Source organism: Ruegeria sp. Alg231-54 (assembly GCF_900143525.1).
Classification (GTDB): domain Bacteria; phylum Pseudomonadota; class Alphaproteobacteria; order Rhodobacterales; family Rhodobacteraceae; genus Ruegeria.
In genome coordinates, this window is sequence record NZ_FREZ01000004.1 from 114,305 (window position 1) to 290,461 (window position 176,157).

Consider the following 176,157-nt stretch of genomic DNA (forward strand, 5'->3'; position numbering starts at 1 on the left):
TTGGTCGGGATGTGGCGTGAACCGCATATTAGAGCCGAATATAGGAGTATCTTATGCCCAGTCCCCTTTGGTTTGATCCAAGCCTGTGTCTGATCGGCGGCAATTGGGTGCCGCCAGCCTCAGAACAAACATTGCCTTTGATCAATCCTTCTGACGGTTCAGATATCTGCCAGATCGCAAGGGGTGGCGCGCATGATGTTGATGCTGCGGTCAAGGCGGCTCAGGCTGCGATTGACGGGGGTTGGGGACGAAAGACTGCGCTGGAGCGGGGCCGTATCCTCACGCGTATTGGGAGGATGGTTTTGGAGCGTGTCGAAGATCTGGCCGCGCTGGAGGCCATGGATGTCGGCAAGCCCCTGACGCAGGCACGGGCAGATGCGGTTGCGTTGGCACGGTATTGTGAATTCTATGGTGGGGCCGCAGACAAGGTCATGGGCGAGACCATCCCGTATCTGGATGGTTACACCGTCTATACTTTGCGGGAACCGCACGGCGTGACGGGGCATATCGTGCCGTGGAACTATCCGATGCAGATCATCGGACGGTCGGTTGGGGCTGCGCTGGCGATGGGCAATGCCTGCGTTCTGAAACCTGCGGAAGAAGCTTGCCTGACCGCGCTGGCCTTTGCGCATCTGGCGCAAGAGGCCGGTTTACCAGCCGGTGCCCTGAACGTCGTACCCGGGTTGGGGGCCGAGGCGGGGGCGGCTTTGTCGGGCCATACGGGCGTGCACCATGTCTCGTTCACTGGGTCAGTCGCTACTGGGGCGCTGGTGCAGCAGGCAGCGGGGCAAAATGTGGTGCCCGTGACGCTGGAGCTTGGGGGGAAGTCACCTCAACTGGTGTTTGACGACGCCGATCTGGATGCCGCTCTGCCATTTCTGGTCAATGCGGGGGTTCAGAATGCGGGGCAAACCTGCTCTGCCTCGTCACGCATTTTGGTGCAGCGCGGGGTTTATGATCAGGTCAAGCAACGCATGGCAGAGGCTTATGCAGACTTGACCGTGGGCCCCGCGCAGGATGATCTACGAGTTGGTCCCTTGATATCGGCCCGTCAAAAGGACATCGTTTCGGGCTTTCTGGCCAGGGGCGCAGATCTGATCGTCGCAGGGCAAGGTCGGATCGTAGACGGTGCACCGTCCGAGGGGGCCTACGTTGTGCCGACCCTTTTTGCGGACGTTCCGCCGGATCATTGTCTGGCCAAGGATGAGATATTCGGTCCCGTGCAGGTGCTGATCCCATTCAATTCAGAAGAAGACGCGGTGAAGATCGCCAACGGCACCGATTACGGGCTGGTCGCAAGCATCTGGACCCGCGACGGCGCGCGGCAAATGCGGCTGGCAAAGCAACTGCGCTCGGGCCAGGTGTTCATCAACAACTACGGCGCAGGTGGTGGCGTAGAGCTGCCCTTTGGGGGTGTCGGAAAATCTGGACACGGCCGCGAGAAAGGGTTCGAGGCCTTATATGGCTTTTCACAGTTGAAAACGATCGCGGCTTACCATGGTTAGAGCCTAAACAATCACCTCGATCGCCTCTTGCGCGCCTACGCCGAACACTCGTTTGTAGCGTTCGATCTGATCCTTCGGTCCCATCGCCTTTTCCGGGTTGTCCGACAGTTTCACGGTCGGCTGGCCATTGGCGGACACAGCCTTGCAGACCAGCGAGAACGGCGCCAACGCGTCGTTTGGCACGAGGCCGCGGAAGTCGTTGGTCAGCAATGTGCCCCAACCAAACGAGATTTTGGTCCTGTCGGAAAACTGAGTGTGCAGTTCCCGAATTTTGTCGACATCCAGACCATCCGAGAAAATCACACGCTTTTCCAGGGGGTCTTCCCCACGGGATTGCCACCACTTGATCGCGGTTTCTGCGCCTGTTGCGGGATCACCGCTGTCGATGCGAATGCCGGTCCATCCGGCCAGCCAATCGGGTGCGCGATCCAAAAAGCCTTGCGTGCCATAGGTGTCCGGCAGAATGATGCGCAGATTGCCGTCATGCTCGTCGTGCCAGTCGCTCAGCACGTCATAAGGCGCTTGCGCCAGTTCGGCATCGTCTTTGGCAAGGGCGCTGTAGACCATCGGCAGTTCGTGCGCGTTGGTGCCGATGGCCTCAACTTCGCGCCGCATGGCGATTAGGCAGTTCGACGTACCGGTAAAGGACGATCCCAGACCCTCGATCATGGCCTGCACGCACCAGTCTTGCCAAAGAAAGCTGTGTCGACGCCGGGTTCCAAAATCCGCGATCCCAAGCCCGTCAATATCCCGCAGTTGTTCGATCTTCTTCCAAACGCGGGTCATGGCCTGGGCATATAGCACCTGCAGCTCAAACCGCCGCATGTTGTTCAGCACCGCGCGCGAGCGCAGCTCCATCAGAACCGCAAGCGCCGGGATTTCCCACAGCATAACCTCGTGCCACTTACCTTCAAATGTCAGCTCGTACTGATCGCCCTTCCGTTCCAGGTGATAGGGCGGCAGGCGCATGTTTTCGAACCATTCCATAAAATCCGAACGGAACATCTGGCGCTTGCCATAGAACGTATTGCCCCGCAGCCACGTGCTTTCGCCCCGGCTCAGGCCAAGCGATCGAATATGATCCAATTGCTCGCGCAGCTCGCCCTCATCGATAAGTTTGGCCAATGGAATGTGATTCGACCGGTTGATCAGGGAAAAAGCCACATCCGTTTGGGGCTTATTTCGAAACACTGACTGGCACATCAGCAGTTTGTAGAAATCCGTGTCGATCAAAGACCGTACAATCGGGTCAATCTTCCATTTATGATTGTACACGCGTGTCGCAATATCGACCATGGGGAACTCCTGCGATTTCCGTTGTTAGATCAATCGGTGCGTGGAATGGCAAGAGTCGCTAGAATGATGACAATGACAAGGTCAGGTCACATTGCGAGCATATTGTGTGATCTTTTCACAGTTTAGTGAAAAGAGAGGGATGGTTGAACGAGGTTAATTTGGTGAATGGTTCTCGAGTACGATTTTGACATCGTTGTTAATGAGGAATTGGAAGATAACGCCGGTTCAGAGCGATTGGACAATTCCGTCGCGCGTGCCCGATTCCGTCACGTGAAAACGGCTGACGCGCTTCGGGCGACGTCACCGAAGATTCGACAAATTTTCCAGGAAGCCGGCTTTGATCTGGATTCAACCGACAGCAAGTTGTCGCAAGGGTACTATTCGTCACGGGACGTAGACCAACGCAAACGCATTCTGCACGCGCTTTTTGCCAATATTCGCGAAATGGGAATTGAGGGCGAATACTGCGGTGAATTCGATTTCCATCGCTTTTTGGACAACGTCAAAACGGCCAAACCACGCAACGACCAACGCCCAAAAGTCGAGAATTGGACGCCAAATCCACGCTACAAATCACCCGCAACGCCTGAGCGCCGAACATTGCCGGGACGAATTGGCGTCGCATTGGGACTAGCGGTGATCTTGTTTGCAGTGCTTAGGTATCTTGCCGAAAAAGGCGCTACACCTTAGATCAGCGCAACACCGGCGTCACGCATCGCAGCCTTGGCGGCAGCCAGTGACCCATCCATGTCTATCGCGCGACACGCGTCCAAGCGCACGGTGACATCAAAACCCAACCGGGCGGCGTCAACGGCCGAAAAATGAACACAGAAATCTGTGGCAAGCCCAACCATGGTCAGTTTGGTGATCCCGCGTGATTTCAAGTATCCTTCTAAACCGGTCGGCGTCTTTTGGTCGTTCTCAAAAAATGCGGAATAACTGTCGATACCGCGTCGAAAGCCCTTGCGAATGACAAGATCGGCATGGGTCTTCAGGTCCGGGTGGAATTCCGCACCTTCGGTGCCCTGCACACAGTGATCCGGCCACAAGATCTGCGGCCCATAATGCATTTCGGTCATGTCCAAGGGGGCTTTACCGTCGTGCTCGCTGGCAAAGGACGAATGTCCCGCCGGATGCCAATCCTGCGTCAGGATCACGGCGTCGAACTCTGCCATCATTGTGTTGATGGGGTCCACGATCTCGTGACCTCCGGGCACCGCCAGCGCACCACCGGGGCAGAAATCGTTCTGAACGTCGATTACAATTAGGGCATGGGCCATCGGGAATCTCCTCGCATTGTCCTATCGGTAGGGGGCAGGGCGGGGGGCGTCAATCCGGTCTCTTGCGACTCTTGTCCAGCAGGTTTAGACCGCGCGCATGTATACGATCGCTGCTCTCTATCACTTCACTCGTTTTTCGGATCATGCAGCCCTGCGCGACCCGCTGCTGGACCTATGCCGCGCGCAGTCAGTCAAGGGCACCTTGTTGCTGGCCGCCGAGGGGATCAACGGAACCATCGCCGGCCCGCGTAGTGGGATCGATGCGGTGTTGGCCCACATCAAGGCTCTGCCCGGTTGTGCGGATCTTGAGTGGAAAGAGGCCACATCCGATCACCCGCCCTTTGGCAAAATGAAGGTGCGTCTGAAAAAAGAGATCGTGACCATGGGCCAGCCGGACGTCGATCCGCGTGCCCGTGTCGGCAATTATGTCGAGCCCGCGGACTGGAACGATCTGATCCGGTCTGACGATGTGGTCGTGATCGACACACGCAATGACTACGAGGTGGCGATTGGTACGTTTGAGGGCGCAGTAGACCCTGAAACAGCCAGTTTCCGTGATTTTCCGGCCTGGTGGGAAGAAAACAAAGACCGCTTTCACAACAAGCGGGTCGCCATGTTCTGCACCGGCGGTATCCGTTGCGAGAAATCCACCAACTACTTGTTGGGGCAGGGGGTCGAGGATGTGTATCATCTGAAAGGCGGCATCCTGCGGTATCTCGAAGAGATGCCCGCTGAGGACAGCAGCTGGCAGGGTGAGTGCTTTGTCTTCGACAATCGCGTCTCGGTTGGGCATGGGCTGGTCGAAGGGCCGCACAACCTGTGCCACGGCTGCCGCCGCCCGATTCTGCCAGAGGATATGAAGCGCGCGGAATACGAGCACGGCGTGTCCTGCCATCGGTGCATCAACGAGACATCAGACGCGGACAAAATGCGGTTCCGCGAACGCCAGAAACAGATCCTGCTGTCACGTCAGCGCGGGCAGGAACACCTAGGCATTGAATGATGGGTGAATGATTAAGGTTGCGGGTACAGGCCGGAACCCTGATGATCGCGGAAAAACCTAGGCCATCGGAGGTTTTATGCACCGCGAACCTACAACCCTGGAAGAGTGGAAATCGACGCTTATCGCAGCGGTCGGACTGGTTATTGCCAGTTTTTTTGCGTGGTATGGTCTGTCGCGCCTGAGTGAGGCGGCCGCAGGGGAAACCATTGGTACTATTGTGTCGGTCTGCCTGGTGTTTTGGGTCGCATCGCAATCCTGGTACTACATGACACAGGTGAAACTGCCGCATCGACGCTTGTTTCTGATGGGTGTGTCCTTCATTCAGGTCGTTCCGTTCTTGTTCGCGGCGGCGTATGGCGCTTTCGGCTACGCCGACAATTGCGTGGTCGGTGCAGATGCCCCAGCCGATTTCCTGTATTTTTCATACGTCACCTTCACCACTGTGGGATATGGCGACATGATCCCAACAGGTTTATGTCGCGGGCTGGCCGTCGCTGAGGCTGTTACCGGCTACATCCTCTTGGGTATGTTTGTTGCTGCTACGGTTGCGCTCTATACCCGCCACCATAAACAATAGACGGCCATTATTTGTTCTGATCAATCCAGCGGGACATCATCTGTTTGTCGCGGAAACACTCGGATGGGATAGGCCTGCGCTTGCTACGGGAAATGCGTTCGGCAAAGGCAACCTGCTTGCCGGATGGATAGTCCGCAAAGGGCGATGGATCGGCTGGCTTGTGCGCCGAAATCCAGGCAGACATCGACTTGCGATCCCGTTGTGCCTCGACTGGGATTTCCAAGGCCGACTGCTGGGCAATTGCACGAGCGTATCGCATTTGCCGGTCTGTGACGGGCAACAGGTGATAGTCGTTTGATGGGCCATCCATGGCCGGGTTGCGGGCGTGGTAAGACATCGGATTGTTCCTCTGACTATGTAGAACATAAATGGAACATTAAGCTTTTTATTCAAGAGGGAGCCGATTCACATCAGCGGGAGTCCGCCGTGAATTGCTTTTATTGACTGGTCAATCAATAAAATATAAACGCGAAAGAAAGGACTTCTGAGAAGGAAATCGGCATGAAGTTTCAGCCCAAAGCGAGCCATTTCATCAACGGCGTATATGTCGAAGATACCAACGGCGCCCCTATCGACGTGATCTACCCGGCCACCGGTGAAATCATCGCCCGGCTGCACTCTGCCACGCCGGATATTGTAGATCAGGCTCTAACACGTGCCAAAAACGCTCAGGCAGAGTGGGCGGCAATGTCCGGGACCGAGCGTGGGCGCATCCTGAGACGGGCATCTGACATCATGCGTGATCGCAATCGCGCGCTTTCGATCCTCGAAACCCACGACACCGGTAAACCCTTGCAGGAAACCCTGGTGGCCGACGCCACATCGGGTGCGGATGCGCTGGAGTACTTTGGGGGGCTGGCTGCGTCATTGACGGGTGAGCATATCCCGCTGGGCGGCGGAGACTTTGTCTACACTATCCGCGAGGCGCTGGGCGTTTGCGTCGGTATCGGCGCATGGAACTACCCGACCCAGATCGCATGCTGGAAAGGCGCCCCTGCACTGGCCTGCGGCAACACGATGGTCTTCAAACCGTCCGAGACCACGCCCCTGTCGGCGTTGCAGGTGGCCGAGATCCTGATCGAAGCGGGCGCGCCAAAGGGCGTCTATAACGTGATCCAGGGCTACGGCGATGTTGGCGCATCGCTTGTGACCGATCCGCGCGTGGCCAAGGTTTCGCTGACCGGATCCGTTCCGACCGGCCGCAAGGTCTATGCCGCAGCTGCCGACGGCATGAAACACGTGACGATGGAATTGGGCGGCAAGTCCCCGATGATCGTGTTCGACGACGCCGATATCGAAAACGCTGTTTCGGGTGCGATCCTGGGCAACTTCTATTCCTCGGGTCAGGTCTGTTCGAACGGCACCCGTGTCTTTGTGCAGAAAGGCGTCAAAGAGGCATTCCTCAAGCGCCTCTCTGAACGTCTGGCCACTGCGAAAATCGGTGATCCGCTGGATGAGGACGTCAACTTTGGCCCGATGGTCAGCGAAAACCAACTGAACATCGCGCTGAGCTATGTCGAAAAGGGCAAGGCCGAAGGTGCGCGCCTGGTATTCGGCGGTGAGCGGATGGACGGTGACGGCTTCTACATGCAGCCCACAGTGTTTGCGGATGTGACGGACGATATGGCCATCGCGCGCGAGGAAATCTTCGGCCCGGTGATGTCCGTGCTGGATTTTGATACCGAAGAAGAGGTGTTGGCCCGCGCCAACGACACCGAGTTTGGTCTGGCCGCCGGTGTCTTCACCAACAACCTGACGCGCGCGCACCGCATCGTGGCCGGGTTCGAGGCGGGCACCTGCTATATCAACACCTATAATCTGGCTCCGGTCGAGGCCCCGTTTGGTGGGTCCAAAATGTCGGGCGTTGGGCGCGAAAACTCGAAACTGGCGATCAACCACTTCAGCGAGATGAAGACGGTCTACGTTTCGATGAACGACGTCGAAGCGCCTTACTAATCAAAACCGGCCATTCAAGCTCTGTTCCCGACATTTCGCGTCGGGAACAGAGCATAAGCCGCATACGACATGTGGCTGACTTCTGCTTAAGGGTGTCGTTTTCGGCACTGTCGGCGGGAGATCAAGTTCATGAAAACGCATGCGCAGGCCGTAGTCATCGGTGGAGGATTGGCAGGCTGTTCGATCCTGTACCATTTGGCCAAACTCGGTTGGCGGGACGTTGTCCTGCTTGAGCGGGACGAACTGACCAGCGGATCAACCTGGCACGCGGCGGCCAATATCCACGGACTGCATGACAACAACAATATCACTCGCATCCAGCATTACACAATGAACCTGTATAAAGAGCTGGAGCAGGAAACCGGCCAGAGCTGCGGAGTGTTCCAGCCCGGTTCCCTTTATCTGGCCCAGACTGAAAACCGCGAACACCAGTTGCGTCTGCAAGAAGCAAAAGCGCGGTTCTATGGCCTGAATTTCTACGAAGTCAGCCGCGAACAGGCGATGGAGCTTCACCCGCTGGCGCGGTTCGACGATATCCGCTGCATTATGTTTGAACCCGAAGGCGGCAACGTGGATCCCTCAGGCGTGCCGCACGCATATGCCGCAGGCGCACGCGCCATGGGTGCAACGATTGAGCGGTTTTGCCCCGTGTTAGGCACTGATCTACAGCCAGATGGATCGTGGATCGTGCGCACGGAAAAGGGGGATATCCATACGCAATGGGTTGTGAATGCCGCAGGCCTTTGGGGCCGCGAAGTAGCGGCATTGGCGGGTTTGAACCTGCCGCTGCAACCGACCGAACACCAATATTTCGTAACCGATTCCATTGATGAGGTTGCCAACCTGGGTCGCCGTCTGCCTTCGATCGCCGATCGAGACGGGGAGTACTACTTCCGACAGGAAGGCAACGGGCTGCTGATCGGGGCCTATGAGAAGGACATGAAGTTCTGGGCCGAAGACGGCACGCCGCTGGATTTTGCTCATGACCTGTTCCCCGATGATCTGGACCGGATCATGGAAAACGTGATCCGCGCCACCGAACGTGTGCCCGCAGCGGCGACGGCCGGTGTGAAACGGGTGATTAATGGGCCGATGATCTGGTCCCCGGACAGTTCCGCCCTATGGGGTCCGGTGCCGGAACTGCAGAACTATTTCCTCTGTGGGGGCCTGATCCCCGGCTTCTCGCAATCGGGCGGGCTGGGGTTGCTGGCGGCGCAGTGGATTATCGAGGGTGAGCCGCAATACGACATGTTCGCCTGGGATCTCGCCCGGTTTGGCGACTGGGCGGACAAGAAGTTCACCAAGGCGCGGGTTGCGGACCAGTATACCCACCGGTTCGCCATCCATTTCCCGAACGAGGAACGCAGCGCAGGCCGTCCGGCCCGCGTGCGCCCGGCCTATGAAATGCAAAAGGACATAGGCTGCGTCTTTGGTCTGAACTGCGGCTGGGAGCATCCGCTGTGGTTTGCCGATCAGCCCGGCACCACCGAGACAAACGGGTTCACGCGCCAGAACTGGTGGGAACCGGTTGGGCAAGAGGTCAAGATGCTGCGCGAAAACGTTGGCGTGATCGACATCTCGAACTTTGCCAACTACGTCATTAAGGGCCCGGGTGCCAATGAGTGGCTGGACAAGCTGGTTGCCAACCGGGTGCCGACCGTGGTCGGGCGGTCCTGCCTGACGCCGCTGATCTCGGTGCGCGGGGGTGTGGCCGGCGACTTTACCATCACCAAGGTGGCCGAGGACGAATACATGATGATCGGCTCGGGTATGGCCGAGCGCTATCATCAGCGGTTCTTCAAATTGATCGACCTGCCCGAAGGCACCACGTTCGAGGTGGCGACGGACCGGATTGCGGGCTTCAACGTCGCAGGGCCCAAATCGCGTGACCTGCTGCAGCGGCTGACCAATGCGGATTTGACGAACGAGGCGTTCCGCTTCATGCGTTCGGCCACGATCGAGGTTGCGGGCGTGATCTGCCTTGCGATCCGTGTCAGCTTTACCGGTGATTTGGGGTGGGAGTTGCACTGCGCAGAAGAGGACCAGATCAGGCTCTACTCAGCACTGCTTGAGGCTGCGAAGGAGTGCGACGGTGGTCCAGTGGGCGGCCGCGCGTTGGGATCACTGCGGATCGAGAAGGGTTATGGCTCCTGGGGCCGCGAGTATTCTCAGGAATACTGGCCGCAGGAGGTCGGGCTGGCAGGTCTGATCAAGCTGGACAAGGACTTCCTGCACAAAGACGCCTATGTCCAGATCAAGGACAACGCCGCGCGCGAGGTTCTGTCGATTTTTGAGGTCGAGGCGGCGGATGCCGACGCGTCCGGTGGCGAACCTATCTTTACACCAGATGGCGCACCGGTCGGACGTGTGACGTCAGGGGCCTATGGCTATTCGGTCGGCAAATCCCTGGCCATCGGCTATGCGAATCCGGCGGTCGTACAGCCGGGGGAAATGGTGGAAATCTTCATCCTCGGCAAACCGCATAAAGCCAGAGTTTTGACCGAACCGCCCTTTGATCCATCGGGTCTCCGGCTGCGCGATGTCCAACCCAAGGTGATGGAGGCAGCCAAATGACCGGCACGCTTGATCGGGTCACGGATTTTGCCCTGAACCTTTCAGCGCAGGAAATGCCTGACAGCGCGAAAGAGGCCGCCGCCCTGATGATGCTGGACACAATGGGCATCCTGATCGCCTCCGGCCCGATGGAGGCCGGCGTGATCGCGCGCGATACTGCCGCGCTACTCTACGCAAGCACTGATGCGGCATTCAGCGTTCCGATGATGTTTGATGGCCGCCCCGTCAGCATGGCGGGCGCTGCCTACGCGGCGGCCACGCAAACCGACAATTTGGACGGGCATGACGGCTACAACCCGACTAAGGGGCATATCGGTGTCGTTGTACTGCCCGCGTTGATTTCACTTGGTGCGCATTGCCCTGATTTGTCCGGCCCCGAAGCGCTGGCTGCCGCCATCACGGGGTATGAAATCGCGGGACGTGCGGGGCTGTCGCTGCACGCATCGGTCAGCGATTACCACACGTCCGGCGCGTGGAACGCACTGGGTGTGGTGGCCATGGCCGCGCGCATGCGCAGGCATACGCCCGACCAGTTTCGACAAGCATTGGGAATCGCGGAATACCACGGACCTCGAAGTCAGATGATGCGCGAGATTGCAAATCCGACGATGCTGCATGACGGATCGGGTTGGGGCGCGATGGTTGGCATATCATCTGCGATTCTGGCCGAACGTGGTTTCACGGGCGCCCCGGCCATCACAATCGAAGATGCTGATGTTGCGTCGTTTTGGGATGATTTGGGTCAGTTCTGGCAGGTCGAACACCAATACGTAAAACCTTATCCCATATGTCGCTGGGCTCATGCGGCAATTGATGGCGTTCGGGCTGTGATGATGGAGAATGACCTAGCCCACGACCAGATTCGATCCATCCATATCAACAGTTTTCAAGAAGCGGCCTGCCTGTATGGCGGGATGCCTAATACCACGTCTCAGGCCCAGTATTCTCTGCCTTTTGCTGTGGCGGTTCAGGCGATCCATGGTCGGATCGGAGTCGAACATATCTCGGGTGCGGGTCTGTCTGATCCGGCAGTGGCAGAGTTGGTGTCGCGTATTCACGTTCTGGAAGATGCGCGCCACAGTGCACGCTTCCCGCAGGGGCGGTGGGCCGATGTCACCTTGAAATCGACCGATGGGCGTGTGTTCGAATCCGGCGACACTCACGCGCGCGGCGGGCCGGAGGCCCCGCTCAGCAGGGGAGATGTGATCGCCAAGTACACCGAGTTTGCCGCGCCGGTCGCCGGTTTAGACTGCGCGGACGCGATCCGCGCGGCCATATTGGGTTGGGTCGAGCCTACATCCAGATTGTCGGACCTGATGCCGTTGGTCTTTGATCCGTAAAAGCGGCCGGTGCGGACTGCAGGCCGACGCTCAGCGGGCATCTAATGAAAGACCAACCGTGAATGCAGGTGACGCTGACGTGATCCGCTATTGGTCCACCTTCGCAAGCAACTCCAGAATGTGCTGGTGTGTTTTTGCGCTGTCATCCAACAAGCCTTTCGCGTCAGCTAAGGGTTTGTCCTGCATCCGTGTTGGCGGCACGGAAAGGAGCCGCGTTGTTTGCTGAACTGCGAGGAACTTTGTGTCGCGTTCGGGCTCGACCGTTTCCGGATGATCGGCCAACCAAAAGAACCGATCGACTTTTTCATCCTCACCCACAGCACGCAAAAGCTGACCAGCTGCCACGTAATCATCCGACATCTGCAATGCTTGCCCTCGCAAAAGCTGGGCCGCGTCTGATGGATCGTCGACCAACTCCAACAATGCTTGATGTGGTCGGCGTTGCAGTAAGGCAGCGCGCGCGCGTAACCGTGCCCTTTCTGCGCGCCGGGCTTTGTCCTGTGGCCGACTGGCCAGTTCCAGCGCCGCGTCCGCAAAACCAAGGGTGACCAAACGCTCGGCCATCGCCACGCTTGTGTCTGTGACTAGCGCCAGTTTCTGCTCGAGTGTCATGGTCACAACCCGTCTTAGAAATGTCGCGTCGTCGGCGCGTTCGGTCAGGATCTGGGCGACGCGGTTCAACGTTTCGGCGGCATTGGCCTGTTTATCTTGGGTGCTCAGCAGATTCATCGCCTTGTCGAGCTCATGGCTTAAGCTTAACGCAACGATCTGTGTTTGCAGCATGCGCGGCCCGATTCCAGACCGGCGAAACTCCATGACGTAAGAGGCGGCAAGATCAAGCTCTTGCGGAGATACTGCCCCACGTTCCGACCATCGCTTGTCGACCAGTCGCGCAAGCGCAAGCGGTGCCTCCAACTCTGAACCCGACGCGGCAATGAGTTCGTTCAACAATGCTTCTGACTTCGGGCCGTCGCCTTCGGCAGCCGCGACTTTAGCCTTGGCTTGGGACGTATCGGCGCTGTCCTCGGTCGCAACGCGGTCGACCGCGCGCAACACGCGCCTTGCTGGTTCAAGTTTCCCGGCATCTGTCAAAATTTCCGCCAATGTCGGCCCAACGTGACGGCGCAGATGGTCGGGCAAACGCGCAAATGACTGTTCGATCGATTGCAACCGGGCCTCTTCCTGCAGCTCTCCTTCGATCAAAAGAGCCCAAAGCGCGGCGTCGCTTTCACACCGCTGAAGACTGGTAAATGGGTTCGGATGGGACGGCTGTGCGCCATCAAGATACCGAGCTATGGCGGCAACCCGATCTGTGTCCGGCGCATGCTGCCCAAGCAATTCAAGCGTCCGAATAGCCTCTGCGCCGAACCCGGAATAGGCGTATAGCTGCGCCAGCTTCAGCGCCTTTTCTTCATCAAGATGATCGAATTCTTTGAACAAGGCGGCTCGCAACGAAGCCACCTGTTCTGGAAAGGGAGTTGCCCCAGACCAACGGTCAAACCCAAGCTCAGCGCCTGAGATGCAGGGTGGGCGTTGTTCAAGCTGCGGCAGGGATGGCCCTAAAAGTTCATTCAAGCCGTCCAGAACAGATGTCACATGAATATTGGCATTAAGGTCTGAGGGGCTAAAGGGATCGTTCTTGGGGGCCGACAGCCTTGGTCCTACCGGAGCAAGCTCAAATCAACGACTTCCCGGTCAGAGCCGCGCAGCAGCAGGGCAGAGAGCTGTTCTTCAAAGCGCTGTGCGTTCAGGTTTAGCAGTGGCAATTCGAGACTCTGCAAATTTTGCGCAACCAACGGGTCTTTCTCTTTGGACGCTTTGGGCAAAACAGGCGACGGTATATCAGCGCTGATTGCGGGCAGCGCCGAGCCTGGTGCAATATCCACCACGATCATCGTGCCCTTGAACAGAAAGGCATTGGCAACACAGTCGCAGCCAAATTGCATATCCAGTGCGGCACCCTGCTCTGACTGAGAGATTGCGGCCAAGCGGTTTTGCGTCAGACGCCGGAACACGGCAGCTGTGTCGAAGTTCACCTTTTCCAGTTCGACTTTCAAACGCGCGCCATTTTTCTTGTGTGTCAGTACCCATTTAGTGCCCGCCGGAACCTGGACGACCAGCCGCGTATACCCGTCATGTTCGCCCGAACGCACCTGAACATCCTGTGCCTGAGCCTGCACTGCCGTGGCGGTTAGCGCCAAAGCAAGGAAAACTGTCCGGATCATGCCGCTGCCTGGTTGAGTTCCTTCAGAGCATCTTCCAGCTCCGAAAATGCTGGGCGGTTATGCGTCGGCGTGTTCTGGCGGCCAACTTCAATGCACATGGCTGCATTGTGGTTGTGCAGATTGGCGACCAGAACCTCTTTGATCAACTGGAAAAATGGTTGTCCTCTTCGACTACCGCTTTCAGTTTGCCAGCGAACGGGACAACCAGGCCATAGGCGAGAAACACGCCTAGGAACGTCCCGACCAAAGCGCCGCCGATCAGTTTGCCCAGTACTTCGGGCGGCTGGTCGATGGACCCCATCGTTTTGATTACGCCCAAAACGGCGGCCACGATACCAAGTGCGGGCAAACCATCGGCGACGGTTTGCAGCGCGTGGCTGGAATGCATGGCGTGGTGGAAATTGGTCTCCATCCGTTTTTCCAGCACTTCTTCAACTTGATGTGGATCGTCGTAATTCATCGACGCGGATCGCATCGTGTCGCAGATCAGATCGACAGCTTCCTTGTCCTTCTGAATCTTCGGATAGGCTGAGAATAGGGTCGAGTTCTCGGGGTTTTCGATATGCTGTTCCACCTCGACCGGGTTGGCCTTGGCAATGCGGATCAGAGAAAACAAAAGGCACAGCAGATCGCGGTAATCTTCGGGCTTCCATTTGGGGCCCTTGAAAACTTTACCCATGTCCTTGATCGTATGTTTGACAGCGCTCAAGTCGTTGCTGATCATGAATGCGCCAACGGCGGCGCCGCCGATCATCATCATCCGAACGGGAGAGATTTCAAAATGATCGTCATCTTGCCACCGGCGGCAAGATATCCGCCAAACACCATGGCGAAAGTGACGACGATTCCGATGATTCCGATCATGGGCGGTTTCCTGCAATGTCAGATGCGGGGGTAAAAAACATGTGCGCTACTCCTGTGGAGTCGCAGCATTGCGACCGGCCATGATCACGCTGATCGTATAGGCGGCTTCGGGGCTGAGACCGGCCAGAACACCTGCGGCGGAATCAGGCGGCATCCGCGACAGAAAGCCAGCCGCAAAGCCGGGATCCATGGTTTCGAACAGGGCGGCTGCGTCCTTGGGCTTCATGCTCTGATACACATCCGTCAGGCGCGTCAGATCGGTCTCGGCGGCTTTTTCGGCGAAGGCCAGTGTCTGTCGCAGCGACTCTTCTGCCTCCTGCAAGGCAACCAAGCGCGTTTCAATCGCCTGATCCGCGATATCCAGCGCCTTTTCTTTGTCTTGCAACGCGGCCTCTCGTTTCTTGAGCGCGTCTTCGCGGCGTAGTAATTCAGTCAACAATTCTTGCGCACCGTGCTGTTCGGCTTGGCTGTTCCTCGCCTGCGATGGGGCGAGGTCGGATCCTTTAGCCAGCGCGGGGCCGGCCTCGAATCCTATTCTGATCGCGGCGGAACCGATCATAAGCATCGCGATCACCGCAAGCACGCCGCCCTTGGGACGATTTTCTGCCCGCTTCCGCCTCATGTCATGGCCTCGCTGCGGCTGTGACGCAGGAACATCAAACCGCCTGGACGTTTGACCTGAGTCTCGGCTGGCGCGTCTTGTTCAATGACGGGCACTGAGGTGGCTTGGGACTGTTCTTCGGAAACAACCGGCTTAGGCTCTGGTGTAGGGAACTCGGTCGCCTCTTCATCGTCCGGCACTACGTCATGCATCGAGGCCATCATCAGCTCAAGCCGCTGCGCCACTGTTTCGGCGCGTTCGGTCAATTCCTTAAGAACGACGCCAGACTGATCCGAGGCGTCGCGCGCTGAATCCAGTGACCGTTTCAACTCTTCCGCTTGGGATGACAGCACGCTCACGGCACCTCCGACGCCTTTTTCAAGGTCGGTAAAGCGTTTCAACCGCCTGGACAGGACGAAACAATAAAGACCCGCACCCAAGGCACCTGCCACCAGCAAGATATCTGCAATCAGCTCCAACTTCGCCTCCTAGTTCAGTACGAATTCCATGACGAGAACATCGCGCACAAGGCCTTCACCGACGACGATTTCGATACGCCGCAACAAGTGTCCTCGGATGCGCATGAGCGCGAGCGAATCCTCAAGATCAGATACCTCGATCGCGCGCAGATATCCGTTCAGCACGTCCATAATTCGCGGTTTCATCTTTTCCACATCCGCCATGTAGGGCGCGTTCACCTCGAGCTGAGCATGAAACTTCAGATGTCGCGAATCGCTGGTGTTTACCGAAACGACGACTGGGGCAAGGTCAACGAATCCAACCTTTGGCAGAGCCTTGGCAGGCTAGCTTTTCTCTGTTTCTTCGGCGATTTGTACGACGGGTTTTCCGCCTATCGGCAACAGGCCGGTGGTGGTTAGGAAATACCCGCCCGCAGCACCGGCTATCGCCAGAATCGCGCCTATTATCATTCTCTTTTTCCCAGATTTTTCCGGGATTTCTGCCTGTTCTGCAGTCGCGTCGGTCATGACGTCCTCATTCCTACAATCTGCAATCGTCATAACCCGACAGGGACTAGCCGATTGTTAAGGGCAATCGTCCAAAAAGGGATGCGCCGCACAAAATGTCGGCGAGTCGGAGGTGATCGTGCAGCAGATCGGAACTGTCTGGGCAAGTTTGGACAGGCGTAAACAAATCATTGTCGCGGGTGCAGTCGTGCTGGTGTTTCTGGGAATCCTTGCGATGTCGCGTCTGGTGACAACGCCGTCGATGACCCTGCTTTACGCCGGATTAGAAAGCGGCGTTGCAGGGGATATCGTCCGTTCCTTGGATCAGCGCGGTGTGCAGTATGAGATTCGCGGCGGCTCCATCTATGTGCCGGGATCACAGCGGGATGAGCTGCGTTTGACGCTGGCCAGCGAAGGTCTGCCGGCAACCGGAAACCGGGGCTACGAGTTGCTGGATTCGCTCAGCGGGTTTGGCACAACGTCGCAGATGTTCGACGCCGCCTATTGGCGCGCTAAAGAAGGAGAGTTGGCCAGAACCATTGTCGGCAGCCCCCATATCAGCCAGGCGCGTGTGCATATTGCCAATGGATCAGCCAATCCGTTCCAACGCAGTGTTGCACCGACTGCATCGGTCTATTTGGTCGCGTCAGGAACGGACATCACGTCGGATCAGGCAAAGGCGATCCGGTTCCTGGTGTCGTCCGCAGTCAGCGGACTGGCGCCCGAGAACGTCACCGTCATCGATTCGAATGGCGCAGTGATCGGGGCACAGGACAACCGGGTGTCCGCAGATACCGCTGACGATAAATCGCGCCAGCTGCGCGAACGGGTTCTGCGTCTGGTAGAAGCCCGGGTCGGAGCTGGAAATGCTGTCGTCGAGGTGAGTGTCGATACAGTTACCAAGACAGAATCAATCCGCGAACGGCGTTTCGATCCCAATGGCCGTGTGGCCATCAGCACCGATGTCGAAGAGCGTTCGGACAGTGCCCGCAACCAATCCGGGGATGTGACGGTTGCGTCAAACCTGCCCGATGGCGATGGCGCGGGCGGGGACGAATCCAATTCGAACGCAACCCAAACCCGAGAGCGGGTCAATTACGAGGTTTCCGAAACCGAGCTTGAGGTTCACAACGGTCCCGGCGCGATCAAGCGACTGAAGGTGGCTGTTCTGGTAAACGGGACGCGATCCGTGGACGCAAGCGGCAGTGAAACATTCGCGCCGATGCCGCAGACCGAGATGGATGCACTGCAAGAGCTTGTGGCCTCGGCAGTGGGCTACGATGCCGAACGAGGCGACGTTATTACGCTGAAATCGCTGGATCTGCCGGCGGTCGAGCCGCAGGGCAGTCTGGCAACCGCCTCGCTGTGGCAGAAGGTGCATTTCGACGCGATGTCGTTGATTCAGATGGCCGTATTGGCGGTGGTTTCTCTGGTGCTTGGAATGTTCGTTATCCGCCCCATACTGACCCAGCCGGCGTCCGCTCCGGCGCTGTTACCTGCGGGTGCTGCACTAGAGCCCGCCTCTTACTTGACCGGCGAAATTGCGACGGAAGAGGGCGGGCAATTCACCACCTTGCCGGGGCAGGCGCCCACAGGGAACGTTCCGGCGCTTGCTATCGATGCCGGGGCGGACCCGGTGGATCGGCTCAGGGCGATGATCGGCGACAAGCAGGAAGAAACGGTCGAAATTCTGCGCAGCTGGCTGGAAGAAGGTGAGGAGCGTGTGTGATGTCGATTGCCCATCTTCTTGAGGATTTCACCTTGCAGGTCGGTGGCGGACAGCTGCACGTTCTGGATGAGGACGCGTTAGAGGAACAAAGGCTGGCCTCGTTCGAGCAAGGCTATAGCGCAGGCTGGGAAGACGCGGTCCAGGCGCAAGAGCAGAGCCGGGGGCAGGTTTCGGTTGAATTGGCCAAATCGCTCGAAGATATGTCTTTTACCTATCATGAGGCGATTAACCGGATGGCCCTGTCGCTGGAACCAATGTTTCAGAGCCTGACACAGCTGGTTTTGCCTGAAATACTGGACCGAGGGTTTGCCGTTCGGCTTATCGAACAACTCACCGATATGGCGCGCGGGCAGATCGGACAGCCAATGCAAATCTTCGTGCCTTCAGGTCGTGTGAACGAGGTGGAGGACCTGATCCCCGCCGAGTTGTCATCGGCTGTGCAGGTGATCGAAGACTCGACGCTTGAGGTAGGGCAGGCGCGGCTCAAGGTCGGGGTTTCCCAGCGCGAGGTGGATTGCAGCGGCTTGCTTGCTGCGGTCGATCAAGCCTTTCAGGCGTATGTTTTTCAGGCAAAAGAGGCAGTGACCAATGAGTGATCCGCAAACCCCGAAATCCGAGAAGCCCAACCCGTTCGAGGCCGTTCCGATTGAAGTCACCATATCGGTTGGCCGGGCGCGCCCTTTGATCCGTGATCTGCTGAACATGGGGGAAAACGCCGTGCTGATGCTGGACAAACGCATCGAGGATCCGGTTGACCTGTAAGTCGGCGACCAGCTTGTCGCACGCGGTCTGCTAGAGGAGATGGAGGGCGAGCAGGCCGGTCAGCTGGCTGTGCGTCTGACCGAAATCGCGGACCTGCAAAACGGGATCGGCTGATGCGCCGATTTCTTATTCTGGCGGTCGCGTTTGCGGTGCTGACCCCGTCTCTGGCCACGGCGCAGGAGTTGTCTGTTTCGCTGGGCGAGGGCGGTTCGATATCTGCGCGAACGATTCAGTTGATCCTGTTGATCACCGTGCTCAGCCTGGCTCCGGGGTTGGCGATCATGATCACCTGTTTTCCGTTTCTGATCACCGTTTTGGCGATCCTGCGCCAGGGTATCGGGTTGCAGCAATCTCCTCCCAATATGCTGATTGTCAGCCTGGCGTTGTTTCTGACTTATTTCATCATGGAGCCGGTCTTTTCCGAAGCCTGGACAACAGGAATTCGGCCGTTGGTCGATGAAACGATGGAGGTCGAGCCTGCATTGGAGCGTGCATTACAGCCGTTTCGCGGTTTCATGGCTGCGCGATTGGACCCCGATACGTTTCACGCCATGGCCGCCCTGCGCCCCGGTGGTGATGCCACAACGCTGTCGCCCGAAGCGCCGCTGTCCATCCTGATGCCATCCTTCATGCTGTCCGAAATTGCGCGCGCTTTTCAGATCGGGTTTCTGGTCTTTCTGCCATTTCTGATCATCGACCTTGTGGTTGCGGCGGTTCTGATGTCGATGGGGATGATGATGGTGCCGCCAGCCACAGTGTCCTTGCCGTTTAAACTGGCGTTTTTTGTCATCGCCGACGGGTGGTCCCTGATCGCCAGCGCGCTTGTGCGCAGCTATACCACCTAGTTTTTACTGCCGGGCGATTTGCAGGCAGGCACGCAGGCCGCAGTCGCCGGCCTCAAAACGCATTTCTCCACCATGCTGTTCGGCCACGGTGGCGGCGATTGTCAGGCCCAAACCATAGCCGTCAGAAGATCCGGTGTTGGACCCACGACGAAACGGAGCCATCAGGTTTTCGATGTCTGTCACGGACAGGTCGGTGCCCTTATCTTCGACCGTGATCGTCGCGGTGGTCGCATCGGTCGCCAACTGCACTTCGGCGTGTCGACCATATTTCAACGCGTTGTCGATCAAATTGGTCAGCGCACGCCTAAGCGATATGGGTCGCGCCATGACCAGAACGCGGCGTGTTTCGGTCAGCTGCCCGTGTCCGCGCCGGGACATGAAAACCGATGTAACCCCATCGACCGCGACGGGGTCGGTCTTTTTCAGCGTCACGGGCAGGTCCATATCCTGATAATCGGCGACCAGAGCCTCCACCAAAGAGGTCAGAGAAATCTGGCGCGGTTCCTCAACATCAAGTTCGGATCGCGTATAGGTCAGGACACTTTCGATCATGCCCGTCATCTGATCCACATCCGCCTCGAGCTTTTCGCGTAGTTCATCGTCGGGGATCAGAGCGGCACGCAGGCGCACGCGGGTCGCAGGGGTGCCCAGATCGTGGCTGACACCGGACAAGACCGTCGCCCGCTTTTCAAGCTGCGCGCGCTCGGCCTCAAGATGGGCGTTCACCGCCGAGACGATATCGCGCAGTTCATCCGGGCCATCCGCCTCATAGCTTTCCGGCCCACCAAGGCGCTGCCGTTCGCGCAACGCGCGGGCAAACCGTGTGAAGGTATCCGAGACATTACTGACTGCGGATAAGATGACCGCCATTGCGACGATCCCCATAAGAATTGCGGGCAGTCGTAAATCCATTGGAGCCGCCTGACAGCCCCATATCTGGGTCCCGTCGACCTGATGCCAGGCCTCGCGTCCAAACTTCGCAATCAGGATTGGTTCGCTGCAATATGTCGCCAGCAACCGGGTCAGGTTTCCCATCTTTTCAGGCCCGGTCTGATCACTGCCTGACACAATGTCCGAAACCGGATAAACCAACCGGTCGGACAGGATCGCCACGCTTAATTCACGCCCGCTGAGCGGCGAGGAACTGTCGGTCAGGATCGAAAGGTTGGTGACGAAACGGCGGTTTGAAAACCCGGGCAACCGCTGAAATTCACCATTTTCGGCAAGGGCCGTATCCTGGGGCGGCAAGGGCGTTATCGACAACCCCTCGGAGGGGGCCATGCCTGTTCGCAACTCTTCGTAGACGGTGAACCCTGCTACAAAAGATTGAAGCAGGTAGTCGTTCCAGGCGCGCGCCGAAGCGAACCATAACCCTGCAGACAGCAAACCGGCGGCAAAGGCTGAAAGGGTCCAAAGCCACCCCAGATTGCGCAGGCGCAGTGTCATTCTTCGACCGAAATGTCGGCGGCAAAGATATACCCGACCCCGCGTTCCGTGCGCAGCATTTGCGGATCTTTCGGGTTGGTCTCGATCTTGGACCGCAGGCGTCCGACCAGCATGTCGATGGCGCGGCCCTGCGCTTCGGACTTGTCACTGTCCCCTGTTACATCCAGTGCCGTGACGATTTCATCGCGCGTCAGCGGAATATGTGGATTGGCCAGCAAGACCTTGAGCAGGGCGGTTTCCCGCTGTGACAACGCGACCAAATAGCCTTCTGGCGAATGTAAATCATCACGCTTTCCGTCAAAGACCCAGCCGTCAAAACGGAACGTGCGGGTTCTGCGGCGATACGCCAGCGAAGACGACCGCCGAGCGCGCTGCATCACTGCCCTGACACGGGCCAGCATCAATTGAGGGTTGAAGGGTTTGGCAATGTAATCGTCTGCCCCAACTTCGTACCCTGCCATGCGCTGATGGTCGGCGGACAGGGCAGAGACCAGAATGATCGGGACGTCCTGTTCGCGCCGCAACCGGGCGCAGATATCAATCCCGTTCTCGTCCCCCAGCATGACGTCCAACAAAATCAGATCGATCCGGCCATTGGATAGGTGCGCCCGGATTTCCCGCTCGGAACTGGCGGGTAGGGCGATGAAGCTATTTTGTTGCAATAGCTGCGTCATCATCGACCGCATCTCAGGGTCGTCATCCACCACCAGAAGCCGCGGAATGCTCACTCTGTCTTTCCTCCCGATCTTTTCCCTCTGTCGTCGTCCATTGTAACGAATGGAAACAGATTCAATGCCAACGTAACACGCTGTAACAGAAGTGGTGAAAATTTGGGCCGTTTCTGTGCTTTAGCGTGAATTCTGCTTTGTCAGACGGCGATCTGACCACAGTAATAGCGCCATCGCTGCTTTGGCAGTCACTGAGTTCTCAGGGAGGAGACAAAAAATGAAGCGTTTTGCATTTGCCACCGTTTCGACTTTGGCCGTTGTGGCCGGATCGTCCGTTGTGGCCGAGCCGCAGGCGGAAGTACTGCACTGGTGGACCTCGGGTGGCGAGGCCAAGTCGGTTGCCGTTCTGCAGGAAGAATTCGCCTCGAACGGCGGTACCTGGACCGACATGCCCGTCGCGGGTGGCGGTGGTGATGCGGCAATGACCGCGCTGCGTGCCCGGGTTCTTTCCGGTAATGCGCCGACCGCCGTTCAGCTGAAAGGCCCTGCCATTCAGGAATGGTACGAAGAAGGCGTTCTGGCCGACATTTCGAACGTTGCCGAGGCCGAAGGCTGGGCGGATGTCCTGCCTGCGTCGATCGCGGGCCATATGATGTGCGAAGGCACGTGGTGCGCTGCACCCGTGAACGTGCACCGCATCGACTGGATCTGGGCGAATGCTGATGTTCTGGCGGCAAACGACGTCGAAATGCCCACCACATGGGATGAGTTCAACGCAGCAGCCGAAAAACTGCAGGCCGCCGGTGTGATCCCGCTGGCCCACGGCGGCCAGGCCTGGCAGGACGCGACCGTGTTTGAGGCGGTTGTCATGGGTATTGGTGGGCCAGAATTCTACCAGAAAGCCCTGGTCGATCTCGACCCCGAAGCGTTGACGTCGGACACAATGGTACAAGTCTTTGACCAGATGCGTACCATGCGTGGATATGTTGACGAGAACTTCTCGGGTCGCGACTGGAACCTGGCCACCGCCATGGTGATGAATGGCGAGGCCGCATTCCAGATCATGGGTGACTGGGCCAAAGGTGAATTCCTGGCCGCTGGCAAGAAGCCCGGCGAAGATTTCCTGTGCGCCTCGACCCCCGGTGACGGATATCTGTACAACGTCGACAGCTTTGCCATGTTCGAAGTCGAAGGTGACGACAACCGCGCCGGCCAGGAACTGCTGGCCAAACTGATCGTCGCACCGAACTTCCAGGAAGTGTTCAACCTGAACAAGGGTTCGATCCCTGCACGGACTGACGTAGCGCTGGATGCCTTTGATATCTGTGCGAAAATCTCGGCAGAAGACATGGGTACGACCTCGGCAGGTGGTTCGCTGCTGCCGTCTTACGCCCATGGCATGGCGCTGCGTGGGTCGCAGTCTGGTGCGATCACGGATGTTGTGACCGCACATTTCAACTCGGATATGTCCTCGGCTGACGCGGTTCAGCAATTGGCGGACGCAGTGGCCAACAGCTACTGATCCAAAACGCTCTGCCCCCTATACTGAGGGGCAGAGCACTTTTCCCCGGAGGAAAAAATGTCCGAATGGCTGGAAAACCACCTGCCCAAGGTGGTGCTGGCACCGTCGTTCATCGCCGTATTGATTTTTGTCTACGGATTTATCGGATGGACCGCATGGGTGTCGCTGACCCGATCAAAACTACTGCCGAAATACGAGATCCATGGCTTCATTCAGTATGAACGCCTGTTCGATTCCCCCCGCTGGGATACGGCAATCAACAACCTGTATATCTTTGGCGCGCTGTTCATCGTGATCGCGATGGTGCTGGGCCTGTTGCTGGCCATCCTGTTGGATCAGAAGATCCGCGTCGAAGGGGTCATTCGCACCGTCTATCTGTACCCGATGGCACTGTCGATGATCGTGACCGGCACCGCGTGGAAGTGGATCCTGAACCCAGGGTTAGGCATTGAATCCATGGTGCAGGGCTGGGGCTTTCCGAATTTCGAATTCGATTGGCTTGTGAACCCCGATTACGCCATCTACACGATTGTGATTGCCGCGATCTGGCAGAGCTCGGGCTTTGTGATGGCGCTGTTTCTAGCCGGGCTTCGTTCGGTGGATGGAGAGATCATCAAGGCCGCGCAGGTCGATGGTATCCCCACATGGCGCATCTATACGGCGATCATCATACCGTCGATGGCGCCGATCTTCCTGTCGGCCTTCATCGTGCTGGCCCACCTTGCGATCAAAAGCTTTGACCTTGTCATCGCGCTGACAGGTGGTGGTCCGGGATACGCGACTGATCTGCCAGCCACATACATGTATGCCATGGCGTTTTCGCGCGGCGATATTGGTCAGGCGGCCTCGTCTGCAATGATCATGATGCTGGTCGTCTTTGCCATCGTGGTTCCATATCTTTATTCAGAGCTGAGGGCGAAAAATGACTGATCTGTCGATGCCCCAAACCCAAACCCGCTCGCAGAGCGCCACCGGCAAGATTGCCCTTCGTTGGCTGCTTTATGTCTTGCTGGGCCTGTTCGCGCTGTATTACCTGATGCCGCTGTTCGTGATGTTAACCACATCGTTGAAAAGCCTTGAGGAAATCCGCACCGGGTCTCTGATCTCACTGCCGCGCGAAGTCAGCTTCGACGCCTGGAAAACCGCATGGTCCGGGGCTTGTACCGGTATCCAGTGTGAAGGTCTGCGGCCTTACTTCTGGAACTCGGTTCTGATTGCGGTGCCTGCAGTGTTTTTGTCGACCTTGATAGGTGCGCTGAACGGCTATGTTGTGGCCCAGTGGCGGTTCAAAGGCGCGAATATCATCTTCTCGCTGATGCTGTTTGGCTGCTTTATTCCGTTTCAGGTCGTGCTGCTTCCGATGGCGCGTCTGTTGGGCATGATGGGGATTGCCGGAACCATTCCGGGCCTGATCTTTGTCCACGTGATCTACGGGCTGGGCTTCACCACGCTGTTCTTCCGCAACTACTACGTCACCATTCCGTCCGAGCTGACCAAAGCCGCCCGGGTCGATGGGGCAGGCTTTCTGCGGATTTTCTGGTCCATCTTCCTGCCGTTGTCGCTGCCCATCATTGTGGTGACCGTGATCTGGCAGTTCACGCAGATCTGGAATGACTTCCTGTTCGGCGTGTCGTTCAGCCAGGCGGGCACACAGCCCGTGACTGTGGCGCTCAACAACATCGTAAACTCCACCACCGGCGTCAAAGAGTACAACGTCGACATGGCCGCCGCGATCATCGCGGGGCTGCCGACGCTGCTCGTCTATGTCGTTGCCGGTAAGTATTTCATCCGCGGCCTGACCGCTGGCTCTGTGAAGGGATAACCCATGGCTCCCATCCTTGATATCAACAAACTCTACAAGAATTACGGCGCAACCGAAATTCTGAAGGACATCAACATCTCGATCGAACCGGGCGATTTCCTGGTGCTGGTCGGCCCCTCGGGCTGCGGTAAATCCACCCTGCTGAACTGTATTGCGGGGTTAGAGGAAATCACCGACGGGACACTGGCGATTGGTGGGAAAGACATGACCCATGTCAGTCCCAAGGACCGCGACATCGCGATGGTGTTCCAATCCTACGCTTTGTATCCGACGATGAGCGTGGCCAAGAACATCACCTTCGGCATGAAGGTGCGCGGGGTCGATCAGGCAACGCAGGAGGCCAAGCTGAACGATGTGGCCTCGCTTTTGCAAATCGAGCCACTGCTGAACCGTCGTCCCAGCCAGCTATCCGGTGGTCAGCGTCAGCGTGTGGCGATGGGCCGGGCGCTGGTGCGCGATCCCAAGCTGTTCCTGTTTGATGAACCGCTGTCGAACCTCGATGCCAAGCTTCGGGTCGAGATGCGGACCGAGATCAAGAAGTTGCACCAGACTTTGGATGCTTCCATCGTCTACGTGACCCACGATCAGATTGAGGCGATGACGCTGGCCACCAAGATCGTGGTCTTGAAGGGCGGTATCGTGCAGCAGATCGGCAGCCCAGCCGAGATTTATAACAACCCGGCCAATCTGTTTGTCGCCGATTTCATGGGCTCTCCGGCAATGAATCTGATCCCTGCGCAGGTCACCAAAAGCGGTTCGGGTGCACAAATCGTCATCTCGCGCGATGCCGGCGAAACTCTGGTTCTGAACGATGCGCGTGATCTGTCACTGCCCGAGGATGTGATCCTGGGCTTGCGCCCAGAGGATATCGCCGAGGCCGGGTTCCGTGCGGGCGATGGCGTGCAGGAAGCGGCGTGCATGGTCGATATGGTCGAACCTGCAGGGGCCGACACCTATGTCGTCTCAGAACTGGGCGGCAAGCAAGTGACCGCAAGGTTACATGCCGAAACCAGCGCGCAGGCGGGCAAGATGCTGAACTTGGCCTTCGATATGAGCAAAGTATCGTACTTCGCCAAGGAAACCGGCGAGCGCTTGAATTAAAAGAAAAAAACGCCGCGCGAACTCAATCGCGCGGCGTTTTTTTGCGTTTGAACCGGGTCAGCTGACCTTGTTCTAGCTCAAGTCCTTGATCAGACGGTTCAGGTCCCCACCGCGGGCGTCCAGCATCGCGCCGACCTCGGTCCGTTCGGTCAGCAGCATATTCACCCCTTCGATGAACATGTTGAAGAACTTGTCGCGGCCTGATTTGTCCGACACCAGGAATGTCACCTCGAACGGGGACGAACCCTGCAGCTTGACCGAAGTGCGTACCTCGTAACCGGCCTTGATTTTCCGGGCCTTCCGGACGGTGACTTGCCCACCAATGAATTCGCGGAAACGTCGGCCATACTTGTTCGAGATATAGCCCTGAAACGCTCTGGTGAACTGCTTCAACTGCGACGGGCTGGCCGAACGGGCATCTGCCCCCAGGACATAACGCGCCATGATCGGCACATCGGCATATTGCACAAAGACCTTTTCGAAATCGCGGATCATCGCCTTTTCGGATTTGCCCGAGGCGATAATGCGGTTGATGTCATCCACGACACTGACGACAAGAGCCTTGGCGCTGGCTTCAGTCTGGGCGAAGGCGGAAAATGGCAGGGCGGTCAGTGTCAGGCTGGAAAGGCCTGTGGCGACAAAACCGCGCCGGTTCATATGGTTACTCGGCATAGGGGTCCTCATAGGGGTCCTCGTATGGGTCTAGGTAGGGATCTCTGACAGGGTCGGTCCCGTTGTCTGCGTAAGGGTCGTCGTAAAGACCCAGATAGGTTTCTTCGTCGTCTCTCGCCAGTTCAAATCGGCGATTTTGTAGGTAAATGGTCCGCGCCTGCGCATAACTGTCGGCGCTTTCATACAGGATCGAGTCGACCGTGTCCGAAAAACGCCCCCGATCGCCCATCCGGCGCACGATCTCGGCATAGACACCGATATTGTCGACCGGACGGACCGGAGAGAAGTTGATCGGGTTCGAGAACAGGTTGACGATAACGCCAATCGAGTCCCGCTGCGTTGACGGGCCATAGAGCGGCAGCTCGACATAAGCGCCCTCGCCGAAACCCCAGACGTGCAGCGTTTCACCGAAATCGGTATCCACAGGCGGAAGGTTCAGCTCGTCGGCGGGGGCTGACAACCCCAGGCCACCAACGGTCGTGTTGATCACAAACTGCAGCAATGCGTTGCCCGACTGCTTGAGGTTGCCTTGCAGCAGGTAATCCACGGCTTGGCCCGGCATCGTCAGGTTTTCGGCAAAATGATTGAAACTGGTCACCATCGGGTCGGGCACGATCTTTACGTACCCTTTCGAGGCTGGACGAAACAGAAACCGGTCGACGCCAAGGTTGAACTTGTGGATACCCCGGTTGTTGCTTTCGTACGGATCAAATGCTTCACCCTGCTGAACACCCTCCGGAGGGCGTGTGGTGCAGGCGCTGAGAACTGCCAATACGGACACAACGATCAGGGGTTTTAGGTTGATTCTGCTCAACACGATCTTTGCCACTCCAAAACGTTCGGACAGTCCGCGCCCAAACACTTAATCAATACTCTCTTTGGCCGTTGTGCCCGGCCTACCCAAAGTCACATAGGCGTTTCGCTACCAATATGAAACAGATAGCGTTTAACCTGCCGAATAGGTCAACGTAAAGTGACACAGGTTCAACAGTTCAGAATAAGAAAAGTTACGCCCACAACCGGTGCAGGTCACATCGCCGTTTTCGCACTTTTCGATCCTTGCCTTCCCGGTTAGCTTCGCCCCGACTCAAATTTGGGAGGAGACCTCATGAGCATCGCGGCGAAACTGGAAAGCCTGGGTGTCAACCTACCGGACGCGCCTGCGCCGGCAGCCAACTACGTGCCCTTCGTGCGCGTGGGCAATATCGTCTATGTCTCGGGGCAGATCTCGAAGGCGGATGATCTGATCACTGGCAAGCTGGGCGACAACATGGAAGTCGAAGCAGGCGCTGCTGCGGCCAAGGTATGTGCGATCAACCTTCTGGCGCAGGTCAAAGCGGCCTGCGGTGGCGATATCGAAAAGTTGGTGCGCGTCATCAAGCTGACCGGGTTTGTGAACTCGACGGCAGATTTTACCGCGCAGCCGCAAGTCATCAACGGTGCGTCAGACTTTCTGGTCGAAGCGCTGGGTGATGCAGGTCGCCATTCGCGTTCAGCCGTCAGTGCGGCGGCACTGCCCTTAGGCGTCGCGGTTGAGATCGAAGGTATCTTCGAAGTTCAATGACGCCCGCGCTGCCTGACGTATTCCTTCAAGTCCCGCTGGCGCATCGTGCGCTACACGACAAAGAGGACAACCGCCCGGAAAACAGCCGGGCGGCCATTCGCGCCGCTGTGGACGCCGGTTATGGGATCGAGATTGATCTGCAACGGACCTCGGACGACCGGGCCATGGTGTTTCATGACTATGACATGACCCGCCTGACCGGACAGCCCGGCCCGATCCAGCTGATCACGTCGGCTCAGGCATCAGGCACCATTCTGTTACACGCAGATGATGGCATCCCGACGTTGGATGAGGTGCTGCAGATCGTGGCGGGCAAGGTCCCGCTGCTGATCGAATTCAAGGATCAGGACGGCGCGATGGGCACATCCGTGGGCCCGCTGGAACAAGACGCCGTGCGTTCATTGTCAGGATACGATGGGCCGGTGGCGTTGATGTCGTTCAACCCAAACTCGGTCGCTGAACTGGCGCGGCTGGCACCGCATCTGCCGCGTGGCATCGTGACGGGATCGTACCAGCCCAAGGTCGAGCTTTTACCTCAGAGTGTTTGTGACCACCTGCGCGACATTCCAGATTTCGACCGTGTCGGGGCCAGTTTCATCAGCCATGAGGTCGAAGACCTTGACCGCCCCCGCGTGGCCGAACTGAAGGCACGCGGTGTACCGATCCTGTGCTGGACTGTGCGGTCGCCTGAACAAGAGGCAGAGGCCCGCGAAGTTGCGGACAATGTGACGTTCGAAGGGTATCTGGCTGCACAACCGGGTTGAACCAGCCCTGCAACGTCACAGATAAAGATCAGAGGCGGAGGGCAAATGGATCAGGCACAGATCGAGGTTCGGGTGCTGGGCTCGCTGTCGCAGATATCTGCGGCGGAATGGGACAGCTGCGCCTGCCCCGAGGTTGCCGATGGCGGCCGTCCGCTTGATCCGTTTACCACCCACCGGTTTCTGCTGGCACTTGAGCACAGCGGCTCGGTTGGGCGCGGAACTGGCTGGCAGCCGCAATACCTGACGGCCTATCTGGACGGGATGCTGATCGCGGCGGCGCCGATGTATGCCAAATCCCACAGTCAGGGCGAATACATCTTCGACCACAACTGGGCGCATGCCTATGAAGGTGCCGGGGGTCGTTATTATCCCAAGCTACAGATCGCCGTACCGTTCACTCCCGCAACAGGCCGCCGTTTTCTGGTTCGCCCCGGCTATGACTCGGTTGGCATGTCTGCGCTGGTTCAGGGGGCGGTGCAATTGGCTGCGGACAATCAGGTGTCTTCGGTCCACGCGACTTTCTGCACCGAAGACGAGGCGCTGGCGGGCGAACAGATGGGCCTTATGCTGCGCCAGTCACAGCAATTTCACTGGCTGAATGACGAATACCAGGATTTCGACGGATTTCTTGCGGCGTTATCATCGCGCAAGCGCAAGAATATTCGCAAAGAACGTGCGCAAGCCGTCGATTTTGGCGGCGAAATCCGCACGCTGACAGGCGATGACCTGCGCCCCGAACACTGGGATGCCTTCTGGCAGTTCTATCAGGACACCGGGTCCCGTAAATGGGGCGTTCCCTATCTGACCCGCCAATTCTTTGATATTGCTCATGAAATCATGGCGAATGACATGGCTTTGGTGCTGGCTGAACGGGACGGATACCCCATCGCCGGGGCTTTAAATTTCATCGGCCGCGAAACGCTTTTTGGACGGTATTGGGGTTGCACTGAACATTACGCCTGCCTGCATTTCGAACTGTGCTATTATAGGGCGATCGACTTTGCCATTGCGGAAGGTCTGGCGCGGGTCGAAGCAGGCGCGCAGGGTGAACATAAGTTGGCGCGCGGTTACTTGCCCACGCGCACGCACAGCTTGCATTGGGTCAACGACCCGGGCTTTGCCGATGCGATCAAGAAATATCTGGACGCCGAGGCCCACGCAGTGGGAGAAGAGATCGAGATTTTGACGGATTATGGTCCGTTCAGAAAATCGAATCCGGAGGAACAGCAATGACGGAACTATTGTCGACCGAAACTCGCGGCCCTCTTCTTGATCCGCTGTTCGACAACGGCTGGACCATGGTCACGGACCGGGACGCAATCACCAAGACCTTCATATTCGAAGATTTTGTTCATGCTTTTGGCTGGATGACCCAGGTGGCGATCTTTGCCGAGAAATGGAATCACCATCCCGAATGGTCAAACGTGTACCGCACGGTCGAGGTCGTCCTGTCCACCCATGATGTGGGCGGTTTGTCAGCGCTGGATGCCAAGTTGGCGCGTAAAATGGACAGCCTCGTTTAACGGTCTCCTCTGGATCCCATGCCGCCGGCCAGAGAAGCTATTTCACCCAGACGACGGAAATCGGCGGGTGTGACCGTGCCGTTGCTGACGTCGATGCCTCGTGGAATACCGGTTGTCCGATTCCCAACCGAACGAACGCTGCGCGCGGCCGGGTTGATGTCCAAACAACGCGTATCATAGCACGTCAGGCCTGAAGTACTGATTTGGATCTGGGGCTGTCCGTTCGGTCCGGTCACCACGGGGGCCTGCGGCGCATCACAGGCGGCAAGAAACCCCAGAATGCTGAGGGCTATCCACTTTTTCATACCACACTCCTATCGTTCAGCCCGGTCGTGCGATCAATCCAACTGGCCGTTTCCGTCCTGATCGGCGGCCAGGAAATCATCGCCCATCTGCTGGTCATACTCTGATCGTGAAATAAAGCTGTCGTTGTTGCGGTCAACGTTTTGAAACCGCTTTATGTCCAGAAACGGCTTGGCTTCTTCCAGACCCAGCGTTCCGTTCTTGTCTTCGTCCATGGCCTGAAAAGCATAATCCGAAAAGGCGTTAAACTCGTCCTTGGACAGGAAGCCATCGTTGTTGGAATCAATGGCGTTCAGCTCCTTTTCGTGCAGTTCAGCCACTGTTTCCGCCAAGGTTGCACTGGCCACCAGAATGATCGTTGTCGTTAGAATAGCTGTTTTCATCATCATTCTCTCCTCAGCACGCGTAACGCTGGCCCGAGACACCGCCCGCGACGGCCCCTGCCGCAGTCAAGATGTCCTTGCCGGAGCCACCACCGAATTGATTGCCAATCGCCCCGCCGATCAGTGCGCCGCCTAGTGCGCCGCCGAGGCAGGCGATCTCATGCTGTCGTGCTTGCTGCTGTTGAGGTGTCGGGGCCGGGCCACACGCTGCCAGCGCGCCTGCAGCACCCAGAATGACTGTGATGACTTTGAGCTTCATCAAAAAACTCCCTGAATGAATGGGGCAAGTATCGACCCATCAGGAAGTTGCATCAAGTGAAATAGGGTTAACGTGGCCCCGGTTGTACCGGGGCCCGAGCGACCTAGATGGCCTCAAGCAGACCTTCGCCCGCGGAAATCTCGCAGGCACCGGGGTTTTCCTCGAGGTTCAGCGCAACGACTTTGCCATCTTCGACCAACATCGCATAGCGCTTTGAGCGCGCTAGCAGGCCGACGGGCGGGGCGTCGAAATCCATGCCAATGGCCTTGGTGAATTCGGATGCGGCGTCGGCCAGCATGGTCAGGCCTGCGCCTGTCGCGCCAGTGGCTTCGCCCCATGCGCTCATTACAAAGGGGTCGTTGACCGAGACGCAGATGATCTCGTCCACGCCCTTGGCGTCGAACTGTTCCTTGGTTCGCATAAAGCTGGGCACGTGTGCCGAATGGCAGGTTGGTGTGAATGCGCCGGGCACTGCAAAGATCACAACCTTGCGGCCTTTGGTCTTGTCTGAAATCCGAACCTCTTCGGGCCCTTCTGCCCCCATTTGAGTCAACGTTGCGTCGGGAAGCGTATCACCGGTTGAAATCATCTTGTTCCTCCTGTCGATTGGATTTGCAGAGTCGGCCTCAGCCGCAATATAGGTGAGCCAGAGAATGAAACCACGGGAATATGACAGGGCAGGACGAACATGAGCCATATTGTTGTGATCGGAGCCGGGCAGGCGGGATCATCTCTTGTTGCAAGGCTGCGCAAGGACGGGTTTGAAGGCGATATCACGCTGATCGGTGCCGAGCAGCATCTGCCCTATCAGCGCCCGCCACTGTCCAAGGCTTATCTGCTGGGTGAGATGGAGCTTGAACGCCTGTTCCTACGCCCCGAAAGCTTCTACGCCGAAAGCAACATCACCCTGCATCTGCGCCAGCGCGTGACCGCGATCGATCCCAAGGCCAAGACTGTGACCGCGGGTGACGAGGTGATTTCATATGACGAACTGGCCCTGACCACTGGTTCCGACCCGCGTTACTTGCCTGCTGCCATTGGCGGTGAACTGGAAGGAGTCCATGTCGTGCGCGACCTGACCCATATCGACGAGATGGAGCCCCGCGTGAAAGAGGGCGCCCGCGCCCTGATCGTTGGTGGTGGCTATATCGGGCTTGAAGCGGCCGCCGTCTGTGCCAAGCGCGGGGTCAAGGTTACTCTGGTCGAGATGGCGGAACGGATTTTGCAACGCGTCGCGGCACCGGAAACCAGCGATTACTTCCGTGCTCTGCATACCGAATACGGTGCCGACATCCGTGAAGGCGTCGGGCTGGATCGTCTGGTCGGCGAAGACGGCAAGGTCACCGGAGCCATTCTGACTGATGGCACCAGGCTTGAGGTTGATTTCGTCGTGGTTGGCGTGGGCATCGCACCCTCGATCCAATTGGCCGAGATGGCCGGGTTGGAATTGGACAACGGCATCAAAACGGATGCCCATGGCCGCACCTCTGATCCGGCTATCTGGGCGGCGGGCGATTGCGCGTCGTTCCCACATGATGGTGGCCGTATCCGGCTGGAAAGTGTACCGAATGCCATCGATCAGGCCGAGATCGTTGCTCAGAACATGCTGGGTGCCGCCAAAGACTATGTGGCGACACCGTGGTTCTGGTCGGACCAGTATGACGTCAAACTACAGATCGCAGGTCTGAACACCGGCTATGACCGCGTGGTGACCCGTAAGGGTGACGGGCAGACGGTGTCCTTCTGGTACTACAAAGGCGATCAGCTGATTGCGGTAGATGCCATGAACGACCCGCGCGCTTACATGGTCGGCAAACGCCTGATAGACGCGGGCAAAACGGCCGACCCGGCCGTCGTGGCCGACCCAGACGCGGACCTGAAACCGCTGCTCAAAGCGTGAGGATCATCGCCGGAGATTTCCGGGGCCGCGCCTTGGCCTCGGTCGGCAAAGGCGATGCCGGGGCGCATCTGCGTCCCACCACTGACCGCGTGCGTGAAAGCCTATTCAATGTGCTGAGCCATCAGATCGACTTTGATGGGCTGCGTGTTCTGGACCTTTTTGCCGGCACCGGAGCACTGGGGCTTGAGGCGCTGTCGCGCGGCGCGGCGCATGTGACTTTCGTTGATGACGGGCGTGTGGCGCAGGGACTGATCCGTAAGAACATTGATCTGACCCAAAGCAAGGATCGTACCGATCTGATCCGTCGCGACGCGACGCGATTGGGCGACAATTCGGGCACACCTTGTGATCTGATTTTTCTCGACCCGCCTTACGGCAAAAGCCTGGGGCAAAAGGCGCTTGCTACGGTCACTCAAGGGGGGTGGTTCGCAAAAGATGCCTTGATCGTCTGGGAAGAAAACGCCCCCATGGAAGCGCCCGAAGGATTTGACCTGCACAATGCGCGTAAATATGGCGACACGCATATTTCGCTGATGTGGCGGACAGAGGTCTGACATGCACGACCTGGTCATTTTCGATTGCGATGGTGTTCTGGTCGATAGTGAGGTTCTGTCCAATCAGGTTTTGATCGACAGCTTTGCGAGACATGGGCTGAACCTGTCTTTGGCGGAGTGCATGGCGCTTTTCGTTGGCGGTACGATGACCGGTGTCCGCGACAAGGCCCGGGCGTTGGGCGCGGATCTACCTGAAGACTGGATCGAACAGATCTATTCGAAAACCTACGAAGTTCTGCGCACTGGCACGCCCCTGATCGCGGGTATCCCCGAGCTATTGGAGCAGCTGGATTCATTGGGTATTCCGTACTGCGTTGCCTCGAATGGCCGCCCGGAAAAGATGCAGATCACCCTAGGCCAGAACGGATTATGGGACAGGTTCCGGGATGTGATGTTTTCGGCGCATGTTCTGGGGGTGGGTAAACCCGATCCTGCTTTGTTCATTGCAGCAGCGCAGCATTTCGGTGCCAATTCCCCAGTCGTCATCGAAGACAGCGAAAGCGGAGTGACCGCTGCCAAGCACGCCGATATGCGGTGCCTTGGGTATGCGGCCCATGACGACGGTGCGCGGCTGGCTGCGTTGGGTGCCGAAGTCTTTGACGACATGGCGCAAGTGCCAAAGCTTTTGGGCCTATAGCCCAATTATGCTAGGATTGACGGATGGACCGCACCGCCACCTCTCTATTCTGGACCCACTCACAGGCCGCGGAAACCCACACCGGACCCGCGCCCAAGCCTTTACGCGCGCCTGTGTTCATCCACGACGCGATTACGCCGTGGGGCAGGGAAACATTGCTGCTGAAACTGCTGCGCGAACAGGCGTCAGATCAGGACGAATAGGTCGGGTGGAATTTATCGCCCGGTGACAGGGTAAAGATATCGACCCCATCAGCCGTCACACCCACCGAGTGTTCGAACTGCGCTGACAATGACTTGTCGCGGGTCACAGCGGTCCAGTCATCGGCCAGTGTTTTCGTCTCAGGACGGCCAAGGTTCACCATCGGTTCGATGGTGAAGAACATGCCCTCTTCCAGAACTGCGCCAGTGCCTGGACGGCCATAGTGCAGCACGTTTGGCGGCGCGTGGAAGACCCGGCCCAGACCGTGGCCACAGAAATCACGGACAACGCTCATCCGGTGCGCCTCGACATACGCCTGAATGGCGTGGCCGATATCACCGAAGGTGTTGCCCGGCTTGACCGCCTCGATGCCTTTGAACAGGGCATCATGTGTCACTTGGACCAGACGCTCAGCCTTGCGGGGCAGTTTGCCCGCAACATACATGCGCGAAGTATCGCCGAACCAGCCGTCTACGATGACCGTAACGTCGATGTTCAGAATGTCGCCATCCTTCAGCTTCTTGTCGCCGGGAATGCCGTGGCAGACCACGTGATTCACGCTGATACAGCTGGCATGCTGATAGCCCTTGTAGCCAATTGTTGCCGATGTCGCGCCTGCATCCTCGACCATCTGCGTGATCATGCCGTCAATTGCGCCAGTGGTCTGGCCCGGAAAGACATGTTCTGCAATATCGTCGAGTATCCGCGCAGCCAAAGCCCCTGCCGCATGCATGCCGGCAAAGTCACTCTGTTCGTAAATGCGGATGCCGTCCTTGGTCAGGCGGCCACGATGTTCTTTCATCGACGCTAAGCTCCAAATGTTGCGCGCAGCCTGCCTTTTACGCTGCTTGTGCAGAAAGTTCCAGAGGGTGTGCGTTTGCGGGAGTTAGATGGCGCGGAACGCCCCCGGATCAAGGCTGCAAAGTTTGTCAAATTCGCTCAAAATCATAATTTCAGATAGAATGTTGTTTTTTCCCAGTGAGATCGCTTTGGAGGATCCAAATGTCCAGCAATTCTGCCAATTTTATCGGTGAAATTCCACACCATTACGATCAGGGTCTGGGACCAAACATTTTCGTAGACTATGCCGACAGGTTAACCGGGCTGTGTGACGGCCTTGAAACGGGTCGCGTTCTGGAGCTTGCCGCAGGAACAGGAATTGTCAGCCGTAAGCTGCGCGACGCGTTAAACCCGTCTGTTTCGCTGACGGTTACGGACCTTAATCCGCCCATGTTGGAGATTGCAAAAGCCAAGTTCTCCGGCAGTGAGAATGTCGAGTTTGTCCAAGCGAATGCAATGGAACTGCCATTCGAAGACAGCAGTTTTGACCTGATCGTTTGCCAGTTTGGCGTGATGTTCTTTCCGGACAAAACTATGTCATATCGTGAAGCCGCCCGTGTTCTGAAGCCGGGTGGCCGGTACGTGTTCAACGTCTGGAGCGATATGTCCGAAAACCCGTTTTCCGAGACAGCTCACAAAGCGGCGATGACGTTCTTTCCCGAAAACCCACCGGGATTCTACAAGGTCCCGTTCCACTATGGCGACCCCGACGTCGTACACGCGGACCTTGCGGCCGCAGGTTGGGGGACCGTTACGCACGAAACCATCAGGTTGAACAAACCAATCGCCGACCTTGAGAAATTTGCGACAGCCCTGGTGTATGGAAATCCGTTGATTGACGAAATCAGAGCGCGCGGAGGTGTCGATCCGGATGCGGTTGTGGCCGAAATGCTGTCGGCGCTGCGTTCCAGATTTGAGGCCAGGGATATGGTGATGCCCCTTTCGGCAACCCAGTTCGAATGCCGAAACAAGGGGTGAATCGGACCTGACGGGGGCAAGTGATATTACCCGGGCAGGTTAAAGTCCCCGAACCGTGTGGTATCCACCCAAACACCGTCGGGCGAAATTTGCGTACCATACACCAATCGCTCTACACCCTTCGCCTGTGCCGTCTCAAATGCCGCCGCATAGGCCGCGTCTATATCCGCCGCCAAACCAAACCGATCGCAATCCGTGCGCTGCACCAGATACAACATGATCGCGCGATGTCCTTGGGTCACCATGGCCGTCAGCTCTCCTAGATGTTTGGTACCGCGTGCAGTGACGCTGTCGGGGAATTCTGCCAGACATGGTTCACGGGACAGGGTCACGCTTTTGACCTCGACATAGGCGTCGGGCAGGCCCCGTTGTGTAAGCAGGAAGTCTATGCGGCTGTTCTGGCCGTACTTCACCTCGGGCTTTACGGTTTCATAAGCCGCCAGTTCGGGGATTTCGCCGGTCTCAAGGGACGCGCGCAGGGCTTTGTTGGGCACCGAGGTGTCAACACCGGTAAAATGCCCATTCTCATGGTCGACCAGACGCCAGCCGTATTTTAGCTTCTTCTTCGGGTCGTCGTTGGGTTCCAGCCAGATCTTCTCGCCGGGTTCCGCCAGGCCCATCATTGACCCCGGATTGGCGCAATGGGCTCTTACTTCACACCCGTCCTCCAACTGGCAATCGGCCAGAAAACGTTTGTAGCGGCGGATCAGACGGGCGGGGATCAATGGGGTGGCAAACTTCATGCCACCCGGCTTAACGCGCGCCCGTCCGTATGGGAAGTGTCAGACGAGGCCCGCCATTACGCCACCATCCACATCCCAGACTGCCCCGGTGACCCAACCCGCATCATCGGACAGAAGATAGGTGATCGTATGCGCCACATCCTCGGGCCGACCGACGCGGCCGATCGGGTGGAAAGCGTCGAAAGCACCAGTCAAGGTCGCCTCTATCTGATCTGGTGCGATGAAGGCACCATAGATGGGGGTCACCACCACCGCTGGAGAAACGGCGTTCACCCGGATGTTGTGTTCCGCCAGCTCCATTGCCAGATGCTGCGTCAGGGAATGAAGTCCGGCCTTGGCCATCGAATAGGCCGAGGAGGGGGTGGCGCGAACTGCCTGTTTTGCCCACATAGAGCCTATGTTAACGATATTTCCGCCTCCGTTGGCTTTCATATTTTCGGCCACGGCTTGGGTGACGAAAAAAGTTGCGCGGTTCAGGTCCAGATAGCTGTCATAGTCTTCGGCAGTGTGTTCCATGAACGGTTTTGGCGCGAATGTACCGGCTGCATTTACCAATCCCTGAATGTGGCGCGTGTCCGATTTTATCTGTTTGATCAACCCTTCGACGTCTGCCATGTCACGCAGGTTCGCGCGGTATATGTCCGCAGCGCCGCCAAGTTCCGCTTTCGCTGCGTCCAGCTTTCCAGCGGATGACCCGACAAGGGTCACGTGCCCGCCACTTGCTATGATTTGGCGCGCTGTGGCCAGACCCATTCCGCTGGATCCACCTATGATAAGTGTTGTTGTCTGTGTCACGATCAGATTCCCTATCTACTGATAGGTAGATATATTGAGTTTGAAATTTGAAATACAACTCCCTATCTATGGGTAGGTAAATTTTAAATTGATGTGCAGATGCCCAAAACGGAAAAACCCCTGTCAGAAACCGCCAGCCGTATTTTGGATGTGGCCGAACGTATGGCGCGACAAGGCGGATATTATGCTTTCAGTTTTCGCGACATAGCAGCAGAAATCGGCATCAAATCAGCCAGCATTCACTACCATTTTCCCACCAAGGAAGCTTTGGGTGAGGCGCTGGTTACCCGGTACACTGATCGGTTCCTGGGGGCGTTGGGGCGGTTGGACGAAGCCACGCCTTTGGAATCTCTTGAACAATATGTGGCGGCATATCGACAAGCATTGATTGAACAGGACCTGATGTGCCTGTGCGGTATGTTCGGTGCTGAAATCGCAAGGTTGCCGGACCCGGTTGCCAGAAGAACGCGTGAGTTTTTCGAACGCAATCTAGTATGGCTGGAAACTGTCTTCAGGGCCGCCGGTGCCACAAACCCCGAAGCGCGCGCCGGTGAAACGATCGCCCGTTTAGAAGGAGCGATGATCCTAGCGCGGTCGATGAACGATATGGACCTGTTCCAAAGCGTCACTGCCGATTTGCCTGCCCAAGCGTTGCGAGAATGACAAACGGGCCTTGCGAGGTTCAGCAGGAACGATATCTTGCGGCCTGTGCCATATAAGGAAAGGACAGGTCATGCCGAACCCAACCGCAGCAATGCTTGTGATCGGGGATGAAATCCTGTCGGGGCGCACCCGGGATGCAAACATGCATTACCTTGCGCAGGAACTGACCAAACAGGGCATCGATCTTAAAGAGGTTCGTATGGTCAGCGATGACGCCACTGCCATCGAACAGGCCGTGCGCGCCCTGTCGGACTGCTTTGATCATGTGTTCACCAGCGGCGGAATAGGCCCGACCCATGACGATATCACGGCCGACTGCATTGCCCGCGCCTTTGGTGCATCGATTGATGTGCGCGCCGACGCCCGAGCGCTGTTGGAGCAGCACTACGAGAACTCCGGGTTGGAACTGAACGCCGCGCGCCTGCGGATGGCACGTATTCCGGAAGGCGCGACATTAATCGACAATCCGGTCTCAACCGCGCCGGGATTCACCCTTGGCAACGTGCACGTCATGGCGGGAATCCCCACAATTTTTCAGGCTATGGTCGCCAGTGTTTTGCCTAAGCTGACCGGCGGCGATCCCCTGTTGTCGCAAACGCTGCGGGTCAACCGGGGTGAAGGTGATATCGCCTCGACCCTGTCGGCTTTGGCTGAGGATTATCCTGATCTCGCCATCGGCAGCTATCCGTTTCAGGTAAATGGTGTATTCGGCTCTAACGTAGTGGTTCGTGGCACGAACGGGTCACAGGTCGATGCGGCCACGACCCGGTTGGCGAAAGAGCTGGAGCTTTGAGCCCGAACTGGGCCGACGTTGTCGACGGTACATGGCCGGCGGCTCGGTTCGAGATTATTGGCCCTTTTCGCCTGCGACAGGGGTTGGGTGGTGGTTCGCGCGTTTCCGCGGCCAGCGCTCTGGCACCAGCGACCGATGAAGATATTAGAGCCGCTGAAGGGGCGATGCGCGCGATGGGCCAGCGGCCCATATTCTGCCTGCGTCCGGGCGACGAACGGCTGGATCAACAGCTTGCGGATAGGGGCTATGACATTCTTGATCCTGTCAACATCTACCAATGCCCGGTCGACCACCTGACCGGTACGCCCATCCCTCGGGTCACCGCCTTTACCATCTGGAGTCCACTGGCGATCATGAACGAGGTCTGGGCACAGGGCGGTATCGGGCCAGAACGGCTGGCCATCATGGACCGAGCCGATGGGCTGAAAACGGGGATATTCCTGCGTCATTCCGATCACCCGGCGGGGACCGGATTTGTCGCCATTCACGACGATGTCGCCATGGTTCATGCGCTGGAAATCCTGCCGGCCCACCGGCGTCAGGGCCTGGGTCAGTGGGCTATGCGCGCGGCTGCAATCTGGGCGCAAAAGAACGGCGCAAAAACGCTAAGTGTGATCTGCACCAAGGCCAATGACGGGGCAAATGGTCTCTACCATGCGCTCGGGATGGAGATAACCGGAGAATACCATTACCGTCAGCTTGTCCAAGGAGAGTGACCACCGTGACCGACCAAACCCTGCCCACCGCGCTGGACCTGCCGATGGTGGACCCGCTGCCGCCTGAGACGCAGAAGTACTTTGATATCTGTGTCGAAAAACTGGGCTTTGTGCCCAATGTTCTGAAGGCTTATGCGTTCGACATCGACAAGCTGAACGCGTTTACGGCGAATTATAACGACCTGATGTTGGGTGACAGCGGGTTGTCAAAACTGGAACGCGAAATGATTGCGGTGGTCGTGTCCGCGATCAACAAGTGCTTTTACTGTCTGGTGGCCCATGGTGCAGCTGTTCGGCAATTGTCGGGCAATCCCCAATTGGGCGAGATGCTGGTTATGAACTACCGCGTGGCCCCTCTGGACGACCGTCAACGCGCCATGTTGGATTTTGCAGCCAAGATGACGACCGCCAGTACCGAGATCGAAGAACCTGATCGCCAACATCTGCGCGATGTTGGGTTCAGCGACCGGGACATTTGGGACGTTGCCAATGTGACCGGCTTTTTCAACATGTCGAACCGGGTGGCCAGCGCAACAGCGATGGCCCCGAACGACGAATACCATACGCAGGCCCGATGATACGAACCGCAGCCCTTTTTCTGATGATGGCCAGTCAGGGTCTTGCACAGAACCTGACGGTGCCCTCTGGCGCGCGGCTGGTCAGCGACCGGACCAGCGAATTGGACAGCTATGAGCTTCCAATCGGCCCTTTCGTTGACGGTGCAGTGCCCGCAAGAGAGGTTGAAGGAAAGGTCGAACGGTTTACCTGGCGGCTGCAATCGGGCTCTAGCACCACGCTGCAATTGCTGGCCCCGTTGCGGGATCAGATCGCCGCGCAGGGGTACGAGATATTGCTTGAGTGTCAGGCCAAAACGTGTGGCGGGTTCGATTTTCGTTTTGGCACCGAAGTCGTGCCAACACCCGACATGTATGTGGCCATTCAGGACTATCGCTTTTTGTCCGCCATTCGTGGGGGTAATGTGGTCAGCCTGTTGGTCAGCCGCAATCCGCCTGACGGGTATGTGCAGATGATCCGCGTCACACCGGTGGGCGCAGAGGCTCCGCCGCCGCTTGTGATCGACGAGCCGGTCACGTCGCCCAGCGACCTGTTGGCCGAATTGGAGCAAAACGGCCACGCAATATTGGAAGATCTTCATTTCCGCACCGGAGAGATGACGTTGGGCGAGGGGCCCTTTGCGTCGCTGAAATTGGTTGCGGAGTTCTTGAACAAAAACCCAAACATCCGGCTGGCACTTGTGGGTCACACCGATGACACGGGCGCGCTGGATGCCAATATCTCGGTCAGTACCGGCCGTGCGCAGGCCGTGCGTGCCCGGTTGATCGAGGTGCATGGGATCGCGGCAGACCGGGTCGAAGCGCGCGGGATCGGCTATCTGGCCCCGCTCACCTCGAATGCCACACCGGAAGGCCGCGACCTGAATCGCCGGGTCGAGGCGGTCTTGCTGGTCAACTGACGCCTAAATGCAGCGCTCACTTTGAACTGAATGAGATTACACAAGCCTCCCATAATGGAACAAACGAACGCCTTTTAGATTTTGGATTCTCAGAGGAAGTAGTGGTGTGCCGCCTACACCTGCACCAGCCTATTCTCGAGCTTGATCTGATAATAGCCCGCGCCAAGTTGACTGAGGTCACTCAGCTTGAATTGAAGAGCTGTTTTTGTGCCTTGTTGTTTAGCGGCGATGAATAAACCGATCGAGATCTAGTTTACCCTGAACAAGTGCATCTCTGCAAAGTTAACTTCATTTTGATGTTCTAGGTCCTCACAAGGCAGCGCTTTTTCTAGCAGCTTAGAATAGTGTTCAATTGGGTGCCAAGAAACATTAGCGAGTGTGAGGTTTGCGACGACCCGAATGTATCCGCGAAAACAGGCCATTTGCCTTAATCCACTCAGAATATTCACGATAGTCTGCATCCGCCATAAGGTGTTTTTCTTCAGTTTTGGCCCGGGCGTAGTAAACTGCGTTCACTCCAAGTAGCAAAATACAGCTTTGAATAGCCGCCGCCGTTCCGAGGTTTGAAAGGAATGGTACAGACATCAGCCACCACATTGCGTTTTTTGACAGGTACGCCGGGTGCTTGGCATAGCGAAACGGCCCGGTCGTAATTAACCCGCGATGTGTCAGATTCGAGAATCTAATTCCGAATGCAACCGTGGCCCAAGCATAAATCACAGCAAGTACTACGATCGCCGACCCCCATAGTGTCAAAAGCAGTTGCATCCCTTCAAACCAATATGTCCAATCTTGAGTGCCGGATTTGTAATCAAGAGGGCCACCTGAAGTCATGAGAATGAATGGCGGGTAACAGATCAACGCTGCAACCCAAGAAGAAAGGTAAGGGTTTGCTGTTCTGATGTGTGAGTCCAGCGCTTTAAAAGTGCAAAGATATCCAATCGTCCCGATGCAGACGTCCACGAAAAACGTAAATTGAATTAAGAAAAAAACGGTCGGCAGCGGTTTAGAAAAAAAATTACTCAGATCAGCGTTGATCATGGAATGAATGTTCGTCGGCAGGATCGAGATCATAAATGCTAAGAAAAAACCTTTGACGAGCCATGCGCGACAATGATCTTTGACCTTTTGTCGATCGACAGTCGAGTAGTTTAACGTGACCAGCTTTCCAAAGTGCCAAAGCTCGTCGCGAGGATCCACCATGTGGCGAGTGGTAAATGCAATGTAAATTGGCGACAGGATCCAGAGCAATGGAAAAACAACAAGAGACAATGCCCGGGTCAACTCATATTTCGATGCTTCATAGGTTGGGATGAGTTGATAAGCTAGGGCGATCACGAGAAAGGTAGCACCTAGACCTATAGTTTTTGTAACTGTAATCTCCATGACTTCAGACTGGTGTCTTGCCAGCCCATAGTCCAAGCCTGTGGAAGCGCGCAAGTGTGCTTTGTCGAGCAAAATAGTCGATGCAATCATCGTTGCCGCAGGCAAACCCAACAACATCATAATGGATTGCAGCAAAGATACTTCGAAATACGCTGCTCCCATAGTGGCGCAGAACAAGGAAACGACACCGATCAATCCAGTGACTTCGCTTACGGCGGATTTCGGAAGTTGCCTTGAACTGACAAAAGTCGCCGAGTGCGGTGCGCCTACGGATTTTTTCTCGCTGGCATTGGTCTCAATCGCCGTGCTCATTCCCTCACCCTTTTTCATCTCATTGCATGGTATTAAGGAAACCGGCACATGGATTCTGGCCCCCAAAATTTCAGCAGCTTCTCAGAGTATCCTTGCGATGTAATCGCCTTAATGTCGCACTGCTCCTGAGTTCACCAATCCATCGGGCCTTTTTCGTGAAAGGCATCGACGAGAAAATCTATGAATGCCCGCACCTTGGGCTGTGTAAAGCGTCCGGGCGGGTAAACGGCGTAGACGCCTTGAACCTCGTCCGGCAGCGATGGCATCGCATCCACTACAGCACCGGATTTCAGCGCTTCTGCGTACAGATAGCTGGGCAGGTATGCGATCCCCAGACCCGAAATGGCGGCGTTCAACAGGGATTGCCCGTCATTTACGCTCAGCCACCCTGCGGTGCGAACCTGTCTTTTTTCACCCGAAGGCGCGGTCAGCTTCCATACATTGCCAGAGGACTGGCTGGAGTAATGCAGTAGCTTGTGTTCATTCAGTTCGTCAATTTTCTGCGGCCGGCCGAATTTCTCGACATAGCTGGGTGCTGCGACCATCCGCTTGACGGTTTCAGTCAGTTTGCGTGCACGCAGGGTGCTGTCTTCCAGCTCACCGATCCGGACGGCTACATCGAACCCTTCAGAAATCAGCTCGACGTAGCGGTTGTTCAGCACCATGTTCACAGTGATATCAGGATAGGCCGCCAGAAAATCCGACAGAACCGGAGACAGGTGATTGACGCCGAAATCTGTTGCAACGCTGATCCGAAGCAGACCCGAGGGGGCGGATTGCATCGAAGTCACAAGCGCATCAGCTTCGCCCGCGTCATTCAGAACACGCCGTGCGCGGTCATAATATGCCAGGCCAATTTCGGTCGGCGACACGCGCCGGGTCGTGCGGTTCAGCAGCCGTGCGCCCAGACGGGCCTCGAGGCTCGAAACATGCTTTGATACGGCCGATTTGGAGATGCCCATTTTCTTGGCCGCATCGGTGAAGCCACCTTGGTCCACCACATTGGCAAAGGCTTCCATTTCGGTCAGTCGGTCCATTCTCATTCCCCAGGTCTTAGTCCTTTTTTCCAACCTGACGTCCAATCTAGGCGGAAACAGGGCGGACATGGGATAATATCAGGGTTTCAATTCGGATCGTTTGCATATGGGAAACGCGGAAACGATGGTTTCCTAGATGGCCACAAAGCCTGAAAGCCAAGGGTTTTGGGTGATTTCGGCCAGATATGCTAGGGTGACAATGGCAAATTTGTGACCACGGAGGAGATCATGAAAGCCATTTATACCATCGCAGCCATATGTCTGTCCGCGACCCTTGTATGGGCTGGTGGCGAGACGCCGTCGAACCCGGATGCACGGGTCTATTTTGTAAACCTGTCGGATGGCGACACGGTTTCATCGCCGGTGACCGTGGTCTTTGGGTTAAGCGGGATGGGCGTGGCCCCCGCCGGAACCGAGGTGGAAAACACCGGGCACCACCATTTGCTGATCGACCGCCCGCCATTGGGTGAGGGCGAGGACGGTGTGGACGAGCTGGCCTATGGTCTGCCTGCGGACGACAACCATCTGCATTTCGGCGGGGGACAGACCGAGGTGACAACGGAATTGGCCCCTGGTGCACACACGCTGCAACTGGTGCTGGGCGATGCCGGGCATGTGCCACACTCCCCTCCTATTGTGTCCCGGGTGATCACGATAACGGTCGAGTAGCCGACGTGCCTTCGCGGCGCAGGCAACTATGCCACGTCGGGCAATAGGAAAATACGGCGCGCCAGCGCCGAATTCAGCCGTTCTTGTGGATACCATTGGCTGAGGGCTGTCTTGGCCATCAAATCGGGGTTTTCCGCAATGAATGCCTCGAAAGCGCTGGATTGTGAACTGGCAAGACGCTCTGCGATCAGGCTCATGAATGCGTAAGTGATCGTCAGGTTGAACTTATCCTGGGCGCCGGCTTTGGCCGCAAGTGTTCGGATCCCTTTGGCGTAGATCGCTGCAGCATCGATGAAATCGTACTTTCGCAGCAGGTCATATGCGACCTGTACATGTTCGGCATGTCCGAACGTTGTGTTGTCGATGGCGTGTGCCTCAAACGCGCTGGTGATGTCGATGCTCATTCTCCGTCCTCCTTGAAACGGTGGCTGTCCTCGGCTGTCCAGTCGAGGTCATAGACACTTTTGAGCTGTTTGATCTTCTCCAGCGTTTCCTCGGAAAACGCTGGCTTGTTCTCAAAGCTATGCAGAGCAATCCCCTCGATCAGATCGCCAAGGGTCATGTCCAGCGACTCTGCCAGCCCCTTGAGGACTTTCAGCAGGCGTTTTTCGATACGAATTCCCGTTTGGGTGCGTTCAATTTTTGCGCTCATTTAGTACATATGTATAAATATACCAACAGAGTCAAGCGGCACAAAAAAAGCCGCCTCCTTCGAAGCGGCTTTCGTCAGAGCAATTGTTACAATGGCGTCAGAACGTAGCCGCTAGCCGCGTCCCCTGATTGATCGCCCGTTTGGCGTCCAACTCTGCCGCCACATCCGCACCGCCGATCACGTGCGGAGTGATACCCTGTTCGATCAACGCATCCGCCAGGCTGCGCTCGGATACCTGACCGGAACACAGAACGATGGTGTCCGCCGCAATCACGGTCGGGTCGGCACGTTCCTCACCAAAGCTGACATGCAGGCCGTCTTCGTCGATGTGCTCGTAATTCACGCCGCCCACAAAATTGACGTCCTTCATCTTTAGCGTAGCGCGGTGAATCCAGCCGGTTGTTTTACCCAGACCTTTCCCATGCGCCTGTTTCTTGCGCTGTAACAGAGTGACCTCACGCGCAGGTGCCGCAGGTTGCGGACCCTCAGGTGCCAGGCCCGAGCGGTGTTCGGCCGGGTCTGTGACGCCCCATTCCTTCATCCATGCGGGCAAGTCGGTGGTAACGCTGTGGCCGTCTTCCAACAGGAACTCGGACACATCAAACCCGATGCCGCCGGCACCGATCACGGCGACTGACTTACCGACATCCGCCTTTTCGCGCAGTACGTCGATATAATTGATGACGTTGTCCCGATCCTGGCCCGGGATTTTCGGATCGCGCGGAATGACACCAGTAGCGATAACCACTTCGTCAAAGTCGGTCAGGTCGTCAGCGCTGACTTCGCGGTTCAGCTCTACCTTCACACCCAGATCGGTCATCATGGTGCGGTACCAATCGACTAGTCCCCAGAACTCTTCTTTGCCCGGAACCTGCTTGGCCATGTTCAATTGGCCGCCAACCTCCGAGGCGCGATCGAACAGGGTTACGTCGTGTCCGCGCTGCGTTGCAGTCATCGCGGTGGATAATCCCGCGGGGCCGGCGCCGACAATGGCAATCGTCTTTGGCGCTTCAGCTGTGGTGATTTCCAATTCGGTCTCATGGCAGGCGCGTGGGTTCACAAGGCACGAGGTCAACTTGCCGCTAAAGGTGTGGTCCAGACACGCCTGGTTGCAGGCGATGCACGGCGCAATCTGTGCCGCGTTACCTGCAATTGCCTTGTTGACGAAATCTGCATCGGCGAGCATCGGACGGGCCAGAGACACCATGTCGGCGCAACCCGTCGACAGGACCTCTTCGGCTACCTCTGGCGTGTTGATCCGGTTCGAGGTGATGACGGGGATAGAAACCTTACCCATCAGCTTTTTCGTTACCCAGGCGAAGGCCGCGCGCGGAACGCTGGTGGCGATGGTCGGAATGCGTGCTTCGTGCCAGCCGATGCCGGTGTTGATGATCGTGGCACCGGCCTCTTCGATACGCTGGGCCAGTTCAACGACCTCTTCATGGGTCGAGCCATTGGGGATCAGGTCGATCATCGACAGGCGATAGATGATGATAAAATCAGTGCCTACGGCTTCACGCGTGCGGCGAACGACTTCGATCGGCAGGCGCATACGGTTCTCATAGGACCCGCCCCAATGGTCGGTACGCTTGTTGGTGTGTTTCACAATGAACTGGTTGAGGAAATATCCCTCGGACCCCATGATCTCGACCCCGTCATAACCCGCTTTCCGGGCCAGAACGGCAGCGTTCACGATGTCGCTGATCTGTTTCTCGATACCTTCCTCGTCCAGCTCATTCGGCGGGAAGGGCGAGATCGGGGATTTCACCGGGCTGGGGGCCACACATTTCGGACCATAGGCATAGCGACCCGCATGCAGGATCTGCATGGCGATCTTGCCGCCCGCCTCATGAACGCGCTGGGTCACGATGGAGTGGTTCGCGACCTCTTTGTCATTTGTCATCATCGACGCGCCGGGCAGCACCGATCCTTCAAGGTTCGGGCCAATCCCGCCTGTCACCATCAATGCGACACCGCCATGGGCGCGATCGGCATAGAACTCGGCCACACGGTTCCAGTCGCCGGTTTCCTCAAGCCCTGTGTGCATCGACCCCATCAGGACGCGGTTCTTCAATGTGGTAAAGCCCAGATCCAGCGGGGCCAGCATATTTGGGTACGCAGTCATGGCGAACTCTCCCTCCTGATTTTTGCGGATAGATTGACCTTCACGTCGATGTTGTCACGCGAAACCTAACGTCACACCCTTTGCCTTCACCCCGCTGCTTGCTACAGAACCTTCAAAGCATGTTTACGAGGCTGCACATGACCCCCGAAGAGATCGCCAAACTGCCCTATCGCCCTTGCGTGGGGCTTATGCTGATGAATGCCGAGGGCAGGATTTTCGTCGGTCAGCGCAATGATCGCCACAAGGAGGCATGGCAAATGCCTCAGGGCGGCGTGGACAAGGGCGAAAATCCACGGGATGCAGCCCTGCGTGAGCTGTGGGAAGAAACCGGCGTGACCTCGGACTTGGTCGAGATCGTGGCTGAGACGGACGGCTGGCTGCCTTATGATCTGCCACACGACATCGTGCCGAAAATCTGGAAAGGCCGATATCGCGGGCAAGAGCAGAAATGGTACCTGCTGCGATTTACCGGCCAGGACGACCAGATCGACATCCAGACCAAGCACCCGGAATTCAGCCTATGGAAATGGCAGGACCCCAGTAACCTGATCGAAGAAATTGTGCCGTTCAAACGTGAGGTTTATCAGCAGGTGGTTGCCGCCTTTGCGGACCACCTGTCATAAAACAACATGCGCATTGAAGACATCTGGCCCAAGTACCGCGCGCATGGGCTAGGGCGCGGTGCAAACCAAAATGCAGCTCCCGCAACCTCTCCATTGAAATAATCCGGGGGATGGCAGCTGGTTCAATCACCATACCGCACGTTGGCGTGAGGGGGCGTGGCCGCATCTGATCGACCTGTCTAGCTTGACGGGTATGAAGGACACGGCCCCAACTCTCTCTTCTGTAAAACCCGCCGGACGCAAGTTTACCGGCACCGACCGACGCGCTCCGTTGCGCGGCGGTCTGCAAGGGTGCGGGGAATATGGCGCAGGGCAGACGGCAGGCCGGTTCTACCCCATCGCCTGCGTCGCGCTTGAGGTCACGCAACGCTGTAATCTGGATTGCACACTGTGTTACCTCTCGGACCGGGCCGAGATGACCTATGACCCACCGCTGTCGGTTCTGTTTGCGCGTCTCGCCACAATTCACAGCCATTATGGCCCCGGTGTCTCGGTCCAACTGACCGGGGGTGATCCGACCCTGCGCAAGGTGGAAGACCTAGAGGCACTGTGCCGCGAAATTCGCCGCCTGGGCATGCGGGCGTGCCTGATGACCAACGGCATTCGCGCCAGCCGGGCGTTTCTGACGCGGCTTGCGGCGGCGGGGTTGGATGACGTGGCCTTTCACGTCGACATGACGCAGGAGCGCAAGGGGTTCAACAGCGAGACTGAGTTAAATGTGGTGCGCCTCGCCTATATCCGCCACACGCGCGGACTGGGCCTGCGGGTGTTGTTCAACACGACGGTTTTCGGCGGCAATATTGTTGAACTCTCTGCGCTGGCGCGGTTCATGCGAGACCGCCCTGAGGTCGCCTTTGTGTCATTCCAGATGCAAGCCGATACCGGGCGCGGGGTGTTGCGCGAACGTCCCGACGCTATCACGCAGGACAGTGTCATGCGCGCGGTCGAGACCGGATATGAAACGCCCCTGCATTTCGACACGGCTGCAGTTGGGCATTCGAAATGCAATCGCTATGCAAGTGTTGTGACTGCCGGCGGGCGTGCGGTTTCGGTTTTGTCCGCCAAACGCCTGACTCAGAAAGTGATAGCCGCGCTAAGCCGGGCCGAACAAACAACCGACGGCCATATCGACACCGGTGACAGCGTCCGGCGTATGGCACGGCGCAACCCGCTATTGGCGTTGCGGGCGGGCTTGCATCTGCTGAGATGCGTGCTGCGATTGGGCCGAGGATTATTGCGGGGACCTGTCCGCCGGCAATCGGTGTTCATTCATAACTTCATGGCTGCGGACGCGTTGGAGGATGATCGCTGTGCCTCTTGCGTCTTTATGGTCGCAACCGCGAATGGGCCGCTGTCCATGTGCGTTCACAACGCGCAGCGTGACATGCATCTGGCCGCACCGGATCGGGTCGACGGGCCATCTGGCCCAAGCTGGTGGAACGCCGCCGTCCCCCACCTGTCCGCTGGACCCGATCTGCCGGACTTGAGCGATCCGGGTCTGGCCCCGCTCAAGCGGCTCAAAGGGCAGATGCGGGCCATGCGCCGGAACCTAAAGGACGTATCATGAGAAAACTTCTGATCCTGCTGCTGCTTCCGGTTTTGACCGCATGCGCTAGCGTAGAGCGTCTGGCCTTGCCCGCTCCCGAGGCATTGCCGGGGCAGACCCTGACCAGATTTGCGTCCCCACCGGGCGAAAAGGTCGATCACCGCGATTGGACAGCTTTCCTGCACCGTTATGTCGTGACCGACGGGCAGGGCGTGAACCGGGTAACTTACAGGCAGGTGACACAGGCAGACCGGGCGCGTCTGGACGAATATTTGGTCGAGCTTCAATCCGTCGACCCTGCGAGGCTGACACGTGACCAGCAACTGGCCTATTGGATCAATCTGTACAATGCACTGACGGTGGATGTGGTCCTTGCAAACTATCCCGTCGCGTCGATCCGCGACATCAAGGATGGGCCTTTATCGATTGGGCCGTGGAATCAACCTCTGGCGCGGGTGGCCGGGCAGGAGTTGACCCTCAATGACATTGAACACCGCATTATCCGGCCCACATTCGGCGAACCGCGCATCCACTATGCGCTGAACTGCGCAGCTGTGGGCTGTCCCAACCTGATGGATCGCGCCTGGCAGGCCGAGACATTAGAGCGCGATTTCGCCGCTGCCGAGCACACCTATATCAACGACCCGCGTGGCGTGCAGTTCGACCAACGCGGCGGATTGATCCTGTCAAAGATCTTTATCTGGTTCCGCGAGGATTTCGGACCGAATGAAAAATCCGTGCTGGCCTATATCGCGACAGCAGCAGAACCCGAGCTGCGCGCCCGTCTTCAGCAGACGCCGCGTGTCAAAGCGTATCAGTATGACTGGGCTTTGAACGACGCGGCGGCAGGATCTTAATCAGCGGATTACAGCAGCCCTTCGGCGCGCAGCAGTTCCTGCATGTTCGCCTCGGGGCGCGGGCCGATGTGGCTGATGACCTCGCGGGCGCAGATATTGCCGATCTTGGCGCAGGTTTCGTGATCGCGGCCTGTGGCCATGCCAAACAGGAAGCCGGCGGCAAACTGATCGCCCGCACCGGTTGCGTCCACGGGCACGACTTTCTCGACCGGAACGTCGACGCGTTGCCCGTCGCTTAGGACAGTCACGCCGTCGCCGGAGCGGGTGCATACAACAAGCGGGCAGATCGCGGCGGTTTTGGCCAGCGCCTCTTCCAGATCGTCGGTTTCGAACAGGGATTTGATCTCGGCCTCGTTGCCGATGACGAAATCAAGTTCGTTTTCGATCAGCAGCAGGAAATCGACACGGTGGCGTTCCACACAGAAGGGGTCGGAAATGGCGATTCCCGCCTTGCCGCCACCTTTGTGGCACGCGCGCGCGGCCTCTAGAAACGCGGCCTTTCCCTTTTCCTTGTCGAACAGATACCCCTCAAGGAACATGATCTGGCTGTTGCCTGCGACGTCATCCGAAACGTCCAGCGACGACAGTTCCGAGGAAATCCCCAGATAGGTATTCATCGACCTCTCCCCATCGGGCGAGACAAAGATCATCGAGCGCGAGGTCGGCAGTTCGCCACCCGGCACCGGCGGATTCACGAAGTCGACGCCATCTTCATTCATTGCGTCCGCGTAGAACCGGCCCAGAGCGTCATCATGAACGCGCCCGATGAATGCCGAATCTAACCCCAGCGCACCTGCGCCAGCGATGGTGTTGGCAACCGAACCACCCGGCGTCTGAACCCGGCCTTCCATTGAGGCATAAAGCACTTCGCCACGCTCCTGCTCGATCAGCTGCATGATGCCTTTTTCGATGCCCATCAGCTCCAGGAAACTGTCGTCGGCTTGGGAGATCACGTCCACAACGGCGTTTCCGATACCGGTCAGTTGGTAGGTTTTCATAGGTTCTTGTCCTCAAATTCGCAGAGATCGCGGATGATGCAGGTACCGCACATGGGTTTGCGCGTCTTGCAATGATAGCGGCCATGCAGGATCAGCCAGTGATGCGCATGCAGCTGAAAGTCGGTCGGGATATTGTCTTCGATGGCGCGTTCGACGGCGTCCACATTCTTACCGGGGCAAATGCCGGTGCGATTGCCAACACGGAAGATATGCGTGTCCACGGCCTGCGCCGGATACCGCCACCACATGTTCAACACCACATTGGCCGTCTTGCGACCCACACCCGGCAGCGATTGCAGGGCTGCGCGGGAATTGGGTACCTCGCCGCCATAGTCGTCGACCAGAATACGGCTGAGTTTAATGACGTTCTTCGCCTTTTGCCGGAACAGACCAATGGTCTTGATGTGTTCGATCAGACCTTCTTCGCCCAGATCCAGCATCTTTTGCGGCGTGTCAGCGATCTTGAACAAGGCGCGTGTCGCCTTGTTCACACCGACATCGGTTGCCTGCGCAGACAGCGCCACGGCGACGACCAGAGTATAGACGTTGACATGCTCAAGCTCGCCCTTGGGTTCGGGGTCGGCTTCCTGAAAGCGCGTAAAGATCTCGCGGATCCGGTGATATCCGAGTTGTTTTGCCATCCGCGTCTTAATGCCGTTCGGGGCGCGTCGATACAAGTCCAAAGCCAATGCGCAAGTTCCGGGTCGCGAGGGCGTAACCTGCGCGCTATGGTTTGGTCAAGAATATGAGGTAATAGCCATGAACGTCCAGACACCGGAAAGCGGATACCACTACAACGTCATGCGCCGCGCGATCGACCTGATTGATCGAGGCGGAGAAGGCCTGAGCCTGGAAGAGCTAGCACGCCAGATGGATATGAGCCCGGCGCATTTCCAGCGCCTGTTCTCGCGTTGGACCGGGGTGTCGCCGAAACGCTACCAGCAATATCTGACCTTGGGCCACGCCAAGGCATTGTTGCGGGAACGGTTCACCACGTTGGAAACCGCACACAACGTCGGCCTGTCCGGCAGTGGCCGTCTGCACGATCTGTTCCTGAAATGGGAATCCATGAGCCCCGGCGAATACGCGCGCAGGGGCGTCGGGCTGACCATCTATTGGGGCTGGTTCGAATGCCCCTTTGGCCCGGCACTGGTGATGGGAACCGACAAGGGCATTTGCGGCATGGCTTTTGGTGCTGAAACCGGCGAAGAGAACGCGATGGAGGATATGATTTCGCGCTGGCCCAAGGCAGATTTCATCGAAGATCCGATGCGCCTGCGCCCTTGGGTTCGAAGCGCCTTTGGCGCGGCAAGCGACCGGCTGGAACCTACGCCGCTGTACCTCATTGGCTCGCCCCTGCAAATCAAGGTTTGGGAGGCGCTGATGCACATTCCGTCGGGTCAGGTCACCACTTATTCCGAGATCGCACAGCGTGTGGGATTGCCACAAGCCGTGCGCGCGGTGGGAACCGCGGTCGGTCGCAACCCGGTCAGCTGGCTGATCCCATGCCACCGGGCGCTGCGCAAATCCGGCGGGCTGGGTGGCTATCACTGGGGCCTGCCGGTCAAGCGCGCGATGCTGGCATTCGAGGCCGCTCAGGCCGACGCATAGTCACGTCAAAAACAGACTTTTCGCTGCTGCATCCTGTGATAGTGAGAACCTATGAAGCAGGAAAGCGGGCAGATTACACAGACATTCGCGGCGTGGGCCATTCCGGTTTCGGTGGCTGTTTTGCTGCTGAAGCTTCTGGCCTGGTGGGTGACTGGTTCGGTCGCCTTGTTATCGGATGCCCTGGAATCGGTGGTGAATGTGGCGGCCGCCCTGCTTGCATTTTTCGCGGTGCGGATATCTGGCATGCCGCCAGACAAGAAACACCCGTTCGGGCATAAAAAGGCCGAGTATCTGTCCGCAGTGGCCGAGGGAACACTGATTGTTCTGGCCGCGCTACTGATCATTCGTGAAGCCGTCTCTGCCTTGGCTGATCCGCATCTGGCCGGAGAACCGTTCCTGGGTATTGCCATAAATGTGGGCGCGACGTGCTTGAATGGTATCTGGGCGTTTCTGCTGTTGCGGGTTGGGCGACGAGAATCCTCACCGGCGTTGGAGGCGAGCGGAAAGCACATTTTGACCGACATTATGACCTCGGTCGGTGTTGTTGTCGGGTTGCTGATTGCGATGGCGACAGGTTGGTTGATCCTTGATCCCATTATCGCGATTCTGGTGGCCGTCAATATTCTGTGGGAAGGGTGGAAGGTTATCCGCGGCTCGGTCGACGGGTTGATGGATGCTTCGCTGATCGATGGGGAATTGACTTCTGTGCGCGAAACAATCGAAGCCAATTTGGGCCCGGCGCTTGAGTATCATGATCTGCGCGGTCGCAGGTCAGCCAACATGATTTTCGTTGAGTTTCACCTTGTCGTTGACGGTGCCATGTCGGTCGCGGCCGCGCATGACATCTGCGACGATATCGAGGCGGCCCTGAACAGAAAGTTTCCGGGGTCAGTCTTTGTCATCCATCTGGAACCGGACAGCGAGTTGAAAAGTACCAGAGCCTGATTGACAGACACATCCGCCAGTGCGAAATGTCGCCCTCAGGTTCGGGTCCCCTGCCGTTCGCAGCCATTTGGCATTGGTGAAACCCGGTTGATGAACATCTGTTGCCCTTTCCTGGCGCGCGGATGGCAATGCGAACCCCGTCCAGACTTGGCGCCCGTTTAAGGAAACGAGGCAAGAAATGACACGTTCAAACAGTATTGCTCCACTTGAGGAGCTAAAAGCGCAGGCAAAACGACTGCGCGACAGGCTGCGCGTTGCGGGGGTCACGCTCTCGCATAGTGAATCGCTGGAATTGTTGGCGCATCAACATGGGGTGCGCGATTGGAATACGTTGCACGCAATGGCCGGAAATCGCATGCATTTGCGTGTTGGTGACCGGGTTGAAGGGTTCTATCTGGGGCAGCCGTTCAGGGCGGAAATCCGTGGTATGACCCTGTTGGGTGACGGGTCGCATCGGCGCGTTACCTTACACTTTGACGCCCCCGTGGATGTCGTTCAGTTCGAAAGTTTCTCGGCCTATCGTCAGCGCGTAACCGGTGAGATTGGCTGGGATGGCCGATCCACACGGCATACATCGGACGGCCAACCGCAACTGATCGTGCGACCCACGTAAAGAAAAGGGCGCGGCGGGTAACCACCGCCGCGCCCTTTTGTTAAGTTCTGGTCTGGCGTCACTCTGCCGCCCAGCCACCGACGGCTTTGACCTCAAGGAAATCCTCCAACCCCCACAAGCCGCCTTCGCGCCCGTTTCCGGACTGTTTCATGCCGCCAAACGGTGATCCTGCACTGCGCGACTGGCCATTCATTTCGACCATGCCGGACCGCAGTACCCGCGCCATTCGGTTGGCGCGCGCGCCGTCTTGTGTCTGAACGTAATTGGTCAGGCCGTATGGCGTGTCGTTGGCAATCTCGACCGCCTCTTCTTCGGTGTCGAAGGGGATCATGGTCAGGACCGGGCCAAAGATCTCTTCGCGCGCGATGTTCATCTGGTTATTGGCGTCAGCAAAGACGGTCGGACGTACATAATAACCCTTGTTCAGCCCCTCGGGCCGACCGGTGCCGCCTGTCACCAATCGGGCGCCTTCATCGATGCCCTTCTGGATCAGGTCCTGGATTTTGTTCCACTGCACCTCGTTCACGACGGGGCCGATATGGCGGCCTTCTTCCTGCGCGCTGCCCACCGAAACAATGCTGGCCACTTCAGCCGCCGTTTCCACAGCCTGATCGTAGATCGGGCGCTGCACCAGCATGCGGCTGGGCGCATTACAGCTTTGGCCGGTGTTGTTCATCATGTGCAGAACGCCGCGTTTGACGGCCTTTTCGTCGGCATCTGCAAAGACCACGTTTGCGCCCTTGCCGCCCAGCTCCAGATGTACCTTCTTCAAAGTATCTGCGGCACTTTTTGAGATCGCTGTGCCAGCGCGGGTCGAGCCGGTAAAGCTGACCATATCCACATCAGGATGCGCCGAAAGTTGGGAACCAACGCCCACGCCATCCCCGTTCACCAGATTGAACACACCGGCGGGGAAGCCGGCCTCATCCATCATCTCGGCAAAGATAATTGCGTTCAGCGGACTTTGTTCGGATGGTTTCAGAACCATGGTGCAGCCTGCAATCGCCGCCGCGCCGACCTTGAGCGTGACCTGGTTCATCGGCCAGTTCCAAGGTGTAATCAGGGCGGCGACACCGACGGCCTCATAGATGATCCTGTCATTGGGCGCGTGATCGCCCAGCGGGCGGTCGAATTGGAACGCTTTGGCTGCCTGCACAAAGTTCGCCAGGTGATACATGCCCGCACCGGATTGCTGGGTGCGCGCCATGTCGATTGGCGCGCCCATCTCAAGTGACATCGCCTGTGCCAAATCCTCAGACCGGGCTTGGTAAATCCCGATCAGTTTCTCGACCAGCGCGATGCGATCCTCGACCGGTGTGGCCATCCAGCCGGGCAGGGCGGCCTTTGCGGCAGCAACTGCGGCGTCGGTATCAGCTTGCGCGCCCAGTGAGATCACTGCGCAGGGTTCCTCGGTCGAGGGGTTGATCACCTCGAAATCATTCGCTGCAGATGGGGCGACCCATGTTCCGTCAATGTAGAAATTGCGTTTCTCGATCATCACGTATCCTCCTGATCCCGTGGCCCGGATGGCGGGAATTTGGGCCACTCTGGCACCGGCGTATCTGTGTGGCAAGGCGCAATTTGATCAAATTAATTTCCTCAAAAATGAATACCCTTTCAAGCAGCGAATGGTTTAACAATGGCGCAGAGTTATTAGGTTTCCAGCAACCGACTCGGTTTGTTTCACATAAAAGGAGATGCCCCATGGGTTTGCGCATCAATGACACCGTTCCGAATTTCACTGCAGAGACGGATCAGGGCACTGTTCAGTTCCATGACTGGATCGGTGACAGCTGGGCGATCCTGTTTTCACACCCCAAGGATTTCACGCCGGTCTGCACCACTGAGTTTTCGGCCGTTGCACAGCTGAACGACGAATGGGCAGCCCGCAATACCAAGGTGATGGGCGTTTCAGTCGATGGTGTCGAGGACCACAAAAAGTGGAAGAAGGACATCGAGGCGTATGGCAACGCCAACCCCGGTTTTCCGATCATTGCCGATGACGGCCTGGCCGTGTCCAAGGCATTCGACATGCTGCCCGCCGAGGCGTACCTGCCCGATGGCCGCACCCCTGCCGACAGTGCAACCGTGCGTTCGGTGTTCATCATCGGCCCGGACAAACAGTTGAAACTGTCGATGACCTACCCGATGACCGTGGGCCGAAACTTTGCCGAAATCCTGCGCGCGCTGGACGGTCTGCAGATGAGCGCCAAGGGCGTGGCCACCCCCGCGAACTGGGTGCCGGGCGAAGACGTGATCATCCCGCCTGCGGTTTCGAATGACGAGGCAAAAGAAAAATTCGGTGAGTTCGAAACCATCTTTCCGTATCTGCGTAAAACCAAAGCGCCCAGCTAAAGTAGCTCGGGCAGGGCGCTAAGCTCTGCCCGTTTCCAATCCGCCTTCAAGGGTGACTAAGCTGCGGATCGTTGAGGGTGCTGATACAGTTTCCGACGGTAGGCAGCACGCTTGAATTCACGCGTCAGCTTGTCGGCCAGCGGCGGGCTTGCCTGTATGGTCGAACCGCCGATTTCTTGTGCGACTTCCTGATTGCGGCTTCCTTGCAAGGAAAGGATTGGCTGCCCAGTCACCCAGTGCATTTGCAGGAACGTGTCGACCGGTCGGTCAATCTGGTCGGTTACGGCAAGCAACCGCTCAGCCGCACGCCGCCCGACCACCTGGCAGACGCATTGCAGGCCAATGACTTTTGGCAGGATCAGACGCAATCCGTTTTGCTCTACAAGCGTTCTTGCCGCATCCTCGCGTTGTTTCACGGGAATTCGGATATAGTGATCCGGGGTCGCAAGCGGATCCAGCATCTCTAACGCACTGGCCATGCGGCAAGGGTCTATGCGCAGATCATCCTCGGCAATGATAGCGCGGTCGATCTTTTCATCAACGAGCTTGCGCCAGATTCGTCGATGGCTCGCGAAAACTCCGATCTCCGCAGGGCGCAGCAAAAAAGGGTATCTGGGGCGATACAAATCGCCCGGAAACAATTGTACATCCGTGATTTGAGCAGGGTCCTTCCCATCGACGGCCTCGAACAGTTCCGCATCGGGCAGACTGGCACACAGCCGTTCGGCATTGGGTCGCCGCGCTGTGCTTGCCGTCATATGGATGACAAAAGTCCTCATGCCACAGTGCATAGAACACGATAACGAAAGGGGGAAGAGAAACCCGAAAGAAACACTTCCCCGTGATCCATCAGAAACCGTAACGCAGGCCGACATTGACGCTGAAGACGTCGATATCATCCTCGACCGTACCCGTGGACGCACCGTTTGGTGCCAAACGTGCCGAGGATACGTCGAATGCGCGGGCATATCGGGTGTCCAGGGTCAGGGAGGTATTTGGGCCGATCTCATAGGCTACACCGGCAATAATTTGCGCAGCAAAGGTGGCGTCGGTGTCGTTCAGTTCGACGCCCGGTCCGTAGACAAAGTCCAGATCAGAGTAGGTGGCACCCAGACCCAGACCAACATAGGGCGTGAAGGCCCCTGCCTGTTTGAAGTCGACCAGCACATTGGCGAACAGCGATGTCTGCGACACGTCACCCGAAATGTTGCCTTCCGCGCCGGGACCATTGCCCGAGAAATTGACGCCGTCTACGTCGTTCTCACGATAGGACAGTTCCAGCTCGATCCGGGTGCCAAACTGATCGTTCGACCATTGCGGGATCTCTTTGCCGACCGCGATGCCCAGCCCATAGCCGCTATCGAAATCGGTATCCACCGACTGCGATGATCCATTGATCGTGCCGCTAAAGTCGCTGTCCTGTAGTTGGCTGTACCCAGCAAAGCCCTGAAGATAGAGACCCTCGGACAAGCTCTGGGCGGCCAGTGCGGACGCGCTGATCGTCAAAGCTGTCGAGGCGAGAAGAAGACGCGTAACCATGGCCATGTCCTTTGTTCCACAATTGGTATGGCGCACATGTGGGCAGTAGAAGCAGGAATGAAAGGCGCCAGCCCTTCACTTCAATTCACAGGATATTGGGCGTGTGTGAGTGAATAAGATCAGTACCGAGCTAACATTTTGATTCACGGTCTATGTGGTCGAATTCGATCTTTCAGAACTGTTTGTCAGCAAAGGTTCGGAAAGCAGCTCATCGATGAAGTAGCTCAGCAATTGCACGCGTCCCGTAACTCCTGCCTTGCGATACACCGCGGCGCATTGCGCTTTGACCGTGCCTTCTTTGGTTTGCCGCAATGTCGCGATGTCCGCAATTGACAGACCCTTGATAGACAACAGGGCAACGTCGCGCTCAGCATCACTCAGGTTCCACTCAGTGAATTGAGAGGCAATGAGTTGAGCAAACGCGCCCTGCGCGACACTCAGTTGTCGTTGCATGTCGCGCACACGCCTGTTTTGGGACCGGATCAGTGCAATCGTCGCGGCAAGACCGCCGATCAATGCCAGGGCCAGAACCAGTTCGAAACTATGCAGGTGGCGAAAGCCCGCGCCTTCCCCACCGGTCCAGTCCAACATCGCGTCCGTCACGAAAAAGGCGGCGCAGACAGCCTGCACCACCAGAAGGAGCCAAAGCAATGACGTTTGTGAAAGCTTCATGAGGCTCCTGAGAGTTCGTCGGGTCAGTCATCGTCCTCTTCGAGTTCGATGGCAGTTACCACGCCGTCGGTCTCGGACAGGACAAGTTCAGTTTCTACACCATCCTTGATGAGTTCAACCTCGATCTCGCCATCTTCGAATTCGATCTCTTCGATTTCGTATCCCTGCGCCTCCAGGGCCGTGCGGATATCGGACTCGGTGGTGCCCAGTTTGTCGCCCAGCCCGACATTGGCCAGTGCAAGAACCGGCGCTGTTGCAATCAATCCGGTCAGTGTCAGCAGTTTCAAGGTTTCCATTTTGCATCTCCTTTTTGCGTTGTGGCGATGTTGTGAAACTGGGAACAGGGCGCGTGCGCTGCGATTGGCTTTTGGTTGAAACGCAAGGAATTGGACCAAAGTTTATCCCGGTAAAATGCGGTTTCAGGCCGCCTGGTTCTGCATTTGCCCGAATTGTGTTAGGTTTAGACCGGGGGAGTTCTACAGGCATATAACCAAGACGTCGGGCGTTCAGACTGTGTAAAACAGGAGAAGACGATGGCATTCACAGATTGGTACGTTGAAGGCGATGCATTCGGGAACTGCAATTGCGGCTATGCCTGCCCTTGCCAATTCGAAGAATTACCAACCCACGGAAATTGCCGCGGCTTTGAGGTGCTTGAGGTTTCCAAAGGACATTTTGGCGACACCGACCTTGCGGGCACAAAAGCTGCGCTGATCTATGCCTGGCCTGGCCCGATCTTTGAGGGCGGCGGCCAGATGCAGGTGATCATCGACCCAAGCGCCTCGGACGCGCAACGGGCCGCATTGGAAAAGGTCTTTCACGGGGAAGAGACCGAGGAAATGGCAACCCACTGGCATGTCTTCCGCACGATGTGCGACACCGTTCACGAGACCCTGTATGTGCCGATTGATTTTGAGATGGACATGGATGGGCGCACCGCCAAAGTCTCAATCGGTGAGGTGCTGAGCTCAACCGGCCGTCCCATCGAGGCCCCACATGGTGGTGGCCCGCATCGTGTACGGATCGACATTCCCGGTGGTATAGAATTCACCCTGGCCGAGATTGGCAGTGCATCGACCAAGGCAGATGCGGCGATCAAACTGGATTTGAACGACAGTTATGGGCAGTGGCATGTGATGAAACACGGGCCGTCTGGCGTGGCGCACTGACGTTCTGGGTATTTGACTTGTCAGCAAGGATCAGGCTGCAGCGGCTTCACCAGTCAGATGTTCGCTTTGGCCAGCTTCGTTCTTTTCCAAGCTTGGCTTAATCGGCCGCACGCGATCATAGATGATGTGGAACAGGTAGGTGTAAACCGTATAAGTCAGTGTCAGACCGACATTGAGCGCAAGCGCTGATCCCAGAGAATGCCCACCAACCATCATCAAAAGTGGGCAGGTGATCATGACTGCCGTAACCTCATGCAATGTGGCATGAAGAACACGCACCGATTGGGGGCGTTTGCAGGCCAACCGAGCCGTTTTGCCCCGCTCAATCAGATCGAAAATAGTATTGAAGATCGGGCACCAGATCATGATCACAATCGATAGCATGGCGATCATAGCGAACCCGTGCACCATCGATGCGCCGGTCAAATAAGCGTATACGGGTGAGACAAAAGCGATCCCGATCATCTCGAAGCTGCCGGTCTGGATGACGCGTTCCTTGAAGGTCCTCAGGGTCATGTCACGCCTTTCAAAACACAGGATCACCGTTCAGCCGAGCGGATTGCCCGGTCGCTGAAATACGGGTGGTCTTAAGGGATGGATTGCTTCCCTAGCGTAACCTTTCATGAAGAAATACATCTGACTGTGAACTCGCACACATTCAGATATTTATGGCAATAATTGACCGATCCGTCCTTGGCTGGGCGGTCATAGCTCGAAACGAAAAAAGGCCCCGGCGTTTCCACCGGGGCCTTGATCAATTGAAAGAAGAACAGATTACTCTGCGCTTTCCTCTTTCTTTTCTTTCTTCTCGGGAACGATCTCTTCGCCGGTTTCCTGATCGACCACTTTCATCGACAGGCGGACCTTGCCGCGGTCGTCAAAGCCCAGCAGCTTGACCTTTACTTCCTGACCTTCCTTCAGAACATCCGACGGATGGTTCAGGCGGCGGTTTTCGATCTGGGACACGTGGACCAGACCGTCGCGCTTGCCAAAGAAGTTCACGAAGGCACCGAAGTCGACGATCTTAACGACTTTACCGGTGTAAACTTGGCCTTCTTCCGGCTCAGCGACGATCGAGTGGATCATCTCATACGCCTTCTTGATCGATTCACCATCGGGCGATGCGATCTTGATCACACCATCGTCGTTGATGTCGACCTTGGCGCCGGACACTTCGACGATTTCGCGGATGACCTTACCGCCCGAGCCGATCACTTCACGGATCTTGTCGGTTGGAATGTTCATGGTCTCGATGCGCGGGGCGTGGACCGAGAAATCGTTGGTCTCGGACAGGGCTTTGCCCATCTCACCCAGGATGTGCATCCGGCCGTCCTTGGCTTGTGCCAGGGCTTTCTCCATGATCTCGGGCGTGATGCCTGCGACCTTGATGTCCATCTGCAGCGAGGTAATGCCGTTTTCGGTGCCCGCAACTTTGAAGTCCATGTCGCCCAGGTGGTCTTCGTCACCCAGAATATCCGACAGGATGGCGTATTCGCCGTCATCTTCCAGGATCAGGCCCATGGCCACACCGGCAACCGGTGCTTTCAGCGGAACGCCCGCATCCATCATCGACAGCGAGCCGCCGCAGACCGACGCCATCGAGGACGAGCCGTTGGATTCCGTGATCTCGGACACGATGCGGATCGTGTAGGGAAAGTCAGTCGCCGCGGGCAGAACCGCCTGCAGGGCGCGCCATGCCAGCTTGCCGTGGCCGATCTCACGACGGCCCGGACCACCAACGCGGCCAACTTCACCAACCGAATACGGAGGGAAGTTGTAGTGCAGCAGGAAGTTCGATTTGAAGTTGCCGTGCAGCGCGTCGATGAACTGCTCATCGTCGCCAGTGCCCAGCGTGGTCACGGCCAGAGCCTGCGTTTCACCACGGGTGAACAGCGCGGAGCCGTGCGTCCGAGGCAGCATCGAGGTTTCTGCAACGATCGAACGGATATCAGTGGTCGAACGACCGTCGATCCGCTTGCCGCCTTTGACGACGTCGCCGCGCAGAATGCCAGCTTCCAGCTTCTTCATTGCGGAACCGAGGTTGCCGTCTTCCAGCTGCTCTTCGGTCAGCGCTGCTTTGATTGCTTCACGCGCAGCGGCAACAGCGGCGGTGCGCTCTTGCTTGTCGGTGATCGCGAAAGCGGCGCGCATTTGCTCTTCACCGGCAGCTTTGACTGCGGCTGACAGCTCCGAGAAGTCGGGTGCCTGGAAGTCGAACGGCTCTTTCGCGGCGTCTTCGGCCAGTGCGATGATCAGGTCGATGACCGGCTGAATCTGCTCATGTGCGAATTTGACCGCACCCAGCATTTCGGCCTCGGACAGCTCGTACGCCTCCGATTCAACCATCATCACGGCGTCTTTGGTACCGGCAACAACCAGATCCAGACGCTGTTCAGGGTTCAGGCGCAGGTCCTGCATGTCGTCAACGGTCGGGTTCAGAACGTATTCACCGTCCTCAAAACCAACGCGGGCACCGGCGATCGGACCCATGAACGGCGCGCCGGAAATAGTCAACGCAGCCGAGGCAGCGATCATCGCAACCATGTCGGGGTCGTTGACCAGATCGTGGGACAGCACGGTGCACATCACCAGAACTTCGTTTTTGAAGCCGTCAACGAACAGCGGGCGGATCGGACGGTCGATCAGACGCGCGGTCAGCGTCTCTTTTTCGGTCGGGCGCGCCTCGCGCTTGAAGAAGCCACCCGGAACCTTACCGGCGGCATAGTATTTTTCCTGATAGTGGACGGTCAGAGGGAAAAAGTCCTGACCCGGTTTTTGCTGCCGTGCAAAGGTCACGTTCGCCATGACGCTGGTTTCGCCCAGTGTCGCGATCACGCTGCCGTCGGCCTGACGGGCAACCTTGCCGGTTTCCAGTGTGAGCGTCTCTTCGCCCCACTGCATAGATTTTTTCGTTACATCAAACATATGCGTATCCTAGATGGGAGCACTCCCGCCCCTGCGGGTCTCCCGTTTGCATGGCGGCCCCATTGCCGCCGATCCCATTTTAGCTTTCGTCTGAGTGCCGGGATCAGGGCACAACGTCTCAGATACCGCGCGCATACATGAGATTGGGGCGGATTGAAAGAGGTCTCGCTTAAAGCAGGGTTCCCGCCGGAATTCAGAAAGAACACTCGCGCGACTTTCGCAACGCCCGCAAATCCGTTGCTGTTTCCAGATCCGGGGACGGGGCAGCCACGGCTACTGTGTCATCCCCTTCGAATTTCAAAAACGCCAGAGCACACACCGACCAGAGCCACGAATTCAGCCATAGCAAAGCCCCACCTGCGGCGGCTCCCCTAAGAATGACCTCAAGATCGAAATTTGGCAAACTCTGTGCCGTCAGGATTGAGATTACCGACATAAGGATCGGAAGCAGGGCGTAAAAAGCTGTGTAGAAGCCAAAATAGAGCTGCAGGAAGATCGAAACGAAGAAGACGCAGAACAGCGGTATGAAACTTTGCCCCAGCCCATTGAAGAAGGCGTGGCTCGGCGCGCGGTGCCCGGCGGATTGTGCGGCGCTGGCTATCGGTACGGCCATGATCGCGTAGAACGCAGCCCATACAAAGCACATCACGATCAGACTGCTGCCCACGGCAAGCAGGCCAAAAGCGCCCAGAGTTGGCTTGGGAACGTTTTGGAAAGCGGCCCAAGATACCGGTTCCCCGATCTGCCACAGGGCATATGCAATGCCCGATACAGCCACAATCAGTTTCAGAACCCATAGTACAGCAGCAAAGAACAACCCGTACATTACCGAATACAGGGCCATGGCCCTGTAATCCGTGTGTCGCCTATCCCCTTTCAGCGCAAGCGCTGTGCGTATTCCGAACAGGGTGAAAAAAGCGGTTGTGACCGGTCCGCTAATGTAATTGGCCATCCCGAGGGTGAAAATACCCAGAACCGTCCAAACAACAACTGAGGCGAGGCTAATCACAAGAACGGGGACGATCATGTGCAGCATCACGCGCATCGACAGTAGAAGAGAGTTGAAGATAAGCGTCATAGGGCAGGGCCTGTTAATATAGCGAAAGTATCAAAGCGCGAAAACTACCTGAAGGCGATTAGTTTGCAAGGGGTGAGTGCAACGCAATTGCATTCACTAACAGGAATGCGTTTGGTTAAATTATGTCGTCAGTGTAAGCTGTTATCACGAAGCCCGCGGTCGAATTGACGGAGAAACGCCAAGGGACAAAATCTCGTTTCCGTCCGCTGGTCGAATACCTTGGCGTTTGCACTTAGCGAACAGAAGGGCAGACGAATGGCACAAACCAAGAAAATGCTGGATCCGGACCCCCGGATTTACGACTTCGAGACCGAATACGAGGTTGGGCAAGACAACGTCCGGCCGTTCGGTTTGGACATCCACAACCCGGTCTTTTTGATCTCGAGCATCCTGATCTTTGCGTTCGTTCTGATCGCGTTGGCCAATCAAGAGGGTACCGCGGCACTGTTTGGCTGGCTACGACCATGGCTCACCAGCACGTTTGACTGGTTCCTGGTCCTGTCGGTCGACGCAATCACATTGTTCTGTCTTGTTCTGATCGTGTTGCCGGTTGGCAAGGTGCGGATCGGTGGCAAGGACGCAAAGCCCGACTATTCCTATGCCGGATGGATAGCGATGATGTTCGCGGCCGGTATCGGTATCGGGCTGTTGTTCTTTGGAGTGATGGAGCCCGTCTATTACAATTTTGCCGAAGACGGCAACGCGGTGCCACTGGGCATCGACATCGCCGTTCCAGGCAATGAATATGCTGGAGTCGTCGGTACAATCCATCATTGGGGGCTGGAAGGCTGGGCGGTCTACGCCGCTGTTGGTCTGAGTCTGGCCATCTTTGCCTATAACCTCGATCTTCCCCTGACCTTGCGATCGGCTTTCTATCCGATCCTGGGTGAACGTGTCTGGGGTTGGTGGGGCCATATCATCGACACTCTGGCGGTGTTTGCGACGCTATTTGGCCTGACCACCTCGCTGGGTCTTGGCGCGCAGCAGGTTGCGGCAGGATTGAATGAGGTGTTCGGCATCGAACCCAGCCCAACCGTCACAGTTCTGCTGATCATCGGTATCACGTTGATTGCGTTGGGTTCAGTCCTGATGGGAATGGATGCTGGCGTCAAACGGTTGAGCGAAATCAACATGATCATGGCCGTGGGCCTGTTTATCTTCGTGATTGTTGTTACTGGCGTCGGCACGGCCATCGCACGGTATTTCAACGTGATGGTGGATTATGTGTACCACCTGCCGGCGCTGTCGAACCCGTTTGGGCGTGAAGACACCAGTTACTTCCACGGCTGGACCACCTTCTACTGGGCCTGGTGGATCGCATGGTCGCCCTTTGTAGGCATGTTCATCGCCCGAATCTCAAAAGGTCGCACAGTGCGCGAGTTCATCCTTTGCGCCCTGCTGGCACCGACGGCTGTTTGTGCCTTGTGGATGTCGACCTTTGGCGGTGCCGCCATCGACATGTTGAACGCAGGTGGAGCAGAAGGTGTACGTGCCACAGTGATCGACAGCTACGCCCCTGAAGGTGCGCTGTTCGGATTCCTCAAGGAGCTGCCGCTTTACAGTATTGTTGCGCCAATCGCCCTGGTCCTGATCGTGGTTTTCTTTGTCACCTCGTCGGATTCCGGCTCGCTGGTTATCGACACGATTACTGCGGGTGGAAAGATGGACGCACCGGTGGTTCAGCGGGTGTTCTGGTGCACTTTGGAAGGTCTGGTCGCCATTGCGCTGTTGCTTGGCGGGGGCCTCTCTGCACTACAAGGTGCTGCGGTTTCGACAGGTATCCCGTTCACGTTGGTGGTTCTGATCATGTGCTACTGCTTGTGGCTGGCGCTGAAATCAGAAAAAGCCAAGATGTAGGGCCTTGATCTGAAACATTCTGGACGCCCGCCTTTTGGCGGGCGTTTTTCGTCCCCGGACAACTATAAACGTCCGGATCATTCGAAGCCAAATAGCATGGGCCGATGGCCCCGCTACTTATGCTTTGGCGACACTCACTGCAGTTTCGAGCGCTTGATCAAGACTGTTCGCCACCTGATCCACGTCGTCTAACGACAAACACAGCGGTGGCACCATCCGCAGGCATTGTTGAAACGGACCGGACTTTGACAGGATAATTCCTTGTGCGCGGCAGGCTTCGAAAACCTCTGTGGTCATGTCCTTGTCCGGCGTTTTGCTATCCCGGTCTTTCACGAATTCCAGCGCAAGCATAAGGCCCTTCCCGCGAACATCGCCGATGACCTGATACTTGTCTTTCAAGCCATGCAGCCTTTCCAGCAAGGCGGCCCCCACAACACGGGCGTTTTCCTGCAACCCTTCGTCCCGCATGACCGCAAGAACCGCACGGGCTGCCGCAGCCGAGGTCGGGTTGGCACCATAGGTGTGGAACATAAACCTCTCTGCCATGGGTTCGGCGATATGTTTCTTGGCCACAACCGCCCCGATCGGGAAGCCATTTCCAAGACCTTTTGCCATGACGACGATGTCGGGCACGACGCCGTCCGCTTCGAACCCCCAGAAGTTTTCGCCAGTGCGGCCAAAGCCCGACTGCACCTCGTCCGCGATATAGAGACCTCCTGCCGCGCGCACGCGCTCGGCTGCACCGGACATATAGCCGGGGGGCATTTCAATGATGCCGCCATAGCCCTGCACGCTTTCGACAAAGATGCCCGCCACATTGCCGGATGTGGCTGTGGCGATGGTGCGATCGATCTCATCCAGATAGGGCTGCGTGCCCGGCCCAAAGATGCCGCGGAATTGATTGGGTTCCGGCACGAAGGCCACGTTGCCGGGCATGCCCGGGTGGCGCCAGCCCGAGATACCGGTGATCGACTGCGCTGCAGCCGTTGGCCCGTGATAAGCGGTGCGCAAGGCAAGCAAATCCAGATTGCCGGTATAAGTGCGCGCCATGGTCATCGCCAGATCAACCGCCTCGGACCCTGAGTTGGTCAAATGTACCACCCAGTCATGTCCTTTGGGCATCGTCGCGGCCAATTCTTCGGCCAAATGCGCAGGTGTCGGGTGATAGAACATTGTCGTGCAATGGGTCAGCTCTTGCGCTTGCGCGGTCGCCGCTGCCACCACGCGCGGATGCGAATGTCCGACCGAGATACAGACATTCATGCCCAACAGATCAGTGTATTTCCGCCCCTCCGTATCCCAAAGGTATTGGCCCTGACCTTTCTTGAAAACGATCGGTTCGCGAAAAGGCGTGAACCGCGTCAGCGAGGCGGCATAATACTGGTCCCGTCGCGCGGCTGTGTTCGAGAAGTCCCAGTCGGTGTGAAGGGGGTGGTCGGTCATTTGGAACCTCCGGTTTTCAGGCGTGAGTTTTCGGGGTCAAAGGGGGCCTCAGGCAGGATCGTTGCCGCACGATGCTGGCCCAGTATTGAGATGGTCAGCCCGTCTCGCGCAGTCGGGTCGCGCAGATAGGCCAAAGCCAGAACCTTACCGGTCCGGTGGCCATAAGCACCCGAGGTGGCGATGCCGACCGGCAGACCGTCTTTCCAGACCGTGTGCGCGTAGAACGGATCTATCTCACCGGCGTCGACCTCAAGCAGCACCATTTCCCATGCGTTGTCCCTTGCTAGTTCGTCGCGTAGGTCCTTGCGGACAAACGGGGTCAGACCTGCCTCAAATGGGCTGCGTTCGGTCGTCAGATCACTGCCCCAACCGCGATAGCCTTTTTCAAGGCGCATGGAGTTTGCAGCATAGGCCCCGTAGAATCCCAGACCATGAGGTTTGGCGATCTCTTCAAGCGTCATGAAAAGTTGCACGGCATGTTCTTTGGCTACATGCAATTCCCAGCCATATTCGCCCAGATAAGACACCCGCAGGGCACGCAGAGGAAACCCGGCAATATGGATCTCTTGCGCGGTGAGCCAGGGCATATGGTTCAACTCGGGCAACACATCGGCGGAGTTGGGCCCCATGACGCCGATAACTGCCAGATCCTCAGAGACTTTTCGAACGGTGACGTCAAAGCCTTTGGCAACCTGTGTCAGAAGATCATGGTCGATCTGCTCGGCCGCGGCGGCGCTGGTCAGATAAGCATGATCTTCAGTCAGGCGGGCGACGGTGAATTCTGACAGAACACCACCTGCCGGGGTCAGCGCATGGGTCAGGCCGATGCGGCCCGGCGGGATCGCGCGGTTCGCGCCCAATGCTTGTAGGAAGGCCGCGACATCGGGGCCGGTGACGTCGAATTTCGAAAACACCGACAAGTCGGCCATGGCGACGCGATTGTGCGCGGCCTCGACCTCTCGCGCCACGGGTTCGAACCAATTGGCGCGGCGGAAGGTTTCATCGGCGATTGCTCCGGGCGTGTTTGAGAACCAATTTGGACGCTCCCACCCATAAGCCGCGCCCATCACCGCGCCACGTTCGACCATCTGGTCATGCAGTGGAGACAGGCGCAATCCGCGCCCTGCGGGCCGTTCTTCGTAAGGATAGTGCACGCCAAATTGCAGGCCGAAACACTCGACGGCCTTAGCCACGCGGTAATCGCGATCTGCCCAGGACCCAAAGCGGCGCGAGTCCACCGCCAGCGCATCCATCGGCGGCGCGCCGTGGGTCATCCAATGGGCCAGGAACCAACCTGCGCCACCACCTTCCATCACCCCCATAGACGAGCCGGTCAAAATCCAGGCGTTTTCCAGCCCGTGTGCAGGTCCGATCAATGGATTTGCATCCGGGGTGAAGGTAATCGGCCCGTTGATCACCGATTTTACACCACCGGTTTCCAGCGCCGGTATTCGTTCCATTGCGGCCATGATGATGTGTTCCACACTGTCCAGATCCGGCGGCATCAGGTCCGCGCCAAACTCGGGTGGCACACCATCAACGGACCAGACCTTGGCGTCCTTTTCATAAGGCCCCAGGATCAGCCCATCGCGTTCCTGCCGCACATACCAGCTTTCTTCAGGGTCGCGAATGATCGGCAGTTCGGGCAGACCCTCTTTGATCCGGGACGATACGGCCGCCACCGTGTCCGTCACCAGGTATTGGTGCAGCACCGGAACAGACGGGATATTGAGTCCCATCATATGCCCGATTTCCCAGCCCCAGGTGCCTGCGGCGTTGACCACGTGGGTGGTTTCTACGATCTCTTTCGCAGTCTCGATCCGCCAATGATCCTGCTGACGCTCAATCGCGGTGACTGCGCAATTGCGTATGATCCGAGCCCCGCCACGCCGGGCAACCTCAGCCATTGCGTGGGTCGCCAGCGTAGGGTCTACATGGCCGTCATCAGGTTCATAAATCCCGCCGATCAGTCCATCCAGTTTGGCCAGAGGGAAGAGCTCGGCGATCCGATCGGGCGTCAGGACCTCCAGCGGGTAGCCGGTGAATTCGGACAGACCGGCCACATGGCGGAACTCATCCATTCGGTCGGGGTTGCGGGTAATCCGCATCGCGCCAGAGCGGTGAAAGCCGCAATCGCGTCCGGTTTCCCGCGGAAGTATATCGCGGTAAAGCCGAACAGAGGTGGCGCGCAATTCCTGAATGGTGGGATTATGCGCGAAATGGGTGCACAGCCCCGCCGCGTGCCATGTCGAACCATGGGTCAGGTCGTATTTCTCGACCAGCAGAACATCGGACCAGCCCGCCTTGATCAGATGATACATCAGCGACACACCCATCGCGCCGCCACCGATGATGACAACCTGCGCCTTGATCATACGCGCATCCTTTCGCCTGAGGGATCAAAGGGCGGACGTCTCAAGGGCTGCGCGCGATAGTCCTGCCCGGCGACCCGAACCGTGAATTCTCGATCGCATGTCTGGGTCAACGTCTCGCCCGGTTGGACCGCGACCATGGCGAAACACATGTTCAGCCCCGTACGCGGCCCGCGCCCGCCCGAGGTTGTCAGCCCGACATGGATGCCGTCCACGAACACCGGTTCGTCATGCAACATCAGGGCATTGCCGTGAACCTGCAGAAAGATTAGGCGCTGTTGCAAGCCGTTGGACTTTTGCTGTTCCAGCGCCGCTTTGCCCTGAAACTCCTTGGCCCAGTCGATGGTGAACCCCAGACCGGCTTCCAGCGGAGTGATCTTGGGGCCAAATTCATGCCCCCAGTGTTTGAAGCCCTTCTCCAACCGGCAAGCATCCACTGCATAGTGGCCCAACGGGCGCGCGCCTGCCCCGTGCAGTGCAGCGAACAGTTGAGGGGCCTGAGCGTTGAGCACGGTCAATTCCCAGCCCAACTCTCCGACGAAACTAACGCGCGTGGCGCGGCAAGTAATGCCTGCCATTTTGGCGGTGGCGGCATGGCCAAATGCCATTTCTGGAAGGCTGCCAAGACCCTGTAGCAGCGTCCGGCTGCCACCTCCCATTACACCGATTGTGCAGAATGCTTCGGTCAAATCCTTTACAGACACATCGCCCTTCAAATGCCTGCGCAGGAACAACCGATCGCGCATCCGCGTGGCGGCGCCCGAGGTTAGATGAAACGCATCCCGAGCCAGCCGCGTGATGGTCACATCCATTTCGATCCCACCGCGCGCGTTGAGTATCTGCGTATAGACAGCCCGACCAATGGGCACGTCCATCTGCGCGGTCGTCAGGTGGTTCAATGCCTTCAGAGCATCCGGCCCGGTGATGTCCAGTTTGGTAAACGGGCTTAGGTCAATCAGCGCAGTGCCCTGATCCATGACCGCCGCTTCGGCCTCAACCAGCGGCCACCACCCCTGATCTGTTGTCGAATAGGGCTGTGCCGGTCCGTAATACAGCCCGCGTTCCCAACCGGCCGTCAGGCCAAAATGCGCCCCAGCCTCAGCCCAAAAATCGTGCAGTGCTGTGGTGCGCAGACCTCGGCCGGCGTTGGGCTGCATATATGGCCAATGAAGGGCAAAGAGATCGGCGACGGCCTCTTCCATTCGGTCAGACGTGTGATCGGCGGTGGCTGTGTTCGGATCGACCCGGGCGACATCGACCTCCCACATGTCCATCGGGGGGTGGCCCTCGACCATCCAATCCGCCAGCGCCCGCCCAATCCCCGCCGAAGACATTACCCCGACCGAGTTCATACCCGCAGCCACAAACAAACCATCGACCGAGGTTTCACCCACAAGCGGCCGAGTGTCTGCGGTAAAGCTTTCCGGGCCATTCATGAAATGCTGGATACCGACGGTTTCAAGGCTGGGGCAGAGCACTAATGCGGCCTCCATGAAGGGGGCAAATTGATCCCAATCCTCAGCCAGTTCAAGAAAGGGCCGGTCGCCTTCGGGGCCGTAAGCGTCCCAGCATTTGGCGTTGGGTTCAAAGCCGCCAATCACCAGTTTGCCCGCGTCGCCCTTGATGTAAATGCCCCGGTCCAGATCCCTGATCACCGGGAACGGGTTGGGCAGGTCGGGCATGGGTTCGGTGACAACATACATGTGCTCGACCGCCTGCAAAGGCAGCGCGACGCCAACATCGGCGGCCAGCTCGCGTGACCAAGCACCAGTGGCAATGACGACCTGATCGGCGTCCAGTTCCGTGCCGTCGGTCAGGGTTAAACCCGTGATCCGCTGGCCCTTTTGCCGCAGAGATTGAACTCCGGTAAATTCGCGGATTGAAACGCCACGATCCCGTGCACCTTTGGCGTATGCCATGCACAAATCGACCGGATTCACATTGGCATCTTCCGGTACATAAAGCGCACCGACATGGTTTCTCAGATCAAGGTGCGACAGGGGCACGTCCGAGGCCTCGATCATGCGCGGGGTCAGTCCCAGCACCCGACCCAGATCCGTAATCCGGCGCAGCTCGTCTAGGCGGGCGGGGTCGCGGGCCAGCCAATAGCCAGCTGTTTGGCGATATCCAGTGGACATGCCAGTCTCGGCCTCAAGGGTCGGAAAAACTTCAAGTGCGGCCATTGCCAATCGGGTCATGTTTGGCGTTGCTCGAAGCGGGCCGACAATCCCCGCCGCATGCCAGGATGTGCCCGAGGTCAGCTGATTTCGCTCCAGAACAGTGACGTCATTCGAACCGCGTTTGGCCAGATGGTAGGCGAGGCTGACGCCAATGGCGCCACCACCGATGATCAAGATTCGGCTCATCAGAAGTAATCCTGATCTGGCTTCTCGGCCTTACGCTGCGCGATATAGTCCTGCAGCGCGGCATCGATTTCGGGGTCGAGACCGGGGTCTTGATATGCGTCAAGCCGCTCTTTCCAGATTGCATTGGCGCGGGCTGCGGCATCCAACTCTCCGGCCGCGTGCCATTGCTCGAAAGAGTTGTCATCCGGAGTCCAGGGCCGGAACAATGCGGACATGAAATTGGCCTGCGTATGCTCAGAGCCCAGAAAGTGCCGCCCCGGGCCGGTCGCGGCAATTGCCTCCATCGCCTGAGCGTTCTCGCTCATGTCGATTCCTTCGAAGAACCGTCCGACTTTGCCGCACAGATCATGATCCAAGATCGTTTTTTCGAACGAGGTCACCAAACCACCTTCGAGCCATCCAGTTGCATGGTTGATCAGATTGGCACCCGCGAACATCGACATCATCAGGCCCCATGTGGCCTCTTGCTGGCTCTGAGCGTCCGGAACTTTTGAGGCGCTGAGCGTGCCAACCGTGTGCAGCGGCACCCCCAGCCTGCGGGCAAGCTGTCCGGCCGCCAATACCATCAACCCGGCCTCGGGTGTGCCAAAGGTAGGTGCGCCGGACTTCATCGACATGGTCGAGGCAAAACTGCCCATCATGCAGGGCGCCTCGGGGTTTATCAGCTGGGTCAGCGTCATCGCTGCCATGGTTTCAGCCAGCACCTGAGCCAGCGTCCCGGCAACGGTGGACGGCGACATAGCCCCGGTCAGAACCCAAGGGGTGCAAGCGACCGGTTGCCCGGCCCGCGCATAGGTTTTCAATGCGCCCGACATGTGACTGTCCATCACCAGCGGCGCGTTTGTATTCGAGACACAATACAGCACGGCGTTTTCCGCCACAAAGTCTTCGCCGAACACAATTCGTGCCATGTCGATCGCGTGGCCCGCACGCTCGGCCCCGATAAAGGCCCCCATAAAGGCGCGGTCAGAATGGCGTATATGGCCATAGAGCATGTCGAGATGGCGTTTGTTGGCTGGTAAATCCACCGGCTCGCAAACCACGCCGCCCGAATGATGCAACCAGGGCAGGCTGTGATGCAGCTTGACCAGATCAACGAAATCCTGATGCGAGGCATAGCGATGCCCCCGGTCCAGATCGTGCACAAAGGGTGGACCCCAGGCCGGGCATAGCACGCTGGCGTCGCCGCCCAGCTGAACGTTGTTGGCCGGGTTTCGGGCATGTTGAACGAACTGAGCCGGCGCTGTTGCCATGATCGTTTTGCGGCAGAACCCCGGCGCGAACCGAACACGCGAGCCATCTACGTCACAGCCTGCTTCGGCAAAAATGCCTAGAATCTCTGGGTCGTCCTGAAACTCCATCCCGGTTTCTGCAAGGATGGTATCCGCATTGGCCTCGATCTGTTCCAACCCTGCCTCGCTGAGGACATTGAAGGTCGAAAGCTTGCGCAGAATAAACGGCGCGCGCGCCTCGGGAAGAGTGCGAGGTCCAGCGGCCCTGCGGCGTCGAGATGAGCGCGAACGTACCATGGTCAAAGCGTTGACCGAGTGCTTGACGTAAACCAAGAAAATTCCAACAGTATAAAGGTTATTTATACTAAGGATGAGCAATGCTGGATCATCGTAAACTCTCACCAAGTCTGATGCGTTCACTTGAGGTTTTCGTCGCCGTTGCGGAAACGGGTCAAATGCGGGCGGGCGCAAAACTTCTGAATTTGTCGCAGCCGGCGGCTTCCCAGCACGTCACGGCGTTGGAAAAGGCATTCGGCACTGTGCTTTTGGATCGCAGTACGCGACCGGCACGGCTGACCTATGCGGGTGCGCGTTTGCATGGAAAAGCGCAGAAGATTCTGGATGCGCTTTCGGACATGGAAACGGAATTGCGCCATGTTGGCCAGAAATCCCTGACGCTGCTTCGGGTCGGCATTCAAGCCTCAATCGCCACAACGCTGACGCCCTCTTTGGTCGATTTTGCGCAGCGCGAGTTCAACGTCGAAGATATCACCTTGCACGCCGGTCAAAGCGGTAACCATGAACACCTGCTGCGGACGAAACAAGCGGACCTCGCGATCACATCCAATCCGTTTCTGGATATGGATGGGTTAGAGCGTCACCACGTTCTGACCGAACGATACCTTCTGGTCCTGCCAGAAACATATGACGGCCCGACGGACAGCCTGGAGGCGATCCAAACGCGGCTTCCGCTGGTGCGTTTCGGGGATACAACCAACGCGGGCCGCCAGATAGCGCAGCATCTGCGCCGGTTGCGTTTCGAGCCCGACAAAGTCATCCAGGCGGACCGGTCCAGCATGGTTACGTCCTGTGTTTCCGCAGGACAGGGGTTCAGCCTTTTGACGCCGACATTGCTGATCGATGGATTGGTCGAGAACATGAGCCTGCAGTTGAAAGATCTTCCGGTCTCGGGCCTTTCGCGCACTTTGACGGTTGTCGCCAGAAAGGAAGAGCTGCAAAGTTTTCCAAAGGCGCTTGCAGACATGTCCAGGCAGAAATTGGTGCAGCGCATCACCGGCCACATGGGCGACATCGGAGCAAAAAGCGTAAAGTACGATTTGGTCTAGCGCACCGTCACAAGCTGAACAGTGCGGGGAGCTTCGGGCTCAGGTTCAGCCTGAAGTCGCTACCTGTTGGTGAACTTCGACAACATTGCCTTCGGGGTCGCGAAAGAACACTTGGTGCCACTCTTTCGAAAAGGCTGTGCCATAGTCCGAATAAGGAACCGCGTTTTCATCAAGTATCCTCAGGACCGCGGCAAGATCATCCGTTCGGAACGCAATGTGTCCGCGGCTCACCGGATTGATGACCTGATCATTTTTGAAAGCGACGTCAAAGTCCCGTTCCGCAAGGTGCATCTGCATGCTGCCGTCCGTTGCAAAGCGGATCTGGCCGTCATAACCGGCGTCTTCGGTTGCTTCAGAGCGCGGGAAATTCTGCTGCGGAATATCTCCCAAACCCAAGACGTTTGTATAAAAGTCGTGTAGGCGGTCAACGTCGTCTGCCACCAGGTTAATATGATGAAATTCCAGCTTCATTTGGTTCCATTTTACTTGTCGTCACACACTGGATGTGTGCTTGGGGGACTGAGGTATTGAGCAGCGATTGATCAGGTCCCGGGATAGTGCCGACAGAGTTAGTGAACTGCAAGCCGGATTGAGTCCCACCAAACCGCTACTCCGAGCGCGCGTTCCCAGACCCAACAAAAAACGCCCGCCAAAAGGGCGGGCGTCTAAAATCCAAAAGTGGCAGAAACCGGTATTAGCGGCGGATGCCCAGCTTTTTGATCAGGTCCTGATAGCGCGCTTCTTCTTTGCCCTTCAGGTAGTCCAGCAGCTTACGGCGCTGTGCGACCATTTTCAGCAGACCGCGACGACCGTGGTTGTCTTTTTTGTGGGTCTTGAAGTGCTCGGTCAGGGTGGTTATGCGCGAGGTCAGGATGGCAACCTGGACTTCTGGCGAACCGGTGTCGCCGTCCTTGGTGCCGAATTCTTTCATGACGCGTGCTTTTTCAGCGGCAGTAATCGACATCGGGGTCTCCTTTAAAAGGTTAGAGTTGATGGCGCAGGCCGGGATGTCGTCCAGCACAGGCCCATGGAGAAAACCGCACCGATTCCGATGCGGATGGGCGCGTATAAGCGGATTTCAGGCAAATGGCAAAGAGATTCTATTGCTTCAACTCAGCGCATTGAGCTGCGACAGTTCCTGACCGTTGATCAATTGGATATCGTCCAGGGTCAACCCTTTGGCACCCAGCAGTTGGGCGACGTCTTGTCCGTCGACCATGATACGGGTCAGGTTTTCGTTTTCAGTGTCTGTTTCAATGTTGATCTCCGGATATTCGTCGCCTTCCCACGAGATCAACAGCTTGTCCTGCCCGGGTTCAAAATCCATGACCTTGACGGCATCGTCGTCATCCTCGGGGTTCAGGTGGATGCTGTCAGCGCCTTCGCCTCCGGTCACGATATCACCGCTATAGGCAGCAATAATGTCGTCGCCGGCACCGCCGTTCAGAAAATCCACGGAGTCTTCGTTTTCGCCATCCTCACCCGTCAGCACGTCGTCACCGTCGCCGCCAAACAAGACGTCTTCACCTGCGCCACCAGCAAGCTCATCGTCGCCATAGCCCCCATGCAGCGCATCCTCGCCCGCGCCTCCGGTCAGCATGTCGTTGTCCTGACCGCCGTACAAATCGTCATCCCCATCGCCGCCGTTCAGCCTGTCGTCGCCGAAATGACCAAAAAGCTTGTCGTCGCCATCATCACCGGACAGGACGTCATCGTTACCTTCGCCATGCAAAACATCATCGCCTTCGCCGCCCTGGATTGTATCAACGCCATCGCCGCCCTGCAGGGTGTCATCGCCCATGCCCCCCAGCACAGTGTCGTCGCTACCGTAGCCGTTGATCTGGTCGCCGCCATCCTGCCCGGTCAGAATGTTTGTGTCGTCGTCCCCGGCCACAACCAGATCGCCTTCGAATTCTGAGACTATGGTCCCGGTCGAGGGCTCTTCGACTTCGTCGATGTTTTCACCAATCTCAAGATAACTGCCGTCAGAAACCCCTTGCGGTTCATCTTCGATGATCTCGTTTTCTTCGGTGCCGTCGTCAGCCTCAATAATACCACCCATCGCATAGGCTGCTCCGCCCATTGCGGCCAAGCTCAGCAATCCGAACAGAAACATGGCAACCCTCCGACAACGCATTGCTCCGAGGATGAAATATCCCATGTGATCAGCCAGTTGGTCAAAACCAAGCTGAACTTGTGGTTAACCGTTGGTCACCAAGGTTCGGGCTGTTGGGTATAGGCGATGTAAAGCGGGTGTTTGGGGTGCCCGCCCTTGGTCAGCCCCAGATGAAACAGCGGCTGCTTGGTGTCGCGCAAAAGGGTTTCAACCGCCGGGCCACGGTCCAGATACGCGCCATGGGTGCCCCAGGCGGCGATGACCTGATCGGCCCATTGCACGCCGTCCAGAATGGCCGCGTTATTCTCGGGCCCCACCGGATCGGCAGCAGCGCGCATCTTGCGTGGGTCGGTGTCGCGCCAGGCAAAGATGTTGGTTACCTGAAACGCTCCGAACCCCAGCGCCCGCGCGCGGCGTTCGCAGCGTTCCACCGTCGGATCGTTTACTGCCTCGGTCGCGGTTGACGGGTTCAGCATCACGAACAGCGCCTTGCGCCCCGCCGGATCCCAGATGCGGGTCAGGCTATAGCGATATTTCTCGCAGTCGGAATAGATGGCGGTCGAGGGCGCGTCGCCCTTGGTGTGGGAACGGGTAATCATTCCGCTGGCCTATCACGCTAAAACAAGCAGGGCCAACGGCTATAAGTTGAGCAATTCAATTTGCCGATTTCGCGTTATGTGTCTGTCACATTGATCGGAGCAGCTTAATCACATGGCTGAGTGTTTCGACCCTTCCTGCCAAGAGCAAAGAAAAGCATGAGCGCTGCAACCAGCATAGCGAACGGTGCGGGCAGCGGAACGGGACTCACTGGCGGCGCCTGCGATATTGAGTACTCGCCAGAGTTAGTGACAGTATCTGGAAATCCGTCAACGAGCGGGAAGATTGCAAAAAGAGGCGGTTCAACTCCCGGATTGCCAGAATCCTCCAACGACAGGATGCATTCCATTGCGAGACAACCTCCACCTGCCATGGAATTCGAGATGAACCCTTCCGTACCGGGATTGCCGCGAATGTCATTGGCTACCGCGTCGAAGACGGGCGCGGTGTTGCCGACGCCAAGGGTATCAAAGGTAACGCCATCAATGGTAATCTCAAAACTCGATAACAGCCCGCCGGTGTCGGGGGCCTCAAACGCGCCGATCGTACCGTCGATTTCAATTTCGTACTGAACCGTTATCGCGTGTGCTGTCGAGACGGCAAAAAAAGCCGCAGTAAATGAAACAGTAATAGCTCTAAACAATTTGTCACTTGAGAAACGCAACATAACCATACTCCGAAAAGTTCAAGCGATGCTACTGATCATATCAAATTTAGGGCATTTAGTCCAATTTCATCCGATGCAACTTGGATTGCAAACGCTGTCGTACAAGGCCCGATTTGTTTGAAGAAGTTCCTTGTCAACCTACTAGACCGCTTGTACGAACACCCGGCTGGGGTGCAATTCGCCCGATTTGTAGATCCCTACCGCCACGGCCTTGCCGTCCAGCGAAGCCCAGGCTTCATCACCGTATTCCACGTCCGAGGCCAGAACCATGCCCGGATTGCCGTTGCGCAGGCGGGTTGCGCCTTCGGGTGTGCATTTCAATTCAGGCAGATCGGCGAGGCCGGTTTCCAGCGGGTGCAGGTAGTCGTCCAGTGCGGTTGTCTTGGCCATTTCATCGATCTGTTCGATGCTCAACCCGTCGTCAACCTCGAATGGGCCGGACCAGACGCGGCGAAGAACTTTGACATGGCCGTGGCATCCCAGCGCCGCGCCCAGATCGCGGGCAATCGAGCGGACATAGCCACCCTTGCCGCAAGTCATCTCTAGCACAACGTGGTCTTCGTCGGGGCGGTCGACCAGAATCAACTCTTCTACCCAAAGCGGGCGGGCGGATAACTCTACTTCTTCGCCGTCTCGCGCCAATTTATAGGCCCGTTGCCCGTCAATCTTAACGGCCGAGAATTTGGGCGGGACCTGCATGATATCGCCCAGAAACTGGGTCAACGCCTGTTTGATATCGTCATCCGAAGGGCGCGCGTCGCTTTGTGCGATCACTTCGCCCTCGGCATCGTCGGTGTTGGTCGCCTGACCCAAACGGACGGTGAAGGTGTAGGCCTTCAGTGCGTCGGTGATATAGGTAACGGTCTTGGTCGCCTCACCCAAAGCCACGGCCAGAACGCCGGTTGCTTCGGGGTCAAGCGTGCCTGCATGGCCCGCTTTCTTGGCATCCATCGCCCACCTAACCTTGTTGACCACAGCGGTCGAGGTCATGCCCGCGGGCTTATCCACCACCAGCCAACCGGAAATGTCGCGACCCTTGCGTTTGCGTCCCATTCTACACCCTGAATCTTACCGAGGCGCGCGACCTAACGGATCGTTCTGCCACTGTCAATTTCAGGGCGTATCTTCGACCACACCTACAATAGGGCCAAGCGAAAACCCGACATCCGACCGATTGCCCGCGCGTTCATACATACGAGAGATATTGCCGTCGAAGAACAGGGCATTCGGCGTTTCCAGCAAATCGCGGAACAGGCTGCCGAATTCGTGGAATGTGACATAGTCATCCGAGATCGCGAATACTGCCCGTGTCCCATCCGCGCTTGTACCAACGCCGTTGCGCACATAGCGCGAGGTCGAATCGGGCAGGAAGCGCGGGTGCAGTTCACCGTCTATGACCAGCATCGGGCCGGATTGCGTGGCGAAACGGCACTGCGGGGCCTGATCCACATAATCCAATGTCTCAAACACGTCGGCGCGGCCTTCGCGGATGCAAAACACTCCGTTCGGCAACAAACCGAAATTGCCCGGCCCGGCATTGGGGATCACCCGCATCTGCTCCTGGCCGCCTTCGACATAATGCCCGACTGGCGAGCGGTCGTCATGATACATGCCCGCGTTCATCGCAAATGCCAGACGCTTTCCCTGTGGGGCCAGGGTCTCGTTCACTGATGAGAAATGGCCCAGCACCTTACCGTCTTCATCATTGAGGAAGAGGCGCAACTCTTCGTTGGCAGCATCCACCTCGCAGACCGAGTACCGCATGTCCTCATGGGTCACCTTCTCGCACGTCACCGCTGACGCCTGCGCGGCCCAGAAGACCGCGCCCAAAATGACAAATGCGCGGATCACTCGTCCAGATCGCGGCGCACCGCGTCCTGATCGAACATGCGGCGGGTGTCATCCATTCGGTCAAAGGTGTCATCCAGCCGGAACCGCAGATCGGGTGAGAATTTCAGACCGACCTTCTTGCCGACCGCCCGCCGCAATTCGCCCTTGTTGCGGGCCAGCAGCGCGATCACATCCTCCTGCCCCTTGCCGCCCAAGGGCAACACATAGGCGGTGGCGATCTTGAGATCGGGCGAGGTGCGCACTTCACCCACGGTGATTGACATGCGGTTCAGGTCGGGGTCGTGGACATCTCCGCGCGCCAGAACCTCGGACAGGGTGCGGCGGATCAGTTCGCCGACACGGAGCTGTCGTTGGGACGGGCCGGGGCCATCGTGGAATTTGTTCTTTGCCATATCCCCGATCTAAGCCCAAAGCAGGGCTTTGCCAAGCGGGCGCGAACGGGGTAGGAGGCTTTGAGCCGAATTCAACAAAAGGACCAGCGCAATGACCCACATTCCGGGGATCGTCATTACAGGGGCTTCGGGCCGTATGGGGCAGATGCTGATCAAAACCGTGACTGACAGCGATCAGGCGCGTTTGGTTGGTGTTGTTGAGCGGACGGGCCATGACTGGATCGGTCAGGATGTGGGCGAGGCGATGGGCGGTCAGGCGCTGGGCGTCACCGTCACAGACGACCCGCTAGAGGCGTTTTCGCAGGCGCAGGCGGTGATTGACTTTACTGCGCCCGAGGCGACGCTGGAGTTTGCCTCACTGGCCGCGCAGGCACGGTGCGTTCACGTGATTGGTACCACTGGCATGTCGGATGAGCAGATCGCAGCGCTGGAACCGGCCTCTCGCCATGCGGTCGTCGTGCGGGCAGGGAATATGAGCCTTGGCGTCAACCTGCTGGTGCAACTGACCAAAAAGGTCGCCGCAGCGCTGGATGAAGATTTCGACATCGAGATCATCGAAGGGCACCATCATCACAAAGTCGACGCGCCCTCGGGCACCGCGCTGATGCTGGGTGAGGCCGCAGCCGAAGGGCGCGGCGTCAATCTGGCGGACGTGGCCGACCGGGGCCGCGATGGCATCACCGGCGCGCGCAAGCGAGGAGACATCGGGTTCCACGCCATTCGTGGTGGTGACATCGTGGGCGAACATGACGTGCTGTTCGCAGCGCCCGGTGAGCGCATCGTGCTGCGCCATCTGGCCACCGACCGGGCGATCTTTGCCCGTGGCGCGCTGAAAGCGGCGCTGTGGGGGCAGGGCAAATCCCCCGGCCAATATGACATGGTGGATGTGCTGGGGCTGTAGGCCATAGACGGGCCGCACGAGGGCGGTAAACTCGGGCGTATGCGAAAGCTGACATCCCGCATGATGACCGGATTGGTGCTGGTCCTGTTCTATCTGACGCTGCTGCCTTTTGTGGCACACGGGCTGGGTATGGTCGGCATTGGCCTGTCCCAGGACGCGGCGGGGCAGAGCTATCTGTTTTCTGACCGTCGGGATGTCGGCAATGCGGCGATGATACTGCATATCCTGACCGGAATGCTGCTGGTGACGCTGGTGCTGCTGCAGCTACTGCGGGGGCTACGCAGCCGGTTTACCCGGTTCCATCGCATGTTGGGCAGGCTGCTGGTTGCGCTGGCGCTGATCACCGGGCTGGCGGGGATGACCTATATCCCGTTGCGCGGAACCATCGGCGGGCCGCTCATGTCTGCGGCGTTCTTTCTGTACGGGCTCTGCCTGTTCACCGCCGGTCTGATGGTGGCGCGGATGGCCTTGGTCCGGGATCGCGCGGGTCACTGGGCCTGGGGGCTGCGGCTGTTCTGGCTGGCGCTGGGATCGTGGCTTTACCGTCTGCATTATACGATCTGGTATCTGCTGACCGGTGGGCTGGGGTCGAGGCCCGATTTCTCGGGCCCGTTCGACCTGATTCAGAGTTTCGCGTTTTTTGTGCCCTATCTGCTGATTGCACAGATCTGGATCGCGCGCAGGCGGTCGGGGCATCAGGGGCCGCTGGTCACAGCTCCCTGATCTTGTCCGCCCTCAGGGGGTAGGCCAGATAGACGCCGAATTCCTTGCCGATATCGGCGCTGACCCTTGCGTGAACCGCACCCTGCCGGTCCAGAAATCGCTGGTCGTCTTCGACGGGAAAAATCCCCTCATGCCAGATGCCGGGATGGATGTAGAGCCCCTGCGAGCCGTCGCACCAGAACGCCACCACCTTATCCGGGGTCAGGTTGTCGCCGGGCAGGGCGGCGGGGATAATGAAGGGCTTGTTGTCCAGCGGCCAGAACATCTGACCCCCGTCCGGGTGATAATTCATATGCCACAGCAACACCTGATTACGCGGTGCGAACTGCTGGTCGGCCTGCGCCTGTTGCGGGTCGGTTGACCAGCCCAGAACATAGTGCCCGCCGACCGCTTCGTTGCGCCCATAAAGCACATCGCCCTTCCACTCTCCGTGAAAGGTGCCCTCGACCCAACCGCCTTCGTCGCCGGTGCCTTCGTCAATAGGCCGCCAGCCCTGTTGCGGCCAGCGGGCGATTTCGATCTCGAACCCCTTGGGATCATCAACCAGACAGCCGTAGCCCTTGACCGATGCGTCAGTGGCCCGGATCAGGGACGCCTCGTGCCAGGGCCGCGACGGTTTGGTACGGGCTTCAAAGATATATTCCGGTGCGTTCATGTGGCCCCTAAGTGTTTGTCGACCATGCGCTGCACCATCGGTGCGAAATGTGCAAAATCGGGTGTGTCCATATCGGCACGTTTGCCGGCCTCATCCAGATACCGGACCTGAATGATCTCTTTCAGGTTTGGGTTGGCCTCGAACGCGGTGACCTCATCGGTGCTCATCGGGCCGCCTTGCAGCTCCAGTGTATGGACCGAGGCAGCAGACAGACGGTTGAAATATTCCGGTTTGGTGGCGCAGAGATACCGCTTGGCTGCCACGTGATAGCGGCAGCAATCGGTGATAACCGAGGGGAAGAACTGTTCCAGCACCTCAGCGCCTGCATCCTCGTGATGACGGTCCTCGGTGTCATCTGGGTGATAAGTGCCGAACTCGGAGGTGAAATGGCCGATATCGTGCAGCAATGCGCCAACGATGATTTCCTCGGGCTGGCCGTTCTGCTCGGCGATCGTGGCACCTTGCAACATGTGTTCAGCCATGGTGACGGGCTCACCCAGATATTCCTCACCGCCGCGGCGGTCGAAGATATCGCCGATGAAGGCCACGATATTGTCCCGGCTCAGGGTCGAGAAATCGGGCTTCATTCTGCGGCCTCCGGTTGGCTCATCTCCATCGCGGCCAATGTGGACAGCAACCCGTCTTTGTCGGCGTAACAGCCCTGTAACCAACGAGAGCCCGCACCGGAATAGCCCAGACGCGCGTGCAGCACGCGTGTGTTGTCGACGATGAAACTCTCGCCTGGTTCCAGTTTGAACGACACGCCCATGGCGGGGTCGTCGATGATCTCGCCCAATTGGCGATAGGCGGCGTAATAGGCCTCCATCTGGTCGAACGGCACGTCGACGAACGGCGCGGATGAGCGGTTGTTGAACCGGATACTGACCAATTCACCATCCGGTGACAGTTCAATCATCGGGCGGCGTGACCGTAGGCAGATACCGTCCGAGCCCTTGTATTCGAACCGGGCGGGGTAGCCTGCCAGCAAGGCAAAACCTTCCGGGTTCTGTTCGTGCAGTTTTTCAGCAGCGCGGAAGCCGTCAACCACGATGGAATCACCACCCTCGGCGCTGTTTTCCAGGCAATACAGAATTTGCAGCGTCGGAACCGGATCACGATAGGGGTTGTCGGTATGCGCCTGCAGACCAAGGCCGGTATAGGCGAGGTTGGTCGGGTTCACCTCGGTTCGGACCTCAAAATAGGGGCCATAGTTGGTTTCGCGCACATAGCCGAACAGATCGGCGACTTTCAGCAGGGATTCCGGTTCGGTCGGGCCGCCGGTCAGCTTGGCAAAGCCGAATTCGGCCACCGCAGCTAGCCATCCGCGTTTGGCGCGGGGATTGGCGTGGACCTCATCCCAATCAGCGCTGGGCGCGTCGATGCCGCGTCCCCAGGTGGTGATGTCGGGAGCCGTCCGACCCATGGGGCGGTTTTGATCGCGGTCATAGCTGTGCTCGGCCAGCCAGTCGGCGGGAAAGGTGACGGTCTTGCCTTCTGGCTGAAAGGTGACTGTCAGATCACCATTGCTGATTTCGGCGGCGCTAACCGAAATGTCTGAGGGGATATCACCGATGGTGATCAGACGTTGGCCATTGCCGGGCGCGCGCGTTTCGGGGTCCAGCGCGTTGTCGCGTAGCCAGATGGCATGAAAGCGAGCCTCTGTGCCGGTGTCGAATTCAACGGTCACAACCGAGGCGTCATGGGTGGCAGAGCGCAGCATGGGGGGTCTCCTGTTCAGCGCGGGCTTTGGTTGAGGAGATACGCCTCTTGTGGCATTACGACAATTAATCCTTCTTTCTGCTGAGGCTTGGAAAAACTTATGGCTAAGAAAAAAATCGGGTTGCCGCCCTTGGACTGGCTGCGCGTTTTTGAGGCGGCGGGGCGTCTGGGCGGGTTTTCGGCAGCGGCGAGGGAATTTGGTCTGACACAAGCGGCGGTAAGCCAGCGCATCGGTAACCTTGAGGCCTGGCTAGGGCGCACGTTGTTTGTGCGTGAGGCGCGTGGCGTGTCACTGACTGTCGAAGGGGAAAGCTATCTGCCACTGGTGCAAGACAGTTTGCAGGCGCTTGAACGCAATACCGAGGATCTGTTTGGAAAATCCCCGCGCGAATTGCGGGTGGCCGGTTTGTCATCGCACATCCATGCGCTTGTGGTGCCAAGTCTTGCCCGGTTTCAGGAGGTGCAGCCGAAGGTGCGTGTCCTGACCGATTCCGTGGCGCGGCGGTCGTCGCTGGATGAAGAGCGAACATGGCTGCAAATCCGCTATGGTCGCGGTGCCTGGCCCGGGCGGGATTCCGAATTGATCGCAGCCGAAGTGTTGGTGCCGATGGCGGCTCCGGGTGTTGAATGGGGCGCGCCTTTGATTGATCTGCGCGGAGAACGGCCGGGGTGGCGAGACTGGGCGCGAAAGGCAGAGCAGGGCGATGTGACGACGTCGACCATTAGCTTCGATACAATGGAACACGCGTTGTCCGCGGCACGTCAGGGCATGGGCGTAGCGTTGGGGTCGGTGCCACTGGCCAAGGCGGATCTACAAGACGGACGGTTGCGCCGGTTGCACCTGCCCGAGCTGAAAACGAAGGATGGGTATTGGCTGACATGGCCGGAAGAACGGGCGAAATCAAAGAAGCAGCGCGCTCTGATAGCGGATTTTCTGGAAGCTCTGCGGGGATAGGCGATCAGAAATCGATCGCGATGCCTTTCTTCTCCCAATCGCCATAGCGGGCCGGGTCAGGACCGTCGCGACCGCCCAGTTCCCTTGGCATCTCTTTCGCTTTGGCCTCGGCCTTGCGACGGCGCTCTTCGGCTTCGGCCAAGGCGCGCTGGGCGGCAGGCGGCAGGTCTTTGCGGTCGTCACTCATGACTTCGGGTTCCTTTCCGTGCATGGGCTTGATATACGCCCGCGTCCGCCATTGGCAATGCGGGCGAGGATTTATTCAAAGGCGATTCCATGTCAGACAACGCAACAGCGGCCCGACGCAGCGCGATCTATATGCTGGATCAGATTTTGGGCGAAGGACGCCTGCTGTCCGAATGTCTGGCCGCCGGTGCGCTGGACCGGTTGGCCCCTGAAGATCGCGCGCGGGCGCAACGTCTGACGCTAGAAACCTTGCGCGGGTTGGAGCGTGCGGATCGTCTGCTGGAAAACCACCTGAACCGCACCCCCGCTTTGACTGTGCATAACGCCCTGCGCCTTGGCGCGGTCGAGCTGTGCCACGGTGAAGCGGCACATGGTGTGGTGAATTCAATGGTCGACATTGTAGGGCGTTCACGCAAGCACGGACGGCTGAAAGGCCTGGTGAATGCCGTGTTGCGCAAAGTGGCCGCCGAAGGGCCCGAAGCATGGCCCAAAATGCGCGTGCCGCGTTTGCCCGAATGGCTGCGTGATCCGCTGATCATGGCCTGGGGTGAGGATGCAATCGCGGGAATGGAAAAGGCGCAATTTGCCGGCGCACCGCTTGACCTGACTGTGAAGCCGGGCGCCAGCGGACCGGGTGATGTCCTGCCGACCGGTTCGACGCGGCTGCACGATGCCGGTCAGGTAACTGCCCTTCCGGGCTATGGCAAAGGTGATTGGTGGGTGCAGGACGCGGCGGCCGCTATTCCAGTGCGCATACTTGCCCCGAAACCGGGCGAAAAGATCCTCGACCTTTGCGCCGCTCCGGGTGGAAAAACACTGCAACTGGCGGCGGCTGGGGCCGATGTTACGGCGCTAGACGTATCGGAAACGCGGTTGGCGCGGGTGCATGAGAACCTCAAACGCACCGGGCTGAAAGCCAATGTCGTCGCAGGCGACGCGCTTGAACATCAGGGCCAGTATGACGCCATCCTTTTGGACGCGCCGTGTTCTGCCACGGGCACGATCCGCAGGCACCCTGACTTGCCTTTTGCCAAAGACGGATCGGAATTCGGTGAGCTGATCGAGCTGCAGGCCCGGATGCTGGCCCACGCCTGGAGCTTGCTGAAACCCGGCGGGCGGCTGGTCTATTGCACTTGTTCTCTCCTGCCGGATGAGGGCGAGGTGCAGGTCGAAGAAGCGCTGGACCAACACCCCGATATGTCGGCGGATCGGGCGGCTTTGAACATTGCCGGAATCGAGTCCGAATGGATCTCCGAGGAAGGCGGCCTGCGTCTGCGGCCCGATTACTGGGCTGATCTTGGTGGAATGGATGGGTTCTACATCGCACGCTTGAACAAATCGGCGTAGAAGCACGCTTTTCGATGACTTGACGATCGCCCCGGTCTATCGTTGGGTCTCAGGCGCCAGCAGAGCGCGAGGGGCAGAGTAACGAGCGTCATGTCGAAGACAGATACCATGACCAATCAGTGGACACGGTTTCAGAACCGTCTCTACGCGCGGCTCAGCCAGCGTCGCAAAGCGGTCTCGGGGTTTGTTGGCGAGCCGGAACCACGCACGGTCGGCTCATTTGCGCGCGGGCGTCAGTTGGTCGCCGGAAATCTGCTGTTCGCAGGCTATCTGGTCGAAGCTCAGGATACCGAGCTGTGGGATGTGACCGCGCCCAGTACCGGGTTCGACAATGAACGCCACGGGTTTGCCTGGCTCGACGATCTGGCGGCTGTTGGCGATATGCGCGCGCGTGAAAAGGCCCAGCGGTGGGTCTGGGGCTGGATCAACGCGCATGGTCGCGGTCAGGGGCCTGGCTGGGCACCTGATCTGACCGGTCGGCGCGTTATTCGCTGGATCAACCATGCGATTTTCCTGTTGCGCGGCGCAGATGAACACCAAAGCAGGATGTTTTTTCAGTCGTTAGCCCAACAGACATGGTTTCTGTCCAAGCGTTGGAAGGCAGCGACCCCCGGCCTTCCCCGGTTTGAGGCGCTGGCCGGGCTGGTGCAGGCTGGTCTGGCGCTAGAGGGGCTGGAGCAATTGGCTGATCCTGCCCTTCGTGCATTGGCACGCGAGTGTGACAGTCAGATCAACGAACAGGGCGGTATCCCAACCCGCAACCCCGAAGAGTTGCTTGAGGTCTTTATGCTGCTTTCATGGACCTCGGCCGCGCTCAGCGCGTTGGGTCGGGGCACGCCCGGGGCGCAGGCAAGTGCCATTAAACGCATGGCCCCCACCTTGCGCAGCCTGCGCCATGCAGACGGGGCTTTGGCCCGGTTTCACGGCGGTGGACGCGGTGTCGAAGGGCGTCTGGATCAGGCACTGGCGCAAAGCGGTGTCAGGCCACATCACGCCACGGGGCTGTCGATGGGATTTGCCCGACTTTATGCGGCCAGAACCAGCGTGATTGTTGATGCCGCCACTCCGCCCAAGGGGGCGGCGTCATACAACGCCCATGCCTCGACCCTGGCGTTCGAACTGACGTCGGGCCGCAGACCACTGGTGGTCAATTGCGGATCGGGCGAAAGCTTTGGGACGGAATGGCGGCGTGCGGGTCGGGCGACACCGTCGCATTCGACACTGTGCCTTGATGGGTATTCAAGCGCTCGGCTGGCGCCGCCGACGCAGGGAGCCGAACGCGAGGCACTGGTGGATGCGCCGCATGAGGTTCCCATTGATTTCGAGGACGCCTTTGAAGGCACGCGCTTCATGGCCGGGCATGACGGGTATACCAAGGTCTTCGGATTGACTCATGCCCGCACTTTTGAGCTGCGATTTGATGGGCGTGAGCTGGCCTGCGAGGATATTCTGCTGACGGCCTCCGACAAGGCGAAGCGCCAATTCGACAAGGCGATGGACGCCTCGGGCCTGAAAGGCATCGCCTTTGATATCCGGTTCCACCTGCACCCGGACGTGGATGCGGCGCTGGATTTGGGGGGCGCGGCGGTTTCGATGGCGCTAAAAAGTGGTGAGATCTGGGTTTTCCGCCATAATGGCGTGGGAAAATTGTCCGTAGAACCAAGCGTTTTTTTGGAAAAAGGGCGTTTAAAACCACGCGCGACAAAACAGATCGTTCTATCTGGCCGCGCAATGGAGTATGCGACGCGCATCCGGTGGACGCTGAGCAAGGCCCAGGACACAGCCTATGCCGTGCGGGATATACACCGGGACGAGCCCGAGTTTGACTGACGCCAAAAGGACCTTTGACCCCATGACCGATCTTCACCCCGTGCGCCGCGCGTTGCTTTCCGTTTCCGACAAGACCGGGCTGATCGAGCTGGGAAAGGCACTGGCCGAGCGTGGGGTCGAATTGCTGTCGACCGGCGGTACCGCCAAGGCGTTGCGCGACGCTGGGCTTGCGGTAAAGGACGTCAGCGAGATTACCGGCTTCCCTGAGATGATGGATGGTCGTGTGAAAACGCTGCATCCGATGGTGCATGGCGGGCTGCTGGCCCTGCGCGACAATGACAGCCACGTGGCGGCGATGGACGAACATGGTATCGGCGCGATCGACCTTCTGGTGGTTAACCTCTATCCGTTCGAGGCCACTGTGGCCAAAGGTGCGGGTTACGACGAATGCATTGAAAACATCGATATCGGTGGCCCGGCGATGATCCGCGCGGCCTCGAAGAACCACGCTTTTGTGAATGTGGTTGTGGATGTTCAGGATTACGACGCGCTGCTGGCCGAGCTGGCAGCCAATGATGGGCAGACTTCCTATGCGTTCCGTCAGAATCTGGCGCAGACAGCCTATGCCCGTACTGCTGCCTATGACACTGCTGTGTCGAACTGGATGGCCGATGCGCTGGCCGCGCAGGCCCCGCGCCGCCGCGCCTTTGCCGGTGAGCTGAAACAGACCTTGCGCTATGGCGAAAACAGCCACCAACAGGCGGTCTTCTACACCGATGGCACCAACCGCTCCGGTGTGGCGACAGCGGTGCAGCATCAGGGCAAGGAGCTGAGCTACAACAACATCAACGACACGGACGCGGCATTTGAACTGGTGGCCGAGTTCGATCCGGCGCAAGGCGCGGCCTGCGCGATCATCAAACATGCCAACCCCTGCGGTGTTGCCAAGGGCGCGACACTGATCGATGCCTATAAGGCCGCGTTCGATTGTGACCGCACTTCGGCCTTTGGCGGGATCATTGCGCTGAACCAACCGCTGGATGCCGAAACTGCGCAGGAAATCACCGGGATTTTCACCGAAGTTGTGATCGCTCCGGGTGCGTCGGATGAGGCTAAGGCAATCTTTGCCGCCAAAAAGAACCTGCGTCTGCTGACAACCGATGGTCTGCCGGACGTGACCGCAGGTGGCAAAACCGTCCGTCAGGTAGCCGGTGGCCTTCTGGTGCAGGACAAGGACAACGGTTTTGTCGGCATGGATGACCTGAAGGTCGTCACTAAGAAAGCCCCGACCGAAGAACAGATGCGAGACTTGCTGTTCGCGTGGAAAGTGGCCAAGCACGTCAAATCCAATGCCATTGTCTACGTCAAGGATGGCGCGACTGTTGGTGTGGGTGCTGGACAGATGAGCCGCCTGGACTCGGCGATGATTGCAGCCAAGAAAGCAGAACGTATGGCTGATGCGCTGGGCTTGACCCAACCGCTGACCATCGGTTCTGCCGTGGCGTCGGATGCGTTTTTCCCGTTCCCGGATGGTCTGATGGAGGCGGCTGAGGCCGGCGCGACCTGTGTTATCCAGCCGGGTGGTTCGATGCGCGATGACGAGGTGATCGCAGCCGCGGATGAGGCCGGTCTGGCCATGGTCTTTACCGGCATGCGCCACTTCCGCCACTGATGCGCTATCGTCTGCTTCTCTGGGCCGCAATGGCCGCGTTACTGATCGACCAGATCAGCAAGTATTTGGTCGTTCACGTGATGCGCGTGGCCGATGGGAACATTGATGTCCTACCGCCGCTGCTGGTGTTCAAATACGGTGAGAATCGGGGCATCAATTTCGGCTTGTTTCAGGGCAATACCGATGCTGCCCGATGGGCGTTGATCGGTGTTTCCATGGTCATCGCAATCGGTGTGCTGATCTGGCTGATGCGCACTGCCCCGTCGAAACTGATGCTGGTTTGCGGGGGGTTGCTAATTGGCGGGGCGCTGGGCAATGTCGTGGATCGCCTGCTTTATGGCTATGTTCTGGATTTCCTGAACATGTCCTGCTGCGGCATCAACAACCCTTTCGTGTTCAACCTTGCTGATGTGTTCATTTTTGCGGGAGCAATTGGTCTGGTGTTGTTCGAAGGCAAAAAGGCCTCGTGACGCGCCATTTGAAATGCGATAAAAGCGCCTGAAACAGGCTGGAGACTCTGATGCGGCTGCCGCGTTCCTTATTTGCTTTGACATTGGCTTTTGCGGCTGCGGGTTGTTCCGATATTGGACTGCGCCATCTCGAAGCGCCCGGGCAAGGGCCGGACGAATTCTCGGTCCTGCCTGTCAAACCGTTGACCGAGCCCAAGGATTACAAGTTCTTGCCTGCGCCCACGTTGGGTGGTGAAAACCTGACCGATCCGAACCCTAAGGCCGAAGCTGTCGTTGCCCTTGGCGGGAACGAATCTTCGCTGAACGCAAATACGGCCATCCCGTCCACGGACGCCGCCCTTGTGACGGCCTCCAGCCGTTATGGGGTTGCGGCAAATACACGGCAGGTGGTTGATGCCGAGGATGCCGAGTTCCGCAGAAAGCAGGGCCGCCTGACGCGCTTGCGCTTGTTCAAAGTGGATCGTTATTCGCAGATTTACCGCCGCGAAACGCTTAACCCCGACCGTCAGAATGAAGCGGCACGCCAGGCCGGGATAGAAACACCATCGGCGCCACCGGTAGATGAATAATCTTTAACTTTTCGTCATTGGCCTTGAACCCGCGTGGTGCCACCGTAGTTTGAACAGCATAAATCAAACGGAGGACGCCCTATGGTTCGGGCCCTGGCATTGTCGGCAGCCCTGATGGCCGCAACCCCTCTTGCTGCAAGCGAGGGGCACGAAGCGGTCACTACCTTTACGCTGGACAACGGCATGGATGTTGTCGTGATCGAAGATCACCGCGCACCAGTTGTGCAGCATATGGTCTGGTATCGCGCAGGGTCAGCAGATGAGCCCGTGGGATCATCGGGCGTGGCGCATTTCCTCGAACACCTGCTGTTCAAAGGCACAGATACTTTGGCCCCGGGCGAGTTTTCCGCCACTGTTGCGGCCAATGGCGGCACCGACAACGCGTTCACTTCGTATGATTACACCGCGTATTTCCAACGGGTTGCTGCCGACCGGCTGGAACTGATGATGCGGATGGAAGCAGACCGGATGCGCAATATCCGCCTGAACGACGAGGATATCGCCACCGAGCGTGACGTGATCCTTGAGGAACGCAACCAGCGCACGGACAACAGCCCGCGTGCCCTGTATGGCGAACAGATGAGCGCGTCGCAGTATCTCAACCATCGCTACGGCGTGCCAATCATCGGCTGGCGCCACGAGATGGAGACGCTGGACATGGAGGACGCGCTGTCCTTCTACCAAACCCACTACGCGCCCAATAACGCCATTCTGGTCGTCACCGGTGATGTCGAACCTGACGAGGTCAAATCGCTGGCCGAGCAGAATTACGGCGTGATCCCCGCCAACCCTGACCTGCCAGAACGGGTCCGGTCGCAGGAACCGCCGCAAACGGCAGAACGCCGTCTGACATACAAAGACGCGCGCGTGTCGCAGCCCTATGTGCAGCGCAGCTATCTGGCACCCGAGCGTGATCCGGGCGAACAGGAAAAAGCGGCTGCTCTGTTTTTGTTGGCAGAACTGTTGGGCGGAAGCACGACATCCTACCTGAACGAAAAGCTGCAGTTCGAGCAGCAAAAGGTTGTCTACACCGGGGCGTTCTATCGGGGCGTCTCACTGGATGATACGACCTTTGATCTGATCGTCGTCCCGGCTGCGGGCGTTTCCCTGCAAGAGGCCGAGGATGCAATGGATCAGGTGGTTGCCGACTTTATCGCTGAGGGTGTGAACGAAGAAGACCTTGACCGGATCAAGATGCAGCTGCGGGCCTCGCAGACCTATGCGCGCGACAATGTGGATGGGATTGGCAACCGCTATGGCCGCGCGCTGACCAGCGGCCTGACAATCGAGGATGTGCAGGCCTGGCCCGATATTCTGCAGGCAGTCACTGGGGATGAGATCATCGCCGCTGCCCGCGAGGTGATACAACCGGAAACATCCGTCACCGGCTGGCTGATGCGCGATGATGAGGTGACGCAATGAAACGGATATTCGCAACGCTGATCGCGTTCGTTGTCGCTCTGCCTGCGTGGGCCGATATCGAGATTGAAGAGGTCACCTCTCCTGGTGGTATCACCGCCTGGTTGGTCGAGGATCACTCGATCCCCTTTACCGCGCTGGAGCTGCGTTTTCGCGGCGGCACCTCGCTGGATGACGCGGACAAACGCGGTGCGGTCTACCTGATGAGCGGCCTGATTGAGGAAGGTGCAGGTGACATGGATGCCCGCACCTATGCGCGTGAGCTGGAATCGCTGGCGGCCTCGTTCCGGTATAGTGCAACCGATGACACAGTGTCGATCACCGCACAGTTCCTGACCGAAAACCGGGACGACGTGATCGACCTGTTGCGCACCACCATTCACGAGCCGCGCTTCGATCAGGATGCGGTGGACCGGGTAAAGGCGCAGGTGCTGTCCGGCCTTAAATCCGATCAAACCGACCCGAATGACATTGCGGGTCGTAACTTTGCCCAAATGGCCTATGGCGACCACCCTTACGGCACCGAAGGTAAGGGTACGATCGAAAGCGTGACCGCCCTGACGCGCGATGACGTGGTCACCGCCTATCAGGATGTCTTTGTCCAAGACCGGATGTATGTCGGCGCGGTGGGTGACATCACCCCCGAAGAGCTGGGCGCGTTGCTGGATAAACTGTTGGCCGACCTGCCGGAAACAGGCAAGCCGATCCCTGAACGTGCCGATGTGTCCATCCCCGGTGGTGTCAGCGTTGTCGAGTTCGACACGCCGCAATCTGTGGCCCTGTTCGGACATGCGGGCATTGACCGCGATGATCCCGATTTCTTTGCCGCCTTTATCCTGAACCACATCCTTGGAGGGGGCGGGTTTGAAAGCCGCCTGATGCAGGAAGTGAGAGAGAAGCGTGGCTTGACCTATGGAATCGGCACTTATCTGGTGCCCAAGGACCTGGCCTCGGTCTATCTGGGGTCAGTGTCGTCAAGCAATGATCGCATTGCCGAAGCGGTCGAGGTGATCCGCGATGAATGGGCTCGGGCCGCGTCCGAAGGTGTAACCCAGAAAGAATTGGACGATGCCAAAACCTACCTGACGGGCGCTTACCCGCTAAGGTTTGATGGCAATGGCCAGATCGCGGGGATCATGGTCGGGATGCAGATGGAAGATCTGCCCATCGACTATATTGCCACCCGCAACGACAAGGTGAATGCGATCACGCTTGAAGAGATCAACCGGGTCGCCAGCGAATTGCTGGACCCTGATGGGCTCCACTTCACCATTGTCGGCAAGCCCGAAGGTCTGGACGGCTAAACCCGATCAGGCCGCGACGGGCTGTTTCTGTGCCCGAAGCGTATGCTTGTTGCTGCTCAGGAGCTTTTGCCGCGCATGCCTGAAATGCGCGGCTTTCAGTGCGTCGTCGATAAGCCGGTTCCGGCGCAGCAGGCGCGACAGACGGTAATTGTCGAACACTAGGCAGGTTGTCGGTTCCGAGGCGATGACGGTGGCCGTTGCGGGTAGGCCAAGGCCGAATGTCAGCTCTCCCAGTGTCTCGTCCGAGCCGCAAATATTGATGACCTGACCATTTCGAAGGATGGTTGTTCGCCCGCTCAGGACATAGCCAAGGAAATCTGTTGTTCTAGCTTCTTCGATCAGAATGTCGCCCTTGGCAAACTCCTGAACCGACGCAGTATTCAATAGCTTTCGGGCGTGATGCGGTTTCAGTGACCCAAGGTGATGCGAGATGAACTGGCGCTCGGCTGCGGAAAAGCGGATCAGATGCCGCGACAGGTATCCGCGCAGCAATCCGATGACCGAGATTGCGATATAGGCCATCTGTATGATCGAACCGGCCAGATTGAATTCTTCTACCATGCTGATCAGAACGCAGCTTGCGGCAACGATAACCAGAACAGGGTAGAGCGCGCTATTTCCGCGGACTATGCCGATTTGCAGTAAAAAGTAGTTCAGAATGTAAAGGCCAGCCCCGGCCACGCCGATCATGGTGGCCAGTTCGACAAACTCGGTAAATTCAAATGGACTATTCAGCATGTAAGGACCCACCCTCGCAATGAATGGGTCTTACGCTGCGTCAATCCCGTGAAGCCGTAAATGAACAACTTCACAGGTTAATGGGTCTTATGAGCGTGCTTTCGCCTGCGCGCGCAACATTTGCCCCATCATCTGGCCGAACTTGCCCGAACCACGCTGGTACAGCGCGCCGTCTACGGCCAGAACCGTTCCGCTGATATAGCTGGCCAGATCGGAGCTTAGGAACATACAGGCGTTTGCCACGTCCTGCGGTTGACCCCAACGGCCCAGGGGGACGTCCTTACGCAGCGCTTCTCCGGCATCTGGCGTGGGGGCCAAACGTTTGGCCCCTTCGGTACCCTCGATAAAGCCCGGCACGACCGAGTTCACACGGATACCCTCGACGCCCCATTCCATTGACAGGGTGCGGGTGATCTGATCCACGCCTGCCTTTGCGGCGCAGACATGGGACTGACCTTCATAGGGCAGATAGGATTGTGGAGCCGAGATGTTGATGATGCTTGCACCCGGACGTTTGAGGAAAGGATAGGCCCCCTTCATCACGTGGATCGTGCCCATCAGGTCGATATCGATCACTGTCTTGAACGCATTGACTGACATTTCGGCCGCCAATGCCGGGAAGTTGCCCGCCGCGCCCGATACCAGCACGTCGAAATCACCGAGCGCGTCGTGGAACTGTTTCAGCCCGTCTGCCACGGCCTCTGGGTTGCGTACGTCAAAGGCCGCGCCGATGGCGTCTTGTGCCCCTGCAGCTTTCAGCGCAGCAACGGTGTCATCGACCTTTTCCTGCGACCGGCTGGCGACCGCCAGTTTGGCACCCGAGGCCGCAAAGGCCTCGGCAATGCCGCGATTGATTCCGCTGGTTCCGCCGATGACGACGACGGTTTTTCCTGAAAAGTCCATGTAGGCCTCCCTTGGCGGGGAGCCCTACTCGCCGTAGGGCACCCAGATGTTTTTGACTTCGGTCGCAGCCTGCAGGAAGCGGCGGGAATGGTCCACGCCCCAATCGATTGCCGTCGCGTTATTCACCCAGGTCCGTTTCAGGTTCCCGGCCGAGACGACCTCGATCTCCTTCGACAGGTCAGTGGACGAGAACGACCAGACAGCATCGACGTTCAAGTGCGATGCCAGCGGTTTCGCCAGCTCCTCGTGGCTGCCGGTCAGGATGTTGACCACGCCAGCGGGGACGTCAGACGTCTCAAGGATCTGGTAGAAATCAGTCGCTGCCAGCGGGTAGGGCTCTGAGGCCACCAGAACTGTCCGGTTCCCCATCGCAATCGCCGGGGCCATTGCCGAGACCAGACCCAGGAGAGGTGCCTCATCCGCGCACAGCGCGCCGATGACACCCACAGATTCCTTCATGGCAATCGCCACGCCACGGATCGGAACGCCGTGCACCTGACCGTCATATTTGTCGGCCCAGGCGGCGGCGGTGAACAGGCGCTGAATTGAAGCTTCGACCTCTTTCGCGCCGCCCTTCTTGCCAGTCATGGCGTCGATACGCGCGGCGAATTCGTCGGCACGGGCCGAGAGGTTCTCGCCAATGTAATATAGGATCTGTGCCCGCAAGTGACCGGTGGTTTTGGACCAACCTTTGGCACCCGCTGCGGCCTCAACCGCATTCCGGACGTCTTTGCGGTTACCAAGCCCTACATGGCCCAGCAGACCGGACTTGCCCCACACAGGTTTCGAATAGCCGCTGTCAGGCCGCGCCTGCTTGCCGCCGACATACATCTTGGCAGTGCGGTCGATTGGGTCGACAGGGGCACCTTCGCCGGTGGTCGCTTCGACCTTCGCCAACGGCTTAGCTTTGCTCTTGAGCCTGGTATAGGCTGTCAGTCCTTCCCAACCGCCTTCGCGACCAAAGCCGCTTTCGCGCACGCCGCCAAAGCCAGCGGCCGCATCAAACAGATTGGTGGCATTCACCCAGACCACACCCGCAACCAGCTTTGGCGCGATATCTAGTGCGAGGTTCACGTTTTCGGTCCAGACGGTTGCGGCCAGCCCGTAACGGGTGTTGTTGGCCAGTTCGACCGCTTCTTCAGGCGTGCGGAAGGTTGACGACACCAGAACCGGGCCAAAGATCTCTTCCTGCATCAGCGGGTCGGATGTCTCGAGGCCCGAGATCAGTGTCGGCGGGTAATAACACCCGTTCGCCGGCAGATCGCTTGCCGCTTGGTGCACGTGACCGGCGGTGTTGCTTTCGACCATGCTCTTGATGGTTTGCAGTTGGACAGGGTCTACAACCGCGCCCACATCGATGCACTTATCCAGCGGATCGCCGATACGCAGCGTGTCCATCCGGGAACGCAGCTTCTCGTGGAAACGGTCCGCGATGCCTTCTTGGACCAGCAAGCGGGACCCTGCGCAGCAGACCTGACCCTGATTAAACCAGATCGCGTCGACCAGACCTTCGATGGCACTGTCGATATCGGCATCATCAAAGACGACGTAGGCCGACTTGCCGCCCAGTTCCAATGTCAGTTCCTTGCCGGAACCCGCGGTTGCTTCACGGATGCGGCGGCCCACAACTGTCGAGCCGGTAAAGGCGATCTTGTCCACGTCCGAGTTCACGATCATCTCACCCACCGCGCCGTCACCAGTGACGATGTTGACTACGCCTTTGGGCAGTCCGGCTTGCGAACAGATATCAGCAAACAGCAACGCGGTCAGCGAGGTGTACTCGGCAGGTTTCAAAACCACCGTGTTGCCCATGGCCAGGGCCGGGGCAATCTTCCACGACAGCATCAGCAGCGGGAAGTTCCACGGAATGATCTGCCCGCAGACGCCCAACGCCTCAGCATTGGGCAGTTCGCTTTGCATCAGCTGCGCCATGCCCGCGTGGTAGTAGAAGTGACGCTGCGCCAACGGGATGTCGATGTCGCGTGATTCACGGATCGGCTTGCCGTTGTCGAGGCTCTCAAGCACCGCAAACAGGCGCGAATGCTTCTGCAACAGGCGCGCGATGGCATAGAGATACCGCGCGCGGCCCGCGCCGCCCAGTTTCGCCCATTTCGGTTGCGCCTTGCGGGCGGCAGAAACGGCAGCGTCCACATCGGCCTGTTTGGCCTGCGTCAGCTTGGCCAAAACCTCTCCGGTCGCCGGGTTGCGGCTGTCAAACCCTTTGCCGGGTTTGGTGAACGCACCATCAATATAGTGGCCGAACTTGTCGCCCTGATCGACCAGCCAGGCCAGAGCCTCGGCGGCGCTTTCGGGGGCGGGGCCGTAATCCATGGTTTCGAATATCTCTTTGACTGTCATTGCTTTTGTCCTCAGCCCATGGAGTGACGGTAACCGGCGGAGTATGCGCCAGTTACATAGTGTTCCAACTGTCGCTCAATATCGCCCAACAAGGACGACGCGCCAAAACGGAATAGGTCCGGCTCCAACCAGCGGTCACCCAACTCGTCCTTGATCAGCGACAAATAAACTAGCGCGTCCTTGGCCTTGGATATGCCGCCTGCCGGTTTATAGCCGACCCGGTATCCGGTACGGTCATAATAGTCGCGGATCGCGCGGATCATGACCAGCGAAACAGGCAAGGTGGCGTTGACGCTTTCCTTGCCGGTCGAGGTTTTGATGAAATCCGCCCCGGCCATCATGCAGACCAGCGAGGCACGCGCGACATTGCGCAGGCTGCCCAGTTCGCCGGTGGCAAGGATGGCTTTGACATGCGCATCATCGCAGGCCACGCGGAACGCCTTCATCTCGTCATACAAGGCTTGCCAGTCGCCAGACAGCACGTGACGGCGCGAGATCACGATGTCGATCTCTTCGGCGCCGGCTTTCACACTTTCTTCGATCTCGGCCACGCGCAGATGGAATGGCGACAGACCTGCAGGGAAGCCGGTGGAAACCGCGGCTACAGGGATGCCGGTGCCATGCAGCGCGTCCACGGCGGTTTCGATCATGTCGTGATAGACGCAAACGGCCCCGGTTGTGATAGGCGGCATATCCAGCGCCTTCAGAACCAAAGGTGCAACAGGTTGCCGTGCCTTGGCACACAGACGGCGCACACGTCCGACCGTGTCATCGCCGGACAATGTGGTCAGGTCGATCAAGGTGACCGCTTTCAGCAGCCACGCAGCCTGATACTCTTTTTTTACCGACCGACGACCGGGCAGGGTCGCGGCGCGGCGTTCAATGGCCGAAGTATTGACCTGCACGGCGCGTACCCAGTCCAGATCAAGATCCATGCCGGGGTTTCTGGGCTCGGTCACTTGCGGCAGATGCGCGGTGCGCACGGGGCTTTCTGAGCTCTGCGTTTCCATCTTCACATCCTTTGGGAGGTTTGCGCCAAATTCGCACGGCTTGCGGCCGATTGGAAGGCATACCAGCCTTTCGCGTGCAAACTTTTTGACCAAATGGACAAAATTAGCGTTTTCTTGCGAATAATTCGCAATAGCGTTGACTTAGTTGCGAATGGTTCGCATATTCATTCTCAAGAGGATACCTAAATGGGGTCAGACATGATTCGTCGTAGTTTTCTTGCGGCTTTGGCTTTTGCCGCCGCTTTGCCGGTCGCAGCCTGGGCCGAGGCACCGCTGAAAGTGGTTGCTACCACGGGCATGATCGCTGATGCGGCACGTCAGATCGGTGGCGATCAGGTTGAGGTCAAGGGCCTGATGGGCCCGGGGGTCGACCCGCATGCCTATCGTCAGACACGCAGCGATATCGTGGCAATGACCCGTGCCGATTTGATCCTGTGGCACGGTCTTTACCTTGAGGCGCAGATGGAAAACTTTTTCCATGATCTTGGGCGTAAACGCCCGGTTGTTGCTGTTGCCGAGGGGGTAGATAAGTCCAAGCTGCGCGCGCATGACGATTATGCCGACAAGTATGATCCGCATGTATGGATGAGCCCGGCCGTTTGGCGCGATGTGGTGGTCGAGGTTCAAGAAGCCCTGACAGACGCCCGTCCCGAGGCTGCGGATGCCTTCGCCGCCAACACGCAGGCTTTTCTGGCTGAAATCGATCAGTTGGAGGCCTATGGCAAACAAGTGCTGGCCGAGGTGCCGGAAAACAACCGTGTGCTTGTGACGGCGCACGACGCCTTTGGCTATTTAGGTGAGGAATACGGCTATGAGGTGCTTGGCATTCAGGGTATCTCGACCCAGTCCGAAGCTGGTCTGAACCGGATTGGCGAGCTGGTCGATACCTTGGTGGATCAGCAGCTGACGGCCGTCTTCGTGGAAAGCTCGGTTTCTGATCGGTCTATGCGCGCGCTGATCGAAGGGGCCGCGGCCAAAGGCCATGACGTCGGCATCGGCGGAGAGCTGTATTCCGACGCAATGGGAGAACCGGGCACCTATGAAGGCACGTATATCGGGATGCTGGATCACAACATCTCTGTGATTGCCGGAGCGCTGGGCGCAGACGTGCCCGAACGCGGCATGAACGGCAAATTGTCGGCGGGGTCTTGAACGATGCTGTCGCTGGCTGCGCATCAGGGTGCTTCGGTTGCTGAAAAAATTACAAAGGACTGCCCGCTGGCCATTCGCGGCCTGACTGTCTCATACGGTCAAAAACCTGCCGTGTTTTCGGTGGATATGACCGTGCAACCCGGCGCGATGACGGCGATCATCGGCCCGAACGGGGCGGGGAAGTCTACGCTTCTGAAGGCGGCGCTGGGCATCGTTTCGCCCCTGTCCGGGCAGGTGTCCGTCTTTGGTGAACCGCTGGAGAAACAGCGTGCACGAATTGCCTATGTGCCGCAACGCGCAAGCGTCGACTGGGATTTTCCGACGCGCGTGATTGATGTTGTGTTGATGGGTCTGTCCCGCGAACTGGGCTTGCTGGGTCGTGTCCGTGCCCGGCATATGTCCCGGGCCATGGACTGTCTTAACCGGGTCGGGATGCGCGATTTTGCCGATCGTCAGATTGGTCAATTGTCCGGCGGCCAGCAACAGCGCGTTTTTCTTGCCCGTGCTCTGGCGCAGGATGCTGATCTTTACCTGCTGGATGAGCCATTCGCAGGTGTCGATGCAGCGACGGAAAAAGCAATCATCGCAGTGCTGAAGTCGCTGAAAGAAGCGGGCAAGACCGTCGTGGTCGTGCATCACGATCTGGCCACGGTGACTGATTATTTCGACCATGTATTCCTGATCAATACCCGCAAAGTGGCCGAGGGAACTGTGGCCGAGGCCTTTATCGCCGAAACCCTGCAATCGGCGTATGGCGGCCGTTTGGCCACAGCCCAGATCGACCAGATTTCGCGCGCATTGGGGTAAATCATGCTTTGGGATGCTCTTACCCTTCAGCTGGGCTATAATGCCACGCTGGTCGCGATTGGTGCGACCTTGCTGGGTATATCCGCTGGTGTGACCGGCACGTTTCTTTTCCTTCGCAAACGCGCGCTGGTCAGCGACGCAATCAGCCACGCGACTCTGCCCGGCGTCTGCCTTGGGTTCATGGTTTTGGTCGCCCTTGGCGGCGATGGGCGCAATCTGATCGGTCTTCTGGCCGGATCGGCCGTGTCGGCCTGGATTGGTTTGCTTTGCATGAATTGGCTGACACGCCACACACGACTGGCCGAGGATGCCGCCATTGGTGCCATCCTGTCGGTATTTTTCGGTCTCGGCATCGTTCTGCTGACCGTGATCCAGACCATGGGCGTCGGTCGTCAGGCCGGGCTGGAAGGGTTCCTGCTGGGCTCAACCGCAGGGATGTTGTGGGCGGATGCGCTGGTCATCGCAATCGGTGGGGCAGCGACGCTGTTGCTCGTCATGATCATTCGCCGACCTATGACCATGGTCGCCTTCGACCCTGAATACGCTGCTGCCCGGGGCCTGCCGGTGCACCGGATTGATCTGGCGATGATGGGGCTGGTCATGGCAGTTACTGTGGTGGGCCTGAAAATTGTCGGGCTGATCCTGATTGTGGCGCTGCTGATTATCCCACCTGTCACGGCGCGTTTCTGGACGGACCGTTCGGACCGCGTGGTGCTGCTGGCTGGACTGGCCGGAGGGTTGGCGGGCTATCTGGGTGCGGCGATGTCAGCCTCGGCCCCCAATCTGCCCACCGGCCCGATCATTGTACTGGTCAGCTTTGGCTTTTTCGCACTGTCCCTGTTACTTGCGCCTGTCCGTGGAGTTCTGGCAGCGGTTCTGCGGCACCTGCGGTTCCAGCGCCGGGTTCATATTCGGCAGGGTCTGCTGGCACTGGCGCAAGGGCAAAAGATCTATGAGCCGTTGACCTTGCGTCTCTTGCGGCGTGCCGGTTTGGCGCGGGCGGATGGCGTGGCCACCGAAACAGGCAAGGCGCGCGCGGCCAAGGCGTTGCGCGATGAAAGGCGCTGGGAAATCGTCAGGGCTGATCAGATGCATGAGGCAACGGCTGCGCTCTATGACGGGTTGCGGGACATCGAAACCGTCCTGACCCAAGATCAGATCGCCGAGATCGACCGCCAGATCGGCGGCCCGCAGGAGGTTCCGGCATGAGCGGTGAAGAATTCGTACCCCTGTCTTTGACACCCTTGCTGATCGGCACGTTTGCCGCCATCGCTTGCGCTTTGCCCGGGAACTTCCTGGTCCTGCGCAAACAGGCCTTGATCGGGGATGCGATCAGCCATGTGGTGCTGCCGGGTATTGTCGTGGCCTTTCTGCTGACCGGAACGATTTCGACCTGGCCAATGATGCTGGGCGCCGCGGGCGCGGCAGTGGTGGCTGTGGTTCTGATCGAAGCTGTCAGGCGGCTGGGGCAGATCGAGGCGGGTGCCGCGATGGGGGTGGTTTTCACCACGATGTTTGCAGCCGGTGTGCTGCTGCTCGAACAAACCGATACTTCGACCGTACACTTGGATGTTGAACATGCGCTTTATGGCAATCTGGAAAGCCTGATCTGGTTGGACGCGGTGGGCTGGTCTTCGGTGTTGGATCCCGTGGCGCTGGCGGGGTTGCCGCCGGAATTGCCTCGGATTGCGCTGACTTTGCTGGGGGTATCTGTCTTTGTATGGCTGTTCTGGCGGCCGCTGAAGATTTCCACCTTCGACGAAGGGTTCGCGCGCACCATTGGTGTCCGGACCGGAGTTCTTGGCATGGCCCTTGTGATCACGGCAGCTATTGCCGCCGTGGCGGCATTTGACGCCGTGGGTTCGATCATTGTGATTGCCATGTTCATTTGCCCACCCGCTGCGGCGCGCATGATGACCAACCGGCTGGAAACCCAGATCGCATGGAGCATCATCTTTGCCATCCTGTCGGCAGTCTCCGGGTACGTGCTGGCTGGGTATGGCCCGCTCTGGCTGGGGGCGGCAGACGCGGTCAGTGCTGCGGGCATGATCGCAACAATGTCCGGCCTGATCCTTGCGCTTACGGCTTTGTGGGGGCCGTGCCGGACCCGGGCGGGTGCACCCGGAACCGCGTGACCCGGCATTTTCTCGCCGCTGGGTCCTGCGTGGTATCGGCCAAACTTCGCCACCCGACTTGAGGCCCAGAGAGTCTTCGCATCGTGAAACCGTATTCGTGGTATGAAATGACCCATTGATTATTGGATGACCACCACTCACTCCGGATCGTTCGAGCAATCGCGCCCAGACTGACCGCAAGTCTAGGCTGGCACCGTGCGATTGTTCGAACGCCCCCTCCTCACATTAAATGCAAGCCAAAGCGGTGGCAGAATCGCGCGCGTATGTGCTAGGTCTGGTGGTATGGCGCAGGCACACCCCAATATCAGCGAAAATCGACCGGTCATCCGGCAACTTGACGACGCAGCAATCAACCGTATTGCCGCAGGCGAGGTTGTTGAACGTCCGGCTTCTGCAGTAAAGGAATTGGTGGAAAATGCCATCGACGCTGGCGCAACCCGCGTCGCGATCGACATTGCCGATGGGGGTAAGACGCTGATTCGCGTCACCGATGATGGCTGTGGGATTGCCGCTGAGGATCTGCCATTGGCCCTGTCGCGCCACGCGACCTCGAAAATTGATGGGTCCGATTTGTTGAATATCCACACCTTCGGGTTTCGGGGTGAGGCGCTGCCATCGCTCGGCGCCGTCGGGCGCCTGACCATTACCAGCCGGGTGCCGGGGGGCGAGGCGGCCTCGGTCCATGTGGCGGGTGGTCGGATCGAGGCGGTGAAACCTGCCGCCTTACGTGCTGGCACGGTGGTTGAACTGCGCGATCTCTTTTTCGCCACGCCTGCGCGATTGAAATTTATGCGCACCGACCGGGCTGAAGCGCAGGCGATTTCCGATACAGTCAAACGTCTTGCCATGGCCGAACCTGCGGTAACTTTCACTCTGCGTGACGTCTCTGGTGGTGGAGAGGGGCGCGTGACCTTCCGCGCCGACCGCGAAAATGGTGATCTGTTTGACGCGCTTCACGCCCGACTGGCCCGCGTGATCGGGCGCGAGTTTGCTGAAAATGCCCTGCAGATCGATGCCACGCGTGAGGGGATCCGGTTGTACGGTTACGCCGCCTTGCCGACCTATTCGCGCGGTGCGGCGGTGGCGCAGTATCTGTTCGTCAATGGTCGTCCTGTGCGCGACAAGATGCTGACGGGCGCGCTGCGGGCGGCCTATTTCGATTTCCTCAGCCGGGATCGTCATCCGGCAGCAGCATTGTTCATCGATTGCGATCCGACGTTGGTCGACGTGAATGTGCATCCGGCAAAGTCCGAGGTCCGGTTCCGCGATCCGGGCGTCGCGCGCGGGTTGATCGTCTCGGCCCTGAGGCACGCGCTGGCCGAGGCCGGACACAGGGCCTCCTCCACAGTGGCGAATGCGACTTTGGGCGCTATGCGTCCGGAACCGGCACAACCTGCGCCGGCACGCGTCTATCAGATGGACCGTCCCTCGCCAGCTGCTCGAAAAGTGGCGTATCAGGCACAAGCACCGGGATTTGCCGAACTGTCTCAGGACTACAGCGGCAGCATTGTCGAACCGGCTTCGGTCCCAGAAACACCGGTCGAAGACCTGCCTTTGGGGGCGGCGCGTGGGCAGGTGCATGAGAACTACATCATCGCCCAAACCGCAGACGGCATGGTGATCGTAGATCAACATGCGGCACATGAGCGGCTGGTTTATGAAAGGCTCAAAAACCAGATGGCCGAGAACGGCGTCGCAGCGCAGGCGCTTCTGATCCCGGAAATTGTTGAACTGTCCGACAGCGATTGCGCGCGCCTGATGCATGTTGCGGATGACCTGACAAAGCTGGGACTGACGATTGAACCCTTTGGTGGCGGTGCGGTCGCTGTGCGTGAAACGCCGGCCATTCTGGGCGAGGTGGACGCACGGGCGATGATCCTGGATATATTGGATGAACTGGCCGATCAGGGCGAAAGCCAGATGGTGCAAGCGCGGATTGAGGCGATCCTCAGCCGGGTGGCCTGTCATGGGTCCGTCCGGTCGGGTCGCCGTATGCGGGCCGAAGAAATGAACGCCCTACTACGGGAAATGGAGGCCACGCCCCATTCCGGTCAGTGCAACCACGGGCGGCCGACTTATGTGGAATTGAAGCTGAGCGATATCGAGCGATTGTTCGGCCGCAGTTGATCCATTGGCTTGGTTGGGCTATGGAGAATAAAACAAGAACACCCGAGGCGACATGATCGTGATTGCAGGAACCCAATATGCGCTGAACGACCCCGTGATCCTAACCGTGGGTGGGGTTGTTACGCTGATCCTGCTGTTGCTGTTTTTGTCGCTGCGCGCAGCCAACCGGTCGGCCCGTATGGCAGAACCTTTGTCCCGCCAGATGGCGCACCTGGGCCAGCATGTGCAGCAGTTGGGGCAGGGGCAGGAACAATTGCGCGGTGGCTTGCAGCATGTTTCGGACACGCAGGCCAATGCGCAGGTGCAGGTAATCCAAACGGTTGAATCCCGCCTGTCCTCGGTCCAGCAGCAGATGAATGACCGACTGGCGGATAACGCGATGAAATCGGCGCGTGCTTTGGCCGAGATGCAGGAGCGGATGAAGGAATCCCTGCATGGATCATCCAAACAAACCGCGACATCTCTGACGCAGTTGCAGGAGCGTCTGTCCGCCATCGACAAGGCGCAGGACAATATCACAAAACTGTCGGGCGACGTGCTGTCTTTGCAGGATATCCTGTCGAACAAGCAAACGCGTGGTGCGTTTGGTGAGATTCAGCTGAATGATATCGTCTCTAAGGCGCTGCCTTCTGATAGTTTCCAGCTGCAGGCAACCCTGTCGAATGGACGCCGCGCAGATTGCCTGATCAACCTCCCGAACCCTCCAGGACCGATTGTCATCGACAGCAAGTTTCCGTTGGAGGCCTATGAGGCGCTGATCGGTTCGACCAATGACATGGAGTTGAAGGCGGCGGTTCAGATGTTCCGCAGCACGGTGCGCAAGCACATTACAGATATTTCCGAGAAGTATATTCTGGACGGTGAAACGGCTGATGGTGCACTGATGTTCCTACCGTCCGAGGCGGTCTATGCCGAACTTCATGCCAAATTTCCTGAACTGGTGCAGGAGAGTTTCACCAAACGCGTGTGGATCGTCTCGCCCACCACCTGCATGGCGACACTGAACACGATGCGTGCGATCCTCAAAGACGCGCGGATGCGGGAACAAGCTGGGGCGATCCGCAAAGAACTGGGTTTGCTGCACAAGGATGTTGAGCGTTTGGGTGATCGGGTCGGCAATCTGGACCGCCATTTCGGGCAGGCGGCCAAGGATATCTCGGAAATCAAGATCAGCGCGGAAAAGGCTGGCCGCCGGGCTCAGCGGTTGGATAACTTCGATTTCGAGGAACTGGCGCCTGACGATCACACAAATGTTGTGCCTTTGGGGCAGTCCGAGGGCTAAGCGTTACTGGATCGACAGATCCACGTTATAACCGACCGTCTTGTCGGTATCGCGGTCATTACCCATCAGGTAGACTCGAATCGTGTAATCGCCGTCCTCGGGCAGGTCGATGCGCGCGGTATTGCCGTCGATCGAGCCGTTGTAGATCGCAACGCCATCACTGCCGGGCGGTAAAATGTTGAAATAGATCACTCCATTGCCATTTGTATCACTGACTTTGAGGTCGGCAAACATCTCTTGCCCGGCCTTTGCGCCCAGCTTGTAGTCGAAGTACTCATTCCCGGTGACGGTCCCGCTGACCATCGTCCCGAAATTACCCGGTTCGAACTTCACGTCAGCGACCAACTGAGCAGAAGCGACAGATGAAAAACCCACAAGGGCAAGAATAAAGAACATAGTCCGGGTCATTTCAAATGCCTCCTCTAATCAGCTTGCAGGGCAGGGTACCATATGAGCGCTGATTGCGTCAGATCCTCAGGAACGGCTGGAACAGGCGCGGCATCAGCTTGTTAAATTTCAGCGGCGCGTCAGTGACCGCCAGGCAAATGCAATCCCCCGTAATGTCTGCTGTAGGAGTATGGTGGAGGTCTTCATCTGCAATTTCGACATCGCCACGGGCGAAGTGGTCGACCTCGTCCGAAAACGCGCCTTGCAAAACCATGGTCAGTTCCACGCCGTTGTGGCTGTGATCCGGAACTGCGGTGCCCGCCGGAATGAACAGCAACCGAGCTGTTGCATCACCGGTCGTCGGCAGGATCGCCTGTTTGACCCCCATGCCGATTGGTCGCCAGCGGATGTCGTTCACATCGCCGCCAACGTAATCCTGCAACGGGCTTGGCAAAACCGAGCAGCCGGGTCGCCTGGGTTTGGCAATCGGCGCACCGTTTGCGATCAAAGCCATCGTTTCCGCAAGTGCTTTGTCGTTCATCGCAACGGTCTCGTCCTGTTTTTCCAGGACATATCCGCCAACGGCGTCAAAGCTTTCGGCCAGCGCACGACATTGATTGCACAGGGAAAGATGTGTCGAGACCATCAGGTCGAAAGCCTCGGGCAGAGTGCCTGCGGCGTAAGCCATCAGCAGGTCGTCTGTCAGGTGATGTTTGATCTTATTGCTCATTTCCGTCATCTCAATTCATCGCATGGCGCAAGCGGTCTAGCGCCAGCCGTATCCGTGATTTGATCGTTCCCAGTGGCAATCCAGTCTGAGAAGCGATTTCTCGATGGCTCAGATCGCCAAAATAGGCCTTCTCGATCAGTTGTCTTTGCGCCTCTGGCAGCGCGGTCATCGCGTTGCGCAGCTGCGCGGTTTCCTGTTGCAGCACGAGTATGTCGTCCTGCTCCGGTTCAGCCTCGGGTCCCCATCCCAGTTCTTCGGGCTCGGGGCGACGTTGTTTGCGCAGGACGTCGATGCGCTTGTTCCGGGCGATCGTGAACACCCATGTGGCCACGGTTGCCCGCGTGGGGTCGAACAAATGTGACTTGTGCCACAGCGTGACCATCACCTCTTGAGCGCACTCTTCGGCCATGGCCGCATCTGAGCCCGACTTGATCAGGAACGCCTTGATCCGCGGCGCGAAGTGCTGAAACAACTCAGCAAACGCTGCCTGATCCTGCGCGTCCCTTATACGTTTGACGTGGTCAACCCACTCAGCTCGTTTGTCACAACTGTCTTGCGCTCGGTTCACCGGTTTTCCCTTGATGCGTTTCTTTGCGCGCCACGGTTTCTGTGAAGGCCTGCTGGCCACCGGTTCATCCAAGGTCGCGGTATCGATCTCGGTAAACATAACAACATTACGCGGTAAGGCCCAAGCTGGATCACATTGTGATGCGATTTTAATCCGAACCGGACCATGTTTCGTATGATAGGTATCTATATGTCAAAGAAAACAGCGCCGTTTGAACGGCTTGCAGGCAAATTGGAACACTGACGAGAATGAACAGGATCGACCATATTTCAGGCCATACTTACCACGGTCGAAAAGGCGGGATCGAGAATGCGTTTCGGTATTCCATCGATTACATCCTGTTGGACCCAGAAGCCCGACCTGACACACCGCTTTTGTTTTCGATGAACCGTGTAAATGCGATGTATTGGCGAGACCGTGACCACGGCGGTGAACCCGGCAAAGGGAAGGGTGCGGTGTGGTTGCGAGCCAAATTCAACGAAATGGGTGTGACGCAACCTGCAAGGCTTGAGTTGCTGACGCAGCCACGGGTGCTGGGGCATGTCTTCAATCCGGTCAGCTTCTGGTTCTGTTTCGATGCCAATGAACAACTATATGCGGTGGTAGCAGAGGTTACGAACACTTACGGCACGCGCCACAGCTATCTGTGCAACAATCCCGGGTTTGCGCCGATCCAGCCGACGGATCGCATCGTTGCGGACAAGCTGATGCATGTCTCACCGTTTCAAAAGATCGAAGGGACGTATGAGTTCCGATTCGACCATCGCCCCGAACGTATCGGCGTCTGGATTGACTATGGTCGAAAAGCGGGTGGATTGATTGCCACCCTGATCGGGCCGCGCGCGCCACTGACCAACCGGGCAATCCTGTGGTCGTTGCTGCGGCGTCCCTTCGGTGCGCGACGTGCGTTTTTCCTGATTGTCTGGCAGGCGATCAAACTTAAGATCAAAAAGGCCCGGTTTGTTCCGTTCCGAACCGCCCCTGTGCCCGATCAGCCGATATCCCGCAGTCGCAAGCCTTAGCCCCTGGGTCTTTGCTTAAGATCAAAGACTCAGCCCCGTCCTCATGGTTGTGGTATTATTGAAACCGCGAATTTGAGGAGCTGGGTCATGATGGAAATTTCGCCAAGGAAAATCGCTCAGGTTGCGATGATGGGGCGCGAGTTGGGTCGCGCCGAGGGCGAATTGCGTGCCTTCATCGACCGGATGAGCGAGGACGAACAGGCCGAACTGGTGGCTGTCATGTGGGTCGGGCGCGAAAGCTTTTTCGCCGAAGATCTGCCTGAGGCCATCGCAACAGCCAAGTCCGAGGCTTCGACCCCTTGCGCGGACTACCTGATTGGTACGCCGCATATGTCGGATCACCTTGAAAATGGCTTAGATGCACTGGGAATCTCGGCTGAGGATGTGGAAAACGACCTGATGTAAGTGCAACGGATATGTGCAACCGGTGCAGCCCGCAAATTGCAAACCATTCGCCGAATACCCGGTTTTCGGATAACATGATCAGGAAGCCCGAAAGCCACCATTCAGGCTGGGGTACCAGAAGACGGAGCGTGATCCATGTGGCGCGTCTTGCAAGTGTTTGCGGTTCTCGCGTTTTGCGTGGGCTTCCATTCCCGCCCGGCCGAAGCCTGCGGCGTCTGCGTTGAGCTTCCGGAATATTCTCTGGCGGACCGGATTCTTTCTGCTCGTGTGATCGTGCTGGCGGCACCATCGCCAGACAACCCTTTCAGGTTCTCCCCCGTTTCGGTTTTGAAAGGCACGCCGGAACAGGTTGAGGCTTTGCCCGAAATACCTTTCCTGGTCGACAGCGTCATGCGATCCGCCTTTCGTGCGAACCTGGACAGAACAGTTTTGATGGTCTACGGGACGGGGTATCAGGACAAGGCCGGTCGTAGCCTGCCCAGCGGTTGGACCAAGGGGTTCTTAATGACACCGGATCGGGCCCACTTCCTTGAAACACTGCGTGCCGAAGGGCAGGGCTGGGCCAGTGGCGCGCCGGATCGCGCGGCGCAGGTTGCGTTTTTTAGTGCCTATCTCACACACGAAGATCGCCTGTTGCGCAACACGGCGCTAATCGAAATCCACCGCGCGCCCTATTGGCTTTTGACCCATCTGACCGATGCCGTGCCAACCGCACAATTGCTGCAGGATCTTCGCAATCCCAATCGTCTTGCCTACGCACCGGCACTTATCCGATTGTTGGGTCTTCAGTCGGACCCAAAGGCCAAAGAACGCGTAAGGCTTGGTTATCAAAGCGCGCTTCGCAGTGGAGGCCTCAACCTGTACGACTGGGGTTTGGCGGGTATCGCAGCGGATGGTGATCAGGCAATCCTTGAAATTGAAAAGTCGCTGCAGCGGCCCGAACGCACGGCCGACGAAAAGCGAATCCTGATCCGCAGTCTGGCCGATGGCGGAACGACCTATCCCGATTTGCGACCCCGAATCCTGGATGTGTTTCGGCATCAGTTGGACAAAGACAGCACTGTTGCGATCTGGATTGCCCTGGCTGTACGACCTTGGGGCACCAATGCACTGAACCCCAACTTTGAGGCTATCATGGCCCAATATGATCTAGACCCGGCGACGCTGTTTCTCATGCGAGCGGCAATCGAAGCTGACGAACCGGGTTAACGTCGCGGTGACGCTCCACATAGTTCCAAATCGCATTAGGGAACAGATGGGGCAGCACTTTCACCAAGCAAATGCATCCCAACAGCACCGACGCAATCGAATTCAGAAAAATATCGCGCTTGATCAAAATCGTCTTGTATCTGGTCGACATGCAAGGATATACCGGCCAGCGGAGACGTGGCCGAGTGGTCGAAGGCGCTCCCCTGCTAAGGGAGTAGGCCCGGAAGGGTCTCGAGGGTTCGAATCCCTTCGTCTCCGCCATAACCTATTGATTTTTATTGTTAATTAATTTGCGCTGCATCGCAGAATAACAGGTATTTCTTTCGACTAGCTTGTTCCAATTTTACATTGAACTTAAACGGTTTTTCTCAAACCACCTTGGAAAACTAGCACAAAATTGGCACAGATTCGGCTCCGCGACCGAATCTTGTAAATTAGTTTTCCAGCGGCTTCGCAGTTGCAAAAATACTGCCGGTGGAAAGCTGCAACAACACATGGAATCAAAAGAAAGTCCTTTGTGGACAGCGCTCGTCGGTAGCGTTGCGCAAGCAGTTACGCCCAGCTTGCTTCAACATCGAGACAGCAAGCAATTGTCCGCAAATTTTTTGGGGGAACACGGATCATTGGCGGCTGCGACAGGTGCGCCGATCAAATCGCTCCAAAGACTACCAGAGTAGGTGGGGAGGCTACGTGAAGGGGATCGTCACGTTGAATTCGTTTTTGATCCAACCTTTGTCACCCTTCCGAAGAGCGAGCGACAATGACTTTCTTAGATTTCGTTTCCTAGTTGCCACCAAGTCCTCCCGAAATACCGACAGCATCAAGAGGCTCAGTCCTCTTATGACTAGCCTATTTCTATGATCCCATTTTCCCAAAGACGCAGGATCATTGGAGAAAAAATTTGGGCCGTCTTCGGAGGACATTCTGAAGACTTTAGCCGAGCCATGGACCGCTTTCGACAGAACGGCGTACTCGGATTTTAAGACATCTAACCCACAGGTTCTTTGTTCGCGCCCTGCGTTGCTTGGATGTTTGACAAAGTATGCGTGCAGCTCAGAAAACTGCGTTTTAAAACTGTTCTTCTCCCAAAGTTGTAATTCGATTGGATGATCCATAAAAAAAAGGCAATTCAGATAGTTTTCAATTGCCGCTCGTTGAGATTGAAGTGCGGTTCTCCATTGACCGCTCCTTGCCAGAAGGTAGGCGACGAGTAAGTCGTTTTGGCCTTCAAGAGCAAATTGAAGTGAGCCAGGCGTCAGTCTGTCATCTAGTAGCTCACTTCGCCATGCTTGCATTGCTACAAGGCGCCGAAATGCGCCTTTAAACACCGGTCTTCCTTCAAGCTCGGATTCAGTTGACGCCCATTGAGCCTTCCATCGCGCTTCAAAAGCATTGAAATTCGCATCAAGTTCGGCCGTCAAGACAGCGAACTCTTGAGTAGTGTGTTCAATGCTTGGTTAAGGCGGTTAGAAGAGTTGCTAGACTGACTGACGTTCGCCTGAACCCGCTTGATTTCGTGTTCGTTGCCGGCCAGATAACTCATTATCTTGCCCATTATGTTTCTGCCAGAATCTCGTTCGTTAAATTGGATTGGAAGCGAGTGTTCGTCAGCAAACCTCACCCATTCTGATCGCGAAAACTTTGAAAGCTGCGCCAATGTTGTGATGCCAAAAGCCATTTCCGCTTCGGTGTCGCTCGAACCCGGACCACGAGAACCATCAGACAAGTTAAGCTTCTTGGTATCGATATTGGGCCCTTGTAACAGAGCCTCCCCGAGCGCGATTAGTTCTTTTGCCAGCGAATGTGTTTTCATGTCTCAATTCCAATTCGTTGGAGCAACTCAGCCGAAACACTATTGAACTCATCTTTGGCTTCACGATCGCCCATCGTATGGACAGACCTTGCTTCTTCGGCAGCTTCGGCAACCTTTACTCGTTCCGTTAGTTGGTTATCAAGAACTTCTCCGTCGAATGACCCTCTAATCGATGCAATGGTTTCCGTTCGTTTTCGAGCGGGTCGGCCAACGCGAGACAGCACAATTCCACCAAGCTCTATCTCGTGGTCTAAATCGTCACAAAAGTCTGCTATTCGTGATTTGAGAAGTGCGATACCAATCGCAGACAAGAAATCAGGCGATACCGGAACGACATAGTGGGTTGCAGCCGCAATGGCGTTCTGTGTCGGAATTGTTAGGTTGGGAGGGCAGTCGCAAACGACAATGTCGTATTGGTCCAACACCGATTTTAATGCCTTTTTTAGCCGGCCTTCGCGGTTTGGCTTGCCGGCCAAGTCCAAATCAACCGTGAATAGATCAAGGTGAGAAGGAACTAGGTCAAAACCACCTAGTAGATTTTTAACTAAAACGTCAGCAACGGTCTTACGTTCCCCGTCGGCAGTTTTGTGGTCTCGCGCACCCAAAAGGTCTGCAACCGTTCCGTTGTTGTCTTTGTGTTCATCCCATTCATCGACGCCCATAGCAGAAAAAGTGGCGTTGGTTTGGGGGTCAAGGTCGACGAGAAGTGTTTTTAGCCCATTTCGTGCGCAGTGATCTGCAAAATTTACGGCAAGCGCGGTTTTTCCGACCCCGCCTTTGAGGTTCACCATTGCGACAATATTGGTCATGCAGATCTCTCAAATTTGTTCTTAACGAATTTCACAAGACGTGCCGTACCAACAAACTGATTGCAATAGCCTATTTCGGTCTTTGGATTGAACTCTAGCCAAGAAACTATCGCAGGTTGTTGCGCACATTGGCGCGAACTTCCCATGCGCCTAGAGTAGATTGATCCATCGCCTCACTCAGCCAATTAGAGAATCTAAGAAGTTTTCTGACAAATGGTAGACCTGCACTGACTTGCAAAGAACGTTTTAACGTGCGGGCGACCGAGCTTGGCTAAAGGATTGGATTTGATGAAAAAACCCCTTGGACCTCATATTTCCGATGGAGAATTTTTGACACAATGCACGTTTCAACGTTCAAAATTGGCACAAAATTGGCACAAAGTTAGCGAAATATCATCTAACTTATTGTAAATAATAATAAAAATTTGGTGATTTGTTCCCCTGCTAAGGGAGTAGGCCCGGAAGGGTCTCGAGGGTTCGAATCCCTTCGTCTCCGCCATAAATTATTGATTTTGGATGATATTTTTCGACTCTAGTTGCGGGGTCCGCCAAAAAACCCGCCATCCCAAATGCGCTTGGTTGCCACCTCATGCGACGGGTGAATCAGCTATGCCCAACTGCAATCCATTGGCCGCTTCGTACATCGTATCTAAATTGCGTATTCTAATGTGACTGCCGCACCCTTCCTAAAACCATTGCCGACCAATCCCAAAAGTATTGTGCAGCCATAACTGCTCGCATGAAGCGAACCTTATCTGGCCCTGTATGTTGATTTTTCACACGCGCCAGGGAAGAAAATGGTTCACGCAAGCGCCTAAGTTGCAGCATCGAAGTCTATATGTGAGTTCGGCCTGATAGCGAACTGCTCAAGGTCAGCGAACCCTTTCGGCGCGTACACTTCGATAGCGCCTTCTTTCGAACGCCTTATCCCAAGCATACACGCTGCGGCAAGAAAGCGGTCTATACCGTCTGTCGCTTGTCGGGCCGGTTCGTATGCCACTCCAAACTTCTGTTCATACCAAAGATGGACCCGAGCTTGGTCTCGGATTTCGATATCTGCATCGATAGTCCCAAGCACCTTCATTGCTTGATGAATTGCTGCATCTTCACCGTCCCAGGTCAGGTCATTGCCGTCGAAGTAGAAAAGGTCGTAGTCCTTAATACCGAAGTCTGGCCGACGCCCGGTTTTGTAATTCCAGACTGTCTGAAACAAGCATCCCGAAACAAGCCAAGCATCCTTGAGCCCCGTCAACGGCAATGCCTCTAAAATCTTCTGATTTGTTTGGTTCGTACCGATAATTCGAACAAACTCTGCTGCATCCATCTGTATCAATTACCTCTGGCATTTTCGGTTGATACGTTAGCGCAACTACATCCCGGCGGCGTGTAGATGCCAACACTTTCGTACGTCAAATGCCATTCTTCACCACTCTTTCTGCTAAGTGGCATCATCACTTTGAACTCGTAGTCGACGTTCTCCGCGGCAAGCATAGACGGGTAGGACGAGCCCTTACCAGACCTTCACCGCACATTAGTGCTTCGCTCGTGCAGCAACTCGAAGACCGCATAATCCGGACGTTCGAAACCAGACGGCTAACGGCGGTGACGCGGACAAAGCCGCCGTCGAGTTTGCCAAAATCGATGTCTGCTTTCGCTCGCGATCATCTGTACTGCGGCCTAACCTATTGGTGCCCAGTCGACACCAAAGAGGTGACCTTGACTCCGGCATTCAGACCAAAGTCGATTGTGAGGATACGAAGAAAATCTAATATTGCGCACTATGTTGTCGCGCCTAAAGCAAATTCTTTCTTTATCGAGCCTTTCATTGAGGTTCTTGGCCTTCGGCTGTGTTGTAATGTTGGGCGCTGCACTCGTTTTGGGAACGTGGGTCAGCAATCGGATTGAAGCCGGTGTCACCGAAAATTACGGTGCTGCCTCGGCTCTTTACTTTGAAAGCCTCGTTCCACAGCTTCCATTTCTGCAAACCAGCACGGTGTCATTCTCTGACGATGCAAAAGATGAACTGCGCCAAGTATTTGTTGAAGGTGCACTCGGTGATCAAGTGGTCACCTACAAGGTGTGGACGCAGGATGGTACCGTTCTTGCATCGTTTGATCCCTTGCTCGAAAACCGAACATTTCAGGTTTCTGAAGCGCTGGCACAAGCCTGGGGAGGGCGCGTTGCAGCCGAGTATGAACCTGTTCAATTGCATGAGTTGGTCGAAGGTGTATCAATAGAATTGCCTTTGCTTGGCGTCTACGTGCCGATCCGCAATGTCGTAAGCGGCGAGGTCGTCACTGTCATCGAGTTCTATAGTCGAGCTGAAGACTTACTCCTGGAAATAGACCAGGCACGCCGACAAACCTGGTACATGGTTTCGGCAGTATTCCTCGTCAGTAGAGGGCTGCTCTTTGGCATTGTCCATGCGGGTAGCCGTCTGATCGAGAGACAGCGTAGTGATCTGTTGCAACAACTGGACAAGAACCAAGACCTTCAGGAACGTGTTGCGGCGGCTGCAACACGTTCAACATCCCAGGCTGACCGCGTTATGCAGCGGATCGGATTGGATTTACATGATGGAGTTGCACAACACCTATCGCTTTTGGCCCTGCGGCTGGAAGGGGCGGGTCTGAATGACACGGAAGACGCAACTACGATCAAAGATGCTCTTGCTAATGCAATGACGGAGTTGCGGGCAATCTCACGCGGGCTCGCGCTTCCCGATATTGATGCGCTGACACTATGTGAAACGGTCAAACGTGCCGTCAGCGATCACAACAGCTTGGCCATTCATCCAAAAAAGTTAATTCAGCATGAGCCCTGAACCGCCATTCGCTTGCAACTAAGTTGCTGCAAGTGCATTCGTCCGTTAGCAGCCCAAAGCGGACATTCAAACCGAACTTTGCAATTCCGTTTGTGCGGACAGGAGCCGCCCGAAGATGGTGCAGCGAGATCAATGTCCGCTGTTCAGTCGAGACGGGGAATCACTTGCGGCGCTGCGGCGCATCTTTCCCGATGCGCTGGTTGAAGTAGGACAATCGGGATGGAAGCAAAAACTATTCCTACGCGGGCGATTTCGCTGTCCGCGCGCTCGTGCAGGATCCGGCGGCCAAATTCAAATCGCGGACATTAGCATTCGGGCCAAGTCGTCAGGCCTATCGATCATCACGTAGTGCCCGAATGGCACCGAAATCTCTGTCCACCCCGACTGATGCTGGTATCGCTCAAAAAACGGTTGGCCAAGCCCTGGGACCCAGTCGGTGGCATAGATGTAGGTCCGCTTTGACAGCTCGGCTCCGCCGCTCACCAGTTGAATCGGTTGCTCAAATGTCTTGATTGGTTGGGCGACATTTCGGCGGTCCACCCACGCACAGTCTGCTCCATTCACCGAAAAAGCCTCCGCTGGGCCCGGCGCGACTTTGCCATCGACGGCACTATCACGAAGCCCTGCCGCGATATCCGCAGGCAAAACATCCAAGGCCGCCTGCCCATCGTCCGGCACGAGCGCATCGAGGTACACAAGTGAGCGAATGTGGTCGGGCGCTTTATCCGCCACTCCGGTGACAACCATGCCGCCATAGCTATGACCGCACAAAACAATGTCAGAGAGTTCTTCGCACTTGATTACCCCTAGGACATCTTCGATATGCATGGCCAGATCGGTTTCGTCACTCACGAGGTGAGCACGTTCACCCAACCCTGTCAGTGTCGGGGTGAAAACGTCGTGGCCCTCCTTGCGCAGAAGGGCGGCTACGCGAGCCCAGCACCATCCCCCTTGCCACGCTCCATGGACCAATACAAATGTCGCCATAACCCGCCCAACTCCGCCGATACTGTAATGACATTAGATTCAACAGGGCCGCCTCGTCCACAGCATCGATTGGACGAGGCGGCACGAGCATCTGCAAAAGTACACTTCTGAAATGAGCCCAGAGTCACCATTATCTGCAATCCGTTCGATTGGCTTGTCGGCAGCCCGAAGCGGACATTTTCGACTAGGCTTTGCAATCTCTGAGATGCGGACATTGCTGACGTTAATGTTTGGAAATCAGAAGTCCGCTTACATAAAAAAACTGGTTCGTGCCGAAGTATCAATTTTGTGCACGGTGATTATCACAGTTCTCGCGCTCTTGGCATCAGCATTCAGACCAAAGTCGATTGTGGTGTGAATAATAAATGGCCATGTTGTTCAACATGTTGCCGCGTTTTAAACACGTGTTGTCTCAATCCACCCTCTCAATGAGGTTCTTTGCCTTCGGCTTTTTTGTTATGTTGGGCGCTGCTCTCATATTGGGATCATGGGCCAGCAAGCGAATTGAAGCCGGTGTCACAGATAACTACGGCGCGGCGGCGGCGCTTTATTTTGAAAGCCTCATTCCGCAACTTACATTCCTGCAAACCACTTCTGAGTCATTCTCTGAGGACGACAAAGACGAGTTACGTCGGGTGTTCATCGATGGCGCACTCCAGGCACAAGTTGTAACTTACAAAGTGTGGGCACGGGATGGGACTGTTCTCGCTTCGTTTGATCCTTTGCTAGAAGACCGAAAATTTCAGATCTCTGCTGCGTTGGCGCAAGCCTGGCAAGGGCACGTTGCCGCTGAGTACGAAGTAATTAAACTGCGTGATTTGGCCGATGTTGCATCAATAGAGTTGCCGTTGCTTGGCGTCTACGTGCCGATCCGCAATATCGCAAACGGCGAAGTTGTAACCGTTATCGAATTTTATCGTCGCGCCGAGGATCTGCTCGACGATCTCGTGCAGGCGCGCAGACAAACTTGGTATATGGTTTCAGCGGTTTTTCTCGTCAGTGGTTTGTTGCTGTTTGGCATAGTTCACGCAGGTAGCCGTCTGATCGAGAGACAGCACAATGATTTATTGCAGCAACTGGACAAGAACCAAGATCTTAAGGAACGCGTGGCAGCAGCGGCGGCGCGATCGACATCTCAGGCGGACAGAGTCATGCAGCGGATCGGCTTAGATTTGCATGACGGGGTCGCGCAACATCTGTCGCTTCTGGCTTTGCGTCTCGAAGGGGCCGGTCTCAAGGATACCGAAGATGCCGCAACGATCCAAGACGCCTTAGCCAATGCAATGACGGAACTTCGCGCGATCTCACGCGGGCTTGCACTTCCTGACATTGACGCTTTGACTCCAGTAGAGACGGTCAGCAGAGCCGTCAGTGACCACAATAAGGCGTTTGGAGCTGACGCGAAATTCGATGCGAGAGACAACCCGCCCATTCAGGCAGAGGCTCCGACGAAACTTGCACTGTATCGGGTGACTCAGGAATTGCTGGCCAATACTCACAAACATGCAAAGGCGGCGATGGTCACGGTGACATATCAGCAGTCGGCAACCGAAGTAACGGTCACTGTTTCAGATGATGGCGTCGGTTTCGTGGCCGACAATCCCATCCTCCAGGAAGTCAGCGGGCAAGGATTGTTCGGCATACGCGACAGACTGCTTCCCTTGGGGGGGCGCCTCGAAGTTCAATCGCAACCCGAGCATGGGGCAACTGCCGTCTTCTCCTTACCACAAGGTGGAGCACGCTCATGACAACAACTATTCTCGTTGCAGATGATCACCCGATCTTTCGGGATGGTCTGGTGAAGAGTCTTGAGGAACATGGAACATTTTTGGTTGTTGGAGTGGCCGCATCCGCAACTGAAGCGATCAAGCTCGCAGCATCTTTGAAGCCCGATATTGCCTTGCTCGACTTGTCGATGCCAGGCAGCGGGCTGTCAGCGATAGCGCAGATTGCATCTCAGAACCTTGCGAAACATGTCGCGATGCTGACCGTTTCCGAAGACGGTGAAAACGTCTCGGAGGCTCTCCGTCTCGGGGCCAAAGCATATATCTTAAAGGGCGTGTCCGCCCGAGAGTTGCGAGCAATCCTCAACGACGTTGCCAAAGGTGAGACACATGTCACCCCAAGTTTGGCGGCAAAGATGTTGACTTTCATGACAAAGGAACTGAATGCCCCTTCACCCTTGGATGACCTGACCAAAAGGGAGGAAGACATTTTACGACTAGTCGCAACAGGTCAGAGCAACAGGGAGGTCGCCGACGCTCTCGGGCTTCAGGAAAAAACCGTGAAACACTACATGACCACTATCCTTGAAAAACTCCACGCGCGAAATCGGGTAGAAGCAGCGCTTATCGCCCACAAAGCGTTCGAGCGCTAAAACGATGACTAGGGTCAGCCTTTTTTCGATTTTTTCGAGAATGTCGCATTAAATGCAATAGTGATCCGCTCGTCATCTGCGGTATTCGGGTAGACCCAGTGTACCAGGTATGAGGGAAACAGGACCATCTCGCCTGGCTGCGGCTTCAGACTTTTCTTCAGATTGAAAGCTGATGCCTTCAGGATACGCCAGTTCGGCAGGTCACTGCGAGGATCCAGAAACTCGATGCGGCCAGCTTTCTCATCATCAACTTCTGGCTGGGATACATAATACACCCCGGACCAATGCGCACCTGGGTGCGTGTGCGGCGAATTGAAAGCGCCAACTGGATTGATGTTCATCCAAGCAAACAGTTTTAGATCAAGGGTATCGGGGTCGACTTTACTGATACGCCGTGTGGATTGAAGAACTGCTGTCTCCACCATGACCGACAAAAACGAAAAGCATTGAGCTTTTTCATTGAGCAGATTGCCTTTCGAATGCCAGCCGCCTCTGTTGGACTTCGCAGTGCCATCACTCTGATCGCGAAGGCGCTTCCCCTCTTTGATCAGTTCCGCATTAATGGTCTCGTGTCCTTTGACCTCAAAGGAAAATAGTGGCGTCGAGAACAGCTTTTCATACTTGGTCTGTTCAATCAGTGTCATGGCCGCAGTTTGTTTTGAATTGCGGAAACTCGCTCTATGAACGCTGGCATCCGTCACGTTGAAATCTTTAAGCTACTATCCAGAGACGACAATCATCGATCGTCACTGTCGCCTTCGTCGCTGTCGCTCTCATCGCCTTCGTCACTATCGCTCTCATCGCCTTCGTCGCTGTCGCCCTCATCGCCTTCGTCGCTGTCGCCCTCATCGCCTTCGTCGCTGTCGCTCTCGTCGCCTTCGTCACTATCGCTCTCATCGCCTTCGTCGCTGTCGCCCTCATCACCTTCGTCGCTGTCGCTCTCATCGCCTTCGTCGCTGTCGCTCTCGTCATCGTCGCGCTCATCGTCGTCCGACTCGTCGTCATCACGTTCGTCATCCTGCGAGACCTGAATTTCTGGTGCGGATACGAGACCATCGCCGTCAAGATCACTGCGATTAATGATACCTCTGGCACCACGACGCCCGAACGCCTCTTCCAGCTCCTCAAATGAAAGTTGCCGGTCTCCGTTCGTATCAATAGAGCTGAAAGTGCGCGACTGAGCCAGCAAGGGACCTGTGGCAACAGCACAAAGTGAAGTGGTCATAAGTAGGTGGGAAAGCTTCATCGGGGTTCTCCATGGCTGTTTGTGGGTAGTTTGAACCATCTTGCGGAGCGCGACGACAAGCGAACGTCTGACGGATTTTCAGACCATAGTCTGAGCTTGCGAAGCCTAATATTTCCGAAAGCTGACTTTCGCCAATGTGTAGATATACTGAACATTGGGCTCGAAGCAGACCTTCGCTGCACTCGACGTAAACGACTGCATTGCGGACAAAACGGACCTTCGGTGAAAGTGGCAAACGGAGGGACGGACTCACGCGCGTCATTCTGCGCGCGTTGCGCTGTAATCCCCGTCTGAGACATGCTCCATCCAATCCGCGGTCTTGCCCTCGACAGACGTCTGCACTGCCAGATGGGTCATCGCGCAGTCTGGCGACGCGCCGTGCCAATGCCGCTCTCCTGGCGCGAACCACACCGTATCGCCAGGGCGCAACAACTGCACTGGCTGCCCCTCAGACCCAGCCAAGCCCAAGCCCGACAAGACATACAGCGTTTGACCGGCAGGGTGCGTGTGCCAAGCTGTCCGTGCGCAGGGCTCAAAAGTCACCGTAAGGATCTTGACCGGCGAGGGATCATTCCCTGTCACAACGGAATCAAAGCGGACCGTGCCGGTAAAATACTCATTGCCGGGAAATTGAGATGGCCGGTCCCCGGCGCGGTGGATTTGCATGATGTGCTCCCTTGTTGCCCTTGGGCACTTAGCAGAGTTCCGAATTCAAACCCAGAGACGCGACGGATCAGTGCGGTCATCTGAGCACCAATTTCGGATGTCCACAAAGCGACCGGAACCAGTCATTGGTTTGAACAGGACCTACGTCCGAGTTGGGGACAAAGCAGCCATTCGCAATTTTACAACGAAAGACCGGTTTGCGCGCATCGCTTCCGAGGCAAAAAGCGGAAGGGCGAAAAGTGTGAATTCGCTGCTTTGCGGCAAAAAACTCGGGCATTCCTCAAAGCGTACATTGGAAAATTTGAACAAGGAACGTGCTTGTTGAAGAAGAACAGAATTGGCGGGAAGTGCGCGTCGCCGTGAAAGGGACGAACGATATGAATCGTGATTGACAGTTGTCTGGCTTGCTGATTGCAATATTACTGCACGGCCCCCTGAAATAGGTTCAGAGGCCGAAACAACTGGTGCTGCACGACAATGAACAGGCCCAAAGCGCGCATTGGTTGCGCGGGCTACGAAAGTGTCACCCGTGGTCGGGTTTACCTAAGCGACGACGCGCCCCACCAACAAGCCTGTCGAAGGTCTGGCCGCATCAGGGGATAAGCGATCAACTTGTCCGTTGCTTGTAATAGGTGTCCTTGTGGACAATCAGCCCATCACGGTAGGTCAGTATGTCGACGCTCAGAAACTCTTCTTTCGAACCATCCTTATGCGTCGCGGTGCGGCGGTATTCGCAGTAGGCTTTGTTGCCCGAGATCGCGCAGTCCATGGTTTCCCAATGCACGTTTTCGACTTTTTCGAACAGCGCAGAAAATGCACTGCGGATCTTTTCGGCGCCTTCCAGCCGCATGCCATGTTCGTCCGGGCCGACGGCGTGGTCAAATGTGGCGTCGTCTGCGAGATGCTTCATCACTGAATCGATGTCGTTAGCGTTAAACGCGTCGCCGACAGCGTCGACGAGGGCTCGGGTCAAAGCGGTCATGATTGCGGTCCTTTTCCATGAAGCATATCGCAAGTGTGTTTGAAGAACGGGCTTGCCTGGTCGACAAGCACGTTCAATTCGTCAAAGTGATCGGCGTCCGGGACGATGTAGAGGCCGACCTTGCGGTCCGCCGTCCCAAATTTTTCGACATACATCCGTGCCTGCCGGTGGAATTCATCCGTTTCCGCGCCACCAACAACGACCAGCTGCGGTGCATTTGTAACCGGAGGATGGTTGGTCATCGGGCTTTCGGCCTCGGCCTCTTCCGGAGTCAACCGGATGCCGGAGTTGAGCGCCTCAGTCAGACGCACCGGTTCGAGGTAGCTGAGCGGTGAAACCGGGATGCCGGATTTGATCAGGTCTGCTGGAAGATCCGCTCTGAAAGCAGGCCAATTGGTCGCCATCATCATCTGGGTGATATGGCCGCCAGCCGAGTGGCCCATCACAGTGATACGGTCTGGATTGATGCCCAAATCGCGCGCGTTGCGCCAGATAAAGGCCATCGCTTCGCGGATTTCTTCGGAAATTCGCGTGATGGTTACCGATGGGCACAGGTCATAGCCAATGACAACAATATTGAACCCCGACGCGACAAAGGGCGGTGCAATGAAGCTGTAGACCGATTTGTCGCCGCGCTGCCAGTAGCCGCCATGCACATAAACCAGCGTCGGCGCATCCGCATCCTGACAACGGAAGACATCCAGCTTTTGTTTCTCGCCTTCTCCATAACGGATATCGAGGCTGCAATCGGTAGAGGCGCGCGCCGACTCGCTGTTGCTGCTCCAACTCGGAATGACAGTTACTTCATAGTCCGGTCGTCCGGCCCGCAGGTTGTATTGTGCGTCGAATTCATCAGCGCTGAAGCGGGTGTGATAGGTCAGGTGATCGCTCATGACGAAACCTCTGATTGAGGGGCGGAAAAGAACGCACCGCAGCAATAGACAAGTGGGGGAACGGGCACATAGATGTAGTTGACCACACGGCCCAGGAGAATTTGATGATCATCTGCGTCGACCCTGCTGTGTACCGTACATTCCAATTGCGCCGAGGCACCGGGAATCAAAGGCGTTGCGGCTCCGGCGATCCAATCCGTATCGGTAAACCTGTTTTCGACATCGCTTGCAAAGTGCATCGCAAGGTCTTTCTGCTCGGCCGATAGGATATTGACCGCAAAATGATCCGATTGCGACAGCGTTGGGAAGACCCGGCCTGACTTTGCAACACAAACCGAAATCACCGGCGGCTCTAACGAGACCGAGGTGAACGAATTGGCGGTCAGGCCCCACGGCTCTTTGTCCGCGTCATAGGTGGCTACGATGGTAACACCCGTCGGAAAGACGCCAAGTGCGCGGCGATAGTCTCGAACGTCCATCATAGCACCCCTTCGCTGGCACAGGCTTTTTCCAGCGCAGCCCATTCGTCGGGGTTGGTCCCGAAATGACGCATGACGTGATCCCTATACGCGGGACGTTCGGCCAGCCGCTGATACCAGGCCTTGACATTCGGCAAGGGCGGGCGGTCGACCTCGACGTTGAAATAGCGATAGGCCACACACCCCAAGGGAATATCCGCCATGGTAAAGCTGTCGCCGCAGACATAGGCTTTGTCCTCAAGGTGATGGTCCAAAAGGGTCAGGGCGTCATGGGCTTCATCGCGAAGCTTGGCGATCTTTTCCGGGTCACGCTGGTCGGGTTGGGTGCGTACAGTGGCGAAGAACAGGTAAATGACCGGCCCAAAGGCGCGGCTTGCCGACCACTCCATCCACTGATCCGCAACCGCGCGGGTCTGAATGTCGGCAGGACTGAGCGTTCCTGCCCCGTACCGGTCACAGAGATAGCGCACGATGGCGAGGCTTTCCCACAGCGCAAAATCCCCATCGCGGATCGCAGGGATCATCCTGTTGGGATTGATCTGCGCATACATCTCGGTGTCGAGCTTGCCAAAGCTGCCCCCGGCAAGTTGCAGCGTGTAGTCCAACCCCAGCTCATTCGCTGTCCAGATCACCGGAATGACATTCGATGAATAGGGGCGCCCCCAAATCTCAAGCATGCTCCAGCATCCTTTTCTGAGCGATGGACTGCGTGCCGAACTTGGGATTGACATGCTCAAACAGACGATGCCAGCTGGCCAGAATTTTCTCGTAAGGCACACCGGTGTATTGCTGCATAAGCATGAGGTGATCGAGCCCGATGGTTTCCTGCCGTTCCGCAAAGCGATCCGCGACATATTCGGCGTCGCCCACCACGATGATCCCGCGCTTGTTAAGGAAGTCGAACCAATCCATGTCCTCATCTTCGGGGGTCATTTCTTCGCCGACGTCCAGATAGCCGCGCTTGGTCCATTCCCCTTTGGGACGTGACCCGCCGAGGAATTCGTAATAGGCATTGATCGGGCCACGGATTGTGTTCACCGCTTCTTCCATGCTTTCACCGACGTAAAAAGCCGTGCAGACACCGACACCTTCGCCAAGCTTTACCTCGCGCCCTTCGCGTTGCGACAAGGCCTGGCGGTAGGGCTCCCAACAGGCCAGCGTTGCCTTGGGGCCAGCTGCCATCGAGATCACACCCCAACCGCGCTCTCCGGCCAGTTTGAACGTGGGCGGTGCATTCGACATCAGCCAGACCGGTGGATGAGGGTTGGAATAGGGGCGTGGATGCACATACATCGCTTTGTATTCGCCATCTTCATCGTGATAACGCGGGTCCAGAGGGTCAAAAAACCGGTTGCTCTCTTTCCAGCCGGGAACCGGGAACTGGTAGAACTCACCGTGATGGGTGAAGGCCTCATTGGTCCAGGCTTTCAGGATGATCTCCAGACTCTCCTGATACAGCCGCATGACCTTGGCATTGTCGCGCCGGTCCGCGTCCTTATTGAACTGGATGGTCGAGCGTTCATTGATGCCTTTGGCGACGCCGAAATCAAACCGGCCTTGGGTCATGTTATCAAGCATCGCGGCATCTTCAGCCACGCGCAGGGGGTGCCAATCGGGCAGGATGATGGGGGCTGTTCCGACCCGGAGTTTTTTGCAATGCGCAGCTACGTGAGTCCCCATCTGGATCGGGTTGGGCGGCGCATTCATGTAACCGTTATGGGCAAAATGATGCTCGGTGAACCAAGCAGTTGTGAAACCTGCCTGCTCGGCCAGCGAACACTGTTCGAGGATCATTTCCAGCGTGCGCGCCCAGGGAATCGTCTCACCAGGGCTAAAATTGGCAATCAAATCAAAGCGCATAACGTTCTCCCGGCCGGTAGAAGATCAGTTGATTTTTCATCTCAATTTCAACTAAGTTGATTTACGCTCGAAAAGTCAACTGAAATCATTTATTCTGAAGTCATGAAAAATGACGTGTCTCAGACCGACGCCCAAAGGCTCGGAAGTGAAATTCGCGAAGTGCGCAAAGCACGTGGGCTGACCCTACAGCACTTGTCCGAAGAGGTGTCGTGTTCCAAAGCCTATCTCAGCCGGATTGAGCTTGGGACAGCTAAGGTGTCGGACGACCTGCTTGGCGAAATCAGCGATGCGCTTGCGGTTGACCCGGGCTGGTTCTTTCCCAAACAGGAGGGCGACGGACCGCTGGAGCGAAAGCACGTCGTGCGCCGCGAGAACCGTAGGGCGCTGTCCGCGATGTATACGCGCTCAACTGATGAATTGGGCTTTGAGGACGAATTGCTTTCAAGCTCCTTGTCCGGCCATTGTTACTTGATCCTATCACGGTTCCGCCCCGGCGCAGGAGAACCACCCGAGCCACTGGAAGGGTATTCATTTGAAGGTGAACAACATGCCATCGTCCTTAGCGGCGAAGTTGAGCTACGTCTCGGGAGCGAAGTCATTTCATTGCGTGAAGGAGACAGCTTTTCCTATCCATCCATGATCGCCCACCGCTTTCGCAACAAGACTGAGAAAGAAGCCACAATGGTCTGGGCGATGTCGCCGATCCGTATCACGTGGTGACTGTTGGTCTGCTATTGCAAATGCATGAAGTGCTTTTGTGTGTGGCAGATTGAAAACGACCCCGTTATTTCCTTTTCCGTTTTGACAGTGTTGCTTGTAATACAATGCTACAAAAAACTGCGGCGCTGTCTAACATTCTGATCTGGCAAGACAGATTCACGACGAGACAGTTGTTTGGTTGGTAGAAAAAGATAACCCATTTTTTGCACAACCTCTGCTTCTCTAAAAAACTCGGACTACGCGTGCGCAACGAAAGTCTGGTTTGGCGGGCCGCAATACAGCGTTGGAGCGTCCAAATGAACGGTGGGAGCGGGCCAGAATTGACAGTTTGGCAGACTTTTCAAAGTCCTCTTCCTGCAAGGAGCTGACCTTAGGGACACATGCAGCATCGGTAAGTTTGGGCTCGTTGCAGACGTTCGTCGAAATTTCGGGAAGGACCGCATCGCGGACGAAGCTGCCCTTTGTGGTGTTATTCAAGCCTTAGCCAGCAATTCACATTCAAATTTATCCCCACAATGGATTTTCCTCCTGATAGCATGAGGCCGAAATGGAGGGCTGATCAATGCGGACTGGGTTTTTTTCATGCGTGTTTTGGGTGATGGCGTCGTTGGCAAGCGCACAGACTTACGACGTCGTCATTCTGAATGGGCGGGTTATGGACCCGGAAACAAACTTTGACGCTGTCACCAACGTAGGAATTTCTGGCGGGTGGATCGCTGAGATTACGGACCAACCTATCGAAGGCGATGAGACGATTGATGCAACCGGTCACATTGTTTCCCCAGGCTTCATTGACACACAGCACCACGGGCACGGCAATCTGTTTGGCGTTAGGTTAAGCCTAAGGGACGGCGTAACCACGCCGATGGATTTAGAGTACGGCAACATAAATTCGGCGGAGTGGTACGCTGAGCGCGAGGGTAAATGGCCCGTAAATTTCGCCGCAGCAGCGTCTCATGAATTGCAGCGCATGCGTGTATTGGACGGGTTGGTTTTCGAAGAGGGCTTTGATGCCGAGGGCGGATTACTTGCTCGCGGTGACAGCTACAATGAGAACGGCATCCCGGATTGGGCTGAAACTGTTCCGACAATCGATCAACTCAACGACATAATGGCTGGTATAGATGAAGAGCTTCGCGCTGGCGCGCTGACTGCGGCTTCCACGATGGGGTACATGGCTGTTGGTGCGACGACGCTTGAAGTTTTTAACCTCCAAAAAGCCGCAGCGAACTACGATCGTCCGAGCAGCTTCCACGTTCGGCTTTTGGGGAACAATGCGCCGCCATACGAGGGAAACCTTGGAAATCTAGAGCAGATGGCGAATGCTGCCGCCTTGGGCGCTCCAATGCTCATTAGTCACAACAATAACGTAGGCTGGTGGGAAATCGAAGAGCGTGCTCAAGGTATGCGCGAGCAAGGGATGAACGTTTGGTCCGAATATTACCCTTACACTTGCGGATCAACGACCATCGGATCTGAGTTCCTCAAACCAGAAGGGTTGGCACTCTTGGGGTGGGGATATGATCAGATGCTCAACCCGCGCACCGGTGAGTTCATGTCTGAGGAAGAGTACCAGAAGATCGTGGCTGAAGACCCAGCCTTCGTCATCATCGCTTGTATTCCAGAACGGGAGGAGTGGCTCCCTTTGTGGCTCCGAGTTCCACATATGACGGTCGCGGGCGACCAGATGCCCCCGACTGACGAAAATGGACGAATACTGACAGGCGAAGACCCTTTCGAAGCCTATGTAGGACATCCACGCACCGCCGGAAGCCACGCTGCGACGCTACGCCTTGCTCGTGAAAACGGTGTGCCGTGGATGCAGATGATCGCTTCAAATAGCTATTGGGCCGCAAAACACTTAGGCGATACTGGACTGCGTGCAATGCAGGTGCGAGGCAGGATGCAGGAAGGCATGGTGGCGGACATCACGATCTTCGATCCCGAGACTGTGACCGACAATGCTACATATCAAACCGGTTTCAACGGGCTCCCTTCAACAGGTATTCCATATGTCCTCGTCAATGGCGCAATAGTTGTCAGCAACAGCGAACTGGTGGACGGAGTGTTGGCCGGTCAACCAATTCGATATCCTGTAGAGGACAAAGGACGCTGGGTTCCCCTCGAAAAGACCAGCTATCTCGACAATCTTCTTGGCGGAGAAATTCCCGGCGCGGTGCAAGATTATGGAACGGACCCAGAAGAACTGCGTGGCCAAAGCGGTGGAGAAGACGATGCCCGGTTGAATGCACCACAGGAAACGAAGCCGACCCGGACAGCTTCGGCTGATTGGTTCAAAACCTATCCCAGTGAAAATGAACTCGGTGTTGTGATGTGCCCAATTCACGGCGTGTTGGAGGATCGTCGATTGGTTCAGAGGGAATGGTCAGGCCGTATGATGACAGCCGCCAATTATGACCCGCTGGCAAACTAATGACTTGAAATAGTTGAACCGCCTGTTGCGTTAAAGTTGTGGTTTTGAATGCCCGCTTTAGGCTCTGAGCGGTCGTTCGCTGCGCAGTGCATCAATGACCGCCGAGCGGACAAAGCTGCCGTTTGTTGCCCTACGACCAACGTCGGCTTTCCGGTCATGGAAGGCTCAGTCGCGGTCTGACACACTGCTTTGATAGCGGTCTAGTTCTTCAATCAACCTCTGACCGTTTGGAACGTTTTCACGCTCAGAAAACTCACTCCAAACGGTGCCGAACGGCATGTCCTTGAACTCTTCTGTCAGCGTTAATCGTGTTGTGAAGTCCAGATTCGTTTCGGCAGTTTTCAGAGCCTCCGTCGGCATCAATAGCGCGCGCAACAGTGCTTTTTGCATATTACGGGCTCCAATGACCCACGCGGCAGTCCGGCTGATGGTCGCGTCAAAGAAATCGAGCCCGATGTGGGTGCGATCCAGCAATTCCGCGCTGACAAGTTCTTGTGCCATTTGAAGGATATCGTCGCTAAGCAAGATCACGTGGTCGCTGTCCCAGCGCATAGGACGCGAAACGTGTAGCAGGATTTCGTCCAGCGACAGGGCGACGGAACTGAGCTTGTCTGCGATGTTTTCCGTTGGGTGAAAATGCCCCATATCAAGGCAAAGCAACGTCCCTTTGCGGATCGCATACCCCATGTAGAATTCATGGCTGCCGACCGTGCAGGCCTCCACACCGATCCCAAATAGTTTGCTTTCTACGGCATCCAGCATCTGCGCCTTGTCTTGTGGTGACGCCAGCATCGCATCCAGTGATGCCTCCAGCCGCGCGCGAGCAGACATCCGGTCAATCGGCGTGTCTTTGTAGCCGTCAGGCACCCAGATGTTGTTCACACAGGGCGAGCCCAGCGCCGCACCCATTTGTGCGGCAATCTCTCGGGACCGGCGGCCATGTTCGATCCAGAAACCGCGAATGCCCTCATCAGGATGGCTGAGGGTCAAGTTGTCATCTGCTTTTGCGTGAGCAAAGAAGGTTGGATTGAAATCGAGCCCGAGTTTCTGATCACGGGCCCAGTCAACCCAAGGTGCGAAATGCTGATACTCAATCTCATCTCGATCAGGGTTTGCGTCGGCATCAAGATACATTGCATGCAAGTTCAACCGGTGATTTCCAGGGATCATTGAATAGGCGAATTCCAGATCGGCGCGCAATTCGTCCGGTGTGCGGGCACGTCCGGGATGGTTTCCAGTCGCCTGAATACCTCCCCCCGAGGATCCGGACCTTTGTTCGAACCCCACTACATCGTCGCCCTGCCAGCAATGCATCGAGATGGGAATGGTCTTTAATCGGTCCAATGCCGCTTCAGTATCGACACCCCAGTCGGCAAATGCCGCCTTCGCGGTTTCATAGCTCATTGCCGGTTCCTATCGCGTAAAGGCTTGGACGTTACCGGCATCAACATTGATGATGTTACCAGTTGATTTGGAAGACGTGTCAGCTGCAAAAAAATAGCAGGCTTCGGCAATATCCTCGGGTAGAACCGAGCGCTTGAGCATGGATCGCTGGCGATACATCTCTTCCAGTCCGTCTTTGTCCGTGCCGTAGGTTCCAGCGCGTTGTTCGAGCCAGTCCCCTTCCCAGATCTTTGAGCCGCGCAGAACCGCATCAGGATTGACCACATTTACTCGAATGCCTGTTTCAGCACCTTCCAGTGCAAGGCACCGCGCCAGATGGATTTCCGAAGCCTTGGCGGTGCAATAGGCGGCGGCATTGGGCGAGGCAGCGAGGCCATTCTTGGAGCCAACAAAGACGACCGAGCCACCCATGTCCTGCACCCGCATCAGTTTGAACGCTTCGCGGCTGACCAAAAAATACCCTGTCGACAAGATATCCATGTTCTTGTTCCAAAGTGCGAGCGAGGTGTCTTCGATCGGTGCTGAAGACGCGATGCCAGCATTGGAGACCAGAATATCCACCCCGCCGAACTCGACAGCGGCGTCTGCAAAGGCGGCAGCAACGGCATCTTCACTGGTGACGTCCATGCGGACCCTGCGCACGACGTCTTTGCCATAAGTGCCAGCAAGATTTTCCTGAGTAGATTCGAGGGCTTCTTCGTTTATGTCTGCCAACACGACGCAGGCGCCTTCGGACAGATAACGCTTCGCCGTGGCAGCGCCGATGCCACCAGCACCACCAGTGACAAGGGCGACCCGGCCAGCGAGCGATTTAGGTTTGGGCATGCGCTGTAGTTTTGCTTCCTCCAGCAGCCAATATTCGATGTCAAAGGCCTCCTGTTCGGGCAGGCCCTGGTATTTGCTGACAGCAGAAGCACCGCGCATCACGTTGATCGCATTGACGTAAAACTCGCCCGAAATGCGCGCAGTCGCTTTGTCTTTAGCAAAGGTGATCATGCCGACACCGGGCACCAGATAAACAACCGCGTTTGGGTCGCGCAGTGCTGGGCTGTCATCGTGCTTGCAGCGCTCATAGTACGCTGCATAGTCCTTGCGGTAGGCGTCAATCTGATCCGGCAACCCTTCCAGAACAGCGTCAATATTGCTCGTGTCGGGATCAAATGGCACCACAAGTGGGCGGATTTTGGTGCGCAAAAAGTGGTCGGGGCAAGACGTGCCCAAAGCCGCAAGCGGTTCCATGTTCCGCGCATTGACGAATTCGAGAACAGCATCGCTGTCATTGAAATGACCGACCATGTGCTGATTGCCTGACACGAAACCACGGATAGCGGGCATCAGCCGGGCTGCGATCGCGCACCGCTCGTTGACAGGTAGACTGCCATGCACAGGCCCGCCAAAGGGGGCGACACCGTCACTGCGGTCTGCCAGCCATTTGGTGGCCACGTTGATGACGTCGATGGTCTGGTCATAACAGTCTTTGGCCGTATCAGCCCATGTGAACAGCCCATGGCTTTCCAGCACCACACCGTCTGCATCCGGATTTTCCAGACAGAACTTTTCCAACCAAAGACCCAGTTCATAACCGGGCTTTTTCCAGGGTAGCCAGCCTATGCGGTCACCAAAAATCTCTTGCGTGAGTTCCTTGGAGTTTGTCGACGCGGCAATCGCAATAATGGCATCGGCGTGCACATGGTCCACGTGTTTGCGCGGCACGTAGGCGTGTAGCGGAGTGTCGATGGAAGCGGCCCGAGGGTTCAGTTTGAAAGTGCAGTGCGGCAGATACCCCACCATCTCATCTTCAAACTCCACACCACGGTAAAGCGACTTTAACGCCTGCAACTTGTCCATGTAGAGCGTAGAAAAGCCATCCATCTTGATCGAGCCGATGTCGCCACCTGATCCTTTGACCCACAACACTTCGACGTTGTCACCGTTCAGTGGATCGACTTCCGTCACCTTGGCTGATGTGTTGCCGCCACCATAATTGGTCACACGCTTGTCCGAACCCAGGATGTTGGAGCGATAAAGCAATAGTTCCGATTCGCTCATTCCTTGCACCGCATCGTCATCCCATCGGCTTTCAAGAAGCTGAGTTTGCACTGTTTTCAACATGTTTCCTCCCGGTCGGCATCACGCGCCCTTCATTGGTGTTCGTTGCAAGGCTGATTGGAGTGCGGCGGTTTGTCAATCACAAACCATCAAAAACGATCATGCTGCACTGCAAAATGATTGTTAATGATCGAAATTGATTGACAGGTGCGGCGAATCTCGACAGTTTGTCGGATCAGGGAGGCCAGCAATGCATGAGAAAGAACGTCATACGATCATCCTGTCTGCGGTCGAAGAGCGGCCTGTTGTGACCGTGGTTGACCTTTGCAATCTGACCGGTGCGTCGGAGGCAACGATCCGCCGTGATATTGCGACTCTGGATCAGGACAAGCTGCTGCGCCGGGTGCGTGGCGGTGCTGAAGCTTTAAGCCCGCCACAGTTCGTTGGTCTTGCCGGCCGGCCATTTTCGGTCAATGAGGCCATGCGCATTGAAGAAAAGCAGGCCATAGCTGCCGCTGCCGTTGATTTGTGTGAAGACGGTGACGCGATCATCATCAATGGCGGCACGACGACATTTCAGATGGTACACCCACTGGCTAGCCGTCGGCTGCAGGTCTTCACCAACTCTTTTCCGATTGCCGAGCATCTGCTCAAGCATTCCAAAAACACCATAATGTTGTCGGGCGGCACAATTTATCGTGAACAGAACATCATTCTTTCGCCATTCGACAACGACGTGACACGTAATTTTTGTGCTCGGCGCATGTTCATGGGCGCGCAAGGGTTGGGACCACTTGGGCTGATGGAAGCGGATCCCTTACTGATCCAAGCTGAGCAAAAATTGATAGGGCAGGCAGACGAGCTTGTCGTTCTAGCTGACAGCACAAAGTTCGAGCAACGCTCAAGCCTCGTTTTGTGCCCGTTGAACCGGATCACGACCGTCATCACCGATGACCAGATAACAGACAAAGCGGCCTCGATGCTCGAAGCCGCCGAAGTGACGCTGATCGTTACCCAGTCAGGGGGCGCTCAGAAAAACGTGGCCTCTTGATCGGGGCATTACCAGCGAACGTACTTTAGGGAGGAAACCAATGAAACGTCGCGCTTTCACTACTCTAACCGCAGGCCTCAGCCTTGCAGCAAGCCTGTTCGGGACCACAGCAATGGCGCAGGACGATATGCGTATCGCGCTGGTCGTAAAGGCCCTCGGCATCGGCTTCTTTGAAGCGGCTGCAGAAGGCGCCCAAGAGGCTGCTGATGAACTTGGCGGAGTCGAGATCATCTACACCGGCCCCACCGATACAACCGCCGAAGGCCAGATTGAGGTGATCAACTCGCTCATCGCTCAGGGCGTGGACGCAATCGCGGTATCGGCAAATGATACAGATGCGCTTGTGCCGACACTGAAAAAGGCCATGCAACGCGGTATCACGGTTATCTCATGGGACTCAGGCGTCGCAGATGAGGGTCGTCAGATGCACCTCAACCCATCCTCCAACGCGCTGATCGGCAACATGATCATCAAACTGGCCGCTGATCACCTGCCCGATGGCGGGGACGTGGCGGTGCTTTCAGCCACGACCACATCAACGAACCAGAACATCTGGATCGAAGAGATGACCAAGGTGATGGGCAACTATCCCGGCATCAACGTCGTCTCGACCGTCTATGGTGACGACCTTGCCGACAAGTCCTATCGCGAAGCGACAGGTCTCATGCAGTCTTATCCTGACCTCGACGCGATCATCGCACCGACATCTGTCGGCATCGTGGCTGCGGCACAGGCCGTTGTCGACGCTGGCAAAGTGGGTGAAGTCAACGTCACCGGCCTTGGTCTGCCGTCCGAAATGGCGGGTGCTATCGAGAGTGGTGCGTCACAGTCCTTTGCAATCTGGAACCCAATCGATCTTGGATACTCCGCAGCAATGATTGCCCATGCGCTGGTCTCCGGTGCTGCAACGGCAGAGCCCGGTGCCGAAATCTCGATTGGTCGGGTCGGCACCATCACTTTGGATGAAAGCAATTCGGCTGCCATGGCAGATCCGTTCATCTACGATGCGTCCAATATCGATCAGTTCAAATCGATCTTCTGATCAACTGACGCGATCACTGGCGCGGCCCAATCGGCCGCGCCGACATCCCCCATCTGAACAAGTCGAGACCTGAAATGCTGAAAAAATCAGACAGCGCGATACCGTCTGAAGGCTCGACTGCGCAGACAGCAATTCTTGCGCTCGACGGAGTTACGAAAACCTTTCCCGGCGTCAAAGCCTTGTCCGAGATCTCGCTGCAGCTGATACCAGGCAAGGTCACCGCTTTGATCGGTGAAAACGGCGCTGGCAAGTCCACAGTCGTAAAGATCCTAACAGGCATCTATCAACCTGACGGCGGCGCCATTCTGGTCGATGGGCAGCGCACAACCTTTCCCGCACCGCAGGCCGCCGCTGACAACGGCGTGACCGCGATCCATCAGGAAACGGTGCTTTTTGATGAACTGTCAGTGGCAGAAAACATTTTTCTGGGCCATGCCCCGCGTGGTGCGTTTGGCCTGATAGACCGAAAGATGATGAACCAGAAGGCGGGTGAAATCCTTGACGGTGTTGGTGCCAAGATTGAGCCCGATCATAAGCTCAAGGACCTCGGCATCGCCAACAAGCATCTGGTGGCCATTGCCCGCGCTCTGTCGATTGATGCCCGCGTTGTCATCATGGATGAACCAACAGCGGCACTGTCTCACAAGGAAATCGAGGAACTCTACGAGCTTGTTGAAAGCCTCAAGGCGCAAGGAAAGGCTATCCTGTTTATCAGCCACAAGTTTGACGAGATTTTCCGGATCGCTGACAACTACACAGTATTTCGCGACGGACAATTGATCGGTGATGGCGCGATTGCTGATGTGACTGAGGCTGACCTCGTCAAGATGATGGTGGGCCGCGATGTCAGCCAGATTTTTCCGCAGCGCACGCCCAATCCGGGCGACGACATTCTAAAAGTTGCAGGCTACAGCCATCCAACAGAGTTCGAGGACATTGGGTTCACCCTGCGCACGGGCGAAATCCTTGGCTTTTACGGTCTTGTTGGGGCGGGTCGGTCCGAGTTTATGCAAGCGCTGTTTGGCATGACGCGCCTCTCAGCCGGCGCCGTTGAAATTGATAGAGCGCCCGTCCAGATCAAATCCCCTGCTGATGCTGTCGATCATGGCATCGTCTACGTGCCCGAAGACCGTGGGAAGCAGGGTGCGATACTTGATCTGCCAATCTTTCAGAACGTCACGCTGCCCTCTTTGGGGCGGCTTTCCAACAATGGGTTTCTGAAGCTGGCGGAAGAATTCAAGCTGGCGCGCGAATATACCGAGCGACTGGATCTGCGCGCCGCGTCTTTGGACACACATGTTACCAACCTGTCTGGTGGCAACCAGCAAAAAGTCGTCATCGCAAAATGGCTGGCGACCCAACCCAAGGTGATCATTCTCGATGAGCCAACCAAAGGCGTCGACATCGGCTCCAAGGCTGCAGTGCACGAATTCATGGCTGAACTTGCCGCGCAAGGTCTTGCGGTGATCATGGTCAGCTCGGAGATCCCGGAAATTCTGGGGATGTCCGACCGCGTTATCGTGATGCGCGAAGGCCGTATGGTTGCTGAATTGTCTGATAAAGACCTGCAACCCGAAACGCTTGTCCGCCACGCCGCCGGTATCTGAGGGGAACACAGCATGCTGAAACGACTGATCACATCGCGCGAGGCCCTTCTGGTCGGAGCCATTGTCCTGTTGCTGGCGCTTATCTCGTCCCGCTTTCCGGGCTTTATAACACCACCCAATCTGGCAAACGTATTCAATGACACGTCGCCACTGATCCTTTTGGCCATCGGTCAGATGATCGTGATCCTGACCAAATGCATCGACCTGAGTGTCGCGGCCAATCTGGCGCTAACGGGCATGGTGGTGTCCATGGTCAATGTTGCTGCCCCGGGACTTCCGATTATCGTTATCCTTGTCGTCGCAATCGGCCTTGGCACCCTTTTGGGCATGATCAACGGCGTATTGGTGTGGAAGCTGGCCATCCCGCCAATCGTGGTCACGTTGGGCACGATGACCATTTTTCGGGGGATCATCTTTGTCATTTCGGACGGGAAATGGGTCAACAGCCACGAGATGAGCCCGGCGTTCAAAGCGTTCCCGCGCACCGAATTGCTCGGGTTGCCGGTCTTGGGTTGGATCGCAATTCTGGCTGTAATTGTGTTCACCATCGTGATGACGCGCACAACTCTGGGCCGGGCGTTTTATGCGGCTGGCGGCAACCCACATGCCGCCACCTATGCCGGGATCAACGTGGGCAAGACGCAATTCTGGGCCTTTACGATCTCCGGCGCGCTCGCGGGTTTGACGGGGTATCTCTGGGTATCGCGCTTTGCCGTGTCCTACGTTGATATCGCCGGGGGCTTTGAGCTGGACGTGGTCGCCGCCTGCGTGATTGGCGGCGTGTCCATCATGGGGGGCGTCGGTACTGTGGCGGGTGCGCTGCTGGGAGCCTTGTTCCTCGGCATCATCAAAAACGCATTGCCCGTCGTCGACATCTCTCCTTTTTGGCAGTTGGCCATTTCAGGTGGCGCGATCATCGTTGCTGTGGCGCTGAACGCGCAGGCTAACCGAGAAAAAGGACGCATTATCCTCAAACGTGCGGAGCAGGCATCATGAGCACCACCGAACGCATCATCCCTGACCGCCTGCGCTCGCCGCTAGAACAAAGGCTCAAAAGTTGGGAAACACTTCTTTTGCTGGTGGCCATCGGCATCTTTATCGCCAACAGCCTTGCATCGCCTTACTTCCTCAACGCGTGGAACCTCAGTGACGCGACCTTTAACTTTACCGAAAAAGCGATGATCGCCTTTGCCATGGCGCTGCTCATCATATCCGGAGAGATCGACCTGTCCGTGGCTTCGACTATCGCGCTGGCCTCGACCGCGATGGGTGCGGCTGTGCAGATGGGCGTTGGCACACCGGGCCTCGTGATGATCGGACTTGGCGTTGGGCTACTTTGTGGTGCCTTCAATGGCGTTCTCGTTACCCGCTTGGGTTTGCCGTCTATCGTGGTGACGATCGGCACGATGAGCCTGTTTCGCGGCATCAGTTACATCGTATTGGGCGACCAGGCATTTCGTGGGTATCCGGCCAGCTTCTCTTGGTTTGGTCAGGGCTATGTTTGGTGGGTGATCTCGTTTGAATTCGTGCTCTTTGCGATCATCGCTGTGATTTACGCAGTCCTGTTGCACAGGACCAACTTTGGCCGGGCAGTCTATGCAATTGGCAACAACGCGACGGGTGCCATGTTCTCCGGCATCCGGGTGCAGCGGGTAAAATTCATCCTGTTCTTGCTCACCGGCCTGATGTCCGGCGTCGCCGCCATCTGCCTGACGGCTCGGCTCGGCTCAACCCGGCCGTCCATCGCGACAGGCTGGGAACTTGAGATCGTGACAATGGTTGTACTGGGCGGCGTCAGCATCTTGGGTGGTTCTGGTACGATTGTCGGGGTTGTCATTGCGGCCTTCGTGATGGGGTTGGTCACGTTTGGACTGGGGCTGCTGAACGTGCCCGGCATCGTCATGTCCATCGTGATTGGCGCGCTGTTGATCGGGGTCATCGCCCTGCCGCGCCTGTGGTCCATGTGGCGGGCGCGTTGATGGAAAAATACGCCTTCAAGATGCGCCTGAACCCCGGATGTCGCGCAGAATATATCAAACGGCATGACGAGATCTGGCCAGAGCTTGTTACACTCCTCAAGGATGCGGGCGTAACGGATTATTCGATCCATCTGGATGCAGACACCAACACCCTTTTCGGGGTCCTGTGGCGACAGGACGGGCACAGTATGGACGCGTTGCCTGATCACCCGGTCATGCAAAAGTGGTGGGCACATATGGCAGACATCATGGAAACGCACGCTGGCAACGAACCGGTTGCAACGCCACTAGAAACCGTTTTCCACATGCCATGACACATCACGTCGCGGTCATAGACATCGGAAAGACCAACGCAAAACTTGTGCTGGTCGACAGGGAAAGCCTGACCGAGATTGTGGTGATCACCCGCCCAAACACCGTCCTGCCGGGGCCGCCATGGCCGCATTTCGACGTGGAGGGGCATTGGGCCTTTCTGCTCGAGGGCCTGCGCGACTTTCATGCAGCGCACGGCATTGACGCGATTTCAATCACCACCCACGGTGCCTGTGCCGCGCTGCTCAATAGCAGAGGAGATCTCGCAGCACCGATCCTCGATTACGAGTTTGCCGGACCGGATGAGTCGGCTGACGACTACAACGCCATCCGCCCCCCTTTTTCCGAAACAGGATCACCACGACTGGCGGGTGGGTTGAACATCGGCGCGCAACTGTTTTGGCAGTTTCAGGTCGATCCGGATTTGAAGGCAAAAACCGACCAGATCGTGACCTATCCACAGTTCTGGGGCGCAAAGCTGACGGGCAACACCGCCATGGATGTCACGTCACTTGGGTGCCACACGGACCTTTGGAACCCGCACAAGGGCGACTTTTCGTTATTGGTGGACAAGCTCGGCATCTCGGACAAACTGTCACCCGTTCGCAAGCCGTCAGAGGTTCTGGGCCCGATCTTGCCGACAATCGCAGAACAGACCGGCTTGCCGCCCGGTACGCCCGTTTATTGCGGCATCCACGATTCCAACGCTTCGCTTCTGCCTTACGTCCTTTCGCAAACACCGCCGTTTAGTGTTGTTTCGACTGGAACATGGGTGATTGCCATGTCAATCGGTGGCAATTCTGTTCAGCTTGATCCCAATCTTGATACTTTGATTAACGTCACCGCCCTTGGCGATCCGGCCCCGTCTGCCCGCTTCATGGGTGGTCGCGAACACGACCTTGCCACGGGTGGCACTTGTCCTGAGCCAACGCCTCAGGATGTGCGCGATGTTCTGACGAAAGGGATCATGCTGATGCCCGCTGTCGTCGAAGATACCGGGCCATTCCAGGGGTATCCCTCGGGTTGGGAGGGGCCTGAACCAAACGTCGGCACTGGCACAAGAGTGGCCGCAGTGGCGGTTTATCTCGCGCTGGTGACGGCGGAATGTCTTTCCAACATTGGCCACAAGGATACGATTGTTGTCGAAGGTCCATTTGCAAACAATCAGCTGTATCTTAAGATGCTGGCCGTCGCAGCGGCTTCCAAAGTCTATGGAGCGGCTGGCAGCACTGGCACTAGTGCGGGCGCGGCCATGTTGGTGAGGGGCAAGACGGATGTACTCGCAGATGAAACCCTATCATTGATCAACTCGGACATCGGCGAGTCACTGGAGACCTACGCTTCTCATTGGCGTCAGACCGTGCAAAATCGTCGCTGACGGCAGTAGTCCTCAATGATGGTATGCAAGTAGTCCAAAAGAGAATGACGCCTGTTTCGGCAGACTGGCAGTACAACCAGTTTTTCATTTGTTCCTGCACTGTGAAAATTGCCGCACGATTAGCGGCGCTTGAGCCCGAAACCGCTGGAGCAAATGCCAGTAGATTGCAATTAGCGGTCATTAAATGGTCGCGCAATAATTGTGACTTGGGCTCAACGCAGTCATCTGACAAAAATCGTCGGATGACTGAGGCGAGATGGTAAGCGGACATTCGTTGATCGGAATTTTCTCAAACACCTTACCTTTCAAAGACTAGTGTCAGACTTTTCCCCTACGCCCGATCTGACGATATCCATCTCATCTGAGTCATAGGGCTTTAGCAGTTCAATGGCCTCCGCGGCGCTGCCACCTAACCAGGCCTCATAATCACTAGGACGGAGTATGACTGGCATTCTCTGCGGATGTATCGGACGCACAATGTCATTCGTTGAGGTGGTTATCACTGTGTACGCAGGAACCTCTTCTGGGCCCTCTTTGCCTTCGTATCGCGAGACCTGCCACATCCCGGCAAACGCAAATGGTGGGCGAGCCACGGAGCCCTTGAGCGCGAACCAATGGTATGTCGCAGGATTGCGCCCTTGCGCCTCGCAGAACGAACTTGCAGGTACGAGACAACGGCGCTCTTCGAAGCTGTTCCTCCACAGCCCGCTCTTTAGGACCTTGTCGTCCCGCGCATTGTTCCAGGCATTAGGTTGCAGGATGGCGCCAGTCTTTTTTGATTTCTTGGTCGTTCGAAACCCCCAGGACAGAGACACGAGTTCACGCGCCCCGTCTTCGTCTTCCCTGACAATGGGCGCCATGTGCTTTGGGTAGATTGCTGGAAGCGGTTCCGCGTTTCCGAGCCTGTCTTTTTCTACAGCGACGTCGAATAGCTGCCGCATCGCATCTGCCGGGGTCATATTCGAATAGAGGTTACACATTAATCCGCCTCACTTACCATAGCGTCTCGGAAAAAATTCGGCGAACAACAGTTCAGTCCACGATGACAAAAACGTCGGCTACGCCAATCCTGAATGCATTTGTACAGTATCCCTAGGACATTTGAGAGAGAGACATAAATGCGGGCACCTGTACGACCTTGCCTGGTGCCTCTATCGAATGCGCAAATGATCGCAATTTGGCATCCATTATGCTATATAAAATAGATGCTTATCACTTGGCGCCTTCATTTTCTGAGAACAGAGGAGTCCATTGTGCCAACACCTCTCTTCAAGCCCGGGCATTCATCCCGCGCAACCACTTCGCCATGATGATGGAGAAACTGGCACGGGCCATGGACTACCCCAATTTCAAGGACAGTATCTCCGAGGACGATGTGGTGTTCGAGGGCGCATGCCACAAAGCGTGGGGGGTGTTCGGTGATCTGCAACCGGGTGGGCCGTATGGAATGGGGTAAACCAAAGCCACGGTCCGCACGATGTCCGTATGAAGCGGATCATAGACCGAGAAAACGCCCCGACGCCCAGCGCGTCGGGGTGCCTTCTTTTCAGCCCATTAATTGATAAGAAACAGGTACATAACGGAACCCCTCGCCTCGTGTTTCGACAAAGCCCGCGCCGGGGAAGGGCATGTGATAGCCGATCATCGGAACCTTGTCGGCGGCCAGCATACCCAGCACGTCGCGGCGCGACGCCGTGGCTGCGGCCTTATCCATGTCAAAGCGAACCTCCCATTCGGGATGGGCAAAGGACCAGACATAGTGGTTTGCCAGATCGGCGGTCAGAACCAGACGCTGCCCGTTGCTTTCCAGATGATAAACTGTGTGGCCAGGCGTATGGCCAAAAGCTGCAACAGAGGTGATGCCCGACGAGACTTCGCCGCCATTTTCAACAAAGGTCATCTTCTCGGCCAAAGGTGTGACCTTGGCCGCGACCAGATCTCCGACACGATTGCCTGCGTCCTGCGCCGCCCAGAAGTCATATTCCGGAGAGGAGGTGACATAGCGCGCGTTCGGGAAGGTCGGCGCGTCATTGGTGGTCATGCCGCCGATATGATCGGGATGCATATGGGTGATGACGACGACATTGATTTGATCCGGTGTCACACCTGCATCGGCCAATGCCGCCTGAATTCCACCTTGCCCCAACCCCGTGTCGAACAGGACCAGCTCAGACCCGGTGTTAACCAGAGTCGGGGTAAAGAAGAACTGCGCGACATCCGGCGAGATGAAATTGTCTGCTGAGACTTTTGCGAAGTCTTCATCTGACGCTCCGCCGCCAAAGATTTCCTGGGCGCCATCGCGTGGCAGGCTGCCATCCAGAAGTGTAGTTACGGTGAAATCGCCCAACGCAAAGGATTTGGCGATGGTTGAGTTTGCCTTGGCCTCGGCTCCGGCTGCCAGAACCGGCGCTGCGGCTGCGGCAAAGGGCAAAGCTGCCGCGGTACCCAGTGCCGCGCGGCGTGTCAATTTGATGGTCATATTGGTTCTCCCTGTCAGAACACCATTCGGTGAGTTTAGGTCTGCGCAAGTCTCTTGCCAGTTTATACACAAATCAAATGGGCTGCGTGGATGAACATTACGTGTTAATTTTTGTTTGTGGCGCGATCTGGGAATAAAACCGCCCCCACAGGGCAAAGCGTCGATGGCTTTTTGGCGGCAATTCAACCGGCGAAGAAGGCAGATGATGCGCGGGCGTTGGATGCTCTTTTTCGGCACGCGATCGGGTTTGAACCTGTTATGTGGGGGCGTCGATTGTGGGCTATGGTCGTTACCATTATCGCTACAAGTCCGGGCGCGGAGGAGAGTTTCTGGCAACCGGGTTTTCCCCGCGCAAAATGGCTTTGTCGATCTACATCATGCCCGGCTACGCAGATTTCGGGGATATTCTGTCCAGACTGGGTAAACACAAGCTGGGCAAGTCCTGTCTCTATTTGAACAAGCTGGCGAATATTGACACGAATGTTCTGTCTGAACTGATCCGCGCCGGGCTAGAGGACTTGAATCGGCACTGGCCGGTCCAGCCGATCTGAACGCCTTTGCTGGACAATTGGCCAATCCTGTGACATGAGCCGCGCCAACAGGAGACACCTATGACAACCACCCGTTTTGCCCCGTCGCCCACCGGTTACATCCACGTGGGCAACCTGCGCACCGCCTTGATGAACTATTTGATCGCCCGCAAGGCGGGCGGCACGTTCATCTTGCGGATCGACGACACCGATCCTGAGCGGTCGAAAGAAGAGTATGTCGACGCCATCAAACAGGACATGGAGTGGCTGGGTCTGCATTGGGATCGGGTTGAGCGTCAGTCGGATCGTCTGGACCGTTATGCGGAAGCGGCAGACAAACTACGCGAGATGGGCAGGTTCTATGAGGCGTTCGAGACGCCGACCGAGCTGGACCTCAAGCGCAAGAAGCAACTGAACATGGGCAAGCCGCCGGTTTATGACCGCGCTGCGCTAAACCTCTCGGATGCGGAGAAAGAGGCGCTGCGGGCCGAGCGTGGCAGCGGTGTCTGGCGCTTCAAGTTGGATCACGAGCGGATTGAGTGGAATGATGGCATTCTGGGCGACATCTCGATCGATGCGGCATCCGTGTCCGATCCGGTTCTGATCCGGGGCGATGGTCAGGTTCTCTATACGATTGCGTCTGTGGTGGATGACACCGAAATGGGCGTCACCGATGTGGTACGCGGCTCGGACCATGTGACCAATACCGCGACCCAGATTCAGATCATCAAAGCGCTGGGCGGCACTTGCCCGCGTTTCGCGCACCATTCGCTGTTAACCGGTCCGCAAGGAGAGGCACTGTCGAAGCGACTTGGCACGCTGGCCCTGCGTGATCTGCGTGAACAGGGCGTGCAGCCGATGGCGTTGCTGAGCCTCATGGCGCGTCTGGGCTCCTCCGACCCGGTTGAGCTGCGCTCGGAAATGGCGGAACTGATTGAAGGCTTCGATGTGAACCGATTTGGGGCCGCGCCGACCAAGTTCGATGTGCAGGACCTGTTCCCGCTGACGGCAAAGCATCTGCAATCTCTGCCCCTGGCCGACGTTGCGGACGCTGTTTCTGATGCGGGCGTTCCCGCCGATCTGGCTGAGCCCTTCTGGGCGATGGCACGCGAAAACATCACCACTTTGGCTGATCTCAAGGGCTGGTGGGAGCTGTGCCGCGATGGGGCAGAGCCGCTGATTGCGGATGAGGATCGTGACTTTATCGCAGAGGCTATGGCGCTGCTGCCTGAAGGTTCGTTCGATGGCGAAACCTGGGGCAAATGGACCAGCACGGTTAAAGAAGCGACCGGCCGTAAGGGCAAGGGTCTGTTTATGCCGCTGCGCAAGGCGCTGACCGGCATGGAACGGGGGCCTGAGATGGCCACTCTGTTGCCACTGCTGCAGGTGATCCGCGCAAAATCCTGAGCGTACGACAATAGAATGAGGAAAGGCGGGGTCATTCGATCCCGCCTTTTTCTATGCGTTCTGCTCAATCCGGGCTGAGAGACAGCTGAGACGATCATCCACGAATTCGGTCTCAACCGATTTCAACTGTTGATGGCGCGGGTATCGGGGCTCGGCCCGGTCGTTCAGGATTGGTGAATCCCATCCATCTGTGGTGGCAAAGAAACGATCTGCGCCGTCTTCACCAAATGCGCGCAGGTATCCCTGCACGACCACATCAATGTAACTCAGTAGCAATGGGTGGTGATTGCTTGGTGCCTTGTGCCGCTCAAGAGGCACAGCATAGACGGCAATCTCGACCTCGTGCTTTATTGGGTGCATGATGGATTGTGTCGCGGGAATTCGGTCATAGGCCCATTCCCGTTCGTCCAGTGCGGCCCAATCATTTTTGGGCACATGGGCGATCATGCCTTCGATTTCGGACGTGGGGTCTGGTACCGCAGTCAGAAAGGCGACCGGTCGCAGGTCAGTGTGCCGCCATGCGCGCCGCCAGCCTTTTAGCAGGGAAGGATGCGGATCGGGAAAGTCATGGGTCGACAGGTTCACAAGGCTGCCGTAGCCAAAGAAATAGGGATCTGCCATTGGTCTGCGCGTCCTTTCCTGACGATTGATGTATGTCAAACCGCTTTTATGCCGGACATGCAATAAGTCTGCATCTTGAAACTTGGGAGGTCACGATGCGGATAACCAAACGGACGAACATTGCGGTGCGGCTGCTGATGTATTGTGCAGCGCATCAGGATAGGCTGGTCACCAAGTCCGAGATTGCCGAAGTGTGCAATATTTCCGAGAACCATCTGGCACAGGTCATCAATCAACTAAGCCAGTTGGGTTATCTAAGCACGCAGCGCGGTCGTAACGGCGGTATGGTACTGGCCCGGCCGGCCGAACAGATCCGTATCGGATCGGTTTTTCGCCATGTCGAAGGCAACTTGCCGCTGGCCGAGTGTTTTGCGGATGCCGACAACACCTGCCCGTTGACGGATGCATGTCGATTGCGGGTGGCATTACAGGACGCGGCTGAGGTCTTCTATGCCTCGCTGGACGAGATCACACTGGACGCCCTGATCTGCGACAACGATCCTTTGCTGCAGATCCTGCAACCGGTTACCTGCGCGCGCGCCGGTTAATCGCTGGCACGCAGGATGCGGGCAGGGCGGACGGCCAGGGGACGCAGGGCAAAGATTAGCCCCGCGCCAAGCGTCACGATGATGCCCGCCAGAACGATGACGATAGCGGACGACCAGATCACCGAGAAGTTCGTGTCGAAAATATAGGTCGCAACGGCCCACCCACCCAAAATGCCGGTCAGCAGCGCAACGCCACCAGCAGCCGCGCCCAACAGCGCGGCGCGCAGGGCAAAGCTGAACAGGATGCGCCGCCGGTCCGCGCCCAGTGTCTTGAGGATCGCGGCCTCGTATCGGCGGGCGGGTTCCCCGGCCGCGGCAGCACCGATGAGAACCAAGAAACCGGTCAGCAGAGAAATACCCGCGCCATAAGACGTGGCCGCTGAGATGCCCGCCAACAGGCCCGAGACGCGGTCAATCGCATCGCGCACCCGGATCGCCGTTATGTTGGGGAACTTCCCGGCCAAATCGCGCAGAATTGCCGTTTCGGCCTGTTCTTCGGCATAGACCGTCGCGATAAAGCTGTGCGGGGCACCTTCAAGAGCCGATGGATTCATCGACATGATAAAGCCCATACCTGCGTTCGAGAAATCAACCTCGCGCGTTGATGTGAGTTCTGCGGTAATGTCCCGGCCCAAAATGTTCACGGTCAGTTGGTCGCCCAGCTTAAGGCCCATTTCTTCCGCCTCCTCGGCTGCAAAACTCACCTGCGGCGTACCGGTATAGTCTTCTGCCCACCATTCGCCCGAGGTTATGCGCGCGTTTTCGGATGGCCGGACGGAATAGGTGATGCCCCGGTCGCCATCCAGCACCCAATGATCGCCTGCCACTTCGCGGGCGGGCTTGCCGTTGATCTGTGTGATGATCCCGCGCAGCATTGGTGCGCTTTCGATCCGGCTGACGCCGGGGTCGGTGGTTAACCTGTTGTTAAAACCCGGCATCTGGTCCTTCTGGATGTCGACGAAGAAGTAAGACGGCGCAACGTCCGGCAAGTTGCCGGAAATTGCATTGCGCAAGGTGCCGTCGATCTGTCCAACGGCCGCCAGAACCGAAAGCCCAAGACCCAGAGACAGTACAACGGATGCAGCGCCCTCTCGCGGGTCGGAAATGGCCGACAAGGCCCACCGAAGGGTCGGACGCCCGCGCGCTGACGGAGCGCTGAGCCGGGCCAGGCGGCGCACCGCGTAGGCCGCAGCGGACAGCAGCAGCAACGCGCCCACCAACCCTCCGGCGGTCCAGAACGTCAGGCGCGCCGAGCCGCTGAACCAGGCGGCTGATGCGATCAGCAGCGCGAGGCCGAAACCCGTTGCGATGAGGTATACCCCTCGTGGAACCGCACGCGCCGAGGTCAGAGCATCCCGAAACAGCGTCGCTGCGCGGACGTCTTCGGTGCGGGCAAGGGGCCAGAGCGTGAACAGAAAGGCCGTCAGTAAACCGTACAACGCTGCTTCGGCAAGCGGCGCCGGATAAAATGAGAAAACCGCGGGTACAGGCAGCCGGGCTTCAATCAAGGGGGCCAGCAGCAGCGGCAGCAACCCGCCCAAGGCAAGGCCCAGCAAGATCCCGATCCCCGACAGGACACCGATCTGGATCATATAAGTTTGGAATATCGTCGCCTTGTCAGCGCCCAGTGTGCGCAGCGTCGCGATGGTCTCTGTCTTTTGGGACAGATAGGCGCGCACGGCTGCGGAAACTCCGATGCCGCCGACTGCAAGGCCTGATAACCCGACCAGAACCAGAAATGCGCTGAGCCGCCCGACAAACTCGGCAATGCCGGGCGCACCGTTGCGAGCATCAGTCCATCGCATACCGGTGCCCTCAAAATTCTGACGCGCTTCTACCGCTAGATCTTGCAGATCGGTTCCTGATGGCAGGGCCAGGCGGTATTTGGTGGAAAACAGAGTTCCCGGGGCCAACAGGCCGGATACTTGCAAGTCTTCGGTCCGCACCAGCGTGCGAGGGCCCAGACCAAAGCCATCTGTCGCCCCGTCCGGTTCATGGATTAATGCGGCGGTCAGGATGAATTCTTGAGTTCCCAATGCAAAGCGATCTCCGACGGAAAGGCTTAGCCGATCAATAAGCGACGGGTCCATTACTGCGCCCGGAAGTCCTTGATGTGTCCCTAAAGCCGCCGATAGGGGCAGTGCAGGCTTCAAAACCGGAGATCCCAATAACGGGTAAGTGTCGTCGACCGATTTGACCTGAGTCAGCGCGCGTTGCGTTTCAGCGCCCTGATCTGCAACGGCCATTGAGCGAAAATCGACCACTTCAGAGACAGCTGTCCCGGTCTGGTCCATCCAAGCGCGTTCGTCATCTGTTGCAAATCGGTAGGTGAATTCCAGTTGCGCATCCCCGCCCAACAGGGCCGCGCCTTCCTCGGCCAATCCTGCCTGGATCGCGTGGCGTACCGACCCGACTGCTGCAATCGCGGCGACACCCAGCGCAAGACACGCGAGGAAAATGCGAAACCCATGCAGCCCGCCCCGAAGTTCACGGCGTGCCAGCCGCCCGGCTAGCCGAAGGCTCATTCCGCGGCCTTTTGCTGGCTGTCTTCCGAAATCCGCCCGTCGCGCAAGCGCACAACCCGATCGCACCTGCGCGCAAGACTATGACTGTGGGTTACAAGCACCAGAGTGGCGCCGTGTTTGTCGCGCAGGCCGAACAATAGATCGACGATAGCCGCGCCGTTCGTTTCGTCTAAATTTCCTGTCGGCTCATCCGCCAGCAAAATCTGCGGACGCGGTGCGGCGGCGCGGGCCAGTGCAACGCGTTGTTGTTCGCCACCTGACAATTGCGCCGGATAATGATCGCGGCGATGCGACAGGCCTACCGCGTCAAGTTCTGCCGCGGCGCGTTGAAACGCATCCTTGTGTCCGGCCAATTCCAGCGGCGTGGCCACATTTTCCAGGGCAGTCATGGTTGGGATCAGATGAAAGTTCTGAAAGACGACCCCCATCGCATTGCGCCGGAAACGGGCAAGAGAATCCTCATCCATGCCAGTCAGATCCTGGCCAAGGGCTGTGATCTTGCCCGCGCTTGCCTGTTCCAATCCGCCCATCAGCATCAGCAGCGAGGATTTGCCAGATCCGGACGGCCCGACAAGCCCAAGCGTTTCGCCTTTTACGACGGTCAGGTTAATCTCATGCAGGATATTAACCCGACCGGCATTGCCATCCAGCGACAAAGCGGCATTTTGAAGCGAAAGAACAGGTGTCGTCATAGGTACTTCCAAAAGGAGGCGGTCATTTTGGGATATGGAGTGGTTCAAAAAATGCGCAAGGCTCTGATGGCTTTACTGTTTGCTTGTTGCGGCTTTGCCGCCACAGCGGAACCGTTGGTCATCGCGGCCCTCGGGGACTCGCTGACACAAGGATACGGGCTAATGGAACAGGACGGGTTCGTACCACAGTTGGATCAATGGCTGAAGGATCAGGGCGCAGACGTGCAATTGATAAATGCCGGAGTATCCGGGGATACAACCGCAGGCGGCGCGGCCCGTGTGGATTGGACGCTGACACCTGACGTGGACGCGATGATTGTGGCGCTGGGCGGCAATGACCTGCTGCGCGGTATCGACCCGGCTGTGTCGCGCGCGAACCTTGAGACAATCGTAACCTCCGCCCGGGCGGCAGAGGTTGAGGTTTTGCTGATCGGAATGCAGGCGCCGGGGAATTACGGGGTCGATTACAAGCAGGCATTTGATGCGATGTACGCGGATCTAGCCAAGGCATATCAACTTGTGTTTGCAGAAAATTTTTTTGAAGGGTTGCAGCCAAACGGCGACCCGAACGCAGTCTGGCAGTTCATGCAACCGGATGGAATTCACCCCAACAAAGAAGGCGTGGCGCGGATCGTAGCAGCGCTTGGGCCTTACGTGCTGGAGTTGGTCGAAACCTCGGCCAAGCAGGATTGAAAAGATGCCCGGGCGATTTTTTCTGACACGGCCGATGTCCGAGATCGCCCAATTTTTGAATGTCCGGTGTGATGTGGACCTGCAGCCGCCGCGAAGGAACATTCAACCGGGTCAGGAACTGATAGTCTTGGCTGCCCAAGGCCTGACGCCCATGCGATGGGGCATGATCCCGGTTGGGCGTGTCAATGCGCGCGGTCGACCGGTGATGGAAACCATAATCAACGCCCGATCCGAAACCGTCTTTGACAAAACCGCATTCGACGGCGTTGGGCGGGCCGTGGTTCCGGTCGACGGGTGGTACGAGTGGACAGGTGAAAAGCGCCGTAAAACCGCGTGGCGCATCTCCTCTGCAGATGGCTCACTTCTGTTCTTTGCTGCGATCACGGACAGTTGGCAGGCTCCGGGCGGTCTGCGGGTTGACCAGTGTGCAGCTGTTACTTGCCCACCCAATGCTGATCTGGAGCCGATACACCATCGAATGGGTGTCCTGCTGGATCCTGCCGACATTCAGACATGGCTTACAGGAACCGAGGACGACGCAAAGGCGCTGGCGCAACCTTGGCCTGACGGGTTGTTGCAGATCGAAGAGGCGACGGACGTCGACTGGTCCGGGCCGTGACCGCCTCAGACCACCGTGACCACAGTTCCGACCGGTACACGTTCATACAAGTCGATGACATGGGCGTTCAGCATCCGAATGCATCCGTTTGAGGCCGCGCGCCCGATGGTTTGCGGCTGCGTCGTCCCGTGGATACGGAAATAGGTGTCGACCCCATTCTGAAACAGGTAGAGAGCGCGCGCGCCCAGCGGGTTACCATCACCGCCCGGTTGAACATAATCATTGTCCTTGAACTTAGCGTAAGTCAGCGGTTCACGTTCGATCATCTCGTTCGTGGGGCGCCATGTCGGCCACTCTTTCTTGACGTCGATCGTGGCTGTGCCAGTGAATTCCAGACCTGCCTTGCCAACGCCGCACCCATAACGGATTGCCTTGCGCGGTTCGGTGATGAGATACAGATAGAAGGACCGTGGCGCGACCAGAAGCTGCCCCGGCAGAAATTGTTTCTTGACCCGAACGAATTGGGGCGTGGGGTCGTATTCAACGGCCTTCTTCTTGGCCGAAGCAATACCGGGCGCTAGGCCCGCGGCTGCAGATGCTGCAAGGAAAGTACGACGTGTGAACATATTGGTTCTCTTTAAGACAACAAGGAAATCGTAAACCAGTGTCGGAATGATAACCGATCTGGTCAATCATCTGCCAAGAGTAACCGTATTGTGATGTAATCGCAGAGACACACTTCTGTTGCAGTTTTGTCCCGCGTGATGTGAAAAGGGCAGAGGTAACCTCCGCCCTTTCATGGCCTTAGGCCAGTGCGATATCGTCGGCGCTTTCGCGGCCGTCACGACCAGCGCGCAGCTCGTACGTGACTTTCTGGTTGTCGGCCAGACCGGTCAGGCCCGAACGCTCGACGGCCGAGATGTGAACGAAGATGTCTTTGCCGCCATCTTCAGGTGCGATAAAGCCAAAACCTTTGGTGGTGTTGAACCATTTTACGGTGCCTGTGGGCATATCCGTTGTCTCCTGTTTAGTGCTGCCCACGGAGTTGCGGCAGCCCGGCGTCGTTGTCTGTATCGATAGACTGAGCGCCGGAAACGGTGACAGTGGGTCGAAATAGAAAAACGTAAGCCCCATTGATATGGCATTGGGGTGGGCGTGTGACAAGGGATTTTGTGCGTTTCGTACAAGGGTTTGAGGGCCAGATTCCCGATTTGTACAAGAATCCGCCGATGGGTTTGATTATTGGTTCAGCGGCCTTTGATAAGGTAAAGCTATGCGATCAGTGCGCTGAGTGGGCATCTAGAAAACTCTAACCAAGCCTGTGATCAGGTTGCAGCACCAGCAATTGCCGCCGCATCCGCATTCCCGGGGCCAAGTACCTTTTCACCGTGTCTCTGGCAGATCGATCATCGGATTTGTTGGTGCGCGAGGTGGAGCAATTTACCGCGGCCTTTGTGGTGACGCGTTTGTTGTGTTGCCGGATCATTGGCACGCGGTTTGGACCTTGCCGCCGAGAGATGCGGATTATTTAACACGGTGGCGGTTGACCAAAATTCGGTTTGTGCGTGGCGTCGGTATGTTCGGTCCGCGGGGTGGGTCGAAAGTTGTCCAACAGGAACGTGGGAATTGGCAACGCAGGTTTTGGGAGCATTGTGTCCGCGATGAACGAGATTATCGCAATCACATGGCATATTGCTGGGGTAATCCCGTCAAACACGGATTCTTAGCGCACCCAACCCATTGGCCGTATTCGTCGATACGCCGCGATATTCGTGCGGGTCGCGTTGATCCGGAATGGAGTGGCAGCGTCACCAAGGGAAGCTTGGGGAACCGTAGGATGGGTGGTTTCACCCATCACTCCTCTGAAGAACCTCAGTTTAGAACCCCGACAATTCGCAAAAGAAGCACCCAAAACTATCAACAATAAATAGTGCCGTGACGTCACGATAGGGACAGTGGCATGAGCTTTAGTCCGCAAAGTCGCATCACAAAATGACTTTTTGACAGGCTGTTCAAGAATGACGCGGAACGCGGTTTTCTTCCCCGTTGGCGCTTGATCTTTCTTTCTTATGTACGCTGCACCGCTGCGGGTGGCCACTCACGGAAATACGGTCCTTGAGCCGAAGTCCACCGCACGCTCGGATCGGCCCGCAGCGGAACATTGCAACGAATACTCAGCTTTAAACAATTTCGAGAAACCCAACACGCACGGTGAAAGATATGTTTTTCAAGTCGATCTTAGACCATATTTTCAAATCAGCGGAGCAGGCAAATTCGGTGCCCCAAAAGCTTGCCGGGAAAACACAAATTGCAAATTCTGGAGCGGTTAATAAAAAAGAACTGACTGTGCTTTTTGGAGACGTTCTGAACGAGAAACAGGTTCGGAGTGGTGAGAACCAACAGTCAGTCGGCCAGTCGCAAAAGCAACTGATTTCCGCAGGCTGTTGTAAGGCACAGATCGAGAATGCGCGGACAACGTGACTTAAGTTGTGAGAGGCTGAACTCCGACCGGCTGCATAAGGCTCACAAATGGTCTTGAGAAGCTAAGAAAGATAGCCGCACACACCAGTCAAACCGTATTCCTGATTTCTAAGCTGGTACTCACTCTAAACAGGCTATTTGAGGCCCGGAATCATATCCGTTGGTTCCGGGCTTCAAACATAGTTTTTATCGCGCAAACTTCTTATGCTTCAACCGCTTGGGCTCCAGTGCGTCCGGCCCCAGGCGGCGCTTTTTGTCCTCTTCGTAGTCCTCGAAGTTGCCCTCGAACCATTCCACATGGGCATCGCCCTCGAACGCCAGAATATGCGTACAGATACGGTCCAAGAAAAAGCGGTCGTGTGAGATGACGACGGCGCAGCCGGCGAAATCGACCAGGGCGTCTTCCAACGCACGCAGGGTTTCGACGTCCAGATCGTTGGTTGGTTCATCGAGCAGCAAGACGTTGCCGCCCTCTTTCAGCAGGCGGGCCATGTGGACGCGGTTGCGCTCACCACCGGATAGCAGTGAGACCTTTTTCTGCTGGTCGCCGCCCTTGAAATTGAAGGACGAGCAATAGGCGCGGGAATTGACCTGCGCGTCACCCAGCTGAATGATCTCGGCACCGCCGGTGATCGCCTCCCACACAGTGTCGTTGTCCTTGAGGTCATCGCGGGACTGGTCAACATAAGACAGCTCGACTGTGTCGCCCAGCGTGATGGTGCCGTTGTCGGGCTGTTCCTGACCGGTGAGCATCTTGAACAGGGTCGATTTACCGGCGCCGTTGGGGCCGATGACGCCGACAATTCCGCCGGGGGGCAGGGCAAAGTCCAGCCCTTCGATCAGTTGTTTGTCGCCCATGTGTTTGGACAGACCTTCGACCTCGATCACTTTGCCGCCAAGGCGCTGGCCGTTGGGGATGACGATCTGGGCGCGGGTCAGCTTTTCGCGTTCGGACTGGTCTGCCAGCTCGTTATAGGCGTTGATCCGGGCCTTGGATTTGGCCTGACGGGCCTTCTGGCCCTGACGCATCCAGTCCAATTCGCGTTGCAGGGTCTTCTGCTTGGACTTGTCCTCGCGCGCTTCCTGCTCCAACCGTTTGGCTTTTTGTTCCAGCCATGCGGAGTAGTTGCCCTCGTAAGGCAGGCCCCGGCCACGATCGAGTTCAAGGATCCAGCCGGTGATGCTGTCCAGGAAATAGCGGTCGTGGGTGACGATCAGGATGGTGCCCTTGTAGTCGATCAGGTGTTGCTGCAGCCAGGCGATGGTTTCGGCGTCCAAGTGGTTGGTCGGTTCATCGAGCAGCAGCATGTCGGGGGCCTGCAGCAGCAGTTTGCAGAGCGCGACGCGGCGTTTCTCACCGCCCGAAAGGTTGGCGATGTTGGCGTCGTCTGCTGGGCAGCGCAGCGCCTCCATCGAGACGTCGATCTGGCTGTCGAGGTCCCACAGGTTCTGGCTGTCGATCTCGTCCTGCAGTTTGGCCATCTCATCAGCGGTTTCGTCGCTGTAGTTCATCGCCAGTTCGTTATAGCGATCAAGGATCGCCTTCTTTTCGGCCACGCCCAGCATGACGTTTTCACGAACGCTGAGGGTTTCATCCAGTTTCGGTTCCTGCGGCAGATAGCCGACCTTGGCACCCTCGGCGGCCCAGGCCTCGCCGGTGAAGTCCTTGTCGAGGCCCGCCATGATCTTCATCAGCGTCGATTTACCGGCGCCGTTGACGCCGACAACACCGATTTTCACACCGGGCAGAAAGCTTAGGTGGATGTTTTCAAAGCACTTTTTGCCACCGAGATAGGTCTTGGAGACACCCTGCATGTGGTAGACATATTGATAGGCGGCCATGTCGCGTCCTCTGGGTCGGGGAAATCAGGTTGGGCGGGGTGATAGCGGAGGTATCTCGGAGGGGCAAGCAGCGGCTGACATACATCTTTACTATCAAAAATGATTACTTATCTATTTCCGAACACCAAGTGCGGAGGCGGATTTGTATTCTTTTGACAGCTTGATTGATGAATTAAAAGGCGATCTTGAAATACTCTCTCGTTACCAAGTTTCACCCAACCATGAGTTCCCCTCTCAGCATGAGATAAGGTCGATACTGGCGCCAATCTTGAGAAAATGGATGTGCGACAACGGTATGAATCCTGTTCATAAAAAGCTTGGCGGCCAACAATCTATGTTTAGTGTTCCAGACCATTCTGGATTTGTGAATGAGGCTAAAACTAACAAGGCAATAAACAAATGGTTTGCCGCGGTTCCGGTTCCGCTTGGCCTCGCGGTTGAGGTGCAATTCATAAAAGATGCTGAGGTAACGTCACGATGTAAGAAAGGCGATACTATCTATGACTTCAATGCGTTCAGGGTACAAAAAGTTGGGTATTCTTCAGGAAAATTCATTACGCGGGAAGAAATAGCACGCTTTGTGGCAGACAAGATGGGCGGCACTCATACGCAATCTCAAGCAACGCCCGTCAAAGACGTTAGAAAATTGAGCTTCTTAGATTTGGTGATGGTTGCGATCCACAGTGAGGGCAAAATTGTGGAAACAGGAGACAATCCAACGGAAGACCAACGCAAGCTATGGCAGCAGTCCGGCTACAACGTTTACTCTTGTTTACATTTGAACGTCTTAGACAGCGCACATAGATTTTACAATGGCGCGAACGAGTACTTGCAGCGTAATTCTTGAGTTCTGAATTGTAGATCGCGCGAGGTTTCGAGAACGATATGCTAAGCGATTTGATATCAAGTTGGGCCCAGCCCGGTCGCGTGGAATGGATCGGCCTTAGACCGGATCGGCGGGCTGGAATGGTGGTCGCGGATGAGGAAGGCATGATCTCCACCAATGGGCTTGATGGCGACCGGAGCCGCGCAGGCAAGCGGGCGGTGACCCTGATCCAGAATGAGCATCTGTCGGCGATTGGGTCGTATCTCGGGAAGGGACCGGTCTCGCCCGATATCCTGCGGCGCAATCTTGTTATCTCGGGAATCAATCTGGCCGCGCTTAAGGGGCGCGAAGTTCAGGTTGGCGAGGCGATCCTACGCTTTACCGTGATCTGCGCGCCGTGCAGCCGGATGGAGGAGGCGCTGGGCAAAGGCGGCTATTCCGCCGTGCGGGGGCATGGTGGGTGGTGCGCCGAGGTGGTGCGGCCGGGGCGCATAAAGCTGGGCGATGTGGTGCAGCCCGTTGATTGACAACGCCGCGCAGTTCTGAACATCAGCAAAGGATGTTGCGAAGCGATATTCCATATGCGCACCCTGGGCAGGTCGTGGGTTTGTTCGGTGGATCTTTTGATCCGCCTCATCATGGACATGTGCATGTCACGCTCGAGGCGATGAAGGCGTTTGGGCTGGATCGGGTGTGGTGGCTGGTGTCTCCGGGCAACCCCTTGAAGGCGCGGGGGCCTGCGCCGCTTGCGCAGCGAATGGCGGCGGCACGCGGGCTGCTGCAACACCCTGGGGTCGAGGTGACGGATATCGAGTCGCTGACAGGAACGCGGGCGACGGCGGATACGTTGGCCGAACTGCGGCGTCTTTATCCCAAAGTGCGGTTTGTCTGGATCATGGGCGCGGATAATCTGGCTCAGTTCCATAAGTGGAAGAATTGGCGGCTGATCATGGACAGCGTGCCTGTGGGTGTGATTGCGCGCCCCGGCGACCGGATTTCTGCGCGAATGTCCCCTGCTGCGCGGCTTTATGCCAGGTACCGCATAGATGGGCAGGCGCGGCGTCTGCTGGGCCGCGCAGATGCGCCCGCGTGGTGTTTCGTGAACGTACCGATGGTCGATGTCAGTTCTAGCCAAATCCGGGCGCACGGCGGTTGGAGCGCTGAAGTGTTGCCGGAATAGCCCCATGCGCGCATAATCCATATCTGTGGTTGTGCGTATTTAATCTGTGAGATTTTATTCGACTTATGACTGATCGATTTTCTCGACGTGGATTTTTGGCAGGGCTGGGGGCGGCTTTGATCCCCTCTGCTGTGCTGGCCGAGGCGCCTTTGGTCTCGTTGCGCCCTCAATTGCGAGGCGACGTACCGACCGGGGTCGAGCGGCTTGTCCAAGCGGCCGGGCTGCGTGGTGAGGTGGTGTTCGCGGTGGCGGATGCAACAACGGGCACGCAGCTGGAAGAGTTCAGCGGCGATCAAGGGCTGCCGCCGGCAAGCGTGGCCAAGGCGCTGACAGCTCTTTATGCGTTGGATGTCTTGGGATCGGACTACCGGTTCGAGACCGCCCTGATGGCGGATGGGCTGATCGAAAATGGTATCCTGAAGGGTGACTTGATCCTTGTGGGAGGTGGCGACCCGCTGCTGGACACCGATGCGTTGGCCAATATGGCGGCGAATTTGCGTGAGGCTGGGATTTCCGAGGTTCAGGGTGCGTTCAAAGTATACGAGGGGGCGCTGCCCTATGTGTTCAGCATCGACCCGGGGCAGCCGGATCATCTGGGCTATAGCCCTTCCATCAGTGGCATATCGTTAAATTTCAACCGGGTGCACTTTGAGTGGAAACGTGATGGTACCCGTTATGACGTTTCCATGGATGCGCGCAGCGCGCGGTACAAGCCGTCGGTCGATGTGGCCTTTATGCAGATTGAGAAACGAAAAGCGCCTATCTACACCTATGAATCCAGCGCGCGGCAAGACCGCTGGACCGTGGCGCAAGGGGCGCTTGGTACTGGTGGGGCGCGGTGGTTGCCGGTGCGCAAGCCTGCGCTTTATGCGGGGGATGTGTTCAAGACGCTGGCGCGCGCGAATGGGATCCAGTTGGGTCGCGTGCAGGTCATGCGCGAAGCACCGAAGGGAACCTTACTTGTGGTGCATCACAGTGATCCGCTGGACAGTATCTTGCGCGGCATGTTGAAGTATTCGACCAACCTGACGGCTGAGATGGTCGGTATGGCGGCCTCGCAAGCGCGTGGTGCAAATCTGCAAACCTTGGTGGATTCTGCGGCCGAGATGAACCGTTGGGCAACCGAGACATATGGCGTGACAGGGATCGCGATGATGGATCACTCGGGTCTAAGCGATGCGTCCCGAATGGCACCGGGCGCTTTGGTGACAGCACTGATCGCGGCGAAACAAGCGGGCGCATTGAAACCATTGCTGAAAAAATTCACCCTTGCGGACAGTCAGGGGCGGCCTGTCAAAGATCACCCGATCAAGGTCGATGCCAAGACCGGTACGCTGAATTTTGTTTCTGGTCTTGGCGGCTTCATCACAACGCCGGGCGGCTCGGAACTGGCCTTTGCCATTTTCACCGCCGACGTCGACCACCGGGCCACGATCCCGCGCGCGCAACGCGAACGACCACAAGGCGCGCGAAGCTGGAACAATCGCTCGCGCAAACTCCAGCGCGCTCTGATCGAACGCTGGGGCTCAATGGCCGGAAGCTAAGATCAGGTGGTGTGACGTGCCCGCGCGCCGCGTTCGATCGCGGCGGCATGCAGGCGATCAATGCTCAGCTCGTAACGAATTTCTTCAAGCAGGCGCAGCTCGGGTTCCGCCAACGAGCCGTCGGCGGCGGCCACATCACACGCCAGTGCATAGGCGGTTTCGTTCAGCCGTTCGGGCAGGTTGTCGCGGATCAGGCCGAACAGGGCGTCCAGCCCGTCCTCTTGTTCAAACAGGTCAAACACGGTTTGCGAAACGCGGCGGGTTCGGTCGATGTCATACTCGGCAAAAACCGGCAGCATATTGACCGCGCCTTCGATCTTGACCAACTCAGCGGTGCGGATGGTCTCATCAGACGCAGAGATTGCAACCATGATCGCCACAAGGCAATCCTGAGGGGACATTGGGTGGGGTACTTGTTCGGTCATGGTGTCGTCCTGATTAGACTTTCTGCGTCAGCACGATAGGAGGGCAAGCGGGCAGGTTCAACGGGTTTCGCTTCGACGAGGCTAGAGAATGGGCAAAGGACCGCGCGTTTTGGTTTGTCGCAATACAAAATTGCTACGCGTGTCGCGCACAAGTCCGGATTTCAAAAGCCGCTGCATAATGAAGTGCTCAAGCTCTTCTGGGGTCTTGGCATAGACTTTCAGAATGAAATCGTGATCACCGGTGATTGAGGCGCACTCGACGATCTGAGGTTCGGTTTCAATCAGGCGCAGGAACGCGTTGATGCTGTCCTCCTGATGCTCGCGCAAAGCTACGTGAACGTAGGCTATGGCGTTCAACCCGACAGACTTGGCGCGTACCTGCGCGGTATAGCCGGAAATGATACCAGCGGCCTCAAGGTCGCGCACACGCCGCCAGCACTGAGATGCGGATAACCCCGTGCGATCCGCAAGGTCCTGCATGGATTGGCGGCCATCCATCTGAAGTTCTTGCAAAATGGCAATATCGGCGGGTTGAAGGGTTTGTCTCATAAATCATGACTCAATGACATGTATTTGCCAAAATACTGGAATTCACCCGTTAATCCAAAGCAAATTTTTCAATCAGATGGCGTATTCTTTTCATGAGGGAGGAAAAGTGATGCCCAAGTCGACCAAATACGCCGCGAAGGTTGCCGATGCGCGCGGCCATATCGCGTATACGCCGGAAGAGGATACTGTTTGGGCCGACCTCTACGCGGCCCAGGAGGAAAACGTTCAGCGCTATATGGCGCGGGACTACTTGGATGGGCTGGAGCGGCTGGACCTGCCAAAAACCACCGTGCCGTCCTGTGCAGATATCTCTGAGCGGCTTTTGGACATGACCGGCTGGCGGGTCCAACCGGTGCCTGCGCTGATCGGGTTCAAGACTTTTTTCGGCATGCTGGCAGACAGGGTCTTTCCCGCCGCATCCTTTATCCGCTCGCGCGAAGATTTCGACTATATCGAAGAGCCTGACATCTTTCACGAGATATTCGGTCATACGCCCTTGCTGAGCGATCCCCGCTTTGCGGCTTTCAGCCATGCCATTGGGAAGGCCGGGGTACAGGCCAGCGACAAGGATTACTCTTGGCTGATCCGACTGTACTGGTTCTCAATCGAATTTGGTCTGCGTCGTCAGGATGGTGAGATCAAGGCGCTGGGCTCAGGGCTTGCGTCTTCGCCGACCGAGCTTGTCTATGCCGTCGAGAGCGACATCCCCGATCGGGACCCGTTCGACATTATGACAATCCTGCGCACCCCCTATCGGATCGACATGCACCAGATGGGCTATTTCGTGTTAAACTCACCTGAGGAGCTGTTTGCGGCCGCCGAACGTGATCTGTTGGCGGATGTGCATAAGGCCCAATCCTTAGGATTGTTGCCCAATAAGTTCCCACCAAAAGCAACCGCAGCGGAGTAAACGGATCATGACCACATCAGGAGAAACCTGCAGTCTTTCGGACCGTACTTGTGTGCCCTGTTCCGGCGGCGTCCCGGCTTTGACACGCGATGAGGCTAACACCCACATGGCCGAGCTTTCGTCGGGCTGGCAATTGGATGCAGACGCAATGATGCTGAGCAGGAATTTCAAGTTCAAAGGCTTTGCCAAAGCGACCTATCTTGCAAATCTCTGCGCTTGGTTGGCCGATCAGCAGGGGCACCATCCGGATGTCTGCTTCGGGTGGGGATATGTGGACGTCAAACTGACGACCCATGAAATCGGTGGCCTGAGTGAGAATGACTTTATCTGGGCTGCCAAACTGGATCAGTTGACCGCTTAAATCGGCCAATCCATCAGGAAAAACAGCGCGCTTTATTGACTCATGCTGCACCGGCACAATAGGAGGGGTCGGTCGGTTGCATCGGGCGATCGACACTGTTTTTCCCGATGGAGCAAATCTGATGTCTGAACTGCGTGAAACCGCAATGTCGTCCAAGGCCTGGCCTTTTGAAGAGGCGCGCCGGTTGCTCAAACGCTATCAGAAAGGGGCTCCGGAAAAGGGATACGTGCTGTTTGAAACAGGCTATGGTCCCTCAGGTCTGCCCCATATCGGCACGTTTGGCGAAGTTGCGCGAACGACGATGGTCAAGCGCGCGTTCGAGGCGCTGTCGGATATTCCGACCAAGCTGATCTGTTTCTCGGACGATCTTGACGGCATGCGCAAGGTACCCAGCAACGTGCCCAACCCCGAGATTTTGGAACAGCATTTACAGCGCCCGCTGACCTCGGTGCCTGATCCGTTCGGCACGCATGACAGCTTTGGCGAGCACAACAACGCGATGCTGCGCCGTTTTCTGGATACCTTTGGTTTCGAGTATGAGTTCTACTCGGCCAAGGAATTCTACGAGTCCGGACGGTTTGACGAGATCCTGAAGCGTGCGGTTGAGCGTTATGACGAAATCATGGCGATCATGCTCAAAAGCCTGCGTGACGAACGTAAGCAGACCTATTCGATCTTCCTGCCGCTGCACCCCGAAAGCGGGCGGGTCATGTATGTGCCGATGAAAAAGGTTTGTGCTGAGACCTACACCGTGACCTTTGACGATGAGACGGGCAAGGAATGGACCGTTCCGGTCACAGGCGGCCACGTCAAGCTGCAGTGGAAGCCGGATTTCGGCGCGCGTTGGGCCGCACTGGGCGTTGATTTCGAGATGTACGGCAAAGAACACGCCACGAACGAAAAGATCTATGACGCGATCTGTCGTGCGCTGGGTGGCCGCGCGCCCGAGCATTTCTCGTATGAACTGTTCCTGGACGAAAACGGTCAGAAGATTTCCAAATCTTCGGGCAATGGTGTGTCGATCGACGAATGGCTGACCTATGCGCCGACCGAAAGCCTGACTTACTTCATGTATCAAAAGCCCAAGACGGCCAAGCGGATGCATTTTGATGTGATCCCGAAAGCTTATGACGAATACCACCAGCAATTGCGAGCCTATCCAGGGCAGGAGCTGAAAGCGCAGCTGAACAATCCCGTCTGGCATATTCACGGTGGGGACGTTCCGGAATCCACTCTGATCGTTCCGTTTGCGATGTTGTTGAATCTGGCGTCGGTTTCCGGGGCCGAGGACAAAGAGGCGCTGTGGGGCTTTATCCGTCGCTATGCACCCGAGGCCACGCCCGACACCCATCCTGATCTGGATCAGGCTGCGGGGTTTGCGGTGCGCTACTTCAACGATTTCGTCAAACCCACCCGCCAGCACCGCGCGCCGACCGATCAGGAACGCGAAGCGCTGGAAGCACTGAAAGCCGCGCTTGAGGCCTATGATGGCCCGGTTGAGGACGAAGCGCTGCAATCGGTGGTGTATTCCATCGGACGCGAGCGGTTCGACCCGATGCGCGGCTGGTTCACTGCGCTTTATGAAGTGCTGCTTGGTGCCTCGCAGGGTCCACGCTTTGGTGGTTTCATCGCCCTTTACGGCGTGCCCGAAACCATCGCATTGATCGACAAGGCTTTGGCCGGGGATCTGGCCGATTTGACCTGAAACCGCATGGGGCTACTCTTTCAACAGGAGGTGGCCCCATGCGTCGTTTACTACTTGCTGTTTCGCTCAGTGCCGGACTGGCCACGGGAGCGTTCGCCCAAAGTGCCGAGATCGAGGCAAATATTGCGGCGCAGATACAGGCCTTCAAGGCAGATGACTTTGTAACGGCCTTTAACTTTGCAAGTCCCAATATCCAGACCTTTTTCGGAACGCCCGAGAACTTCGGAGCCATGGTTCGCAATGGCTATCCCATGGTCTGGAGACCTGCAGATGTTCGCTTTCTGGAACTGCGAGAGGTTGCTGGTGCATTGTGGCAGAAGGTCATGATCACGGATGGCAATGGGAAAGTGCACGTTCTGGACTATCAGATGGTCCAGCAAGAAAACGGCTGGAAGATCAATGGTGTGCAACTTCTGGGGAACTCAGATCCGGCCGCGTGATGCAACACCACCGTCACGGTGATATGAGCGGCGGTTAATCCCTATTCGGTACTCAGGCTTTTGCGTTCGGGCAACCGCGGACACTGGGTTTGAGCGCGCGGTGACCTGCTGCGCGCAATTGGGAAAGGGATTTCTATGAACAAGGCAATCACCGACGGTATCGTCTTCATGCCACCTGCTTTTGCGAATGGTCTGAGCGTCTGGTCCAGAGGCGACGGGACACCAGGTTCGCCAACCTATAACGGGGCACCGAATGGGGCATTCGTTCCGGCAGACCCGGATTTCGGCGGCTGTCTGGAAATCCTGAAGGTGCAGACAACCCAACAGCTGCGCTATATGGGGCAGACGCCCCTGTTCCCGGGGTGCTATTTGCAGATCAAGGCGCGGGTCAAAGCGATCAGCGGTCCCTTGCCGCAGGTTCGTATTGCGGCTTGGGCGGGCGGGGCCGGGGACCAGCAGGTAACCGTTGTGGTCGATCAGGGGCCGGTCACGCAGCTTTCGGGTTACGGCACCGTGCATGAAATCACGGCCATCGTTGGCAATGGTCAACGCTCGGGCGTCGATATGCCCTGGGGCGTTGCAGCGCTTTATGGGCATTTCGGTTTGAACATCGACGGTGCCAATGGTTCGCTCGTTCGGGTCGATGATATCGAGATTACCGATGTCACCAGTATCTTCCTGCGCGAAATGATCAGCACTGTCGACGTGCGTGACTATGGTGCAATCGGCGATGGCGTCGTCGACGATTCCGTAGCGTTCGAAGCAGCGGACCAGGCAGTTGGCGGTCGCAGGATTTATGTCCCGAAAGGCACTTATTTGCTGGCGCAGAACACGTCGATGTCGTCCGAGATGGATTTTGAAGGCACTATCACCATGCCTGACGACAAGATGCTGTTGCTGACAAAGAACTTCGACCTTCCGGCTTACATCGCAGCTTTCGGGGACGAGGAGCTGGCGTTCAAAAAAGCGTTTCAGGCATTGTTGAACAATTCGGATCATGAATCACTCGACATGGGCGGGCGTAAAATCTCGGTCACGGCGCCTATCGACATGGCCGCTGCCGTTCCGAACCGGCAGGGCGGTTTTTCGACGCGGCGCATCGTCCGTAACGGGCAGTTCGATGTCAAAAGCAGCGCGGCCTGGGATACCGAGACTTTCACCTCCGTCGCACCCTACAACCCGGCGGATTCGACCAAGCTGACCAATGTGGAGAACATCGCCAACATTCCGGTTGGCGCGCTGGTGCAGGGCAATGGTGTTGGGCGTGAAATCTATGTGCGCTCCAAGGATGTCGGTGCCGGAGAGATCAGGCTGAATGACCCGCTCTTTGATGCGGCGGGGACGCAAACCTTCACGTTCCAGTCGTTCAAATACCTGTAGGATTTCAGCGGCTTCAGTACGTTGCGCAAATTTGGCATGGAAGAGATCGAATTTCAGTGTAACGGTCGCAGCAGCGCGATCCGACTTGCGCCGTCTGGCAGTACCTTCGCGGTGACGAATTGCTTTATCAGCCGGCCCAAGGATCGCGGCATCACCTCGCACGGGACAGGATGTCAGGGGATGCTTATCGACAATTGCCAGTTCCTGTCGACCGAAGAATCCTTCAACGTTTCCGACCGCAAATCCATCGCGTTGAATGCCAACGCAAACGATATCAAACTACGGCACAATCGCGCCGTGCGGTTCCTGCATTTTGCTGTGCTGGCCGGATCCAACAACCTGATCTTAGGCAACCACTTTTTCCAGGGTGACAGCATTCCGCAGGGTATCCGCAGTGCCGGGTTGATCATGACCGGGACCTATAACAGCTCGACCATTTCCGAGAATTATGTCGATAATTGCTTTGTCGAATGGACCAACGAGCGGGACGCAAACCCGGTCTACACGAGCGGGTATTCCTTCAGTTCGATGACCATTTCGGACAACATCTTTTATGCCAGCGAAGTCGCGCCGTGGTTCAGTCAGATCGTCATTCGCCCTCATGGGGCCGGGCACTATTTGAACGAAGTGGTCGTGACCGGGAATAAATTTCGTTCAAGCAGCGGTCGCATCGACCGGGTCGACCGCGTTGATACCAGCTTTGCCGATCTGAACCATTCGGCGCATCTGAACGTGATTTTCGAAGACAACACGTTCAATGGCATCAACGCAAAGGTGGAAAACCCGTTGCGGATCCGACGCTCGCAACAATCGGCATCCTCGGTTTGGACCATTCCTGCTGACGGCCGGCTGCCCTTTGGCGGCAAGGCACGCGGGTGCGATGCGGTTACGGTGTTGGGGCCGCTCAGAAATGCGGGCGGGCAGATCGTTCACGCCACGCCCTATGTCGAGCTAGAGCAGGGCGCAAATCAGGACACCATCCAAATGCGCTGGCCTTTGCCTGTCAGCGGTTCGGTGTCGGCCATCATGCGTATGGAATACTAAGCGGCGCGTGCCACAGGCGTTCTAGAACGTATTCCAGATTGCCAGCCTGATGCCCGTATTTTTGCGGGCATCATTGCGCTCCAAGCCTAGAACCCACGTGGTGGGGCTGTCCTTGGTGCGGATCATGATCGAAGGCTTGATCCTCCAGTGCAGCGGGTGGTTGCTTTGGTACGCGGTTTCGATCTGCAGCAGGGGGTTGATAAGGCGCGGGGATGACAGGCCTGCAGTAAGGTCCAACTTGCGATATACCGCATCATGCGTTCGAAACTCCAGCGCAGCATCAATGGCGATCCAGCCATTGCCCCAGCCGGTTTGAAACCCCTTGCCGTACGAAAGCGTGGCTTTGTACAAGGCCCAGGCTCGCATCTGGCGATGATGAGCACCGATTGCAATCTCGGCAGCAAAGCGTCCTGCCTTTTCGAACTCGGCGACAGGCAAGCGGGCAAACACCAGAGCATGCCCATAAATGTCGCGGTGCTCTTCAACGTCTAGGCCAAGCGTTAAATTCTCTCGCAACCCATACTCGGCATAAAATGACCCTTTGTAGTCGTATCCGTAATCCGGTTCCTTAAACGCCGTTACGGCAGTCGATACAAAAGCTGCGCCCTTATCCCGCAACCAAGCACCGGACCAGGCTGGCGAGGCTGCCAACAGCAAAATCAGAATGATCGAAACCCGGCGCATGCGTGCAGCATCCGCCAGCATGGTTAACGGATCGTTAGGATTTGGCTCAAATCTGCAGGAACTCTACGCCGCTGAATGGCAAAGGAAACACAAGACCTTTTCAAAACCTATGTTAGGTTTGATACAGATAGAGGAGAATCCAGATGCCGAAGATTGCCAAAGACACCAGCGTCCAGACAGTTATCACGACCTTTGAAATGACGCCCGGCACCTGCCAGGACCTGCTGGAAGCTCTGACGGATGCTTATGCGGAATTCATCTCGAAACAGCCCGGATTTGTCGCCGCGGGACTGCACGTGAATGACGCGCAGACCCGGATCGCCAACTATTCGCAATGGGAACGCCGCGAGGACTTTCTGGCGATGCTGCGCACCACGGAAATGCGAAACCGCAATCGGCAGATTAACGAGCTGTGCAAAAGTTTTGAGCCCGTGATGTATGAGGTGGCCGGGACCTTTGGTGGAGCCTGATCTGAATCAATGCCTAACGGCCTGAGATAGTGCAGGCTTCAGGCGTGAAAACGGAGGTGCGCGTCATGTATCATAATATTCTTGTCCCCATTTCCTTTGATGCCGAAAGGGATATCTCGGGGCCGTTGAAGCTGGCCGAAATACTGGCGACATCGGATGCACAGGTCACGTTGCTGCATGTGGTCGAGCATATTCCGAGCTACGCCATTTCTTACATGCCGCCCGAGTATCTGGCCGAAGCTCGCAAGGCGCTGCAGATGGAACTGGACGCGCTTGCGGAAAAACTGCCCAACGCCAAAGGTGTTCTGGTCGAGGGTCATTCGGGCCGGACAATTCTTGATTGGGCGGTCGAACATAAGCCCGACCTGATTATCATGGCGTCTCACCGCCCGGGGATGCAGGATCTGTTGCTGGGCTCTACGACTAACCATGTGGTGCGCCATGCGGCCTGCGCCGTTCATGTGGTGCGCTGATCGGTCCAGATATCTGTTGGGGCAAGGCGCCATGCCTTGCCAAAGCCGCCGTTCAAAATCGCATCGGAAATGGTGAACGTGACAAATCCGAAATCGGTGAAGTCCGCATAGAGCTTGGCCTTGGGCCTCAGGCTCAGATACCGCGCGCGCAGCGCGGCGTGTTTCTCTGCTCCTTTGGCGACGAACTGCGCGTTGGCATGCAGCGTCAGCCTTGGGTGCGTCAACGGATCGCCTGTATTACCGGGTTCACCAATCAACAGGGCACAGGCCGGATTGGTGGTCAGTGCCCGGGTGTGGTCGGCCAGGGTTGAGATCAACGTGACCGGCCGGCCCCGATCATCCGTTGCAAGAGCTACGCGCGACACAGAAGGTAACGTCGTATCGGGGCGCAGCACGGCCAGCGCGCCGAACGTCGCGTTTTCGATCAGGTCGCGGGCCATTTGGCAGGCTGTGTCATCAACCGGGCGATACGGGTCGGTTTTGGTCATCGGTGTTTTAGCCTTGGGGGTTCATCTGGACGCAACATTATCCGCATAGCGACCTATGCGCGAGAGGGGCATTCGGGTCTCGGTTTTGCCACAAACCCGGTTTAAGTGTCGGGTATGGCGCTCAATGATTCCGAGCAGGGCTCGAATAAGAAAAACCAAAGAGCTGCAGCGCGGCATCGGCGCGCGGATGCGCTGCGCAGACGAGCGTTGTCGCCTGTACGCATCATTTTCATGATCCTCATGTTGCCCGCCACCACCGCGGCGATCGCGGTGGGTGTCTTTTTGCGAACATCCGAATTCGAAAGTCCCGATGCCCTTTTGCATTTGGTAGCGTTGGCTGGTTGTCAGGCCGCCGAAGCGCTTGTACCCGGGCCGTACTGGGACGGTGAGCCGGGATATCACGCGCGCAACGATACGGATGGAGATGGTGTTGCCTGCGGGGCGACGGCTCCTCAGTTCGCAACTCCCCAACCGGCTGCGGACCCTCAACCAGCTGCGGCGGCGCCTCAGCGGCAGGTGGGTACGGCCAAGTTCGTCCGGCCCTGATCACCTCGACCCGAACATTCAAATCTATGCTATAGTACACGTGACGCGCCAATTCGGCCGTCAGTGGGGGATTTCGCCCTGAAAGGGAGAAAAGTCATGTTTGCACGTATTACGCAGTTCAAAATGAAGCCTGGCATGCGGGATGCTGCCGAGGCCAAAATGAATGAACTGAAAGACCAGATTATGGGCATGGAAGGTATGCACAGCTTTACCAATGTCATGAACGAGGACGGCACCGGATTTGTCGTCGCAGTTGTCCAAAGCGAGGAAACATCAAACGCAAACGCATCCAAAGTGGCCAAGCTTTGGGGCCATTTCGCCGAATTTCTGGAAGGCCCACCATCCCCTGCGGGGTTTGATGTGGTGGTTCACTGGGACAAGGGATAAAACCTCGCCCAGCGCTTGCCAAACCACACCCAATCGCCAAAATTGGGCTGATGACCCGCGATGAATTCAACAGCTTTTGTGCCAACCTCAAAGCCACCAGCCATGTGGTGCAATGGGGCAATGCGGATGTATGGAAAGTGGGCGGCAAGGTTTTTGCGCTCTGTGGCTGGAACGACGGCAAGGATGCTTTCACTTTCAAGGCGACTGATCTGGCTTTTGAGGTGCTGGGCAGCGAACCCGGCATCCGCCCAGCGCCCTATCTGGCGTCGCGGGGCATGAAATGGCTACAGGTCTATGACGAACGCGGGATGAGCGATGCGTCGCTGCGCGAGCATATCTTGACGTCCTATGGTCTGGTCGTGGCCAAGCTGACCAAGAAATTACGGGCGGAATTGGGTGTTTAGCCCTTCATCGCCTGCAGCAATTCCAGCAGTTGTTTCCGGTCGCCGTCGTCCGTGTAGTCACCGGTGGCCAGACGTTCGGCAATGCGCAGGCGCAGGCGTTCCTGCTGGGTGCGCACCTCTTCGCCTGCGGTCTCAGCCAGAGTTTTCATGATCATCGCCACCGCCTGTTGCCGCTTGGTGGTGGGGTTGGCGATATAGTCGACAAGGCTTTGCTGACCGGAATCGAGGATGTTTTCGGCCAGATCACGCAGTTGATCGCCATTGGAAAGCAGCGGGGCAGGGGCGTCCTCGGGCGGCAGAATTTCCGGCACACTGCGCGGGGTCTCGGCCAGCGCATTTGCGCCGTCTACAAAGGCCTCGGTGATCATTCGCGTGATCTTGATGGCGCGCGGGTCCTTGAACAGGGCCGAAGCGATGGCCACGCCGTAATCCGTATAGACCCACGGGTTGACCCGCCGCCCACCACGGCCTTTGGGTTTTGAGATCACATTCCGTGATTGCAAATCACCGACCTCGGCATCGGTCAGCTGAAAGCGGTAGCCTTCGAACAGGTCCTTGTTGCGCGAGACGGCCTGATTAAAGGCGCTGACGGACTTTCCATAGAACTGCGCCAGATCCTCGGCCAGCACCACGCGAGTGCCGCGCACCCGGTGAATGGCGCTTTGGACTTCATGAGTGCTGGGCAGGTTTTTGGGTTTTGTCATGGCAACCGTTTGGAATCACAATTTGTGATTTCAAACGTGGAGGAGGGCGGGGCGGGGTGCAACCCGGCTAGTGACATCTTAAGCAAGTATTTGGGCGCGACAAATTCTACCATTGCATGAATTTTCAAAGTGATATTTCCAATAAGTCTCCGATAGATATCTATTAGACACCCACGATTGGATCAATAAATGCAATTGCTTACATTCCAACAGGCACTTGACGATAGTTCGAATTACAACAAGCGTCACCTACTGCTCGGAAACGGATTTAGCATTGCCTGCAAACCGAAGATTTTTACCTATGGTTCGCTTTTTGATAATGCAGATTTCTCGAAAAACCCCAATCTACCAAACGTTTTCAAAGCTCTAGGAACAACAGATTTTGAGGTTGCGATCAAAGCACTTGAAAACGCCGCGTCGATTGCAAAAGTTTATTATCCAAGCAGTTCGAGCCCAAGACAAGCGATGCAAAGGGATGCGAACGATCTGAAGAAAATACTAATTGGAACTGTGACCAGAAACCACCCCGATGGGCCGTTCGACTTGGATGAAGATGAGTTTCTCCATTGTCGGTATTTTCTCAATAACTTCATTGGCACTAGCGCGAGCGGCAATGTCTACACATTGAACTACGACTTGCTGCTATATTGGACCTTGATGCACACTGAATTCTCTGACGGATCTAAAGTTGATCTTAAATCAGTTGATGGCTTTGGAGATGATGATCCACGTCAAAAAGAGGACTACGTTACTTGGCAAGGTGAAGGCAGTCGAATGCGTTCGAACGTCTATTATCTCCATGGCGCACTTCACCTGTTCGATGCCGGAAACGAACTTCAAAAATTCACGTGGATCAGAAAAGATGAGAGACTGAAAGATCAATCTTGGCACGCGATGATGTCAGGTCGGCTCCCATTATTTGTCGCAGAAGGCGACACAGTACAAAAAGCCATAAAAATCCAACACAACGCGTATCTATTTCAGTGCCTAAAAAGCTTCAGAGCTAACGTTGATCAGAAAAACAGCTGTCTCTTCATTCATGGTCACTCGCTGGCTGACAATGATAATCACATTCTGAGGGAGATTGCTCGAGGTAGGTGTAAAACCATCTACGTGAGCTTACACGGCGATCCTGGGAGTGCGCCTAATCAGTCGATTGCCACCAAGGCTCAGGCAATGGCGGAGAACAGAGGTGTTGGAAATCCCTTAGAAGTAAAATTTTATGATGCTACGAGCGCAGCAGTTTGGGGCTAAAAACTAAAGAAACTGGTACCAAATGACGTTTGTCTGGGAACATATCAAACAGCTCGTGGTATCACCGCTTCCTTCTCTTCACATTCCCGCCCCGTTGCCCCGGCCTGCCAGCCGTTGAACGCCCGCGCGACTTCACCGCGTCTTCCGAGGCTTTCTCGACCGCCCATTGACGCGCCATGGGGTCGTCGGCGATGGCCAGATCGACCGCTTCCAGACGTTTGATCTCATCCCGGATATTGGCGGCCTCTTCGAATTCCAGGTTCTCGGCAGCTTTGCGCATTTGCTCGCGCAGGCCGTCCAGATGCGCCTCGAGGTTCGCGCCGTGCATTGGTTTGTCGATGGTGGCGGTGACGCGGTTCATGTCGACGTCGCCCTGATAGAGACCGGCCAGAACGTCCTCGACATTCTTCTTCACCGTTGCGGGGGTGATGCCGTGTTCGTCGTTATAGGCGATCTGTTTGGCGCGGCGGCGGTTGGTTTCATCCAGCGCGCGTTCCATCGAGCCGGTGATCTTGTCGGCATACATGATCACCCGCCCGTCAGCGTTCCGCGCGGCGCGGCCGATGGTCTGAACCAGTGAGGTCTCGGATCGCAGGAAGCCTTCCTTATCGGCGTCCAGAATGGCGACCAGCCCGCATTCGGGGATGTCGAGCCCTTCGCGCAGCAGGTTGATGCCGATCAGCACGTCGAACGCGCCCAACCGCAGGTCGCGCAGGATTTCGATGCGTTCCAGCGTGTCGATGTCCGAGTGCATGTAGCGGACCCTGATGCCCTGTTCGTGCATGTATTCGGTCAGGTCCTCGGCCATGCGTTTGGTCAGGGTGGTGACCAGCGTGCGATAGCCGTCGGCGGCGACCTTGCGCACCTCGTCCAGCAGATCGTCGACCTGCATGCCGACAGGGCGGATTTCGACCTCGGGGTCCAAGAGCCCGGTGGGGCGGATCACCTGTTCGGTGAAAACGCCGCCGGTCTGTTCGATCTCCCACTTCGCAGGCGTCGCCGAGACGAAGACGGATTGCGGGCGCATGGCGTCCCATTCCTCGAACTTGAGGGGGCGGTTGTCCATGCAGGACGGTAAGCGGAACCCGTGTTCGGCAAGCGTGAATTTGCGTCGATAGTCGCCCCGGTACATGCCGCCGATCTGCGGCACGCTGACATGGGATTCGTCAGCGAAGACGATGGCGTTGTCGGGGATGAACTCGAAGAGCGTCGGGGGCGGCTCACCCGGTGCGCGACCGGTCAGATAGCGCGAGTAGTTTTCGATCCCGTTGCAGACGCCGGTGGCCTCGAGCATTTCCAGATCGAAGTTGGTGCGCTGTTCCAGCCGTTGGGCTTCCAGCAGCTTGCCCTCGCCGACCAGCTGGTCCAGCCGGATACGTAGTTCCTTTTTAATGCCGATGATCGCTTGGTTCATCGTTGGCTTCGGCGTCACGTAGTGGGAATTCGCATAGACGCGCACCTGCTCCATCCACGCGGCGCGTTCGCCGGTCAGCGGGTCGAATTCGGTGATAGTCTCCAACTCCTCACCAAAGAACGAAAACTTCCACGCCCGGTCCTCAAGGTGAGCAGGCCAGATTTCCAGTGAATCGCCCCGAACCCGGAACGAACCGCGCTGAAACGCCTGATCGTTACGGCGGTATTGTTGGGCGACCAGATCGGCCATGATCTGGCGCTGGTCGTATTCGTTGCCGACCTTCAGGTCCTGCGTCATCGCGCCGTAAGTTTCGACCGATCCGATACCGTAGATACACGAGACCGAGGCCACGATGATCACATCATCGCGTTCCAGCAACGCTCGGGTGGCCGAGTGGCGCATCCGGTCGATCTGTTCGTTGATCTGGGATTCTTTCTCGATATAGGTATCCGACCGCGCGACATAGGCCTCGGGCTGGTAATAGTCGTAGTAGGAGACGAAGTATTCGACCGAGTTTTCCGGGAAGAAGCCTTTGAATTCGCCATAAAGCTGGGCCGCCAGCGTCTTGTTGGGCGCAAGGATGATCGCAGGGCGTTGGGTTTCTTCGATCACTTTGGCCATAGTGAACGTCTTACCGGTCCCCGTCGCGCCCAGCAGAACCTGTTCTCTTTCGCCGTCAAAGATACCGCTGGTCAGTTCCTTGATTGCAGTTGGCTGATCACCAGCAGGCGCGAACTCGGTATGCATGACGAACTGCTTGCCGCCCTCGAGTTTCAGGCGCGCGCGAACGTCATCAGCGGTCAGCTGTGTCTTGTCGGAATGGGCATAGGGCATAGGCAGGCTCCGGGTCAGGCCCTTACATTTGTTCTTATTTTGTCCAACTGCAAGGCCTGATCCGGTTCAGAAACTCAGTTTCAGTAATAGGCATACTGTGCATCGGGGATTTGAACCGATTGCACCTTGTCGGCCAGCGCTTTCAGATTGCTCTCCAGAACCCGGCCCATCATCGCCTTCATCAGTGTTTGACCCATCAGCCAGCCCAGCGGGCCATATTTCATCTGGTAATCCATGCTCCAGACGACCCGCGAATGGCCATTCGCGAGGGGTTCGATGGTGATGGCTGCATGTGCTTGGGTCAAAGGCATCGCCGGCATCTCGGACAAGCGTACGCGATAGCCTTTGTTGACTTGCCAATCCGTCACTTCCTCGACCAGCGAGGTGCCGTTTTCAAAGTGGCAACGCCGTTTCGACCCGACGCCGTCTTGCCCAGTCGTCAGCGCGTCCACCGAGGCGACTTGTGGTGCGAATTCGTCGATATGCATGAAACGGCTTAGAATAGCCCAAAGGGATTCGGGCCGAGCGTCGATTTCCAGGCTTTTTCTATGGTGGATCATGTTGGTGTCCTCTTGATGGCGTTGCACAATTTATAAAAGGCCCTGATGACAGTTTCTGACATCAGGGCGTGACCAGCCGCGACAAATCCCATCTTGTCCCAGCCTGTACTCTGACGCATAAACAATCTCAGCCAAGTGAGGACGGAGGGGCGACATGCGCGCACGGATTTACAAGCCTGCCAGGAACGCAATGACTTCGGGGATGGCCAAGACCCGCAAGTGGGTTCTGGAATACGCGCCCGCGTCGTCGCGTGAGGTTGATCCGCTGATGGGCTGGACGTCTTCCGACGATACGCAAACTCAAGTGCGCCTGAAGTTCGACACCAAGGAAGAGGCGCTGGATTATGCCAAAGACAATGGCATCGAAGTCCAGGTCAGCGAACCGCACAAACGCAAACCCAACCTGCGTGCGAGCGGCTATGGTGAGAATTTCGCCACCGATCGGCGCGCGCCCTGGACCCACTAAATGATCGAAATCCATGAGGCCGATCCGACCTCGGACGCGCTGCGCCCATTGATCGAGGCGCATTTCGCCCATGGCGAAACTGCCGGACCTGCGGAGAGCAACCATACTATGGATGCCCAGGCTCTGGCTGCCGAGGGCATCAGGTTCTGGGCCATGTTTGAGGACGGACGGCCCGTCGGCTGCGGAGCGTTAAAGGCGTTGCCGGACGGAACGGCCGAGGTGAAGTCTGTTCACATCATCTCGAAGCTGCGTGGACGCGGTCTGGCGCGTCAGATGATGAACCACCTGACAGATGAGGCCGGCATCCAAGGGGTGGCGGCTTTGGTTCTGGAAACAGGTGCGGAACATCTGCCGGAATATGCGGCCGCCCGTAAGCTATATGAACAGCTTGGGTATTCCTATTGCGGTCCGATTTTTGGATATGAAGACGACCCGAACAGCGCCTTTATGCGCTTGGCTCTTGAACCCCGGAAGTAAAAACAGCAAGAAGGGCCCAGCGGTCCCGTAGCTCAACTGGATAGAGCACCAATAACCCCCAGTTTGTCACCAAAACACGCAACCTTCTGATTACAAGGAGAAATAATTGGTGATGTTATCAGAAAATTACCAAGTTGACTTATCTGCCGACATTGTTCAATAACTGCTAACTTGCGCCCACGTAATTCAACTGGATAGAATATCCGACTTCTAATCGGGCTGTTGGGGGTTCGAGTCCTCCCGTGGGCGCCATTTCACTAAGCCTTCATTTTTGGTTTTACGTGGACACAGTTTCGGATGCGGATACCCTTTTGGAAGTCGCCCGCCAAACGACTTGCTGTTGTGTTCCAGACTGCATTTTGCATACTGAGCCGACTTTTCAACGGTGTGTCTCAAAAAGTTTGCGCGTGTGACTAAAGAACTGCCCTTGCTGTACACGGTATAGCGCGCGGTTTGTTGAAACCAAATTTGGTCTTCTTCCAAAACCTTATAGTGCAGCTGACCAGTATAGGGTGACCGTTGCCGCCCAGTGTTAGATTTTGGTCTTTGCGATTCAGAAAATACTTGCTGCGATGGCGCTAGTGGCTCTGATCTATCCTGTAGGAAATTCAATCGCTCTTCTAAAGCGTCAAGTATTTGATCTAGCTGCTCTTTTGAAAGTAGCTCGTTGCCCGCCATTGTTTGACCTCACCTTGTTTCTCATGTTTCTTCAACACTGGGTCTTGTATGGCAAAAAATGAAAAATTCATAGTATACTTCGTGGACGAAGCGCACATCTTGCGCGATTCCTCCCTACTATGGAGCAATCGCGCATAAACACCTTCTTGATAGCGTTTGCTGTAGTTTTGCGACGTGAGAGGCGATCTAGGAAGTTAACCCAACAGGAACTCGCCAGAAAGGCCAGTAAAAGTGTGCGATACATATCATTGTTGGAAACAAGTCGACATCAGCCAACCCTTGAATCGCTGAAGCTTCTTAGTGACGCACTCGACCTAAGCGTCAGCTGTCTTCTTAAGAAGGTGGAAGATGAAGCGGAAAAAAAGTGAGCGATATTCAGAATGTCTCTCGAATGTCTGGGTTAGCTGCGTACTAGTAGTTGGCAAAGCACGGTTTTGGAGGTCAACTTTGGGCTGCTCCAGTCAATTATGGTTGCTGCGGAGAACGGCAAACTGAGCCCTCTTTGATCAATGCTGCACGGCGCCCCAATGACCGGAATGCGCAGAAAGCGGACTTTGCACACTTCGAAGAAATATCATTGCGAATCTTTGCCAAGACCATTTGGAGCAGCCGCTATTAGGAACTGGCTGGACATGCTATTGATCATGATTTGATGCTCTGCCGTAATCTCGCGCCCGTTACTGGTCGCTTTGATTGCAAAGTAAAGGATGGTCACTGCCCTGAATTGGTTTTCGCGATACTGCAAAGCAGATCAAGATGTCGGTCCAACCAATCCTCGTCCATTGCCTCGTGACGAATGAGCTTGCGGAAATAAGGTGCAGCCACTGCTAGTTCTATGAGTTGGTCAACCGGAACGTCGGCGGTGATCTCACCGCGGTCTATTGCGGCTGCAAATACTGCTTCAACACTTGCGAACCTGTCTTTCATGAATTCAGTAATCACCAACCG

At 57.0% G+C, this 176,157-nt stretch carries 184 protein-coding genes, 2 tRNA genes and 3 pseudogenes (1 of these 189 running past the window's edge); 99 read left to right on the forward strand and 90 right to left on the reverse strand.

Going from position 1 to position 176,157, the window contains the following annotated elements:
- Together DHN12_RS09685 and DHN12_RS09690 are read left to right on the forward strand one after the other, a co-directional pair.
- A protein-coding gene (locus tag DHN12_RS09685; RefSeq protein WP_108860014.1) for an ABC transporter ATP-binding protein crosses the window boundary here: on the forward strand, nucleotides 1-20 show its 3' portion. Its footprint begins 1,579 nt before the window's first position; the window shows 20 of its 1,599 coding nt (coding positions 1,580-1,599); its start codon lies beyond the left edge, outside the window; it ends in the stop codon at nucleotides 18-20.
- A 33-nt stretch (nucleotides 21-53) separates the two neighbouring features.
- Nucleotides 54-1,505, forward strand: a complete 1,452-nt coding sequence (locus DHN12_RS09690; RefSeq protein WP_108860015.1) for an aldehyde dehydrogenase family protein — start codon at nucleotides 54-56, stop codon at nucleotides 1,503-1,505.
- Nucleotides 1,506-1,508: 3 nt separating this feature from the next.
- Here DHN12_RS09690 and pncB read toward each other — a convergent pair whose 3' ends face one another.
- Nucleotides 1,509-2,801, reverse strand: coding sequence for a nicotinate phosphoribosyltransferase (gene pncB, locus DHN12_RS09695; protein ID WP_108860016.1), 1,293 nt, complete (start codon nucleotides 2,799-2,801; stop codon nucleotides 1,509-1,511).
- 270 nt (nucleotides 2,802-3,071) lie between these two features.
- Here pncB and DHN12_RS09700 point away from each other — a divergent pair, with 270 nt between their 5' ends.
- The gene (locus DHN12_RS09700) at nucleotides 3,072-3,491 is read left to right on the forward strand and encodes a hypothetical protein (protein ID WP_234416608.1); all 420 of its coding nucleotides are present in this window, start codon (nucleotides 3,072-3,074) and stop codon (nucleotides 3,489-3,491) included.
- On the opposite strand, the gene pncA is transcribed toward DHN12_RS09700, so the two are convergent.
- Complete coding sequence (gene pncA / locus DHN12_RS09705; RefSeq protein ID WP_108860018.1) at nucleotides 3,488-4,081, reverse strand: bifunctional nicotinamidase/pyrazinamidase; 594 nt, start codon at nucleotides 4,079-4,081, stop codon at nucleotides 3,488-3,490. The two genes, DHN12_RS09700 and pncA, sit on opposite strands and share 4 nt — an antisense overlap.
- Before the next feature lie 97 nt (nucleotides 4,082-4,178).
- On the opposite strand from pncA, the gene DHN12_RS09710 reads away from it, so the two are divergent.
- On the forward strand, nucleotides 4,179-5,084 hold the full coding sequence (locus DHN12_RS09710; protein WP_108860019.1) for a rhodanese-related sulfurtransferase: 906 nt from the start codon (nucleotides 4,179-4,181) through the stop codon (nucleotides 5,082-5,084).
- Nucleotides 5,085-5,160: 76 nt separating this feature from the next.
- Nucleotides 5,161-5,661, forward strand: coding sequence for a potassium channel family protein (locus tag DHN12_RS09715; protein WP_108860020.1), 501 nt, complete (start codon nucleotides 5,161-5,163; stop codon nucleotides 5,659-5,661).
- A 7-nt stretch (nucleotides 5,662-5,668) separates the two neighbouring features.
- On the opposite strand, the gene DHN12_RS09720 is transcribed toward DHN12_RS09715, so the two are convergent.
- Complete coding sequence (locus tag DHN12_RS09720) at nucleotides 5,669-5,998, reverse strand: hypothetical protein (RefSeq protein WP_108860021.1); 330 nt, start codon at nucleotides 5,996-5,998, stop codon at nucleotides 5,669-5,671.
- Between the two features lie 164 nt (nucleotides 5,999-6,162).
- On the opposite strand from DHN12_RS09720, the gene betB reads away from it, so the two are divergent.
- The 3 genes from betB to DHN12_RS09735 all read left to right on the forward strand — a co-directional run bounded on the left by betB (nucleotide 6,163) and on the right by DHN12_RS09735 (nucleotide 11,531).
- Nucleotides 6,163-7,617 carry a betaine-aldehyde dehydrogenase gene (betB, locus tag DHN12_RS09725; protein WP_108860022.1) on the forward strand — a complete coding sequence of 485 codons (1,455 nt, stop codon included), beginning with the start codon at nucleotides 6,163-6,165 and terminating at the stop codon, nucleotides 7,615-7,617.
- A gap of 129 nt (nucleotides 7,618-7,746) precedes the next feature.
- On the forward strand, nucleotides 7,747-10,191 hold the full coding sequence (locus DHN12_RS09730; RefSeq protein WP_108860023.1) for an FAD-dependent oxidoreductase: 2,445 nt from the start codon (nucleotides 7,747-7,749) through the stop codon (nucleotides 10,189-10,191).
- Nucleotides 10,188-11,531, forward strand: a complete 1,344-nt coding sequence (locus DHN12_RS09735) for an MmgE/PrpD family protein (protein ID WP_108860024.1) — start codon at nucleotides 10,188-10,190, stop codon at nucleotides 11,529-11,531. The genes DHN12_RS09730 and DHN12_RS09735 overlap by 4 nt, the downstream gene beginning before the upstream one ends.
- An 87-nt stretch (nucleotides 11,532-11,618) precedes the next feature.
- Here DHN12_RS09735 and DHN12_RS09740 read toward each other — a convergent pair whose 3' ends face one another.
- The 7 genes and pseudogenes from DHN12_RS09740 to DHN12_RS24810 all read right to left on the reverse strand — a co-directional run bounded on the left by DHN12_RS09740 (nucleotide 11,619) and on the right by DHN12_RS24810 (nucleotide 16,207).
- Complete coding sequence (locus tag DHN12_RS09740; protein WP_108860025.1) at nucleotides 11,619-13,127, reverse strand: hypothetical protein; 1,509 nt, start codon at nucleotides 13,125-13,127, stop codon at nucleotides 11,619-11,621.
- 65 nt (nucleotides 13,128-13,192) lie between these two features.
- Nucleotides 13,193-13,756, reverse strand: coding sequence for a hypothetical protein (locus DHN12_RS09745; RefSeq protein WP_108860026.1), 564 nt, complete (start codon nucleotides 13,754-13,756; stop codon nucleotides 13,193-13,195).
- A pseudogene (gene motA, locus DHN12_RS09750) lies at nucleotides 13,753-14,620 on the reverse strand (flagellar motor stator protein MotA). The gene DHN12_RS09745 and the pseudogene motA overlap by 4 nt, the downstream one beginning before the upstream one ends.
- Nucleotides 14,621-14,666: 46 nt before the next feature.
- A complete protein-coding gene (locus tag DHN12_RS09755; protein ID WP_108860027.1) occupies nucleotides 14,667-15,242 on the reverse strand; it encodes a MotE family protein in 576 nt (191 codons plus the stop codon).
- Complete coding sequence (locus DHN12_RS09760; RefSeq protein WP_108860028.1) at nucleotides 15,239-15,700, reverse strand: hypothetical protein; 462 nt, start codon at nucleotides 15,698-15,700, stop codon at nucleotides 15,239-15,241. Before DHN12_RS09760 ends, DHN12_RS09755 begins: the two co-directional genes overlap by 4 nt.
- A 9-nt stretch (nucleotides 15,701-15,709) precedes the next feature.
- Nucleotides 15,710-16,012, reverse strand: a complete 303-nt coding sequence (gene fliL, locus DHN12_RS24805) for a flagellar basal body-associated protein FliL (protein ID WP_255415461.1) — start codon at nucleotides 16,010-16,012, stop codon at nucleotides 15,710-15,712.
- Between the two features lie 12 nt (nucleotides 16,013-16,024).
- Nucleotides 16,025-16,207 carry a hypothetical protein gene (locus tag DHN12_RS24810; RefSeq protein ID WP_234416609.1) on the reverse strand — a complete coding sequence of 61 codons (183 nt, stop codon included), beginning with the start codon at nucleotides 16,205-16,207 and terminating at the stop codon, nucleotides 16,025-16,027.
- A 118-nt stretch (nucleotides 16,208-16,325) separates the two neighbouring features.
- Between DHN12_RS24810 and fliF the strand changes: the two genes are divergently transcribed.
- The 4 genes and pseudogenes from fliF to fliP all read left to right on the forward strand — a co-directional run bounded on the left by fliF (nucleotide 16,326) and on the right by fliP (nucleotide 19,522).
- Nucleotides 16,326-17,915 (forward strand): flagellar basal-body MS-ring/collar protein FliF, encoded by a 1,590-nt coding sequence (gene fliF, locus DHN12_RS09770; RefSeq protein ID WP_108860175.1) that lies wholly within the window; start codon nucleotides 16,326-16,328, stop codon nucleotides 17,913-17,915.
- Nucleotides 17,915-18,511, forward strand: a complete 597-nt coding sequence (locus tag DHN12_RS09775; protein ID WP_108860029.1) for an ABC transporter ATP-binding protein — start codon at nucleotides 17,915-17,917, stop codon at nucleotides 18,509-18,511. The genes fliF and DHN12_RS09775 overlap by 1 nt, the downstream gene beginning before the upstream one ends.
- A pseudogene (locus tag DHN12_RS09780) lies at nucleotides 18,504-18,791 on the forward strand (FliM/FliN family flagellar motor switch protein). Before DHN12_RS09775 ends, DHN12_RS09780 begins: the two are co-directional and overlap by 8 nt.
- The gene (fliP, locus tag DHN12_RS09785; RefSeq protein ID WP_108860030.1) at nucleotides 18,791-19,522 is read left to right on the forward strand and encodes a flagellar type III secretion system pore protein FliP; all 732 of its coding nucleotides are present in this window, start codon (nucleotides 18,791-18,793) and stop codon (nucleotides 19,520-19,522) included. The pseudogene DHN12_RS09780 and the gene fliP overlap by 1 nt, the downstream one beginning before the upstream one ends.
- Nucleotides 19,523-19,525: 3 nt before the next feature.
- Here the strand turns inward: fliP and DHN12_RS09790 are convergent, their stop codons facing one another.
- On the reverse strand, nucleotides 19,526-20,968 hold the full coding sequence (locus DHN12_RS09790) for a HAMP domain-containing sensor histidine kinase (RefSeq protein ID WP_108860031.1): 1,443 nt from the start codon (nucleotides 20,966-20,968) through the stop codon (nucleotides 19,526-19,528).
- Nucleotides 20,965-21,696, reverse strand: a complete 732-nt coding sequence (locus DHN12_RS09795) for a response regulator transcription factor (protein WP_058275016.1) — start codon at nucleotides 21,694-21,696, stop codon at nucleotides 20,965-20,967. The genes DHN12_RS09790 and DHN12_RS09795 overlap by 4 nt, the downstream gene beginning before the upstream one ends.
- Before the next feature lie 217 nt (nucleotides 21,697-21,913).
- On the opposite strand from DHN12_RS09795, the gene DHN12_RS09800 reads away from it, so the two are divergent.
- The 4 genes from DHN12_RS09800 to DHN12_RS09815 are packed head-to-tail and all read left to right on the forward strand — an operon-like array spanning nucleotide 21,914 to nucleotide 26,081.
- Entirely contained in the window at nucleotides 21,914-23,158 is a 1,245-nt protein-coding gene (locus DHN12_RS09800; RefSeq protein ID WP_108860032.1) for an ABC transporter substrate-binding protein, read from the forward strand.
- Between the two features lie 57 nt (nucleotides 23,159-23,215).
- A complete protein-coding gene (locus DHN12_RS09805; protein ID WP_108860033.1) occupies nucleotides 23,216-24,088 on the forward strand; it encodes a carbohydrate ABC transporter permease in 873 nt (290 codons plus the stop codon).
- Nucleotides 24,081-24,980: a carbohydrate ABC transporter permease gene (locus DHN12_RS09810; protein ID WP_108860034.1), complete on the forward strand. Its 900-nt coding sequence runs from the start codon at nucleotides 24,081-24,083 to the stop codon at nucleotides 24,978-24,980. Before DHN12_RS09805 ends, DHN12_RS09810 begins: the two co-directional genes overlap by 8 nt.
- A 3-nt stretch (nucleotides 24,981-24,983) precedes the next feature.
- Nucleotides 24,984-26,081, forward strand: a complete 1,098-nt coding sequence (locus tag DHN12_RS09815) for an ABC transporter ATP-binding protein (protein WP_108860035.1) — start codon at nucleotides 24,984-24,986, stop codon at nucleotides 26,079-26,081.
- A 72-nt stretch (nucleotides 26,082-26,153) separates the two neighbouring features.
- On the opposite strand, the gene DHN12_RS09820 is transcribed toward DHN12_RS09815, so the two are convergent.
- Both DHN12_RS09820 and DHN12_RS09825 read right to left on the reverse strand, forming a co-directional pair.
- Nucleotides 26,154-26,753 carry a phospholipid-binding protein MlaC gene (locus tag DHN12_RS09820; RefSeq protein WP_108860036.1) on the reverse strand — a complete coding sequence of 200 codons (600 nt, stop codon included), beginning with the start codon at nucleotides 26,751-26,753 and terminating at the stop codon, nucleotides 26,154-26,156.
- On the reverse strand, nucleotides 26,743-27,570 hold the full coding sequence (locus DHN12_RS09825) for a VacJ family lipoprotein (protein ID WP_108860176.1): 828 nt from the start codon (nucleotides 27,568-27,570) through the stop codon (nucleotides 26,743-26,745). Before DHN12_RS09825 ends, DHN12_RS09820 begins: the two co-directional genes overlap by 11 nt.
- A gap of 291 nt (nucleotides 27,571-27,861) precedes the next feature.
- Between DHN12_RS09825 and DHN12_RS09830 the strand changes: the two genes are divergently transcribed.
- The 4 genes from DHN12_RS09830 to DHN12_RS09845 are packed head-to-tail and all read left to right on the forward strand — an operon-like array spanning nucleotide 27,862 to nucleotide 30,604.
- Nucleotides 27,862-28,317, forward strand: a complete 456-nt coding sequence (locus tag DHN12_RS09830) for a RidA family protein (RefSeq protein WP_058275010.1) — start codon at nucleotides 27,862-27,864, stop codon at nucleotides 28,315-28,317.
- Nucleotides 28,314-29,081 (forward strand): glycerophosphodiester phosphodiesterase family protein, encoded by a 768-nt coding sequence (locus tag DHN12_RS09835; protein WP_108860037.1) that lies wholly within the window; start codon nucleotides 28,314-28,316, stop codon nucleotides 29,079-29,081. Before DHN12_RS09830 ends, DHN12_RS09835 begins: the two co-directional genes overlap by 4 nt.
- Nucleotides 29,082-29,126: 45 nt before the next feature.
- A complete protein-coding gene (locus DHN12_RS09840; protein WP_108860038.1) occupies nucleotides 29,127-30,314 on the forward strand; it encodes a GNAT family N-acetyltransferase in 1,188 nt (395 codons plus the stop codon).
- On the forward strand, nucleotides 30,311-30,604 hold the full coding sequence (locus DHN12_RS09845) for a 4a-hydroxytetrahydrobiopterin dehydratase (RefSeq protein WP_058275007.1): 294 nt from the start codon (nucleotides 30,311-30,313) through the stop codon (nucleotides 30,602-30,604). Before DHN12_RS09840 ends, DHN12_RS09845 begins: the two co-directional genes overlap by 4 nt.
- On the opposite strand, the gene DHN12_RS09850 is transcribed toward DHN12_RS09845, so the two are convergent.
- The 4 genes from DHN12_RS09850 to DHN12_RS09865 form a co-directional block, all read right to left on the reverse strand.
- The gene (locus DHN12_RS09850; RefSeq protein WP_108860039.1) at nucleotides 30,601-30,909 is read right to left on the reverse strand and encodes a hypothetical protein; all 309 of its coding nucleotides are present in this window, start codon (nucleotides 30,907-30,909) and stop codon (nucleotides 30,601-30,603) included. The two genes, DHN12_RS09845 and DHN12_RS09850, sit on opposite strands and share 4 nt — an antisense overlap.
- 33 nt (nucleotides 30,910-30,942) lie before the next feature.
- On the reverse strand, nucleotides 30,943-31,293 hold the full coding sequence (locus tag DHN12_RS09855) for a hypothetical protein (protein WP_234416610.1): 351 nt from the start codon (nucleotides 31,291-31,293) through the stop codon (nucleotides 30,943-30,945).
- 10 nt (nucleotides 31,294-31,303) lie between these two features.
- A complete protein-coding gene (locus tag DHN12_RS09860; protein WP_108860040.1) occupies nucleotides 31,304-31,549 on the reverse strand; it encodes a glycine zipper 2TM domain-containing protein in 246 nt (81 codons plus the stop codon).
- Nucleotides 31,550-31,652: 103 nt separating this feature from the next.
- A complete protein-coding gene (locus DHN12_RS09865) occupies nucleotides 31,653-32,138 on the reverse strand; it encodes a peroxiredoxin (RefSeq protein WP_058279067.1) in 486 nt (161 codons plus the stop codon).
- Nucleotides 32,139-32,237: 99 nt separating this feature from the next.
- Here DHN12_RS09865 and DHN12_RS09870 point away from each other — a divergent pair, with 99 nt between their 5' ends.
- From DHN12_RS09870 to DHN12_RS09885, 4 genes are read left to right on the forward strand one after another with little or no spacing between them, the layout of a single operon-like run.
- Nucleotides 32,238-33,449: an NAD(P)/FAD-dependent oxidoreductase gene (locus DHN12_RS09870; protein WP_108860041.1), complete on the forward strand. Its 1,212-nt coding sequence runs from the start codon at nucleotides 32,238-32,240 to the stop codon at nucleotides 33,447-33,449.
- Nucleotides 33,446-34,003: a 16S rRNA (guanine(966)-N(2))-methyltransferase RsmD gene (gene rsmD, locus DHN12_RS09875; protein WP_108860042.1), complete on the forward strand. Its 558-nt coding sequence runs from the start codon at nucleotides 33,446-33,448 to the stop codon at nucleotides 34,001-34,003. Before DHN12_RS09870 ends, rsmD begins: the two co-directional genes overlap by 4 nt.
- Nucleotide 34,004: 1 nt before the next feature.
- Entirely contained in the window at nucleotides 34,005-34,640 is a 636-nt protein-coding gene (locus DHN12_RS09880) for an HAD family phosphatase (protein WP_108860043.1), read from the forward strand.
- Nucleotides 34,641-34,663: 23 nt separating this feature from the next.
- Nucleotides 34,664-34,843, forward strand: a complete 180-nt coding sequence (locus DHN12_RS09885; RefSeq protein ID WP_108860044.1) for a hypothetical protein — start codon at nucleotides 34,664-34,666, stop codon at nucleotides 34,841-34,843.
- Here the strand turns inward: DHN12_RS09885 and map are convergent.
- A complete protein-coding gene (gene map / locus DHN12_RS09890) occupies nucleotides 34,831-35,643 on the reverse strand; it encodes a type I methionyl aminopeptidase (protein ID WP_108860045.1) in 813 nt (270 codons plus the stop codon). The genes DHN12_RS09885 and map overlap by 13 nt on opposite strands.
- A 200-nt stretch (nucleotides 35,644-35,843) precedes the next feature.
- Here map and DHN12_RS09895 point away from each other — a divergent pair, with 200 nt between their 5' ends.
- Nucleotides 35,844-36,659: a class I SAM-dependent methyltransferase gene (locus tag DHN12_RS09895; protein ID WP_108860046.1), complete on the forward strand. Its 816-nt coding sequence runs from the start codon at nucleotides 35,844-35,846 to the stop codon at nucleotides 36,657-36,659.
- Between the two features lie 26 nt (nucleotides 36,660-36,685).
- Here DHN12_RS09895 and sfsA read toward each other — a convergent pair whose 3' ends face one another.
- Both sfsA and DHN12_RS09905 read right to left on the reverse strand, forming a co-directional pair.
- The gene (gene sfsA / locus DHN12_RS09900; protein ID WP_108860047.1) at nucleotides 36,686-37,402 is read right to left on the reverse strand and encodes a DNA/RNA nuclease SfsA; all 717 of its coding nucleotides are present in this window, start codon (nucleotides 37,400-37,402) and stop codon (nucleotides 36,686-36,688) included.
- Nucleotides 37,403-37,441: 39 nt separating this feature from the next.
- Nucleotides 37,442-38,197 carry an SDR family NAD(P)-dependent oxidoreductase gene (locus DHN12_RS09905; protein ID WP_108860048.1) on the reverse strand — a complete coding sequence of 252 codons (756 nt, stop codon included), beginning with the start codon at nucleotides 38,195-38,197 and terminating at the stop codon, nucleotides 37,442-37,444.
- 99 nt (nucleotides 38,198-38,296) lie between these two features.
- On the opposite strand from DHN12_RS09905, the gene DHN12_RS09910 reads away from it, so the two are divergent.
- The 5 genes from DHN12_RS09910 to DHN12_RS09930 all read left to right on the forward strand — a co-directional run bounded on the left by DHN12_RS09910 (nucleotide 38,297) and on the right by DHN12_RS09930 (nucleotide 41,843).
- Nucleotides 38,297-38,860 (forward strand): TetR/AcrR family transcriptional regulator, encoded by a 564-nt coding sequence (locus tag DHN12_RS09910; protein ID WP_108860049.1) that lies wholly within the window; start codon nucleotides 38,297-38,299, stop codon nucleotides 38,858-38,860.
- Nucleotides 38,861-38,930: 70 nt separating this feature from the next.
- The gene (locus DHN12_RS09915; protein ID WP_108860050.1) at nucleotides 38,931-39,653 is read left to right on the forward strand and encodes a molybdopterin-binding protein; all 723 of its coding nucleotides are present in this window, start codon (nucleotides 38,931-38,933) and stop codon (nucleotides 39,651-39,653) included.
- Nucleotides 39,650-40,369 carry a GNAT family N-acetyltransferase gene (locus DHN12_RS09920; RefSeq protein WP_108860051.1) on the forward strand — a complete coding sequence of 240 codons (720 nt, stop codon included), beginning with the start codon at nucleotides 39,650-39,652 and terminating at the stop codon, nucleotides 40,367-40,369. The genes DHN12_RS09915 and DHN12_RS09920 overlap by 4 nt, the downstream gene beginning before the upstream one ends.
- A gap of 5 nt (nucleotides 40,370-40,374) precedes the next feature.
- Nucleotides 40,375-40,947 (forward strand): peroxidase-related enzyme, encoded by a 573-nt coding sequence (locus DHN12_RS09925; protein WP_108860178.1) that lies wholly within the window; start codon nucleotides 40,375-40,377, stop codon nucleotides 40,945-40,947.
- Nucleotides 40,944-41,843, forward strand: coding sequence for an OmpA family protein (locus DHN12_RS09930; protein WP_108860052.1), 900 nt, complete (start codon nucleotides 40,944-40,946; stop codon nucleotides 41,841-41,843). The genes DHN12_RS09925 and DHN12_RS09930 overlap by 4 nt, the downstream gene beginning before the upstream one ends.
- A 369-nt stretch (nucleotides 41,844-42,212) precedes the next feature.
- Here DHN12_RS09930 and DHN12_RS09935 read toward each other — a convergent pair whose 3' ends face one another.
- Nucleotides 42,213-43,541, reverse strand: coding sequence for an isoprenylcysteine carboxylmethyltransferase family protein (locus tag DHN12_RS09935; RefSeq protein WP_159090008.1), 1,329 nt, complete (start codon nucleotides 43,539-43,541; stop codon nucleotides 42,213-42,215).
- A gap of 131 nt (nucleotides 43,542-43,672) precedes the next feature.
- Complete coding sequence (locus DHN12_RS09940) at nucleotides 43,673-44,578, reverse strand: LysR family transcriptional regulator (RefSeq protein WP_108860054.1); 906 nt, start codon at nucleotides 44,576-44,578, stop codon at nucleotides 43,673-43,675.
- Between the two features lie 228 nt (nucleotides 44,579-44,806).
- Here DHN12_RS09940 and DHN12_RS09945 point away from each other — a divergent pair, with 228 nt between their 5' ends.
- Nucleotides 44,807-45,247 carry a DUF4399 domain-containing protein gene (locus DHN12_RS09945; RefSeq protein WP_108860055.1) on the forward strand — a complete coding sequence of 147 codons (441 nt, stop codon included), beginning with the start codon at nucleotides 44,807-44,809 and terminating at the stop codon, nucleotides 45,245-45,247.
- 26 nt (nucleotides 45,248-45,273) lie between these two features.
- On the opposite strand, the gene DHN12_RS09950 is transcribed toward DHN12_RS09945, so the two are convergent.
- The 3 genes from DHN12_RS09950 to DHN12_RS09960 form a co-directional block, all read right to left on the reverse strand.
- A complete protein-coding gene (locus DHN12_RS09950; RefSeq protein WP_108860056.1) occupies nucleotides 45,274-45,651 on the reverse strand; it encodes a hypothetical protein in 378 nt (125 codons plus the stop codon).
- Nucleotides 45,648-45,899 carry a hypothetical protein gene (locus DHN12_RS09955; protein WP_108860057.1) on the reverse strand — a complete coding sequence of 84 codons (252 nt, stop codon included), beginning with the start codon at nucleotides 45,897-45,899 and terminating at the stop codon, nucleotides 45,648-45,650. Before DHN12_RS09955 ends, DHN12_RS09950 begins: the two co-directional genes overlap by 4 nt.
- Before the next feature lie 97 nt (nucleotides 45,900-45,996).
- Nucleotides 45,997-48,024, reverse strand: coding sequence for an NADPH-dependent 2,4-dienoyl-CoA reductase (locus DHN12_RS09960; protein WP_108860058.1), 2,028 nt, complete (start codon nucleotides 48,022-48,024; stop codon nucleotides 45,997-45,999).
- A 137-nt stretch (nucleotides 48,025-48,161) separates the two neighbouring features.
- On the opposite strand from DHN12_RS09960, the gene DHN12_RS09965 reads away from it, so the two are divergent.
- The 3 genes from DHN12_RS09965 to DHN12_RS09975 all read left to right on the forward strand — a co-directional run bounded on the left by DHN12_RS09965 (nucleotide 48,162) and on the right by DHN12_RS09975 (nucleotide 51,050).
- A complete protein-coding gene (locus DHN12_RS09965) occupies nucleotides 48,162-48,647 on the forward strand; it encodes an RNA pyrophosphohydrolase (protein WP_108860059.1) in 486 nt (161 codons plus the stop codon).
- A 193-nt stretch (nucleotides 48,648-48,840) separates the two neighbouring features.
- Entirely contained in the window at nucleotides 48,841-50,214 is a 1,374-nt protein-coding gene (locus tag DHN12_RS09970) for a radical SAM protein (RefSeq protein WP_108860060.1), read from the forward strand.
- Nucleotides 50,211-51,050, forward strand: a complete 840-nt coding sequence (locus DHN12_RS09975; protein ID WP_108860061.1) for a DUF547 domain-containing protein — start codon at nucleotides 50,211-50,213, stop codon at nucleotides 51,048-51,050. The genes DHN12_RS09970 and DHN12_RS09975 overlap by 4 nt, the downstream gene beginning before the upstream one ends.
- A gap of 8 nt (nucleotides 51,051-51,058) precedes the next feature.
- On the opposite strand, the gene DHN12_RS09980 is transcribed toward DHN12_RS09975, so the two are convergent.
- Nucleotides 51,059-52,048, reverse strand: coding sequence for an adenosine kinase (locus DHN12_RS09980; protein WP_108860062.1), 990 nt, complete (start codon nucleotides 52,046-52,048; stop codon nucleotides 51,059-51,061).
- Nucleotides 52,045-52,689, reverse strand: coding sequence for an endonuclease III (gene nth / locus DHN12_RS09985; RefSeq protein WP_108860063.1), 645 nt, complete (start codon nucleotides 52,687-52,689; stop codon nucleotides 52,045-52,047). The genes DHN12_RS09980 and nth overlap by 4 nt, the downstream gene beginning before the upstream one ends.
- A 118-nt stretch (nucleotides 52,690-52,807) precedes the next feature.
- Between nth and DHN12_RS09990 the strand changes: the two genes are divergently transcribed.
- The 3 genes from DHN12_RS09990 (at nucleotide 52,808) to DHN12_RS10000 (ending at nucleotide 55,217) form a co-directional block, all read left to right on the forward strand.
- Nucleotides 52,808-53,659, forward strand: a complete 852-nt coding sequence (locus tag DHN12_RS09990) for a bifunctional helix-turn-helix domain-containing protein/methylated-DNA--[protein]-cysteine S-methyltransferase (protein ID WP_108860179.1) — start codon at nucleotides 52,808-52,810, stop codon at nucleotides 53,657-53,659.
- Between the two features lie 51 nt (nucleotides 53,660-53,710).
- Entirely contained in the window at nucleotides 53,711-54,604 is an 894-nt protein-coding gene (locus DHN12_RS09995) for a cation diffusion facilitator family transporter (protein ID WP_108860064.1), read from the forward strand.
- Nucleotides 54,605-54,782: 178 nt separating this feature from the next.
- Nucleotides 54,783-55,217: a glyoxalase superfamily protein gene (locus DHN12_RS10000; RefSeq protein ID WP_108860065.1), complete on the forward strand. Its 435-nt coding sequence runs from the start codon at nucleotides 54,783-54,785 to the stop codon at nucleotides 55,215-55,217.
- A gap of 58 nt (nucleotides 55,218-55,275) precedes the next feature.
- Here the strand turns inward: DHN12_RS10000 and DHN12_RS10005 are convergent, their stop codons facing one another.
- Complete coding sequence (locus DHN12_RS10005; protein WP_108860066.1) at nucleotides 55,276-56,715, reverse strand: aldehyde dehydrogenase family protein; 1,440 nt, start codon at nucleotides 56,713-56,715, stop codon at nucleotides 55,276-55,278.
- Between the two features lie 206 nt (nucleotides 56,716-56,921).
- On the opposite strand from DHN12_RS10005, the gene DHN12_RS10010 reads away from it, so the two are divergent.
- Entirely contained in the window at nucleotides 56,922-57,572 is a 651-nt protein-coding gene (locus tag DHN12_RS10010) for a peroxiredoxin (RefSeq protein ID WP_058274981.1), read from the forward strand.
- A gap of 56 nt (nucleotides 57,573-57,628) precedes the next feature.
- On the opposite strand, the gene DHN12_RS10015 is transcribed toward DHN12_RS10010, so the two are convergent.
- The 4 genes from DHN12_RS10015 to DHN12_RS10030 form a co-directional block, all read right to left on the reverse strand.
- Nucleotides 57,629-58,363: a glycosyltransferase family 25 protein gene (locus DHN12_RS10015; RefSeq protein ID WP_306418401.1), complete on the reverse strand. Its 735-nt coding sequence runs from the start codon at nucleotides 58,361-58,363 to the stop codon at nucleotides 57,629-57,631.
- Nucleotides 58,364-58,421: 58 nt separating this feature from the next.
- Nucleotides 58,422-59,111 (reverse strand): outer membrane protein, encoded by a 690-nt coding sequence (locus DHN12_RS10020; RefSeq protein ID WP_159090009.1) that lies wholly within the window; start codon nucleotides 59,109-59,111, stop codon nucleotides 58,422-58,424.
- Between the two features lie 150 nt (nucleotides 59,112-59,261).
- Nucleotides 59,262-59,783: a LuxR C-terminal-related transcriptional regulator gene (locus DHN12_RS10025; RefSeq protein ID WP_108860069.1), complete on the reverse strand. Its 522-nt coding sequence runs from the start codon at nucleotides 59,781-59,783 to the stop codon at nucleotides 59,262-59,264.
- A 23-nt stretch (nucleotides 59,784-59,806) separates the two neighbouring features.
- Nucleotides 59,807-60,079 carry a PepSY domain-containing protein gene (locus DHN12_RS10030; protein WP_108860070.1) on the reverse strand — a complete coding sequence of 91 codons (273 nt, stop codon included), beginning with the start codon at nucleotides 60,077-60,079 and terminating at the stop codon, nucleotides 59,807-59,809.
- A gap of 237 nt (nucleotides 60,080-60,316) precedes the next feature.
- Here DHN12_RS10030 and DHN12_RS10035 point away from each other — a divergent pair, with 237 nt between their 5' ends.
- Nucleotides 60,317-60,952: a DUF1326 domain-containing protein gene (locus DHN12_RS10035; RefSeq protein WP_108860071.1), complete on the forward strand. Its 636-nt coding sequence runs from the start codon at nucleotides 60,317-60,319 to the stop codon at nucleotides 60,950-60,952.
- A 30-nt stretch (nucleotides 60,953-60,982) separates the two neighbouring features.
- On the opposite strand, the gene DHN12_RS10040 is transcribed toward DHN12_RS10035, so the two are convergent.
- The 3 genes from DHN12_RS10040 to DHN12_RS10050 all read right to left on the reverse strand — a co-directional run bounded on the left by DHN12_RS10040 (nucleotide 60,983) and on the right by DHN12_RS10050 (nucleotide 64,955).
- Nucleotides 60,983-61,468, reverse strand: coding sequence for a PACE efflux transporter (locus tag DHN12_RS10040; protein WP_108860072.1), 486 nt, complete (start codon nucleotides 61,466-61,468; stop codon nucleotides 60,983-60,985).
- Nucleotides 61,469-61,726: 258 nt separating this feature from the next.
- Nucleotides 61,727-63,877, reverse strand: a complete 2,151-nt coding sequence (gene pnp / locus DHN12_RS10045; protein WP_108860073.1) for a polyribonucleotide nucleotidyltransferase — start codon at nucleotides 63,875-63,877, stop codon at nucleotides 61,727-61,729.
- A 193-nt stretch (nucleotides 63,878-64,070) separates the two neighbouring features.
- The gene (locus DHN12_RS10050; protein WP_108860074.1) at nucleotides 64,071-64,955 is read right to left on the reverse strand and encodes a hypothetical protein; all 885 of its coding nucleotides are present in this window, start codon (nucleotides 64,953-64,955) and stop codon (nucleotides 64,071-64,073) included.
- Between the two features lie 255 nt (nucleotides 64,956-65,210).
- On the opposite strand from DHN12_RS10050, the gene DHN12_RS10055 reads away from it, so the two are divergent.
- Nucleotides 65,211-66,812 carry a BCCT family transporter gene (locus DHN12_RS10055; RefSeq protein ID WP_108860075.1) on the forward strand — a complete coding sequence of 534 codons (1,602 nt, stop codon included), beginning with the start codon at nucleotides 65,211-65,213 and terminating at the stop codon, nucleotides 66,810-66,812.
- Nucleotides 66,813-66,929: 117 nt separating this feature from the next.
- Here the strand turns inward: DHN12_RS10055 and DHN12_RS10060 are convergent, their stop codons facing one another.
- The 4 genes from DHN12_RS10060 to DHN12_RS10075 are packed head-to-tail and all read right to left on the reverse strand — an operon-like array spanning nucleotide 66,930 to nucleotide 74,558.
- A complete protein-coding gene (locus DHN12_RS10060) occupies nucleotides 66,930-68,255 on the reverse strand; it encodes an aspartate aminotransferase family protein (RefSeq protein ID WP_108860076.1) in 1,326 nt (441 codons plus the stop codon).
- A complete protein-coding gene (locus tag DHN12_RS10065) occupies nucleotides 68,252-70,630 on the reverse strand; it encodes an FAD-dependent oxidoreductase (protein ID WP_108860077.1) in 2,379 nt (792 codons plus the stop codon). The genes DHN12_RS10060 and DHN12_RS10065 overlap by 4 nt, the downstream gene beginning before the upstream one ends.
- On the reverse strand, nucleotides 70,627-72,993 hold the full coding sequence (locus DHN12_RS10070) for an FAD-dependent oxidoreductase (RefSeq protein WP_108860078.1): 2,367 nt from the start codon (nucleotides 72,991-72,993) through the stop codon (nucleotides 70,627-70,629). Before DHN12_RS10070 ends, DHN12_RS10065 begins: the two co-directional genes overlap by 4 nt.
- On the reverse strand, nucleotides 72,993-74,558 hold the full coding sequence (locus tag DHN12_RS10075; protein ID WP_234416612.1) for a trimethylamine methyltransferase family protein: 1,566 nt from the start codon (nucleotides 74,556-74,558) through the stop codon (nucleotides 72,993-72,995). Before DHN12_RS10075 ends, DHN12_RS10070 begins: the two co-directional genes overlap by 1 nt.
- Nucleotides 74,559-74,602: 44 nt before the next feature.
- Here DHN12_RS10075 and DHN12_RS10080 point away from each other — a divergent pair, with 44 nt between their 5' ends.
- The gene (locus DHN12_RS10080) at nucleotides 74,603-75,571 is read left to right on the forward strand and encodes a LysR family transcriptional regulator (protein WP_234416613.1); all 969 of its coding nucleotides are present in this window, start codon (nucleotides 74,603-74,605) and stop codon (nucleotides 75,569-75,571) included.
- 45 nt (nucleotides 75,572-75,616) lie between these two features.
- Here DHN12_RS10080 and DHN12_RS10085 read toward each other — a convergent pair whose 3' ends face one another.
- From DHN12_RS10085 to rbfA, 8 genes are all read right to left on the reverse strand, one after another.
- Entirely contained in the window at nucleotides 75,617-76,042 is a 426-nt protein-coding gene (locus tag DHN12_RS10085; RefSeq protein ID WP_108860081.1) for a VOC family protein, read from the reverse strand.
- Nucleotides 76,043-76,265: 223 nt separating this feature from the next.
- Nucleotides 76,266-76,535, reverse strand: a complete 270-nt coding sequence (rpsO, locus tag DHN12_RS10090; protein WP_039543122.1) for a 30S ribosomal protein S15 — start codon at nucleotides 76,533-76,535, stop codon at nucleotides 76,266-76,268.
- Nucleotides 76,536-76,679: 144 nt separating this feature from the next.
- Nucleotides 76,680-77,687, reverse strand: a complete 1,008-nt coding sequence (locus DHN12_RS10095) for a calcium-binding protein (RefSeq protein WP_108860082.1) — start codon at nucleotides 77,685-77,687, stop codon at nucleotides 76,680-76,682.
- A 95-nt stretch (nucleotides 77,688-77,782) separates the two neighbouring features.
- Entirely contained in the window at nucleotides 77,783-78,286 is a 504-nt protein-coding gene (locus tag DHN12_RS10100; protein WP_108860083.1) for a DUF1643 domain-containing protein, read from the reverse strand.
- Nucleotides 78,287-78,390: 104 nt separating this feature from the next.
- Complete coding sequence (locus DHN12_RS10105) at nucleotides 78,391-78,951, reverse strand: hypothetical protein (RefSeq protein WP_159090010.1); 561 nt, start codon at nucleotides 78,949-78,951, stop codon at nucleotides 78,391-78,393.
- Nucleotides 78,952-79,092: 141 nt separating this feature from the next.
- A complete protein-coding gene (gene truB / locus DHN12_RS10110; RefSeq protein WP_108860085.1) occupies nucleotides 79,093-80,004 on the reverse strand; it encodes a tRNA pseudouridine(55) synthase TruB in 912 nt (303 codons plus the stop codon).
- Nucleotides 80,005-80,064: 60 nt separating this feature from the next.
- The gene (locus DHN12_RS10115) at nucleotides 80,065-80,802 is read right to left on the reverse strand and encodes a phosphodiester glycosidase family protein (protein WP_108860086.1); all 738 of its coding nucleotides are present in this window, start codon (nucleotides 80,800-80,802) and stop codon (nucleotides 80,065-80,067) included.
- On the reverse strand, nucleotides 80,799-81,194 hold the full coding sequence (rbfA, locus tag DHN12_RS10120; protein WP_058274960.1) for a 30S ribosome-binding factor RbfA: 396 nt from the start codon (nucleotides 81,192-81,194) through the stop codon (nucleotides 80,799-80,801). Before rbfA ends, DHN12_RS10115 begins: the two co-directional genes overlap by 4 nt.
- 91 nt (nucleotides 81,195-81,285) lie before the next feature.
- Here rbfA and dapB point away from each other — a divergent pair, with 91 nt between their 5' ends.
- On the forward strand, nucleotides 81,286-82,095 hold the full coding sequence (gene dapB / locus DHN12_RS10125) for a 4-hydroxy-tetrahydrodipicolinate reductase (protein WP_108860087.1): 810 nt from the start codon (nucleotides 81,286-81,288) through the stop codon (nucleotides 82,093-82,095).
- A gap of 39 nt (nucleotides 82,096-82,134) precedes the next feature.
- Nucleotides 82,135-82,818 (forward strand): DUF2306 domain-containing protein, encoded by a 684-nt coding sequence (locus tag DHN12_RS10130; RefSeq protein WP_108860088.1) that lies wholly within the window; start codon nucleotides 82,135-82,137, stop codon nucleotides 82,816-82,818.
- On the opposite strand, the gene DHN12_RS10135 is transcribed toward DHN12_RS10130, so the two are convergent.
- Genes DHN12_RS10135 through DHN12_RS10145 form a run of 3 tightly spaced genes read right to left on the reverse strand, consistent with a single transcriptional unit; the run spans nucleotide 82,805 to nucleotide 85,193 of the window.
- Nucleotides 82,805-83,473 (reverse strand): ureidoglycolate lyase, encoded by a 669-nt coding sequence (locus DHN12_RS10135; protein ID WP_108860089.1) that lies wholly within the window; start codon nucleotides 83,471-83,473, stop codon nucleotides 82,805-82,807. The genes DHN12_RS10130 and DHN12_RS10135 overlap by 14 nt on opposite strands.
- Nucleotides 83,470-84,060 carry an HD domain-containing protein gene (locus DHN12_RS10140; protein WP_108860090.1) on the reverse strand — a complete coding sequence of 197 codons (591 nt, stop codon included), beginning with the start codon at nucleotides 84,058-84,060 and terminating at the stop codon, nucleotides 83,470-83,472. Before DHN12_RS10140 ends, DHN12_RS10135 begins: the two co-directional genes overlap by 4 nt.
- Entirely contained in the window at nucleotides 84,057-85,193 is a 1,137-nt protein-coding gene (locus tag DHN12_RS10145) for a gamma-butyrobetaine dioxygenase (RefSeq protein ID WP_108860091.1), read from the reverse strand. The genes DHN12_RS10140 and DHN12_RS10145 overlap by 4 nt, the downstream gene beginning before the upstream one ends.
- A gap of 99 nt (nucleotides 85,194-85,292) precedes the next feature.
- Between DHN12_RS10145 and DHN12_RS10150 the strand changes: the two genes are divergently transcribed.
- Nucleotides 85,293-86,147: a LysR family transcriptional regulator gene (locus DHN12_RS10150; RefSeq protein ID WP_108860092.1), complete on the forward strand. Its 855-nt coding sequence runs from the start codon at nucleotides 85,293-85,295 to the stop codon at nucleotides 86,145-86,147.
- A 4-nt stretch (nucleotides 86,148-86,151) separates the two neighbouring features.
- On the opposite strand, the gene DHN12_RS10155 is transcribed toward DHN12_RS10150, so the two are convergent.
- Nucleotides 86,152-86,334, reverse strand: a complete 183-nt coding sequence (locus DHN12_RS10155) for a DUF1674 domain-containing protein (protein ID WP_058275228.1) — start codon at nucleotides 86,332-86,334, stop codon at nucleotides 86,152-86,154.
- A gap of 89 nt (nucleotides 86,335-86,423) precedes the next feature.
- On the opposite strand from DHN12_RS10155, the gene DHN12_RS10160 reads away from it, so the two are divergent.
- The 7 genes from DHN12_RS10160 (at nucleotide 86,424) to DHN12_RS10190 (ending at nucleotide 94,884) form a co-directional block, all read left to right on the forward strand.
- The gene (locus DHN12_RS10160) at nucleotides 86,424-87,680 is read left to right on the forward strand and encodes an RsmB/NOP family class I SAM-dependent RNA methyltransferase (protein WP_108860093.1); all 1,257 of its coding nucleotides are present in this window, start codon (nucleotides 86,424-86,426) and stop codon (nucleotides 87,678-87,680) included.
- A 90-nt stretch (nucleotides 87,681-87,770) separates the two neighbouring features.
- Nucleotides 87,771-89,510, forward strand: a complete 1,740-nt coding sequence (locus DHN12_RS10165; RefSeq protein WP_108860094.1) for a heparinase II/III family protein — start codon at nucleotides 87,771-87,773, stop codon at nucleotides 89,508-89,510.
- A 22-nt stretch (nucleotides 89,511-89,532) separates the two neighbouring features.
- On the forward strand, nucleotides 89,533-91,122 hold the full coding sequence (purH, locus tag DHN12_RS10170; protein WP_108860095.1) for a bifunctional phosphoribosylaminoimidazolecarboxamide formyltransferase/IMP cyclohydrolase: 1,590 nt from the start codon (nucleotides 89,533-89,535) through the stop codon (nucleotides 91,120-91,122).
- Complete coding sequence (gene lspA, locus DHN12_RS10175) at nucleotides 91,122-91,592, forward strand: signal peptidase II (RefSeq protein ID WP_108860096.1); 471 nt, start codon at nucleotides 91,122-91,124, stop codon at nucleotides 91,590-91,592. The genes purH and lspA overlap by 1 nt, the downstream gene beginning before the upstream one ends.
- 50 nt (nucleotides 91,593-91,642) lie before the next feature.
- A complete protein-coding gene (locus DHN12_RS10180; RefSeq protein WP_108860097.1) occupies nucleotides 91,643-92,161 on the forward strand; it encodes a DUF3035 domain-containing protein in 519 nt (172 codons plus the stop codon).
- Between the two features lie 81 nt (nucleotides 92,162-92,242).
- Nucleotides 92,243-93,583 carry a pitrilysin family protein gene (locus DHN12_RS10185; protein WP_108860098.1) on the forward strand — a complete coding sequence of 447 codons (1,341 nt, stop codon included), beginning with the start codon at nucleotides 92,243-92,245 and terminating at the stop codon, nucleotides 93,581-93,583.
- Nucleotides 93,580-94,884 carry a pitrilysin family protein gene (locus DHN12_RS10190; protein ID WP_108860099.1) on the forward strand — a complete coding sequence of 435 codons (1,305 nt, stop codon included), beginning with the start codon at nucleotides 93,580-93,582 and terminating at the stop codon, nucleotides 94,882-94,884. The genes DHN12_RS10185 and DHN12_RS10190 overlap by 4 nt, the downstream gene beginning before the upstream one ends.
- 6 nt (nucleotides 94,885-94,890) lie before the next feature.
- On the opposite strand, the gene DHN12_RS10195 is transcribed toward DHN12_RS10190, so the two are convergent.
- The 4 genes from DHN12_RS10195 to deoC form a co-directional block, all read right to left on the reverse strand.
- Nucleotides 94,891-95,622 (reverse strand): cyclic nucleotide-binding domain-containing protein, encoded by a 732-nt coding sequence (locus DHN12_RS10195; RefSeq protein WP_108860100.1) that lies wholly within the window; start codon nucleotides 95,620-95,622, stop codon nucleotides 94,891-94,893.
- A gap of 87 nt (nucleotides 95,623-95,709) precedes the next feature.
- Nucleotides 95,710-96,525: an SDR family oxidoreductase gene (locus tag DHN12_RS10200; RefSeq protein WP_108860101.1), complete on the reverse strand. Its 816-nt coding sequence runs from the start codon at nucleotides 96,523-96,525 to the stop codon at nucleotides 95,710-95,712.
- Between the two features lie 24 nt (nucleotides 96,526-96,549).
- Complete coding sequence (locus DHN12_RS10205; protein ID WP_108860102.1) at nucleotides 96,550-98,883, reverse strand: aldehyde dehydrogenase family protein; 2,334 nt, start codon at nucleotides 98,881-98,883, stop codon at nucleotides 96,550-96,552.
- A gap of 11 nt (nucleotides 98,884-98,894) precedes the next feature.
- Nucleotides 98,895-99,893, reverse strand: coding sequence for a deoxyribose-phosphate aldolase (deoC, locus tag DHN12_RS10210; RefSeq protein WP_108860180.1), 999 nt, complete (start codon nucleotides 99,891-99,893; stop codon nucleotides 98,895-98,897).
- Nucleotides 99,894-100,091: 198 nt separating this feature from the next.
- On the opposite strand from deoC, the gene DHN12_RS10215 reads away from it, so the two are divergent.
- From DHN12_RS10215 to DHN12_RS10240, 6 genes are all read left to right on the forward strand, one after another.
- Nucleotides 100,092-101,045 (forward strand): metal ABC transporter solute-binding protein, Zn/Mn family, encoded by a 954-nt coding sequence (locus DHN12_RS10215; protein WP_108860181.1) that lies wholly within the window; start codon nucleotides 100,092-100,094, stop codon nucleotides 101,043-101,045.
- Between the two features lie 3 nt (nucleotides 101,046-101,048).
- Complete coding sequence (locus tag DHN12_RS10220) at nucleotides 101,049-101,852, forward strand: metal ABC transporter ATP-binding protein (RefSeq protein ID WP_108860103.1); 804 nt, start codon at nucleotides 101,049-101,051, stop codon at nucleotides 101,850-101,852.
- 3 nt (nucleotides 101,853-101,855) lie between these two features.
- Nucleotides 101,856-103,061: a metal ABC transporter permease gene (locus tag DHN12_RS10225; RefSeq protein WP_108860104.1), complete on the forward strand. Its 1,206-nt coding sequence runs from the start codon at nucleotides 101,856-101,858 to the stop codon at nucleotides 103,059-103,061.
- The gene (locus DHN12_RS10230) at nucleotides 103,058-103,987 is read left to right on the forward strand and encodes a metal ABC transporter permease (protein ID WP_108860105.1); all 930 of its coding nucleotides are present in this window, start codon (nucleotides 103,058-103,060) and stop codon (nucleotides 103,985-103,987) included. Before DHN12_RS10225 ends, DHN12_RS10230 begins: the two co-directional genes overlap by 4 nt.
- A 282-nt stretch (nucleotides 103,988-104,269) precedes the next feature.
- On the forward strand, nucleotides 104,270-106,114 hold the full coding sequence (gene mutL / locus DHN12_RS10235) for a DNA mismatch repair endonuclease MutL (protein ID WP_108860106.1): 1,845 nt from the start codon (nucleotides 104,270-104,272) through the stop codon (nucleotides 106,112-106,114).
- A 52-nt stretch (nucleotides 106,115-106,166) separates the two neighbouring features.
- Nucleotides 106,167-107,396 carry a DNA recombination protein RmuC gene (locus DHN12_RS10240; RefSeq protein WP_108860107.1) on the forward strand — a complete coding sequence of 410 codons (1,230 nt, stop codon included), beginning with the start codon at nucleotides 106,167-106,169 and terminating at the stop codon, nucleotides 107,394-107,396.
- 3 nt (nucleotides 107,397-107,399) lie between these two features.
- On the opposite strand, the gene DHN12_RS10245 is transcribed toward DHN12_RS10240, so the two are convergent.
- Genes DHN12_RS10245 through DHN12_RS10255 form a run of 3 tightly spaced genes read right to left on the reverse strand, consistent with a single transcriptional unit; the run spans nucleotide 107,400 to nucleotide 109,180 of the window.
- Nucleotides 107,400-107,804 (reverse strand): hypothetical protein, encoded by a 405-nt coding sequence (locus DHN12_RS10245; protein ID WP_234416615.1) that lies wholly within the window; start codon nucleotides 107,802-107,804, stop codon nucleotides 107,400-107,402.
- A 58-nt stretch (nucleotides 107,805-107,862) separates the two neighbouring features.
- Nucleotides 107,863-108,513 carry a ChrR family anti-sigma-E factor gene (locus tag DHN12_RS10250; protein WP_108860182.1) on the reverse strand — a complete coding sequence of 217 codons (651 nt, stop codon included), beginning with the start codon at nucleotides 108,511-108,513 and terminating at the stop codon, nucleotides 107,863-107,865.
- Nucleotides 108,514-108,523: 10 nt separating this feature from the next.
- Nucleotides 108,524-109,180 carry a sigma-70 family RNA polymerase sigma factor gene (locus DHN12_RS10255; RefSeq protein ID WP_108860109.1) on the reverse strand — a complete coding sequence of 219 codons (657 nt, stop codon included), beginning with the start codon at nucleotides 109,178-109,180 and terminating at the stop codon, nucleotides 108,524-108,526.
- Between the two features lie 149 nt (nucleotides 109,181-109,329).
- On the opposite strand from DHN12_RS10255, the gene DHN12_RS10260 reads away from it, so the two are divergent.
- The 4 genes from DHN12_RS10260 to DHN12_RS10275 all read left to right on the forward strand — a co-directional run bounded on the left by DHN12_RS10260 (nucleotide 109,330) and on the right by DHN12_RS10275 (nucleotide 111,978).
- Nucleotides 109,330-110,103 carry a DUF1365 domain-containing protein gene (locus DHN12_RS10260; protein ID WP_108860110.1) on the forward strand — a complete coding sequence of 258 codons (774 nt, stop codon included), beginning with the start codon at nucleotides 109,330-109,332 and terminating at the stop codon, nucleotides 110,101-110,103.
- An 87-nt stretch (nucleotides 110,104-110,190) separates the two neighbouring features.
- Nucleotides 110,191-110,508, forward strand: coding sequence for a DUF3775 domain-containing protein (locus DHN12_RS10265; protein ID WP_108860111.1), 318 nt, complete (start codon nucleotides 110,191-110,193; stop codon nucleotides 110,506-110,508).
- A gap of 135 nt (nucleotides 110,509-110,643) precedes the next feature.
- Nucleotides 110,644-111,717: a hypothetical protein gene (locus DHN12_RS10270; RefSeq protein WP_108860112.1), complete on the forward strand. Its 1,074-nt coding sequence runs from the start codon at nucleotides 110,644-110,646 to the stop codon at nucleotides 111,715-111,717.
- A gap of 171 nt (nucleotides 111,718-111,888) precedes the next feature.
- Nucleotides 111,889-111,978: transfer RNA gene (locus DHN12_RS10275), tRNA-Ser, on the forward strand.
- 425 nt (nucleotides 111,979-112,403) lie between these two features.
- On the opposite strand, the gene DHN12_RS10280 is transcribed toward DHN12_RS10275, so the two are convergent.
- From DHN12_RS10280 to DHN12_RS10295, 4 genes are all read right to left on the reverse strand, one after another.
- Entirely contained in the window at nucleotides 112,404-113,138 is a 735-nt protein-coding gene (locus DHN12_RS10280) for a hypothetical protein (RefSeq protein ID WP_108860113.1), read from the reverse strand.
- Nucleotides 113,135-113,530, reverse strand: coding sequence for a hypothetical protein (locus DHN12_RS10285; protein ID WP_108860114.1), 396 nt, complete (start codon nucleotides 113,528-113,530; stop codon nucleotides 113,135-113,137). Before DHN12_RS10285 ends, DHN12_RS10280 begins: the two co-directional genes overlap by 4 nt.
- Nucleotides 113,527-114,339 carry a ParA family protein gene (locus DHN12_RS10290; protein WP_108860115.1) on the reverse strand — a complete coding sequence of 271 codons (813 nt, stop codon included), beginning with the start codon at nucleotides 114,337-114,339 and terminating at the stop codon, nucleotides 113,527-113,529. Before DHN12_RS10290 ends, DHN12_RS10285 begins: the two co-directional genes overlap by 4 nt.
- An 814-nt stretch (nucleotides 114,340-115,153) precedes the next feature.
- Nucleotides 115,154-115,663 (reverse strand): nucleotidyltransferase family protein, encoded by a 510-nt coding sequence (locus DHN12_RS10295; protein ID WP_108860116.1) that lies wholly within the window; start codon nucleotides 115,661-115,663, stop codon nucleotides 115,154-115,156.
- Nucleotides 115,664-116,194: 531 nt separating this feature from the next.
- On the opposite strand from DHN12_RS10295, the gene DHN12_RS10300 reads away from it, so the two are divergent.
- On the forward strand, nucleotides 116,195-117,163 hold the full coding sequence (locus tag DHN12_RS10300; RefSeq protein ID WP_159090011.1) for a histidine kinase: 969 nt from the start codon (nucleotides 116,195-116,197) through the stop codon (nucleotides 117,161-117,163).
- Nucleotides 117,164-117,454: 291 nt separating this feature from the next.
- Here the strand turns inward: DHN12_RS10300 and DHN12_RS10305 are convergent, their stop codons facing one another.
- A complete protein-coding gene (locus DHN12_RS10305) occupies nucleotides 117,455-118,150 on the reverse strand; it encodes an alpha/beta fold hydrolase (RefSeq protein WP_108860118.1) in 696 nt (231 codons plus the stop codon).
- 365 nt (nucleotides 118,151-118,515) lie between these two features.
- Here DHN12_RS10305 and DHN12_RS10310 point away from each other — a divergent pair, with 365 nt between their 5' ends.
- Both DHN12_RS10310 and DHN12_RS10315 read left to right on the forward strand, forming a co-directional pair.
- Nucleotides 118,516-119,898 carry a sensor histidine kinase gene (locus DHN12_RS10310; protein WP_108860119.1) on the forward strand — a complete coding sequence of 461 codons (1,383 nt, stop codon included), beginning with the start codon at nucleotides 118,516-118,518 and terminating at the stop codon, nucleotides 119,896-119,898.
- Nucleotides 119,895-120,527, forward strand: a complete 633-nt coding sequence (locus tag DHN12_RS10315; protein WP_108860120.1) for a response regulator transcription factor — start codon at nucleotides 119,895-119,897, stop codon at nucleotides 120,525-120,527. The genes DHN12_RS10310 and DHN12_RS10315 overlap by 4 nt, the downstream gene beginning before the upstream one ends.
- Before the next feature lie 14 nt (nucleotides 120,528-120,541).
- Here the strand turns inward: DHN12_RS10315 and DHN12_RS10320 are convergent, their stop codons facing one another.
- From DHN12_RS10320 to DHN12_RS10360, 8 genes are all read right to left on the reverse strand, one after another.
- Complete coding sequence (locus DHN12_RS10320; RefSeq protein ID WP_234416616.1) at nucleotides 120,542-121,228, reverse strand: 2OG-Fe(II) oxygenase family protein; 687 nt, start codon at nucleotides 121,226-121,228, stop codon at nucleotides 120,542-120,544.
- Between the two features lie 35 nt (nucleotides 121,229-121,263).
- Nucleotides 121,264-121,773 (reverse strand): EF-hand domain-containing protein, encoded by a 510-nt coding sequence (locus DHN12_RS10325; protein ID WP_159090012.1) that lies wholly within the window; start codon nucleotides 121,771-121,773, stop codon nucleotides 121,264-121,266.
- Between the two features lie 258 nt (nucleotides 121,774-122,031).
- Nucleotides 122,032-122,439, reverse strand: coding sequence for a cupin domain-containing protein (locus DHN12_RS10330; protein WP_108860123.1), 408 nt, complete (start codon nucleotides 122,437-122,439; stop codon nucleotides 122,032-122,034).
- Between the two features lie 607 nt (nucleotides 122,440-123,046).
- Nucleotides 123,047-123,421, reverse strand: a complete 375-nt coding sequence (locus DHN12_RS10340; RefSeq protein ID WP_108860125.1) for a nuclear transport factor 2 family protein — start codon at nucleotides 123,419-123,421, stop codon at nucleotides 123,047-123,049.
- Nucleotides 123,418-124,314 carry an alpha/beta hydrolase gene (locus DHN12_RS10345; RefSeq protein WP_108860126.1) on the reverse strand — a complete coding sequence of 299 codons (897 nt, stop codon included), beginning with the start codon at nucleotides 124,312-124,314 and terminating at the stop codon, nucleotides 123,418-123,420. The genes DHN12_RS10340 and DHN12_RS10345 overlap by 4 nt, the downstream gene beginning before the upstream one ends.
- On the reverse strand, nucleotides 124,311-124,796 hold the full coding sequence (locus tag DHN12_RS10350; protein ID WP_159090013.1) for a flavin reductase family protein: 486 nt from the start codon (nucleotides 124,794-124,796) through the stop codon (nucleotides 124,311-124,313). The genes DHN12_RS10345 and DHN12_RS10350 overlap by 4 nt, the downstream gene beginning before the upstream one ends.
- Nucleotides 124,793-125,470, reverse strand: a complete 678-nt coding sequence (locus DHN12_RS10355; RefSeq protein ID WP_108860128.1) for a glutathione S-transferase family protein — start codon at nucleotides 125,468-125,470, stop codon at nucleotides 124,793-124,795. Before DHN12_RS10355 ends, DHN12_RS10350 begins: the two co-directional genes overlap by 4 nt.
- A complete protein-coding gene (locus tag DHN12_RS10360; protein ID WP_108860129.1) occupies nucleotides 125,463-126,653 on the reverse strand; it encodes an LLM class flavin-dependent oxidoreductase in 1,191 nt (396 codons plus the stop codon). Before DHN12_RS10360 ends, DHN12_RS10355 begins: the two co-directional genes overlap by 8 nt.
- A 102-nt stretch (nucleotides 126,654-126,755) precedes the next feature.
- Here DHN12_RS10360 and DHN12_RS10365 point away from each other — a divergent pair, with 102 nt between their 5' ends.
- Together DHN12_RS10365 and DHN12_RS10370 are read left to right on the forward strand one after the other, a co-directional pair.
- On the forward strand, nucleotides 126,756-127,373 hold the full coding sequence (locus DHN12_RS10365; protein ID WP_234416617.1) for a helix-turn-helix domain-containing protein: 618 nt from the start codon (nucleotides 126,756-126,758) through the stop codon (nucleotides 127,371-127,373).
- Between the two features lie 562 nt (nucleotides 127,374-127,935).
- The gene (locus tag DHN12_RS10370) at nucleotides 127,936-129,807 is read left to right on the forward strand and encodes an amidohydrolase family protein (RefSeq protein WP_108860130.1); all 1,872 of its coding nucleotides are present in this window, start codon (nucleotides 127,936-127,938) and stop codon (nucleotides 129,805-129,807) included.
- Nucleotides 129,808-129,972: 165 nt separating this feature from the next.
- Here DHN12_RS10370 and DHN12_RS10375 read toward each other — a convergent pair whose 3' ends face one another.
- Both DHN12_RS10375 and DHN12_RS10380 read right to left on the reverse strand, forming a co-directional pair.
- Nucleotides 129,973-131,211: an L-rhamnose isomerase gene (locus tag DHN12_RS10375; RefSeq protein WP_108860131.1), complete on the reverse strand. Its 1,239-nt coding sequence runs from the start codon at nucleotides 131,209-131,211 to the stop codon at nucleotides 129,973-129,975.
- A gap of 9 nt (nucleotides 131,212-131,220) precedes the next feature.
- Complete coding sequence (locus DHN12_RS10380) at nucleotides 131,221-133,323, reverse strand: bifunctional rhamnulose-1-phosphate aldolase/short-chain dehydrogenase (RefSeq protein ID WP_108860132.1); 2,103 nt, start codon at nucleotides 133,321-133,323, stop codon at nucleotides 131,221-131,223.
- 187 nt (nucleotides 133,324-133,510) lie between these two features.
- On the opposite strand from DHN12_RS10380, the gene DHN12_RS10385 reads away from it, so the two are divergent.
- The 7 genes from DHN12_RS10385 to DHN12_RS10415 all read left to right on the forward strand — a co-directional run bounded on the left by DHN12_RS10385 (nucleotide 133,511) and on the right by DHN12_RS10415 (nucleotide 140,629).
- Nucleotides 133,511-134,311: a DeoR/GlpR family DNA-binding transcription regulator gene (locus tag DHN12_RS10385; RefSeq protein ID WP_108860133.1), complete on the forward strand. Its 801-nt coding sequence runs from the start codon at nucleotides 133,511-133,513 to the stop codon at nucleotides 134,309-134,311.
- 40 nt (nucleotides 134,312-134,351) lie between these two features.
- Complete coding sequence (gene rhaS / locus DHN12_RS10390) at nucleotides 134,352-135,353, forward strand: rhamnose ABC transporter substrate-binding protein (protein WP_108860134.1); 1,002 nt, start codon at nucleotides 134,352-134,354, stop codon at nucleotides 135,351-135,353.
- A gap of 74 nt (nucleotides 135,354-135,427) precedes the next feature.
- Nucleotides 135,428-136,960 carry a sugar ABC transporter ATP-binding protein gene (locus DHN12_RS10395; RefSeq protein ID WP_108860135.1) on the forward strand — a complete coding sequence of 511 codons (1,533 nt, stop codon included), beginning with the start codon at nucleotides 135,428-135,430 and terminating at the stop codon, nucleotides 136,958-136,960.
- A 12-nt stretch (nucleotides 136,961-136,972) separates the two neighbouring features.
- Entirely contained in the window at nucleotides 136,973-137,956 is a 984-nt protein-coding gene (locus DHN12_RS10400; RefSeq protein WP_199913492.1) for an ABC transporter permease, read from the forward strand.
- A complete protein-coding gene (locus DHN12_RS10405) occupies nucleotides 137,953-138,939 on the forward strand; it encodes an ABC transporter permease (protein ID WP_108860136.1) in 987 nt (328 codons plus the stop codon). Before DHN12_RS10400 ends, DHN12_RS10405 begins: the two co-directional genes overlap by 4 nt.
- Nucleotides 138,939-139,253, forward strand: coding sequence for an L-rhamnose mutarotase (rhaM, locus tag DHN12_RS10410; RefSeq protein WP_199913493.1), 315 nt, complete (start codon nucleotides 138,939-138,941; stop codon nucleotides 139,251-139,253). Before DHN12_RS10405 ends, rhaM begins: the two co-directional genes overlap by 1 nt.
- Nucleotides 139,250-140,629 carry an FGGY-family carbohydrate kinase gene (locus DHN12_RS10415; protein ID WP_108860137.1) on the forward strand — a complete coding sequence of 460 codons (1,380 nt, stop codon included), beginning with the start codon at nucleotides 139,250-139,252 and terminating at the stop codon, nucleotides 140,627-140,629. Before rhaM ends, DHN12_RS10415 begins: the two co-directional genes overlap by 4 nt.
- A 305-nt stretch (nucleotides 140,630-140,934) precedes the next feature.
- Here DHN12_RS10415 and DHN12_RS10420 read toward each other — a convergent pair whose 3' ends face one another.
- Entirely contained in the window at nucleotides 140,935-141,609 is a 675-nt protein-coding gene (locus tag DHN12_RS10420) for an SOS response-associated peptidase (protein ID WP_108860138.1), read from the reverse strand.
- A 326-nt stretch (nucleotides 141,610-141,935) separates the two neighbouring features.
- On the opposite strand from DHN12_RS10420, the gene DHN12_RS24435 reads away from it, so the two are divergent.
- A complete protein-coding gene (locus tag DHN12_RS24435; RefSeq protein ID WP_159090014.1) occupies nucleotides 141,936-142,085 on the forward strand; it encodes a hypothetical protein in 150 nt (49 codons plus the stop codon).
- A 90-nt stretch (nucleotides 142,086-142,175) separates the two neighbouring features.
- On the opposite strand, the gene DHN12_RS10430 is transcribed toward DHN12_RS24435, so the two are convergent.
- Entirely contained in the window at nucleotides 142,176-143,108 is a 933-nt protein-coding gene (locus DHN12_RS10430) for an MBL fold metallo-hydrolase (protein WP_108860140.1), read from the reverse strand.
- 260 nt (nucleotides 143,109-143,368) lie between these two features.
- Between DHN12_RS10430 and DHN12_RS10435 the strand changes: the two genes are divergently transcribed.
- Nucleotides 143,369-143,659 carry a DUF1801 domain-containing protein gene (locus DHN12_RS10435; protein ID WP_306418402.1) on the forward strand — a complete coding sequence of 97 codons (291 nt, stop codon included), beginning with the start codon at nucleotides 143,369-143,371 and terminating at the stop codon, nucleotides 143,657-143,659.
- A gap of 60 nt (nucleotides 143,660-143,719) precedes the next feature.
- On the forward strand, nucleotides 143,720-145,045 hold the full coding sequence (gene gltX / locus DHN12_RS10440) for a glutamate--tRNA ligase (protein WP_108860141.1): 1,326 nt from the start codon (nucleotides 143,720-143,722) through the stop codon (nucleotides 145,043-145,045).
- A 51-nt stretch (nucleotides 145,046-145,096) separates the two neighbouring features.
- Here the strand turns inward: gltX and DHN12_RS10445 are convergent, their stop codons facing one another.
- On the reverse strand, nucleotides 145,097-145,666 hold the full coding sequence (locus DHN12_RS10445) for a gamma-glutamylcyclotransferase family protein (protein ID WP_108860142.1): 570 nt from the start codon (nucleotides 145,664-145,666) through the stop codon (nucleotides 145,097-145,099).
- 95 nt (nucleotides 145,667-145,761) lie between these two features.
- Here DHN12_RS10445 and DHN12_RS10450 point away from each other — a divergent pair, with 95 nt between their 5' ends.
- Nucleotides 145,762-146,214: an Rrf2 family transcriptional regulator gene (locus tag DHN12_RS10450; RefSeq protein WP_108860186.1), complete on the forward strand. Its 453-nt coding sequence runs from the start codon at nucleotides 145,762-145,764 to the stop codon at nucleotides 146,212-146,214.
- Here DHN12_RS10450 and DHN12_RS10455 read toward each other — a convergent pair.
- The gene (locus DHN12_RS10455) at nucleotides 146,211-148,739 is read right to left on the reverse strand and encodes an ABC transporter permease (RefSeq protein ID WP_108860143.1); all 2,529 of its coding nucleotides are present in this window, start codon (nucleotides 148,737-148,739) and stop codon (nucleotides 146,211-146,213) included. The genes DHN12_RS10450 and DHN12_RS10455 overlap by 4 nt on opposite strands.
- The gene (locus DHN12_RS10460) at nucleotides 148,736-149,431 is read right to left on the reverse strand and encodes an ABC transporter ATP-binding protein (RefSeq protein ID WP_108860144.1); all 696 of its coding nucleotides are present in this window, start codon (nucleotides 149,429-149,431) and stop codon (nucleotides 148,736-148,738) included. The genes DHN12_RS10455 and DHN12_RS10460 overlap by 4 nt, the downstream gene beginning before the upstream one ends.
- Nucleotides 149,432-149,497: 66 nt before the next feature.
- Here DHN12_RS10460 and DHN12_RS10465 point away from each other — a divergent pair, with 66 nt between their 5' ends.
- Nucleotides 149,498-150,124 (forward strand): arylesterase, encoded by a 627-nt coding sequence (locus DHN12_RS10465; protein WP_234416618.1) that lies wholly within the window; start codon nucleotides 149,498-149,500, stop codon nucleotides 150,122-150,124.
- Between the two features lie 4 nt (nucleotides 150,125-150,128).
- Nucleotides 150,129-150,743, forward strand: coding sequence for an SOS response-associated peptidase (locus DHN12_RS10470; protein ID WP_108860146.1), 615 nt, complete (start codon nucleotides 150,129-150,131; stop codon nucleotides 150,741-150,743).
- 5 nt (nucleotides 150,744-150,748) lie between these two features.
- Here DHN12_RS10470 and DHN12_RS10475 read toward each other — a convergent pair whose 3' ends face one another.
- Together DHN12_RS10475 and DHN12_RS10480 are read right to left on the reverse strand one after the other, a co-directional pair.
- A complete protein-coding gene (locus tag DHN12_RS10475; protein ID WP_108860147.1) occupies nucleotides 150,749-151,309 on the reverse strand; it encodes a L,D-transpeptidase in 561 nt (186 codons plus the stop codon).
- Between the two features lie 178 nt (nucleotides 151,310-151,487).
- Nucleotides 151,488-151,694: a cold-shock protein gene (locus DHN12_RS10480; protein ID WP_058273677.1), complete on the reverse strand. Its 207-nt coding sequence runs from the start codon at nucleotides 151,692-151,694 to the stop codon at nucleotides 151,488-151,490.
- Nucleotides 151,695-152,894: 1,200 nt separating this feature from the next.
- On the opposite strand from DHN12_RS10480, the gene DHN12_RS10490 reads away from it, so the two are divergent.
- Entirely contained in the window at nucleotides 152,895-153,164 is a 270-nt protein-coding gene (locus DHN12_RS10490) for a hypothetical protein (protein WP_159090015.1), read from the forward strand.
- A 186-nt stretch (nucleotides 153,165-153,350) separates the two neighbouring features.
- On the opposite strand, the gene ettA is transcribed toward DHN12_RS10490, so the two are convergent.
- A complete protein-coding gene (gene ettA / locus DHN12_RS10495) occupies nucleotides 153,351-155,006 on the reverse strand; it encodes an energy-dependent translational throttle protein EttA (protein ID WP_108860149.1) in 1,656 nt (551 codons plus the stop codon).
- A 142-nt stretch (nucleotides 155,007-155,148) separates the two neighbouring features.
- Here ettA and DHN12_RS10500 point away from each other — a divergent pair, with 142 nt between their 5' ends.
- The 4 genes from DHN12_RS10500 to dacB all read left to right on the forward strand — a co-directional run bounded on the left by DHN12_RS10500 (nucleotide 155,149) and on the right by dacB (nucleotide 158,556).
- Nucleotides 155,149-155,853: a hypothetical protein gene (locus DHN12_RS10500; protein WP_159090016.1), complete on the forward strand. Its 705-nt coding sequence runs from the start codon at nucleotides 155,149-155,151 to the stop codon at nucleotides 155,851-155,853.
- Nucleotides 155,854-155,891: 38 nt separating this feature from the next.
- A complete protein-coding gene (locus DHN12_RS10505; protein ID WP_108860151.1) occupies nucleotides 155,892-156,359 on the forward strand; it encodes an MOSC domain-containing protein in 468 nt (155 codons plus the stop codon).
- Nucleotides 156,360-156,391: 32 nt separating this feature from the next.
- On the forward strand, nucleotides 156,392-157,012 hold the full coding sequence (locus DHN12_RS10510) for a nicotinate-nucleotide adenylyltransferase (RefSeq protein ID WP_108860152.1): 621 nt from the start codon (nucleotides 156,392-156,394) through the stop codon (nucleotides 157,010-157,012).
- Between the two features lie 65 nt (nucleotides 157,013-157,077).
- Nucleotides 157,078-158,556 carry a D-alanyl-D-alanine carboxypeptidase/D-alanyl-D-alanine-endopeptidase gene (gene dacB, locus DHN12_RS10515; protein ID WP_108860153.1) on the forward strand — a complete coding sequence of 493 codons (1,479 nt, stop codon included), beginning with the start codon at nucleotides 157,078-157,080 and terminating at the stop codon, nucleotides 158,554-158,556.
- A 2-nt stretch (nucleotides 158,557-158,558) separates the two neighbouring features.
- Here the strand turns inward: dacB and DHN12_RS10520 are convergent, their stop codons facing one another.
- Nucleotides 158,559-158,981 carry a tellurite resistance TerB family protein gene (locus tag DHN12_RS10520; protein WP_108860154.1) on the reverse strand — a complete coding sequence of 141 codons (423 nt, stop codon included), beginning with the start codon at nucleotides 158,979-158,981 and terminating at the stop codon, nucleotides 158,559-158,561.
- Between the two features lie 81 nt (nucleotides 158,982-159,062).
- Complete coding sequence (locus DHN12_RS10525; RefSeq protein ID WP_108860155.1) at nucleotides 159,063-159,530, reverse strand: Lrp/AsnC family transcriptional regulator; 468 nt, start codon at nucleotides 159,528-159,530, stop codon at nucleotides 159,063-159,065.
- A gap of 109 nt (nucleotides 159,531-159,639) precedes the next feature.
- Between DHN12_RS10525 and phhA the strand changes: the two genes are divergently transcribed.
- The 5 genes and pseudogenes from phhA to DHN12_RS10550 all read left to right on the forward strand — a co-directional run bounded on the left by phhA (nucleotide 159,640) and on the right by DHN12_RS10550 (nucleotide 165,370).
- Nucleotides 159,640-160,440 carry a phenylalanine 4-monooxygenase gene (phhA, locus tag DHN12_RS10530; RefSeq protein ID WP_108860156.1) on the forward strand — a complete coding sequence of 267 codons (801 nt, stop codon included), beginning with the start codon at nucleotides 159,640-159,642 and terminating at the stop codon, nucleotides 160,438-160,440.
- Nucleotides 160,441-160,447: 7 nt separating this feature from the next.
- Nucleotides 160,448-160,801, forward strand: coding sequence for a 4a-hydroxytetrahydrobiopterin dehydratase (locus DHN12_RS10535; protein ID WP_108860157.1), 354 nt, complete (start codon nucleotides 160,448-160,450; stop codon nucleotides 160,799-160,801).
- A gap of 121 nt (nucleotides 160,802-160,922) precedes the next feature.
- Nucleotides 160,923-162,506 carry a lysine--tRNA ligase gene (locus DHN12_RS10540; RefSeq protein WP_108860187.1) on the forward strand — a complete coding sequence of 528 codons (1,584 nt, stop codon included), beginning with the start codon at nucleotides 160,923-160,925 and terminating at the stop codon, nucleotides 162,504-162,506.
- A gap of 38 nt (nucleotides 162,507-162,544) precedes the next feature.
- Entirely contained in the window at nucleotides 162,545-162,946 is a 402-nt protein-coding gene (locus DHN12_RS10545; protein WP_108860158.1) for a DUF4864 domain-containing protein, read from the forward strand.
- A gap of 135 nt (nucleotides 162,947-163,081) precedes the next feature.
- Nucleotides 163,082-165,370, forward strand: a pseudogene (locus DHN12_RS10550) (glycosyl hydrolase family 28-related protein).
- A 21-nt stretch (nucleotides 165,371-165,391) separates the two neighbouring features.
- Here the strand turns inward: DHN12_RS10550 and DHN12_RS10555 are convergent.
- Complete coding sequence (locus DHN12_RS10555) at nucleotides 165,392-166,075, reverse strand: hypothetical protein (protein ID WP_234416620.1); 684 nt, start codon at nucleotides 166,073-166,075, stop codon at nucleotides 165,392-165,394.
- A gap of 122 nt (nucleotides 166,076-166,197) precedes the next feature.
- Here DHN12_RS10555 and DHN12_RS10560 point away from each other — a divergent pair, with 122 nt between their 5' ends.
- Together DHN12_RS10560 and DHN12_RS10565 are read left to right on the forward strand one after the other, a co-directional pair.
- Complete coding sequence (locus DHN12_RS10560; protein ID WP_058273448.1) at nucleotides 166,198-166,524, forward strand: antibiotic biosynthesis monooxygenase; 327 nt, start codon at nucleotides 166,198-166,200, stop codon at nucleotides 166,522-166,524.
- A 65-nt stretch (nucleotides 166,525-166,589) separates the two neighbouring features.
- Complete coding sequence (locus tag DHN12_RS10565) at nucleotides 166,590-166,997, forward strand: universal stress protein (protein WP_108860159.1); 408 nt, start codon at nucleotides 166,590-166,592, stop codon at nucleotides 166,995-166,997.
- Here the strand turns inward: DHN12_RS10565 and DHN12_RS10570 are convergent.
- Nucleotides 166,982-167,485: a HugZ family protein gene (locus tag DHN12_RS10570; RefSeq protein WP_108860160.1), complete on the reverse strand. Its 504-nt coding sequence runs from the start codon at nucleotides 167,483-167,485 to the stop codon at nucleotides 166,982-166,984. The two genes, DHN12_RS10565 and DHN12_RS10570, sit on opposite strands and share 16 nt — an antisense overlap.
- A 240-nt stretch (nucleotides 167,486-167,725) precedes the next feature.
- Between DHN12_RS10570 and DHN12_RS10575 the strand changes: the two genes are divergently transcribed.
- The 3 genes from DHN12_RS10575 to DHN12_RS10585 all read left to right on the forward strand — a co-directional run bounded on the left by DHN12_RS10575 (nucleotide 167,726) and on the right by DHN12_RS10585 (nucleotide 168,822).
- The gene (locus DHN12_RS10575) at nucleotides 167,726-168,031 is read left to right on the forward strand and encodes an excalibur calcium-binding domain-containing protein (RefSeq protein ID WP_373455756.1); all 306 of its coding nucleotides are present in this window, start codon (nucleotides 167,726-167,728) and stop codon (nucleotides 168,029-168,031) included.
- Between the two features lie 96 nt (nucleotides 168,032-168,127).
- Nucleotides 168,128-168,418, forward strand: a complete 291-nt coding sequence (locus DHN12_RS10580; RefSeq protein ID WP_058273445.1) for a hypothetical protein — start codon at nucleotides 168,128-168,130, stop codon at nucleotides 168,416-168,418.
- A 50-nt stretch (nucleotides 168,419-168,468) separates the two neighbouring features.
- Nucleotides 168,469-168,822 (forward strand): MmcQ/YjbR family DNA-binding protein, encoded by a 354-nt coding sequence (locus DHN12_RS10585; RefSeq protein ID WP_108860162.1) that lies wholly within the window; start codon nucleotides 168,469-168,471, stop codon nucleotides 168,820-168,822.
- Here the strand turns inward: DHN12_RS10585 and DHN12_RS10590 are convergent.
- Nucleotides 168,819-169,526: an ORF6N domain-containing protein gene (locus tag DHN12_RS10590; protein ID WP_108860163.1), complete on the reverse strand. Its 708-nt coding sequence runs from the start codon at nucleotides 169,524-169,526 to the stop codon at nucleotides 168,819-168,821. The genes DHN12_RS10585 and DHN12_RS10590 overlap by 4 nt on opposite strands.
- Before the next feature lie 189 nt (nucleotides 169,527-169,715).
- Between DHN12_RS10590 and DHN12_RS10595 the strand changes: the two genes are divergently transcribed.
- Nucleotides 169,716-170,780 carry a DUF4917 family protein gene (locus tag DHN12_RS10595; protein ID WP_108860164.1) on the forward strand — a complete coding sequence of 355 codons (1,065 nt, stop codon included), beginning with the start codon at nucleotides 169,716-169,718 and terminating at the stop codon, nucleotides 170,778-170,780.
- A 61-nt stretch (nucleotides 170,781-170,841) separates the two neighbouring features.
- Here the strand turns inward: DHN12_RS10595 and uvrB are convergent, their stop codons facing one another.
- Nucleotides 170,842-173,028 carry an excinuclease ABC subunit UvrB gene (uvrB, locus tag DHN12_RS10600; protein ID WP_108860165.1) on the reverse strand — a complete coding sequence of 729 codons (2,187 nt, stop codon included), beginning with the start codon at nucleotides 173,026-173,028 and terminating at the stop codon, nucleotides 170,842-170,844.
- An 80-nt stretch (nucleotides 173,029-173,108) separates the two neighbouring features.
- On the reverse strand, nucleotides 173,109-173,588 hold the full coding sequence (locus tag DHN12_RS10605; RefSeq protein WP_108860189.1) for an SRPBCC family protein: 480 nt from the start codon (nucleotides 173,586-173,588) through the stop codon (nucleotides 173,109-173,111).
- 154 nt (nucleotides 173,589-173,742) lie between these two features.
- Here DHN12_RS10605 and DHN12_RS10610 point away from each other — a divergent pair, with 154 nt between their 5' ends.
- The 4 genes from DHN12_RS10610 to DHN12_RS25220 all read left to right on the forward strand — a co-directional run bounded on the left by DHN12_RS10610 (nucleotide 173,743) and on the right by DHN12_RS25220 (nucleotide 175,577).
- Complete coding sequence (locus DHN12_RS10610) at nucleotides 173,743-174,054, forward strand: ETC complex I subunit (RefSeq protein ID WP_108860166.1); 312 nt, start codon at nucleotides 173,743-173,745, stop codon at nucleotides 174,052-174,054.
- The gene (locus DHN12_RS10615; protein WP_108860167.1) at nucleotides 174,055-174,531 is read left to right on the forward strand and encodes a GNAT family N-acetyltransferase; all 477 of its coding nucleotides are present in this window, start codon (nucleotides 174,055-174,057) and stop codon (nucleotides 174,529-174,531) included.
- A gap of 175 nt (nucleotides 174,532-174,706) precedes the next feature.
- Nucleotides 174,707-174,783: transfer RNA gene (locus tag DHN12_RS10620), tRNA-Arg, on the forward strand.
- 545 nt (nucleotides 174,784-175,328) lie between these two features.
- On the forward strand, nucleotides 175,329-175,577 hold the full coding sequence (locus tag DHN12_RS25220) for a helix-turn-helix transcriptional regulator (RefSeq protein ID WP_108860168.1): 249 nt from the start codon (nucleotides 175,329-175,331) through the stop codon (nucleotides 175,575-175,577).
- Nucleotides 175,578-175,920: 343 nt separating this feature from the next.
- On the opposite strand, the gene DHN12_RS10630 is transcribed toward DHN12_RS25220, so the two are convergent.
- On the reverse strand, nucleotides 175,921-176,157 hold a 237-nt coding region (locus DHN12_RS10630; RefSeq protein WP_234416621.1), incomplete at its 5' end, for a TetR-like C-terminal domain-containing protein.

Bases quoted from the DNA above. Each gene is read 5' to 3' on its own strand.
- gltX (WP_108860141.1), top strand. From the start codon at position 143,720: ATGACAACCACCCGTTTTGCCCCGTCGCCCACCGGTTACATCCACGTG.
- DHN12_RS24810 (WP_234416609.1), bottom strand. From the start codon at position 16,207: ATGACCGACGCGACTGCAGAACAGGCAGAAATCCCGGAAAAATCTGGG.
- DHN12_RS09995 (WP_108860064.1), top strand. From the start codon at position 53,711: ATGAAGCAGGAAAGCGGGCAGATTACACAGACATTCGCGGCGTGGGCC.
- DHN12_RS09965 (WP_108860059.1), top strand. From the start codon at position 48,162: ATGACCCCCGAAGAGATCGCCAAACTGCCCTATCGCCCTTGCGTGGGG.
- DHN12_RS10305 (WP_108860118.1), bottom strand. From the start codon at position 118,150: ATGGCGACATTTGTATTGGTCCATGGAGCGTGGCAAGGGGGATGGTGC.
- DHN12_RS10380 (WP_108860132.1), bottom strand. From the start codon at position 133,323: ATGTTGAAAACAGTGCAAACTCAGCTTCTTGAAAGCCGATGGGATGAC.
- DHN12_RS10375 (WP_108860131.1), bottom strand. From the start codon at position 131,211: ATGAGCTATGAAACCGCGAAGGCGGCATTTGCCGACTGGGGTGTCGAT.
- DHN12_RS10345 (WP_108860126.1), bottom strand. From the start codon at position 124,314: ATGAGCGATCACCTGACCTATCACACCCGCTTCAGCGCTGATGAATTC.
- DHN12_RS10270 (WP_108860112.1), top strand. From the start codon at position 110,644: ATGTGGCGCGTCTTGCAAGTGTTTGCGGTTCTCGCGTTTTGCGTGGGC.
- DHN12_RS10330 (WP_108860123.1), bottom strand. From the start codon at position 122,439: ATGCAAATCCACCGCGCCGGGGACCGGCCATCTCAATTTCCCGGCAAT.
- DHN12_RS09865 (WP_058279067.1), bottom strand. From the start codon at position 32,138: ATGATTTCAACCGGTGATACGCTTCCCGACGCAACGTTGACTCAAATG.
- DHN12_RS10035 (WP_108860071.1), top strand. From the start codon at position 60,317: ATGGCATTCACAGATTGGTACGTTGAAGGCGATGCATTCGGGAACTGC.
- DHN12_RS10180 (WP_108860097.1), top strand. From the start codon at position 91,643: ATGCGGCTGCCGCGTTCCTTATTTGCTTTGACATTGGCTTTTGCGGCT.
- DHN12_RS10295 (WP_108860116.1), bottom strand. From the start codon at position 115,663: ATGGATGCAGCAGAGTTTGTTCGAATTATCGGTACGAACCAAACAAAT.
- dapB (WP_108860087.1), top strand. From the start codon at position 81,286: ATGACCCACATTCCGGGGATCGTCATTACAGGGGCTTCGGGCCGTATG.
- DHN12_RS09840 (WP_108860038.1), top strand. From the start codon at position 29,127: ATGGATCAGGCACAGATCGAGGTTCGGGTGCTGGGCTCGCTGTCGCAG.
- dacB (WP_108860153.1), top strand. From the start codon at position 157,078: ATGACTGATCGATTTTCTCGACGTGGATTTTTGGCAGGGCTGGGGGCG.
- DHN12_RS10010 (WP_058274981.1), top strand. From the start codon at position 56,922: ATGGGTTTGCGCATCAATGACACCGTTCCGAATTTCACTGCAGAGACG.
- DHN12_RS10240 (WP_108860107.1), top strand. From the start codon at position 106,167: ATGATCGTGATTGCAGGAACCCAATATGCGCTGAACGACCCCGTGATC.
- DHN12_RS10325 (WP_159090012.1), bottom strand. From the start codon at position 121,773: ATGAAGCTTTCCCACCTACTTATGACCACTTCACTTTGTGCTGTTGCC.
- DHN12_RS10525 (WP_108860155.1), bottom strand. From the start codon at position 159,530: ATGAGACAAACCCTTCAACCCGCCGATATTGCCATTTTGCAAGAACTT.
- DHN12_RS09930 (WP_108860052.1), top strand. From the start codon at position 40,944: ATGATACGAACCGCAGCCCTTTTTCTGATGATGGCCAGTCAGGGTCTT.
- DHN12_RS10415 (WP_108860137.1), top strand. From the start codon at position 139,250: ATGACACATCACGTCGCGGTCATAGACATCGGAAAGACCAACGCAAAA.
- lspA (WP_108860096.1), top strand. From the start codon at position 91,122: ATGCGCTATCGTCTGCTTCTCTGGGCCGCAATGGCCGCGTTACTGATC.
- purH (WP_108860095.1), top strand. From the start codon at position 89,533: ATGACCGATCTTCACCCCGTGCGCCGCGCGTTGCTTTCCGTTTCCGAC.
- DHN12_RS10255 (WP_108860109.1), bottom strand. From the start codon at position 109,180: ATGTTTACCGAGATCGATACCGCGACCTTGGATGAACCGGTGGCCAGC.
- DHN12_RS09745 (WP_108860026.1), bottom strand. From the start codon at position 13,756: ATGATCCGGACAGTTTTCCTTGCTTTGGCGCTAACCGCCACGGCAGTG.
- DHN12_RS09815 (WP_108860035.1), top strand. From the start codon at position 24,984: ATGGCTCCCATCCTTGATATCAACAAACTCTACAAGAATTACGGCGCA.
- DHN12_RS09885 (WP_108860044.1), top strand. From the start codon at position 34,664: ATGGACCGCACCGCCACCTCTCTATTCTGGACCCACTCACAGGCCGCG.
- DHN12_RS10265 (WP_108860111.1), top strand. From the start codon at position 110,191: ATGATGGAAATTTCGCCAAGGAAAATCGCTCAGGTTGCGATGATGGGG.
- DHN12_RS09715 (WP_108860020.1), top strand. From the start codon at position 5,161: ATGCACCGCGAACCTACAACCCTGGAAGAGTGGAAATCGACGCTTATC.
- DHN12_RS10190 (WP_108860099.1), top strand. From the start codon at position 93,580: ATGAAACGGATATTCGCAACGCTGATCGCGTTCGTTGTCGCTCTGCCT.
- DHN12_RS10215 (WP_108860181.1), top strand. From the start codon at position 100,092: ATGATTCGTCGTAGTTTTCTTGCGGCTTTGGCTTTTGCCGCCGCTTTG.
- DHN12_RS10595 (WP_108860164.1), top strand. From the start codon at position 169,716: ATGCAATTGCTTACATTCCAACAGGCACTTGACGATAGTTCGAATTAC.
- DHN12_RS10025 (WP_108860069.1), bottom strand. From the start codon at position 59,783: ATGAAGCTTTCACAAACGTCATTGCTTTGGCTCCTTCTGGTGGTGCAG.
- DHN12_RS09990 (WP_108860179.1), top strand. From the start codon at position 52,808: ATGAACGTCCAGACACCGGAAAGCGGATACCACTACAACGTCATGCGC.
- DHN12_RS10360 (WP_108860129.1), bottom strand. From the start codon at position 126,653: ATGCGCTTTGATTTGATTGCCAATTTTAGCCCTGGTGAGACGATTCCC.
- betB (WP_108860022.1), top strand. From the start codon at position 6,163: ATGAAGTTTCAGCCCAAAGCGAGCCATTTCATCAACGGCGTATATGTC.
- DHN12_RS10450 (WP_108860186.1), top strand. From the start codon at position 145,762: ATGCGGATAACCAAACGGACGAACATTGCGGTGCGGCTGCTGATGTAT.
- DHN12_RS09755 (WP_108860027.1), bottom strand. From the start codon at position 15,242: ATGAGGCGGAAGCGGGCAGAAAATCGTCCCAAGGGCGGCGTGCTTGCG.
- DHN12_RS10315 (WP_108860120.1), top strand. From the start codon at position 119,895: ATGACAACAACTATTCTCGTTGCAGATGATCACCCGATCTTTCGGGAT.
- DHN12_RS10520 (WP_108860154.1), bottom strand. From the start codon at position 158,981: ATGACCGAACAAGTACCCCACCCAATGTCCCCTCAGGATTGCCTTGTG.
- DHN12_RS10580 (WP_058273445.1), top strand. From the start codon at position 168,128: ATGTTTGCACGTATTACGCAGTTCAAAATGAAGCCTGGCATGCGGGAT.
- DHN12_RS09720 (WP_108860021.1), bottom strand. From the start codon at position 5,998: ATGTCTTACCACGCCCGCAACCCGGCCATGGATGGCCCATCAAACGAC.
- fliP (WP_108860030.1), top strand. From the start codon at position 18,791: ATGCGCCGATTTCTTATTCTGGCGGTCGCGTTTGCGGTGCTGACCCCG.
- DHN12_RS10555 (WP_234416620.1), bottom strand. From the start codon at position 166,075: ATGCTGGCGGATGCTGCACGCATGCGCCGGGTTTCGATCATTCTGATT.
- rpsO (WP_039543122.1), bottom strand. From the start codon at position 76,535: ATGTCGATTACTGCCGCTGAAAAAGCACGCGTCATGAAAGAATTCGGC.
- pncB (WP_108860016.1), bottom strand. From the start codon at position 2,801: ATGGTCGATATTGCGACACGCGTGTACAATCATAAATGGAAGATTGAC.
- DHN12_RS09860 (WP_108860040.1), bottom strand. From the start codon at position 31,549: ATGAAGCTCAAAGTCATCACAGTCATTCTGGGTGCTGCAGGCGCGCTG.
- DHN12_RS10055 (WP_108860075.1), top strand. From the start codon at position 65,211: ATGGCACAAACCAAGAAAATGCTGGATCCGGACCCCCGGATTTACGAC.
- DHN12_RS10040 (WP_108860072.1), bottom strand. From the start codon at position 61,468: ATGACCCTGAGGACCTTCAAGGAACGCGTCATCCAGACCGGCAGCTTC.
- DHN12_RS10030 (WP_108860070.1), bottom strand. From the start codon at position 60,079: ATGGAAACCTTGAAACTGCTGACACTGACCGGATTGATTGCAACAGCG.
- DHN12_RS10015 (WP_306418401.1), bottom strand. From the start codon at position 58,363: ATGCACTGTGGCATGAGGACTTTTGTCATCCATATGACGGCAAGCACA.
- DHN12_RS09830 (WP_058275010.1), top strand. From the start codon at position 27,862: ATGAGCATCGCGGCGAAACTGGAAAGCCTGGGTGTCAACCTACCGGAC.
- DHN12_RS09820 (WP_108860036.1), bottom strand. From the start codon at position 26,753: ATGCCGAGTAACCATATGAACCGGCGCGGTTTTGTCGCCACAGGCCTT.
- DHN12_RS10405 (WP_108860136.1), top strand. From the start codon at position 137,953: ATGAGCACCACCGAACGCATCATCCCTGACCGCCTGCGCTCGCCGCTA.
- DHN12_RS10385 (WP_108860133.1), top strand. From the start codon at position 133,511: ATGCATGAGAAAGAACGTCATACGATCATCCTGTCTGCGGTCGAAGAG.
- DHN12_RS10070 (WP_108860078.1), bottom strand. From the start codon at position 72,993: ATGAGCCGAATCTTGATCATCGGTGGTGGCGCCATTGGCGTCAGCCTC.
- DHN12_RS10475 (WP_108860147.1), bottom strand. From the start codon at position 151,309: ATGTTCACACGTCGTACTTTCCTTGCAGCATCTGCAGCCGCGGGCCTA.
- DHN12_RS10370 (WP_108860130.1), top strand. From the start codon at position 127,936: ATGCGGACTGGGTTTTTTTCATGCGTGTTTTGGGTGATGGCGTCGTTG.
- DHN12_RS09710 (WP_108860019.1), top strand. From the start codon at position 4,179: ATGTATACGATCGCTGCTCTCTATCACTTCACTCGTTTTTCGGATCAT.
- DHN12_RS09690 (WP_108860015.1), top strand. From the start codon at position 54: ATGCCCAGTCCCCTTTGGTTTGATCCAAGCCTGTGTCTGATCGGCGGC.
- DHN12_RS10480 (WP_058273677.1), bottom strand. From the start codon at position 151,694: ATGCCCACAGGCACCGTAAAATGGTTCAACACCACCAAAGGTTTTGGC.
- DHN12_RS10005 (WP_108860066.1), bottom strand. From the start codon at position 56,715: ATGATCGAGAAACGCAATTTCTACATTGACGGAACATGGGTCGCCCCA.
- DHN12_RS10430 (WP_108860140.1), bottom strand. From the start codon at position 143,108: ATGACCATCAAATTGACACGCCGCGCGGCACTGGGTACCGCGGCAGCT.
- DHN12_RS10585 (WP_108860162.1), top strand. From the start codon at position 168,469: ATGACCCGCGATGAATTCAACAGCTTTTGTGCCAACCTCAAAGCCACC.
- DHN12_RS10080 (WP_234416613.1), top strand. From the start codon at position 74,603: ATGCTGGATCATCGTAAACTCTCACCAAGTCTGATGCGTTCACTTGAG.
- DHN12_RS10340 (WP_108860125.1), bottom strand. From the start codon at position 123,421: ATGACCGCTTTGACCCGAGCCCTCGTCGACGCTGTCGGCGACGCGTTT.
- DHN12_RS09945 (WP_108860055.1), top strand. From the start codon at position 44,807: ATGAAAGCCATTTATACCATCGCAGCCATATGTCTGTCCGCGACCCTT.
- DHN12_RS10085 (WP_108860081.1), bottom strand. From the start codon at position 76,042: ATGAAGCTGGAATTTCATCATATTAACCTGGTGGCAGACGACGTTGAC.
- uvrB (WP_108860165.1), bottom strand. From the start codon at position 173,028: ATGCCCTATGCCCATTCCGACAAGACACAGCTGACCGCTGATGACGTT.
- DHN12_RS10355 (WP_108860128.1), bottom strand. From the start codon at position 125,470: ATGCTTGAGATTTGGGGGCGCCCCTATTCATCGAATGTCATTCCGGTG.
- DHN12_RS10140 (WP_108860090.1), bottom strand. From the start codon at position 84,060: ATGAAGCCCGATTTCTCGACCCTGAGCCGGGACAATATCGTGGCCTTC.
- DHN12_RS09855 (WP_234416610.1), bottom strand. From the start codon at position 31,293: ATGATGAAAACAGCTATTCTAACGACAACGATCATTCTGGTGGCCAGT.
- DHN12_RS10610 (WP_108860166.1), top strand. From the start codon at position 173,743: ATGCGCGCACGGATTTACAAGCCTGCCAGGAACGCAATGACTTCGGGG.
- DHN12_RS09975 (WP_108860061.1), top strand. From the start codon at position 50,211: ATGAGAAAACTTCTGATCCTGCTGCTGCTTCCGGTTTTGACCGCATGC.
- DHN12_RS09805 (WP_108860033.1), top strand. From the start codon at position 23,216: ATGTCCGAATGGCTGGAAAACCACCTGCCCAAGGTGGTGCTGGCACCG.
- DHN12_RS24435 (WP_159090014.1), top strand. From the start codon at position 141,936: ATGATGATGGAGAAACTGGCACGGGCCATGGACTACCCCAATTTCAAG.
- DHN12_RS10300 (WP_159090011.1), top strand. From the start codon at position 116,195: ATGTTGGGCGCTGCACTCGTTTTGGGAACGTGGGTCAGCAATCGGATT.
- DHN12_RS10570 (WP_108860160.1), bottom strand. From the start codon at position 167,485: ATGACCAAAACCGACCCGTATCGCCCGGTTGATGACACAGCCTGCCAA.
- DHN12_RS10220 (WP_108860103.1), top strand. From the start codon at position 101,049: ATGCTGTCGCTGGCTGCGCATCAGGGTGCTTCGGTTGCTGAAAAAATT.
- ettA (WP_108860149.1), bottom strand. From the start codon at position 155,006: ATGGCCGCCTATCAATATGTCTACCACATGCAGGGTGTCTCCAAGACC.
- sfsA (WP_108860047.1), bottom strand. From the start codon at position 37,402: ATGAAGTTTGCCACCCCATTGATCCCCGCCCGTCTGATCCGCCGCTAC.
- DHN12_RS10365 (WP_234416617.1), top strand. From the start codon at position 126,756: ATGAAAAATGACGTGTCTCAGACCGACGCCCAAAGGCTCGGAAGTGAA.
- DHN12_RS10445 (WP_108860142.1), bottom strand. From the start codon at position 145,666: ATGGCAGATCCCTATTTCTTTGGCTACGGCAGCCTTGTGAACCTGTCG.
- DHN12_RS09935 (WP_159090008.1), bottom strand. From the start codon at position 43,541: ATGAGCACGGCGATTGAGACCAATGCCAGCGAGAAAAAATCCGTAGGC.
- DHN12_RS09730 (WP_108860023.1), top strand. From the start codon at position 7,747: ATGAAAACGCATGCGCAGGCCGTAGTCATCGGTGGAGGATTGGCAGGC.
- DHN12_RS25220 (WP_108860168.1), top strand. From the start codon at position 175,329: ATGGAGCAATCGCGCATAAACACCTTCTTGATAGCGTTTGCTGTAGTT.
- DHN12_RS09955 (WP_108860057.1), bottom strand. From the start codon at position 45,899: ATGAGCGCAAAAATTGAACGCACCCAAACGGGAATTCGTATCGAAAAA.
- DHN12_RS10455 (WP_108860143.1), bottom strand. From the start codon at position 148,739: ATGAGCCTTCGGCTAGCCGGGCGGCTGGCACGCCGTGAACTTCGGGGC.
- DHN12_RS09800 (WP_108860032.1), top strand. From the start codon at position 21,914: ATGAAGCGTTTTGCATTTGCCACCGTTTCGACTTTGGCCGTTGTGGCC.
- phhA (WP_108860156.1), top strand. From the start codon at position 159,640: ATGCCCAAGTCGACCAAATACGCCGCGAAGGTTGCCGATGCGCGCGGC.
- DHN12_RS10185 (WP_108860098.1), top strand. From the start codon at position 92,243: ATGGTTCGGGCCCTGGCATTGTCGGCAGCCCTGATGGCCGCAACCCCT.
- DHN12_RS10505 (WP_108860151.1), top strand. From the start codon at position 155,892: ATGCTAAGCGATTTGATATCAAGTTGGGCCCAGCCCGGTCGCGTGGAA.
- pncA (WP_108860018.1), bottom strand. From the start codon at position 4,081: ATGGCCCATGCCCTAATTGTAATCGACGTTCAGAACGATTTCTGCCCC.
- DHN12_RS10420 (WP_108860138.1), bottom strand. From the start codon at position 141,609: ATGTGTAACCTCTATTCGAATATGACCCCGGCAGATGCGATGCGGCAG.
- DHN12_RS09735 (WP_108860024.1), top strand. From the start codon at position 10,188: ATGACCGGCACGCTTGATCGGGTCACGGATTTTGCCCTGAACCTTTCA.
- DHN12_RS09880 (WP_108860043.1), top strand. From the start codon at position 34,005: ATGCACGACCTGGTCATTTTCGATTGCGATGGTGTTCTGGTCGATAGT.
- DHN12_RS10310 (WP_108860119.1), top strand. From the start codon at position 118,516: ATGGCCATGTTGTTCAACATGTTGCCGCGTTTTAAACACGTGTTGTCT.
- DHN12_RS10470 (WP_108860146.1), top strand. From the start codon at position 150,129: ATGCCCGGGCGATTTTTTCTGACACGGCCGATGTCCGAGATCGCCCAA.
- DHN12_RS10135 (WP_108860089.1), bottom strand. From the start codon at position 83,473: ATGAACGCACCGGAATATATCTTTGAAGCCCGTACCAAACCGTCGCGG.
- DHN12_RS10165 (WP_108860094.1), top strand. From the start codon at position 87,771: ATGTCGAAGACAGATACCATGACCAATCAGTGGACACGGTTTCAGAAC.
- DHN12_RS09895 (WP_108860046.1), top strand. From the start codon at position 35,844: ATGTCCAGCAATTCTGCCAATTTTATCGGTGAAATTCCACACCATTAC.
- DHN12_RS10560 (WP_058273448.1), top strand. From the start codon at position 166,198: ATGCCGAAGATTGCCAAAGACACCAGCGTCCAGACAGTTATCACGACC.
- DHN12_RS09790 (WP_108860031.1), bottom strand. From the start codon at position 20,968: ATGACACTGCGCCTGCGCAATCTGGGGTGGCTTTGGACCCTTTCAGCC.
- DHN12_RS10245 (WP_234416615.1), bottom strand. From the start codon at position 107,804: ATGACCCGGACTATGTTCTTTATTCTTGCCCTTGTGGGTTTTTCATCT.
- DHN12_RS10225 (WP_108860104.1), top strand. From the start codon at position 101,856: ATGCTTTGGGATGCTCTTACCCTTCAGCTGGGCTATAATGCCACGCTG.
- DHN12_RS10290 (WP_108860115.1), bottom strand. From the start codon at position 114,339: ATGACCAATATTGTCGCAATGGTGAACCTCAAAGGCGGGGTCGGAAAA.
- DHN12_RS10465 (WP_234416618.1), top strand. From the start codon at position 149,498: ATGGCTTTACTGTTTGCTTGTTGCGGCTTTGCCGCCACAGCGGAACCG.
- DHN12_RS09915 (WP_108860050.1), top strand. From the start codon at position 38,931: ATGCCGAACCCAACCGCAGCAATGCTTGTGATCGGGGATGAAATCCTG.
- DHN12_RS10605 (WP_108860189.1), bottom strand. From the start codon at position 173,588: ATGATCCACCATAGAAAAAGCCTGGAAATCGACGCTCGGCCCGAATCC.
- DHN12_RS10400 (WP_199913492.1), top strand. From the start codon at position 136,973: ATGCTGAAACGACTGATCACATCGCGCGAGGCCCTTCTGGTCGGAGCC.
- truB (WP_108860085.1), bottom strand. From the start codon at position 80,004: ATGGGACGCAAACGCAAGGGTCGCGACATTTCCGGTTGGCTGGTGGTG.
- DHN12_RS09940 (WP_108860054.1), bottom strand. From the start codon at position 44,578: ATGGACCGACTGACCGAAATGGAAGCCTTTGCCAATGTGGTGGACCAA.
- DHN12_RS10150 (WP_108860092.1), top strand. From the start codon at position 85,293: ATGGCTAAGAAAAAAATCGGGTTGCCGCCCTTGGACTGGCTGCGCGTT.
- rbfA (WP_058274960.1), bottom strand. From the start codon at position 81,194: ATGGCAAAGAACAAATTCCACGATGGCCCCGGCCCGTCCCAACGACAG.
- DHN12_RS10395 (WP_108860135.1), top strand. From the start codon at position 135,428: ATGCTGAAAAAATCAGACAGCGCGATACCGTCTGAAGGCTCGACTGCG.
- DHN12_RS10065 (WP_108860077.1), bottom strand. From the start codon at position 70,630: ATGATCAAGGCGCAGGTTGTCATCATCGGTGGCGGCGCGATGGGTGTG.
- map (WP_108860045.1), bottom strand. From the start codon at position 35,643: ATGAAAGAACATCGTGGCCGCCTGACCAAGGACGGCATCCGCATTTAC.
- rhaS (WP_108860134.1), top strand. From the start codon at position 134,352: ATGAAACGTCGCGCTTTCACTACTCTAACCGCAGGCCTCAGCCTTGCA.
- DHN12_RS10535 (WP_108860157.1), top strand. From the start codon at position 160,448: ATGACCACATCAGGAGAAACCTGCAGTCTTTCGGACCGTACTTGTGTG.
- DHN12_RS09870 (WP_108860041.1), top strand. From the start codon at position 32,238: ATGAGCCATATTGTTGTGATCGGAGCCGGGCAGGCGGGATCATCTCTT.
- DHN12_RS09960 (WP_108860058.1), bottom strand. From the start codon at position 48,024: ATGACTGCGTACCCAAATATGCTGGCCCCGCTGGATCTGGGCTTTACC.
- DHN12_RS10105 (WP_159090010.1), bottom strand. From the start codon at position 78,951: ATGTTGCGTTTCTCAAGTGACAAATTGTTTAGAGCTATTACTGTTTCA.
- DHN12_RS10575 (WP_373455756.1), top strand. From the start codon at position 167,726: ATGTTGCCCGCCACCACCGCGGCGATCGCGGTGGGTGTCTTTTTGCGA.
- DHN12_RS10615 (WP_108860167.1), top strand. From the start codon at position 174,055: ATGATCGAAATCCATGAGGCCGATCCGACCTCGGACGCGCTGCGCCCA.
- DHN12_RS10250 (WP_108860182.1), bottom strand. From the start codon at position 108,513: ATGAGCAATAAGATCAAACATCACCTGACAGACGACCTGCTGATGGCT.
- DHN12_RS10000 (WP_108860065.1), top strand. From the start codon at position 54,783: ATGACACGTTCAAACAGTATTGCTCCACTTGAGGAGCTAAAAGCGCAG.
- DHN12_RS09835 (WP_108860037.1), top strand. From the start codon at position 28,314: ATGACGCCCGCGCTGCCTGACGTATTCCTTCAAGTCCCGCTGGCGCAT.
- DHN12_RS10230 (WP_108860105.1), top strand. From the start codon at position 103,058: ATGAGCGGTGAAGAATTCGTACCCCTGTCTTTGACACCCTTGCTGATC.
- deoC (WP_108860180.1), bottom strand. From the start codon at position 99,893: ATGGAAACGCAGAGCTCAGAAAGCCCCGTGCGCACCGCGCATCTGCCG.
- mutL (WP_108860106.1), top strand. From the start codon at position 104,270: ATGGCGCAGGCACACCCCAATATCAGCGAAAATCGACCGGTCATCCGG.
- DHN12_RS09810 (WP_108860034.1), top strand. From the start codon at position 24,081: ATGACTGATCTGTCGATGCCCCAAACCCAAACCCGCTCGCAGAGCGCC.
- DHN12_RS10510 (WP_108860152.1), top strand. From the start codon at position 156,392: ATGTTGCGAAGCGATATTCCATATGCGCACCCTGGGCAGGTCGTGGGT.
- DHN12_RS10285 (WP_108860114.1), bottom strand. From the start codon at position 113,530: ATGAAAACACATTCGCTGGCAAAAGAACTAATCGCGCTCGGGGAGGCT.
- DHN12_RS10350 (WP_159090013.1), bottom strand. From the start codon at position 124,796: ATGATGGACGTTCGAGACTATCGCCGCGCACTTGGCGTCTTTCCGACG.
- DHN12_RS09970 (WP_108860060.1), top strand. From the start codon at position 48,841: ATGAAGGACACGGCCCCAACTCTCTCTTCTGTAAAACCCGCCGGACGC.
- DHN12_RS09910 (WP_108860049.1), top strand. From the start codon at position 38,297: ATGCCCAAAACGGAAAAACCCCTGTCAGAAACCGCCAGCCGTATTTTG.
- DHN12_RS10020 (WP_159090009.1), bottom strand. From the start codon at position 59,111: ATGGTTACGCGTCTTCTTCTCGCCTCGACAGCTTTGACGATCAGCGCG.
- DHN12_RS10050 (WP_108860074.1), bottom strand. From the start codon at position 64,955: ATGACGCTTATCTTCAACTCTCTTCTACTGTCGATGCGCGTGATGCTG.
- DHN12_RS09850 (WP_108860039.1), bottom strand. From the start codon at position 30,909: ATGAAAAAGTGGATAGCCCTCAGCATTCTGGGGTTTCTTGCCGCCTGT.
- DHN12_RS10540 (WP_108860187.1), top strand. From the start codon at position 160,923: ATGTCTGAACTGCGTGAAACCGCAATGTCGTCCAAGGCCTGGCCTTTT.
- DHN12_RS10545 (WP_108860158.1), top strand. From the start codon at position 162,545: ATGCGTCGTTTACTACTTGCTGTTTCGCTCAGTGCCGGACTGGCCACG.
- pnp (WP_108860073.1), bottom strand. From the start codon at position 63,877: ATGTTTGATGTAACGAAAAAATCTATGCAGTGGGGCGAAGAGACGCTC.
- DHN12_RS10160 (WP_108860093.1), top strand. From the start codon at position 86,424: ATGTCAGACAACGCAACAGCGGCCCGACGCAGCGCGATCTATATGCTG.
- DHN12_RS10565 (WP_108860159.1), top strand. From the start codon at position 166,590: ATGTATCATAATATTCTTGTCCCCATTTCCTTTGATGCCGAAAGGGAT.
- DHN12_RS09845 (WP_058275007.1), top strand. From the start codon at position 30,311: ATGACGGAACTATTGTCGACCGAAACTCGCGGCCCTCTTCTTGATCCG.
- DHN12_RS10100 (WP_108860083.1), bottom strand. From the start codon at position 78,286: ATGATTACCCGTTCCCACACCAAGGGCGACGCGCCCTCGACCGCCATC.
- DHN12_RS10460 (WP_108860144.1), bottom strand. From the start codon at position 149,431: ATGACGACACCTGTTCTTTCGCTTCAAAATGCCGCTTTGTCGCTGGAT.
- nth (WP_108860063.1), bottom strand. From the start codon at position 52,689: ATGGCAAAACAACTCGGATATCACCGGATCCGCGAGATCTTTACGCGC.
- DHN12_RS10145 (WP_108860091.1), bottom strand. From the start codon at position 85,193: ATGCTGCGCTCTGCCACCCATGACGCCTCGGTTGTGACCGTTGAATTC.
- DHN12_RS10205 (WP_108860102.1), bottom strand. From the start codon at position 98,883: ATGACAGTCAAAGAGATATTCGAAACCATGGATTACGGCCCCGCCCCC.
- DHN12_RS10155 (WP_058275228.1), bottom strand. From the start codon at position 86,334: ATGAGTGACGACCGCAAAGACCTGCCGCCTGCCGCCCAGCGCGCCTTG.
- DHN12_RS10195 (WP_108860100.1), bottom strand. From the start codon at position 95,622: ATGCTGAATAGTCCATTTGAATTTACCGAGTTTGTCGAACTGGCCACC.
- DHN12_RS10260 (WP_108860110.1), top strand. From the start codon at position 109,330: ATGAACAGGATCGACCATATTTCAGGCCATACTTACCACGGTCGAAAA.
- DHN12_RS10200 (WP_108860101.1), bottom strand. From the start codon at position 96,525: ATGGACTTTTCAGGAAAAACCGTCGTCGTCATCGGCGGAACCAGCGGA.
- DHN12_RS09950 (WP_108860056.1), bottom strand. From the start codon at position 45,651: ATGAGCATCGACATCACCAGCGCGTTTGAGGCACACGCCATCGACAAC.
- DHN12_RS10060 (WP_108860076.1), bottom strand. From the start codon at position 68,255: ATGACCGACCACCCCCTTCACACCGACTGGGACTTCTCGAACACAGCC.
- DHN12_RS09775 (WP_108860029.1), top strand. From the start codon at position 17,915: ATGTCGATTGCCCATCTTCTTGAGGATTTCACCTTGCAGGTCGGTGGC.
- rhaM (WP_199913493.1), top strand. From the start codon at position 138,939: ATGGAAAAATACGCCTTCAAGATGCGCCTGAACCCCGGATGTCGCGCA.
- DHN12_RS10590 (WP_108860163.1), bottom strand. From the start codon at position 169,526: ATGACAAAACCCAAAAACCTGCCCAGCACTCATGAAGTCCAAAGCGCC.
- DHN12_RS10130 (WP_108860088.1), top strand. From the start codon at position 82,135: ATGCGAAAGCTGACATCCCGCATGATGACCGGATTGGTGCTGGTCCTG.
- DHN12_RS10095 (WP_108860082.1), bottom strand. From the start codon at position 77,687: ATGTTTCTGTTCGGATTGCTGAGCTTGGCCGCAATGGGCGGAGCAGCC.
- DHN12_RS09980 (WP_108860062.1), bottom strand. From the start codon at position 52,048: ATGAAAACCTACCAACTGACCGGTATCGGAAACGCCGTTGTGGACGTG.